The 230,686-nt window shown below is 64.5% G+C and carries 200 protein-coding genes, 12 tRNA genes and 1 pseudogene (1 of these 213 cut by a window edge); 73 read left to right on the forward strand and 140 right to left on the reverse strand.

What is annotated here, in order from left to right:
- The 14 genes from carB to smpB form a co-directional block, all read right to left on the reverse strand.
- Positions 1 to 536 carry the 5' portion of a carbamoyl-phosphate synthase large subunit gene (carB, locus tag GAU_RS10100; RefSeq protein ID WP_012683457.1) on the reverse strand. 2,749 nt of this gene lie to the left of the window's left edge, so 536 of the gene's 3,285 nt are visible here — the first part of the coding sequence; it begins with the start codon at positions 534 to 536; its stop codon lies off the left edge, out of view.
- A complete protein-coding gene (locus GAU_RS10105; RefSeq protein ID WP_012683458.1) occupies positions 520 to 1,515 on the reverse strand; it encodes a GDP-mannose 4,6-dehydratase in 996 nt (331 codons plus the stop codon). Before GAU_RS10105 ends, carB begins: the two co-directional genes overlap by 17 nt.
- 14 nt (positions 1,516 to 1,529) lie before the next feature.
- Entirely contained in the window at positions 1,530 to 2,495 is a 966-nt protein-coding gene (gmd, locus tag GAU_RS10110) for a GDP-mannose 4,6-dehydratase (protein ID WP_012683459.1), read from the reverse strand.
- A 96-nt stretch (positions 2,496 to 2,591) separates the two neighbouring features.
- On the reverse strand, positions 2,592 to 2,813 hold the full coding sequence (gene rpmB / locus GAU_RS10115; RefSeq protein WP_012683460.1) for a 50S ribosomal protein L28: 222 nt from the start codon (positions 2,811 to 2,813) through the stop codon (positions 2,592 to 2,594).
- Positions 2,814 to 2,824: 11 nt separating this feature from the next.
- Positions 2,825 to 3,181: a 50S ribosomal protein L17 gene (gene rplQ, locus GAU_RS10120; RefSeq protein ID WP_012683461.1), complete on the reverse strand. Its 357-nt coding sequence runs from the start codon at positions 3,179 to 3,181 to the stop codon at positions 2,825 to 2,827.
- Positions 3,182 to 3,187: 6 nt separating this feature from the next.
- Entirely contained in the window at positions 3,188 to 4,261 is a 1,074-nt protein-coding gene (locus GAU_RS10125; protein ID WP_012683462.1) for a DNA-directed RNA polymerase subunit alpha, read from the reverse strand.
- A 111-nt stretch (positions 4,262 to 4,372) separates the two neighbouring features.
- Positions 4,373 to 5,008: a 30S ribosomal protein S4 gene (rpsD, locus tag GAU_RS10130; protein ID WP_012683463.1), complete on the reverse strand. Its 636-nt coding sequence runs from the start codon at positions 5,006 to 5,008 to the stop codon at positions 4,373 to 4,375.
- Between the two features lie 2 nt (positions 5,009 to 5,010).
- The gene (gene rpsK / locus GAU_RS10135) at positions 5,011 to 5,388 is read right to left on the reverse strand and encodes a 30S ribosomal protein S11 (protein ID WP_012683464.1); all 378 of its coding nucleotides are present in this window, start codon (positions 5,386 to 5,388) and stop codon (positions 5,011 to 5,013) included.
- Between the two features lie 3 nt (positions 5,389 to 5,391).
- Positions 5,392 to 5,769, reverse strand: coding sequence for a 30S ribosomal protein S13 (gene rpsM / locus GAU_RS10140; RefSeq protein ID WP_012683465.1), 378 nt, complete (start codon positions 5,767 to 5,769; stop codon positions 5,392 to 5,394).
- A gap of 14 nt (positions 5,770 to 5,783) precedes the next feature.
- Positions 5,784 to 5,900 (reverse strand): 50S ribosomal protein L36, encoded by a 117-nt coding sequence (gene rpmJ / locus GAU_RS21850; protein WP_012683466.1) that lies wholly within the window; start codon positions 5,898 to 5,900, stop codon positions 5,784 to 5,786.
- A gap of 271 nt (positions 5,901 to 6,171) precedes the next feature.
- The gene (pyrF, locus tag GAU_RS10145; RefSeq protein ID WP_012683467.1) at positions 6,172 to 6,915 is read right to left on the reverse strand and encodes an orotidine-5'-phosphate decarboxylase; all 744 of its coding nucleotides are present in this window, start codon (positions 6,913 to 6,915) and stop codon (positions 6,172 to 6,174) included.
- The gene (locus GAU_RS10150; protein ID WP_052574363.1) at positions 6,912 to 7,922 is read right to left on the reverse strand and encodes a dihydroorotate dehydrogenase; all 1,011 of its coding nucleotides are present in this window, start codon (positions 7,920 to 7,922) and stop codon (positions 6,912 to 6,914) included. Before GAU_RS10150 ends, pyrF begins: the two co-directional genes overlap by 4 nt.
- Positions 7,919 to 9,238: an N-acetylmuramoyl-L-alanine amidase family protein gene (locus GAU_RS20785; protein ID WP_012683469.1), complete on the reverse strand. Its 1,320-nt coding sequence runs from the start codon at positions 9,236 to 9,238 to the stop codon at positions 7,919 to 7,921. Before GAU_RS20785 ends, GAU_RS10150 begins: the two co-directional genes overlap by 4 nt.
- 2 nt (positions 9,239 to 9,240) lie before the next feature.
- Positions 9,241 to 9,711, reverse strand: a complete 471-nt coding sequence (smpB, locus tag GAU_RS10160) for an SsrA-binding protein SmpB (protein ID WP_012683470.1) — start codon at positions 9,709 to 9,711, stop codon at positions 9,241 to 9,243.
- Positions 9,712 to 9,848: 137 nt separating this feature from the next.
- Here smpB and GAU_RS10165 point away from each other — a divergent pair.
- A tRNA-Leu gene (locus GAU_RS10165) sits at positions 9,849 to 9,932 on the forward strand.
- 128 nt (positions 9,933 to 10,060) lie between these two features.
- Here GAU_RS10165 and GAU_RS10170 read toward each other — a convergent pair.
- The 18 genes from GAU_RS10170 to GAU_RS10255 all read right to left on the reverse strand — a co-directional run bounded on the left by GAU_RS10170 (position 10,061) and on the right by GAU_RS10255 (position 24,146).
- Positions 10,061 to 10,594 (reverse strand): hypothetical protein, encoded by a 534-nt coding sequence (locus tag GAU_RS10170; RefSeq protein WP_012683471.1) that lies wholly within the window; start codon positions 10,592 to 10,594, stop codon positions 10,061 to 10,063.
- Positions 10,595 to 10,602: 8 nt separating this feature from the next.
- Complete coding sequence (locus GAU_RS10175; RefSeq protein WP_012683472.1) at positions 10,603 to 11,094, reverse strand: RrF2 family transcriptional regulator; 492 nt, start codon at positions 11,092 to 11,094, stop codon at positions 10,603 to 10,605.
- A 58-nt stretch (positions 11,095 to 11,152) separates the two neighbouring features.
- Complete coding sequence (locus GAU_RS10180; protein ID WP_012683473.1) at positions 11,153 to 12,577, reverse strand: aspartate ammonia-lyase; 1,425 nt, start codon at positions 12,575 to 12,577, stop codon at positions 11,153 to 11,155.
- Positions 12,578 to 12,613: 36 nt separating this feature from the next.
- Positions 12,614 to 13,423, reverse strand: a complete 810-nt coding sequence (locus GAU_RS10185) for a hypothetical protein (protein WP_156798981.1) — start codon at positions 13,421 to 13,423, stop codon at positions 12,614 to 12,616.
- A gap of 43 nt (positions 13,424 to 13,466) precedes the next feature.
- Positions 13,467 to 14,129, reverse strand: a complete 663-nt coding sequence (locus GAU_RS10190) for an MBL fold metallo-hydrolase (protein WP_012683475.1) — start codon at positions 14,127 to 14,129, stop codon at positions 13,467 to 13,469.
- A 5-nt stretch (positions 14,130 to 14,134) separates the two neighbouring features.
- Positions 14,135 to 15,166, reverse strand: a complete 1,032-nt coding sequence (trxB, locus tag GAU_RS10195) for a thioredoxin-disulfide reductase (protein ID WP_012683476.1) — start codon at positions 15,164 to 15,166, stop codon at positions 14,135 to 14,137.
- A gap of 26 nt (positions 15,167 to 15,192) precedes the next feature.
- Positions 15,193 to 15,963 carry a hypothetical protein gene (locus GAU_RS10200; protein WP_012683477.1) on the reverse strand — a complete coding sequence of 257 codons (771 nt, stop codon included), beginning with the start codon at positions 15,961 to 15,963 and terminating at the stop codon, positions 15,193 to 15,195.
- 17 nt (positions 15,964 to 15,980) lie between these two features.
- On the reverse strand, positions 15,981 to 16,715 hold the full coding sequence (locus GAU_RS10205; RefSeq protein WP_012683478.1) for an SDR family oxidoreductase: 735 nt from the start codon (positions 16,713 to 16,715) through the stop codon (positions 15,981 to 15,983).
- A 3-nt stretch (positions 16,716 to 16,718) separates the two neighbouring features.
- Positions 16,719 to 17,606 (reverse strand): PHP domain-containing protein, encoded by an 888-nt coding sequence (locus GAU_RS10210; protein WP_052574364.1) that lies wholly within the window; start codon positions 17,604 to 17,606, stop codon positions 16,719 to 16,721.
- Positions 17,607 to 17,614: 8 nt separating this feature from the next.
- Positions 17,615 to 17,881 carry a hypothetical protein gene (locus GAU_RS10215; protein WP_012683480.1) on the reverse strand — a complete coding sequence of 89 codons (267 nt, stop codon included), beginning with the start codon at positions 17,879 to 17,881 and terminating at the stop codon, positions 17,615 to 17,617.
- 2 nt (positions 17,882 to 17,883) lie between these two features.
- A complete protein-coding gene (locus GAU_RS10220; protein WP_012683481.1) occupies positions 17,884 to 18,129 on the reverse strand; it encodes a hypothetical protein in 246 nt (81 codons plus the stop codon).
- 56 nt (positions 18,130 to 18,185) lie between these two features.
- Positions 18,186 to 19,487 (reverse strand): dihydrolipoamide acetyltransferase family protein, encoded by a 1,302-nt coding sequence (locus GAU_RS10225; protein WP_041265439.1) that lies wholly within the window; start codon positions 19,485 to 19,487, stop codon positions 18,186 to 18,188.
- Between the two features lie 25 nt (positions 19,488 to 19,512).
- Positions 19,513 to 19,827 (reverse strand): hypothetical protein, encoded by a 315-nt coding sequence (locus GAU_RS10230; RefSeq protein WP_012683483.1) that lies wholly within the window; start codon positions 19,825 to 19,827, stop codon positions 19,513 to 19,515.
- Between the two features lie 70 nt (positions 19,828 to 19,897).
- The gene (locus tag GAU_RS10235) at positions 19,898 to 20,191 is read right to left on the reverse strand and encodes a hypothetical protein (RefSeq protein ID WP_012683484.1); all 294 of its coding nucleotides are present in this window, start codon (positions 20,189 to 20,191) and stop codon (positions 19,898 to 19,900) included.
- Between the two features lie 10 nt (positions 20,192 to 20,201).
- Positions 20,202 to 20,738: a hypothetical protein gene (locus tag GAU_RS10240; RefSeq protein ID WP_012683485.1), complete on the reverse strand. Its 537-nt coding sequence runs from the start codon at positions 20,736 to 20,738 to the stop codon at positions 20,202 to 20,204.
- The gene (locus tag GAU_RS10245) at positions 20,735 to 22,066 is read right to left on the reverse strand and encodes an inositol-3-phosphate synthase (RefSeq protein ID WP_012683486.1); all 1,332 of its coding nucleotides are present in this window, start codon (positions 22,064 to 22,066) and stop codon (positions 20,735 to 20,737) included. The genes GAU_RS10240 and GAU_RS10245 overlap by 4 nt, the downstream gene beginning before the upstream one ends.
- Before the next feature lie 5 nt (positions 22,067 to 22,071).
- Positions 22,072 to 22,713 (reverse strand): CDP-alcohol phosphatidyltransferase family protein, encoded by a 642-nt coding sequence (locus GAU_RS10250; RefSeq protein WP_012683487.1) that lies wholly within the window; start codon positions 22,711 to 22,713, stop codon positions 22,072 to 22,074.
- Between the two features lie 83 nt (positions 22,714 to 22,796).
- Positions 22,797 to 24,146, reverse strand: coding sequence for an exo-beta-N-acetylmuramidase NamZ family protein (locus GAU_RS10255; protein WP_169307652.1), 1,350 nt, complete (start codon positions 24,144 to 24,146; stop codon positions 22,797 to 22,799).
- 60 nt (positions 24,147 to 24,206) lie between these two features.
- Between GAU_RS10255 and GAU_RS10260 the strand changes: the two genes are divergently transcribed.
- The 5 genes from GAU_RS10260 (at position 24,207) to GAU_RS10280 (ending at position 30,604) form a co-directional block, all read left to right on the forward strand.
- Positions 24,207 to 25,523, forward strand: coding sequence for a serine hydrolase domain-containing protein (locus tag GAU_RS10260; RefSeq protein WP_052574366.1), 1,317 nt, complete (start codon positions 24,207 to 24,209; stop codon positions 25,521 to 25,523).
- 178 nt (positions 25,524 to 25,701) lie between these two features.
- Positions 25,702 to 26,058 (forward strand): HesB/IscA family protein, encoded by a 357-nt coding sequence (locus GAU_RS10265; RefSeq protein ID WP_156798982.1) that lies wholly within the window; start codon positions 25,702 to 25,704, stop codon positions 26,056 to 26,058.
- Positions 26,059 to 26,123: 65 nt separating this feature from the next.
- A complete protein-coding gene (gene nagB, locus GAU_RS10270) occupies positions 26,124 to 28,085 on the forward strand; it encodes a glucosamine-6-phosphate deaminase (RefSeq protein ID WP_012683491.1) in 1,962 nt (653 codons plus the stop codon).
- 36 nt (positions 28,086 to 28,121) lie between these two features.
- Positions 28,122 to 29,657, forward strand: coding sequence for a sodium:solute symporter (locus GAU_RS10275; RefSeq protein ID WP_012683492.1), 1,536 nt, complete (start codon positions 28,122 to 28,124; stop codon positions 29,655 to 29,657).
- Entirely contained in the window at positions 29,654 to 30,604 is a 951-nt protein-coding gene (locus GAU_RS10280; protein ID WP_012683493.1) for an N-acetylglucosamine kinase, read from the forward strand. The genes GAU_RS10275 and GAU_RS10280 overlap by 4 nt, the downstream gene beginning before the upstream one ends.
- Positions 30,605 to 30,930: 326 nt before the next feature.
- Here GAU_RS10280 and GAU_RS10285 read toward each other — a convergent pair whose 3' ends face one another.
- The 11 genes from GAU_RS10285 to GAU_RS20800 all read right to left on the reverse strand — a co-directional run bounded on the left by GAU_RS10285 (position 30,931) and on the right by GAU_RS20800 (position 42,548).
- A complete protein-coding gene (locus GAU_RS10285) occupies positions 30,931 to 32,220 on the reverse strand; it encodes a dicarboxylate/amino acid:cation symporter (RefSeq protein ID WP_012683494.1) in 1,290 nt (429 codons plus the stop codon).
- A gap of 11 nt (positions 32,221 to 32,231) precedes the next feature.
- On the reverse strand, positions 32,232 to 33,716 hold the full coding sequence (locus tag GAU_RS10290; protein WP_012683495.1) for an amino acid permease: 1,485 nt from the start codon (positions 33,714 to 33,716) through the stop codon (positions 32,232 to 32,234).
- A 93-nt stretch (positions 33,717 to 33,809) separates the two neighbouring features.
- A complete protein-coding gene (locus GAU_RS10295; RefSeq protein ID WP_012683496.1) occupies positions 33,810 to 34,655 on the reverse strand; it encodes a hypothetical protein in 846 nt (281 codons plus the stop codon).
- Positions 34,656 to 34,762: 107 nt separating this feature from the next.
- Positions 34,763 to 35,170 carry an ExbD/TolR family protein gene (locus tag GAU_RS10300; RefSeq protein WP_012683497.1) on the reverse strand — a complete coding sequence of 136 codons (408 nt, stop codon included), beginning with the start codon at positions 35,168 to 35,170 and terminating at the stop codon, positions 34,763 to 34,765.
- A 2-nt stretch (positions 35,171 to 35,172) separates the two neighbouring features.
- Complete coding sequence (locus tag GAU_RS20790) at positions 35,173 to 35,634, reverse strand: ExbD/TolR family protein (protein ID WP_012683498.1); 462 nt, start codon at positions 35,632 to 35,634, stop codon at positions 35,173 to 35,175.
- 72 nt (positions 35,635 to 35,706) lie between these two features.
- Entirely contained in the window at positions 35,707 to 36,438 is a 732-nt protein-coding gene (locus GAU_RS10310) for a MotA/TolQ/ExbB proton channel family protein (RefSeq protein ID WP_083765578.1), read from the reverse strand.
- Positions 36,439 to 36,476: 38 nt separating this feature from the next.
- Complete coding sequence (locus GAU_RS10315; protein ID WP_012683500.1) at positions 36,477 to 37,199, reverse strand: energy transducer TonB; 723 nt, start codon at positions 37,197 to 37,199, stop codon at positions 36,477 to 36,479.
- A 242-nt stretch (positions 37,200 to 37,441) separates the two neighbouring features.
- On the reverse strand, positions 37,442 to 38,956 hold the full coding sequence (locus tag GAU_RS20795; protein WP_012683501.1) for a sensor histidine kinase: 1,515 nt from the start codon (positions 38,954 to 38,956) through the stop codon (positions 37,442 to 37,444).
- A 10-nt stretch (positions 38,957 to 38,966) separates the two neighbouring features.
- The gene (locus GAU_RS10325) at positions 38,967 to 39,635 is read right to left on the reverse strand and encodes a winged helix-turn-helix domain-containing protein (protein WP_012683502.1); all 669 of its coding nucleotides are present in this window, start codon (positions 39,633 to 39,635) and stop codon (positions 38,967 to 38,969) included.
- Positions 39,632 to 41,035: a sigma-54-dependent transcriptional regulator gene (locus tag GAU_RS10330; protein WP_052574369.1), complete on the reverse strand. Its 1,404-nt coding sequence runs from the start codon at positions 41,033 to 41,035 to the stop codon at positions 39,632 to 39,634. Before GAU_RS10330 ends, GAU_RS10325 begins: the two co-directional genes overlap by 4 nt.
- A gap of 10 nt (positions 41,036 to 41,045) precedes the next feature.
- Positions 41,046 to 42,548, reverse strand: coding sequence for a sensor histidine kinase (locus tag GAU_RS20800; protein ID WP_012683504.1), 1,503 nt, complete (start codon positions 42,546 to 42,548; stop codon positions 41,046 to 41,048).
- Between the two features lie 207 nt (positions 42,549 to 42,755).
- Between GAU_RS20800 and GAU_RS10340 the strand changes: the two genes are divergently transcribed.
- Positions 42,756 to 43,226 carry an Hsp20/alpha crystallin family protein gene (locus tag GAU_RS10340; RefSeq protein WP_012683505.1) on the forward strand — a complete coding sequence of 157 codons (471 nt, stop codon included), beginning with the start codon at positions 42,756 to 42,758 and terminating at the stop codon, positions 43,224 to 43,226.
- A 112-nt stretch (positions 43,227 to 43,338) separates the two neighbouring features.
- On the opposite strand, the gene GAU_RS10345 is transcribed toward GAU_RS10340, so the two are convergent.
- A complete protein-coding gene (locus GAU_RS10345; protein ID WP_012683506.1) occupies positions 43,339 to 43,818 on the reverse strand; it encodes a redoxin domain-containing protein in 480 nt (159 codons plus the stop codon).
- A gap of 138 nt (positions 43,819 to 43,956) precedes the next feature.
- Here GAU_RS10345 and GAU_RS10350 point away from each other — a divergent pair, with 138 nt between their 5' ends.
- Positions 43,957 to 45,804, forward strand: coding sequence for a putative bifunctional diguanylate cyclase/phosphodiesterase (locus tag GAU_RS10350; RefSeq protein ID WP_012683507.1), 1,848 nt, complete (start codon positions 43,957 to 43,959; stop codon positions 45,802 to 45,804).
- Here the strand turns inward: GAU_RS10350 and GAU_RS10355 are convergent.
- Both GAU_RS10355 and GAU_RS10360 read right to left on the reverse strand, forming a co-directional pair.
- Positions 45,761 to 47,077 carry a flotillin family protein gene (locus tag GAU_RS10355; RefSeq protein WP_052574371.1) on the reverse strand — a complete coding sequence of 439 codons (1,317 nt, stop codon included), beginning with the start codon at positions 47,075 to 47,077 and terminating at the stop codon, positions 45,761 to 45,763. The two genes, GAU_RS10350 and GAU_RS10355, sit on opposite strands and share 44 nt — an antisense overlap.
- Before the next feature lie 42 nt (positions 47,078 to 47,119).
- Positions 47,120 to 47,659, reverse strand: a complete 540-nt coding sequence (locus tag GAU_RS10360) for a hypothetical protein (protein WP_012683509.1) — start codon at positions 47,657 to 47,659, stop codon at positions 47,120 to 47,122.
- A gap of 195 nt (positions 47,660 to 47,854) precedes the next feature.
- On the opposite strand from GAU_RS10360, the gene GAU_RS10365 reads away from it, so the two are divergent.
- The gene (locus tag GAU_RS10365) at positions 47,855 to 48,808 is read left to right on the forward strand and encodes a DUF4394 domain-containing protein (protein WP_012683510.1); all 954 of its coding nucleotides are present in this window, start codon (positions 47,855 to 47,857) and stop codon (positions 48,806 to 48,808) included.
- 84 nt (positions 48,809 to 48,892) lie between these two features.
- Here the strand turns inward: GAU_RS10365 and GAU_RS10370 are convergent.
- Positions 48,893 to 48,965, reverse strand: a tRNA-Ala gene (locus GAU_RS10370).
- A 197-nt stretch (positions 48,966 to 49,162) separates the two neighbouring features.
- On the opposite strand from GAU_RS10370, the gene GAU_RS10375 reads away from it, so the two are divergent.
- Positions 49,163 to 51,040: a sodium:solute symporter family protein gene (locus tag GAU_RS10375; RefSeq protein WP_012683511.1), complete on the forward strand. Its 1,878-nt coding sequence runs from the start codon at positions 49,163 to 49,165 to the stop codon at positions 51,038 to 51,040.
- Positions 51,041 to 51,281: 241 nt separating this feature from the next.
- Here GAU_RS10375 and GAU_RS10380 read toward each other — a convergent pair whose 3' ends face one another.
- The 6 genes from GAU_RS10380 to GAU_RS10405 form a co-directional block, all read right to left on the reverse strand.
- Complete coding sequence (locus GAU_RS10380; protein ID WP_052574372.1) at positions 51,282 to 52,526, reverse strand: M20 metallopeptidase family protein; 1,245 nt, start codon at positions 52,524 to 52,526, stop codon at positions 51,282 to 51,284.
- A 14-nt stretch (positions 52,527 to 52,540) separates the two neighbouring features.
- Positions 52,541 to 54,196, reverse strand: coding sequence for an N-acyl-D-amino-acid deacylase family protein (locus GAU_RS10385; RefSeq protein ID WP_197525968.1), 1,656 nt, complete (start codon positions 54,194 to 54,196; stop codon positions 52,541 to 52,543).
- A complete protein-coding gene (locus GAU_RS10390; RefSeq protein ID WP_052574373.1) occupies positions 54,193 to 55,359 on the reverse strand; it encodes a dipeptidase in 1,167 nt (388 codons plus the stop codon). Before GAU_RS10390 ends, GAU_RS10385 begins: the two co-directional genes overlap by 4 nt.
- Before the next feature lie 8 nt (positions 55,360 to 55,367).
- Positions 55,368 to 56,885 carry a serine hydrolase gene (locus GAU_RS10395; RefSeq protein ID WP_012683515.1) on the reverse strand — a complete coding sequence of 506 codons (1,518 nt, stop codon included), beginning with the start codon at positions 56,883 to 56,885 and terminating at the stop codon, positions 55,368 to 55,370.
- 110 nt (positions 56,886 to 56,995) lie between these two features.
- On the reverse strand, positions 56,996 to 57,766 hold the full coding sequence (locus GAU_RS10400) for a GntR family transcriptional regulator (protein WP_012683516.1): 771 nt from the start codon (positions 57,764 to 57,766) through the stop codon (positions 56,996 to 56,998).
- 218 nt (positions 57,767 to 57,984) lie between these two features.
- Positions 57,985 to 59,847: a CocE/NonD family hydrolase gene (locus GAU_RS10405; RefSeq protein WP_012683517.1), complete on the reverse strand. Its 1,863-nt coding sequence runs from the start codon at positions 59,845 to 59,847 to the stop codon at positions 57,985 to 57,987.
- A gap of 343 nt (positions 59,848 to 60,190) precedes the next feature.
- On the opposite strand from GAU_RS10405, the gene GAU_RS20805 reads away from it, so the two are divergent.
- Together GAU_RS20805 and menC are read left to right on the forward strand one after the other, a co-directional pair.
- Complete coding sequence (locus tag GAU_RS20805) at positions 60,191 to 61,003, forward strand: hypothetical protein (RefSeq protein WP_012683518.1); 813 nt, start codon at positions 60,191 to 60,193, stop codon at positions 61,001 to 61,003.
- A complete protein-coding gene (gene menC / locus GAU_RS10415) occupies positions 61,000 to 62,118 on the forward strand; it encodes an o-succinylbenzoate synthase (RefSeq protein WP_012683519.1) in 1,119 nt (372 codons plus the stop codon). Before GAU_RS20805 ends, menC begins: the two co-directional genes overlap by 4 nt.
- A gap of 84 nt (positions 62,119 to 62,202) precedes the next feature.
- Here menC and GAU_RS10420 read toward each other — a convergent pair whose 3' ends face one another.
- The 13 genes from GAU_RS10420 to GAU_RS10480 form a co-directional block, all read right to left on the reverse strand.
- Positions 62,203 to 63,522: an APC family permease gene (locus GAU_RS10420; protein ID WP_012683520.1), complete on the reverse strand. Its 1,320-nt coding sequence runs from the start codon at positions 63,520 to 63,522 to the stop codon at positions 62,203 to 62,205.
- A gap of 360 nt (positions 63,523 to 63,882) precedes the next feature.
- Complete coding sequence (locus tag GAU_RS10425) at positions 63,883 to 65,214, reverse strand: hypothetical protein (protein ID WP_012683521.1); 1,332 nt, start codon at positions 65,212 to 65,214, stop codon at positions 63,883 to 63,885.
- Positions 65,211 to 66,011 (reverse strand): c-type cytochrome, encoded by an 801-nt coding sequence (locus GAU_RS20810; protein ID WP_012683522.1) that lies wholly within the window; start codon positions 66,009 to 66,011, stop codon positions 65,211 to 65,213. Before GAU_RS20810 ends, GAU_RS10425 begins: the two co-directional genes overlap by 4 nt.
- Before the next feature lie 10 nt (positions 66,012 to 66,021).
- On the reverse strand, positions 66,022 to 66,522 hold the full coding sequence (locus tag GAU_RS20815; RefSeq protein ID WP_012683523.1) for a DUF3341 domain-containing protein: 501 nt from the start codon (positions 66,520 to 66,522) through the stop codon (positions 66,022 to 66,024).
- Positions 66,522 to 67,949, reverse strand: a complete 1,428-nt coding sequence (nrfD, locus tag GAU_RS10440) for an NrfD/PsrC family molybdoenzyme membrane anchor subunit (RefSeq protein WP_012683524.1) — start codon at positions 67,947 to 67,949, stop codon at positions 66,522 to 66,524. Before nrfD ends, GAU_RS20815 begins: the two co-directional genes overlap by 1 nt.
- A gap of 11 nt (positions 67,950 to 67,960) precedes the next feature.
- Complete coding sequence (locus tag GAU_RS10445; RefSeq protein WP_041265444.1) at positions 67,961 to 71,002, reverse strand: molybdopterin-dependent oxidoreductase; 3,042 nt, start codon at positions 71,000 to 71,002, stop codon at positions 67,961 to 67,963.
- Between the two features lie 19 nt (positions 71,003 to 71,021).
- Positions 71,022 to 71,639: a cytochrome c3 family protein gene (locus GAU_RS10450; protein ID WP_012683526.1), complete on the reverse strand. Its 618-nt coding sequence runs from the start codon at positions 71,637 to 71,639 to the stop codon at positions 71,022 to 71,024.
- Between the two features lie 305 nt (positions 71,640 to 71,944).
- A complete protein-coding gene (locus tag GAU_RS10455; RefSeq protein WP_012683527.1) occupies positions 71,945 to 72,745 on the reverse strand; it encodes a hypothetical protein in 801 nt (266 codons plus the stop codon).
- Positions 72,742 to 73,647 carry an amidohydrolase family protein gene (locus tag GAU_RS10460; RefSeq protein WP_012683528.1) on the reverse strand — a complete coding sequence of 302 codons (906 nt, stop codon included), beginning with the start codon at positions 73,645 to 73,647 and terminating at the stop codon, positions 72,742 to 72,744. The genes GAU_RS10455 and GAU_RS10460 overlap by 4 nt, the downstream gene beginning before the upstream one ends.
- A 59-nt stretch (positions 73,648 to 73,706) precedes the next feature.
- Positions 73,707 to 74,942: an aminotransferase class III-fold pyridoxal phosphate-dependent enzyme gene (locus tag GAU_RS10465; RefSeq protein ID WP_012683529.1), complete on the reverse strand. Its 1,236-nt coding sequence runs from the start codon at positions 74,940 to 74,942 to the stop codon at positions 73,707 to 73,709.
- Positions 74,939 to 75,790 carry an RNA methyltransferase gene (locus GAU_RS10470; protein WP_012683530.1) on the reverse strand — a complete coding sequence of 284 codons (852 nt, stop codon included), beginning with the start codon at positions 75,788 to 75,790 and terminating at the stop codon, positions 74,939 to 74,941. The genes GAU_RS10465 and GAU_RS10470 overlap by 4 nt, the downstream gene beginning before the upstream one ends.
- Before the next feature lie 22 nt (positions 75,791 to 75,812).
- Positions 75,813 to 78,827: a heparinase II/III domain-containing protein gene (locus GAU_RS10475; protein WP_169307654.1), complete on the reverse strand. Its 3,015-nt coding sequence runs from the start codon at positions 78,825 to 78,827 to the stop codon at positions 75,813 to 75,815.
- On the reverse strand, positions 78,824 to 80,473 hold the full coding sequence (locus tag GAU_RS10480; protein WP_041265446.1) for a peptide ABC transporter substrate-binding protein: 1,650 nt from the start codon (positions 80,471 to 80,473) through the stop codon (positions 78,824 to 78,826). The genes GAU_RS10475 and GAU_RS10480 overlap by 4 nt, the downstream gene beginning before the upstream one ends.
- Positions 80,474 to 80,479: 6 nt before the next feature.
- On the opposite strand from GAU_RS10480, the gene GAU_RS10485 reads away from it, so the two are divergent.
- Both GAU_RS10485 and GAU_RS10490 read left to right on the forward strand, forming a co-directional pair.
- Positions 80,480 to 81,460, forward strand: a complete 981-nt coding sequence (locus GAU_RS10485) for an ABC transporter permease (RefSeq protein WP_012683533.1) — start codon at positions 80,480 to 80,482, stop codon at positions 81,458 to 81,460.
- Positions 81,457 to 82,386 carry an ABC transporter permease gene (locus tag GAU_RS10490; RefSeq protein ID WP_012683534.1) on the forward strand — a complete coding sequence of 310 codons (930 nt, stop codon included), beginning with the start codon at positions 81,457 to 81,459 and terminating at the stop codon, positions 82,384 to 82,386. The genes GAU_RS10485 and GAU_RS10490 overlap by 4 nt, the downstream gene beginning before the upstream one ends.
- On the opposite strand, the gene GAU_RS10495 is transcribed toward GAU_RS10490, so the two are convergent.
- Positions 82,352 to 85,204 carry a hypothetical protein gene (locus GAU_RS10495; RefSeq protein ID WP_012683535.1) on the reverse strand — a complete coding sequence of 951 codons (2,853 nt, stop codon included), beginning with the start codon at positions 85,202 to 85,204 and terminating at the stop codon, positions 82,352 to 82,354. The two genes, GAU_RS10490 and GAU_RS10495, sit on opposite strands and share 35 nt — an antisense overlap.
- Positions 85,205 to 85,276: 72 nt before the next feature.
- Here GAU_RS10495 and GAU_RS10500 point away from each other — a divergent pair, with 72 nt between their 5' ends.
- The gene (locus tag GAU_RS10500) at positions 85,277 to 85,990 is read left to right on the forward strand and encodes a VTT domain-containing protein (RefSeq protein ID WP_012683536.1); all 714 of its coding nucleotides are present in this window, start codon (positions 85,277 to 85,279) and stop codon (positions 85,988 to 85,990) included.
- 57 nt (positions 85,991 to 86,047) lie between these two features.
- Complete coding sequence (locus tag GAU_RS10505) at positions 86,048 to 86,653, forward strand: superoxide dismutase (RefSeq protein WP_012683537.1); 606 nt, start codon at positions 86,048 to 86,050, stop codon at positions 86,651 to 86,653.
- 78 nt (positions 86,654 to 86,731) lie between these two features.
- Here the strand turns inward: GAU_RS10505 and GAU_RS10510 are convergent, their stop codons facing one another.
- From GAU_RS10510 to GAU_RS10530, 5 genes are all read right to left on the reverse strand, one after another.
- Positions 86,732 to 87,613, reverse strand: a complete 882-nt coding sequence (locus GAU_RS10510) for a sulfite exporter TauE/SafE family protein (RefSeq protein ID WP_012683538.1) — start codon at positions 87,611 to 87,613, stop codon at positions 86,732 to 86,734.
- 78 nt (positions 87,614 to 87,691) lie between these two features.
- Positions 87,692 to 88,417, reverse strand: a complete 726-nt coding sequence (locus tag GAU_RS10515) for a YIP1 family protein (protein WP_012683539.1) — start codon at positions 88,415 to 88,417, stop codon at positions 87,692 to 87,694.
- A complete protein-coding gene (gene speA / locus GAU_RS10520; RefSeq protein ID WP_012683540.1) occupies positions 88,414 to 90,372 on the reverse strand; it encodes a biosynthetic arginine decarboxylase in 1,959 nt (652 codons plus the stop codon). The genes GAU_RS10515 and speA overlap by 4 nt, the downstream gene beginning before the upstream one ends.
- 125 nt (positions 90,373 to 90,497) lie before the next feature.
- Entirely contained in the window at positions 90,498 to 91,289 is a 792-nt protein-coding gene (locus tag GAU_RS10525) for a TIGR00266 family protein (RefSeq protein ID WP_012683541.1), read from the reverse strand.
- Positions 91,289 to 94,315: an alpha/beta hydrolase family protein gene (locus GAU_RS10530; protein WP_083765582.1), complete on the reverse strand. Its 3,027-nt coding sequence runs from the start codon at positions 94,313 to 94,315 to the stop codon at positions 91,289 to 91,291. Before GAU_RS10530 ends, GAU_RS10525 begins: the two co-directional genes overlap by 1 nt.
- A 119-nt stretch (positions 94,316 to 94,434) precedes the next feature.
- Between GAU_RS10530 and GAU_RS10535 the strand changes: the two genes are divergently transcribed.
- Positions 94,435 to 95,049: a DUF502 domain-containing protein gene (locus GAU_RS10535; RefSeq protein WP_156798984.1), complete on the forward strand. Its 615-nt coding sequence runs from the start codon at positions 94,435 to 94,437 to the stop codon at positions 95,047 to 95,049.
- 6 nt (positions 95,050 to 95,055) lie between these two features.
- Here GAU_RS10535 and GAU_RS10540 read toward each other — a convergent pair whose 3' ends face one another.
- Positions 95,056 to 96,546, reverse strand: coding sequence for a hypothetical protein (locus GAU_RS10540; RefSeq protein WP_012683544.1), 1,491 nt, complete (start codon positions 96,544 to 96,546; stop codon positions 95,056 to 95,058).
- A gap of 53 nt (positions 96,547 to 96,599) precedes the next feature.
- Complete coding sequence (locus GAU_RS10545) at positions 96,600 to 97,568, reverse strand: hypothetical protein (protein WP_012683545.1); 969 nt, start codon at positions 97,566 to 97,568, stop codon at positions 96,600 to 96,602.
- A gap of 222 nt (positions 97,569 to 97,790) precedes the next feature.
- On the opposite strand from GAU_RS10545, the gene GAU_RS10550 reads away from it, so the two are divergent.
- Both GAU_RS10550 and GAU_RS10555 read left to right on the forward strand, forming a co-directional pair.
- Complete coding sequence (locus tag GAU_RS10550) at positions 97,791 to 99,050, forward strand: amidohydrolase family protein (protein WP_156799200.1); 1,260 nt, start codon at positions 97,791 to 97,793, stop codon at positions 99,048 to 99,050.
- A gap of 24 nt (positions 99,051 to 99,074) precedes the next feature.
- Positions 99,075 to 99,974 carry a c-type cytochrome gene (locus tag GAU_RS10555; RefSeq protein WP_012683547.1) on the forward strand — a complete coding sequence of 300 codons (900 nt, stop codon included), beginning with the start codon at positions 99,075 to 99,077 and terminating at the stop codon, positions 99,972 to 99,974.
- Between the two features lie 45 nt (positions 99,975 to 100,019).
- On the opposite strand, the gene GAU_RS10560 is transcribed toward GAU_RS10555, so the two are convergent.
- From GAU_RS10560 to deoC, 4 genes are all read right to left on the reverse strand, one after another.
- Positions 100,020 to 100,745, reverse strand: coding sequence for a hypothetical protein (locus GAU_RS10560; protein WP_041265448.1), 726 nt, complete (start codon positions 100,743 to 100,745; stop codon positions 100,020 to 100,022).
- A gap of 123 nt (positions 100,746 to 100,868) precedes the next feature.
- On the reverse strand, positions 100,869 to 102,602 hold the full coding sequence (locus GAU_RS10565; RefSeq protein ID WP_012683549.1) for a M3 family oligoendopeptidase: 1,734 nt from the start codon (positions 102,600 to 102,602) through the stop codon (positions 100,869 to 100,871).
- A 77-nt stretch (positions 102,603 to 102,679) separates the two neighbouring features.
- Complete coding sequence (locus GAU_RS10570) at positions 102,680 to 105,109, reverse strand: aldehyde dehydrogenase family protein (RefSeq protein ID WP_012683550.1); 2,430 nt, start codon at positions 105,107 to 105,109, stop codon at positions 102,680 to 102,682.
- A gap of 11 nt (positions 105,110 to 105,120) precedes the next feature.
- A complete protein-coding gene (gene deoC, locus GAU_RS10575) occupies positions 105,121 to 106,038 on the reverse strand; it encodes a deoxyribose-phosphate aldolase (protein ID WP_156799201.1) in 918 nt (305 codons plus the stop codon).
- Between the two features lie 231 nt (positions 106,039 to 106,269).
- On the opposite strand from deoC, the gene GAU_RS10580 reads away from it, so the two are divergent.
- The 4 genes from GAU_RS10580 to GAU_RS10595 all read left to right on the forward strand — a co-directional run bounded on the left by GAU_RS10580 (position 106,270) and on the right by GAU_RS10595 (position 110,403).
- Positions 106,270 to 106,959, forward strand: coding sequence for an Ig-like domain-containing protein (locus tag GAU_RS10580; protein ID WP_012683552.1), 690 nt, complete (start codon positions 106,270 to 106,272; stop codon positions 106,957 to 106,959).
- 204 nt (positions 106,960 to 107,163) lie between these two features.
- Positions 107,164 to 108,117: an SDR family NAD(P)-dependent oxidoreductase gene (locus GAU_RS10585; protein ID WP_041266417.1), complete on the forward strand. Its 954-nt coding sequence runs from the start codon at positions 107,164 to 107,166 to the stop codon at positions 108,115 to 108,117.
- Entirely contained in the window at positions 108,114 to 109,577 is a 1,464-nt protein-coding gene (locus GAU_RS10590; RefSeq protein WP_156798985.1) for an ABC1 kinase family protein, read from the forward strand. Before GAU_RS10585 ends, GAU_RS10590 begins: the two co-directional genes overlap by 4 nt.
- A 127-nt stretch (positions 109,578 to 109,704) precedes the next feature.
- A complete protein-coding gene (locus GAU_RS10595; RefSeq protein WP_041265449.1) occupies positions 109,705 to 110,403 on the forward strand; it encodes a PEP-CTERM sorting domain-containing protein in 699 nt (232 codons plus the stop codon).
- A 24-nt stretch (positions 110,404 to 110,427) separates the two neighbouring features.
- Here the strand turns inward: GAU_RS10595 and GAU_RS10600 are convergent, their stop codons facing one another.
- Positions 110,428 to 115,152, reverse strand: coding sequence for a translocation/assembly module TamB domain-containing protein (locus GAU_RS10600; protein ID WP_012683556.1), 4,725 nt, complete (start codon positions 115,150 to 115,152; stop codon positions 110,428 to 110,430).
- A complete protein-coding gene (locus GAU_RS10605) occupies positions 115,152 to 117,401 on the reverse strand; it encodes a BamA/OMP85 family outer membrane protein (RefSeq protein WP_041265450.1) in 2,250 nt (749 codons plus the stop codon). The genes GAU_RS10600 and GAU_RS10605 overlap by 1 nt, the downstream gene beginning before the upstream one ends.
- A 104-nt stretch (positions 117,402 to 117,505) precedes the next feature.
- Between GAU_RS10605 and GAU_RS10610 the strand changes: the two genes are divergently transcribed.
- The 4 genes from GAU_RS10610 to GAU_RS10625 all read left to right on the forward strand — a co-directional run bounded on the left by GAU_RS10610 (position 117,506) and on the right by GAU_RS10625 (position 120,812).
- On the forward strand, positions 117,506 to 118,225 hold the full coding sequence (locus tag GAU_RS10610) for a hypothetical protein (RefSeq protein ID WP_012683558.1): 720 nt from the start codon (positions 117,506 to 117,508) through the stop codon (positions 118,223 to 118,225).
- Between the two features lie 16 nt (positions 118,226 to 118,241).
- On the forward strand, positions 118,242 to 118,763 hold the full coding sequence (locus tag GAU_RS10615) for a hypothetical protein (RefSeq protein ID WP_012683559.1): 522 nt from the start codon (positions 118,242 to 118,244) through the stop codon (positions 118,761 to 118,763).
- A gap of 65 nt (positions 118,764 to 118,828) precedes the next feature.
- Positions 118,829 to 119,338, forward strand: a complete 510-nt coding sequence (locus GAU_RS10620; protein ID WP_012683560.1) for a ubiquinol-cytochrome c reductase iron-sulfur subunit — start codon at positions 118,829 to 118,831, stop codon at positions 119,336 to 119,338.
- A 133-nt stretch (positions 119,339 to 119,471) separates the two neighbouring features.
- Positions 119,472 to 120,812, forward strand: a complete 1,341-nt coding sequence (locus GAU_RS10625) for a M20/M25/M40 family metallo-hydrolase (protein WP_012683561.1) — start codon at positions 119,472 to 119,474, stop codon at positions 120,810 to 120,812.
- A 135-nt stretch (positions 120,813 to 120,947) separates the two neighbouring features.
- Here the strand turns inward: GAU_RS10625 and GAU_RS10630 are convergent, their stop codons facing one another.
- From GAU_RS10630 to GAU_RS10645, 4 genes are all read right to left on the reverse strand, one after another.
- On the reverse strand, positions 120,948 to 121,907 hold the full coding sequence (locus tag GAU_RS10630) for a glutamate--tRNA ligase family protein (RefSeq protein ID WP_083765587.1): 960 nt from the start codon (positions 121,905 to 121,907) through the stop codon (positions 120,948 to 120,950).
- 64 nt (positions 121,908 to 121,971) lie between these two features.
- Complete coding sequence (locus GAU_RS20820) at positions 121,972 to 122,412, reverse strand: RrF2 family transcriptional regulator (protein ID WP_012683563.1); 441 nt, start codon at positions 122,410 to 122,412, stop codon at positions 121,972 to 121,974.
- Positions 122,413 to 122,593: 181 nt separating this feature from the next.
- The gene (gene gspG, locus GAU_RS10640) at positions 122,594 to 123,055 is read right to left on the reverse strand and encodes a type II secretion system major pseudopilin GspG (RefSeq protein WP_012683564.1); all 462 of its coding nucleotides are present in this window, start codon (positions 123,053 to 123,055) and stop codon (positions 122,594 to 122,596) included.
- Between the two features lie 7 nt (positions 123,056 to 123,062).
- Positions 123,063 to 123,776 (reverse strand): SH3 domain-containing protein, encoded by a 714-nt coding sequence (locus GAU_RS10645; RefSeq protein WP_012683565.1) that lies wholly within the window; start codon positions 123,774 to 123,776, stop codon positions 123,063 to 123,065.
- A gap of 274 nt (positions 123,777 to 124,050) precedes the next feature.
- Here GAU_RS10645 and GAU_RS10650 point away from each other — a divergent pair, with 274 nt between their 5' ends.
- The gene (locus GAU_RS10650; RefSeq protein WP_012683566.1) at positions 124,051 to 126,474 is read left to right on the forward strand and encodes a carbohydrate binding family 9 domain-containing protein; all 2,424 of its coding nucleotides are present in this window, start codon (positions 124,051 to 124,053) and stop codon (positions 126,472 to 126,474) included.
- Positions 126,475 to 126,564: 90 nt separating this feature from the next.
- Here the strand turns inward: GAU_RS10650 and GAU_RS10655 are convergent, their stop codons facing one another.
- Both GAU_RS10655 and GAU_RS10660 read right to left on the reverse strand, forming a co-directional pair.
- The gene (locus GAU_RS10655; RefSeq protein WP_012683567.1) at positions 126,565 to 127,953 is read right to left on the reverse strand and encodes a hypothetical protein; all 1,389 of its coding nucleotides are present in this window, start codon (positions 127,951 to 127,953) and stop codon (positions 126,565 to 126,567) included.
- A gap of 14 nt (positions 127,954 to 127,967) precedes the next feature.
- Entirely contained in the window at positions 127,968 to 131,090 is a 3,123-nt protein-coding gene (locus GAU_RS10660; RefSeq protein ID WP_012683568.1) for a SusC/RagA family TonB-linked outer membrane protein, read from the reverse strand.
- Between the two features lie 294 nt (positions 131,091 to 131,384).
- On the opposite strand from GAU_RS10660, the gene GAU_RS20825 reads away from it, so the two are divergent.
- From GAU_RS20825 to GAU_RS10690, 6 genes are read left to right on the forward strand one after another with little or no spacing between them, the layout of a single operon-like run.
- The gene (locus GAU_RS20825; RefSeq protein WP_012683569.1) at positions 131,385 to 132,341 is read left to right on the forward strand and encodes an FMN-binding protein; all 957 of its coding nucleotides are present in this window, start codon (positions 131,385 to 131,387) and stop codon (positions 132,339 to 132,341) included.
- 7 nt (positions 132,342 to 132,348) lie between these two features.
- The gene (locus GAU_RS10670) at positions 132,349 to 133,215 is read left to right on the forward strand and encodes an FAD:protein FMN transferase (protein ID WP_012683570.1); all 867 of its coding nucleotides are present in this window, start codon (positions 132,349 to 132,351) and stop codon (positions 133,213 to 133,215) included.
- Between the two features lie 58 nt (positions 133,216 to 133,273).
- Entirely contained in the window at positions 133,274 to 134,080 is an 807-nt protein-coding gene (locus GAU_RS10675) for an RnfABCDGE type electron transport complex subunit D (protein ID WP_169307656.1), read from the forward strand.
- Between the two features lie 2 nt (positions 134,081 to 134,082).
- Positions 134,083 to 134,517 carry an acyl-CoA thioesterase gene (locus GAU_RS10680; RefSeq protein WP_012683572.1) on the forward strand — a complete coding sequence of 145 codons (435 nt, stop codon included), beginning with the start codon at positions 134,083 to 134,085 and terminating at the stop codon, positions 134,515 to 134,517.
- Positions 134,514 to 135,254, forward strand: a complete 741-nt coding sequence (locus GAU_RS10685) for a DUF4159 domain-containing protein (protein ID WP_041265453.1) — start codon at positions 134,514 to 134,516, stop codon at positions 135,252 to 135,254. Before GAU_RS10680 ends, GAU_RS10685 begins: the two co-directional genes overlap by 4 nt.
- Positions 135,255 to 135,256: 2 nt before the next feature.
- Positions 135,257 to 136,927, forward strand: coding sequence for an FAD-binding dehydrogenase (locus GAU_RS10690; RefSeq protein WP_012683574.1), 1,671 nt, complete (start codon positions 135,257 to 135,259; stop codon positions 136,925 to 136,927).
- Between the two features lie 25 nt (positions 136,928 to 136,952).
- Here the strand turns inward: GAU_RS10690 and GAU_RS10695 are convergent, their stop codons facing one another.
- The gene (locus GAU_RS10695) at positions 136,953 to 137,387 is read right to left on the reverse strand and encodes a hypothetical protein (protein WP_012683575.1); all 435 of its coding nucleotides are present in this window, start codon (positions 137,385 to 137,387) and stop codon (positions 136,953 to 136,955) included.
- A 234-nt stretch (positions 137,388 to 137,621) separates the two neighbouring features.
- On the opposite strand from GAU_RS10695, the gene GAU_RS10700 reads away from it, so the two are divergent.
- The 5 genes and pseudogenes from GAU_RS10700 (at position 137,622) to GAU_RS22730 (ending at position 142,604) form a co-directional block, all read left to right on the forward strand.
- Complete coding sequence (locus GAU_RS10700; protein WP_169307658.1) at positions 137,622 to 139,262, forward strand: Ig-like domain-containing protein; 1,641 nt, start codon at positions 137,622 to 137,624, stop codon at positions 139,260 to 139,262.
- A gap of 330 nt (positions 139,263 to 139,592) precedes the next feature.
- Positions 139,593 to 139,850 (forward strand): hypothetical protein, encoded by a 258-nt coding sequence (locus GAU_RS22230; protein WP_156798987.1) that lies wholly within the window; start codon positions 139,593 to 139,595, stop codon positions 139,848 to 139,850.
- A gap of 157 nt (positions 139,851 to 140,007) precedes the next feature.
- Positions 140,008 to 141,327: a hemolysin family protein gene (locus tag GAU_RS10710; protein WP_012683578.1), complete on the forward strand. Its 1,320-nt coding sequence runs from the start codon at positions 140,008 to 140,010 to the stop codon at positions 141,325 to 141,327.
- Positions 141,328 to 141,416: 89 nt separating this feature from the next.
- A pseudogene (locus GAU_RS22975) lies at positions 141,417 to 141,809 on the forward strand (hypothetical protein); the annotation flags it as partial.
- 522 nt (positions 141,810 to 142,331) lie between these two features.
- Positions 142,332 to 142,604 (forward strand): hypothetical protein, encoded by a 273-nt coding sequence (locus tag GAU_RS22730; RefSeq protein ID WP_231847917.1) that lies wholly within the window; start codon positions 142,332 to 142,334, stop codon positions 142,602 to 142,604.
- A gap of 75 nt (positions 142,605 to 142,679) precedes the next feature.
- Here GAU_RS22730 and GAU_RS10720 read toward each other — a convergent pair.
- A tRNA-Pro gene (locus tag GAU_RS10720) sits at positions 142,680 to 142,753 on the reverse strand.
- A gap of 215 nt (positions 142,754 to 142,968) precedes the next feature.
- Here GAU_RS10720 and GAU_RS10725 point away from each other — a divergent pair.
- Complete coding sequence (locus tag GAU_RS10725) at positions 142,969 to 143,751, forward strand: CsgG/HfaB family protein (protein ID WP_012683580.1); 783 nt, start codon at positions 142,969 to 142,971, stop codon at positions 143,749 to 143,751.
- Positions 143,752 to 143,773: 22 nt separating this feature from the next.
- On the opposite strand, the gene GAU_RS10730 is transcribed toward GAU_RS10725, so the two are convergent.
- From GAU_RS10730 to GAU_RS10740, 3 genes are read right to left on the reverse strand one after another with little or no spacing between them, the layout of a single operon-like run.
- The gene (locus tag GAU_RS10730; protein WP_197525970.1) at positions 143,774 to 144,619 is read right to left on the reverse strand and encodes a PPK2 family polyphosphate kinase; all 846 of its coding nucleotides are present in this window, start codon (positions 144,617 to 144,619) and stop codon (positions 143,774 to 143,776) included.
- A gap of 4 nt (positions 144,620 to 144,623) precedes the next feature.
- Positions 144,624 to 145,112, reverse strand: a complete 489-nt coding sequence (locus GAU_RS20830; RefSeq protein WP_012683582.1) for a pyridoxamine 5'-phosphate oxidase family protein — start codon at positions 145,110 to 145,112, stop codon at positions 144,624 to 144,626.
- Positions 145,109 to 146,083, reverse strand: coding sequence for a cation diffusion facilitator family transporter (locus GAU_RS10740; protein ID WP_012683583.1), 975 nt, complete (start codon positions 146,081 to 146,083; stop codon positions 145,109 to 145,111). The genes GAU_RS20830 and GAU_RS10740 overlap by 4 nt, the downstream gene beginning before the upstream one ends.
- A gap of 75 nt (positions 146,084 to 146,158) precedes the next feature.
- Between GAU_RS10740 and GAU_RS10745 the strand changes: the two genes are divergently transcribed.
- Entirely contained in the window at positions 146,159 to 147,097 is a 939-nt protein-coding gene (locus GAU_RS10745) for a lysophospholipid acyltransferase family protein (RefSeq protein ID WP_012683584.1), read from the forward strand.
- The gene (mtgA, locus tag GAU_RS10750; RefSeq protein ID WP_012683585.1) at positions 147,097 to 147,852 is read left to right on the forward strand and encodes a monofunctional biosynthetic peptidoglycan transglycosylase; all 756 of its coding nucleotides are present in this window, start codon (positions 147,097 to 147,099) and stop codon (positions 147,850 to 147,852) included. The genes GAU_RS10745 and mtgA overlap by 1 nt, the downstream gene beginning before the upstream one ends.
- On the opposite strand, the gene fabG is transcribed toward mtgA, so the two are convergent.
- Positions 147,803 to 148,582 (reverse strand): 3-oxoacyl-ACP reductase FabG, encoded by a 780-nt coding sequence (fabG, locus tag GAU_RS10755; RefSeq protein ID WP_012683586.1) that lies wholly within the window; start codon positions 148,580 to 148,582, stop codon positions 147,803 to 147,805. The two genes, mtgA and fabG, sit on opposite strands and share 50 nt — an antisense overlap.
- 28 nt (positions 148,583 to 148,610) lie before the next feature.
- Between fabG and GAU_RS10760 the strand changes: the two genes are divergently transcribed.
- The 5 genes from GAU_RS10760 to GAU_RS20835 all read left to right on the forward strand — a co-directional run bounded on the left by GAU_RS10760 (position 148,611) and on the right by GAU_RS20835 (position 154,186).
- Complete coding sequence (locus GAU_RS10760) at positions 148,611 to 150,116, forward strand: DUF4403 family protein (RefSeq protein WP_169307662.1); 1,506 nt, start codon at positions 148,611 to 148,613, stop codon at positions 150,114 to 150,116.
- A gap of 30 nt (positions 150,117 to 150,146) precedes the next feature.
- The gene (locus GAU_RS10765; RefSeq protein ID WP_156798989.1) at positions 150,147 to 151,223 is read left to right on the forward strand and encodes a hypothetical protein; all 1,077 of its coding nucleotides are present in this window, start codon (positions 150,147 to 150,149) and stop codon (positions 151,221 to 151,223) included.
- 44 nt (positions 151,224 to 151,267) lie between these two features.
- The gene (locus GAU_RS10770) at positions 151,268 to 152,170 is read left to right on the forward strand and encodes a hydroxypyruvate isomerase family protein (protein WP_012683589.1); all 903 of its coding nucleotides are present in this window, start codon (positions 151,268 to 151,270) and stop codon (positions 152,168 to 152,170) included.
- 115 nt (positions 152,171 to 152,285) lie between these two features.
- On the forward strand, positions 152,286 to 152,660 hold the full coding sequence (locus tag GAU_RS10775) for a BlaI/MecI/CopY family transcriptional regulator (protein ID WP_012683590.1): 375 nt from the start codon (positions 152,286 to 152,288) through the stop codon (positions 152,658 to 152,660).
- Positions 152,657 to 154,186, forward strand: coding sequence for a M56 family metallopeptidase (locus GAU_RS20835; RefSeq protein WP_012683591.1), 1,530 nt, complete (start codon positions 152,657 to 152,659; stop codon positions 154,184 to 154,186). The genes GAU_RS10775 and GAU_RS20835 overlap by 4 nt, the downstream gene beginning before the upstream one ends.
- Positions 154,187 to 154,220: 34 nt before the next feature.
- Here the strand turns inward: GAU_RS20835 and GAU_RS10795 are convergent, their stop codons facing one another.
- Both GAU_RS10795 and GAU_RS10800 read right to left on the reverse strand, forming a co-directional pair.
- On the reverse strand, positions 154,221 to 154,613 hold the full coding sequence (locus GAU_RS10795) for a type II toxin-antitoxin system VapC family toxin (RefSeq protein WP_012683592.1): 393 nt from the start codon (positions 154,611 to 154,613) through the stop codon (positions 154,221 to 154,223).
- The gene (locus GAU_RS10800) at positions 154,610 to 154,870 is read right to left on the reverse strand and encodes a type II toxin-antitoxin system VapB family antitoxin (RefSeq protein ID WP_012683593.1); all 261 of its coding nucleotides are present in this window, start codon (positions 154,868 to 154,870) and stop codon (positions 154,610 to 154,612) included. The genes GAU_RS10795 and GAU_RS10800 overlap by 4 nt, the downstream gene beginning before the upstream one ends.
- Positions 154,871 to 155,210: 340 nt before the next feature.
- On the opposite strand from GAU_RS10800, the gene GAU_RS22235 reads away from it, so the two are divergent.
- Positions 155,211 to 155,372: a hypothetical protein gene (locus tag GAU_RS22235; protein ID WP_012683594.1), complete on the forward strand. Its 162-nt coding sequence runs from the start codon at positions 155,211 to 155,213 to the stop codon at positions 155,370 to 155,372.
- Between the two features lie 94 nt (positions 155,373 to 155,466).
- On the opposite strand, the gene GAU_RS10805 is transcribed toward GAU_RS22235, so the two are convergent.
- The gene (locus GAU_RS10805; RefSeq protein WP_041265458.1) at positions 155,467 to 156,393 is read right to left on the reverse strand and encodes a sialidase family protein; all 927 of its coding nucleotides are present in this window, start codon (positions 156,391 to 156,393) and stop codon (positions 155,467 to 155,469) included.
- A 336-nt stretch (positions 156,394 to 156,729) separates the two neighbouring features.
- Between GAU_RS10805 and GAU_RS20840 the strand changes: the two genes are divergently transcribed.
- Positions 156,730 to 157,608, forward strand: coding sequence for a LytR/AlgR family response regulator transcription factor (locus tag GAU_RS20840; RefSeq protein WP_012683596.1), 879 nt, complete (start codon positions 156,730 to 156,732; stop codon positions 157,606 to 157,608).
- 90 nt (positions 157,609 to 157,698) lie between these two features.
- On the opposite strand, the gene GAU_RS10815 is transcribed toward GAU_RS20840, so the two are convergent.
- The 14 genes from GAU_RS10815 to GAU_RS10880 form a co-directional block, all read right to left on the reverse strand.
- Positions 157,699 to 161,097, reverse strand: a complete 3,399-nt coding sequence (locus GAU_RS10815) for a methylmalonyl-CoA mutase family protein (protein WP_012683597.1) — start codon at positions 161,095 to 161,097, stop codon at positions 157,699 to 157,701.
- Between the two features lie 17 nt (positions 161,098 to 161,114).
- Entirely contained in the window at positions 161,115 to 161,483 is a 369-nt protein-coding gene (locus GAU_RS22980; RefSeq protein WP_083765591.1) for a cysteine-rich CWC family protein, read from the reverse strand.
- Entirely contained in the window at positions 161,410 to 163,020 is a 1,611-nt protein-coding gene (locus GAU_RS10820; protein ID WP_012683598.1) for a PAS domain-containing protein, read from the reverse strand. Before GAU_RS10820 ends, GAU_RS22980 begins: the two co-directional genes overlap by 74 nt.
- A 362-nt stretch (positions 163,021 to 163,382) precedes the next feature.
- A tRNA-Gly gene (locus GAU_RS10830) sits at positions 163,383 to 163,455 on the reverse strand.
- Between the two features lie 89 nt (positions 163,456 to 163,544).
- Positions 163,545 to 164,369: an Ig-like domain-containing protein gene (locus GAU_RS10835; RefSeq protein ID WP_231847918.1), complete on the reverse strand. Its 825-nt coding sequence runs from the start codon at positions 164,367 to 164,369 to the stop codon at positions 163,545 to 163,547.
- 218 nt (positions 164,370 to 164,587) lie between these two features.
- Positions 164,588 to 164,659, reverse strand: a tRNA-Thr gene (locus GAU_RS10840).
- A gap of 37 nt (positions 164,660 to 164,696) precedes the next feature.
- Positions 164,697 to 164,778 (reverse strand) — tRNA-Leu (locus GAU_RS10845).
- A gap of 60 nt (positions 164,779 to 164,838) precedes the next feature.
- A tRNA-Asp gene (locus GAU_RS10850) sits at positions 164,839 to 164,913 on the reverse strand.
- A gap of 52 nt (positions 164,914 to 164,965) precedes the next feature.
- A tRNA-Glu gene (locus GAU_RS10855) sits at positions 164,966 to 165,037 on the reverse strand.
- 32 nt (positions 165,038 to 165,069) lie between these two features.
- Positions 165,070 to 165,142 (reverse strand) — tRNA-Glu (locus GAU_RS10860).
- Positions 165,143 to 165,163: 21 nt separating this feature from the next.
- Positions 165,164 to 165,236: transfer RNA gene (locus tag GAU_RS10865), tRNA-Trp, on the reverse strand.
- 49 nt (positions 165,237 to 165,285) lie between these two features.
- Positions 165,286 to 165,359: transfer RNA gene (locus GAU_RS10870), tRNA-His, on the reverse strand.
- Between the two features lie 206 nt (positions 165,360 to 165,565).
- Positions 165,566 to 166,132: an elongation factor P gene (gene efp, locus GAU_RS10875; protein ID WP_012683600.1), complete on the reverse strand. Its 567-nt coding sequence runs from the start codon at positions 166,130 to 166,132 to the stop codon at positions 165,566 to 165,568.
- A 151-nt stretch (positions 166,133 to 166,283) separates the two neighbouring features.
- A complete protein-coding gene (locus tag GAU_RS10880) occupies positions 166,284 to 167,096 on the reverse strand; it encodes an arylesterase (protein WP_169307664.1) in 813 nt (270 codons plus the stop codon).
- Between GAU_RS10880 and GAU_RS10885 the strand changes: the two genes are divergently transcribed.
- On the forward strand, positions 167,095 to 167,790 hold the full coding sequence (locus GAU_RS10885) for an ABC transporter ATP-binding protein (RefSeq protein WP_041265460.1): 696 nt from the start codon (positions 167,095 to 167,097) through the stop codon (positions 167,788 to 167,790). The genes GAU_RS10880 and GAU_RS10885 overlap by 2 nt on opposite strands.
- Positions 167,787 to 170,582 (forward strand): ABC transporter permease, encoded by a 2,796-nt coding sequence (locus GAU_RS20845; protein WP_012683603.1) that lies wholly within the window; start codon positions 167,787 to 167,789, stop codon positions 170,580 to 170,582. The genes GAU_RS10885 and GAU_RS20845 overlap by 4 nt, the downstream gene beginning before the upstream one ends.
- A 77-nt stretch (positions 170,583 to 170,659) precedes the next feature.
- Here the strand turns inward: GAU_RS20845 and GAU_RS10895 are convergent, their stop codons facing one another.
- Positions 170,660 to 171,505, reverse strand: coding sequence for a hypothetical protein (locus tag GAU_RS10895; RefSeq protein WP_156798992.1), 846 nt, complete (start codon positions 171,503 to 171,505; stop codon positions 170,660 to 170,662).
- A gap of 258 nt (positions 171,506 to 171,763) precedes the next feature.
- Between GAU_RS10895 and GAU_RS10900 the strand changes: the two genes are divergently transcribed.
- Genes GAU_RS10900 through GAU_RS10910 form a run of 3 tightly spaced genes read left to right on the forward strand, consistent with a single transcriptional unit; the run spans position 171,764 to position 174,521 of the window.
- Positions 171,764 to 173,149, forward strand: a complete 1,386-nt coding sequence (locus GAU_RS10900) for a tetratricopeptide repeat protein (protein WP_041265461.1) — start codon at positions 171,764 to 171,766, stop codon at positions 173,147 to 173,149.
- Positions 173,149 to 174,093, forward strand: coding sequence for an NAD-dependent epimerase/dehydratase family protein (locus tag GAU_RS10905; RefSeq protein WP_012683606.1), 945 nt, complete (start codon positions 173,149 to 173,151; stop codon positions 174,091 to 174,093). The genes GAU_RS10900 and GAU_RS10905 overlap by 1 nt, the downstream gene beginning before the upstream one ends.
- A complete protein-coding gene (locus GAU_RS10910) occupies positions 174,090 to 174,521 on the forward strand; it encodes a hypothetical protein (RefSeq protein WP_012683607.1) in 432 nt (143 codons plus the stop codon). Before GAU_RS10905 ends, GAU_RS10910 begins: the two co-directional genes overlap by 4 nt.
- Positions 174,522 to 174,542: 21 nt before the next feature.
- Here the strand turns inward: GAU_RS10910 and apaG are convergent, their stop codons facing one another.
- From apaG to GAU_RS10940, 6 genes are all read right to left on the reverse strand, one after another.
- Positions 174,543 to 174,956 (reverse strand): Co2+/Mg2+ efflux protein ApaG, encoded by a 414-nt coding sequence (gene apaG / locus GAU_RS10915; RefSeq protein WP_012683608.1) that lies wholly within the window; start codon positions 174,954 to 174,956, stop codon positions 174,543 to 174,545.
- Entirely contained in the window at positions 174,946 to 176,643 is a 1,698-nt protein-coding gene (locus tag GAU_RS10920; protein WP_156798993.1) for a glycoside hydrolase family 10 protein, read from the reverse strand. The genes apaG and GAU_RS10920 overlap by 11 nt, the downstream gene beginning before the upstream one ends.
- A gap of 5 nt (positions 176,644 to 176,648) precedes the next feature.
- Entirely contained in the window at positions 176,649 to 177,851 is a 1,203-nt protein-coding gene (locus tag GAU_RS10925) for an aminotransferase class I/II-fold pyridoxal phosphate-dependent enzyme (RefSeq protein WP_012683610.1), read from the reverse strand.
- Between the two features lie 28 nt (positions 177,852 to 177,879).
- On the reverse strand, positions 177,880 to 179,073 hold the full coding sequence (locus tag GAU_RS10930) for a homogentisate 1,2-dioxygenase (protein WP_012683611.1): 1,194 nt from the start codon (positions 179,071 to 179,073) through the stop codon (positions 177,880 to 177,882).
- Between the two features lie 7 nt (positions 179,074 to 179,080).
- The gene (hppD, locus tag GAU_RS10935) at positions 179,081 to 180,205 is read right to left on the reverse strand and encodes a 4-hydroxyphenylpyruvate dioxygenase (protein ID WP_012683612.1); all 1,125 of its coding nucleotides are present in this window, start codon (positions 180,203 to 180,205) and stop codon (positions 179,081 to 179,083) included.
- 256 nt (positions 180,206 to 180,461) lie between these two features.
- Positions 180,462 to 180,842, reverse strand: coding sequence for a ComEA family DNA-binding protein (locus GAU_RS10940; RefSeq protein WP_012683613.1), 381 nt, complete (start codon positions 180,840 to 180,842; stop codon positions 180,462 to 180,464).
- 273 nt (positions 180,843 to 181,115) lie between these two features.
- Between GAU_RS10940 and GAU_RS10950 the strand changes: the two genes are divergently transcribed.
- Positions 181,116 to 182,174, forward strand: a complete 1,059-nt coding sequence (locus GAU_RS10950; protein ID WP_052574381.1) for a YncE family protein — start codon at positions 181,116 to 181,118, stop codon at positions 182,172 to 182,174.
- A gap of 82 nt (positions 182,175 to 182,256) precedes the next feature.
- On the opposite strand, the gene GAU_RS10955 is transcribed toward GAU_RS10950, so the two are convergent.
- From GAU_RS10955 to GAU_RS10970, 4 genes are all read right to left on the reverse strand, one after another.
- Positions 182,257 to 184,275, reverse strand: a complete 2,019-nt coding sequence (locus tag GAU_RS10955) for an acetoacetate--CoA ligase (RefSeq protein WP_012683615.1) — start codon at positions 184,273 to 184,275, stop codon at positions 182,257 to 182,259.
- 24 nt (positions 184,276 to 184,299) lie between these two features.
- Positions 184,300 to 184,578 carry a hypothetical protein gene (locus tag GAU_RS10960; RefSeq protein ID WP_012683616.1) on the reverse strand — a complete coding sequence of 93 codons (279 nt, stop codon included), beginning with the start codon at positions 184,576 to 184,578 and terminating at the stop codon, positions 184,300 to 184,302.
- A gap of 100 nt (positions 184,579 to 184,678) precedes the next feature.
- On the reverse strand, positions 184,679 to 186,211 hold the full coding sequence (locus GAU_RS10965) for a sodium:solute symporter family transporter (protein ID WP_012683617.1): 1,533 nt from the start codon (positions 186,209 to 186,211) through the stop codon (positions 184,679 to 184,681).
- On the reverse strand, positions 186,208 to 186,738 hold the full coding sequence (locus GAU_RS10970) for a hypothetical protein (protein ID WP_169307541.1): 531 nt from the start codon (positions 186,736 to 186,738) through the stop codon (positions 186,208 to 186,210). The genes GAU_RS10965 and GAU_RS10970 overlap by 4 nt, the downstream gene beginning before the upstream one ends.
- Before the next feature lie 48 nt (positions 186,739 to 186,786).
- Here GAU_RS10970 and GAU_RS10975 point away from each other — a divergent pair, with 48 nt between their 5' ends.
- Positions 186,787 to 187,605: a LysM peptidoglycan-binding domain-containing protein gene (locus GAU_RS10975; protein WP_012683619.1), complete on the forward strand. Its 819-nt coding sequence runs from the start codon at positions 186,787 to 186,789 to the stop codon at positions 187,603 to 187,605.
- A gap of 104 nt (positions 187,606 to 187,709) precedes the next feature.
- Here the strand turns inward: GAU_RS10975 and GAU_RS10980 are convergent, their stop codons facing one another.
- The 5 genes from GAU_RS10980 to GAU_RS11000 all read right to left on the reverse strand — a co-directional run bounded on the left by GAU_RS10980 (position 187,710) and on the right by GAU_RS11000 (position 192,998).
- Positions 187,710 to 188,696: a deoxyhypusine synthase family protein gene (locus GAU_RS10980; RefSeq protein WP_012683620.1), complete on the reverse strand. Its 987-nt coding sequence runs from the start codon at positions 188,694 to 188,696 to the stop codon at positions 187,710 to 187,712.
- Between the two features lie 75 nt (positions 188,697 to 188,771).
- On the reverse strand, positions 188,772 to 190,586 hold the full coding sequence (locus GAU_RS10985) for a tetratricopeptide repeat protein (RefSeq protein WP_012683621.1): 1,815 nt from the start codon (positions 190,584 to 190,586) through the stop codon (positions 188,772 to 188,774).
- Between the two features lie 62 nt (positions 190,587 to 190,648).
- A complete protein-coding gene (locus tag GAU_RS10990) occupies positions 190,649 to 190,939 on the reverse strand; it encodes a hypothetical protein (protein ID WP_156798995.1) in 291 nt (96 codons plus the stop codon).
- A 167-nt stretch (positions 190,940 to 191,106) separates the two neighbouring features.
- Positions 191,107 to 192,045 (reverse strand): alpha/beta hydrolase, encoded by a 939-nt coding sequence (locus GAU_RS10995; RefSeq protein ID WP_012683623.1) that lies wholly within the window; start codon positions 192,043 to 192,045, stop codon positions 191,107 to 191,109.
- A gap of 56 nt (positions 192,046 to 192,101) precedes the next feature.
- Positions 192,102 to 192,998 (reverse strand): LytR/AlgR family response regulator transcription factor, encoded by an 897-nt coding sequence (locus GAU_RS11000; protein ID WP_012683624.1) that lies wholly within the window; start codon positions 192,996 to 192,998, stop codon positions 192,102 to 192,104.
- Positions 192,999 to 193,279: 281 nt separating this feature from the next.
- Here GAU_RS11000 and GAU_RS11005 point away from each other — a divergent pair, with 281 nt between their 5' ends.
- Positions 193,280 to 194,428 (forward strand): sensor histidine kinase, encoded by a 1,149-nt coding sequence (locus GAU_RS11005; protein WP_041265464.1) that lies wholly within the window; start codon positions 193,280 to 193,282, stop codon positions 194,426 to 194,428.
- On the opposite strand, the gene GAU_RS11010 is transcribed toward GAU_RS11005, so the two are convergent.
- Entirely contained in the window at positions 194,425 to 195,393 is a 969-nt protein-coding gene (locus tag GAU_RS11010) for a hypothetical protein (RefSeq protein WP_012683626.1), read from the reverse strand. The genes GAU_RS11005 and GAU_RS11010 overlap by 4 nt on opposite strands.
- A 79-nt stretch (positions 195,394 to 195,472) precedes the next feature.
- On the opposite strand from GAU_RS11010, the gene GAU_RS11015 reads away from it, so the two are divergent.
- Positions 195,473 to 196,219 (forward strand): SIMPL domain-containing protein, encoded by a 747-nt coding sequence (locus GAU_RS11015; RefSeq protein WP_012683627.1) that lies wholly within the window; start codon positions 195,473 to 195,475, stop codon positions 196,217 to 196,219.
- Here the strand turns inward: GAU_RS11015 and GAU_RS20850 are convergent.
- The gene (locus GAU_RS20850; protein ID WP_012683628.1) at positions 196,170 to 198,269 is read right to left on the reverse strand and encodes a response regulator; all 2,100 of its coding nucleotides are present in this window, start codon (positions 198,267 to 198,269) and stop codon (positions 196,170 to 196,172) included. The genes GAU_RS11015 and GAU_RS20850 overlap by 50 nt on opposite strands.
- A 105-nt stretch (positions 198,270 to 198,374) precedes the next feature.
- Between GAU_RS20850 and GAU_RS11025 the strand changes: the two genes are divergently transcribed.
- On the forward strand, positions 198,375 to 199,112 hold the full coding sequence (locus tag GAU_RS11025) for a pseudouridine synthase (protein WP_012683629.1): 738 nt from the start codon (positions 198,375 to 198,377) through the stop codon (positions 199,110 to 199,112).
- On the opposite strand, the gene GAU_RS20855 is transcribed toward GAU_RS11025, so the two are convergent.
- The 5 genes from GAU_RS20855 to typA all read right to left on the reverse strand — a co-directional run bounded on the left by GAU_RS20855 (position 199,039) and on the right by typA (position 203,708).
- Positions 199,039 to 199,680 carry a TlpA family protein disulfide reductase gene (locus GAU_RS20855; RefSeq protein WP_052574383.1) on the reverse strand — a complete coding sequence of 214 codons (642 nt, stop codon included), beginning with the start codon at positions 199,678 to 199,680 and terminating at the stop codon, positions 199,039 to 199,041. The two genes, GAU_RS11025 and GAU_RS20855, sit on opposite strands and share 74 nt — an antisense overlap.
- Positions 199,677 to 201,020 (reverse strand): methyltransferase, encoded by a 1,344-nt coding sequence (locus tag GAU_RS20860; RefSeq protein WP_012683631.1) that lies wholly within the window; start codon positions 201,018 to 201,020, stop codon positions 199,677 to 199,679. Before GAU_RS20860 ends, GAU_RS20855 begins: the two co-directional genes overlap by 4 nt.
- Positions 201,021 to 201,122: 102 nt before the next feature.
- Positions 201,123 to 201,196 (reverse strand) — tRNA-Ile (locus GAU_RS11040).
- A gap of 121 nt (positions 201,197 to 201,317) precedes the next feature.
- Positions 201,318 to 201,623, reverse strand: coding sequence for a hypothetical protein (locus tag GAU_RS22615; RefSeq protein WP_012683632.1), 306 nt, complete (start codon positions 201,621 to 201,623; stop codon positions 201,318 to 201,320).
- Between the two features lie 249 nt (positions 201,624 to 201,872).
- Positions 201,873 to 203,708 carry a translational GTPase TypA gene (typA, locus tag GAU_RS11050; RefSeq protein WP_012683633.1) on the reverse strand — a complete coding sequence of 612 codons (1,836 nt, stop codon included), beginning with the start codon at positions 203,706 to 203,708 and terminating at the stop codon, positions 201,873 to 201,875.
- A gap of 198 nt (positions 203,709 to 203,906) precedes the next feature.
- Here typA and GAU_RS11055 point away from each other — a divergent pair, with 198 nt between their 5' ends.
- Positions 203,907 to 204,122 carry a hypothetical protein gene (locus GAU_RS11055; protein ID WP_156798996.1) on the forward strand — a complete coding sequence of 72 codons (216 nt, stop codon included), beginning with the start codon at positions 203,907 to 203,909 and terminating at the stop codon, positions 204,120 to 204,122.
- An 82-nt stretch (positions 204,123 to 204,204) separates the two neighbouring features.
- Here the strand turns inward: GAU_RS11055 and GAU_RS11060 are convergent, their stop codons facing one another.
- The 6 genes from GAU_RS11060 to GAU_RS11085 form a co-directional block, all read right to left on the reverse strand.
- Positions 204,205 to 205,134, reverse strand: a complete 930-nt coding sequence (locus tag GAU_RS11060; protein WP_012683634.1) for a PdxA family dehydrogenase — start codon at positions 205,132 to 205,134, stop codon at positions 204,205 to 204,207.
- A 12-nt stretch (positions 205,135 to 205,146) separates the two neighbouring features.
- Positions 205,147 to 206,538, reverse strand: coding sequence for a peptidylprolyl isomerase (locus tag GAU_RS11065; RefSeq protein ID WP_012683635.1), 1,392 nt, complete (start codon positions 206,536 to 206,538; stop codon positions 205,147 to 205,149).
- 38 nt (positions 206,539 to 206,576) lie between these two features.
- Positions 206,577 to 207,986 (reverse strand): foldase protein PrsA, encoded by a 1,410-nt coding sequence (locus tag GAU_RS20865; protein ID WP_012683636.1) that lies wholly within the window; start codon positions 207,984 to 207,986, stop codon positions 206,577 to 206,579.
- 67 nt (positions 207,987 to 208,053) lie between these two features.
- Entirely contained in the window at positions 208,054 to 211,365 is a 3,312-nt protein-coding gene (gene mfd, locus GAU_RS11075; protein WP_052574384.1) for a transcription-repair coupling factor, read from the reverse strand.
- A gap of 70 nt (positions 211,366 to 211,435) precedes the next feature.
- Positions 211,436 to 213,376, reverse strand: coding sequence for a BatA domain-containing protein (locus GAU_RS11080; protein ID WP_012683638.1), 1,941 nt, complete (start codon positions 213,374 to 213,376; stop codon positions 211,436 to 211,438).
- 28 nt (positions 213,377 to 213,404) lie between these two features.
- Positions 213,405 to 214,313 (reverse strand): DUF58 domain-containing protein, encoded by a 909-nt coding sequence (locus GAU_RS11085; RefSeq protein WP_012683639.1) that lies wholly within the window; start codon positions 214,311 to 214,313, stop codon positions 213,405 to 213,407.
- Positions 214,314 to 214,486: 173 nt separating this feature from the next.
- Here GAU_RS11085 and GAU_RS11090 point away from each other — a divergent pair, with 173 nt between their 5' ends.
- The 13 genes from GAU_RS11090 (at position 214,487) to GAU_RS11150 (ending at position 227,622) form a co-directional block, all read left to right on the forward strand.
- Positions 214,487 to 215,968, forward strand: a complete 1,482-nt coding sequence (locus tag GAU_RS11090) for a hypothetical protein (RefSeq protein WP_012683640.1) — start codon at positions 214,487 to 214,489, stop codon at positions 215,966 to 215,968.
- A gap of 144 nt (positions 215,969 to 216,112) precedes the next feature.
- On the forward strand, positions 216,113 to 217,909 hold the full coding sequence (lepA, locus tag GAU_RS11095; protein WP_012683641.1) for a translation elongation factor 4: 1,797 nt from the start codon (positions 216,113 to 216,115) through the stop codon (positions 217,907 to 217,909).
- A 20-nt stretch (positions 217,910 to 217,929) separates the two neighbouring features.
- Positions 217,930 to 218,985 carry a lipopolysaccharide heptosyltransferase II gene (gene waaF, locus GAU_RS11100; RefSeq protein WP_012683642.1) on the forward strand — a complete coding sequence of 352 codons (1,056 nt, stop codon included), beginning with the start codon at positions 217,930 to 217,932 and terminating at the stop codon, positions 218,983 to 218,985.
- Between the two features lie 30 nt (positions 218,986 to 219,015).
- Positions 219,016 to 220,032, forward strand: a complete 1,017-nt coding sequence (locus GAU_RS11105; protein ID WP_083765595.1) for an ROK family protein — start codon at positions 219,016 to 219,018, stop codon at positions 220,030 to 220,032.
- Between the two features lie 60 nt (positions 220,033 to 220,092).
- Complete coding sequence (locus tag GAU_RS11110) at positions 220,093 to 221,115, forward strand: hypothetical protein (RefSeq protein ID WP_012683644.1); 1,023 nt, start codon at positions 220,093 to 220,095, stop codon at positions 221,113 to 221,115.
- Positions 221,112 to 222,074, forward strand: a complete 963-nt coding sequence (locus GAU_RS11115; protein ID WP_012683645.1) for an ATP-binding protein — start codon at positions 221,112 to 221,114, stop codon at positions 222,072 to 222,074. The genes GAU_RS11110 and GAU_RS11115 overlap by 4 nt, the downstream gene beginning before the upstream one ends.
- Positions 222,071 to 222,631 (forward strand): hypothetical protein, encoded by a 561-nt coding sequence (locus GAU_RS11120; RefSeq protein WP_012683646.1) that lies wholly within the window; start codon positions 222,071 to 222,073, stop codon positions 222,629 to 222,631. Before GAU_RS11115 ends, GAU_RS11120 begins: the two co-directional genes overlap by 4 nt.
- Positions 222,628 to 222,972: a hypothetical protein gene (locus GAU_RS11125; RefSeq protein ID WP_012683647.1), complete on the forward strand. Its 345-nt coding sequence runs from the start codon at positions 222,628 to 222,630 to the stop codon at positions 222,970 to 222,972. The genes GAU_RS11120 and GAU_RS11125 overlap by 4 nt, the downstream gene beginning before the upstream one ends.
- Entirely contained in the window at positions 222,965 to 223,885 is a 921-nt protein-coding gene (locus GAU_RS11130) for a PLP-dependent transferase (RefSeq protein WP_012683648.1), read from the forward strand. Before GAU_RS11125 ends, GAU_RS11130 begins: the two co-directional genes overlap by 8 nt.
- A complete protein-coding gene (ftsE, locus tag GAU_RS11135) occupies positions 223,885 to 224,610 on the forward strand; it encodes a cell division ATP-binding protein FtsE (RefSeq protein ID WP_231847919.1) in 726 nt (241 codons plus the stop codon). Before GAU_RS11130 ends, ftsE begins: the two co-directional genes overlap by 1 nt.
- The gene (locus GAU_RS11140) at positions 224,607 to 225,467 is read left to right on the forward strand and encodes a cell division protein FtsX (RefSeq protein ID WP_012683650.1); all 861 of its coding nucleotides are present in this window, start codon (positions 224,607 to 224,609) and stop codon (positions 225,465 to 225,467) included. Before ftsE ends, GAU_RS11140 begins: the two co-directional genes overlap by 4 nt.
- Positions 225,467 to 226,684 carry a murein hydrolase activator EnvC family protein gene (locus tag GAU_RS20870; protein ID WP_012683651.1) on the forward strand — a complete coding sequence of 406 codons (1,218 nt, stop codon included), beginning with the start codon at positions 225,467 to 225,469 and terminating at the stop codon, positions 226,682 to 226,684. The genes GAU_RS11140 and GAU_RS20870 overlap by 1 nt, the downstream gene beginning before the upstream one ends.
- Positions 226,681 to 227,622 (forward strand): deoxyribonuclease IV, encoded by a 942-nt coding sequence (locus GAU_RS11150; protein WP_231847920.1) that lies wholly within the window; start codon positions 226,681 to 226,683, stop codon positions 227,620 to 227,622. The genes GAU_RS20870 and GAU_RS11150 overlap by 4 nt, the downstream gene beginning before the upstream one ends.
- A 215-nt stretch (positions 227,623 to 227,837) precedes the next feature.
- On the opposite strand, the gene GAU_RS11155 is transcribed toward GAU_RS11150, so the two are convergent.
- Together GAU_RS11155 and GAU_RS11160 are read right to left on the reverse strand one after the other, a co-directional pair.
- Positions 227,838 to 230,183, reverse strand: a complete 2,346-nt coding sequence (locus tag GAU_RS11155) for a TonB-dependent receptor (protein ID WP_156798997.1) — start codon at positions 230,181 to 230,183, stop codon at positions 227,838 to 227,840.
- A gap of 90 nt (positions 230,184 to 230,273) precedes the next feature.
- The gene (locus tag GAU_RS11160) at positions 230,274 to 230,636 is read right to left on the reverse strand and encodes a hypothetical protein (protein WP_012683654.1); all 363 of its coding nucleotides are present in this window, start codon (positions 230,634 to 230,636) and stop codon (positions 230,274 to 230,276) included.
- Between the last annotated feature and the right edge of the window lie 50 nt (positions 230,637 to 230,686).

The following is a 230,686-nucleotide window of genomic DNA, read 5'->3' on the forward strand; positions in this document are numbered from 1 at the left end:
CCGCCCGTGCCGCCCAGCGTGAACGACGGGCGGATGATGGCGGGGAACCCGGTCTCTTCCACGGCCGACAATGCTTCTTCGAGTGAGGTGACCGTGCGCCCCGTTGGGCAGCGCAGACCGATCTTCTCCATGGCCTCACCGAACAGCTTGCGATCTTCCGCCACACGAATGGCGCGCGCGTTGGCGCCGATCAATTCGCAGCCGTACTTCGCCAGTACACCGCTGTCGTGCAATGCGAGCGCCACGTTCAGCGCGGTCTGTCCACCCATCGTGGGCAGCACCGCATCCGGACGCTCCTTGGCGATCACCTTCTCGACGAATTCCGGCGTCACCGGTTCCACGTACGTGCGATCCGCAAACTCCGGATCGGTCATGATCGTGGCCGGATTGGAGTTCACGAGAATGACTTCGTAACCCTCCTCACGAAGGGCCTTGATGGCCTGTGTTCCGGAATAATCGAACTCAGCAGCCTGACCGATCACGATCGGCCCAGAGCCAATCACGAGAATCCGGTGCAGGTCAGAACGTCTCGGCATGGAACAGATCGTCGATGATGTCGTCGAGAGAACGCGTGGCGCGCCAACCCGTGGCGCGCTGCAGCTTCCGCGGATCCCCGATCAAAGCGGGGACATCAACAGGTCGCACCAGTGAAGGATCCTCGGTGGGTACGGCGCGGATCCCTGCTCGCGCCACTACCCGATCGAGAACTTCACGCACCGACCATCCGGTGCCGCTGGCCACGTTGTACGCCTCACCCGGCGTACCCTGTCGACAGAGGGAAATATACGCAGCCACCACGTCACAAACATGGAGGAAGTCGCGTATCGGCGAGAGGTTGCCCACCGGCATTGGCGTACCGGGTGCGGCGTCGGTCAGTCCCCGAGCACGCGCGACAAGTGCCGGCAGCAAAAATCGCGGCGGCTGCCCCGGTCCACTGTGGTTGAAGCTGCGTGCGACCATCGTGCGCAGCCCTGTGGCGCGCCAGCACTGGAAGGCCAGCACCTCCTGCGCCGCCTTGGTGGCCGCGTACACCGTGCGTGGTGCCTGTCGGGCGTCCTCACTGAGCAACGCGCCGTGGCTTGCATCACGTCCGTACTGCTCGGCACTTCCGGCGAGCAGAATCACCGGGTCGGCCCGGCCTTCCTGACGGATGCGGTCGAGGTGATGCAGGAGGCGCGCCGTGGCGGTGACGTTGATATCCCACGCCGCCGCCGGATCGGCCGCCGCCGTGGGCAGGTGCGAGATGGCGGCCAGGTGGATCACCACGTCCGGCGCGGCTTCGTCCACGACGCGCTGCACGAACCGGTCATCGCGCAGATCGCCAGATCGCCACTGAATACTCGTCGGCATGACCGGCACACCGCGACCGGCCGGCACGTCAGCGTCAGGGGTCATCGTCAGCCCAAAGACATCCGCCCCCTCAGCGGACAGGGCTGGCAACAGCCAACTGCCAACGAACCCCGACGCCCCGGTCACAAGGACACGGCGAAGCGGTCGGGGTTCGATAGGCGACATGAGTGCGTCGGGGGTCACCGCGCCGAGGCGTACCGCGCCAGATCCGCCTCCACCATCATGCGCACCAGCTCTGGAAATGCGACCTGCGGTGTCCAGCCCAACTGTTCACGGGCCTTGGTGGGATCGGCGACGAGCAGGTCCACTTCCGCAGGACGGAAGAAGCGCTCGTCCTGCACCACGAACTCACGATAGTCGAGCCCGACGGCGCCGAAGGCCGCATCGCAGAAGTCGCGCACGGAGTAGGTCTCTCCGGTGCCGATGACAAAATCATCGGGCGCATCCTGCTGCAGCATGCGCCACATCGCGTCGACATAGTCGCCGGCAAAGCCCCAATCACGACGGGCGTCGAGATTACCAAGACGCAGTTCGCGCTGCAGACCGAGCTTGATGCGCGCCACCCCGTCGGAGATTTTGCGCGTGACAAACTCGAGGCCACGTCGCGGCGACTCGTGATTGAACAGGATGCCGGACACCGCGAAGAGGTTGAAGCTCTCGCGATAGTTCACCGTGATCCAGTGTGCGTACACCTTGGCCACGCCATACGGCGAACGGGGATAAAACGGCGTGCTCTCGCGCTGCGGTGTTTCCACCACCTTGCCAAACTGCTCGCTCGAACTGGCCTGGTAGAAGCGCGCTTCCGGCGCCGCCTTGCGCAGCGCTTCCAGCATGCGGGTCACGCCCAGCGCGGTGAACTCGCCGGTCAGCACGGGCTGATTCCACGAGGTCTGCACAAAACTCTGGGCCGCGAGATTGTAGATCTCGTCGGGGCGGGTGGCCTGCACGACGTCGGTCAGCGACGTCTGGTCGAGCAGGTCGGCAGACGCGAGTTCGATACGATCGACGAGGTGCGCGATGCGTTCGTACGGGGTGGTCGACGAGCGACGTACCACGCCAACGACACGATATCCCTTCGCGAGCAACAGCTCAGCGAGGTAGGAGCCATCCTGTCCGGTGATACCGGTAATGAGCGCAGTCTTCACGCGGTGAGAGCGGTGTGGGTCAGGAAAGGGGCAGATAGGCAAAACGGGGAGCATCGCAACGCGCGAGCTCCCCGCTTGTACACCGGACCACAAGAATCAGGCGACGGCGACCTGGCCGCGCGGCGCGCGCTGCACCTTGCCTGCCGCGAGGCAGCGGGTGCACACCTTGACCTTGATGATCTTGCCCGCTTCGAGCGTACGCACGACCTGGAGGTTCGGCTTCCAGGTGCGGCGGGTCTTGTTGTTCGCGTGCGAGACGTTGTTGCCGAACGCAACACCCTTGTCGCAGTGGTAGCAGCGATTGCGATTGATAGCCATGGGTGTCGTTCTCAGCTGAGGATCAGTTCGATCCGCGCCATCTCTGCACCGTCACCCTTGCGGTGGCCGGTCTTGAGAATGCGCGTGTAGCCGCCCGGGCGTGTTGCGAACGCAGGGCCAAGCTCCTGAAAGAGCTTGTCTGCTGCTTCACGCTTGTGGACATGCTTGCCAGCGAGCCGACGCGCATGGAGCGTGCCGGTGCGGGCCTTGGTGATAAGCTTCTCGACGAACGGGCGGAGCTCCTTGGCCTTGGCCTCGGTCGTCTCGATCGCTCCCTGCTCGATGAGCGAGGTCGCGAGATTGCGGAGCAGCGCGAGGCGCTGCTCACTGGTCCGCCGGAGCTGGCGGTTGGCCTTACGATGGCGCATGGGAGATCAATCCTCGTCGTCGTCTTCGTCGGGCGCATTTTCGGCAGCGCGGCTGGGCGGGGTGCCCATGTCGAGGATGCGGACACCATCCGCACTCTCTTCGTAGCGCATACCAAAATTGAGCCCTTCCTTCTCGAGCAGCGCGGCGATTTCCTGCAAGGACTTCTTACCGAAGTTCTTGACCTGAAGGATTTGCGCCTCGGTCTGGCGAACCAGATCGCCGAGCGAGCGGATGTTGGAGTTTTTCAGGGAGTTGACCGAACGAACCGAGAGTTCGAGATCGTCGATCGGGGTACGGAACAACTCGGCGAGACGGATGGCGTCGCTGTTGGCGCCGTCACCGGCCGTACCGGGCTGCGCGGACGCGGAGGAACCAAAGCCCACGAAGTACTGGAAGTGGGTCTGGGCCAGCGCGGCGGCGTAGCTCACCGCTTCCTCGGGCGACATCGTGCCGTTGGTTTCGACGGTAAGCGTCAGGCGGTCGTAGTCGGTCCGCTGTCCGACGCGAGTTTCCGCGACGGTGAAGTTGACACGACGGACCGGGCTGTAGATGGCATCGATACGGACCACGTCGACCGAAAGGTTCTTGTCGGCGGGGTGCTGGTCGCTCTCGATGTATCCACGACCCTTGTTCACGTAGAGCTCGATGTTGAAATCGCGCTCGCCGGTGATCGTGAAGATGTGATGTGACGGATCGATGATCCGCACACCGCCCGTCGCGATGATGTCTGCGGCGGTGACGGTACCCGGGCCGGACTTGCTGATGCGGAGCACGGTCTGCTCCACTTCATCGGGCAGCGCGAGCGTCAGCGTCTTCAGGTTGCCGATGATCTGGTGCACGTCTTCCACGACGCCGCCGATGGTCTGGTGCTCATGCACCACGCCATCGATACGGAACGCCCACACGGCGGAGCCACGCAGCGACGACAGGAGCAGTCGGCGCATCGCGTTGCCCAGCGTGTGTCCGAAGCCGCGTTCGAGCGGCTGCAGACGGAATTCGGCCAGATTGGGACTGTCCTCGCGCTTGGTCGCTTCGACAAGCTGCGGGCGGACAAGCCCTGAAAGATCGATCGTTGCCATGATATCGTGAGATTGAGGTCACGCTGGTGCACAGCATCAGTGCACCAGCGACGCGCTGCCCCGCCCCGAACGCGCGGCAGCCCCGTAGAGGGGTTCGGGCCCCGACCCTGCTTACTTCGAGTACAGTTCGACGACGAGCTGTTCCTGCGCGGCGAGCGGTACCGCCTGACGCTGCGGCTTCTCGAGCACGCGACCGGAGAACGACTCCTTGTCGACCGCGATCCACGAGAGCGACGCACCACGCGACGCCTGCTCCATCGCACCCTGCACGAGCACGAGCTCACGCGAGGACTGCTTGACGCGCACTTCTTCGCCCGGGCGCACCGCGTACGACGGGATGTCGAGCTGGCGACCCTTCACTTCGATGTGGCGGTGGCGGATGAGCTGACGCGCGGCCTTGCGGCTCGGCGCGAAACCCATGCGGAACACCACGTTATCGAGGCGCGTTTCGAGCGCGGCCACCAGGTTGTGACCGGTGATACCGGCCTGCGTGGCGACCTTGTCGAACGTGTTGCGGAACTGCTTCTCGGACACGCCATAGATGCGCTTGATCTTCTGCTTCTCGCGCAACTGCTTGGCGTATTCCGACATCTTCTTGCGGCGGGCCGTGGCCTGGCCATGCTGGCCGGGCGCATACGGGCGACGATCGATGGCGCACTTTTCCGTGAAGCACTTGGTGCCCTTGAGGAAAAGCTTGGCGCCTTCGCGGCGACACTGACGGCAGCTGGGTCCGGTATAGCGTGCCATGGTCAGACCCTCCGACGCTTGGGGGGACGGCAGCCGTTGTGCGGGATCGGCGTGACGTCACGGATGGACTTCACGGTGAGCCCTGCGGCGGCGAGCGCCTGGATGGCCGATTCACGACCGGAGCCCGGTCCCTGCACGCGCACATGCACGCGGCGCACGCCGAGCGTGAGCGCTTCGCGCGCGCACTGCTCGGACGCCACCGTGGCGGCGAACGGCGTGGACTTCTTGGACCCCTTGAAACCGGCCTTGCCGGCCGATCCCCACGACACCGCGTTGCCATGCATGTCGGTGATCGTGATGGTCGTGTTGTTGAACGTGGCGCTGACGTGGGCGATGCCTTCCGCCTCGACGACGCGCTTGGTCTTCTTCGCGGTAGCCATGGCTTACTTGGTCACCTTCTTCTTGCCCGCGATAGCGCGGCGCGGCCCCTTCTTGGTGCGCGCGTTGGTGTGCGTGCGCTGCCCGCGCACGGGGAGGCCGCGGCGATGACGCGTCCCACGATACGAACCGATGTCCATCAGGCGCTTGATGTTCATCGCAACTTCGGTGCGCAGGGCACCCTCGACGCGATGATTGCGCTCAATTTCCTGACGGAGCTTGTTCAGGTCGTTGTCGTTCAGGTCGCGAACGCGCTGCGCGCTCGACACACCGGAGGCTTCGAGGATCTTCTGGGCCGTCTTGCGGCCGATCCCGAAGATATAAGTCAGGCCGATCTCCACCTTCTTCTCACGCGGGAGATCAACACCAGCGATACGTGCCATATGTGCGCTTCCCCTCAGCCCTGACGCTGCTTGTGCTTCGGGTTGCGCTTGCAGATGATGCGAGTCACGCCCTGTCGCTTCACGACCTTGCAGTGCTCACAGATCGGCTTCACGCTGCTGCGAACTTTCACGGGTCACCTCGGCGCTCATGCGCCGATGGAAGTCTCCCGCACCACCGAATCGGCGGCCGGCCGGACTCCCCATGCTTGTTCATCGCCCCTGAAGCATCGTTTCTCACGGAGCGACAAACGCTCCTTACGAAACCGATTCCGCGCACAGGCGAAGCAAAAGTGGCCAGCGGATTGGCCGAGGAAATCTCACCTTGGTATGGACGCAAAAAGCCCAAAACGAGGCAAGACCCGCAGCTTAGCGGAGTTAACCCCGCCTCGCAAGGGTGCCGGACTACCGTAAACTGGCGTGGACCTGACCCATCGCCGACACCGGATCCGCCGCCCCGGTCACCGCCCGACCCAGGATGAGCCAGCGCGCACCGGCCTCCGCCGCTGCCGCGGGTGTCATCACGCGGCGCTGATCGTGGGCGTCGCCGCCTGGGAGCCGAATGCCGGGGATGAGCAGCCCCAGCCGGTCACCATGGGCGCTCCGGACCGCCGCAGCCTCGTGACCCGAGCACACGATGCCAGCCCCGCCCTGCTCGGCCACCGTGCCCGCCAGTCGCAGTACTTCCTCCTGCACATCCACCGGGGCCGTCCGGCCCCAGGCCGCAGCGAGACCGTGGCTGTCGGTGCTGGTCAGCACCGTCACGCCCAGAATACCGCACCGGCCGTCCGGCGCACCCTCCTGCGCCCCCGCGACCGCCGCCGCGATCATCTCCGCGCCACCACTGGCGTGAATCGTGAGCAAGGACGCGCCATGGCGGGCCACACTTCGCGCTGCCCCCCGGACCGTATTGGGAATGTCGTGCAGCTTGAGATCGACGAAGACCTCCTTGCCCTGTGCGCGGAGCCAGGCCACGATCGCCGGCCCCTCGGCGGCGAACAGCTCGAGTCCCACCTTGTAGAAGCCGCACGCGTCTCCCAACTGGTGCACCACGGCTTCGGCGCCCATCCGATCCGGCACATCCAGCGCCACGATCGGAATGACCGTCTGAGATCGCGCGGAGGTCGAAGAAGAGCTTTCGGCTGTCACGAGGGCCACTGCAGAGTTCCGATCAAGGTCGTGATGTCGCGTACCCCTTCGCGGTCGCACCACCGCTGGAGCTGTCGCACAATGCGTTCTGGTGCGCGCGGATCGCGCAACGCGGCCGTCCCGACGCCCACCAGCGACGCACCGGCCATCAGGTATTGCAGCGCGTCGTCGCCGGTACTGATCCCACCGAGCCCGATCAACGGCACCGTCGGCAGTGCGCGACTGACCCGCCAGGTGGCCAGCAATCCCACCGGCAGCAAGGCCGGACCACTGACCCCACCACTGCCAAAGCTCAGCTTGGGGCGGCGGCGGTCGGTGTCGATGACGGTGCCCGGCATGGTATTCACGAGCGTCAGCCCGGTCGCGCCAGCGTCCACCGCCACCCGGGCGGTGTCGGCGATGGCCGCGCCCAGCGTGGGCGAAAGCTTCACAAAAATCGGCCGCTTGGTGGCGCCGCGGGCCGCGGACACCAACGCATGCAGCGCCTGTGGATCCGCACCAAACTCCAGCCCCCCTGCCTTCACATTCGGGCAGCTCACGTTCAGCTCAAACGCATCCACGCCCGGCACGTCATCGAGGCCACGCACCACGGTGGCAAAATCCTCGATGCTGTTGCCCACGACGTTCACGAACACCCGGGTGCCCGGATGATGAGCGGGGAGCCACGGCAAATAGTCGCGACGCACGGACTCGAGTCCGGGGTTGGCCAACCCGATCGCGTTCATCATGCCGCCCGCAAACTCGCTCACCCGCAGCGCCGGATTGCCGGGCCTCGGGGCCACGCTCACCGCCTTGGTGGAAATACCACCCACCGCCGACAGATCGAGCACATCCTCGAGCTCCTGCCCAAATCCGGCCGTTCCCGACGCCAGCACCACGGGGTTCCGGAACGCCAGGCCGGCCACGGAGACGCTGCCGGGCTTGGGGCCACCGCTGGTCAGGGGCGCCGCAGATCGGGCATCCGGTGGCGTGGCACTCACCACACTGGCTTGCAGGGTGCTCGTCACGGGGTGCTCACTTTGCGTTCGTATTCAGCCAGGTAGCGCACGATCGCGTCGGCCAGTGAGGCCGCCATCTCGGCCTGCTTTTCGGGACTGGTCATGTAGGCCGAGTCGTTGGGATTACTGCCAAAGCCAATCTCGACCAGGACCGCCGGCATGAAGGCGGTGACGAGCACGACGAACCCCGCCTGCTTCACTCCGCGGTTGACGCCCGGATGCACCGCCTTGAGGCCGCCCTGCACCAACTGCGCGAGGCGACCCGATTCCCGGAGGTGTTCGTTCTGGGCCATGTCCCGGATGATGAATCCCAGTGGATCATCCCGGCTCGCATCGGCCGTGGTCTCGAATCGGATGGATTCGTTTTCCATGGCGGCCACGCGGCGCTCGTCCTCCGTCTTGGCCTCGGCGAGAAAGTACGTCTCGTATCCGCGGGCCCCGCCGGGATTCTTCCAGCGGGGATTGGCGGCATTGACGTGAATGGACGCGAACACATCACCCTTCGCCTGATTCGCGATGCGCCCACGATCGCCGAGGGAGATGAGCGTGTCCGTGGTGCGTGTCATGACCACTTTGACATTCCGCTGCTCGAGCGCCTTGGCGAGCTGCTTGGACACGGCCAGCGTGATGTTCTTCTCGTAGATCTTGCGCGGCGCACCGATAGGGCCGGACATGCCATTGTCGGGTCCACCGTGTCCGGCGTCGACCACGACGACGTGCTGCCGCGCGCCACCACCGGGCGAGGTGGTGGTCACCCGCGGCGAGGGCGGCGCATTCGGTGCTGGTGCGCTGCCGGCGGTACTGGCCGCCGTACTGGCCGCCGTACTGGCGGGAGGTTGCTGCCGAGTGGGCGTCGCACGGGCTGGTGCGGGTTCGGTGCGCGCTCGTGCCGCGACCACCGCAGCAAACCGCCGCAACTCCCCCTTGTCGGCATCGAACATCACCCCCGCGCCGATGCGCGGCAGCACGTCCACGGCCAAGGTCAGGGGCACATACAACGCCGTTCCCAGACGATACACCCGTCCGGTCAGCGGCAGCGTGTCCCCCGCGACGATGGCCAACGTGCTACCCGCTTCCAGATCGAGTCCGGTCGTGCCCACTTCGAAGCGATAGCGTGCCGACGCGCGTTGGCTCACCACCTGACCACCAAGGGCCTCGGCCAGAGCGTCCGCTCGGACGGCGATACCTCCCTCCGGGTGCCGGACGGTGCTCACCGTACGCACCCGATCCCCCACGCGTACCGTGAGGGCCTGCGCAGGGGTCGCTGGGGCCGACGGGCCGGCGACCTGCAGGAGCAGCGCGAGGGAGGTCAGCGATACCAGCATCGTCAGCGGTGCCGCAGGGCGCGGGCGATCTCACGATCGGCGTCGCGGCGCTTGATGTCCTCGCGCCGATCATGCAATTGCTTGCCACGCGCGAGGGCGATGCGAGTCTTCACGCGACCGTCCTTGAAGTACAGGTCCAGTGGCACGAGGGTGAGCCCCTGTCGCTCGACCGCGCCAATGAGTCGACGAATTTCGCGCCGATGCAGCAACAGCTTCCGCGTGCGGGTGGGCTCATGGTTGAACATGTTGCCCTGGCCATAGGCACCGATATGCAGGTTCAGCAGAAAAACCTCGCTGTCCTTCACGATCCCGAAGGCATCGGTCAGGTTCGCGCGTCCATCACGCAGGGCCTTCACTTCGGTGCCGGTCAGCACGATGCCCGCTTCCCACGTCTCGAGAATCTCGTAGTCGTGTCGCGCACGCTTGTTCCGCGCAATCAGCTCGTTCTGTTCGTCGGTGTCCTTGGTTGCCATACGCGTGGTAACGTAATCGCTGGAGCGCTGTGAAGGCGGTCAAGGTGTGAGGATCACGATTTACGGCGTTGACTTCCGCGCCGCGGCTGGCCATTCTTCTCGCCCTGCCGCTCCCTAGCCACATCGGGTGCGGATCTGCCGGAGTGGTGGAATTGGTAGACGCGCTGCGTTCAGGGCGCAGTGTCCGCAAGGACGTGCCGGTTCGAGTCCGGCCTTCGGCACCTCGCGTCTCCTGCTCGTGCTGAGCGAGTATGGAGTTCGGTAGTTGAGATTCGACAAACGGGCCATGGTGCTAACGCATCCATGGCCCGTTTGTCGTTTACCCCGTTCGCCGTCTGCCGGTCCGCGCCTAGTGCCTCAGCGCCGAGGGCCGGACATCCTCCGGAAGCGCGGCGTCGCCAAAGGCGGCCCGGAGTGCCTCATTGAGGCCACCGCGATGTTGATGCACCACCTCGGTCGCGCGCTGCAGGTCGTCAAACGACGGGTTGGATGCTCCTGCCCCCTCGAGCAACACCCGCGCCAGCCGGGCTGCCGGCACGTCGGTGCTGCCGCGCACGGCCAGAGCGGCGGTATAGGCGCGCCACCGGGCATTCCACTCCCGGCCGGCCTCCGCGTTCTGCCGGGCTTCACTGGCGATCATCGGCGCAAGCTGGTGCGCCACATCGGCCGCCGTGCGGTCATCGAGTGCGTCCCGATCGGCGACAATCAGTCCCACCGCTCGACGCACAAAGGCCAGCTCCCGCCCCGCGCGGGAGGCCTCACCGGTCAACTCACTCAGCCAGCGCAGGTGCGCCGGATCCGGGTCACGGAGGACGTGGCTCAGGTAAATCGCCACACGACGGCGGCGGTCACGGGCCGCCTGCCAATCACTCCAGAACCCCATCGCGCGTGTCAGGGCTGCAGGATGGGCAATCCACCGGGGATCGACGGGGCCACGTAATGCGGCACCCCGACACGATCCCGCACCACGGACTCGTCGGCGAGCAGATCACTCAGCTTCACGCCTTCCAGCACTTCGTCGATCCGCTGTTGCAACAGCATCCAGACTGGACGGATGCTGCAGTTCTCCGACTCCGAGCACCGACCGGCGTCCACGGGATGGCTCACACAGTGGAGGTCGAACGTCGTGAGTTCGGATGCCTGAATGACATCACGCACCGAGATCTCGCTGGGCTTGCGAGCCAGCATATAGCCGCCTCGCGCACCACGCGTGCTGTTCACGATCCCTGCGCGACGCATCCGGAGCAGGATCTGCTCGACGTAATCGCCCGGCAGTCGCTCGCGAGTGGCCACATCGCGTCCAGTGACTGGTCCCGTCTCTCCACGGCGCGCCAGATGCAAGGCGCAGATCAGCCCATACTCGGCCCACGTTGTAATCCGCATATGTCGAGTCTAGGCCTCGGGGGCCCTTGAAACAAGGCATCGCCGGGGTTCCGCGCCCTCAGCCTGCCGCCACCGATCCGTGTTTTCCACTCGGCACGCCGATCTCGGTCATGCGGCGCAGGTTCAGGACTTCGTCCACTTGATCGGCCGGCAAGACCCCTTCCCGCCGCACCAGATCGCGGATCAACACCCCTTCTTTCACCGAGCGCTTGGCGAGCTCGGCCGCAGCAGCATACCCGATTTGCGGCATGAGGGCGGTGGCCAGCGCCGCGGAACGCTCCACCCAGTATTGACACATCGCTTCATGCGCCTCGATGCCCCGCACACAGCGCTCGGTGAGCGTGTTCATGGCATTGGTGAGGATCTGCATGGACAGCAGCACGTTGTGCGCAATCACCGGCATCATGACGTTCAATTCGAGCTGTCCATGTTCCGCAGCCATGGTGACGGTGGTGTCGCACCCGATCACCTGGAAACACACCTGGTTCACCATCTCCGGGATGGAGGGATTGATCTTCCCGGGCATGATGCTCGAACCTGGCTGCACTGCCGGCAAGACGATCTCGTCGAGCCCTGTGCGCGGTCCGGAGACCATCAGCCGCAAGTCACTGACGATCTTGGACAGCTCGATGGCGAGCCCGCGCAGTGCGCCACTGAACGCCGCGGCGTCTCCCATGCTTTGCATGAGCTGGATGCGATCCTGCCCCTCCCGCAGTGAGGCAATGCCACTGATGCCCCGTAGGTGCTGCACCATGAGAGCAGGATAGGCCGGCTCCACCGTGACGCCCGTGCCGACGGCCGACCCACCGATGCCGAGATCGTTGAGATAGTCCGCGGCCTCGTGAAGACGCCTGCGACACCGTGCCAGCGATCCGGCGTACGCGGCAAATTCCTGCCCCAGCCGAATCGGCATCGCGTCCTGCAGGTGGGTGCGTCCGGCCTTCACGATGTGATCGAACACCGACGCCCGTTCGCTGAGGGCTTCTTCAAGCCCCTGCACCGCGTCCGACAGTCCCGGAAGCTGGCGCAGGATGGCCAGCCGGATATTGGTGGGAATCGTGTCGTTGGTGCTCTGCGCCATGTTCACATGGTCATTCGGATGCACCGGCGCATACCGTCCACGCGCACTGCCAAGCAGTTCATTCGCGCGATTGGCCAGTACTTCGTTGACGTTCATGTTGTGCGACGTGCCGGCGCCCGCCTGATACGGATCGACCACAAATTGCTCGCGATGCTGGCCGGCCAGCACTTCGTCGGCCGCCGCCACGATGGCGTTCGCGCGCTCGGCATCGAGCCGTCCGGTTTCCCGGTGCGTCAGCGCGGCGGCCTTCTTGATCCACACCTGCGCGACAACGAAAGGCTCGAGCGGCCGCAGTCCGCTGATGGCGAAGTTCTGTACCGCACGCAGCGTCTGCACGCCGTACAGCGCATCGGACGGTACGGCGAGCTCGCCGAGTGGGTCCTTCTCGATTCTCGTGGTCATGTCGGCCTCCCGAGCACCGCGCACGTGGCGCAGCGCTCAGGGAATGGAGAGCGTGGTGTCGATCGTGGAAACGATGTGCAGCAGGGTGGTGTTGTTGAGCACCTTCTCGTTCGTGCGCCACCGCGTCAGCACCATCGACCGACGACTGGCCGGGCTGGCCATCAACACCGCGACACCATTGGCAGGAATGTCGACCGTGCCATCGTCGCGCAGCGCGCAGTAGATCTGCTCGGTCACCGACGTGTTGGCATTGGCATACCGCAGCGAAAGAATGATGGCGGACGTGGAGTCGCTCGTGCCATTCCAGCGAATCGGCAGCACCTGTCCCGCCACCAGCGCCGGCACCGGCTCGGGGATGATGGGCTCCGCCAGCTTGACGCTGATGGTGGAGGCCGGGAACGAGCTGCCCTCTCCCGGAATGGTGATCAGTGCTTCTTCACCGCGCGTATACGTGAACGGCGTGGCCTCGGGCGTGGCATATCGCTGCAAGGTGGTGTTGAAAGGCAGCGAGAGGCTCTGCGTCCCCACGGCCAGGGCCACCGACTCCCCGGCGCGGAATTGTCCGCGGACCGTCGTCGTGGTGGTATCCACACTCGCGTACACACACTGATCCGACTGCTGCAGCAGACTGTTGGGAATCGACACCGACGACGCATCGAACACGACCATCGTCGCCGAAGCTCTTCCCTGCGTGGCGCTCAGATTGCGGGCCGAGATACTGATGGCGCCGAACCGGTCGTTGCCCACGGAACTGTCGGTGAGCGAATTGCAGCCGCTCACAGACGCCACTGCGCCAAGGAGCGCAGCCGTCAGAGCCGAGGGAAATCGTATGATCGAGGGGCGCATGACAAATCCGAGAAAAGAGCGCGGAACCCTGATGCGACCGCAGTCAGGCCCCGATGGGCCTGGCGGCCCCGCGCAGGAAGGGATTGGACAGACGTTCCTGCCCGATCGTGGTAGTAACACCATGACCCGGCAATACCCGAGTTCCGTCATCGAGCGTGGTGATGCGCATCAGTGACGCCTGCATCGCCCGGGGATCACACAACGGCAGATCCGTGCGCCCGATAGACCCGGCAAAGACCAGATCGCCGGAGATACACAGCCCATGTCCCAGGAATGCCACATGTCCCGGCGCATGCCCAGGCACATGCCACACCTCGAACTGGAACCGCCCCAGCGAAACAACCGAACCTTCGGCCAGCGGTTCGGTGGCTCCCGTGGGCGTCTCGATGCTGATACCCCAGCGAGCCGCACTGGTCGCAGCATTCCCGTAGAGCGGCAGGTCCAGCGGGTGCAGCCACACCGGCACGGGGCGCTCCCGCAGCAGCGGCGCCACCGCGCCGACGTGATCGAAGTGGGCGTGCGTAAGCCAGATCGCCTCCAGCGTACAACCCGTCGCATCCACGGCGGCAAGCAATCGCTCGACCTCGTCGCCTGGATCGACCAGCACGGCCTTGCCACTCGCGGGATCCGCCAACAACCAGCAGTTCTCCTCCAGTGGCCCCACCGTGAGCTGCTGCACCTTCAACGTGTCAGAGCCTGACGGCACCGCACTCATGCCGAGTGCCCACCAGGTGCGGTGCTGATCGTCGACTCGCCCGTTTCCAATACCGGCGACTCACCGATTCCGTGATGCGCCAACCAGCGCTCCGCCTCCAATGCTGCCATGCATCCGGTACCGGCCGACGTGATCGCCTGGCGGTAGTAGTCATCGATCACGTCACCGGCGGCAAACACCCCATCCACGGTCGTCGCGGTGCGCCACGGCGCCACCTTGATGTACCCGTGCTCGGTGGTCTCCAACTGACCGTTCAGGAAACGGGTGTTGGGTGTGTGCCCGATGGCCACGAACAGACCACCCGCTTCGAGTTCACTGGTCGCGCCGGTGCTGACGTCTTCGAGACGCACACCGGTGATGAAATCGCTGCCCACCACCTCGGTGACACGGCTGTTCCAGATCACACGCACCTTGGGATGCGTGAGCACCCGATTCGCCATGACCTTGGACGCACGGAAGCTGTCGCGGCGATGCACGATCACCACTTCACTCGCGAACTTGGTGAGATACATGGCCTCTTCCATAGCGGTATCTCCACCTCCCACCACGATCAGTCGCTTCTGCCGATAGAACGGCATGGCACCATCACATACCGCACACGCCGACACACCGCCGCCGGACTGCGCGAGACGCATTTCGCTCTCCAGTCCGATCCACTTGGCAGCGGCGCCCGTGGCCACGATCACGGTGTGTGCCGTAAGCGGCTCGGCATAGTTCGGCGTGATGCGGAACGGGCGCTGCGAGAAGTCGACCGACTTGACCAGCTCGGAAACGACGCGCGCTCCATGGTGCACCGCCTGCGCCTTGATGCGATCCATCAGCTCCGGACCGCTCACGGCTTCGGGAAATCCCGGAAAGTTTTCGATGTCGGTGGTGAGCATGAGCTGTCCACCTGGCAGCTCAGTACCGACCGGTTCCCCTTCGAACACCAGCGGATTGAGATTGGCGCGGGCAGCGTAGATGGCGGCCGTCCAGGCGGCCGGGCCGCTGCCGATGATGACGAGATTTTCGGTGCGCGTATCGGTCATGGCTGCAAAAAGAAGGAATCGCGCGTTCAGTCGAGGGCCAGTACGCCGAGCGCGCCGTGACAATGGGACATGGTGCCGACGAGTACGCGGCACGGGCCTTCCCCGCCCCACGCACTCACACGCACATCGGCCTCGGCGATCGCGGCGGCATCGATCATCCCGACGCCGTACGTGCGATGTACGCAGTGAAAACTAACTGCTCCGCGAAGCGTCGGCCGGCGCGGTTCGCCCGGAACAGCGCTAGCCACGGTGGGGATCCGACCGATGGCCACGGGCATGCTCCAGTCGCGGGGTGCCTTGATCGCCGGACAACTGGCCGGTTCGATGCAATTGACCGGACACATCCAGGTGGCAAAGGACACGTAGTGCCGCCCATCCGGCGCTGCCCGCTGCCATGGTGTTTCGGGATCCACATCGAGCGGATCAACGCGCATGCCGCGTCCTGGCCAGCGGGCAGCCGCGCGCCGCATGAGCCAGTCGAGGCACACGTGTGGCATGAGCGGTGACGGGACCATGGCATCCTGACGAAGCGCTGTTGGTCCTTCGTCGAGCCATTCGTCGAGGAAGTCGTCCCATGCGGCCACCCGCAGTCGCACGGGGAGCTCGCCGTAAGCGCCTTCGTGCATGCGCGTCGCTACGGTGCAATCCGCATTCCGATCCACCACCACCACCTCGTGCACCTGCAGCGCACCACGCGCGTGCGCGCGGCCGATCTGCTGCGTGTACCAGCTACCGTAACAGCCACCACCGATCACGATGATGCGGCCGAAGACGAGCGGTGAATCCCCACGCGGCATCGTCGCGCTCGTCCGGCTCAGCGCCGCAGGTGGCGTCCGCCGTCGACACGCAGCACTTCGCCCGTGACGTAGGTGGCGTCCACCAGATAGTGAATGGCGTGCACCACATCATCGGGTGTGCCACTGCGGGCCAACGGTACATCGGCGAGAAAGCGCTGCAAGGCCGCGTCGCTCATGTGATCGGGTGCGAGTACCAGTCCTGGTGCGACGGCATTCACGCGAATGCGCGGGGCAAGCGCGGCGGCCATCGTGCTGACCAGTGTAGTCACCGCGGCCTTGGTGACCTGATGCGGAATGAGGTCGGGGTACAGCGTTTCGAACGCGAGATGATCCGACATCTGCACGATCACACCGCCATCACGCAGCAGCGGCGCCGCGGCCTGCATGAGAAAAAACGGGGCGCGCAGGTTCACCGCTTCGGTATGCGCCCATTGTGCTGGCGTCACCGCATCGAATGCGACGAACTCCATCACCGACGCCGAACTCACGACGACATCGAGCGCACCAAAATGCCCCCGCGCCGCTTCCACGATGCGCGCCGGTGCGTCGGGCTCGCGCAAATCCCCCTGCACGATCTCGACCCGCACGCCGTACTCCTGCATGAGCTGCGCGGCCAGGCTCGCCGCGGCTTCCGGCGATTGCCCATGATGCACCAACACATCGTAGCCGCGCGATGCCATGCCGCGCACAATGGCCGCTCCCACACGTCGTGCGCCGCCAGTCACCAATGCCGTGCGACGCGCGACGTTCATGGGTCAGACCGCCGTGAGTCTGGACGCAATGCGGGCTTCCTGCATGCTGAGCCACGCCTTGGGCACCAGTTGCCCGCCCAGCTTGCGAGGGCCGTCGGTGGTGCCATGCCAATCCGATCCACCACTGGGCAACACACCCAACTGCGACACATGATCGAAGAGCCGCTGCACCAGGTACGGTGGATGACTGGGGTGCAACACCTCCACCCCGTCGAGTCCAACGTCCATCAGCTTGCGGATGCGGGGCTGCGTGGCCTGTTCACCGGGGTGCGCCCATACGGCGATGCCGCCGGCCCGATGCACCAGCGCGATGGCATCCGCCACATCGAAACGATCCTTCGCCATGTACGCCGGCCGGCCAAAGCCGATCCACTTGTCGAAGGCCTCGCGGAACTCGCGCACCCAACCACCGGCCAGCATGGCGCGGGCGACATGCGGACGCCCCACCGCACCGTCTCCCGCTTCGCGCAGGACGGCGTCCATCGTGATCGGCATGCCGTGGGCGTTGAGCACCGCCACAATGCGTTCCGCGCGCACGACGCGCTGCGCCTGCAACTCCCGGAGCGCACTGCGAATGGCATCGCGGTTGGCGATGTGCAGCCCCAGCAGATGTAGCTCTTCGTTTTCGAAGTGGGTGCTCAGTTCGACACCGGGCACGATGCGCACGCCGAGTGCTTCGCCGGCGGCGGTGGCTTCATCGAGACCATCGACGGTGTCGTGATCCGTGATGGCAATGGCCGCCAGTTGCGCATCATGCGCGGCCTGCACCACCACGGCCGGTGCCAGCGCCCCATCAGACGCCGTGGTGTGCACCTGCAGATCGACAAACGCTGGCGTCGACGCCGTGTGTCCTGCCTGATGTTCCTGTTGCTGGGCTACGACCGATATCACGACTGGGGTCACGGACGATAGCCAGCTTCGGGCGCGCGGGCGCTCGACTGCGACTGGCGAAACAGCGCCTTGAGCTGCGCTTCGCCGAGCTCCGCCAGCGACTGTTCGCGGGCGCGGGTGCGTTCCGGCGTGTAGCGCGTGACACGCACCTCGCGATCGTTCCCCTTGCCGGTCACGAAGATGAGTCCGAACTCATCACCGACAGACTGCGTGAGAAACCCCGATGGATAGACGTGCCAATCACGGCTGTCGATCCGGATCTGACGCGTGGGCATCTTCAACCTCCTCGTACTTCGCGCCAGTGGTCGGGCACATTCCCGGTACCGAGTAGCTGGGCCAGTGTGGCGGCGTCAGCGGCTTCGGTGAATTCGAGAAAGCGACCGGCTTCCATGGCGTGTTCAAAGACCCAAAAATGCGCCTGCGCTGCCGACGCGCTCTCAGAGCGCGCCGACAGCGCGGCGAGGTAGTCCGCACGCTCCGCATCCGAGACGCGGCGTTCCTGCATCGACAGCGTGCGTGGCATGTTGTGTTCAGCTCCGTTGGGGACCCGGATTCATACCCGGGGGAGCTGCCCCCGGTTCAGACGACCGCTTCGGTGACCGATTCGAGGGCCTTCTTGATATCGCCCATGAAACGATCCGCATCCGCGCCGTCGATGACCTTGTGATCGAAGGATAGCGAGAAATAGGCGCAGGTGCGGATGGCAATCGTGTCTTCGCCGTCCGCGCCCGTGATGACCTTGGGGCGCTTCTCGATGGCACCGAGGCAGAGGATCGCCGTGGTACCAACCGGAATGATCGGCGTGCCCGTCAGCGAGCCGAACGTGCCGGGGTTGCTGATGGTGAACGTGGCGTCCTGCACGTCGGTCGGGCTCAGCTTCTTGCTGCGCGCACGGCCGGCGAGATCGTTCACACCACGCGTGAGGCCGGTCAGCGAGAGTTCATCGGCGTGCTTGAGCACTGGCACGATGAGGCCCGTGGGCTCGAGTGCAACGGCGATGCCAAGGTTGATCTGCTTGCGGTAGATCAGGTTTTCGCCCGACACCGCGGTGTTGATCATCGGGTGGCGCTTGAGCTGCTGACAGACCGCCTGCAGGATGAACGGCAGGTAGGTGAGCTTCTGGCCAGACTGGGCTTCGAAGTCCTTGCGCACCGCAGCACGCACCCGCGCCACACGCGTCAGATCCACTTCCCACAGCGTGGTCACGTGCGCCGCCACCCGACGGGCCAGCGACATGTGCTCCGAGGTGAGCTTGCGGATCTTGGACATCGGTTCGACGATGTCACCGGCCCACGGCGTGGCCGCAGGGCCATGCGAGTCGGACGGCGCATGCGACACCGATACCGGCGCCGCGGCGGGAGCCGCACTACCAGCCGGACGCGACGTGAGATAGGCGTCGAGATCCTTGCGGGTGACCCGGCCGGCGATACCACTGCCGGTCAAGGCGCCGATCTCCACGCCCTGTTCGGCAGCGATTTTCCGCACGAGCGGCGACGACTTGGTGCGCACGCGTTCTTCGAACGACCCGGACGGCGCGGCCGGCGCCTTCGGGGCCGCCGGCGCGGGCGCGCTGGTGGCGGCGACAGGCGCCGCAGCCGGTGCGGCCACAACCGCCGCCGGAGCTGGGGCACTGGGAGCAGGCGCCGCCGCCGCAGCGGCCGCATCGGTCTCCAAGCGGGCCACGACCGTGTTCACGGCCACGGTGAGCCCGTCACCAACCAAGATCTCCATCAGCACACCAGCCGACGGAGACGGAATCTCCGCGTCGACCTTGTCGGTGGAGATTTCGAAGATCGGTTCATCACGCTTCACGCTGTCGCCCACCTTCTTGAGCCAGCGTGATACGGTGCCCTCCGCGATGGACTCGCCCATCTGCGGCATGATTACGTCTACACGAGCCACTCGTTCATCCTCGATCTGTAGTAGCCGCGTCGGCGGCGCGATCTGCGCGCCGCAAACGCCACAAGGCGAGGACCGGCAATGTCACCGCGCCGATCACCGCACCATAGCCCGCGAACACCCACCACTCACACGCCGGCAGCCCTGCCGACGGTGTGCAGCGATTGAAAAACCCGATGAGCTTGCCGACGCCCACTGCGGACATCGCGCCGCTCACCCCGCCGATGAAGAACGTAAAACACCCCACACCGATGTTGCGCCCCACCCGGTCTTCGGGCAGCGGCGTCGCCGGCGCAGGGGATGACGACGGTTTGGAACTCATCGGCAATACGCGGAAGGGGCGCTCAGCGCTCGACCGCCGGCCAGCCGCTCAGCGGAAATGCCGCGCGCGCTCAATAGCCGGCCTCGATGAGATGCCGCGGATCCGCCGTGCGGTGCAACACGTTGAAAAACTTCTTCACATTCTTGTCGATCCGGCTCTCACCGACCTGGTCGGTGTGCACCTCGACGAACGTGTAGTGCCCGCCTTCCATCTTCACCGACAACGCCATGGTGCCAAGCGTGCCAGAGAAGGTGCGAGTCCGCGCATCGGCGGTGCCGCGCGCCAGACCGAGCGTTCCGAAGTAACGGTCAGCCAACTCCAGGACCACGTCCGGTGTCAGCGAGGTCCGATGAAAGTGCCGCATACGGCGTCCTCTAGGGTTGCGGCCGCTTGGCCGTGCCGGTCGCCGAATCAACCGGCGCGGCGGGGGAAGGCGTAGGCACCCGAACCGACGTGGGCGTCGTGAAGTCGCCCGGCTCGTCGGCCGTGAGGATGTCCTGTGTCCAGTCCACGGTTTTCTGCAGTACTTGCGTCGAATCCCGTCGGAACTGCACGGCCATCGCCCACAGCCCGGCCGTCACATACATGAGGTGACTGCGATAAGTGCCCAGTTCCTCCGTCTCCTCGAGACCATTGGAGACGGTCTTGCGGTCCTGGTTGGTCGCAAAGATGCGCCCCTGCCCGCCCTGAATCGGCAGGCCGGTCTTCACATCATGCACCACCACCCGCCAATAGATCGGTTCCAGCGCACGCGTCGGTCGGCTCTCCGGAGAGACCCGCAACACAAAATCCTCCGTCACCAGACGGAGTTCGTTGCGACGCGGCTCTGCCGGTCCGCAACCGGCCAACAGGAGGCCGGCGGCGGTGGCGAAGGCCGCGCGACGAAGACGACGCGCGCGCAGGGAGATCATTGGTAGTATTCCAGCCCGAGGTGGGTGATCTGCTCCTCACCCATGAGGTGACGGAGCGTGTTCTTCAACTTCGTCTGCTGGATGAAAAGATCATGCTCGGGCTGCAGTCCCGGAGCGACCTGCGGCGACTTGTAATAGAAGCTTAACCATTCCTGAATGCCCTTCATGCCGGCACGCTGCGCGAAGTCCGAGAACAGCGCGAGGTCGAGCACGAGCGGAGCCGCCAGAATGGAGTCGCGGCACAGGAAGTTGACCTTGATCTGCATCGGGTAGCCGAGCCACCCCTTGATGTCGATGTTGTCCCAGCCTTCCTTGTTGTCGCCGCGCGGCGGGTAGTAGTTGATGCGCACGACGTGCGAGAAATCCTTGTACAGCTCGGGATACTTCTCCGGCTGCAGGATCGTGTGCAGCACCGACAACTTCGACTCTTCCTTCGTCTTGAACGACGCGGGATCGTCGAGCACTTCACCGTCGCGGTTGCCAAGAATGTTCGTGGAGTACCAGCCTTCGAGACCCAGCATGCGCGCCTTCATGCCCGGCGCGATGACGGTCTTCATCCACGTCTGGCCCGTCTTGAAGTCCTTACCGGACACCACGACGCCCTTCTGGTTGGCGAGCTCCACGAGTGCCGGGAAATCGGCCGAGAGATTGGGCGCGCCGTTGCAGTACGCAATGCCTTCCATGATGGCGGCGTAGGCGTAGAGCATCGACGGCGCGATCGCTTCGTCGTTCTCATCCATCGCCTTCTCGAACGCTTCGATCGTCTGGTGCTGCGGGCCGGCCTTGATGAAGATCTCGGTCGAGCCCGTCCAGACCATCGCGCCACGCTCGGCGCCATTCGCCTTCATGAAGTTGCGGATATCGGCCCGCAACTGTTCGGCGAGTTCGCGCTTCGTCTTGGCAGACTTCACGTTGGTCGCGCCCGTGATCCGCGTGACGTACTTGTTTTCGAACACGGCCGGCATCGGCTTGATGCCCTTCAGGAAATCGGCCACCGGCTCGAGGTCTTCCTTCGTCAGCACACCGGCCTTCACGGCGGCGGTGTAGGCGTCATCCGGAATGGGATCCCACGCCGCAAAGACGATGTCGTTGAGCGTCGCGAGCGGTACGAAGTCCTTGATCAGCGGGCTGCGATTGTCCGTGCGCTTCCCGAGGCGGACCGTCGCCATCTGCGTCAGCGACCCGATAGGGGCCGAGAGGCCGCGGCGCACGCGCTCGACGCCGGCAATGAACGTCGTCGCCACGGCGCCGAGGCCCGGCGTGAAGATGGCGAGCTTCCCCGTCGCCGGGGCGATGGTCGCGGGATTGCCGCGGGTCGTATCGGACACTGCGTTTATTCTCCGGGAGAAGTAGGAGCCGGCATCGTGCTGGCAATGCGATGGACGTAGGCCATGCGCTGGAAGAAGGTGATCCATGCGGTCACCGCCAACAGCGACACGATACCGGCAAGGACCCAGCCGTGGAACGCCAGACCAAAAAAGGCCTGGGGCGCCGCCAGCAGGGTGATGCGCTCAGGACGCTGCAAAACGCCCACGCGCGCGGTGAACCCGAGCCCTTCGGCTCGAGCATTGGTGTAGGACGTGAGGAACGTGGCGATGAGCGCCAACACCGCGACGATCACCATGCCCTGATTGTGGTGCACGGGGTGCGTCGCGTAAAACACGACCAGACCGCCCAGCAAAAAGCCATCGGCGACCCGGTCGAGCGTCGAATCATAAAAGGCCCCGAAGACGGAGCTCGTTCCTGTCCGCCGGGCCACGGTGCCATCGAGCACATCGAACAGGGCCGTCAGCCCGAGAAACCAACCCCCGATGCTGATATGTCCCTTGGCAAAGATCGCCCCTGCGACGCAGGTGCAGATCGTGCCGATGGTCGTAATGGTGTTCGGGCGCACACGTTTGGCTACCAACCAGTCCGCCACGGGGGCGATAACGGCGAGGTAGCCACGAACGATGGCGCTCCAGAGTGCTTGCATCAGGCAGACGTTGACGGGGCGGTCCCGGGGACGAACGGGATCGGTCTTATATCTAGCCGTGGAAAGCTAGAGGCCCCTTGGGGTCAACGGTAGAGATGGAAACGCCTGGCGTCCTTCTCGAAGGCAATGACGGCGGGCAGGACACGATCGAGGACCGCATCGGGATCCGCGCCGCCGAGCAGGGCTTCTCGAACGCGGGCAGAGCCCAGACGCTCGTCAAAAGCGGCGGGCCGCAACTGCAGCGAGTCGTGATGCACCCGAGCCAACGCCCACAAGATCGCCGCTCCGACCCGGGACGGCTGAATGCGCTCCCGATCGGTCACCTCGATGCGAATGCCGGGAATGGCCCGGCCATCGTACTTGCCATCGCCCGGCTTGGACGGCGTGAACCGCTCCGCCCGAAAGCGCACCCCGGTCAGGGAGAGATCCTCGAGCAAGCGGGCCACCGAATCCGCGCGCAGCCAAGGGGCGCCAAAGCGCTGAAAGGCCTCATTGGTGCCCCGACCCACCGAGACGTTGCTGGACTCGAACGGGACGAGGGCGGGATAAATGAGCGCCGACGTGAGGTTCGGGATATTGGGTGAGGGCCGGACCCAGGGAAGCTTGGTGTCATCGAACCACATGGTCCGGCGCAGATTGCGCACCGGCACCACACTCAACCGGGTGCCCATCTTGAATTGGGCCTGAAACAGCCGCGCCATCTCGCCCATGGTGAGCCCGTGCCGCAATGGCATCGGATACAGCGCAAAGCCGTTGGTCTTGCCACCAGGTGTTGGCGGAGACGGATCGGCGATCGTGGAGTCGAGCAACGCGCCTTCGGCGACCGCTCCCGAGAGGGGATTGGGGCGATCGAGCACCACCACCGGGATGCCGCGCCGCGCGCCGGCCTGCATCGTGTAGAGCATCACACCGACGTACGTCCACGTGCGGGTGCCAATGTCCTGCAGGTCGACGATCAACAGGTCGACATCCTGCAGCAGACTGTCCGGCGGACCGACGGTGGTCTCCTTGTAGAGGGAGTACACAGGCAACCCGGTGCGTTCATCCCGGTCGTCCGCCAGGTGTTCCCGCTCTTCGGTGCCCCGTGCGCCATGTTCCGGCGCAAAGAGCTTCACCAGCTTGATTCCGGCACGCTGGGCCCGGGAATCACTGAACAGCAGATCGATGCTGCGACGCCCCTGCTCGTCCACGCCGGTCTGATTGGTGACCAGCGCGACGCGCTTGCCGGCCACCAGCTTGATGCTATCGTCCAGCAGCACGGTAATGCCGGGTCGGACGCGACGATCCATGATCCGGCCGCGCATCGCCTCCGGAGAATTCACGTCATCGCCGGGATACGGTCCATCATTCTGCGGACCGCGACCGGCACAGCCATTCAACGTCATGCCGGTCAGTACTGCCGACAGCACGAGCAGCGTCTTGATCGCCTTCACGCGCATCCTCTCCGAAGGTCCGTGGCGCGCCCGTCGCGCCTTCCCCACCCTGGCCAACACATGAACCGACTGCGCCCCCATACCCGCAACAGTCCACGAGTGGTCACGCTGGTCGCTTCCCTGACGAACGCATGCAAACCCGGCTTTCTCAAGCAGCCGACGGCACTTCGTGACGCCCATCGCCGCTCGCGCCTGCTGCTGGCCCCGGTGGTCATCGGTCCGGCGCTGGCGATCGGCTGCGCCAGTGGCGGCATGTCCGGTGGTACGTCCAGCGCCGCGGCCGCACCCCTGGCGCCTCCGGCTGCGGTCGCCGCTCCCGTCGCCCGGGCGGTGGCCGACAGCGTGCGCGCCGTGCTCGATCGCGCCATCGCCGACAGCGCTTTCCCGGGTGCCTACGCGGTGGTTGGGACACGCGAGGGGATCATCGCGGAATATGGGGCCGGTCGCCTGGATGTGCTCGACAACACCCGTCCCAGCAATACCACCGTGTGGGATCTGGCGTCGCTCACCAAGGTGATTGGCACCACCAGCGCCATGCTGCAGCTCGTGGGATCCGGCCGGGTGGCGCTGGATAGTCCCGTGGTGCGGTACCTGCCGGAATGGACGGCCCGCGGAGCCAATCGGGTCACGGTGCGCAACCTGCTTTCGCACAACAGCGGTCTGCAGGCCGGTCGACTGTTCTACAAAGAGGCGACCACGGCCGACGAAGCCTTCCAGCAACTGTTCGCGACGGCGCCCGACACCGCACCGGGTGTGCGGTACACCTACTCGGACATCGGCTTTCTGCTACTCGGCCGACTCGTTGCCCGTGTGAGTGGTGAATCGCTCGACGCATACGACGCGGCGCACATTTTCGGGCCCCTGGGGATGCAGGACACGCGATACCTGCCGCCAACGTCCTGGCTGTCCCGTATCGCCCCCACTGAGCAAGACCCCTGGCGTGGCCGCAAGGTGCGTGGGGAGGTGCACGATGAAAATGCGCATCGGATGGGTGGTGTCGTCGGACACGCGGGACTCTTTTCGTCGGCCCGCGATCTGAGTCGCTTTGCGCGCATGTATCTCAACTACGGTCAGCTCGACGGCCAACGCATCTTCGACTCGGCCACGGTGGTAGCCTTTACGCGCGTGCAGAACCCGGCCCTGTCGCATCGCGCGCTCGGGTGGGAGACCGCCAACGGCACCAACTCCGCCGGCAAGCGGATGTCCACATCAGCATTTGGACACACCGGCTTCACGGGCACCTCCATCTGGATGGACCCGGGTCAGAACCTGTTCGTGCTGCTGCTGACCAACCGGGTCAATCCGACCCGGGAGAACCGGAAGATCGGCGCGGTCCGGACGGGGCTCGCCGATGCCGTGGTGGGTGCCCTCCGCTGACGGATCTCGAGAGCGGATCTCCGGGCCCGTTGCAGGGTTTCTTGCAAGGGGAGCACTACACTCGTTATTTTCTCAGTAGCAAGACATGACATGGAGAAGGCACCGTCCGCGGATGCGACGGTGGCTCACCATGCGGTCCATCTGGCCGGGTGTGCGCCGGCCGTATTCGGAGGACACGATGAGCACGATGCAACAGCCGGACGTCATGGTGGTGCTCACCCCAGTCGCTGCGGGTGAAGTGGTGAAGTTCATGGAAGCCGAGGGCGTGACCGCCGAGAAGGGTGGACTCCGGGTTTCCGTGATGCCCGGCGGATGCAGCGGCTTCAAGTACGGTCTCGTGATCGAAGATGCGCAGGCGGAAGATGACATCACCGTCGATGTGGGCGGGATCAAGATTTTTGTTGATCCGTTCTCCGCGCAGTACCTCAGTGGTACGACGATCGATTACGTCTCGTCCATGCAGGGTTCAGGATTTACTTTCAAGAATCCCAACAGCACCGGCGGCTGCGGTTGCGGCAGCTCGTTCTCGGCGTGATTCTCTGAGGGTCCCGGCTGGTGCACCAGTCGGTGCGCCCGCTCGCCCTTTTACCTCTCTGCACTATGTCTCTGGCTTCCGGCACACCGGCGGCCTCTGACGGTTCCCAGGCCCGCACACTCCAGGCGAGTGGCGGGCCTGCGCGCGTCAGTGGCTCTCCCTTTCTTCACGCCGGGGTCACCGGCACCACACGCGAGCGCATTCCGACGATCATCGTCGAAGCGCACGATGAGCTGGCCCGTCTGGTGGCCGGACGTATCGCCACGCTGATGCGTGAGCGCGAGGCCGCCGGCCGGCAGGTGGTCCTCGGGCTCGCGACCGGCTCGACGCCCATCGGTGTGTATCGCGAGTTGATCCGCATGCACCGCGAAGAAGGGTTGAGCTTCGCGCACGTGATCTCGTTCAATCTGGACGAGTACTATCCGATGCGCGTCGAGAGCATCCACTCGTACCGGCGCTTCATGTGGGAGAATCTGTTCTCGCACGTGAATATCGATGCCGCCAACGTGCACATCCCCGACGGCGCTCTGGCCCGTGCTGAGGTGGATGCGGCCTGCGCCGCCTATGAAGACGCGATCACGGCGGCCGGCGGCATCGACTTCCAGTTGCTCGGGATCGGCAAGACCGGCCATATCGGGTTCAACGAGCCCGGTTCCGGTGAATCGAGCCGCACGCGCATGGTGCACCTCGATTCCATCACGCGTCGTGATGCCGCGGCCGATTTCTTCGGTGAAGAGAATGTGCCGCGCGAAGCGATCACGATGGGCATCGCGACCATCCTGGGCGCGCGTGAGATCGCCATTCTCGCCACCGGTGAACACAAAGCCGGCGTCGTGCGACGTGCGGTGGAAGGTGAGATCGATCGCGCGGTGGCCGCGACGTTCCTGCAGCGTCACGCGAACACGACGTTCTATGTGGACGATGCGGCAGCGGCCGACCTGACCCGTGTGGCCACCCCGTGGTTGGTCGACGAAGTGGTGTGGGGTGAGCCGCTGACCGTGCGCGCCGTGACCTGGCTTGCCGCGCGCTGCAAGAAGGCCATCCTCAAGCTCACGCAGCACGACTACGCAGAAAACGGTTTGACGTCGCTGGTGGCGCAGCATGGTTCACCGGGCGCCGTGAATGGTCTGGTGTTCAACATTCTGGGCGCCAAGATCCGTGGCAAGAGCAAGTTGCCGCGCTCACTCAAGACGATCTGTTTCTCGCCGCACCCCGATGATGATGTCATCTCCATGGGCGGCATCCTGCGCAAATTCGTGGAGAACGGCAACGACATGACGGTGGCCTACATGACGAGCGGCAACATTGCCGTGTTCGATCATGATGTGCGCCGCTACATGGATTTCCTCGAACGCAGCGCCGCCGAAGCGTTGCATGCCTCCGGCGACGGGGTACGTGCCCTGACGGAAACCGTGCATGCCTTCCTGAGCCGCAAGCAGGCCGGCGAAGTGGACATCCGCGAAGTGCAGGACATCAAGCGCATCATCCGCGAAGCCGAAGCGGTGAGTGGCATCGAAGTCATGGGGCTCAGCAAGGCCAACGCCCGCTTCCTGAACCTGCCCTTCTATCAGACGGGCAAGGTGCGCAAGGATCCGATCGGTCCGGCCGATGTCGCCATCGTGGCCGATCTGCTGCGTGAACTCCAGCCCGAGCTGATCTTCGTGGCCGGTGACTTGTCGGATCCGCACGGCACGCACCGCATGTGCAAGGAAGCGATCGATCTGGCGCTCGAAGAAGTGTATCCCGGCACCACCAAGCGCCCGGAAGTGTGGCTGTATCGTGGCGCGTGGCAGGAGTGGCCCATTACGGAAGCCACGGTGCTGGTGCCGCTGTCCCAGGAAGAACTCACGATCAAGATCCAGGCGATCTTCAAGCACCAGTCGCAGAAAGATTCTGCCCCCTTCCCTGGTCAGGACGAACGCGAGTTCTGGCAGCGCGTGGAACAACGCAACAAGTCGACGGCCACCATTCTCGATGAACTCGGCCTCGCGGAGTATTTCGCGATGGAGGCGTATGTCATCGTCTGACCTGATCACGCCGGGCTGCCGGCCGGAGTGCTCCGCATGACGGGACGATTCGATCTCCTCGACCTGTTCGTATTGCTGCTGTATCTCGGCGGTACCACGGCCCTCGGCCTCTGGATCGGTCGCGAACAGCGTTCCGCCACCGACTACTTCGTGGCCGAACGCGCGATCCCGTGGTGGGCCGTGATGTTCTCGATCGTGGCGAGTGAGACCTCGGCACTGACGTTCATCAGCATTCCCGGGTTGGCCTATATCGGCAATCTCGGATTTCTCGAAGTCGTGGCCGGCTACATTCTCGGCCGCATTGTGGTGGCCCGTACGTTGTTGCCACGCTACTTCGAGGGCAATCTCGTCACGGCCTACGCGCTGCTCGAGACGCGCTTCGGTCTCGGGGCCCGGCGTTTCACCAGCGTCGTGTTCATGATCACGCGGGCGATGGCGGACGCGGTGCGCGTATTCGCCACAGCCATTCCCGTGGCATTGATCATCGGGCCGGCACTGCCCAAAGAGTACGCCATGCCAACCGCCATTCTGGTGCTCGGTCTGCTCACGGTGATCTACACCTATCGCGGCGGCATGAAGGCGGTGGTGTGGACCGAACTGTTGCAGGCGAGCATCTATCTGCTTGGTGGCATTTCGGCGATTGTGCTGATCGGCAAGGCTGTCGACGGTGGCTGGGGTCAGATCATCGCCCAGGCGGGTTCGGCCGGCAAACTGCAGGTGATCGATTGGTATACTGGCTTCGATCGTCCGCACACGATGTTTGCAGGGCTCATCGGTGGTGGCTTCCTGGCGATGGCCTCCCATGGCGCCGACCAGTTGATCGTGCAGCGTCTGTTGTCGAGCCGCTCGCTGCGCGACGCGCAGGTGGCCATCATCGGCAGCGGCTTTGCCGTATTCGCCCAGATGACGCTGTTCCTGTTCGTTGGCTTGGGCCTCTGGGTGCTCTATGATGGCCAAGCCTTCGCGACGGCCGATTCGATCTTCCCGACGTTCATCATCGAGCGCATGCCCCATGGCTTGATTGGCCTGATCGTGGCGGCCATTGTGGCGGCCACGATGAGCACACATTCGGGAGCGATCAATGCATTGGCCGCTTCGTCGACGCACGACATCTACCTGCCGCTGACGGGCCGCGCTCCGGACGATCCGCGCACGCTCAAGGTGGGCAAGATGTTCGCGTTGGGGTGGGGCCTGGTACTCACCTTTGGCGCGCTGTTCTTCAAGGAGCAGGGCACGCCAGTGGTGGTGATCGCCCTGTCCATCGCCTCGTTCACGCAGGGTGGTCTGTTGGGTGGCTTTTTCCTGGGGCTGTTCTGGGATCGTGCCAACCAGCGTGATGCCATTCTCGGCATGAGTGTGGGCATTTTTGCGATGGCGTTCATCGTGTTCGCCAAACAACTCATCGCGGCGTTTCCAACGCTCGAACCCACGCTGGGTGGCGTGGCCTCGATCGCGTGGCCGTGGTACGTGCTGATCGGTACGACGCTGACGTTTGCCACCGGCGTGTTGTCTTCCTTCACCCACGCTGCGCCGACTGGCGGCAGCGGTTCCACGGCGGGGATTCGTTCATGAGTGCTGGTCCACTGGACCCGACACCACTGGTCGTCGGTGTCGATGGCGGTGGCACCCGGACGCGCGTGTTGTTGTGCGATGCGACGGGCGCTGTCCTGGCCCGTGTGGAGGGCGCCGCCAGCGCCCTGCAGACGGTTCAGGAGTCGGTGGCCGCCGACATCATCAAATCGCTGATCGCCGAAGCCCTGGCGGCGGCTGATCGACCGGATACCCGTCCCGCGGTGTGTGTGGTGGGCGTGGCGGGTGCTGGTCAGGAACGGGCGGCCCAGGCGCTCTGGGCGGCCTTGGCGCAGCGTCGGGTGGCGGACGATGTGTCGGTGCAGGCCGACGCGACCATCGCGATGGATGATGCGTTCGGCGATTCGGCAGGTGTGCTACTGGTCGCCGGAACGGGTTCGGTGGCGTTCTCGCGCGCCCCGGATGGTCGTATCGAGCGCTGTGGTGGCTGGGGCCCGTATGTGGGCGACGAAGGCAGCGCGGCGTGGCTTGGCAAGCGCGCGCTGGGTGTGGTGTCGGCGTCGCAGGATGGTCGTGAGCCGGAGACCGCCCTCACCGGCGCGGTGCTGACGGCGCTCGAACTCGAATCGCTCGAGGACGTGATCCCGTGGGCCGCCAAGGCCACGCCGGGCACGTTTGCGCAGCTCGCGCCGGTGGTCGCACAGGTGGCCGCAACGGGTGACCTGCGAGCCAATGCGCTGATCAGCTTCTGCGTGGAAGAGCTGGCGCTCCACGTGCGCACATTGGCACGTCGGTGCTTTCAGGACGAACGCGCGGCGATCCCGGTGGCCTTCAATGGCGGCCTGTTGTCGCGCGGTTCACTGGTGCGCAAACGCCTCGAGCAGCGGCTCAAGAGCGCCGTGCCGGGAGCGATGATCCGGGCCGAAGAAGTGGACGCGGCGCGGGGAGCGATCAGACGGGCGAGGAGACTGCTCGGCGTGGAAGTCTAGAGAACGGACCTACGGGAGCTGTAGGGACGGAAGCTGGACCTACGGAAGCTGGACCTACGGAAGCTGGACCTACGGAAGCTGGTGACACGGGAGCTGTAGGGACGGGAGCTGGACCTACGGGGCAAAACGGGAGCTGGAGAAACGCAGAGGACACCTCGTGTCCCCATCGTTTTCCCAGCTCCCGTTGTTTGTCGTAGGTCCAGCTCCCGTAGGTCCAGCTCCCGTCCCTACAGCTCCCGTAGTCCCAGCTTCCGTTTCACCAGCCCCCGCCGTTCACGCCGTTCACGCCGTTCACGCCGTTCACGCCGTTCACGCCGTTCACGCCGTTACGCCTGCGCCGCCGCCTCCGGCTCCCCTTCTCCCAGCACGCCTTCCCATCGTGCCATGACAGCGGTGGCGAGGCAGTTGCCGAGCAGGTTCACCGATGTGCGGGCCATGTCCATGATGGCGTCCACACCGAGAATGACCGCGATGCCTTCGAGTGGCAGGCCAAACTGCGCCAACGCGCCGGAGAGAATCACCAGCGACGCGCGCGGCACTGCCGCCACGCCCTTCGACGTGAGCATGAGCGTGAGCATCATCAGCAACTGCTGGCCGATCGGCATGTCGATGCCAGCGGCCTGCGCCACGAACACGGAGGCGATGGCGAGATAGAGCGTGCTGCCATCGAGGTTGAACGAATAGCCCGTGGGCAATACGAAGGACACGATACGACGCGGGACGCCGAACTTCTCCATGGCCTGCATGGCCTGCGGGAACGCCGCTTCACTGGACGCCGTGGAGAAGGCGATCAACCAGGGTTCCTTCACCAGCGACCAGAAGCGCTTGATGTTGATGCGCGCGATGAGCGCGACCGGCAACAGCACCACGAGAATGAACACCACCAGCGACACATAGAGCGTGCCGACGAGCTTGGCGAGGTTGAGCATCACCTCGAGACCGCTCTTGCCCACGGTCACACCGATCGCGGCGCCGATTCCGATGGGCGCGTATGCCATCACGATGCCCACGAACTTGAACATGATGTCGCTCAACGACTGCAGCCAATTGAGCATCACCGTCTTGGAATCACCTTCCACGCGCGCCAGTGCCACGGCGAACAGAATCGCGAAAAACACGATCTGCAGCACTTCGTTCTGCGCCGCCGCTTCGAAGAAGCTCTGCGGGACCGTGTGCTCGAGCACCGAGGCAAACGTGGGGGTCTTTGAGGCCAGCGCCTGGAACTCTTCACCAGCGCCCACGTCCGGCGCGATCTGCAGCCCCACGCCAGGCTTCACGAGATTCACGGCCACCAGGCCGATCGCCAACGCCAGCGTGGTCACGATCTCGAAGTAGATGATCGAACGCAGCGCGAGCTTGCCCACCTTCTTCATGTCGTCGCCGTGTCCGGCGATGCCCACCACCAGGGTGCTGAACAGCAGCGGCACGATCAACGACTTGATCATGCGCAGGAAGATGTTCGCGAACGGCTTGAGGTTCGGCGCAAAATCGGGGGCCAGCCACCCGATCAGAATGCCGACCACCATCGAGATCAGGATCCACTGCGAGAAACCGATGCCGAGGAAGCCTTTTTTGCCCGGCGGCGCCGGTGCGGTGGAGACGGAGAGATGAGCCATGAAATCAGGTATCAGCGGTTGTCAGTGGGATTGCGCAGCACCGAGTGCCGGAAGCCGTACGAGAAATAGATCACGAGGCCAATAGCCATCCAGACCCCGAACGCCTTCCAGGCACTGCTCGGAAGTCCCTTCATCACGAACACGCAGGCCCCTGCCCCGAGCAAGGTCACGCCCCACACAAACGGGACGCGGAAGGGGCGATGACGGTCCGGTTCGCGAACACGCAGCACCAACACGCCGATGCAGACCACCGCGAACGCGGCCAGCGTACCGATGTTCGTGAGGTCGTAGGTGGCCGCATCATCAGCCACGAGTGAACCCAGTGCCACCGCCACGCCCGTGATCAGCGTCGTGATGTGCGGGGTCCGCGTCTTCGGATGCAGCTTGGCAGCGAACTTGGGCAGCAGGCCGACACGCGCCATGGAGTAGAAGATGCGCGGCTGACCGTATTGGAACACGAGCAGCACGGCCGCCATCGACACCGTGGCGCCAGCAGCCACGATCCAGCTCGCCGTGGACAGTCCCGCCAGCGACAAGGCCTTGGCGAGCGGGTCGGAGCTGCGCAGTTGATCGTAGGGCACCAGGCCGGTGGCCACACCACCGACAATCACGTAGATGACGGTACACACCGCCAAGCCACCCAGAATACCAATGGGCAAATTGCGCTGCGGGTTCTTCGTCTCCTCGGCGGCCGTGGAAATGGCGTCGAACCCGATGTACGCGAAGAACACGATGGCAGCACCCTGATGGATGCCGCGGAATCCGTTGGGGGCGAACGGCTTGTAGTTCGCCGGATCGATGTGCATCGCGCCCACAATCACGAAGAGCGCGAGCACGAGCAACTTCACGACCACCATGATGTTGTTCGCCCGCGTGCTCTCTTTCACGCCCTGCATCAGCAGCACCGTGATGGCTGCGACAATACCAAAGGCCGGCAGGTTCACGAGGATGGGGATCCCGCCAATGCGGGGTGCCGTCTCGAGCAATCCGTGAATGGCGGGATCACTGCTGGCTTTCACATTCCAGTAGCCATGCGTGAGCCAAGGGGGCAGATCGATCCCGAAGCCCGAAAGCAACGATGTGAAGTATCCACTCCACCCGATGGCCACGGCCACGTTGCCGACCGCATACTCGAGAATGAGCGCCCACCCCACGACCCAGGCGACGATCTCGCCCAATGTGGCATAGGAGTACGCGTACGCACTGCCGGCTTGCGGAATCATCGACGCGAGTTCGGCATAACACAGGGCTGCGAGCCCGCAGACCGCGCCGAGCAGGATGAACGACAGGACGAGGGCGGGACCGGCTCCGTAGCGCACCACCGTACCATCGGCGAGTGTCTCGCCGGCCGCTGCCGTTCCGAGCGAGGAGAAGATGCCGGCACCGATGACGGCGCCAATCGCCAACATGACAAGATCGCCAGCACCCAATGTGCGGCGCATACCATGCTCGCCATTGTCTGCGGCGGCGATCGGTTTCCGATCGAACAGACTCATGACGTCTGTTTGGCTGTGAGGAGGGGAACGACCCGGGTGATCCCGGTATGGTCGCAGGAGGTAAACGCCCTGCAACCTATCGCCACGCACCGGTCACAGCGAGTAGGTAATCTCGGTCCTGGCCCGAATGGGGACACCTTGTGCGCTCACCGCAGGACGGAAGCGAATTGCAGACAATGCTTCACGCAATTTTTTGTTGTAATTGCCATCCTTCGTGGGCTCGAAATGCAAATCGAGCACCTTGCCGGTGGAATCGACATCGAAGGTCACCACAATCGTGCCACGTGCCTTGCTGGGTACCGGGAGTGGTGGCAGGAACAGCTCCGTTGGAGCAGGCGGGTAGGCTGTCCCATTCCCGCCTCCAGTGCCCGGCCCAACGCTGCTTCCCCGTCCCGTACCCACACCGGCGCCGACCCCACCGCCACTGCCAGGTCCGCTGCCGGCACTGCCATCGCCGCCTGATCCACCACCAGACCCCGGTGTGACCGACGACGCGGTGCTGCTGGTGGCCGCCGGTGTGGTCGCCGGGGTTGGTGTTGGCGGTGTGGGTTGTGGGGGTGTGGGCTGTGGGGGTGGCACCACCGGCGGCTTGAGTACGGGTGGCTTGACCACCGGCGGTGTCAGCGTGGGCGCCGGCTTTGGTGGAGGCGTATGCACGAACTGGATGCGTTCCTGCTTGACCTGACCACCAGTCCCCTTGTTGCCACCTCCGCCACCGCCAGCCGGTCCGAGTCCGCCCGCGCCGAGCGCTGCCCGAAACGCCTCCGGGGCCGCAAAGGGGATGATCAACAAGGCGATGATGAGCGCATGCACCAACACCGCGATGACCAAGCTTCGCGTGCGCCGCTGATTGTCGACCGGAATACCGATCGGCGGTCGATATCGAGGGCGTTCGGACTGAGGCTCCCCGGCGCCGGGGATTGGAGACTGAGCGTCCATGTGGGAGAGGTGAGCGGTACAACAAAATACGGCGGGCGAGCCCAATGGGTTCACCCGCCGTATGAAACACCACGTCGGACTGTGTGTGCCCGAACGCGAGGCTCCGGTTACTTCGGTGCGATACCGATAACCTTGACGCCGGCACCGCGCGCCTGGTCCATCGCAAAGATCACGTTCGAATAGCTCACCGTCGTATCACCCTTCACGAAGATGATCTTCTCCGGACGGGGATCGTACAGTCCCTTGAGACGAGTGAAGAGCTGATCCTTCGGCACGTCTTCTTTGTTGATCGCATACTTGTCGTCCGGGAGGATCTCCAGAACGATCTGATCCGGGTTCACATTCGGCTGAGCCGGCTGCGGATTCGGATCAGGCAACTGCGTATCGATCGCCTTGCGGCTCATCGGCACGATGATCATGAAGATCACCAGGAGCACGAGGAGCACGTCGATCATGGGCGTGACGTTGATGTCGTTCGTCAAACCGCCGCTGCCACCACCTGTGGACATACCCATGGTCAGTTCCCTCCCGGGCGCAGGCGATCGCTTTCCACCAGCGATTCCGTACCCGACTGCTGCTCGGTGATGAGTGCGGCCACGCGCACGCCACCACGGGACAGCACATCGATCGCGTCGATGACCTTCAGGTACTGGAGGTCCTTATGGGCCTTCACGTACATGATGTAGTCATCACGTTCCTTGCCGTAGATCTCACGCACGAGGGTTTCGAGGTCCTCATTGCGCACCGGCTGCTTGTTCAGGTAATACCGACCCTGATCGTCGATGCCGAGCACCTGATCACCATCTTCTTCCGGATGCGGCTTGAGATTCTGCCCTTCGGGCGGAACCGCCGTGAAGCCCGCGTTGATCTGCGGGATCGTGATCATGAAGATGATGAGGAGCACCAGCATCACGTCGATCATGGGCGTGACGTTGGGATCGGCTTTTACCCCGGCCCCGCCGCCTGCGCTCATACCCATGGCGTGACTCCTTGCATATCGCCCGGCCGCTGCACTCCCGGACGTGGGAGCGCAGCACCGGACCGACGGTGATTACTTCGAGATCGGGGACTGGCCAGCGGTGTTGAACTCACGCGTGAAGCGCGAGCGGCCGAACTCACCCGAAACGCCCTTGATGAGGTAGTCGATCATTTCCTTCGACGTGTACGTCATCTCGGCCGTCAGGTTGTCAATCTTCGTCTGGAAGTAGTTGAAACCCCACACCGCCGGAATGGCGACGCCGATACCGATAGCCGTCGTGATGAGGGCTTCGGCGATACCGGCCGCCATCGAGGAGATACCACCTGCGCCGGACGTCGACATGGCCGTGAAGGAATTCACGATACCCATCGTCGTGCCGACCAGACCAACGAACGGCGCCGTCGCACCAACCGTCGCGAGCACGCCCAGACCACGCTTCAGGTCCACCACCGTCATCAGCATTTCGCGCTCAACCGCACGCTCGGCCGAGTTGATGTCGGCAACCGTCACCGAGCCATCCTGGATGAGCGGGCGGATTTCGCCCAGCGCGCCGCCAAGTACACGCGCCACATGCGACTTCTTGTAGCCTTCCGCGAGGTTGATGGCCTCAGTGAGGTTGTCTTCTTCGAGGAACTGCGAGAACTCCGGAGCAAACTTCCGCGTCTCGCCCTGCGCGCGACGCATCTGCCACCACTTCTGAATCATGATGCCCGTGGAATAGGCCGACATGATCAACAGCGTCCAGACGATACCTTTGGCAAACCAACCCATCTCGTGCCAAAGGTCCATAATGTCCATACCCATCTTACTATCTCCTGGAGGTGCGTTGGTGACGGAATCGCTTAGCGATTGAGCGAGAACTGGAACGGCTGCTGCACGAGCTGCTTCACCTTGCGGCCACCGACTTCGGCCGGGAGGAAGCGCATACGCTGCAGCGCATTCTTCACGGAAGTCGTGAACAGATCGTTGTCGGACTTGAGTGCCTTGAACGTCGCCATCTCGGCACGACCCGTCGTGTCAACCACGAACTGGGCAAGCACGGTCCCTTCGATGCCCGCCGAGCGGAGCATGTCGGGGTAGGACGGTCCCTGGGCACCCGGCGCCATGACGACGGGCTTTTCCACCTGGAAATCGAAATACGGCTGGTCGCCCTGCTGCGGGATCGGACCCTTGCCACCTTCGACACCCTTCGCGATACCACCGGCCACACCCTTACCCGAGAAGTCGGCCTCGTCCGTCACCTTCTTGGACAGATCGATTTCCGGGATGATGTTCGGGATTTCGACAGGCGCGGAAAGCACCTGGAAGCCCTTGGGTGGTGGCGGGGCAGCAACTGCGTCAGGCGGTGGTGGGGGCGGCTTTTCCGGCTCGGGTGGCTTGGGTTCGTCTTTCTTCACCTCGACGAAATCAAGCTTCTCGACCTTCTCCTCCTCGATCGCCGCTCCCGCGCCCTTTGTCACCACGATGAGCGCGGCAACAACGGCGGTGTGAACGACCAGGGACATGAAGGACCCACCGGCGCGCTTCTGCTTCTTGGCCTGAGACTCAATCAGGTTGTTGAACATCTCGCTGGTCCGGGGTAGGGCTACAGTCGCAGGTCCCGATCAGAGTGACCGAAGACCGACTTGGCGATTCTACGCTGCAGAAATGATGAGGCAATGGAAGAAACATTAGGATCGGATTAACCCGACGTTAGCATTCCCATGATCACGGAATTGCTCTCACGCCATTGACAACGGTCGACAATTTGCAGGGTCGAAACCCCACCGTGACATGCCACACGATCCTCCGCACACAAACGTGGCGGTCACGTCGCGTCTTCGGCCACCAGCGACTCGATGTTCACGATCGACTGGAACTCGCCCGTCATGCCGGATCCCGGAGAACCCGCCAGTGGCAGGGTCACCGTGAAGGTGCTGCCACGGGTCAGACGCGACTGCACCTCCAGTGTGCCCCCGTGAGCCTGTGCAATCCACTGGGAGATCGCCAACCCCAACCCCCACCCACCACGCTCCGAGGCGCGCGAACGCGCCAGGTCCGCGCGCCAGAAGCGCTCGAAGACATGCGGCAGATCCGCCGCCGCGATGCCGATCCCGGAGTCCTTCACGATGAAGCGCACCACATCTTCTTCGCGGGCCAACGAGATTTCCACTCGACCACCGCGCGGTGTGTACTTGATGGCGTTGGTGACCAGGTTGAGGAACAACTGCCGCAGCCGCGTCAGATCGCCAAGCACTTCAGCGTTCTCGAGAACCGGCGCCTCGATCTCGAGATCCTGGTCCTCGCCGAGGAGACGCGCAGTCTCCAGGACCTCCCGTGCGACCGGCATCAACTCCACCGGCTCGCGGAACAGGTCGAATCGTCCTTCGTCGGCACGCGCGAGGGTGAGCAGCGAATCCACCAGATCAGCCATGCGCGTCACCTGCTGGAGCGCTTCTTCCAGCGCGATGGCCTGTTCCGTTTCGTTGGTCGTGGGTGAGATGGCTCGCTCGACATCTGCCCGAATGACCGCCAACGGCGTCTTCAACTCGTGGCTCGCATCCGCCGTGAATCGGCGCAAGGCACCAAAAGACTTCTCGAGACGTCCAATGAATGCGTTCAGTGTCTCGGAAAGGCGCGTCAGTTCATCGCCGGCCGCCGTGACCCCCAGCCGCGAGTGCAACGATCGACCATCGGTGATCGCTTCCACCTGGTCGATGAGTTCATCGATCGGGCGGAAGGCACGCCCCGCGATGAGATAGGCAAAGGTCACCGACAACACGAGCAGCAACGGCGTGATCACGAACATCGGCCCCATCAACTCGGCCGGCGTGAAACTGATGTTCGCGGTGGACAGCCCCGCATAGACGCGATAGCGCGCATTGTCGCTCAACGGCACCACGCGCGTCGCCAACAGCAACTGATCGTTGTAGAGCTTCACTTCACGCAGCTTGCGATCCGGTTCCGACTTGCGCGCCGCAGTACTGAAGTAGTCGCGATCGGCCGCCGACAGGGCTTGCACCGCCGGCGAGGCGTAGATGTCATACCCGGTACTGTCCTGGACCAGGACATACCCTTCCAGCAACGACAGGAACGCGCTCATGCGCATGCCGATGGACGGACCTTCGAGGCGGTTCTTCTGCGCCATCACGGGCTCGGTCCCGGTATTGCGGGCCACATTGATCGCGCGCACGGCCTGATCGGCTTCCAACTGCACGCGCGCTTCGAGCTCGCGGTACAGCGTCTCGCGCCGCACCGCCAACAGCGTGAGCGAAAACAGGAACAGCGTCAGCAGGAACGCTCCCGTCCACGCTCGCGTCAGCCGGGCACGAATGGAACTCACGATCCCGCCCTCAGCTCCGGATCATGTAACCGACGCCACGCACCGTCGTGATGAGCTTCTTGTCGAAACGCGCATCGATCTTCTTGCGCAAGTGATTGATCACCACGTCCACGATGTTGGTGCCCGGATCGAAGTGGTACCCCCAGGCGTACTCGGTGATCAGCGTACGGCTCATGACGCGGCCCGCATGGCGCATGAGGTACTCGAGCACCGCAAACTCCTTCGGCGTCAGCTCGATGAGTTCGCCCGCGCGAAGCACCTCGCGTGTGCCCTGATCGAGTTCGAGATCACCCACCCGCAGTTGCGGTGAGGCCAGCGCGCGCGGCCGGCGCAGCAACGCCTCGGCGCGGGCGAGCAACTCCTCGAAAGCAAACGGCTTGGTCACATAGTCGTCAGCCCCGGCGCGCAGCGTCTCGACCTTGGCATCCACCGCGTCCTGCGCGGTCAGCACCAGCACGGGCCGCTCGAAGCCACTCGACCGCAGCGTGCGCAGGACGTCGAGCCCGTTGCGTCCGGGCAGGCGCATATCGAGGATGACCAGATCATACGGCTGTGACAGCGCCATGCGCTCGCCTTCGAGCCCATTGTTGCACAGGTCAGTCTGCCAGCGCTGCTCCTCGAGACCACGTCGTACGAACTCCCCTACCGTGGGATCGTCTTCGATCACCAGGATCTTCATGCCTTGTCTCCGCGCCCGGCAGGACGCTTGAAGCCGTACTCGCGGATCTTGCGATACAGCGTCTTCGGTGAGATACCAAGCAACTCTGCCGCCTGACCCTGGTGCCATTGGCACCGGTCGAGGATTTCGGCAATGTGTCGACGTTCGAGTTCGGCGAGCGACAGCGTCATCACCGGCGTGGGACGAGCCCCTGCCCCCACATCGGCTCCCAGCGGCAGGTCTGCGGCCGACACCGTGCCGTCCGCCGCCAAGAGCGACGCCCGCTCCATCACGTTGCGCAATTCCCGCGCGTTGCCCGGCCAGCGGTAGCGTTCCAGCACGGTCACCGCATCATCACTGAGCCGCGGTACCGGCGACCCGAACTGCTCGAGGAAGTGCTGCGCCAGCAAGGGCACGTCCACCACACGATCCCGCAGCGGTGGCAGCGCAATGCGAATGGTGTTGATGCGATGCAGCAGATCATCGCGGAACGCCTCGGCCTGCACCATACGGGACAGGTCCAGCGTGGACGACGCGATCACCCGCACATTCACTTCGACCTTCTGCGTGCCACCGACCCGGAAGAAGCTCCCGGTCTCGAGCGCCCGCAGCAGCTTGGCCTGCAACCGCAGGTCCAGCTCACCGATGTTGTCGAGATACAGCGTGCCTCCGGCTGCCAGTTCGAACAGCCCAAGCTTGCGCTGATCAGCGCCGGGAAACGCGCCCTTCTCCACCCCGAACAGCTCCGTCTCCAGCAGGGCTTCGGCGAGCGCCGCACAATTGAGGTCGACAAACGGGCCGTCGGGATTGCTGCCGTGGGCGTGCAACAAGCGCGCAATCAGGTCCTTGCCCGTGCCGGATTCGCCGGTGACCAACACCGGTGACGTGCTGGGAGCCACCTTCTCCACCATCGCCAGGACCGCGCGCAGCGGCGCGTACTGCGTCACGAAGGTGAGTGCCGGCGCCGCACGCCGCAGCCGCGACTGCATGTGATGATTGTCGCGCGCGAGCATGCGCTTCTCCCACGCGCGGCGCACCAGCACTTCGATCTCCGCCATGCGATACGGCTTGGACAGGAAATCGTAGGCACCGAGTTTGAGGGCGGCGATGGCCGTTTCAATGGTGCCGTTGCCGGTGATGACAATGATCTCCGGCGGCAAGGGCTCCTCGCGCACGAGGCGCAGCACCTCCAGACCATCGAGTTCCGGCATCACCACATCGAGCAGCGCCACATCGAACGCCTCGCTCCGCAGCAGCTCGAGCGCGGACTTGCCGTCCCGCACGATGCGCACCTGGAACCCACGAGCCGTCATGAACTGCTCGAGGATGGCCCCCAGGTGTGCCTCGTCTTCGGCGATGAGTACCCGAATGGGCGAGAGGGCATCCGCGCCACGCATGGGCGTGGGGATCGGCTGGCTCATGAAATCACCATCAGGATGTCACCATCAGAGTCACCGGCAGAGCGACACGAAAGGTCGCGCCGACCCCTTCGGAAGAGACGAGGTCGAGCGCCCCCCCGTGGTCCCGCACGATACCGTAGCAGATCGCGAGCCCGAGCCCGGTCCCTTGCCCCGGGGGCTTGGTCGTGAAGAAGGGCTCGAACACCTTGGCGTGCAGAGCGCGGGGAATGCCGGGCCCTTCATCGGCCACTTCGAACGCCGCGCATGGCCCGGGGTGGGTGTCCGTGCCTTCGGCCAGCATGTGTGTGCGAATGGTCACCCGCCCGCCCTCCGGCGTGGCATCGAGCGCATTCATCGCCAGCGCGATCAGCACCTGCACCAGTTGATCGGCATCCGCATCGACGATCATCGGCGTGCGCTCTTCGAGCTCGGTGACCAACTTGACACGCTTGAACCGGGGATGGTGCTGCAACAGGAACAGTCCCTGCTGCACCACGGCATTGAGATCCACCCGCTCCTTGCCGGCCGTCTTGGGTCGGGAAAAATCGAGCAGTCCGTTCACGATCTTCTTGCAACGCTGGACTTCGAGATCGATGATGCGCAGCAGTTCGGTCGGCGGCGCAGCCCCCGGCCCGAGCTCCTGCTGCAGCGACATCGACTCGGCGCAGGCGGCAATGGTGGCCAGCGGGTTGTTGATTTCGTGCATCACGCCCGCCGCGAGCTGCCCCAGCGCGGCCAGCTTCTCGGCCTGCGCCGTGCGATCGATGGCCGCTTTCCAGTCGGTGATGTCCTCACCAATCGTGATGACGTGTGTCACCGGACGGTCTGCCCCGCCCATGCGCATCGGAATCTTGGAGATCCGAAACGTGCGCGTGTCTCCGTACGCGTTGCTCTCCATCTGGAACTGCTGCAAACGGCCGGAGGAGAACACCTCGTCGAACTCGCGCTTGAGCATCGCGGCCGGCTGCCTGTGCAGCACGTCGAAAATCGAACGCCCGACGGCATCGGTCCGCGACACCCCCTGCAGACCGGTCTCCCGCTTGTGGTTCCAGGCGTGGATGCGATACGCGCGATCCACCACATAGAGGCCGTTGGGAAGGGAGTCGACGATGCATTCAATGAAGGCGCGCTGGTCGGCGAGCTCCCGGATACGCTCCGAGATCTGCCGCTCCAGCTCCTGCTGATGCACATCCCGCGACACGGCAACCGCCAGCAGATCGCAGACACCTTCGAGTAAGGTCTGCTCCTCGCCGGTGAGCGGTCGTTCGGCATGGACCACCACCGTGCCCAACATCCCGTCGCCCGTCTCGACCGGACATTGCCGCGCCGTATACGGAACCTCGGTGACACCCGAGGCCCACCACACCACCGGCGACGCCCCCGATGCCAGGGGCTCGAACGACACCCGATCCGCAGCGAGTGCCTCTCCGGTTCCCGCCAGAATCGCCCGGATGCCATCGGTGCCCGAGGCGGCCCGCGCCAATCGCCGGATGAGCGCCACCAGGGTGGGCGACGAGAGCGCGTTCGTGGTCATTCGTGAAGGTATGGCTGGCGTATGGATCGGACAAGCTGACCGAACGCATTCCCCATCGCCGATAGGTCACTTCGACAGGTCGCGCGCCGAAATGACATCCGGATCTGGGCAATTCCGGTCCAGGTGGCGGGATCGGAGCGGTACGCCTGATGCACCACCGGATGTCTTGCCGCAAGGCGTTCCCCAACTGCCCCAACTGGAGATCCCATGACCTATTTCGGATATACCTCATCCTCGCCGTTTACCCGTCATGCTGTCCGCCGCGACCTGCACCGGTTTTTCGATCAGGCCTTTCAGACGCCAACACCTGGCGCTGCGACGGAAGAGCCGGTGGCCTGGCAGCCCGCAGTGGAAGCGCGCGAATCGGTCGAACACTTCACGTTCGAACTGGACCTGCCCGGCGTGAACCCGGACACGGTGGAAGTGCTGGCCGCCGAGGGCACCCTCACGGTTCGTGGCACGCGGCCGGCTCGTGACACGGTGGACGGCGAACGGACCATCATTCGCGAGCGCAGTGCTGGCCGGTTTGCCCGGACATTCCGCCTGCCCAAGTCGGCGGATCTTCAGCAGGTGAGCGCCACATCGGCGTTGGGCGTGCTGACCATTCAGGTGAAAAAGGCCGAGCCGGTTCGGCCGGTGCGGGTGCCGGTGAACGTGGCCTCGACCGCCAACGGATAAACAAACGCAGCGCCACACACGACGCGCGGCAAAAAAAAGACGGAGACCCTCTGGTGGGTCTCCGTCTTTTTGCACATCACACAACAGACAGCACAGAAATTGCCAACACCGATCAGACAATCACGTTCTTGATCGCCTCGAGAATTTCCGCATTCTCGCGCTTCTGCCCCGGCGTCTCTTCTACGTGTGCCCAACGGATCACCCCTTCCTTGTCGATCAGGAAGTAGGCCCGGTTTGAAAACCCGGTGTCTTCGCGCAACACGCCGTACGCGGCGGAGACCTCGCGCTTGAAGTCCGAGAGCAGCTCGACCTTCATCGCATACTTGCTGCGAAACTCCTTGAGTGAAGGCACGGCATCCACCGACATGGGAAGCACTTCCACGTTTCCCTGCGTGAACGCATCGAAGTCGTCACTGAAGCCGCACAACTCACTGGTGCACACGCTGGTGAAGGCCAACGGGAAGAACGCGAGCAGCACGTTCTTCTGCCCGCGGTAGCCCGAGAGCACGACGTTCTGCCCTGAAGTGGAGGCGACCGTGAAGTCCGGTGCGACCGTGCCCGCCGTAAGCGGAGCCGTGGTATTCGCTGTCATGGAGATCGTTTGGGAAAAGAGTGTCACGTGCCACACCACCAGGGGCGTCACATTCCGAATCAGCACTGGCGGCTGTGGAAATCAAAGGTAACGTAGTGCCATGCCCTCGATCCACGCCCACATTATCACGATCCTGTAGTGTCCACAGAGCCCGGCGCGCCCTCGTTGAAGCAGCTTCGTATTCTCATTGCCGACCACGATCCGGTCTCGGCAACGCAGACGGAAGCCGCGCTGCGTCGCCGCCTGGGTACCGGCGCCCAGTTCACACGCAGCGCGACACTGGCCCAGACGATACGGGCCATGCTGGACACCCCACAGGACGCGGTGCTGTTGGAGCTCGGTCTTCCCGACGCGGGCGGGATCGCGTCGGTGGTCGGCGTGCGCAGTGCCGCCCCGCTCGTTCCGATCGTGGTGCACACCGCCGTCCTTGACGACATGCTCGCGTTGCGTGCCCTGCGTGCCGGTGCTCAGGAGTGCACGGAAAAGGGCATGGCTCCGGAATCTCTGGTGCGCATGCTGGGGTTTGCGATCGAGCGTCAGCGGCGGCTGGCCATGCTCGAAGCGGCGCGGGTGGAGGCCGCTCATCGCGCCACCCACGATCCGCTCACCGGTCTGGCAAACCGGGAGCTCTTTCAGGACCAGCTCGAACGGGCGCTCGCCTTCGGCAGTCGATACAATCGGAAGACCGGCCTGATCTTCGTCGATCTGGATGGCTTCAAGGCCATCAACGACACGCGGGGGCATGCCCTTGGTGACCTGCTGCTCAAGGTGGTCGCGGGCCGGCTGCTCGAATGTGTGCGTCGCTCCGACGCGGTGGCCCGTCTGGGCGGTGACGAGTTCGTCGTTCTGTTGCCCGACGTGACCAGCCGTCGTGACGTGGCGTTCGTGAAGGACTGCATCATCGACGCCTTCCGCACCCCGATTCAGGTTTCGGACAGCGAATTCCTCACGGTCGAAGCCAGCATTGGCGGGGCCATGTCCCCACTCGATGGTGCGGTCGCACAGGATCTGCTGGATGCCGCCGACGCGGACATGTACCGCGAGAAGTACCAGCGCCGGCGGGGCCGCGCTCACACCCCGACCTTGGGGGTGTTGGCCATGAACGCCGAGCTGGAGCCGCTGCCGTCAGCGGCGGAAACGGTATCGCGGCGGCGTGAAGCGCGGCTCCGGGCCGCGATGGGCCGAGGCGAGTTCGAGGTCCACTTTCAGCCGGTGCTCGATGTCATCGGTGATCGCGTCATCGCCGCCGAAGCGCTGCTTCGCTGGCGGGATCCCGATCGCGGCTTGATCTCTCCAACGGCGTTTCTTTCGTTGGCCGAAGACACCGGGCTTATCGTGCCGATCGGTGAACAGGTGCTGGAGCAGGCCTGCCGAGCGATTGTACAGTGGCGTCTTGCCAACGCGGCGCTGGGATCACTGCGTGTGGCCGTGAACCTGTCGGCGGTGCAACTGCGCGAACACGGTTTCGAACGTCGCGTGGCGCAAGTCCTTGCTACAACAGGATGTCCGCCCGATGCCCTCACGTTGGAACTCACCGAGAGCAGCACCATGGTGGACGGCGAAACCGCCATGGAAACGCTACGTGCCTTGAAGGGACTAGGGCTGCGTTTGGTGGTCGACGACTTCGGCGTGGGTCACGCGTCGTTGACCTTTCTGCGTGAAGCGCCCGTGGATGGTATCAAAATCGATCGGCGTTTTGTCAGCCAACTGATGGTCGATCCACGGGATATGGCGATCGTCTCGGGCATGGTGCGCTTGGCCCGCGGCCTTGGCCTGGAAGTCACGGCAGAGGGCGTGGAGACGGCCGAACAGTCGCAGCGGCTTGCCCGCCTGCAGTGTTTTGCCCAGCAGGGGCGCCACTTCAGCGACGCCCTGCCCCTCGAACAAATGACCGGGCTGCTGCACAGTCGCATCGGCAGCAGTCCCCGGTCCCATCTCAGTATCAGTCGTTCTTCGACGGCGTTCCCCCGCCCAGCCGCTGGCTGAGCCCCTGAATCAGATCGTCCGGATTCACGCCGTACTGTGCGCTGGCGGCTTCGAGCAGCTTCATCATCACACCAAGCTTCTGCTGCGTGGCGTTGGCCGCGCCCTTTCCATCGCCCCCATCGAGCACCACCAGACGATCGATCTTCACATCGCTGGCCGCCTCGGCCAGCCGGTCGATCATGTCCGGAAGCTGCTGCAGATACAGCAGTGAAAGGCCACGGTCACCGGCGGCGAGCAACTGCTGCTGGATGGCCTGCAGGGCCTTTGCCTGCGCTTCACCCTGGGCGATGACCGGTGCAGCGGCCGCTTCGGCATCGGCCCGTGCGGCTTCGGCGCGGGCGCGGGCCGGTTCCACCTGCTCCACCTGCAACCGCACCCGCGTCACTTCAACACGGGCTTCTTCCACCGCCTTTTCCGCGCGGGCCTGGGCTTCATCCGCCGCCGCACGGGCGGTGCGCTCCGCGATCTGCGCCTGACGGTCGAGCTCTGCCTGCTTCACCCGGAGGTCGTTCTGGGCGGCGGCGATGATCACCTGCGACTGCGCGCGGGCCACGTCGGCTTCCTGTGAGGCCCTGGCCTGTTCACGCTCGGTTTCCGCCTTGGTGCGGGCCTCGGCGATCTGGGCGTCGCGTAACACTTCCGCCGTCCGGATACGGCCATAGGCGCGCAGATAGCCGGCATCGTCGCTGATGTTCTGGATCTTCAGCATGTCCAACTGCAATCCGAGCTTCTGCAGGTCACGCGTGACCTCCTTCATCAGCTCGGTTTCGAATTTCACACGATCTTCGTTGGCTTCTTCCGGCGTCAGCGTGGAGAGCACCCCACGCAGATTGGCGGCGAGTGTTTCCTGGGCCAGGTCCGCCACCTGCCGTTCACTGCCCAGAATGCGCTCGACGGCGTTGTTGAAAACCTCTTCCGGCATGGAGGCGATCTTCACATTGGCCACGGCCTGCACGTCGATCGGGATACCGCCTCGGGCGATCGCATTGCGCACGCTGATGGTCAGCGGGATGGTGTTGAGGGTCATCCACTGCGCCTGCTCGAGAATCGGGATGCGGAAGGTCCGGCCGCCCCGCACGACCCGGTAGCCCACGGCCGTGCCATCACTGAGGGCGCGTTTCCGACCGGTGATGACGGCCACCATGTTCGGCGGCACGATGAGCAGGAGCTGCTTCAGCGAGGCGATGAGCAGCATGATCATCACGATCACGAACACCACGCCGCCCAGCGAGAAGAGAGCGGTTCCGCCGATTCCGTCGAGCACCTGATTCATCGCATCACTCCGTTGATGTGAACTTGACCTGCAGCCGACGATTCAGTTGGCCGTGGGTTGCACGACCGCTACGCCGTTTTCGATCCAGCCGATGCGGCATTCCGCGAAGTACTCGCTGGGCATATCCGCCACCTCGTCGGCGCGGCGTGCCGGCATCTCATGCAGTTGCCCGTTGGCGCGGAAGCTGATCAACCCAAATCCGTCATCGTTGAACGGCAACACCAGCGCCGCGGTGGTACCGACGGCGAGCGCATCGAGCGGCGCAGACGACGCTTCGCTGGTCTGCAGGGCACGAAAGAGCATGTGCACACCCACCAGCGTGCCCACGCCGGCCAGCGACGCGGTGATCCAGGTGGTGGCAGGGCTCCGATGCGTGAGCACCGCCAGCAGGCCGATACCACCAAAGGCAAACGACGCCCAGGTGAGGTTGCGGAGAGAAAACACCGCAAAGAGGCCCGCGTCACCGACATCGTGGTGGGCATTTGCATCGTGCCCACCCAGCCCATCGCCATCGCTGCCGAACAAACTCATCGCGATCAACGCACCGCCAAACAGCAGCGCAGCCACAAACACCCACCACATAGGCAGTCGCTCCCCGTTCCGTGGGAATCATCACACACGGGTAATAAGTCCCCCTGCACCACGACATGCCAGACACGACCGGCATTCCTCGTCACGAAACACCGCCTCGATCCAATCCAGTCGCGCGCCGCCGGCGTAGCCGGTGAGGACGTTTTGTGAACTGCGACCAGAGGCTGTGAAGCCGGGAGTGCGAAGATGCCAAGCAGAACGTGGATGGGACGCGGATGGAGTGCGCTGGCGTTGACCATGGTCATGGCGTGTCAGGGCGACGCCGGCCCAACAGGGCCACAGGGCGCCAGTGGTCCACAGGGGCCTGCCGGACCAGCAGGCCCAACGGGACCGACGGGACCGACGGGTCCTGCAGGTCCGCAGGGCCCTTCGGGCGCAGCCAATGGCCGCAGTATCTACGGTGTTGATGGCACCAACACCCTGTTGATGTTCGGGGCCGTTCGTCCGGATCTGATCCTGCGCCGCGTGACCATCGCGGGGCTGCAGACGGGAGAGTCGGTGATGGGCATCGACTTCGGCCCGGTCGATGGTCGGCTCTATGCGCTCGGCTCCACCAGTCGGATCTACACGTTGGATACGTTGACCGGCGCCGCCACGGCCGTCAGCCCCACCGCCTTCACGCCAGCACTGACCGGCACCACCTTCGGATTCGATTTCAATCCGGTGCCGAATCGCATCCGTGTGCACAGCAGCGCTGCGCAGAACCTGCGGTTGATACCGCGTTTGGGAGGTGCCACCGATGGCAGCGTCGCGGCCACGGATGGCATGTTGGCCTATGCGCCGGGTGATGCCGGTGCGTCCATGACGCCCCTCATTGGAGGCACGGCGTATACGAACAGCGTGACCGGTGCGACCACCACCACCATCTATGCCATCGACTATGGCCGCGATGTGCTGGTGACAATGGCGGATCCCAACAGCGGGGTCATGACGACCGTGGGTGCCCTCGGCGTGAACACGACAGGCGATGTGGGATTCGACATCGCCGGGAACAACGGATCAGCCTACGTGACCCTGACCGTCGGCGGCGGATTCACCGGCTCGACACTGTATCAGATGAACCTCGTGTCCGGCGCCCTGTTCCCGGTGGGCGGCGTCGCCAACAGCGCGCCGCTGCGGGGTATTGCGATCGCGCCCTGACCGTTCTTTTGTCGGTCATGAAAGCACACGAGGGCGAAGATATGATCATCTTCGCCCTCGTGGCTTTCTCATGCATCTATTGAATGGAGCGTATCGGGATCGAACCGATGACCTCACGCTTGCAAAGCGCGCGCTCTCCCAGCTGAGCTAACGCCCCTACTCCAGCAAGGTAGCACCGCCACGGGCCGCAGAAAAGCGGGGGACCGGGTCGACTTGGCCAATGTGGCGGACGCCCGGCCATCGCCGGAGGAATACCACGGCGTATCGCGTTGCCGTGCGGGTCGCCGGCCCACACATTCTCGCGATCGGTTATTGCCATCGGGACCTTCGACTCCCCACCTCCCTTCTCCCTGCATGAACGTCTCCTGGATTGACTGGGTCATTGTGGCGGTCACCATTCTGGTGTGCTTCGTCCCGGCCCTGTTCCTGGCTAAACGCTCGGCGTCGAGCACGACGGAGTTCTTTGCCTCCGGCCGCTCGGTGCCCTGGTGGCTGGCGGGGCTTTCGATGGTGGCCACCACGTTTTCTTCGGACACGCCCAACTGGGTGACGGAGCAGGTCCGACGCTATGGCGTCGCGGGCAACTGGCAGTGGTGGGCGTTTGTGCTCACGGGTATCGCCACCGTGTTTTTCTTCGCACGCCTGTGGCGCCGCTCCGGGGTGCTCACCGATCTGGAGTTCTACGAGCTGCGGTACTCGGGGAAGGAGGCCTCGTGGGTGCGTGGCTTTCGCGCGGTGTACCTCGGCCTCTTCTTCAATTGTTTCATCATGGGGATGGTGACGTTGGCGGCCTGCAAGATCGCCAACATCCTCTTCGGCCTCGCGCCCTGGCAGACCATCCTGCTGACCGGCGTCCTGAATGTCGTGTTCGCGGCGCACTCGGGACTGTGGGGGGTGCTGGTCATCGACATGATCCAGTTTTTCATCAAGATGACCGCGGTGTTTGCCGCAGCGTGGTTTTCTCTGGTGGAAGTCGGCCGACGCCTGGCCGGCACCCCAGACGGTTGGCTCGGTCTCAAGGCGCTGGTCGGGACACTGGCCACCCAGCAAGTGGTGCAAGGCGCGGGCGATGCACAGCCTGTGATGTCCATGAAGGATGGATCGGGGCAGCCGATTCTCGACATGATGCCGAACTTCGCCATGTCCGATCTGGTGCTGATGATCTTCCTGATGCCCATCGCCATCAGTTGGTGGGCCAACTGGTACCCGGGCGCAGAACCGGGCGGCGGCTCCTACATCGCGCAGCGCATGCTGGCGTCCAAATCCGAAAAGGATTCTCTCGGCGGCACCCTGTTCTTCAATCTGGCGCACTACGTCCTGCGCCCGTGGCCGTGGATCATCACGGCGTTGTGCTCGATCATCGTGTATCCCGACCTGGCCAGCATCAAGGCAGCATTCCCAACCGCTGATGCGTCGCTGATCGGACACGACTCCGCGTTTCCGGCGATGCTCAAGTTTTTGCCGGTCGGGTTCGTGGGACTGATGATCGGTGGCCTCATTGCCGCCAATTCATCGACCATCCTCACGCACCTCAACTGGGGATCGTCGTATCTGGTACATGACTTCTATCGGCGCTTCATTCGCCGAGACGCAACAGAAGCGCACTATGTGGCCGCGGGACGTCTGACCACGGTGTTTCTGTTCGCCTTCTCTGCCCTGCTCAGTCTGGGCATGAGTTCGGCGCAACAGGCGTTTCAGGTACTGCTGTCCATCGGCGCGGGGACGGGGCTTTTGTACATCGCCCGATGGTTCTGGTGGCGTGTGTCGGCATGGTGTGAAATCGTCGCCATGGCGGTCTCGCTGATCACGTCGCTGGCCGTACCGCGTCTCATGCCTGAAGCGGGGTTTGCGGTGACGACCATCGTGCAGGTTGGGCTGACGACGATCGCGTGGTTGATCACCGCCTTCGTGGGACCGGCGACCGACCGCGCGACGCTGGTGGCTTTTGTGCAAAAGGTGAAGCCATCTGGTCCCGGCTGGACGGCACAGCGGGCCGCGGCCGGTCTCTCGGACGCCGAAGTGGCGCGGGAGAATCAGATCGGGACGTCACTGCTCGGTTGGGTGGCCGGCTGCGTGGTGATCTGGTCGTCGCTGTTCGCGATCGGAAACTTCCTGTACCTGTCGGGTGACCCGAGCCGGACGACGAATGCGTGGATCCTGGCCGGGGTGTTCACCGTAAGCGGCGTGGTGTTGCTGCAGGTCACGCGGAAGTTGTGGAGTACCGCGAAGTAGGCAGCAGGAGGCAGCAGTGAGCGTGTGTTGATCGTTGGGCTATAGAACTGCGTCCTCTCCATCTGCTCCCTCTTGATATCGTGACGCGGTGGCGGCGAGGACGTCCGCGAGTGGCACGTTGCGCTTTCGGACGGCGTTGGCTTTACGGCGTCACGATATCAAGAGGAGTCAGGGGGAAAGTTGGAGAGGTGGCAGTAGGCAGGACACACGAAACGGCTGGTTTGCCCCGGGTACCCACTGGCTACCTGGTGGCCAGCGCGGCGGACGCGCGGCGAGCGGTTTCGGCGAGGACGGCGGCTCCGATGAACAGGGCGCCATCGTCGGCGAAAAACTTCGGTGAGTGGGCTGGTGTGGGTTCACCACCGGCTTCGCGTGCACCGATGCGCAGAAAGGCGCCCGGTATTCGCTCCATGTAGTACGCGAAGTCTTCGCCGCCCATGTTGGTGATGCCGAGCGGCACGACGTTGTTGCTCCCCACCAGCGACACGGCAGCGGCGTGTGCCCACATGGCTTCCCGCTCGGGATTCACAATGGGCGGCGGGCCCAACTCGATACGGACGTCGGCTTCGAGTCCATGCGTTGCGGCGATGCCGTGCGCTATGCGCCGTACTTCCTCGGCCACCAGCGTACGTGTTTGCGGGTCGATTGTACGTAGTGTGCCCCCAATCGTCGCATGATCGGGGATGATGTTTGACGCCGTACCGGCCTGCAGGGTGGCCACGGTGAGCACGGCTGGCACCGAAGGATTTACCCGCCGAGACACCACACTTTGCAGTGCGACGACCAGCATCCCTGCGCCCAGGATCGGGTCCGCCGATTCATGTGGTCGTGCGCCATGCGCGCCGCGACCGCGCAACGTGATCGAAAACGTATCGGCTGCTGCAGCCAGTGAGCCGGCCTGAGCGACGACCTGCCCAACGGGGAAACGTCGATCGACATGCGCGCCAAAAATGGCCGACACGCCATCGAGTGCATCAGACGCGAGTATGGCTGACGCACCTTCTCCTATCTCCTCGGCGGGCTGCAACACAATCAACACATCACCGTGAGCTGGGCGGCGAGCCAACAAACTGGCGGCCCCGATGGCCCACGTGGCGTGCACGTCGTGCCCGCACGCGTGCATCACGCCCGCATTCACAGAGGCATACGGCAACCCGGTGTCTTCCTGAATGGGTAGCGCATCGATGTCGCCACGAATCGCGACCACCGGTGCGCTGCGAGAGAGACCGGGAATGCGGGCCACCAGTCCGGTGCCAGCGACCTGTTGCACCGAAACGGTGTCGCCGGCAGGTGTCGCGAACTGACGGATGGCCGCCTCGAGTTGCGCCGCCGTGCGCGCTTCGGCGAACGAGAGTTCGGGGTGTTGATGCAAATCGCGACGGAGCGCGAGCAGACCGTTGCGGAGGCCCGCATCGAACTGCCCCCCGACGGCGGTCGGCACGCCGCTCATCGCACCATCAACCACATCGCCCTGCCCAGCGCTCACGGACGCGCCCCGGGTCAACGCAGCACCTTGCCGGGCCGCGCACCAGTGTGACGTCCGGCGTCGATGACCAGGACGCCGTTCACGAGCACATACTCGACGCCCTTGGGCAGCGCTGTGGGTTGGTCGTAGGTAGCAGCATCGGTGAGCGTCTCATAGTCGAAGATGGTGACATCGGCCCAGGCCCCCTCGCGTATGACGCCACGGTCAGCCAGTCGCATCCGTGTGGCCGGCCATGAGGTCATCTTGCGCACCGCCTCTTCGAGCGACAACACCTTTCGCTCACGAACGTAACGTGCGATGACCCGGGGCGCATTGCCAAAGCCGCGCGGATGCGGGAACTGTCCGGCGTCCGCCACACCAATCTGTGCCACCGCACCAGCGTCACTGCCAATACTGGTCCAGGGGAAACGCAACGCGGTTTCGATGTCTTGCTCGGACATCATGTGATACACCGCCATCACCCGACCATTGCCCTGCGCCACCAGATCGAACGCCACATCGGCCGGTTCGCGTCCCTGCTCTTCGGCGATGCGCGCGATGGACTTGTTCTCCCACTTGGCGTTGGCGGGATTCTGCGCCCCTACCAGTACGACGCCGTTCCATCCGCCGGCCGCTTCGATGATGTTCCACCACCCTGGGGATCCGGTGCGCATCTCCCCCTTGAGCCGAGTCCGCACCACCGGATCGGCAAGACGCTGCCGCAACGAATCCCGGCCTCCCTCGTGAGCCCAGGTGGGTATAGTGGCTTCGAGTCCCGTGCCGCCCGCGGTGTACACATACAGATCGGCGGCCACATCCACATTGCGACTGCGCGCCGCATCGACGACCTGCCGGACGGAATCCATCAGGATTCCCCACCCTGGCTGGTGCGCGACTTTGAGGTGAAACACTTCCACTGGCAACCCGGCGCGTTCACCGATCTCGATGGCTTCCCGCACCGACTGCACCACTTCGGCCCCTTCACCACGAATGTGACTGGCGTACACACCACCGTAACGTGCGGCGACCCGTGCCACCTCGATCAGTTCGGATGTCGTGGCACAACTCGATGGCGCGTAGATGAGTGCCGACGTCATGCCCATCGCACCGGCACGCATCGCCGTGTCCATGCTGGCCTTCATGCGATCGAGTTCGGTGGCACTCGGTGCGCGCGGTGACGGGCCGAGCACGGCGACCCGTGTCTGGGCCTGACTGTAGTACGTGCCGAAGTTGATGCTGATGCCCTGTTGCTCGAGCGCCGTGAAGTACTCGACAATGCCCGACGCGGGAACCGGTGTGCCTCCTTCGCCGCCGATGGCCGTGGTCACACCCTGCAACAATTTGTTTTCGGCCAGTCCGCTGCGCCGCAGTACACTCCCCGACTGATCCATCATGTCGATCCAGCCAGGCGAGACATACCTGCCGCGAGCGTCGATCTCACGAGCACCGCGGCCCGTGACCCGGCCTATGCGTACGAATCGTCCCTGATGAATCGCCACATCAGCGAGAATCCAGGGATTGCCGGCTCCATCAAGTACGCGACCATTGCGGATCACCACATCGTACTCGGCGGCGTTCTGTGCCTGCAGCGGATTCGCAGCGATCGTGACGAAAGTCATGACCGCCACCACCAGGATGTTGTGTGCGGTTCTCATCTTCTTCGTGATGGTCTTCTGCATCAGTGATCTCACGTCGTCCAGATCTCCGACAGCACACGCCGGAAGTTCCCGCCGAGAATGCCCTCGATATTGGCATCGCTGTACTTGCGACGAATGAGTCCTTCCGTGAGATCGAACATGCGCCGTGGATGGTCAAGTCCCTCGATATCGATCCGCTCGCGAAAGCCGTAGCTGCCCTTGTAGCTGTTCCGCAACTGCTTGTTCAGTTCGGGCGGCATGGAATCGTACCCATGCAAGTCGATATCGCTGCCGACACCAAGATGCTCTGGGCCAATCAGCTTCGCGACATGATCGAAGTGATCGAGGGCGTGTTCGATGGTGGTGGGTTCGCGGTCACGCACGAACATGCGCACGCCGGTGATGCCCATGACTCCACCATTCTTCTTCACCGCCAGAATGGCTTCATCGGCCTTGTCGCGCGGGTGGCCATTGGCAAGCACACGGGCGTTGGAGTGCGTGATGAGTACCGGCTTCTTGGACAACTCAAAGGCATCCAGCGTGGTCCGATCGCCGCAGTGCGACACATCGATGGCCATGCCCACTTGGTTCATGCGTTCGATGATGGACACACCGAAGTCGCTGATCCCTTCATCGCGGCGCTCCGTGGATCCGTTCCCGATGAGATTGCGGCTGTTGTAGGTGAGTTGCGAGACGCGCTGTCCAAGATTGAAGAAGAAATCCACATCGGCTGGCCGGCGGAAATGCTCGGAGTTCTGCAGACCGAGGATCACCGCGATCTTCTTGGCGGCCTTCACCCGCCCGAAGTCCCCCACCGAATCGATGCGCATCAGACGGGTATCGCTGCCAGCGATGAACGCGTTCCATCCACCGAAGAATCGAATGGCCGAGTCGTAGGCATTCGGACCGCCCTGACCGACCGCCGGATGAAACACGTTGATTCCCGAGTCGAGGAACGTCTGGAACTCCGCTTCGGTGAACGACTCCGGATCGCGCTCCCACTTGTCTTGATCAGGAAAGTTGAGCGTGAAGACGCTCAACATGTCGATCACCAGCGAGCGCTGCACGATGTCGACGGCCCGCTTGGAGTATTGTGGCGTCCCCTGCCCGAACAATTGGTAGCGCCCGAGATTGATCATCGGCGCCGCGATGGTGGCGAGGCCGGCCACGGCTGTCTGCATGAGCAGCGAGCGGCGGGTCACGGAATGGTCTGCCATGGCGTGTCTCAACGCGCGGGTGCGATTCGAGTGAAGGTGTTGCCGAGGAGCTGCAATCCGATGATGCGCCCCGTCCCGTCGGGGCGGAACGTGAGGTTGCCTTCGCCACGCCCCGTCCATCGGGCGCGGAACGTTTCGTATTGCCAGTGCGACAGATCGCCGTCGTACAGGTTGCCAAAACGGGCATGCAGTGTTTGATCGGCCAGCGTGATCACCACATCGCCATAGGTGGGATTGCGGTATGTGGCCACATAGGACGCCAGCGGCAGTGAGGGTTTGGTGTCGATAGCGCGCTGTGGTTGCGAAGCGCGTTGACTTTCGCTGGAGAGCAGCGTGAGCAGATCGGCGCTCCAATCACGCTTCTTCGCACCGGCCGCGCCACCCAGTCGATCGAACACTTCGTACATGATGGCGTGTCGCAGTTCGACATGATCGGTATTCGCGAGCACATACACGCCAAGGCGCTTGTCGGGAATGAGACCGATGATGGCACTCATGCCATCGATGCTGCCGGTGTGCATCGCTACGGCCTGTCCGTTGTAGTCCTGCAGGAACCAGCCCAGTCCGTAGAGAAAGAAGTGCGGACGCGAGAGCGCGAGCGCCGGATAGGTCGCGGGATCGGCGACGACCTGCGGTGAAAGCCAGGTGCGAAAGGTCGTCTCGCTCACCAACCGCTTGCCGTTCACACGCCCCGAGTCGAGCACAAAGCGCATCCACTTCGCCATGTCGTTCACCGACGACCATACCGAGCCCGCTGCGGCCACAGGATCAACGGCACGATTCTCAATCAGACGAATGGAATCGTTCACCAAGCCATGTGGACTCGCGACATTGGGCTTGCCTTCGATCTTGGAAAGCCGCGTGATCGTGCTGTTCATACCGAGCGGCGCGAAGAGGCGCTGCTCGAGGAACGCATCCCACGTCTGACCCGATGCCGCCTCCACCACCGCACCCGCCACCGCGTACATGATGTTCTGGTAAATCCAACCGGAGCGGAACGAGTAGGCGGGTTGCACGGTGCCGATGCGACGCAGGATCTCCTCCGTAGAGAAGTCTGTACCCGTCCACAGTAGGTCGGCGTTGCCCAGTCCGGCGCGATGCGTGAGGATGTCGCGAATGGTGAGTTCGCGCGTCACCCACGGATCGGACAGCTTGAAGGCCGGCAGATATTCGATGACCGGGGCATCCCACCGCACCTTGCCTTCATCGACGAGCATGCCGAGCGCCAATGAGGTCATCGCCTTGGTGGTGGATCCAATGGCGAAGCGTGTGTCGGCATCGACCGCGGTGGGTTTGCCGATTTCGCCCAAGCCATATCCCTTGGCCAGCAGGACGCTGTCATTCCGCACGATGGAGACGGCCAAGCCCGCCGTCTTCCAAGCTTTGACCGCGGTGGCGATATCGGTGTCGAGGCGAGTGATGACATCACGCTGAGCGGCGGCGGGAGCCATCGGGAGGGCAAGGGCCGCCAAGAGGGCCAGAAGGCGCACGGTGGAGGCGAAGGATCGCAGGCGGGTGGAGTTCATCGCGACCTGTGTATACAGTTTTGAGAACAATATTCGCCAAACTACCACCACATGGTGGTCGTGGCAAGAAAAACATCAGCACCCCAAAGCCGCCTTGGGTGCCGGAACCACTACCAGCTCCCGCGTTCCCCTTGGCTGTCGATCACCCGCGCCAAGCGGACAGCGGCGTTCCGCCAATTGTTCTCCACGGCGGACTGGGCCCCTGCGGCATCTCCCATTTCAATCGCTCGATTGATGAGCTCGTGCTCCTCAACCGATTTGCCGATTTCGTCGACCAGGGAATTCACGTACAGCCGCGCATACCGCTCGGCTTGCGGCTTGATCGCATCGTGCAGTGCCTGCAGTCGCGGGCCGGCACCGGCCTCCACGTAGGCACGGTGGAAGGCGGTATCGTGATCGAACAGACGGCGCGGGTCCGACGGTACGGCCAACCCCGCCGTCGCCAGGTGTCCGTTGAGCATGCGCAGCCGGGTGACGATCTCAGTCCGCTCTTCCTGCGGACGTTCTGCGGCCGTACGGGCGGCCAGCCCCTCGAGATGCCCAACCATCTGAAACAGCTCGAGCGCATCGGCCTGCGTGAGAGGGGCCACGATGAGCCGGGTCTCCTTCATCCGATCGATCATCGCGACGTACCCTTCCTGCTGCAGCCGGTGGAGCGCACTCCGTACCGGGGTGCGGCTCAATCCGAGACGCTCGGCGATGTCGCTCTCGATGATCCGACTACCGGGCGCCAGTCGACCGTGCACGATGAGCTCCCGGATCTCATCGTAGGCACGGCCCACGCTCGCCCCACGTCCGCCACCTTCATTGGCTGACACGGTGGTCGGCGGCTGATTGATCGCACCGGCCGTAGCGCGACGAGAGGTTCTTGCAGAGGACACAAGCGGAGGGTGGGAGGCTGCGTGCGAACGACCGATGATGACCGGAAGCGTGCCCAGGTGCCCGCACCGTTGTCAGCACGGCACCATACACGCCCCTCGCAAGTTAATCGCGAAGTCTTTGCAGCCGCTGCACCAGCCGTCCGGCATGCTCGATAGAGAGCCCCGTTGGAGCAACGACGAAGATCGAGGCACCTGGTGGATGAATCGGGAAGGCGTGATCACGGTACGATCGGGTTGGGGGTCACGATCGACAGTTGCAGATACGACGACAGCGTCGGCGAGCGATAGATGCGCTGGGTGGCGGCCCGATAGTCGGATGCACTCGCCTTGAAGATGTTGGGCACGAACGTCTGCGGGTTCCGATCAATCAACGGAAACCAGCTACTCTGGATCTGCACGCGGATCTTGTGCCCCTTCTGGAAGCGATAGTTCTGCGTGTGCAGCCCGACTTTGAACTCGGTGACCTTTCCCGGCGCGATGGCCTTCGGATGTTCGTAGCTGTCGCGGAAGCGCCCACGCAGCACCTCGTTGGCCACCATGAACTGATAACCACCGAGCTTGGGGTGATCTTCCGGATACACATCGATGAGTTTGACAACCCAGTCGGCATCGGTGCCCGTGGTGGCCGCCATCAGACGCGCAACAATATCGCCGGCAATCGTGACATCGTGGTCGAGTGCAGGCGTTTCCCACGCCACCACATCGGGGCGATCCTGCACGAAGCGCTGATCATCGGCGAGCCACTGCGACCATGTCGATCCCGGGCCGAACGTCGCCAGGATAGGACGTGCCCGATACGGCACTGGTTTGGCCGGATCGGAAACGTACGAATCGTACGGCTTTGGATCACGGGCCGGTGGCGGTTCGAAGGCCAGCTTCCCTTCGGCATGGAAATAGAGGCGACGCGCTCCAACGTTCTGCTTGGGGGGCCAGGCTTCGTGCCGGCGCCATTCGTTGGTCCCCGACTCGAACGTGGTGGCTTCAGCCAGCGACAACGAGCCTTTGTCTTTCAGCCAGTACGCGAACCATGGCGCCTCGATCGTGCGCCGGAAGTACGGCGCCGTCTCGCTGCCAAAATCGATATTGCCCAACGTCTGCCCTGAACGCCCACGCCATCCGCCGTGATTCCATGGGCCCACGACGAGATAGTTGATGCCCTTGGTGTCGTGTTTCTCGAGTTCCTGGTAGATGGTGAGTGGTCCGTAAAAATCTTCCTGGTCCCACCAGCCACCGACGTTGAGGGTGGGCACATTGACCCGATCGAGATACTGCGCCAACGCCTCCCGCTTCCAGAAGGCATCAAAGTTTGGATGCGCCACAAAATCATTCCACGTGGGACGTTCACCCTTGAAGTACTTCCGGTCGATGTTCGACAGTGGACCATTCTCGAGGTGCCACGAATAGTTGTCCACCTTGTCGAACGCAAATCGGTTCATGCCCTTGCCGCTCTCCATCATGGCGACGTATTCGAAGCCATAGGCCAGCCGAAACGCGCCGTTGTGATGGAAGTCGTCACCGATGAACATCGAGGCGGGTGATGCCTGCGGCGATACCGCCTTGAGTGCCGGGTGTGGATCGAGCATCGACATCACGGTGAGCCAACCGGGGTAAGACACTCCCAGTTGTCCCACACGCCCGTTGTTGCGCGGCACATTGGCCAGCAGCCAGTCGATCGTATCCCAGGTATCGGTACTCTCGTCGATGGCCTTGCTGTCCTTTCTGTCGCGCGGTGAGCGCAACATCACGAACTGTCCTTCGGAATCGAATCGTCCGCGGATGTCCTGAAAGACGAAGATGTAGCGTTCGTCGGCCATCTCCGCGTACGAGGTGATGAAGTTGCCAGCCGCCCCGCCGATACCGTACGGTGTGCGCGTCAGGATGAATGGCAATGCCCCCTGCTGATCCTTTGGCGTGAAAACGAACGTGTGCAGCTTCACGCCGTCCCGCATGGGGATCATGACTTCCCGACGCTCGTACGTTGCCAGGCGAGCACTGTCGGCGGGCGTCGGGGCCTGTGCACCGACAGCCGGAGCGGTCACCAAGGTCGTCAATCCGCAGAGCAGTAGCGCCAAACGTCTCATGACCGATTCACTCGATGATGTTGGGGGTGTTCACACGCTCGCACATCGGGGAGCGGGAAGCAGCTCTGTGTGCCGTGGAGGCCGTGGCGTAGACGAGGAGGGAGACGTGTCGGCCGGTCAACGGCGGAAGTTACGCACGCTGTTTTGTACACCTAATTGTATACAAGCTCACGAGAAGGTATGTTGCCCAAACTCGTTCGGCAAGAGTCTTTCGGCCCTCGTTCTTCGCTGCCTCGAGGTCCGCATTGCCGACGCCCGCTTCCCGTCTCTGCGTATGCGGCCTACCAACTGGCTACCGACGGCGTCTCAAACGCCTCTCCCTCCTCTCGTCGGCACTGACGGCGTGATCATTCGCCGAGTGGTATCGCTCGAGGAATACCAGGAATGTGTGCAGGTCCAGGAAGAGATCTGGGGCCCCGGTTTCCGCGAGCTCGTCCCTGTCGCCATCCTGCTCGTCGCACAGAAACTCGGCGGCATCTGCGCGGCCGCCTTTGCCCCCGACGGACGCATGTTGGGGTTTGTCTTCGGCCTGACCGGCATCAAGGACGGCGAGCTTGCGCATTGGTCAGACCTCCTCGCGGTACGCTCCGATGCGCGTGGGGCACACATCGGAGAGCGGCTCAAGCACTATCAACGTGCGCTGTGCATCGCCTCTGGTCTGCCCACGATGTATTGGACATTCGATCCTCTCGTCGCCCGCAACGCCCATCTCAATCTGATGCGACTCGGAGCCACCGCCTCCGAGTATGTCGTCAACATGTATGGCAACAATACCGGAAGCCCGCTGCATGGAGCGGTCGACACCGATCGCTGGGTCGCGCGATGGGAGCTGGCGGCAACCACCACACCGCCGTCTCCCGCCGCTCCACATCGTGACGGCGTGTACGTCGTTCGTCCTTCTCCGACGGATGGCACGCCGATCGAGGAAGCACACCCGAACGCCACGGTGGTGCGAGTCGCCGTACCAGTGGATCTCGAATCACTGGGGGTGCTGCAACGCACTGCCTGGCGGAACGCCACCCGCCGGGCGTTCATGGACCATCTTGGCGCCGGTTTCGACGTGATTGGTTTTCATCGTGCGCACGAGGGCGAGCCGCCGTTCTATGAACTCATCGCTCCCGCAGGCTTTTCCCATTCCTCTTCCACATCGTCATGATCCGACTCGAACAGATCACGCTTCGTGAAATTCGGCTGCCGCTGCGAGAACCGTTTCGCATCTCCTCCGGTGAAGTCACCGAACGGCGCATCACGTTGCTCGAATTGCGTGATGTGGATGGGGTGACGGTGTGGAGCGAAGGGGTGGCTGGTGAACTCCCCAATTACAGCCCTGAGGCCATCGACACGGCATGGATCGCGATCACCAACTGGGTGGCGCCGCGGGTATTGGGGCGCGAGTTCGCACATCCGCGTGACGTCTTCCCCGCCCTTGAAGCCGACTTCCGCGGCAACATGATGGCCAAGGCCGCCGTGGAGATGGGATTGTGGGTACTCGAAGCGCAGCGGCGCGGTGTGCCGCTGGCCTCGCTACTCGGCGGCACACGCGATGCCATTGCCACCGGCATTTCTCTTGGTATTCAATCGTCGCCGGAGCGACTCGTCGCCAAGGCACAGGCAGCCATCGCCGAAGGCTATCGCAAGGTGAAGATCAAGATCGCCCCCGGTCAGGACATCGCCTATGTCCGCGCGGCACGGGAAGCCTTGCCGGATGCGCCGCTCATGGCTGATGCCAACAATGCCTACACGCTCGACGATCTCGATCTGCTCGCGGAACTCGATGCCTTCGATCTGATGATGATCGAACAGCCATTGGCCTGGGACGATCTCGTACAACACGCCACACTGCAGCAGCGTCTTCGCACGCCGGTGTGCCTGGATGAATCCATCACGTCTCTCGATCGTGCACGGGACATGGTCACGTTGGGCGCCGGCCGCATTGTGAACATCAAACCCGGACGTGTTGGTGGGTTTGCGAGCTCCTTGGCCATTCATGACTACTGCTTCGCGCAGGGCATTCCGGTATGGTGTGGTGGCATGCTCGAAAGTGGCGTCGGCCGCGCCTGCAACGTGGCCCTGGCTTCGCTACCCGGCTTCACCAAACCAGGTGATCTCTCACCGAGTGCGCGCTATTGGTCACAGGATGTCGTCACACCGGAATGGACCATGACCAATGATGGCATGGTGCCTGTTCCTCTCCATGCACCAGGACTCGGTGTGTCCGTGGACGTCGATCGTATCGACAATCTGACGGTTCGGCGCGTGGTGCTGCACTGACGAAATACAGAGCGGCGGACGGAACGTGGTCTATGTGTCGTCCCCGCTCTGCTTTCCTTGCATCGGTCCAGAGCCCCAGGCGAATCAACTGTATCCTGAACGCCTACGCCACAGGTAGTACACTGGCGCGCCAAGCAGTACGGCGCCGAGACCAACCGCCGCGCGCGACGGCTGCGTGATCATGGTGTTCAGTACGAGTGCCACTGCTGCGAGCACAAAGAGAATCGGCGTAACCGGATATCCTGGCACACGAAATGGGCGCGGCATATTCGGGGCGCGGCGGCGCAAGGCGAACACCGCCACGCCGCCGAGTGCATAGAACCCCCAGCCCGTGAACACCACGTAGGTGAGCAATTGTTGGAACGTGCCGGTGAGGGCCAGCACGATCGACCATACGGCGATCGCACCGATGGCGAATGCGGGAGTTTCGAATCGCGGATGCACATCCGCCAGGCGGCGAAAGAACACGCCGTCACGCGCCATCGCAAAGAACATGCGCGGTGTCGTGAGAAAGAGCCCGTTCGCGGCACTGAGAATGGAAATCAGAATCAATGCGCCAACGGCATTGCCGGCTGCCGTGCCGAGTACCCAGGCCACGGACTGCGCTGCCACGCGTTCACTGCCTGCCACGCCTTCCGGCCCAAGCGCCGCCACATACCCGATATTGGCGACGAGATAGATCGCGACCAACGCCGCCGTCGCCATGCTGATGGCGCGCGGAAACTCCCGTTGCGGATCGCGCGCTTCACCGGCTGAGAAGGTGACATACTGCCACCCTTCATATGCCCACAGCACGGCGATCATCGCTCCACCGATGCCGGTCATCGTGAGCTCAGGGGATGCGATGTCTATCCGCTCTGTACTCGACGCTTTCCCCAAGGTGATCAGCACGCCGGCGAGTGCCAGCAGTCCGACGACCTTCGCCACCGTCGTGAAATTCTGCAGATTGGCACTGTTTCGTGTGCCACGCACATTGATGGCGGCCAACAGGAGAATGAGCACCACCGACGTGACGCGAGCGCCGAGTGGCGACAAGGTCACCAACTGGCCGAGATAGCTGGAGAACGCCACGGCGAGTGTGGCGATGGATCCCGAGGCGATGATGAAGAACATGGTCCAGCCATACAGGAACGCGGGCAGCGGACCGAAGGCGTCGCGCAGGTAGCTGTACAGTCCTCCGGCGTCCGGCTTGGCGGCGCCGAGCTCCGCGTACGTCAGCGCGCCGAGCAACGAGAGCACACCACCGACAGTCCATACGGCCAGCGCAACTCCTGGCCGCATGCCGGTTTCTCGCAATACGACACTCGGCACGAGATAGATACCGGACCCGATGACCGTACCGATACCGAGCAGCAGAAGGTCGGTGAATCCCAGCGTACGTCGGAGACTGCGGGGCTCATTCATACACTGGCGTCCTGGTCGGGGGAACGCGCGGGAGCAGTAGTGGGATGCGAAAATAGCTCGACGATGTTAGGACGTCACGGGATCCTAGGGAAACACGGTACTACGGATCCAAACGCGCGTAGGCTATAGAACTGCGTCCTCTCCATCTGCTGCCTGCTTCCTCTTGATATCGTGACGCGGTGGCGGCGATGGTGTCCGCGAGCCGCACCATTCCGCTTACGGAGAGTGCGGGTTCCACGGCGTCACGATATCAAGATGAATCAGGGGGAGGGTTGGAAAGGCCGGAGTGAGCAGGACAAAAAAACGCGGGGCGAACGATTGCTCGTTCGCCCCGCGCCTTCCTTCCTTTCCTACCCGAGCTTATTCGTGCGCGGGGAGGGGTTCCATCGTGCGCGGATCAACCGGCACCTGCACTTCATCCTTGAACGGCGTGGTCATCATGAACACGCGCATCACGGGGAAGGCATCCATGAACGTGAAGTAGCTGAACGCCCACAGGCCGATGAAGCCGATCGTCGTGCCGATTTCCTGCAGGCCAAACGGAAGGCTCGTCGCTTCGCCGTAGATGCTCGGATAGATCTCGATGTAGCGATGGAGATACACACCGATCAGGCTGCACACCGCAAACAGCACGAACGTGGGCAGGTACATCTTGGCGGCCTTGGAGATCAGACCGAAGAACGGCAGCACAAACCCGAAGATCGGGATGAGCGTGGTCATCGTCTTCCACACACCCGACAGACGCAGGCGGTAGAAGTGCGTTTCTTCCGGCAAGTTGCCGTACCAGATCACCAGGTACTGGCTGAAGCTGATGTAGCCGATGAACGCCGTGAACGCGAAGCCGAGCTTGCCGAGATCCCAAAGCTGGTCCATGGTGACCACGTCCGGGGCGTTCAGATGCTTGCGCCACCACATGGTCAACAGCGAGGTGAGCATGATCATGTTCACCCAGCCGCTCATGAACACGATCCACGCGTACATCGTCTGCTGGAAGTGCAGCGAGATGGTCATGGAGTAATCCCATGCCATGAAGCACCAGCCGATCGGGAACGCGATGCAGACCGCGACCGCGAGCTTGCCCTGCAGCGAATGCTGCGTGTGCAGTTCGCGACGCTCGTCACCCGACCATGCCGCGCGCATCTTCGCGCGGAGGCCCGCCGCCCACTTGGCGCCGTACTCGGGCAGCACCGCGACGTCCATCTTCACCGAATGCCAGACGAACAGCAACTGGAGGACGGTGATGAGGCCGAAGAAGAAGATGCCACGGAGCAGGAAGAACGTCGGATCGAGGTAGGTCGCCTTCTCGATCGTCGGCACCGCTTCGCGGCCGGCCCACGTGAAGATGTGGTCACCGCTGAAGAACAGGATGCCAAGCAGGATGATGAACGCCACCGGCACGAAGGCGACGAAGCCTTCGGTGAAGCGGATGATCGGACGCGACCAACGCGCCGTCACGATACGCTGCACTGCCGCGAACGTCGTACCGGCGGTGGAGATCACCGCGAAGTACATCCAGTTGAAGTGCAACGCCTGCCACGCCCGATCGGGGTTGGTGAACAGACCGAAGGCAAACACCGCCACGCCCACCAGTGCCGCGATAAGACTGAAGGTCTTCAGGCTCGCCGGCACCGGCTTGGCGGCCAGGCGCTTCGCAAACTCCTGGCGTGCCGGATAGTGATAGTGCTGGCTCACTCGTGCTTCTCCTTGGGCGTGCCATGCTCAGCCGGCGGACCGACGTGCAGCTTGCGCATGGTGTCGAACTCATTGTTGCCCTTGAAGGTGGCCGAATTGATGTTCGGCGACCCAGGGGTGGGGGTCTGCGTCGGGCGAACGAACGGCGACGGCCGCGTGGGCGCCGTAGCCGAGGCCCGCGGCACCGTGGTGCCGTTCTGGCCCGGATAGCCGATCAGAGTGGTATCCGCCTTGATGGCGCCCTGACCCTGCAGTGCACGGAGGTAGTTCACCACGTCCCAGCGGTCCTGATCTTCGATGCGGTTGTAGCTCGGCATCAAACCACGACCGTTCCGGATCATGCCGTACAGGTATCCGTCGGTGCGACCCAGTGCCTGCGGCGTGAGCAGGCTCGGGCTGAAGCCGTATGCCGCGTTGACCTTCTTGAGGCCACCGTTGCCATCGCCCGCCATGCCGTGGCAGACCGCGCAGTTGATCTGGTAATGCTTCCGACCGTTTTCGATCGACGCTTCGGTCACCAGATGCGGATTCGGCACGACCGAGAACGAGTCGACCGCCTGCATGGTGGGGGCGTAGCTGATCTGGAAGGCGGCGACCGTCATGCCCTGCACCGGCACCGAGCCCACCGGCTGACCGCGCGGCGGGGTGGTGGTGTCGGACTCGAGCTGCGAGACCGGCTCCCACGGCTTGATGCTGGGCTGAGTCTTGAAATCCGTGAACCAGTTGCAGGCGCCAAAGGCCACCGGCAGCATCACCACGGACGACAGACGCAGCACGCGTGTGACGGCAGAAGTCATGGAGAGGGAATCAGGCTTCACGCCGCACCTCCGCTGCACCGTGTTCACGCAGCAGGGCTTCTGCCTGGTCGGCCTTGGCAGCGTCGCAAGCGATGAAGATGCCGAAGTAACCACCCGAGAAGCGGGCGTCATATCCGGTGGTGGTGGTGAGGCGCGGAATACGCGAGTTGATGAACATACCGGCCACCGTGGACAGTGCACCGACCAGCACCATCACTTCGAAGCCGATGATCGTGTAGGGGATCCACGAGGCGAACGCCTTGCCGCCCACAACGAGCGGCCAGTAGTTCGACGACCAGATCGCGATCCAGTAGCCGAAGCTCACCCCGAGCAGGCCGCCGACCAGCGTGAAACGCCGGACGACGGAGACGGGGGCGTCGATCGCATGATCGAGCTCATGCCGAATGGTCGGCGAATACACCGTGACATCACCGAGGCGCTTCTTCTTCAGATCCTCGATGGCCGCCACCGTGGTGTCGAGCTCATGAAACGCGCCAGTTACGCCGCGCATTACTCGTGCCCCCCAGCATGATGATGGTCATGACCATGTCCGTGGGCGTGCTTGACGCGCGGGGCCACGATTTCCTTGAGCTCCGCGATGGCCATCACGGGCAACTGCTTCACGAACAGCAGGAACCACATGAAGAACCAACCGAACGAGCCGACGAGGAACGACATGTCGACCCAGCTCACCGTGTAGTGACCCCACTGCCACGGCTCGAACTCGTGGGAGAGCGACGGCACCACGATGACGAAGCGCTCGAACCACATGCCGAGGTTGATGAACAGCGACAGGATGAACAGCCAGGTCGGGTTGCGGCGGAGCTTCTGCGACCAGAGCGACATGGGCATCGCCATGTTGCACAGGAGCAGCGTCCAGGCCGCCCACCACCACTGACCGAACACGCGGTTCCAGAAGAACTCCTGCTCCGCCCGCACGCTGCTGTACCAGGCGATGAAGAACTCGATCATGTACGCCGAGCCCACCACGAGCGACGTGAACAGCACGACCTTGGCCGTGGCGTCGAGGTGGTTGAGCGTGATGTAGTGCTCGAGCTTGAACCACTTCCGCATCGGGATGGCAATCGTCCACACCATCGCGAAGCCGGAGAAGATGGCACCGGCGACGAAGTACGGCGGGAAGATCGAGGCGTGCCAGCCCGGCGTCAGCGCCATGGCGAAGTCGAAGGAAACGACCGAGTGCACCGAGAGTACCAGCGGCGTCGAGAAGGCGGCGAGGAACAGGTACGCCTTCGCAAAGTGACGCCACTCGCGGTCGCTGTTACGCCAGCCGAGCGAGAGGATGCTGAGGATCCGCTTCCGCATCGGGTTGGTTTCCTTGTCGCGGAGCACCGCGATGTCGGGAATCAAGCCGATGAAGAGGAACGTGGTCGAGATGGTGAGATACGTCGAAATGGCGAAGACGTCCCACACCAGCGGCGACTTGAAGTTCGGCCACAACAGGCGCCAGTTCGGATACGGAATCAGCCAGAAGAACTTCCACGGACGCCCGATGTGAATGATCGGGAAGAGACCTGCCGTCATGACGGCGAACACCGTCATGGCTTCAGCGGCTCGATAAATCGAGGTCCGGAAGCCGGCGCGGAAGAGATACAGAATGGCGGAGATCAGTGTACCGGCGTGACCGATACCGACCCAGAAAACGAACGTGATGATGTAGTTGCCCCACATCACCGGCGGTTCGTAACCCGCCTGCCCCAGTCCCCAGTAGATCTGGTAGATCCAGGATGATGCGCCAATGAGCATGGCGAGCACGGCAATCGACAGCCCCAGGAACCACTTCTTGGTGAATCCCAGGGTGGCGATGATATCGCGATCGACCTGCTCGTAATCACGGACCGCGGGGAGCTGCACGTCGGCCGACGCGATGTTCGGCCCACGGATGCCCTCACGCACCGGATGTGCGACGGATGCCATGCGTGCGCTCCTCAGGCCGTCGCCGGTGCAGCCGGCGCCGGATAGTTGACCTTCTTGAGATAGACGATCGCCGTGTACGTGTTCAGTTCTTCGAACACGTGGTAGGCGCGCCGATCATAGGCGAGCTTCGAAACCGTCCAGTTCTCATCCGCAGCATCGCCGAAGATGATGGCCCGCGAGGCGCAGGCCTGCGCGCACGCGACCGTGAACTCGTCGGGGTTGAGATCGCGATCCTCGGACCGTGCCCGGTGTTCCGCTTCGCGGATACGCTGCACGCAGAAGGAGCACTTCTCCATGACGCCCTTGCCGCGCACGGTGACATCGGGGTTGAGACCCCAGTGCATCGGCTCCGGCCAGGCATACTGACGACGATCCGGTTCGCCGTAGCCGAACCAGTTGAAGTAGCGGACCTTGTACGGGCAGTTGTTGCTGCAGTAACGCGTACCGACGCAACGATTGTAGACCTGCACGTTCAGGCCGTCCGGCGAGTGGTACGTCGCGTACACCGGGCAGACCGGTTCACACGGCGCGTTGCCACACTGCTGGCACATCATCATGACGAAACGCGTCTCGAAGTCGGGCGAGAACTCGTTTTCCGTGTTCTCGTTGCCTTCGTAGTAGCGTTCGACACGCAACCAGGCCATTTCGCGGCCCTTGATGATGTTCGCACCCGGACGTTCATCCCACGTGATCGGGCTGAGGGCACGACCCTGGTAGGGCGCACCCACCGTCGGGATGTTGTTTTCGCTGTAGCAGGCGGTGACGCACGCCGAGCAGCCGGTGCAACGCGCGAGATCGATGGTCATCGCCCAACGGCGGCTCTCCATCTTGCTCGAGTGTCCGGCGTCGTACATCCCCTTGTCCTTGGACAGGGGATTGGCGTACTCACCCTGCGCATCCGCCGCGACCGGAGCCTTGAGGCCGGTCCGGAAATCCTGCGACGGCAGGCCGGGAATGTTGTGGTGTCCGTGTTCGTCCTCGGCTTCCTGTCCAAGCAGCGCGGCCAGCGTCATCGCCTGCGCGATGCCACGACCATGCTGACGGGCGGAGCCTTCGGTGGTGACCAGCGGTGAGCTGTCCGCCGACACGGTGACCTTGCCCTTCACCGAACCGATTGCCAGACTACCGGCGCTGTCCCAGCCGTGCGACACGAGGTCGTAGGCGTTCACACCGATGTTCTGCGCAAACCGACCGTACGCCGTGTGGCCCTGACCCAGGGCGATGGCGACGGTGTCGGTGCGCACGCCCATGTAGATGTAGGCGGGCGCGGTGACCTTACCGGCGGCCGTTTCGATCGTGAGGTGCGAGCCTTCCTTGATGCCAAGCTTCTTGGCCGTGGACGGGTGCACTTCGATCCACGACTGCCAGGCGATCTTGGTGACGGGATCCGGGAGTTCCTGGAGCCACGGCTTGTTCGCACCGGCACCGTCGCCCAGCGTGGACGAGGGGTAGACCTGCACGAAGAATTCGCCCGCGCCTTCCGCGACCGGCAAGGCCGTGGTGGCCAGTGTGCGAGTGGACGTCGCCACCAGCGGTGCACCGGACACACTGGCCTTCGTCAGCGCTGTGGCAAACGCCGATGCGCCGCCCGGGAACTGGCTGATGTACCAGCTACGGAAGTTCGCGACGTTGTAGCGGGCCGCGAGCGTCTGATCCTTCTTGGCCAGGTCGATGAGCACATCGGCCGTGGCGCGCGTGTCGAACACCGGATCGAGCGTCGGCTGCTGCAGGCTGATCTGCCCGTTCTCACCGACGGCATCACCCCAGCTTTCGAGCCAGTGATTGTCGGGGAGCACCAGATCGGCCAACTGCGCCGTTTCGTCAGGCATCGACGAGAACGACACCTTGAACGCGACCTTGGCGAAGGCTGCCGCAAACCCGGCCGACTTCGGCATGGTGTGCGCCGGGTTCGCGCCACGCACAAAGGCGAGCGGCACGGTGCCGGCGTCCATGTTCTTCACGGCGGCGGCGAGATCCGCGTACGACGCGAGTCCCGTGTAGGAACCGTGCGCCTTGGCCGTGTTGATCGTGGTGCCCACGGCACCACCCTTCTTGTTGATCTCGGCCACCATCACGCCGCATTCCACCGCGTCGTTCCCGGTGACACCGCAGAGCGCCATGATACCGTTGCCGGCATCGGCGACCGCCTTGACGAGCGCTTCGATGGTCGCGACCGGCACGTTCGCGGCTTCAGCAGCCGCGGCCGCCGAACCCGTACCCGTGAGCGCGGCGCAGATGGCCATCTCACTGCCCGCCTTCGCGGCGATCCACTGATCGGCATTGAGACCGGTCAGCGAACGGCGCGCGCCGATATACACGAGGCGCGGCGCGACATCGAGCTTCGAGCGCGCATCCGCCCAGTCGAGCTGCTGCGGAACGCTGTGGCCCCAGCCATCGAGGAAGTCGGCGCCAAAGCTGATGACCAGCTTCGCGGCGCTGAAGTTGAGCGCGGGCCATGCGGCACCGTACGCCTTCTGATTGGCGGCGATCGTCGCAATGGGCGCCGTGCTGTCGACGCTCAGGTGCGCCGGCATGCCCTGCGCCGACAGCCACTGATCGAGGAAACCCGGGAACGTGCCCGTCTCGTGCTGATTGACGAACACCACGTTGCCAGCCTGCCCCTTCGACTTGACTTCACCGAGCTTCTGCGCGAGCAGCTCGTAGGCCTTGTCCCAGGTGGTGGGCTTGAGGGCGTTGCCTTCACGCACCATTGGCGAACGGTACCGATCCGGATTGTACACACCCTGAATGCCCGCCAGACCGGTCGCGCAGATGGCGCCTCGGTTGAGCGGGTGCTCGGGATTGCCTTCCAGCTTGATCGGACGGCCATCGCGCACTTCAGCCAGCACACCGCACGCGGCTGCACACTCGCGGCAGCTCGTGGCGTAGTACTGCGATACGCCAGGCACGGTGTTGTCAGGCGACGTCACGTACGGGATCAGCTTGCCCACCTTTTCGGAGGAGCAGCCAACCACGGCCGTCGTGGCGCCAGTGGCGCCGAGGATCTTGAGGAACTCGCGGCGCTTGACGCCGGTCCCCGCTTCTGTGGTCATCGTTGTGGAGGGTCGATGATCAGTAGTGGCAGACGGCGCAATCATACCGCGCCTTCTTCGGGGGCATCGCTTCCAGCTCGGGCGTCACCTTTTCACCAGCCAGGCGCGCACCCTCAGCAGGCTTGTAGCCCTGCACGTGGCAGTTGATGCACCAGCCCATGTTGAGCGAGTTCACCTGCTGCACAGCCACATAATTGGTATCCGGTCCCTGCGCGCCCTGGTTCTGAATCTGACCATGGCACGATTGGCAGGTGACGCCGGCGTTTACGTGGCGCATGTGCGGAAACTGCACATAGTCCGGCACCTTGTGCACGCGGTTCCAGGGAATCGGCTGATTCTTCTGCGCGTACGCGGCGACTTTCTTGATTTCCGCGGACTGCGCCTTCACGAGCGTGTGACAGCCCATGCAGGTCGCAACCGAGGCGTTACCCGGATCGGGTGACTTGTTGGCGGCGCTATGACAATACAGGCAGTTCATGCCTGCCTTCTGCACATGCGGCGCGTGGACGAACTTGACCGGTTGCTCGACGCGAAGCCCCTGCGACGACGATGCGCCGCTGTAGGCCGAGAGCAGCGTGGCTGCTGCAGCCAGCGCGAGGAACCCGGGAATCACCGTCCACTTCTTCTTGACCGTCATCGACTTTGGGCCGGGAAGGCGTAGGTGGCGGAAGACGCACGACATGCACGACAACGAACGTCCCTCTGCCGCGGTGCAAAGGCGATGTCCGTGTCATGCGTTGTGGCCACGGCCTAAGCCGTGTAAGTCGCTGTCAACTCGTTTCTTGCAAGCGCGAAGTATTACCGGCCCCGTATTTGTACGCAAGTGTAAAGCGTACAACAACGTGGGTAGATACCCGAGTGAAAAATACGGGTTTGCGCAGGCGTTGCCTTGCTTGCTCACGCGATTCGCCGCGCAATCGCATGATGTAGCCAGACGATTGCTCAGCCGCGAGCATCTTCGGCAATCGAGCGACCATCGGCGAAGTACGGCTCGCACTGCGAGAGGTCGGCTGGCAACAGGTCGACCAGGGCCCTGGCCTGCTGCGTGAGGCGCAACGGCCACCAACTGCTCCAGGTCAGCCGCTCTGGTCCAAGGGTCCGCACCAGGTGCGCAAAATGATCTTCCGGCGGCCCCCAGATCCAATGCCAGTCATACCAAACCCGGCGTTGTTCGGTGGGTGTGAGCCCCCAATGCACCTCTTCGACGAGCTCTCGGCTCCCACCAGCCACCACCATGCGGCATCTGGACTCCGGCAACCGCGCGAGCGCCCGCACCGAAGCGGCCGATAGATCGCCGGCCGTGTCGAGGTGGTGACGCTGCCGCAGATCTTCGAAGCGTACCGTCAGATGCAGCGCGAGACCCGCTTCTCCACAGGCATAAGCAAGCTCCGCCATGGCGGGATGTCCGGCGCCCAATCCCCATTGCGGTGGGCACGCCCGCACGGCCGGAGCCCCTTCGTCGCGCGCGTGCCGGAGCGCCTCTTCCCAGCGAGGCCAGTCGGGACGAATGAGGGGTACGGGCAACAGGTGCTCGCGGTGAGGCGCCAGCGTCGCATAGAGCGTGCGATTGCCGGGTTCCGGGTCCCGAAAGAACGTGCTGGGTAGATGTCCCACCCACGCCCCGGAAAACCCCTCGCGCTCCAACACCCGCACGAGGATCTGTGGCTCTGGATGCGGGATATCACGAAACGGGTACCCGCCAATCCAGGCACTCACATCGATAGGCAATGCGGTCGTGCTCATAGGCAGGCACCGGCCGAAGGCGCGCCCGGCGCGACGGCGCGGTCGAACGCGCCCGGTGGAAAGATCCGCACCGCATTGCGCCAACGCATGTCGGCGATCTCGTCGGGTGAAGCGCCGGTGTACGACAGGGCACGCAGTTTGGTGAGGCCGGTGCACAGCGTGAGATCGGCCGCCCACAACAGGCGCTTGGCCCCCACCCACTGCAGCGCCTGATCGATCATCCCTCGATCGATGCCACTGCCAGAGAGATCCATCACGACATTCGGCACGTCACGTACGGCTGGTGGTGTATGCGCCCAGTCGCCACCACCGCCGATGTGTGCGAGCAGAAAGGTCACCGTGGGATGTCGCTGCGCGAGGCGTGCGAGTTCGATCCCATCGGACGCATCCTGATTGGGCCAGTCACGACGGCGGTGCTGCCACACATGATGCAACACAGGCACACGCGCGGCGGCCGCGGCCTGCGCGATATCGTCGAGCAAGACATCATCGGCGCGACGGCCGGCGGCGAGCTTGATACCGATCGCGCCACGCTGCAATCCGCGCGTGATTTCGCCGAGTGCGTGTTGGGTGAAGTTCGGGTTCACGGCCACGTAGGCTTTCACGCGCGCGCCCTGCGCATCGGCGAAGTCGAACATCCAATCGTTCGCTTGCGTCTGATCGTCCGGCGAGGCGAAGTAGGTGGGTGAGGTGTGGCCCCACGACCCCAGCACCGAGGCGACGTGACACCGCACGCCGATACGATGTCCTGCCTCGAGTCGCGATTGATTGTACCGTTGCCAATCACCGCGGTTGGTGTGCGGTGTGTGAAAGTGCGCATGCGGATCGATGAGCGGATCCGATCCGCCGAGCGGCACCGCGGCGGGATGGTGGGATGCGATCGCGTGCGTGGTCGCGGTCATGGCGTTCAACGAGGGTTCTGTTCGTGCAACGTTGTTCGGGTGTCGATTTCGCGCGTCACTCAGGTGGCCATGCGCGGACCGGGAACGAGGCTCTGCATCACCTCGGGCAGTACACGAGCGACTTCGTCACAGGCTGCATCATCATGGGCCAAGGCACCAAACTGATAGGCGCCGCGCTTGAGCAGCACGCCACTGCGCGCGGCTGCGGCCACCAACGCATCGAGCTGCTCGGCCACATCGGCCACGAGGCGCCACATCACCGGCGGCCCAGCCACCTGCACACCAACCCATGGCGCTTCCGCGAGCGCCGTGCCCAGAATCTGCTGCAACTGCCCACCCGCGGAGGCCATGCGGTCACACACGTCGAGACGATCATGCCATTCGAGCACCGCACGTGCCGCCGCGAGTCCTGTCCCCTCTGACGCGGCAGTGGAGGAAATCCACGTGCGTCGCGCCGCATCCATCACATCGGCGCGTCCCACCACGGCGGCCAAGGGATAACCATTGGCCATCGCCTTGCCGAGTGTGGTGAGATCGGGCGTGACGTCACGCAGAGCCTGCACCCCACCGGTGCGCACACGAAAGGCGGTCTTCACCTCGTCGAAGATCAACACCGCCCCCACCCGTGTGGCTTCGTCGCGGGCCACCTGCAGCCACTCCAACGAGGCGATGTCATGCACCAGCGGCTCGATGATGATGGCCGCCGGTGCCGGCCCCAATGCGACGGCAGAACGCAACGCGAGCACGTCGTCGAACGGCACCCAGGTGACCGCATCCCGCACGTCCTGTGGCACACCGGCCGCATCGCTGCACCAGTCGAGCCAGCCGAAGTATCCGCAGGCAATGATGCGATCCCGATCGGTGGCGGTGCGGGCCAGACGCACGGCCGCTGCGGTGGCCTCGGCGCCGGTGCGCAGAAAGCGCACCTGCTCCGCGCACGGAATCACTTCGATGAGCCGTTCGGCCACCTCCACTTCCAATCGATGCGGCAGAATGGAGACGTTGCCCTGCAGCACGGTCTCGTGCACCGCCTGCGTGACAGACGGATCCGCGTATCCGATGCCCACCGCTCCCAGGGCCATGCCAAGATCGATGAAACGACGCCCATCGGTACTCCAGAGTGCGCACCCCTGGGCCCGTTCGAAATGCGTGGGCATGGCCGCATCGAACGCCCGCGTGCCATAGAGTGCCTCTGGGCGCTTGCTTCCTGTAGACGACCCGCCCGGGATGACATCGGCCGCACGAGCGCGCCACCCGTCATCGGGCAGTCCACCGAAAGCAATGCTGCGTGTCATGCGGCCGGTCCGTCGTCGGCCTGGCTGACCGTGACAGGATCAGCATCGATGTCCACGGCCGTGGTATCACCGTGCCCCACGGCTGCCAGTGCGCGTTGCACCGCCTGGCGTGTTTCCCGTTCGATGGTGCGCAACACTTCGATGCTGGCCGTGCGAATGAGCAGCAATTCCCGCTGATCGGGATTGGCACGGAAGACCAGCGACCGGAAGGTGCGCATCATCAGTTCTTCGTTGCGTGTCCCGAAGTACCGAATAGCGGTCAGCGCGTTGCGCATATCCGCAAAGGTGCGCTCGACATCGTCCTTGCTGGGCGAGCCGGCGGCGTGACGCGGCGGTGGCAGACGCTTGGTGGCATCGCCGGCCAGCATGTGGAGTTCGTACAGCGCCAGCAAGCAGGCCTGCGCGACGTTCAGCGAGAAGTGCTCGGTGGTCGGGATGGTGCAGATGGCGTTGGACCGATCGAGCGCCTCGTTGGGCAAGCCATGATCTTCGCGGCCGAACATGATGGCAACGCGACCCTGCTGGGCAAACTCGAGCAGGTCGACGGCCGCCGTGCGCGGCGTATGACGCTGCCACCGCGCCGCCTGGCGACGGCCGGAGAAGCCCACCACGTACACACAATCGGCGAGGGCTTCGTCGATGGTTTCGAAGTGCTGAATGCGCTCGACGATGTCCCGCGTGTCATGCGCAACCTGCTCGACGCGGTTGGGATCGTAGGGACAGGGGCGAATCAGGCGCAGATCGCGGACGCCCATGTTTTTCATGGCCCGCACCACACCGCCGATATTGATCGAATCCTGGGATTCGTACAGCACGACGGTGACGGCATTGAGGATCGAGTCGGTCATCTGCCCAAGATAGCACGTCCCGTCATCCGGGCGTCGTCCGTTCGGGCCCAGCCGACATTTCAAGGGCCGACTCGAACCGCAGTGTCACGGTGTCGCCGACCTGTTCCCGGTCTCCCCGCAGGTAGGCAAATCCACCGCCACCGGCCAGCGCGAGCTGACCGAGTCGGCGGGTGCGTCCAACGGCGGCCTCGTTGATGACCACCTGAAAACCGACTTCCGCGAGCGCATGCGACTCGGCCTGAAAGACGCGGGGCAATTCCCAGGCGATCTGCAACTGCCAGCCCTGCTCCAGACGACACCAACTGGTGGTGGGCGACGCACCCAACACCCCGGCGCGGCTGGCGGGGACCAGCGGCGTCACCCGGCAACGTCCGTCGGGGGTGGACAATGGCACCACCAGGCCCGCGTCCTGCCAGGTCCCGCCATCCGCGGTGACGTACCACTGCACACCGCTGACATTCACATCGGCGCGTTCGTTGTCGAGCGGATTGTCGGGTATCTCATCTTCCGCACCCGTGCCAAACAGCGCCGCTGTGTCACCCATGTGCATGCGCACTCGCACCACAAAGTGCGTCTGCGTGGTGGCCAGCAGGATCTGCGCGCGTGGCGCATGCGCATCGTGCCAGGGCTGCTCCGTCTGCCGATAGGCCGATTCACCCAACTCCAGCAGCCGTGCACCAAGCATCGGATCGGTAAGCCGCGGTATGCCCACCGTGGGTGAAGAGACCCGCGGCACGGCGAGCGCACCACGTGCCGCGATCGCGCCCGGCGTGAGGGCAGATCCGAAGCCCTCCTCGAGATCCGGCCCCTGGCCCGCCCTTCCCTGAGCGGGAGGCAATACATCGAGATCGATGCTGCTTCGGGCATGGCGAGCGGTCAGTCCGATCTGCCAACCGGTGTCGGTGGCGCGGTGCGCACTGATGGTGCCATCGGCCGTATGCACGTGCGCAACATCAGCACGATCCGGACCGATATGGGCGGGGTCGAAGCGAGGAAAACGCACGGCCGTCACGTGGGCCGGAGAGGCCGCCACAGGCCCATCAGCGGCCCAGGCCCAGACACCGACAATACAGCCCCGCGCGGCTTCAACCTCGAGCCAGTGGCGGGCCAGCGCCCGTGGCGTATCGGCGGGCTGCTCGGGCGAACGGTGCGAGGGCGCCAGCGGTGGAGCGGGTGCTTCCGCCCGCAGCACGCGCGCCGGCACGCTGGTGGCATACCAGGCTCGCGCGGCGGCCGTTGAGAGTGCGAACGGTGTGCCATCCCGACGCCAGGCATCGCCGTCCACATCACCGGCCTTGGACACCTGTTCGAGAAAATCGAATCCGTCTTCGAGTCCTCCGGCGCCGGCACGATCCACGGGTCGCCACGTGTGGACATCATGCACCTGTGCCTGCGCGGCAATGGGCAGCGAAAGGGTCACCACCCGATCGGCGTCCCATTCCAGCACATCCACCAGGTGACCATCACACACCACCACGGTGCGCGTAGCGGTTACGCCCGGAGCGAGTCCGTCGACGGTCTTGCGTATCCAACCTGCGCCACCACGATCTTCGAACGCCAGCAACGTGGCGGGTTGGCGTTGTTGTGATTGACCGTCGATCAGCGGTGCGTGATGGGCCAGCGTGCTGCGATACCAATGCAACCGGCGCTCCACATAGCTCCCGGTGCCGGGATCGTCCAGCAACCGATGCCCACCCGACTGCAACGTGAGCGCCAGCCGATCGGGATGCCCGTGGCCACCACCGGTTGCGCCGCCTTCGAGTGCGACGTACACACGCCCCGCGTCGCGCCGGATCACCGCGAGCCCCTGTGATGGCAGACACGCGCTGGTAGGCGGCATCGCGCCCGCAGCCACCTCCGTGTTGCTGGCCATGAGCAATGCGCGCCAGGAGAGGTCGGCGCGTGACAGGGAACCCGGCGGATCATGCCGTTCCGCATCAGCGGTGGAAAGCCGGCGCCCCGCTCGTGGCACGTCGTGCCCACCAAGCATCGGCGCGTAGAGGCGCGCGAGCCAGGCCGACAGTTCGCGCTGTGGGCGATGGGCCAGGCCGAGTTCGAGATACTCGGCCACCCGCCACTGCCTGATCGAGACCGCGTACTGCGAGTCCCGACGAGCCGGCAACGTTTCGTCGGGCAATACGCCCACGAAGGGCGCAGCAAACCCTCGATGAAAACGCGCGTCGAGATCGGCATGCAGGTCACGGCCCGTCGCCCGCATCCACTGCACACCGTACCAGAGACCCCGATGCGCAAACAGATGGTAGTTCTCGCCTTCGTACCAGCTTCCGTCGTCGAGCAGGCCGTGTTCGAGCAGCCATGGCAACGAACCGGACTTGTTCAGACGCGACGCGATATCGGATTCTCGGCCAAGCAGCGTCCAGGCACTCAGGATCGCGATCTCGTTCCACACCTGACGGTTGGAGCGGCCTTCGAAAAATCCCGCAATGAGTGCACTCGACGGATCGAGCAACCGGTCGCGTACCGTTCCGCCGATGTGCGTGCGTCCCGACGCCTCGAGCAAAGCCAGCGCATGCGCCACATTCAGCAACCAGATGGACTCGAGATAGGTGCTGAAAAACGGGCGCGAAGGGCCCAACACGTTGTCGCGATTCGGCCAACTGGTGTACTGCTCGGCCAACCGGCAAAGAATGGACTCCGCCAGATGGGCATGTGACGGTGCGCCGCGCAGCAGATGCAGCGCCGCGGCATGTACGGCCCGCTCCACCGTCCACAACTGCGCGTTCATGGCCCACCAGTCGTCATGCTCCTGCCCGACATAGGCCTGCCCACATCGGGAGCAGTGATGGTGATGCGGTTGCCACGGATCGAAGTCGAGCAGCACGCCATGCACCGGACACCGGCCACCACGGCGTGTGAGGCGCGCCTTCTGTGCGGGCACAGGCAGTTGCTCCCGCGCCAGCGCCTGTTCGAGCGGCTGCAACTCCGCAGCCAAACCATCGGCCAGAGCGGCCAGCGACTGTCCTGGGGTGACGGCGGCCCGTCGTTCATGCACGTCGAGCGGGAGCAATACACTCACTCGCGTGTCCACCGCGTCACCGACGTGAGCTCGCCGCGCAAATCCATCACCACGTGGTGCAGACGCCGCGAGCGCCCCTGAACGCCCCGGGCGTGATACAGCCACGCCACCGGCATGGAGGCTTGCAACGTGGAATCCACGACGCGCCATGCCACAGCAGCATCGACGGCTGAGGCGGTGCGCGCAGATGCCAGCGCCCGATCGAGCCCATCGTCGTGAAAGCCGGTGTAGTCGAGCGCACCGCCGCGCTGTGCCGAGGCAAACATCGCAGAAAGATGTCCGAGTGCGATATCTCCGGGAACGCCGGTCACGGCCATGTCGTAGGCCGCCTGCCCGGCCTTGTCCGCGGCACGGACCGTGGCAAGAAACGTGGCGAGTTCCATGACACGGATGTTCACGGTGATGCCCCGCTCGGCCAGATCCGCTTGCACTAGTTGCTCGACGGCCATGTCCCCGCTGCCAACGGTCAGCAACGTGATGGTGAATGGTGATCCCTGGCGTTGTCGCGTGCCGCCGGTACCGACGCGACGCCACCCGCTGGCGTCGAGCAGCGCGTCGGCACGTGTGAGCTGCTGCCGACGCGCGGCGGTGTCGGTGGCCGCGGCGGCGTTGCTCGAGAACGGCAAACCGGGAGGAATAGCGCCCGCTGCCGGAACTCCGTATCCGGCGACCGCTGCTTGCACCAGGCGCACACGATCGATGGACAGCGAAAGGGCCTCACGCACGCGCGCATCGTCGAACGGCGCGCGCGTGGTGTTGAACGCTAGCACTTGTGAGAACAACACCGGCGGTGTCATCAGGGTGAGCAAGGAGTCGCGCGCAACCAGATGCGCCATGGCCGGTGACACGCCCGCCAGATCGATTTCACCGCTCACGAGCCCCGCAAATTTGGTGGCTGCTTCGTCGACCACGGCCACGACCAGTCGCTGCAATTGTGGCGGCCCGCCCAGTGCGGTGGGGAATTCCGTGTTGCGCGCAAACTCCCACCGACGTCCCGGAGTGCGACTCACAAAACGGAACGGGCCGTTCCCCACCGGCGCCGTGGCAAAGGCATGCCCACGCCATCGCGCCCGGGGCACGGAATCGAGCAGATGCCGGGGAACAAGAGGCAGTTCGGCGAAGACCACCGGCAACACCGACTGCGGTGCGGTGAACTCCACGCGCACGGTCAGGCTGTCCAGCACGGCCACATGACGCACGATGCCGACATCGCCACGGCGCGGTGAGCCCAGCGCCGAATCCGCAGCGGCGTCCAAGGTGAAGGCCACATCCGCCGCTGTGGTGGGCACGCCATCGTGCCAGCGCAGTCCGGGCGCCAGCGAAAACTCCACGGCCTGCTGATCCGTATCCCAGCGCCAACGCTGGGCAGCGTACGGCACGGGTTGCAACGCACTGTCCAGACGCACCAGCGTGACAAACAGCGCGTGGCGCTGCAGTTGCCTGGACAACGGATGGATGGTGACCAGCGGATTGCCCGACTCGAGATCACTGCCCGATGCCATCACCACCGTGCCCGGAGCGCGTGTCGGGGCACCGCAGGCCGCAAGTAGACACACGACCAGCGTCAGGGCATACCGGCCTGCCCGCATGCCATGGCCGAACAATCCCGCCCCACGGGTTGACGTACCGGTGCCCGGTGCGATCATCCTGCCGTGCGCCGATTCTCGCTGCGCGTCTTCGATGCGCTCGTGCTGCTCTGGCTCGTCATCACGTTCACCTTCGCGCTGATCCACCTCGCGCCGGGTGATCCGGCGACGTTGCTTGTGGCGCCCACAGCATCGGCCGAAGAAACGGCGCGATTGCGAGCACAGTTCGGGCTGGATGCCCCGCTGCCGATCCAATATGCGCGCTGGGTGGGCGGTGTGCTGACCGGTGACCTTGGCGAGAGTCTCACGCGCGCGATCCCGGTCACCACCGTCATCGCCGAAGCGCTGCCGGTGTCATTGTTTCTGGGCGGCGTTTCTGTGCTGCTCACGTTCCTCGTAGGCACGATGTTTGGGGTCTGGCAGGCCCTGCGTGCTCGTGCGCTCGCCGATCGGCTGCTTTCCGTGGTGGGGACGGTGCTGTATTCCGCGCCGAGTTTCTGGCTGGCGCTGGCGCTGGTCACCCTGTTCACGTCGGGGGCCGTATGGCTGGAAGCCCCGGCCTGGCTCCGTTTGCCGGCGTTTGGCATGCAGGACCCGGGAGCGGTGGAATCGACCTGGTCCGATCGATGGCGCCACGCGGTGTTGCCGCTGATCGTGCTCAGCGTTCCCGGCATTGCGGGTGTGACCCGATATGCCAGGCAGAGCTTTCGCGACGCCGCACTCGCTCCTCATGTGACAAGTGCCGTGGCGCGCGGTCTGTCCGCGCCGCGCGTGGAGTGGCACCACATCGTGCGCAATGCGCTCACACCGCTGGTGGTGCTGTTCGGGCTCACCTTGCCGGGCGTGATCGCCGGTTCGGTTTTTGTGGAGCAGGTCTTTGCGTGGCCCGGTCTCGGGCGCACGATGCTCACCGCCATCGCGGGTCGCGACTACCCGGTCGTTCTGGGCCTCACAGTGGTGTATGCGGCGGCAGTGATTCTTTCGAATCTGCTCGCCGACACGCTGCTGTGGTGGCTGGATCCGCGGCAGCGGGAGTCGGCCCGATGACGAGATCGCGCAACGCCAGACACATGCTCGCGGCCCTGCGCACTGCGGATCGCCGCGTATTGTTTGGCGGCATCACGCTGACCGCGATGGTCGTGTTGGCCATCATCGTGCCGTTGTTTGCCCCGGCATCGACCGGCAGCATCGGTGATGTCATTGCCACACGACTGGTGCCACCACTCGGCCGTGATGCCTTGGGGCACTGGCATCTGTTGGGCACCGATGCCTTCGGTCGTGATCTGTTCGTGCGCCTGTGGGTGGGCGCACGCATCTCGCTCGCGGTCGCGGTGGCGGGATCGGCGCTGTCCGGTGTCATCGGCATCGCCCTCGGCGCAGTGGCCGGTTGGCGTGCGGGCTGGTTCGATCGCGTGATCTCGGCGGCGGGCGATGCACTGCTGGCCATCCCGCGTCTCGTGTTGCTGCTGGTGATCGCCGCGCTGTGGGGCCCTGGCCTCTGGGTGGTGATCGTGGTGCTGGGGCTCACCGGATGGATGGCGGTGATGCGCCTGGGCCGTGCCGAGGTGCAGCAGGTCCGTCAACAATCGTACGTGGAAGGTGCCGACGCGCTGGGGGTGCCGTCGTGGCGGGTACTCGCCCGGCATGTGTTGCCCAATGCCGTGGGGAGCGCCACGGTGGCGATCACGCTGGGTGTGGGCAATGCCATCGTGCTCGAGAGTGGTCTGTCGTTCCTCGGTCTGGGTGTGCAGCCACCCACAGCCAGTTGGGGCAACATGATCGCCGGCGGCCGGGAATGGCTGCTGACGGCACCATGGATTGCATTGACACCGGGCCTGCTGCTCATCGCCACAGTGGTGGCTTGCACGATGCTTGGCGAAGGGCTCAGCGAGTCACGCACCACGAGTGTGCGTGACGATGACACCCGCACCATCAATCTCAGTGATCGAGGTCGTCTGCGCGCCGCACCCTGAGCGTCATCACGTCACGGGGCGCCACCTGCAATGCGATGTGTCGGCTGACCAGCATGCCCTCGGTGGCACTGCCACGCACGGCATCTTCGGGCCCCAAAAGCGATTCGTCGAGACGGCAGCGCGACACCTGCCATGGTCCGGAGTCGGGCAGTTCCCATGCCCCCTCCGCGTGGTGGTCCGACAGATTCACCACGCGCAACACGATGGCCTGTTCGTCGACCGACGAGACGGTGACGGCCGACGCTTCGAGCGATGCACCGTGCAACCGAGGACCGGCCTGACAGACCGTGCCAGCATCCGACTCGTAGTCGGGCCACGACTCGCCGGTGAGCGGCAGCAACACATCGTCGGCGGCATCACGAATGCCGGCAATGGTATGCTCATCCCACCCGCCAGACAGGAGCAGCGCGACTTGTGCCCGAAAGGCTCCCGCGGCCTGTGCTGCCGGAACAGGAGCCGGCCACCCCGCATGACCGGGCCGCTCCGGCAAGTCGGCGCGCGACAATGCGCCCACCGCGCGCAGCAGTGTCAGGGCCATGCGCGAAGCCCCGACCTCATACTCGGCCAGGCCATCGGCAATCATCACCGCACTGGCCGCAGGCGCAACATGCGCCACCCAGCGATGCATCGGTTCACCAGCGGGTACGGTCTCCACCAATGTGTCCGTGCGTGATTCGGCGGGCGGTGGTGTTTGGGTCGGCACACGAGGCGCCATCCCTCGATGAACCGGCCCGAAGGCGGCGTCGGCCATCACGGCACCCGACGCGATGTCGGTATGCCACACGAATTGCAGACGGTGATCACGGCGCGTATTGCGGCCGCGCACCTGACAGCGCAGCAATGCCTCACCGGCCTGCAATGACACCGTGGTATCGGCGCGGATATCACCAGCGGCCGATCGCCATGCGATGCGCACACTCCCACGCAGTGGACCCTCTTCGACGAGGTCACAGCGCGTGGGAATCAGGACCTCTGTCACGCCGCGGAGTGCGGGGGTGTAGCTGTCGCCAACATCCTGACGCGATTCGAGTGTGAGTAGCTGTTCGAGGTGCCGTGCACCGTGACGCAACGACAACCGCAGTCGGGAGCCGCGCAGCCCCCTCTGGTCCGCATCATCGAACACGGCCTGCAGCGAGACGATGGAATTGTCGATCAGGATGGTGGTCGTTGCGCCATCCGTGTGTGACCGAGTGTGTACCAGGGATGGCATCGAGGTGTGCTCGTTGCCATTGGGCGGTGCCGACAGATCCTGCAGCGCCACCCCCCATGCGGGCATCGGTGGCACCCACACCAACGTGCGCTGGCGCCGTACGAGGTCGTTGTCCGGATAGTGCTGGGGTGACTCCCGTCGACGGTACTCGGCAGCCACCGACACGGGCTGCATCAGCCAGCCTGCCGCGGTGAGTGCCGGCGTCCCCGGGAGCACCACAGGCATGGAGGCATTTCCACTGCCCGGCCCTACGGGTACGTCACCCACGACCTCGATGAGATCGACCACCGCCACACCACCACGCGGGCGGGCGCTTCGATTGCGCAATACCAGCCGCCGCCAGTCGAATGTGGCCACGCGACGTCGCGCACTCACGGCATCGTGTCCCATCACCAGATGCAACGCGGCCTCACGCAGACCGCGACCGGCGCTCGCCACCTGCTCCTGCCGATGGTCCATCGCACGGGCCACTTCATCGATCGAACACCCGCACAATGTGTCGTGCGGATGGGTCTCCAACAACGTTTCCCATGCGTGGTGCAGCAGGTCGGGAAGCTGCACCATGGTGATACGTCCATCGGACGCCGCCGTCGACCGGTCGGGCCGTTCGTGCGCCTGAAGCCGAGCCAGCGCCAACCACGGTTCCACATCGCGCAACAGTCCACGCTCGAGACGTGCGTTCTGTCGTTTCTGATGCGCACGCGTTGCCAACGTGCCGCCCAAGGTCCACGTGTAGCCGTACGAGTCGCGCAGCTCTCCCTGCGCCGTGGGGATCGGCTCTCTCCGCGCGGCGACGGCGTCGCGGAAATGCGCTGCCCACGACGACAACGAGACCGCGTCCACATGAACGCCAGAACCGGCAGCCTCCTGCAAGACTGCAAGTGCCTGGTCCAGATCGGGCTGTCGAGCGTGATGGTCCGCGCCATTGAGCAGCAGCGTCACCCCGATACGATTCCGCACGGCATACAGTGATGCCAATCGCGCCCATCGGGCCCGCGCCGCCTCGGCATCGACCGGGAGCGCACTGCCGTATTCGTAGCCGTCGGGCGGGAGATGGCAGGTGGCAACATGGTCTCCATTGGGAGCCGCCCACGAGAAGGCGTCTTCCTGCGGCCCATCTTTGCTACCGGCTCCGCGCCACACGACGGCGACCGACAACCCGAAACCGCGGGCAATGAGTGGCATCGCGGCCGGGTGGCCAAAGGTGTCCGGGCAATAGGCCACGGCCGGCGCCGACGTCCCCAGCGCCGTCAGCACCCGCCGCCCGGCTTCCAGGTTGCGAACGATGGCCTCTCCCGAGGGGATGAGGTTGTCCCCCAACACAAACCAGGGGCCGGCCTCGATGCGCCCCGCGCTGAGGGCCTGCCGCAGCGCCTCTCGTTGACCCGTCCGCCGAACGAGATAGTCACGCAGGGTGATGGCCTGCCCATCGAGCAGGAACGGTGCTCGGTCGACCGTCGTAGCGGGCGGCAGGAGCAAGGCGTCGATCAACGCGGTCAGCCGCTGAGCAAACCGGTCGACGCCATGATACCACTCACGATCCCAGTGTGTGTGGGACACCACACACACCCGCAGGACGCAGCCCGGAGAGTCGGCAGCAACAGTCACCCGGGCAAGCTACCTTGACGCGTCGCCCATGGGCCAGCCGTCTCCTGCCCCCAAGGTGTTCGGGCCCCGGCCATGGTTGACCACGACATGGCGTCCGTCGAGCTTTCACCCGGCAACGATCATTTCCCGCCCCACACGGATCCGCGATTGGAATTTCTCACCGACTTCTATCATCGACTGCGTGACCTGCCTGCCCTGGTGCAATGGGCGGGCTATGTCGGTCTCACACTGATCATCTTCGCCGAAACGGGGCTGCTGATCGGCTTTTTCCTGCCCGGTGATTCCCTGTTGGTGACCGCAGGATTGCTGGCGGCTGACCCCGCTTTTGGACTCAATGTCTGGCTGCTGGGCGCCATCCTCACCGTGGCCGCCATCGTGGGCGACACTGTGGGGTACAACGTCGGCAAGACAGCGGGTCCCCACATCTTCAATCGCGAGAACTCGCTGTTTTTTCACAAGGACCACCTGCTGCGCGCGCAGGCGTTCTACGAGAAACATGGCGGGAAGACCATCATCATCGCGCGCTTCATGCCCATCGTGCGCACCTTTGCGCCGGTGGTCGCGGGCGTTGGTCGCATGGAGTATCGTGCATTTCTGATCTACAACATCGTCGGTGGCGTGCTCTGGATCTGGAGCATGCTGCTGACGGGATGGATCCTGGCTCGCACTGTGCCCGCCGTGGCGCAGCATGTCGAGAAGGTGATTCTGGTCGTGGTGTTTCTTTCCATCCTGCCGGGCATCATTGCCTGGATGCGGGAACGTGCCAAGTCCAAGGCGGCGGCCTGAGGTCGTCGTTGCGTCGTCGCAGTCCAACTTCGTTTATACCACTCTGGAGATTCTGAGATGGCTCATACCCTGCCCGCGTTGCCGTACGCGCCCGAAGCGCTCGAGCCGCACATCGACGCGCAGACGATGAACATTCATCATGGCAAGCACCATCAGGCGTACGTCACCAACCTGAATGCCGCCATCGAAAAGGCACCGGAGCTTGCCTCCTGGTCGTTGGATGACCTCTGCCGTCGCATCAACGAAGTGCCGGAAGCGGTGCGCACCGCCGTGCGCAACAATGGCGGCGGACACTGGAATCACTCGCTCTTCTGGGAACTCATGGCGCCGAAGGCCGGCGGTGAGCCGACGGGTGAGCTGGGCGCCGCCATCACCAAGGCGTTCGGTTCGTTCTCCGCATTCAAGGAGCAGTTCCAGGCGGCTGGCATGGGCCGCTTCGGCTCCGGCTGGGCGTGGCTGGTCTCCACCGATGGCGCGCTGTCCATCGTGAGCACGCCGAACCAGGACAACCCACTCATGGAAGGCAAGCACGCCCTGCTCGGCGTGGACGTGTGGGAACACGCCTACTACCTCCACTACCAGAACCGTCGCGCGGACTACCTCGGCGCCTGGTGGAACGTGGTGAACTGGAGCGCGGTCGCGAAGCGCTACGCCGCCAAGTAAGGCACTCACGTCGTTGCGAAGGCCCCCGTCTCCTGTGCGAGACGGGGGCCTTCGTTTTGTACTCGTGTCAGGTGGTGCTCAGGCCGCGGCGGGCGTGTCCTCGGCCGGACGACGGGAACTCTGCAACAGCGTGAAGGCGGTGTACGCCACGACAATCACCACCAGCCACCGCAGCGCCGTGAGCGGCAGTGATTTCACAATGAACGCGGCCACCAGCACGGCGGGCACACCACCGATGATGATGCTGACCACGGCGCGCAGATCCACCTTGCCGAGGCGCAGGAAACGCGCCGATGCCATGGGCATGAGGAAAGCGCAGGATCCCATCATGACCGGGAACGCCGCCGCGGGATTCATGCCGAGCAGGGAGACGAGCATCATGCACGGCCCATAGAGGCCGATGCCGATGGTCATCAAGGCGCCGAGCAGGAAGTTGCCGACCAGCGCGATCGCGAGCTTGCCACCACTCACGCCGATGGCGGTGCCGCCACCGGGCAACACATCCAGCGCCTGTGCCGCGGTGAGGGCCGCCGCGGCGGCCAGGCACAGTCCCATCCCGAACTGAATGCGGCGGGTGGGCCACCGCGCCACGATCCCGGCGCCCAACCATGCCCCGGCCACCGCGGCCACGATCATGGCGATCAGCGTGACGGGCTCCACTTCCACCAACTGCGTGTAGATGAACGCCTGCGCCAGGGTGGGCAGCGTGTGTGCCGCGTTGAGCGTGCCGGGAATGAGCGCGTCCTTCACCGTCTTCGTCGCCCGGAACAGCGCCGTTGTGGTCGCGAACGACCCGATGCCCAGTGTGTCAAAAAAAGCCGTCACCACCCCGATGCCGATGCCGACTGGCGTGGGCCGCACCGTCGGCGCCGGCTTCATGGCCCGTACCAGCGTGACGATGTGATACAGTGCGGCGATAGCGAGGCCGGCGAGCAGGAGGCGCGTGGCGTCGAGCGGCATGCGGTGGGAGGGGTGAGGGAAATACGAAGGCGACCGCAGATGCCTCCGCGGTCGCCTCCAACAATCGCGCAGAAACGCTCAGGACGCCAGCAGTCCGGGGATCAACGTCAGCGCCGCACCCAACGCCCAGGCAATGAGCGCCACAAGCGCGCCGGTCGTGCGTTCCACCCGTGCCACGACGCTCACCGCGATCGCGATCAGCACACACTGCCACACGCTGAACACATCGATCGTCATGAGGAAGGTGTGGAGCACGGTGGACGCCGCGTAGGGATCGACAAAACGCGCCGGTCCGAGTGACGCATCGGCCAACGAACGCACATTTGTCGTATCCAGCACAGCGCCCTGTACCGCCGTGGTCAGATAGCCAAACAAACGGGGCGACGAAGAAACCGCCGCGATCGTGAGCGCCTGACCGTACCGCAATGGGGCAGACATGGTCTTGCCGCCCCACTTGATGAACAGGGCGGAAAGCAGAGCCCCGATGGGGATGAACAGCAACGGCGACGCATAGTATGCATACGTCGAGATGTTGCGCGTCATGTTCGCCGCGCCTTCGGGGATGGGCCTGCCCGACTTCGCGGCCAGGGCCATCTGCAGGTCGGCGCCCGCGTCGATGTACGGCTGCACCAGACTGCCGGTTGCCACCACGATCACCAGGCCAACAATCGCCAGCACGAGCAGGTACATGCCGGCCTTACGATCGCGCGTACGGTCGAACACGGCCGCCGGCGACCACAGGACTTCCAGCAGATCCTCGATCACACCGGACTGTTTTGGGGCTGTCGTGGTGAATTCACTCATCGAGCCGCTTCTCCCTCGAGATAGGTGTATCCCTCAAGCCCCGCCACGTAGTCGGCAATGAAGGCGTTGGCCTCATCCCGCGTGAGCAGTGAGGAGCCATTCACCTTGCGACGGAACGTGGCGAGGAGCTGCGATGCGCCGAACTGCACGTAGTTGAGCACCTCGGTCACCGTGTCCCCCTCTACGAGATCGGTGATCTCGTAGTTTCCCTGATCGTTCAGTCGCACATGTACGGCATTTGTATCCCCGAACAGATTGTGCAGATCGCCGAGGATTTCCTGGTACGCGCCAGTCAGGAAGATGCCGAGGATGTAGTCCTCTCCGTCGCGGAACTCATGCAGTTCGAGACTGGACCGGCCGTTCTTCCCCCCCACGAACCGATCGATCTTGCCATCGGAGTCGCAGGTGACGTCCTGCAGGGTACCGCGACGCGCCGGCTCTTCGAGCAGGCGGTGGATGGGCATGATGGGAAAGAGCTGATCGATGGCCCAGCTATCCGGCAGTGACTGGAAGAGCGAGAAATTGCAGAAGTACCGGTCCACCAACGCCGACTCGAGTTCGGGCAGAATATCCTGATAGGTATCAGGATCGGCCTTGGCGATACGATAGGTCGCGTTCATCGTGGCCAGCCACAGCACCTCGGCCTTGGCCAGCCCGCGCAGGTTCAACACACCCGAGTTGAAGTACTGGCGCGCACGATCCTTGTCGAACGATGCGTCGTGGAACACTTCGAGCACCTTGCGCGGACGCGCCGCACGTTCGGTCAGCGTACGCCAGTCCTCGTACATCTCGTGCAGCAACGAATGGTCGTCGTCGTCGAGCGCCGGAATCGGCTGCTCGGCCTGCGACTCCACATCGATCACCTTGATCAGCAGCAGGGCGTGGTGCGCCGTCAGCGCACGCCCCGACTCACTGATGATGTGTGGCATCGACAGCTCGGCTTCACGGCACGCTTCGGCGATGGTGTACACGACGTCGTTGGCGTACTCCTGCAACGTGTAGTTCACGCTGGCGTTGTTCGTGGAGTTGGTGCCGTCGTAGTCGATGCCCAGTCCACCACCCACGTCCACGTGCGTGATATCCACACCCACGGCGCGCAGCTCGAGATAGAACCGCGCCACTTCCTGCAGCCCCGACTTGATGAAGCGGATATCGGTGATCTGGCTGCCCAAGTGGAAGTGAATGAGCTTGAGAATGTCGAGCCGATTGGCTGCCTGCAGCTTGTCGATGAGCTTGATGAGCTCCGCCGAGCTGAGACCGAACTTGCTCTTCTCACCACCACTCTGCGCCCAACGTCCGGCGCCTTCACTGGCCAGCTTGATACGCACGCCACAGGTGGGCGTCACGCCCAGCTCATCGGCCACTTCGAGCAGCACATCGAGTTCACTCACCTGCTCGAGCACGATGAACACCGTGTGCCCGAGCTTCTGCCCCATGAGGGCCAGACGCATGAACTCGTGGTCCTTGTAGCCGTTGCAGACGATGAGATGCTCGGTGCTGTGTGACAGCCCCAGCACGGCCTGCAACTCCGGCTTGGAACCACACTCGAGTCCCACGCCGTGTGTCTTGCCGAAGCGCACGATCTCTTCGACCACATGACGTTGCTGATTCACCTTGATCGGATACACCGTGGTATACCCACCGGTGTATTCGAATTCCCGGATCGCCGCCCCGAATCGTTCACTCAGCGTTTCGATGCGCGAGCGCAGAATGTCGGAGAAGCGCAGCAGGATGGGCAACTGCACGCCCTGCCCTTCCAGGTCGGCCGCGAGATCGCGCAGATCCAGCGTGCGATTGGGGTGCCCCGGATCGGGGCGCACGATCACATGACCGCGATCGTTGACGTCGAAATAACCGGCGCCCCACCCTTCCACGTTGTAGAGGGTGCGCGCGGATTCAAGCGACCACGGCTTCGGTGGCGCGGGTTCGACGATGGGCTGAGTGCGAGTTGCCATAGGGGCGGAAAGCTAGACGGTTCGCATCGGCGGGGGGAGCCGCCGGGGCGAACCGTCAGAGAGACCGTCAGAATTGTGACACCGCGAGCAGCGGTGTCAGAGGCCGACTGCGCCTCCGCTGCGCCTCAGTTGTCACCATCCAGCAACCGGCCAAGCCCGCCGAGCGCCGAGCCTTCTTCCCGCCCGCGCCCGCCGGCCCGCGGTGACGCCGCGATGATGCGATCGGCCAGCCGTGAGAACGGCAACGTCTGCAGGATCACACGCCCCGGTCCGGTCAGGCTGACGAAGAACAATCCTTCGCCACCGAACAATGCCGTCTTGATGCCTGGCACACGCTGGATGTCGTAGTTCACCGTCGGCTGGAAGGCCACCAGGCAACCCGTGTCCACGCGCAGTTGCTCGCCCGGCGCCAGATCGATGGCGTGCAGTGTGCCAGAGGCGTGCAGGAAGGCGAGCCCATCGCCCTGCAGCTTCTGCAGGATGAAGCCTTCCCCACCGAAGAAGCCCGCGCCAATGCGCCGCGTGAACGCCACCGAGATGTCGATCCCACGTGCCGCACAGAGGAACGAGTCTTTCTGCGCCAGCACCGTGCCGCCCCAATCGCGAAGATTGAGCGGCACGATCTTGCCCGGGTACGGCGCCGCGAAGGCCACGTCGGATCGACGGGCCCCCGCATTGCCAAACAGCGTGACAAAAAACGAGTCGCCGGCCAGCACCCGTTTTCCGGCGCCCACGAGTTTGTCGAACAACGAACCACTGCGCGCATTGGGATCGAGGGTCGTGGCCATCGTGATCCCTTCGCGCATGAACATCATCGCACCGGCCTCCGCGAACACCGACTCACCCGGATCCAGCGTGACGATGACTGCCTGCAAGTCATCGCCGATGATCTGGTAGTCGATCTCGTCTGCCGCCATTACCTGCCTCCGTTGCTCCCGTTGGGTTCCCCGGTGGGCGTAATCGTCCGCACCGGCTGTGGCGCCATCTTCACCTGATCGCGGCCTTTCTCCAGATAGGGAATGCCACGCACCATCCATGACGGGGCATCGGCCCCCTGAAGTTTCACCGCGAAGAAATCCTGCATCTTCTGGTCGATGTCCTTCTGGTTGGCGCGCTTGGTCGGATTGTGCTCATCGCCGTTGTACACGAGCATGTACGCTTCCTTCTGCAGGCGGCGCATGGCCACATAGAACTCGATGCCCTGGTACCAGGGTACGGCGCCGTCGTTGTCGTTGGCCATGAACAGCACCGGCGTGGTCACCCGATCGAGGCGGAACAGCGGTGAGTTCTCGATGAACCGCTCGGGGTACTGCCAGAGCGACCCGCCGATGCGGCTCTGCGTGTGCTCGTACTGGAACGCGCGCGCGAGCCCCGACGCCCAGCGGATGCCACCGTACGCGCTGGTCATGTTCACCACGGTGGCGTTGGGCACCGCGGCGGCGAACATGTTGGTCACCGTGACCAGATACGCCGACTGGTAGCCACCCCACGACTGACCGGTGATGCCGATACGCTTGGGATCGACAAACCCCTTCTGGATCAGCGACTGCACACCGGGGATGATCGACTTGGCCGCGCTCGGCCCGGGCTGACCATCCGTGTACACGATGTCCGGCATGAACACCACATACCCCAGCGAGTTGTACACCAGCGGATTCACCGTATTGCGGCCACTCGGCGCCTGATACCCGTGCAGCCCGTCGGTGAGTTTCTCGTAGTAGTACACCACCATCGGGTATTGCTTCGACGCGTCGAAGTTCTCCGGCTTGTACAGCAGACCGCGCAACGGGATACCGTCACCATTGAACCACGACACCAATTCCACCGTACCACGCGGATACTGGCTGTCCTGTGGATTGGCGTTGGAGATCTTGGTGGTCTGCGCGATATCCGAACCGGTCCACAGATCGGGGAACTCACGATACGTGCTCTGCGTGAGCAGATACTGCTCGGCATCGCGGGCCTTCTGCAGGCCGGCATAGTTGCGATCGCCCATCACGATGCGCTCGGGGCGGCTGTCCACGCCGAGCTTCTCGCGCCAGAAGCCGCTGGCCTTGGTGAGCGAATCCACCGCACGCAGCAGGAGCGGCGTGTTCACGTCGATGAAGGGATCGTCACGATCGAGGTTGACCACGCGGAACGTCATGCCCCCACGACGCCCTTCGCCTTCAGTCAGGTTGCGCGGCGCGGCCACACCACTCGGATCGACTTCCCAGATGTCGAAGCGATCGTAGATGAGGACGCGCTTGTCGCCCGTGGTCCAGCCGCCGATGCCGTACGGAGGCGGCACATCGGGCGAATCGAACTCCTCATCCTGGAACTTGACCGGCAGCTTGTCCGTGAGGTTCACCCGCTTGCCCGTGGCCGTGGCGTACGCCTGCCACTGCCCGTTTTCGAACCAGATCGCATAACCGGCGCCCGGTGAGAGCTGCACGTTGCCATCGAGCTTGCGGCCGATGAGCGTGCGAGCACCGGTGGTCGGGTCGATCATGTACGCATCGCTGGCGCCTTCACCCCAGAACTGGGGGATGGCGTATTCGAGCGCATTGATGCCGAGGACCCGCTTGCCGTCGTTGCTCACCGTGACGCGGATGCTGTCGTTGGCGAGCTGCGCCCACTTGTTGGTGGCCAACGTGTAGAGCGCCGTGAACGTGCGGTTCCGGTCGCGGGTCGCGTTGAGCTTCTGCTGCGGCTGCGTCTGTGCGTCCTGCCAGTGCCACAGATCGTAGACGGCCTTTTCGGCGAGGGAATCGGCCGGAATGGAGTCGAACGGCACGACGCCGATGGAGAACGTCAGTGCACTGCCATCGCGCGTGAACTCCACCGGACCACGGTCCGCGATCAGCAGCCCGGCCTGCACATCGGCCGACGTGACCAGCTTGCGCGTGGCAATCGTCTTGCCCTTGGCCGGTGCCAACGACGCGTGGTACAGCGCGAAGCGCGGCTGCGCGGTGCTGTCACCAAGATCGGAAACGAGCGCGAGCTGCGTGCCGGCGCGATCGAAGGCGAGGCTGCGGTAGGTGGCCGCACCGGTGAGCAGCGAGGTGACAGCGCCCGTCGGCAGCGCGCGCACAAACGCGCCGTTGTTGGCGCCATCGCGCGTGGTGACGGAATAGGCCAGCCACTTCTCCCCTTCATCGAACGTGAAGTTCGTCACGCCTTCAATGCGGGTGTCGGTGCCGTTGGACAGATCGCGCAACACCAGCGTCGTACCGTACTCACGCCGCGGACGGCCAGTCGAGTCGGTGCGGGCCGCACCGCCGGCATTGGCCCCCGCGCCCGCACCCGCGGCCCCACCACGCGCGGCGGTGGTGTCTTCGAGCAGGTAAGCGAGAAAGCGACCGCCCCGTCGTGCGAGTTGGAAGGAGCGCACGTTGCTCACCCGGGTCACGGCCCCATCGGCCGTGTTCAGGATGCCGAGCGCCGTGCGTGGTGGCGTGCTACCACGACGACGGCGCGCGCCATCCACGTCGGCACGGGTCGGATAAATGAGGAACGCCACCACACGGGAATCGGCGCTCACCTGCGCTGCCTGCGCCGTGAAGTTGGCCGGACCGGAGGCACCCGCCTGCAACTGCGGACGTCCGGTGAAGCCTCGTGGCGCGCGATACTCGGTGGTGCCACTCGTGGCCCGCACCACCAGCTCGCCTTCACCCACCACGGGGCTCAGGGTGTACACGGCCCACTTGCCGTCGTTGGACAGCGTGGACCCACCGATGGTGCGCCACTCGTCGTAGGTGTCCTGCGTGATTGGCTTCTTGCCAGCCGGCAAGGGTGGCGGCGTCCATCGGCTCACCGCCGTGTATGGATTGGCCGGCTGGGCGGCCAGCGCGAGCGGTGAGGCCACCAGCGACAGCGTGCTGCCGATGGTGAGCGCGGCAAACGCGGAACGGACACGCGTGCCTGCAGGAGAGGTCGAGGGGTGCATCGCTGTCGATCGCATCGGAGCGGGTGCAGACGTGAGAGGGGCGGACTGGTCGCGCGCGGGCCCGGTGCCCAACTTGGAACCGGAACATCTACAACTCTCTAGACTAACGGCGCGGCCCCCGCCGCGTGAGGAGCATGATGCGGCGGTTGCTTGGCTATTTCGTGCGTGGACTGGTGTTGCTGACCCCCCTGGCCGTCACGATCTGGGTGTGCTGGATCGTGTTCACCAGAGTGGATGGCTGGCTGGGTCTGCCCGTCCAGGGCGCTGGCTTCGTGGCCACGATCGTACTGATCACCGCCGTCGGTTTCCTGGGTTCGAACCTGCTCACCCGCACCCTCGTCTCGGGGTTGGAGAGCATCATGACGCGGCTCCCCTTCGTGCGGCTGCTGTACGGGTCGACGAAGGATCTGCTCAATGCGTTCGTGGGCGAGAAGCGGCGCTTCGACAAGCCAGTCATCGTGAGCATCACCCCGGATGACCGGGTGCACCTCATGGGATTCGTGACCCAGGAATCGCTGGCTCACCTCGACCTCGAGGACCAGGTGGCGGTCTACTGCCCGCACTCGTACAACTTCTCGGGCCAACTGTATGTGGTGCATGCCAGCAAGATCCGACCGCTGGATGTCGCCAGTGCCGATGCGATGGCCTTCGTGGTGTCCGGCGGCGTATCGGGGCTGGTGACAGGTGGTGCGGTGCCGGCAGCACCGGCGGAATCGCGGCGCGTGGGAGCTGGACCACACGAGGCCTGAACCGCTTCAGGTGAACCAATGCGCCAGTGCTGGACGGGCCGCCTTGGCCTGGAGGGTCCAACTATGCGCACGCCGGGCATCGCCAATCCGTCCAAATAGCTGGACCAGCCTCACGATCGGAGGGGCGAATCGTTCCTCCACGGTTGGCGCCTCCGAAGACCGCACCCGTTGTTCGATTCTGTCGATTTCCTCAGCGAGCAGCGCCCGGACCAGTGCGCGGTACGACGCGTCCCCCTCGCTGAGGGCCGCGCGAAAGCGTTCCGCGTTGGGTAGGTCGGGCGCCTGTTCCCGAACGCCGACCGCGTCGGCGAGACGGCCCTCATCCTCGAGCAGGTGCACGAGCCGTTCCCGCGCCGCCCGGTGCCGGGGTTCGAGCAGCAAGGTGCGACGCAACGCGTCCTCCGCGCCTCGACTGTCACCGGCCGCCAGCCGCGCCGCGCCGAGTGAGCTCAGGAACAGGGCAATGTCCGGCTCCAACGCCACGGCGCGCTCCATCGCTTCAACGGCTTGCCCCCGACGACCGGCCATGCCGAGCCAGATACCGTGGAACCGATGTCCCTCCGCATACGACGGGTCGTTGCGGACGGCTCTCGCAAATTCATGACCGGCACGGGTAAAGTCGTCGTCCAGGTAGAGAGCCTGCACCCCGAAGTGCACATGTGGTACGGCCAGTGTCGGGTCGAGCGCCAACGCTTCATGACTCAACGTGATCGCCCGTCCGAACTGTTCGTCGAATGGCGTCAGCAGACCACGCCGCGCGGCGACCGCATGAAAATTGGCCAGACCGGCGACCGCCGGAGCAAAGGTCGGATCGAGTGCACGGGCTTGTTCGAAATACTCTCGACATTGCAACAGATCCTGCGCGGTACCACCATGCGCGGCGCGAAGAAACAGGTAGTGGACTCGTGCTTGCAGACTCCAGGTATCGGGAGCGTAGGGGCGGCTCACGTGAGCCACCCGCTCTATCGCCCGTACGGCGCCGCGCGTGTTGGCCTCACGTTGATCCGTCGCCGCCTGTTGCCATAGGGCGCGAAGGCGAGCACGCTCATTGGCCAACCATCGGTCGAACGCCGCCGCGCCGCGCACATGCAGGCCATGGAGCGGCTGCACGCTCTCCCCCGACAAGGGGCCGTTGTCGAGACCCAGCAGTCCATCGCGCTCGAGATCGTGGACGTCGCAACTGAGCAACGCCGGATTCACGCCGATCAACTGATCGCCGACCGAGAGGATGGCCGCTTCCCCGAGGCGCGAGCGCACGCCGTGCAGCGCGTTGCGCAAGCCGCGGCGCGCAGTGGCCGCGTCCACGTTGGGCCAGAGCAAGGCCATGAGGACCTCACGCGCCTGTAGCCCACGTGGGCGGGCCAGCGTCAGATAGCAGACCAGCGCGAGCTGCCGTGGCTGCGTGACGAGTGACGACCACACCGTCTCACCGTGTGCCCGAACGGCGACCGTGCCAAGTGCGGCGAGACGAAATGGAGGAGCCGGGATCGCGGACACCGTCTGATCGTGCGGGCAACCCGACTAGTCGTCAAGCCACCGCTGGACGCGCGTCAGAGCCCTGACAGGTGACGGACACAGGACCACCACTGTCCCGGCTGCGTCAGAGGAGGCAACTCGGGTTGTGCCGGTAGGTACTCGATGGTGGTGGTGGTATCGATCAATCCCAAGGCTCCGGCGGAATCCCGGACGAGCACCCGAAGCCGTGCGAGGCCCGCGGGTACCTGCACGCCGTCCACCTTCACCAGCAAAAACTCGTTGGCCCATGGATACGGATCGAATCCGTTGACACGCTCCGTCATGCCCGGTCGGAAGCGCATGTTGCCACTGCACCAGCCAGTGCTCAGCGTTGGAATCGAAAACTCCATGGCCTCGACCATACCGCCGCTGCCTCCGACGGGTGAGCGCAGATGCACCAACGGGGCATACGCCAGATAGGGGCAGGCCCATGCACATCGCACCGGGTAGCCAAACACCTGCAAACGCTCCACGGCCAACACCGCATGGCGGTTCGGCACTGGCAAAACCTGCAAGTCGATATAGGCCGACGCGCCTGCGGTCCGCAGTGCGATCTGCGCGGAACCCGGCGCCCGGTCCTGCAGCGACAACTGAAGACCGCGCCACCGGCGACCGATTCCATCTCGCAGCGAAACGGTATCACGTGAAAGCACCGAGACGATGGAGGCATCGGATGTCGTCACCACCACACCATCGGCATCCATCGGTACGCCGTCGCTGGCGTAGGCCTGCACCAGGATCGCCCGCACCTGGCCCACCACGCCCTCGCCCGTGTTCCCGGTGAACTGCAACCGCGCTGGCGCGAAGGGCGGGATCGGTGTGGGGATGCTGGTCGGCGGGGTGTGCGTGTCCGGCGTTGTTGCCTGGCGTTCGCCGCAGGACACCAGGATCAGCGGCGAGACCAGGACCGACAGGAGGGCACCACACCACATGGGTGCACGCTGCGCGCGGAGGCGCTGCACGTCCACACCGGCTTCACGACTGCAGTGACAGATCGTCGACATGATGGCCTCGGAGGGAGATTCGCCTCCAATGTGGAAATGGGTGTCTACGAATTGTCTGCTCGAGCCGCTGGTTGCGGGCCACGCTGCTGCGGAACCAACATTGGCTTCCTGTCGGCGCCTGTCCGATCCCTCATCAATCGTTCGATGCCTCCTATGCCCAATCGCCGCCTGTCCGCGCTCGGGTTCGCCGCCGTGTCCGTCGTGTGTGTCTCCGCGACCGTGATGCCGTCGCCGCTCATGGCGCAGACCGCGCCGGCCGCAGCAGCCGCTTCCGCCCCCTCGCTGCTCCTGGTGCCGGACGGTGTCTTCGACGGCACCTCCGATCAGGTGCACCGCGGGTGGGCCGTGCTGGTACAGGGCCAGCGTATTGCGGCGGCAGGTCCGCTGAGCGCCCTCAGCGTCCCGCGGGGCACCCAACGCATGGACCTGCCGGGCACCACGTTGCTGCCGGGCCTCAGCGACCTGCACAGCCATGTGCTGCTGCACCCCTACGACGAAACACCGTGGAACGATCAGGTGCTTCGTGAGTCGCTGGCCCTGCGCACCGCGCGGGCCGTGAATCACCTCAAGTCCACGCTCGATGCCGGGTTCACGGTGCTGCGCGATTTGGGCACCGAGGGGGCGGACTATGCCGACGTGGGCCTCAAGGAGGCGGTGGACCAGGGCATCATCCCGGGCCCGCGGCTCTTTGTGACCACCAAGGCGATCGTGGCCACAGGTTCGTATGGCCCCAAGGGTTTTGGCACCGAGATCGGCGTGCCGCAGGGCGCCGAGGAGGCCGACGGCGTGCAGGGGCTGACGAAGGTGGTGCGCGACCAGATCGGGCATGGTGCCGACTGGATCAAGATCTACGCCGACTATCGCTGGGGACCACGCGGTGAAGCGCGTCCCACCTTCGACCAGGCCGAATGGAACACGATCGTGTCGGTGGCCGGCTCGAGTGGCCGGTCGGTGGTGGCACACGCCAGCACCGCCGAAGGCATGCGCCGCGCCATCATGGCCGGCGTGGAAACCATCGAACACGGCGATGCGGCCACGGCCGAAGTCTTCGACCTCATGAAGCAGCGTGGTACGGCGTTCTGCCCGACGCTGTCGGCCACCGAAAGCACGACGCGCTATCGCGGCTGGAAGAAGGGGGTCGATCCGGACCCGGCCAACATCACGCAGAAGAAGGCGATGTTCAAACTGGCGTTGGCGTCAGGCGTGACGATCTGCAACGGCAGTGACGTGGGCGTGTTCTCGCATGGTAGCAATGCACTGGAGCTCGAATTGATGGTCGAGTACGGCATGACGCCGCTCGCAGCCCTCAAGGCGGCCACGAGTGTGAATGCGCGGATCATGCACCGGGAAGGCGAGTTCGGCCGTATCGCGTCAGGCCTGCTGGCCGACCTGGTGGCGGTGCAAGGCGATCCGACGCAAAACATTTCCGCATTGCGCTCCGTACGACTCGTGGTCAAAGGAGGAACCGTCGTCCGGCGGTAAACCGGGCATTACCATGGAGAACCAATGAAACGCGTCATGCGTTGGATCGCATATGCTGCAGGAATCTTGGTCGTACTACTCGGCGGCGTCGCCGGGTACGTGTATGCCGCAAGCAACAGCAAAAGCAATCAGCAGTACGATGTCCCATTGCAACATGTCACTATCACGAGCGACTCCATCACGCTCGCTCGTGGCCGGCATCTGACCACGGCGATCGGCAAGTGCGTGGACTGCCACAGCGATGACCTGGGGGGCCAGATCATGATCGATGACCCCGCGCTGGGTGTGGCCATCGGTCCGAACATCACCAGCGGTGGTAAACTGGCCACGTATTCCGACGAGGAGCTGGTGCGCGTGATCCGTCACGGCGTGAAGCGCGATGGACGTGGTGCGTTCGTCATGCCGTCCGACGACTATCAGCATTTCTCGGATGCGGATGTGGGCGCGATCGTGGCGTACCTGCGCTCGGTGCCATCGGTGGATCGTGACCTGGGCACGTCGATGCTGCGCCCGGTTGGACGCGCGCTGGTGGCCACGAATCAGTTACCGGCCTACCCTGCCGCGCGCATCGACCACTCGCGCACACCGCCCGCCAGCATGCAGGAAGACAGCACGCTGGCCTACGGCGAATACCTCGCCAACGTGGGTGGATGCACCGGGTGCCATGGCGCCGGGCTCAGTGGCGGTCCCATTCCCGGTATGCCGCCACAAGCACCACCCGCAGCCAACATCACGCCAACGGGTATCGGGCAGTTCTCCGATGCCCAGGTGGAGGCGATGCTGCGTACCGGCAAACGCCCGGACGGCTCGGCGATCAAACAGACAATGCCGTGGCGCTACACGGCGATGATGACGCCGGTGGAGATGCGGGCGACGATCATGTATCTGCGTTCGGTGCCGGGCAAGGCATTCGGCAATCGGTGAGTTGTGGCGTAGCGAGGGCACAGCCCCTCGCTACGCGCCGTCGCCTTACTTGAGATCCACCGGTGCCCTGAAGACCGCCGCATCCGGCGCACCGAATGTCACCGAGGCGATGTTGATGATCACATCACCCTGTGCTGTGTTCTGCACCACCTTGGTGGACAGCTTCTTGCCTTCGAAGTCCTTGTAGTCGCGATAGGTCACGCGCTGCGGACCGGCAGGCGTCGTGGCGACGGTCCCGATACGAAGACCCGTGGCGACATCGAAGAACTCGACCTGTTCGATGCCCCCTTTGGTGGTGATGGCCACCTTGTAGGCTTCCACCCCATCGAAGGTTTCTTTGCCCTGCACTTCGGCCTTGCTGAATCGGCTCGGGTCGAGAAACGCCGATCCCGTCTGCATGTTGTCGGCCATGCTCTTTTCCTGATCGGCGGGCATGCGCTGCGCCCCCTGCCCCTGCTGCGCCCAACCCTTCTCACCGTCATACCCCTGATCGATCTGGACCACGCCCAGGTCGATCGTCATGCGCATGCGATTCGGGGCGCCGATGTACCGCAGATAGCTGCCCGACAAGCCGGCAAAGGTGATATCCGCGGTGCCCTTCTCGGTGCGACCGGCAACCTTGGCCCAGGCATCCCGTCCGCCGACCGCGGTGGCGTACTTGTCATAGATCTGCTGCACCGTCGGCAACTGCGCTTCGGCCCGGGTCGCACTACCGACCATGGCACTTCCCAGCATCGCGGCGGCCATGGCCACCTGCACCACGCGTTGCATCACAACTCCTGAATGAGGGAGACCTGTTGGACCTGCACACTACCATACGACACGAGGCGGCGTCGCGTTTCTGACACCGCCCCGCGTGAGATGTTCAATCACCGCTCGATGACGGGGCCGCCCTCAGGCGGGCACGACGCCCTGAAAAGGCGCATCGGCACCGGCCCGCAGCGCCTCGATGCGCTCTTCCGTGAACTCCACCAGCTCAGCCATCGTGGCCGCGTCGAACACCAGCTTCACGCCGGCCGCACGGTACAGTTCGGGAAGCGAGCGGGTGCCGCCGAGTGCGAGGAATCGCTTGTAGGACGCCACGGCGTCACTGGCGTTGTGGACCGCATTGCGGAACACCTGCAACGCGCCCAACTGCGCCAATCCGTATTCGATGTAGTAGAACGGCAACTCGAAGATGTGCAACTGCCGATACCAGCGCGCAATGCGCAGAGACTCGAGGCCGGACCAATCGACCCCGCGTTCAAACTGCGCACGGATGTCGAGCCACCGGCGATCGCGAGCGTCACGATCGGCACCGGCGGGGTCGGTATAGATCCAAGCCTGGAAGGCATCGACGCTGGCAATGTGAATGAGCGCACTCAGCACTTCTTCGAGATGTTCGAGCCAGGCCACACGTGCTTCTTCCGGCGAGTAATAGCCGTCAGGCTTCACGAGATACGGCATGGCCAGCAACTCCATGCTCATGGATGCCAACTCGGCGGCTTCGTGCCCCGTACGCCGCTGCCAGGTGAATGGCAGACCGTGCGTGGCAAAATCATGGAAGCAGTGACCGGCTTCGTGCACCAGCGTGTTCACATCATCCGGCACGCCCACGGCGTTCATGAAAATGAACGGACGTCCGCGGAAGGACAGGTCGGTGCAGTAGCCACCCGGCGCCTTGCCTGGACGGCTTTCAAGATCGAGCAACTGCTCATCGGCCATCAGTCGGAACTGCGCACCCAGTTCCGGATCGACCCGCTGAAAGATGCGCGAGGCCTGCGAGACAAACGTGCCGATGTCATCGAACGGCTTGAGCGGCACCTTGGCATCGAGATCGACCCCAACATCCCATGGGCGCAGCACATCCACCCCGAGCTTGGCCTTGCGATGCTTCATCAGACGCTCGACCGCCGGCGCGACGGTTTGCTGCACGGCGTCGTGGAAACGCACCGTGTCGCTGGGCGTGTAGTCGAAGCGGTGCTTGGCGGTGAAGCAGAACTGCTGGAAGTCGGCGAAACCGGCCTCCTTGGCCACCGCCACGCGCAGCCCATACATACGATCGAACAGGTCGGCAAACTCTTCACGCCGATCGAGGTACGCCGTGGCCCCCAGACGGAACGCGCGCTCACGCACGTCCCGATCCCGTGATTTCAGCAACGGCTGCAACTGGGGAATCGTTTTGGCTTCACCATCCCAATCGACACTGAGTCCGCCGGTCAGCTTCTGATAGCCAGCCGACAATTCCTCTATCTGCGCAAAGCGCTCCACATTGGCTTCACGAAAGATCTCGATATCACTGCGAAACCGATTGAGCGTGATTTCGAGATCCGGGCGACTCCAGCCCATGTCGAGCAGTCGGCGCGCTAGACGCACCTGCTGTTCTTCGAGACGCGGGAAAATCTCCATGGAGAACCGCAGATACGCCTGCTCCGCTGCGGTATCAGCCGTATTGGCTGTATACGCGATCATGGACAACGTGCCCGCTTCACCCACCAACGTGTCGAGCCGCGACCACGTGGCCAGCCACGGCTCGATAGACGCTGCCGTGGCCTCGAGAGGCACGTCAGCCAATGCATCATAGTACGACACCACATTGTCCCATGCGGCATCGCGAAACGCCTCCGGAGAGGCAGGAAGCTTGATCATCGAAGAGTCGGAAGCTGAGAGAGCGACAATCTGGTGCAAAGGCGTCGCCGAAGCGTCATTCGTTTCGTCACCAACGGTTATTCACCGTACGGAATCCAGATATTCTTCACCTGCACGGCGCGACGCAGGAACTCCCGTCCCTCGCCTGAACGGGGATCGAGCCACTCGCGGCCTGTCCACTCGGTCCAGGTGCGCTTGAGATTGGCCGCCGACGCGCGCTCGATGTCCGCGGCGCCCGCGTGTGCGCCGAAATACCACAGCGCCCCCACATCATCATGATCGGCCAGGGTGCGTGCCAACGCATCCCGCTCGCCGGTGACCAGATTCACCACGCCGCCCGGTACATCAGAGGTTTCCAGTACACTGTAGAAATCCGTGGCCGCCAGCGGGAAACGGACCGATGGAATGGCCACCACTCGATTGCCAGTGGCCATGAGTGGCGCGATCAACGAGACGAGACCGAGCAACGGGTACGGGTCGGGACACGCTACGCCCACCACACCGATCGGTTCATGCATCGCGAGGGCGACGCCACGCAGCGGCACATCGTGCACCGCCCCGTCGTGTTTGTCGGCCCAGGCCGCATACGTGAACAATCGCGAAATGGATGCCGCCACTTCGGCATCACCGGCCGCGCGATCATCGCCCGTCATCGCCGTGATGCGTGTGGCAAATTCGTCAGCGCGTGCCGAAAGATTTTCGGCGATGTAGTACAGAATCTGCGCGCGCTGATGTCCCGTGAGCTTCGCCCAGCCTGACGCCGCGTGCGCGGCTTCCACGGCATTGCGAATGTCCTTGCGATTGCCCTCACCGACTTCACCAACGGCCCGTCCATCGAGCGCTCGTACGGTACGGGTGTAGCCCGAATCGGGACGCGCCTGCTTGCCGCCAATGAACAACTTCGGCGTGCGATCGATACCGGGAAGTCCGGTGGACGAAGCCGGCGCGCTGTCGTCGTGTTGTTCCGGAATGACGACATCGATGACCGGTACGGGAGCACCGTGATGTGCGCGCTCGGGCTTGAGATACTCCCACATGCCCTCCCGTCCACCTTCCCGTCCAAAGCCCGACTCGCGATAACCGCCGAAGCCGGCCGCCGCATCGAACAGATTGGTGCTGTTGATCCACACCACGCCGGCCTTGATCTTGGGCGCGATGTCGAGCGCGAGGTTGATGTTCTCGCTCCACACGCTCGCGGCCAACCCAAACGGGGTGTTGTTGGCCAGCGCCACCGCTTCTTCAGGGGTGCGGAACGTCATGCTCACCAGCACCGGCCCAAAGATCTCCACCTGCGCGATCGTCGCCGAGGGGGAGACGTTGGTGAACAGCGTAGGCGGATGGAACGTGCCCTCCGCCGGTACGCCCCACGATGGCTGCCAGCAGGTCGCGCCTTCTTCCACACCCTGTGCGCACAGACTGCGGATGCGGTCGAGCTGCACCGGCGCGACGATCGCCCCCATGTCGATCGACTTGTCGAGTGGGGACCCGACCCGCAGCCGCTCCATACGGTCGCGCAGCTTGCCATACAATCGGTCAGCCACACCTTCCTGCACGAGCAATCGTGATCCCGCGCAGCACACCTGCCCCTGATTGAACCAGATCGCGTCGACAACGCCTTCCACCACGCTATCGAGATCGGCGTCTTCGAAGACAATGAACGGGCTCTTGCCGCCCAGTTCGAGCGACAGCCCCTTGCCACTACCGGCTGTGGCTTTGCGAATGGCGCGCCCGACATCGGTGCTGCCGGTGAACGCGATCTTGTCCACGTCCGGATGGTCGACCAGCGCCGCACCGGTGCGCCCATCACCGGTAACCAGATTGAACACGCCCGGCGGCAGCCCGATCTCGTGCATCAGCTCCGCAAACCGCAGTGCGGTGAGCGGCGTGAACTCCGCCGGCTTGAGCACCACCGTATTTCCAGCCGCCAGTGCCGGAGCCACCTTCCACGCCAGCATCAGCAGTGGGAAGTTCCACGGAATCACCTGGCCGACCACACCATAGGCGTGTGTGCCGGGAAACTCACTGGCCAGTAGTTGCGCCCAGCCGGCGTGATGATAGAAGTGCCGCGCGACCAGCGGGATATCGATATCGCGAGTTTCACGAATCGGCTTGCCGTTGTCGAGCGACTCGAGCACCGCAAAGTGGCGCGCATGTTTCTGGATACCACGCGCGATAGCGTACAACCACCGCGCCCGGGCATGATCATCGAGCGCCTGCCACGCCGGCAACGCGGCGCGCGCGGCTGCCACCGCCGCGTTCACGTCATCACCGCTGCCCTGCGCGACCTGCGCCAACGGCTTGCCGGTGGCCGGCTCCTGTACCTCGAACTGCTCGGTGGCCTTCACCCACCGCCCGCCGATGTAGTGGCCAAATGCGCCATCGGTGGCGGCGGTGCGGATCCACTCCCGCACGGAACCATCGGCCTCGGGCGCGGGACCATAGCTCATGCTGTCGTACAGGGCGCGGACGGAACGCGCATCCACAGTGGTACCGGTCGGAGTTGTCATGAGGGCACGTCTCAGACCATGGGTTGGCGATAGGCCGCAGCGTAGCGACCTGTCACGTAGTGCTCGAGCTGACGCTCCACATCGGTGAGCAGACCGCTCGCACCAAAGCGGAACAGGTGCGGACGCAGCCAACGATCACCGAGCTCTTCCTTCATGAGAATGAGCCAATCGAGCGCCTGTTTGGCCGTGCGAATGCCACCGGCCGGCTTGAAGCCCACCTCGTGGCCTGTGCGTGCGCCGTATTCACGGATCATGCGCGTCATGACCAATCCCACCGGCAGCGTCGCATTCGACGATTCTTTGCCGGTGCTCGTCTTGATGAAATCCGATCCGGCCATCATCGCCACGAGGCTTGCCCGCGCGATGTTGGTCAGGGTCGCCAGTTCACCCACGCCGAGAATGGTCTTGAGGTGCGCGTCGCCGCAGGCTTCGCGGAAGGCCCGCACTTCGTCGTACAACGCCTGCCAGTTGCCGGTCAGCACATGGCCGCGCGTGATGACGATATCGATCTCGGCGGCGCCGGCTGCCACACTGGCACGCACTTCCGCCAGCCGCTGCTCGAACGGCGACAGGCCGGCGGGAAATCCCGTGCTCACGGCCGCGACCGGAATGCCGGTGCCACGCAGCGCGTCGACCGCAGTCGCGACGTACTGGTGATAGACGCAGACGGCGCCCGTTGTGAGACGCAGATCACCAATTCCGAGTGCGTCGACAATGTCCTGCCGCAGTGGACGATGTGCTTTAGCGCACAAACGCAGGACATTGCCGGCCGTGTCGTCGCCCGACAGTGTGGTGAGATCCATGCAAGCGATCGCACGCAACAGCCACGCCGCCTGCCACTCCTTCTTGACGGTGCGACGAGCAGGCAATGATGCGACGCGACGTTCCACTGCGCTGCGATTGACGCGCGTATGGCGGACCAACGCCATATCCAGCGCACCGATCGGCACGCGGACAGGGGGCACATCCGGTTCGAGCCCCGATGGCCAACGTGGGGCCGCCGATTCCGCCGGGTCGTTTGGACGGCCGGGCCGGGGAGCGTGGAGGGGGGTGACAGTCATGGCCCCGAAATCTATGGGACAGCTCACCGGGACGCTCAACTCCTGCCAGGAGCGACCGATACTGGTCAGATGGAGAGGAGTACCCTGACTGATCGACCCATGCGTTCCGCACGACCCACAACTCTGCTTGCCGTCCTGCTCACCACGATCCCGGTGCTGCTGGCGTTCCCCGGTTGCACCAAGACGACCGAGGCGCCGACCGCCGTGCGGTTGAGTGTTGTCCAGGGCTCTACCCAGACCGCGGCGGCTGGGACCATCCTGCCGACCCCCCTCGTGCTCCGTGTCATGGGCAGCGACGGGAACCCGATGGCCAAGGTGCCGATCAGCTTCAACATCCTGGCGGGTGGTGGTGCGGTCGACCCGGCCACGGCCATCAGCGATGCCAATGGGGAAGTGAAGGCCCGGTGGACCTTGGGCCCCGGCTCCCAGGTGCAGACCCTGGTGGGCAGCGCCCCAGGCGTTGATCCGGTCACCCTGACGGCGTTTGGTGTCCTGCCCAGTGACATCATCATCGCCCAGGGCAATGGCCAGTCGGCCAAGGCCAGCACGGCGCTTCCCGTGCAGTTGGTGCTGCGTGTGGTCGGTGCCAACAATGTGCCGATTCCCGGCCAGACCGTGGCCCTGGCCATCTCCGCCGGGGGTGGCAGCCTCTCGCCGCAATCGGCCGTGACCAACGCCGTCGGTGAAGTCACCATCCGCTGGACGCTCGGCCCGCAGGCAGGCCTGCAGATGGCCACCGCAACGTCCGGTGCCGTGGGACCGATCACGATTTCTGCTGTGGCCAACTGAGGAGGAGGCCGCTGCGCTGATCCGGCGCCTTGGTCCAGTGTCCGCACTGGATCTCGTTGACTGGGATCGGCGTATGGGGAGATGGCTGGCGAACGCGACGGGTCTCCCGCGCGTCCGCGAGTCATCTCCCCTTCTCCGTTACGCCCCACGCGGCTAGTTGTCATTCATGGTTTCTTCCGCCCCTGCCCCTGGCCCCATATGCCGATGATCGACCGGACCGGGCACGCGCCGGTGATCGTGGTGACCGGCGGGAGTGACGGCATCGGGCGCGCGGCTGTGCGGGCCTTTGCGCAGCAGGGGGCCACCGTGGTCATGGTCGGCCGCAATGAAGCCAAGACGGCGGCCGCGGCGCGCAGCATCATGACGGAGACCGGCAGTCGCACGGTCAGTTGGCGCATTGCCGATCTCTCCACGCGTACCGGCGTGCAGGAACTGGCCAGCGCCCTGCGCGCGACCTATCCGCGCATCGATGTGCTGTGCAACAACGCGGGGGCGATGTTTCTCGAGCGACAGCTCACGGTGGACGGCATCGAGCGCACCTTTGCGCTCAACCATCTGGCGTACTTCGCATTGACGCTGGAGCTGCTCCCCTCCCTGCAGGCGGCGGCGCAATCTCCCACACAGCCCGGCATACCGGCGCGCATCATCAATGTGGCCAGCCGGGCGCACAAAAACGCCCGCGTCGATCTGGCCGACCTGGCACGCGCCACCGACTTTGGTGGCTGGCGCGCCTACTGCAACTCGAAGCTGTGCAACATCTGGTTCACGCGCTCGTTGGCCCGCCGACTGCCTCATGACGCCGTGGTGGTGCATACGATGCATCCCGGTGTGGTCAGCACACGCTTTGCGACGAACAACGGATCGATGGGGCGATTCCTGCGTCGGGTCATGGATTTGCGCTCGGTCACGCCTGAGCAGGGTGCCGATACGATGGTATGGCTCGCCACGACCCTGGACGAATCGGTGCTTCGTGCGTCGGGCGGCTACTGGTACAAACGTCGTCCGGGTTCGCTGTCGCGCGCGGCCAGCGATGACGGACGCGCCGAGCAGTTGTGGGCCATGAGTGCCTCGCTGACGGAACTGGATGCCGATCGATTGGTGGCCGACAGCGCCTTGTCGGCGAGTGCCACGCGGTCGTCTGCCGGTGAGAGCTCTTGAGCACCGAACGTCCCAGGACACCACTGCAATGGCGTGACGTCCCGCGTCTCTTCGTCATCGTCTGGCGCATAGCCCCGATTGTGTGTTCGTTCCTGCGCGACCGCCGACGCTGGATCCGGTGGGGCGATCCGGTCCCCCGTTCGGCCGCGTTCCATGAGCGTCGTGCGCGGGCGATGGTGCATCATCTCGCCGCACTCGGGCCGGCCTTCGTCAAACTGGCGCAGGTCTTTTCGGCACGCACCGACCTGGTGCCCGAACCGTATCTCACGCAGCTCGCCCGTCTCACCGATCAGGTGCCGCCGGTTCCCTGGCCAATCCTCCGCGCCGCGCTCGAGCGGTCGTGGGGGGCGGCGCCCGAGTCCATCGTGGATGCCCTCGATCCGGTACCGCTGGCGGCAGGATCCATCGGCCAGGTGCACCGCGCGCGATACCAGGGGCGCGATGTGGTGGTGAAAGTGCTGCGCCCGGGCGTGGACGTGATCGTGTTGCGGGACGCCCGATTGGCCCGGGCCATTGTGGCGTGGCTGTACCGACAGTGGCCGCACCACCACGTGCGCGGCTTCGCCATCGTGCTGGAAGAATTCGACCGGCACATTCCGGAAGAGATGGACTTCGTGCGCGAGGGCATGCAGTGCATGCGCATGCGGGAACGGTTTGCCAACGAGCCGCGACTGCGCATCCCGGCGGTGGAGGCGGCGCTCACCCGCCCCGACGTCATCGTCATGGAGTTTCTTGAAGGCACGCGCATCGATCGGCTCGATGCCGAAATTGCGGCCGGTCGGGTGTCGGCGCGCATGCTCACCGAAACGCTGATCGAGACGTATGCCCGGATGATGCTGCGCGACGGGGTCTTTCACGCGGACCCTCACCCCGGCAACCTGCTGGTGGACCGCCAGAATCGCCTCGTGTTGCTCGACTTTGGCATGGTTATCGATGTCTCGGTCACGACCCGCAAGGCGCTGTTCGATACCATTCTGGCAGCGATCAATCGGGATCCCGATGCCACGGCCGCCGGGTTCTACGCGCTGGGTATGATCGCTACCGATTCCACGCCACCGGAGGCGATGCGGGATCTGGTGGCCACATTGCTCGATATCGCCTACCGCGACACCTCCATGGCCGATCGGGCCAAGGTGCTCGCCGAACGGGTGATGCGGGAGCTGCTCAACTGGCCCATCGTGCTGCCGGGAGAACTGGTGTATTTCGCCCGCACCGCCGCGCTGATCGAAGGCGTGGGCGTGCGGTACGACAGTCACTTCAACAGCCTGCGCGTGGCATCACCGGTGGTGCTTCGACTGCGTGGCGAGTTGCTCTCGGCGCTCCTTGGCGATGATGGGCATCGGGAGCCGATTGTAACATTTGCCGCGACACTTGGAGCACTGGCCGGCACGGCGATGAGTTGGGTCACCGGATGGAGCAAGCGTCTGCAGTCGGCGTCAGGGGAACGACACATTTCGTGACTTGTCGTTACTCGCAACGTTGCGCCACATCACAGCGTGCGTTGCCGCACACTGCTGGATGTCCGGATGCAGACGGTCGCGATACCGTGGGGAGGTAGCACCTCATTCACTTCTCTCCCCCAAAACAATGATCCGGCTCCGAACACTCGCAGCAGCGTTGACACTCGTGGCGTCCAGCGCCTCGGCACAGGCACCGGTGGTGGGCAATGTCACCTACAAGGGTGATCAGGCCGCCAACGGGGTGCTCTCCGGCCATCTGGCCGGCCCGTATCTCGCTGACCTTGAAGGGTTCAACCTGCAATTCGGTCTCACGGGCACGTCCGTCCTCACGAACAGCATCGTGTGGTGCATCGATCTGCCCAATCCTGCCAACCCCAGCCTGGACAGCTACTACTCCACGGCGTTTGTCTCGAACCCCACCGGTATCGCCGGCGACGGTGACTTCAGCAAGACGCGCACGAACGACCCGGGTCTGTACCGTCAGGCCGCATGGCTCATCGAGCAGTACGATCCCTCGCTGGATGGTGTGGGCGGCGCCGTCTTCAATGCCGTGAACATCCAGGGCACACTGTGGAACATGTTCGGTGCCAGCGTCACCGGTTTCTCGTCACTCGCCGGATTCCTGCCGGCGGCGGACGCCGTAACGCTCACGAACAACTGGTACGTGCTCAGTGATGACAACGTCCAGGGCGAAGTGTCGAGCCAGGAGTATCTCACGAGTGTGCCCAGCAGCTCTGTTCCGGAGCCTTCCACCTGGGCCCTCTTGGGCAGTGGCTTGGTGCTCATCGGCGTTGCGCGTCGTCGGCGCCGTGTGATCGGCGCCTGAGTCGATGTTCGATCTGTTCCGCGACTAAAAAACCCAGTTGCGGAACAGGTCGAAGCCGAGCTGCATTTGCGGCCTGTCTGCGATATTGAACTGGGTGCAGGGAGCCGAACCGGGATCCACACCCACCTGCGCCAACCAGCCGCGTGCAATGCGGTATTCGGCGGCAATGCCGGCCCAGAATTGTGAGGCGCGCGCGGCATTCTGCGCCGATCCCCGACACACACCGGTATTCAATCGCAGATAGGTGCGATCACCAAGTTGCTTACCGGCCGAAATGCTCAGGTTGAGATTGAGCAAGGTCTGAGCACTGAGCAGATCCTTCGTATCGGTCTCACCACTGCCCGAAGTACTGACTTGCACCGTGTTGAAGTTTCCGGGCAAGATGCGTTGCAACTGGCCTTCAAAGGCCCCACCCACCGATTGCAGCAATACGTCCGTGACGACCTTCTGGCTCTGCCCATCGAGTGCAAAGGTGGGCGCACCAAAAATCAGCAGCGAAATGATCTCCGACTCCGGCGCTGAGGAGTACAGCGGATCGCTACTGGAAAGGGTCAGCACAGGTTGGTCGTAGCCACCGCTGATGCGCAGATGAATCGGGACTTCCTCTCCTCCTGTCACGCGCAACGTGTTGGAGGCATTGATATTCAGCGTGGGCGCCAGTTCCGCATTCGGATAGAACCGAACGCTTCCCGAGTCGATGGAGAAGCCGCGCACCACCGGGCCAACCTTGAGACGGTACTGCCCGCGATTGGCAGTGATCTCGCCATCGAGCACGAGTCGGTCATCGCTCATGGCCACCGTCAGATTGCCGCCCAGTTTCACGCGGGCTTCGGGTGTCTGCACCCACACTTCCTGGCCCAGTTCCACGCGCGCGTTTTCCACGGCAATGAGAGTGCCCAACGCCGACAGTGATTGCGCGGCCGACTCCGCCACCGGCACCTCGTCGACACCGAGCAACTCACGTGCCGCCTGCGACGAGAGATCGAGTGCCACGCGCTCGCCCAGGGGATCCACGACAATATTGGCCCGAGGTACCGCCAGGCTGCCGCTCACGGTGGGCCGCTTGAGCGCACCATTGATGCGCACATTGCCGCTGACATCGAGATCGGTGCCGTCGCGCTGACGGGACGCTTCGAAGTTGTTCGCGGTCAGGCGCACATCCACCTGCATCGGATCGTTGGCCGGCATGAGCAACACGCCCCGCGCGGCGAGAGTATCGGCCGCCGAACGCCCGCTACGCAGGCGCAGCGACTCCAGTACCACGGAATCGGCATTGGCGCGCACGACGATGCGCCCTTCTGAAGGGGCGATACCCAGATCATCGAGGCTCGCGCCGGCGCCGTCGAGGATCATCGTGCCGGTGGCGCTGGGCCGTTCGAACGTGCCGCCGAGTGAAAGCCGACCCGAGAGCACACCACGTTGATTGCTCACCCCATCGATGCGTACCGGCAGAGCCTGAATACGCAACGAATCGGCAATGAGGGCCCCTTCCACCGCATCACTGAGCAGACGCTTCTCCACCGACGCAATACGCAAGTCGATCGGAATGCGCCCCGTCACGCGCAACGCACCGCCCAGCGAATCGGCCAATGACGCTTCGGCGACCAGGCGCTGCTCGGCATAACTGCCCTTCGAATTCACCGCGGGAAGCTGGTAGCCGTTCACGCCGAGTGAGTCGCCGGTCAACTGCCAGGAGATCAGCGGTGCCTGGCGATTGCCACGCAACTCCGCCGTACCCGTGAGCGTGCCATTGAACGGCTGCACACCGGCCAACAAGGTGGCCACCTCACCCACTGGGAATCGCTCGAGACGCAGGTTCCCGCGCACGTCACCGGTGGAAGGCACATCGGCATCCACCGCCAGCACACCACCAACCGTGGAGCGCAGTTCCGCAGCCTGCAAACGCAGGCCCGCAGAATCCGAAGCCACCACGATCGGCTGCTGCGAACGCCAGGTGATGTCGTCGTAGGACAACCGCAGCGTATCCAACGTGATGGTGCTGGTGCCCGCCTTGATGGCATAGGCTCCATGCGCCACCAACTGCGCATCGGTTTCCGTACCCACATCGAACACGAGCTGACCGCTGTCCGGACTCGCTTCCGTCACACGCGCCGTGGCACTCTGAATGCGCACGGCACCAATGCCCGTGACTTCATCGAATGTGGCCGTGCCTTCGAAGGTGGGTCGGCGGAAAACATCTTCGGCGTGCAACGATCCAAAGATGCGCCCCACCTTGATGGCACCCACCTGCAACGCACGCCCACCGAGTGCCACGTTGGCATCGGCGGCCGTGAAGCTGCCCACGACGTAGCCGGACAACGACAGATCGCCCTGCAGCGTGTCCGCGGCGATATCGCGCAACGTGACGGCCGAAGCGGAATCGAGCGGCATCATCATGCCTGCTAGTCGTGTCAGTTCGGGGCGCGCCGAATCGAGCGAATCGCTGCGCGCCGATACCTGGAGCGTGTCCGACTGCAGGGAATCACGCGAGAGTCCGCCGCGCGCTTCGAACGTGACACCACCCAAGTGCGCCAGCGCGGAATCCACCACCAGGCGCCGCGGATCCAGGAGCGCACTGGCCACGAGATCGAACGAGGGTTGACCATCACTCTGCGTCTGCTGCAACTGCACCACGGCCCGTCCGGTGAGCACACGCACATCGCCGGAATCCGCCGCCGCCGGCGCAGCCAGGGTATCGAGCGGACCCTGTCCCGCCACGTGCAGCTCCCCGCGCAGTGACGTGGACGGAATATCCGTCCGTCCGAACCACTGACGCGCATCCACCCCATGCAGCGATCCATCCGCCGTGGCGCGCCAGGTGCGCTGGCCAATCGAAGCCGTGCCGGACAGGGCCACGGTGCGTGCCCAGGCCGCAGCCGTGTCGCGGGGACTGACGTCCGCCACGGTGTTGGCGATGGCCTTGGTCGAATCCGCCGGAGACGGCGCAACGGGCGCCGCGGTCGCGAATTCACTCACCGTCGGCACGGCCTGCTCTTCGCCCAACGCCGCCAGCTCGGCGCGCCATGTCAGCGCGGACAGCGTGCCTTCCACCGCCACGCGCCCGGCCAGTCGCGACTGCAACGGGATCGTGGTGTCGATCCGGGCAATCGCACGCATCGACAGCGGCTCAAACGCGAGATTCGTGTTCACCTCGATATCATCGCGATCATATCGCGCGGTGAGCCGTCCTCGCACCGACGACACATTGCTGGCCGCGTCGGTCCACACCAACGCGAGCTGCGGCACGTCGGCCCGTGCCAGATCGGCCGACCGTAACTGCAAGGCACCCGTGAGTACGCCGTCCAATGCCAGCGTATCGGGAAGGAACGGCTTGATCGACCGCAGATCCACCCGCAGACTGCTCACGTTCATGTCACGCGCACTGGGCTCGGCGCCAATGCCTACGGTGCCTCGCAGCGTCACGCTGGACACCGCGGTACCCTGCGTGCCGGCCACCACGGCTTCATCGGTGAAGCGCGCATCGAGCAGATCGATCTTGAGCGCCGAAAGCGGCCCGCCTTCGGCTGCCACAAAACGGCCAGTGAGGCTGCCCTTCACACTCTCCGGCACAGCATCGTAGCTGATACGCCGCAACAGGTCGGCGCGCAGCGGCGCAAAGGCCAGATCCACCCGATGCAGCAGCAGGTCGGCCGGCCGCACGGTGATCGCAATGCCACCACGCACGCGAGACCCACCCGTCTCGACATCGAGATTGCTGAGTGCGTACTCCGCGTCGTCCGGATTTTCGAGCGTGCGCATGCGAACCGTGGCCTGCCCACGACCCTCGGTGGGCAACACATCCCACACCCAGGTCAAATCGGACAACCCCGCGTCGGCCTTCACCAGCACGTCGTAGCGCACGGCCCCCGGCTGATTCCAGGCCACGGTACCTACCGCACTGCCCACCGATGCGGGCAGCTCCACACGCGGCAAGTCGAGCATCAGCGAATCCGACGTCCAGGTCACACGTCCCGCTGCCTGCTTGATCGACACCGGCGGCGCGGAGATCGCCCCACTCAGCGAATCGATCTCCAGCGACGATGGCCGCTTGAGCAGATCGACGACCACGATGTCATGCGCCTTCACCCGGTTGAGCGCAATCGTGCGCCGCTCGAACCAGCGCCCACCACTGGCCGCCGTGAGGTCGGACGTGCTGTCGCGGAGCGCGATGATGCTGTCTCGCGCCGCGCCCGTGAAGATCGGGTGGGGTTCCCATGGCGCAAAGGTGGTGATGTGCGCCCCCGTGATCGCCACCGAGGAAATGCGTACGTCGTCACCGAATCCGGGCGTGATCGACGGGACTTTTGTGGTGGTGTCGCCGGCAATGATATGCGCGATGTTCCACGGGGTGCCGGGCGCATCCTGCCGCAGATCCATGACCAGACTGTCCACCACGACGTCGTTCACGCGGATGGCTTTCCGCAGCAAGGCGCTCCACGAGATCGAAGCCTGCACCCGCTCGGCCGTGACCACCGGTACGCCCGCCGTATCGACCAATGCCACCTGTTCGGCTACGATGCGCCCGCGGCTCACTTCACGCAGTGCACCGATGCGTAGCGCGCCACGTCCGTCGAAGGTGCCATTGGCGCTTTCGATCACCTTGGCCAGCAGCCACGACCGACCGCCTTCGGTGCCGGTGAGCCACCAATAGGTGGTGACCACCCCCGCTCCCAGTGACAGCAACAAGGCCGCCGCCCACCAGAAGCGACGCTGTTTTGCGGAGCTGAACTTCGATCGCAGGGACGTCATCAGAAGGCGTGCCCGAGGCCGAAGTGAAAGACCAGCTTGGACAGGAAACCGCGACCGCTGGGCGGACGGAATGTTGCCGGACAGGAGAGCACATCACTGTAGTCGGCGTCCGGGTCCGTACGGGGACTCGCGCAATAAAACATGTCCCCCTCCGTGGTACTGGGATTGATGTACAGCGCGCGTCCTGCGGTCGCGGAATACGGTCGATACCCCACGTCCATGCGGAAGGGGCCAAGTGGGGTGACGACGCGTATCCCCACCCCAGGGGTGTAGCGCACATCCTTCCAACTGAAGCGATGTGAACTCGTTTCCCACAGCGAGCCACCATCGACAAACGTCACCAGTTGCAACTCTTCGGCGAGAAAACGAAAGCCTCGGCGATACTCGATGTTGCCAACGACCATGGCGGTACCACCGCGTGGCACCGCACGGTCGGCCACCGCGCCAGCTTTCGCCTCCACACCAAAGTCGCCGTTGGGCAGCGGCATGGTGTCCACGTTCTGTACTACGTACACCACCGGTCCGAGCAGATTCTGCTGGAAGCCACGCACCGAGTTCTGACCGCCCGCGAACAATCGCTCCTGCTGCGGCAGCAGCGGCGTACCATCCACCAGATCTGCCCCCGGCGCAAACACACCCGACGCCTGGACCCGGAGGGCCAGTACCCCCTTGAAGGCGCGCAGGAACGTGGCGCCTTCGATGGTGCTGCGGTAGAAGCGCAGGGTGGACACCAGCTCCGAGTAGGTGATACCCGCTCGCTGCTCACCCCGCACGCGCCAGCCCCTCGCGGGATTCAGTACATCGTTGGTGCGGTCGTACGACACCGACGTGCTGGCAATGCCGATACCACGCCCGAAAGCCGAGAGAATGATCTCCTCCGGCTGACACTGTCCAAAGCGTGTGCAGGATGTGATGGGGTCGGTAGTGGTCTTGCCATTCTCGTACTGCACACCGGCCGAACCAACCAGACGCGGCGAGAACTGGCGGCTCACTTCCGTCATGGCGCCGATCGTGGTTTCCCGCAGGTAGGCAAAGGGCTCGCTGCGCCGCTCGCTGTACACCGATGCCGTTGGCGCAACGGGCAATCCGAACAGTCGCGAGTTGGAGATGCTGGTCCCGAGGTAGTAGTTCAGCTTTTCACTGAACGGGTCCTTTCGGGTGGCCGGCGCACACAGCGACGGCGCAAATCCCGCCGGATCACCGACGCCGATCTTCGACGCCCGCGCCGTCAATTCCACACGGCGTCCCACGCCGAGGAAACCACGGTCCACCAGACGGCCCTGTACGCGCATGCAATCGAGTGTGGCCCAACCCACGCCTGCACGCGCACTCCGTGTCTGGGCTTCGGCGACCGACACCTTGAGTCCGATCAGCGTATCGGCGCCCGGCCCCTGCATCGGCAAGGTGTCCAGCAGCACCAGACGAAACGCTTCTGAGCGATAGAGCGCCCGCTGGGCATCCACGATTTCCGACGTGCTGTACCGATCACCCGGATCGATGGCGACCAGGCGCGCCACCTCGCTCGAATCGATGCGCTGCCGGTCGCCTTCCTTGCGTGGCTGCACATTGACCTTCACTTCACCGATGCGCAGCCGTGATCCCGTTTCGAAGACGAACCCGAGCGAGACCTTGGCCGTCGCGGAATCGATCGTGACTTTCGTCACTGGCGTTTGGGCCCGCGCAAACCCAACCTCGCGCAGTCGACCGAGCACCGCGATCACGGTGGCATCCACCGCGGTCCGGTCGAACCGATTTCCCTGCAACGCGAGCAAAGATTGCCCATATGGCCGACGACCCGGAGGCGCTTCCGGCAGCCCTGACACATCCACCGTATCGATCTTCGCTTCCGGGCCAGGTATCACGATGAAGCGCACCCGCACGCCGTCCTTGCGCTGCTGCAGATCGGGCGTGACGGACGCACGAAACCACCCCGCCTGGCGATGCAGCACCGCAATACGCAGCGCATCGCGGCGCATTTCCAGCGAATCCAGACAGGGCGCGGTTCCGATACCGAGCAAGCGCTTGAGGATGCCCGGTTCGTGCGTCAGGATGCTGGCGGCCAGCGTCATGTCGTCGAACGCCGGGCTGCCACTGAACGAGACCGCCCGCACCCGTTCATCGTCGTCGCAACGGGTCGTGCCCTGTGCCATCGCGACACCCGGCAACACCGACAGTAGCAGCAGCAGTGGCAGCGCCACCGGTACCCAGGCCCGCAGAAAGTCACGCAGGTGCGTCCGAAACCGCATCATCAAGTCGAAGGGGCGTGGCGGAGTGTCATGTGGTCACGAATCTAAGTGCCGGGGCCGCGAGACGGCGTAGATTGCAGAGTCACCTCAACGTTCAGGAGCCCTACATGTATTTGCGACTCCGCCTGCTCATCCTGGTGCTTGGGGTGATCACCACACCCACGGTGATGGCGGCGCAGGACCGAGATACCCTCAGGGCCCCCGTCGGGGATCCCTCGATGGTCCGGGATTCGGCGCTGGTCGTGGATGCTGGCGTGACGGTGGACACAATCGTTGGGCTCGCCGACCCGCACCCCACCCCGTCGTCCGGAGTGGTCCTGAGTCCCGTGGCGTTGCGCCGGTCCTTCGCACGGTTGGACACCACGCCCCAGGATACGGTGCGCCGCCGCCCGCGCGCCGTGCAGTACTCCGACGGTTATGGCACCCGCCTGATGATTCACCGCACGCTGAGCTGGGCCATGTTGCCGCTCTTCGCGGCGTCGTATTTCTCCGGCGACCAGATCCTCAAGGACGGCAGTGATGCGCCGTCGTGGGCTCGCAATGTGCACCCTGCTGCGGCGACGTCCACGGCGGTCCTGTTCGGCGCCAACACCGTGACCGGTGTCTGGAATCTGTGGGAAGGCCGTCACGACCCCATCCGGCGCAAGCGGCGATTCCTGCATGCGGCGCTGTTCATGGCGGCCAGTGGCGGGTTCACGTATGCCGGTACGAAGCTGGCCGATGACGCGGAGCAGTCTGATACCAAACGTCGACAGCACCGCAACGTGAACCTGGCCTCGATGGGTGTCTCTACGGCGAGTTGGCTGATCATGCTGGTAGGCAACTGACCGTCAGACCCCCACGATGCTCGATGCACTCATCACGCTCACCCAACCGTGGGCGGACCTCTACATCTCCAGCACCCCACTTTCCACGTCGGTGTTGGTGATGCACATCCTCAGCCTGTTTGTGGGGGGCGGCATTGCGCTGGGCACCGATCGGCGCGTGCTGCGTGCGCAGCCCGGCACCGGCGAGGCCTATCTGGCGGCCGGCGAGGATCTCAAGGCCACCCATGGGGTCGTACTGATCGCCCTCTGCCTGACCGTGGTGAGTGGCCTCGCACTGGCGACCGCGGATCTCGGTACGTTCGCGATTTCACCCCTGTTCTGGTCCAAGATGGCACTCTTTGCCATGCTGCTGATCAACGGGGCATTGATGCGACGCACCGAAACACAGGTCATCACCGCGGCGCGTTCCACCATGGAGCGGGCCATCGACGGCTCCGATCCGGCCCTGCCGTGGGGCGCGTTGCGTCGGTTCGCCTGGATCAGTCTCGGATGCTGGATGGGTCTCGTCGTGTTGGGTGTGATTCTCGGGAACACCTGATCGACAGGTTGAGGCATCGTCCGTCGACATTCTCGTTTCCGCCTTTTTGCACGCCGACACCACACATGTCCACGCCATCTCCTGATGCGTCGCACGACGCCTGCGTGAGTTGCACCACGCGGCGTGATTTCCTCCGCGCGGGCGCTGGCTCACTGGCCTTGGGCGCGCTGGGGAGCACACTGCTTGCCGGCCCGTGGCGCACCCTCGACGCACTCGAGCCGCGTGTCGTGGGCGGTGCGGTGCGCTACCCCATTCCCGCGGCCGATGGGGTGTCCATCGACAAAAAGAACGAGATCATCCTGTGCCGAGTGGGCGTGGAGGTGTATGCCTTCGCGCTGTCGTGTCCGCACGAGAACACCGCGCTGCGCACGCTGCCCAGGAATGGCGGCTTTCAGTGCCCCAAGCACAAGTCCAAGTACCAGCCCAACGGCACCTTCATCAGCGGCCGCGCCACGCGCAACATGGACCGCCTGCCGATCACCCGTGAGGGAGACGCGCTCGTGGTCGATCCCGACCGCTATTTCGAAAGCGACAAGGATCCCGCCCGCTGGGCTGCTGCCCTCGTGAAGCTCTAGGCTTTCGAAGACAGCACGATCGGCCACGGATCGCCCGGCCGGGCTTCCGTTGACCGTCACCACGCGCGACGTTCCCTGTCGAGTGGCGCTCCGCCTGACGGACGCCTGCACCATCCGACCTCGTTCCGACGTCATGCGATCCTTCCGACTCGCCACCCGCGCCGGGAGCCTGCTTCCGGCGCTTCGTGCCTCTGCACTGTTGCTGGGGCTCCCCGCCGCAGCCGTGGCGCAGAACAGCGCCCAGCCGGCCCAGGCCAAGAAGACCACGGCCACGCCGCTCGAAGCCTCCATCGACAAACTGGCCACGCATCCCACCGTGGTCGCGGCGCTGGGCAAGATCCAGTCGGACAATGCCTGGACGCTCGAGCAGCAGGTGTCGCTGTGCCAGATCCCTGCGCCGCCGTTCAAGGAAGCTGCCCGCGCGGCGGCCTATCGGGATCGCATGAAAGCGCTGGGTATCCAGAACGTGCGTCTCGACAGCGAAGGCAACGTGATCGGTGAGATCAAGGGCACACGCCCGGGCCCGACCCTGTTGCTGGCCGGACACCTCGATACGGTGTTCCCCGAAGGCACGGACGTGACGGTGAAGCGCGAGGGCACCAAGTTCACCGGCCCCGGAATCGGCGATGATTGCCGCGGTCTGGCAGTGGTGCTTTCGGTCGCCCGTCAGATCATCACGCAGAAGGTGCCGTTTGGTGGCCGCCTGCTGGTGGTGGGCAACGTGGGTGAAGAAGGTCCGGGCAATCTGCGTGGCACGCGGGCGCTGTTCAGCGGTCCGCTCAAGGACTCCATCGATCTCTTCATTTCGGTGGACGGCACCGGCTTTGGTATCACCAACGGTGGCGTCGGCAGCAACCGCTATCGTGTGCACTACAAGGGCCCGGGCGGTCACAGCTACGGCGCCTTCGGCATGCCCAACCCGATTCATGCCATGGGTCGTGCCATCGCCAAGATCGCCGACCTGGAAGCGACCACGAAGCCCAAGGTCACGTTCAACGTCGGCATCATTTCCGGTGGCACGTCGGTGAACTCCATTCCCTTCGAAGGGATCATGGAAATCGATCTGCGCAGCGAATCAGCCACGGCACTGGCCGAGATCGACGCCCGCTTGCAGAAGGCGCTGCGTCAGGCGATCACCGAAGAGAAGGCACGCTGGCCGCAGAGCAAGGCGGCGCTCGATCTGGTGATCGACACCATCGGCATCCGGCCAGCCGGCTCCACGCCGGACACATCGCTGATCGTGCGCACCTCACTCGCCGCAGCGCGTACGATGAACGTGTACACGCCGCTCACCACGTCCAGCACCGACGCCAACGTGCCGATGAATCTTGGCCGACCGGCAGTCACGCTCGATGGGGGTGGCGTGGGTCGTGGTGCACACTCGCTTGATGAGAGCTACGACGACCGCACCGATGGTTACAAGGGTCCGCAGTGGGTCATGCTGGTCGTGCTCGGCCTGCTGGGTGTGAAGTAACAGCATTTTTTGCCGCGGATAACACGGAAACGCGCGGAAACAACACGGATCAAAATACTTGTTGGCATCCGTGTCGTTTCCGCGCGTTTCCGTGTCATCCGCGGCAAAGCCGTTCAGTGATCCGCTCAGTCAGGCCTAGACGAACAAAGCTGGCACATCGAGCGCCGTCAGGGATCGGTGCGCCGACAGGAGTCCGGCACGCACGGCCGCTTCACCAAGGAGTGCGGCAGCCGTAGCACCATCGGCCCGCAAATCACGCAGCGCCGTGTCACGATTGGCCTTGCTCAATTTGCTGCCATCGGCGTGCACGAGCAGCGTGTGATGCAGGAAGAGTGGCGCGGTCTCTCTGCCCAGCAGCGACGCCAGTTGCAACTGACGCCCCGTGCTGGTGAGCAGATCCTCACCGCGGATGATCACATCCACATCATGTATCAGGTCGTCGACGACCACGGCAAACTGATACGTCCATTGACCGTGCCGATCGCGGACCAGCACATCGCCGCACTGCCGCCAAGGTGACTGGCTCTGTGGTCCCAATCGCAGGTCATCAAAGCTGAATGTGGCGGGATCGAGCCGCACACGCCGCGCCCAACTCTCCGCGTCCGCCACACGGAGATCGCGGCAGATGCCCGGATAGCGCGGTTCTTCGCCGGGGGCGTGTGGCACCAATTGCGCGATGTCGCGCCTCGTGCAACGGCATGCGTACACACATCCGTCAGCGTCCAATCGGTGCAATGCGGATGCATAGCGGCCCCCTTGCTGCGATTGTCGCGCTGGGTGACTCAGCCCCTGCGGTGCGCCACGAAACGACGACACCGGATGGATGTCCGCCTCGAAGCCCAGCCACTCGAGATCCTCCAGCAGGGCCGCCTCGTACTCCGGACGGCAGCGGGTACGGTCATGGTCTTCCACGCGCAACAACACTTCGCCACCGTGCGCGCGCGCAATGCCCCACACGTGCATCGCGTTGACCAGATGTCCGAGATGCATGTAGCCCGTGGGGGCCGGCGCGAACCGGGTACGCCATGGACGCCCACCCTCGGCCTGGCCAAGACGAGCCGCCAACGATTCACACCAGACAGGTCGCAGGGACATCCCCCACGCTACGCGCAGGGGGCTTCAACTTCAACGCATGTCGGCGGACGGCTCGCAGCGGGCGTTAGAGCGTTCCCGCCAACTCCGGCTGCCCCGCACGTGCCGGGATATCGGACAGCAGATCTGCCACCGTGGTCACGGCGAACTGCCGCCCGGCGTAACCCACGATGGCGTTCCAACGATCATGCAGCGCGCATGGATTGAGCGAATCACAGGCGTGATTGCGCAGCAGGCACGCAGGAACCCGGGAGTGATCATCAAACGGCGCGATGATCCGCTGTACCGTGAGCACATCGGGAGGCACGGCCAGTGTAAAACCACCCGCCGCTCCGCGTGCGCTGTGCACCACACCGGCCTTGGCCAGCGCGTTCAGCGTCTTCGCGAGATAGTTGCGGGGGGCGCCGAGCTGGTCGGCCATGGCATCGGCCGAGAGCGCCGTGGCGTTGCCGTGACGCGCGAGCAGCAACACGGCGCGCATGGCATGTTCAGCAGTCGCCGAAAGCATGGAGTTGATCGGGTGAAGGTCGACAAACGCGTTGAATCCGCATGGTGCACTGAGATTCGTCGATTCCTTCGCTCGGCAAAGTCGGGGAACGGTGCGGATTTACGTCGGCAAACCCGACACACATGTCAGGTATTTCCCCACACCTCAACCGTGTCCGCTACGGCCCCGCCGCTGTTTCCCGCTACTTCCAGCTCATCACGTCGGCGTTTTCCCCTTCGCCACCCGGGGTGCCATCGGCACCATACGACAGCAGATCGTAGGTGGACGGATTCACCAGCCCCGGCGCGAGATACACGTATGGTCGCCCCCAGGGATCATTGGGTGCCGCTTTGCGCAGGTACGGCGCCGTCCAGTTCATGGGCGGTTCGATCGTCGGCTTTTGCCACAACGCACCAAGTCCCTGTGCGGTCGTGGGGTATCGCCCATTGTCGAGGCGATAGGCATCGAGCGCCGTCACCAGGCTTTCGATCTGTGCGCGAGCGGTGGTCACGCGCGCATCGTCTACATGACGGAAGAGATTGGGGGCCACCAGAGTGGCGAGGATGGCAATGACGACGATGACCACCAGGACTTCGATCAGCGTCAATCCACGTGGCGATCGGACCTGCGATATGCGAACCGGCGGTATGCGGAACAGCCGCATACGGCGCTTACTCACCACGCGTGCGCAGGCTGTCCGGTTCGAACAGGCGCGGATCCACCCAACCGGTGACGTCGCTCAGGCGCACCTGACGCCAGCCCGCGCGATCAGTGCCGAGCATGGCCCGTGACGCCGGCTTGATGACGCCGACCACTTCACCGCCTCGGCTCGCATCACTGCGCACGTTCACCCAGGTGCGCGCCACCGCGGGTGTCCACTGAATCGAATCAGCGGTGGTGAGCCCGTTGGCCACCATCGAGCTGTCTCCCATGTCGAGCACACCGGCCGAAGCATCCAATGCGGCCTCCAACGCGGCATCAGCAGCGATCGACTGACCAACGGCAACCGATGCCGCGTTCGTCGGGCCAGCGGCCACCGTGCGAACGCGATCAGGCGCATGATCGATGGCGGTGGCCGCCAGGGCGGACGTGACATCACGCAAGGCCGGCCCGTAGCGCCACACACCGCCTGCAGCGGTCACAGTCAGGGCAATGGCCGCCGCACTGCGCAGCGCCGGTCCACTCAGGCGCCACGTCGACTTCACTTCGCCGCACCAATGACAGACCGCGTCGGGCCGATGCAGAATTCCACATCCACGGCACGCCTTCAGCTTCACGCGTTCGCCACGCGCGTCATGGAGGTTGAACGGATGGGCGCATCGCGGGCACTGTGATGCCGCGCGCAACGCTTTCGATCCGCACTCGGTGCAACGGAGATATGCCATGGACCCTGAAGCCGTGACGACGCCGGACTGCGCCACCCGTGATGAGACGGTTTTCACACCGTGCCGTAACTATTGATCAGTGGCTCACTTGGCGCTACGTGTCAGCGAGCAAGCCTCCACAGCGGTCTCGTCACACGGCGAAGGGCTTCGTCCCCGGATAGCAGCGTGAAAGACCGGTTGTACGTATCGTTCCCGAGTTATTTGCCACGCGCGCCCGTGCCACCCCTCCCCGCCGGCCTCCACCCGGTCGTTCGCTCTCCACCACCCCTCCCACGTGGTCACCTCTCTGTTCCTGCTGGCATTGGCCAAGGCGGCGCCATTGGCCGTTCCCGGTGTGCCCGTCCCCCCGGTAGCCGTTGCCGCACCCGCCACCCCTGAACCTGGCCCGATTTACGATGGACGCCGCGGGGCCGTGGCCGTCGCCATCCCGCGTCTCGAAGGCACCAACACGGTAGACGGCGTCCTGAACGAACCGGTCTGGCAGCAGGCCGCGACGCTCACCGGCTTCTCGCAGTTCTTCCCGAACGATGGCATCGCTGCGCAGGACAGCACCGAGGTACTGGTGTGGTACACCGGCACCGCCTTGCACGTCGGCGTACGGGCGTATGCCCCCAAGGGCACCGTGCGCGCCACTCTGGCCGATCGCGACAAGATCACCCAGGACGACAACATTCAGCTCTTCCTGGGCACCTACAACGACAGCCGGCAAGCCATGGTGTTTGCCGTGAACCCGTTTGGCATCCAGAGCGATGGCGTGCTGACCGAAACGGGCGCCTCGTCGGGCGGTGGCTTCCTCAGCAGTGCGTCTCGTGGCCGCGAATCCAATGATCTCGCGCCCGACTACGTGTGGCGCTCCAAGGGACAGCTCACCGACTTCGGTTTCGAAGTGGAAATCACCATCCCGTTCAAGAGCCTCCGGTACCGGGCTGGTGATCAGCAGACCTGGCAGCTCAACGTGGTGCGCACGGTACAGGCCACAGGGCATGAGCAGACCTGGACGGCCACACGTCGATCCAATGCCAGCTTCCTCGCGCAGTCCGGCACCCTCACGGGCCTCAAGAACCTGCAGCGTGGCCTGACGGTCGACCTGATCCCCACCATCACGTCGAGTGCCACCGGCGCCCCAAACCCCGCTGGGCCAGGTAACGGTGCCACCTGGAAGTACAGCGCGGAGAACCCGGAGATCGGCGGCAGTGCCCGCTGGGGCATCACCAGCAACCTGACGCTGTCCGGCACCGCCAACCCCGATTTCTCACAAGTCGAAGCCGACGCCACGCAGTACTCGCTCGATCCGCGTGCAGCGGTGTACTTCGCGGAACGTCGACCGTTCTTTCTGGAGTCGCAGGAGCAGTTTCAGACGCCCAATCGGCTGATCTACACGCGCCGTATCGCGCAGCCCGTGTTTGCCACGAAACTCACGGGCAAACATCAGGGCTTCGATATCGGCGTGCTCTCGGCCGTGGACAGCCGCGACGTCTCCGCCACGGGGGACCATTCGCCCATGTACAACATCGTGCGTCTGCAGCGCGACATGGGCAAGCAGAGCCGCCTCGGCATGGTCTACACCGACAAGGCCGACGGCAAGGCGTGGAACCGGGTACTGGGCGTGGACGGTCGCCTCGTGCGTGGCGTGTACAGCCTGCAGGGGCAGCTCGCGTCGAGCTTCACGGGCGGCAACACGGAAAGCACGAATGCCCCGCTGTGGGACGTGTCCCTGCTCCGCAACGGACGTGAGTTTTATGCACGCTACGGATTCAGCGCGATCTCCGACGGCTTCGATGCACAAAGCGGGTTCATTGCCCGCACGGGCGTGTCGCTGATCAACGCCACCCATCGGGTGAACATCTTCCCCAAGCGTGGTGGGCTGATCGAAGTGTTCAGCCCCGAAATTTACATGCTCGGCCGCTACCGCTATGCCGATCTCGTCACCCGCCGGCCCGCGCAGGACGTGCAACTGCATTTGCGCACCAACACACGCTTCAAGGGCGGCTGGCAGGTAGGCGCGCAGTTCCTGCGTGAGGAGTTCGGTTACGACAAGGCGCTGTACAGCAACTACTACCTGTTCCGTCCGCGCACGGGCGGTGGTGTGGATACGGTGGCCTACACCGGCACGCCCTATCTGCCCAACTACGACGGGGTGATCTCGGTGGGCACGCCGGAGTTCCGGCGCTTCAGCTTCAGCAGCGTGGCCGTGTTCGGACAGGACGAGAATTTTCAGGAGTGGAGTTCGGCCAACATCCTGAATCTCAATCAGACGCTCACCCTGCGTCCCACCGAACAGATCCGCATTGCCGGTACGTGGGTCTATGAGGAATTCAACCGCAAGACCGATGGCTCGAGCGTGCTGCGTCGCAGCACCCCACGCCTGCGCCTCGAGTATCAGCTCACGCGTCAGTTCTTCATTCGGACCATTGGCGAATACGCCAAGGTGAAGCAGGACAGTCTGCGTGACGATTCGCGTACCGAGCTGCCCATCTACCTGCGCGCCGCCAACGGCACCTTCTCGCGGGCGGCCGGCTTCGAGCGCACGCGGGCCCGTATCGACGTGTTGTTCTCGTACCTGCCGAATCCGGGCACCGTGTTCTATGTGGGTTACGGCGATGCGCTGGCGGCCAACAGCCCGCAGGGGCCCGAGTCACTGCGTCGTACGTCGGATGTGTTCTTCGCGAAGCTGAGTTATCTGTTCCGATTGCAATAACGTCTCCACGCTTCATCGCGAACCACAAACACAACGCCCCCCGATCCAGTGGATCGGGGGGCGTTGTGTTTTCCACGGTCCTTCAGGAGATCACGGCGCGCGATCCGTGCAGCCCTTGAAGTTGGTGTTGTTCTGCTCGGCCTGCGTGATCGGGAGATTCACGTCAACGCCGTAGTTGCCGCCCTTGTAGTGCACACCCTGCGGGAACACCTGCTGCTGGGTGCGGCCATACTGCTTGATCAGGCGGCGCATGTCGCCCAGGCGCTGGCCGCGGCTGAACGTCCAGAACGCCTTCTCGCGGAAGTGCAGCGAGACGCGGCCGGCTTCCGTGCCCGGATCGACCAGCGCCGGCATCGCGGCGGGCTGGATTTCATGGAGCTTGGGCGGCGCGGCGCGCAGCGCGTTGTGAATCGCCAGCCACTGCGTGACGTTGCCGGCACGCAGCGCCACTTCTGCTTCGATCATGCGGGCATCAACGCCCATGGCCACGTCGACCGTGGTGAACTGCCCCCACATCGCCGTGGTACGGGTGTACGTCTGACCGTCCTGACCGTTGATCGCACCCGAAGTCGGGATCGTGACCGGCAAGCGCGGATCGCGGGCCGACGCAAACGGAAGCGCGTTGGTCACCAGGATGTCGCGCGAATTGCCTTCCACGCTGTCACCAACGCTGTAGCGACGCTGGCTGAGCGGCTGTGACCACAGAATGTTGGCGCCCGCCACCGACGAGAACGAGTGCCGGTAAGCAAACGTGCTCGGGATACCGGCCACAAACGGCGCCGCTTCGGTGAATGCCCCCAGTGCCAGCGCCGTGCGGGCACGCGCAATGCGAGCCGCCCGGTTCACCGCAACGCTCGTTGCGTCGGTGCCATTCGCCATGGCAATCGCGCTATCGAGCGAGGCCGCAGCATACTGGAACACCTGCTGGGTGGTCTTCGGTGTTTCATCCACCGGATCCGACAAGCCCGAGTTGCTCATCGGGATGCCGTTGCAGAAGTCCGACGCCACCTGCAGCTCGGCATAGCCCCGGGCGAGATACAGCTCGCCCATGAGGGTACGCGAGTCCGGGCTGAGTTGCCGGAGCGAGGTCAACGCTTCGTTGGCACGCGTGCGGGTGCGGTAGATCGTGCGAAGCATGCCCGTCACCGAGGAGTTGTTCTCGGCGATACGACGCTGATCGGTCTCGTCGTTCTGGATGAACGTGGAGCTGGTCGACCATTCGTCGGCCAACAGACCACCGAACAACCATGTGCTTTCATTCCCGCCCGTGATGCGACGGAACTGGTCCAGCGCGCCGTTGCCGAGGGCAATCGCGCTGGCGGCGTTGGTGATGTCGGCCGGATTGATGATATCGGGGTCCACTACACCGAGCAGCCGCTCGTTGGCAGACGAGCACGCACTCAGCGTGAGCGCAAGCGTCGCTCCAGCACCAACCACACGGCGGAACGGGCGCCGGCCCGAAAGTCGAAATGATGTCATGGGTCGGGGTGTCCTCAGTATCCGATGTTGACGCGCATGATGAAGAAGCTCGGCGGAGCGATCGTCTGGAACTCGCTCGGCGCGTCCGACGCGTTGTTCGTCGCCGTCGTGTTGAAGCCCGATTCCGGATCGCTACCGCGATACTTCGTCCACAACGCCAGGTTACGCGCGGTCAGGATGAGCGACAGCGAGCGGCCACGAATGAGCTTGCGCGTCACTTCCGGCGAGAAGGTGTACTGGGCTGACGCTTCACGCAGACGGACAAACGAACCTGGCTGGAAGAAGCCATCGAGCGTGCGCTGCGAATGTTCGTTGGCCGCGATGTTCATGGCCTGCTCTTCGAACGATGCACCCGTGTTCAGACGGCCGTTGCAGTTCGGGCGCGTGCAGCGAATGCGCTCCGTGTTGTTGTACCAGCGGCTGCCGCTGCGCCAGTCGAGCATGGTCTGCAGGCGGAGCTTGCGGTTGAACAGGTCGATGCCGTTCGTGAGCGTGGTGTTGTAGCGCGGCGTGGCATAACCACGGAAGATCGTGTCGTTGGCCACGAACACTTCGTTGCGCGCTGCGTCCGCGTAATACGTGAGCAGTCCGTCGCCGTTCTTGTCTTCCCAGCCGGTGATCGGCGCAGCCCAGAGGCCCTGCACCGGGTAACCCGCCACCGTGCGCGAGCTCGTGCCGATCTGCGGCGGCGTGTTGCCGAGCGACACAACCTTGTTGTCGTTACCCGCCACAGCAAGGTTGATGTCCCAGCCCAACGCATTCTTCTGCACGAGCTGCGCCGTGATGCCGAGTTCCATACCGGCATTCTTCACGGAGCCCAGGTTGCGATACTGGTTCGCCACCGTGCCGTAGGACGGCGGCAGCACGGCCTGGATGAGCGCGTCGGTCGTGATCTTGCTGTAGTACGTGTAGTCGAAGGTCACACGCGACCCGAAGAGCTGGGCTTCGAAGCCCATTTCGTGTTCCGCCGACCGTTCCGGCTTGAGGTCCGGGTTGCCCAGCGCCGCCTGTTCGATGATCGGCTCGTCCACGCCATTGAGGTTCGTGGTACCTGCCGAGTAGTATCGCGGGGCATCATTCGGGCCTGGCTGCACGCCCGACTGACCGTACGCGTACCGGAGACGCATGGAGTTCACAAACGACGGTGCCTTCCACCAGTCCTCTTCCGAAACCAGGTAGGACATGGAGGCCTTCGGATACAGAATGCTCTGGAAGTTCGTGCCAAACGCCGAGTTCTGGTCGGAGCGCACCGCGGCCGTCAGGAACAGGCGATCCTGCCACGCCAGCGACTGTTCGATGAAAGCACCGAATGTGCGCTGATCGGTGGTCGCTTCGCTCACCGTGAGGATCTTGCCGGCGTCCACCGTGATGCCACCAGGGGCAAGCTGCTGGGAACCGGTGTTGGCACGCGTGTTCTTGTAGCCGATGTACTGCGCGCCAACCGTGGTCTTCTGCTGGAAGCCCAGGAAGCCATACTGCGCGGTGGCGCCCACGTCAGCCGACAGCGTGTTGATCTGCCGACGGACAAGACCACGGGCACCCAACCGGGTGGTCGCCGAGAGCGGCGGACCTTCACCACGACGCAGCAGGTTTTCGTTGTTCTCGCCACTCCAGTCGTTACCGATCGTAGCGCGGGTCGACAGCCAGCTCGTCGGGCGGTAGTTGGCCTGGCTCGACCAGATAAAGCGATTCACTTCCTGGGCCGTGAGCTCCTGCCACATCAAACCCGGCGTCCAGCCGCGATAGCCGTTGAGCGGCACACCGGGCAGGCCGGACACCGTACCGTTGTTGCGCGTACCCGGACCACCAAACACGTGGGAGCCCAAGCCGGCCGTGGCGTTCGATTCCAGCGAATAGCGCTGATTGATGTTCATGAAGCTGCCCGTCATACCGATATCGAGCTTCGGCGAGAACGTGGCATTCACATTCGACCGCAGGGACCGCTTCCCCAACTGATTGGGACGATCCGTCCAGCGATAGATCTTCGAACCTTCCGCGTTCATGCGGTTGCGTTCGAACTCCGGCAGTTCGAGCACGCCGACTTCGAGTTCATCCTCGCCAGACATGAAATAGCGCACCGACTCCGAGCCGCCGGCCACCTGCAGGCCGATCTGGCGGCGGTTGCCAGTGCCTACGGGGGTCAGGTCCTTTTCGTCGAAGATGTTCAGCGTGCTGACCGAGTCCACGGAGCACTGGCCCAGGCCCACGCGCTGCAGATTGCAGAAGTCGCGCGCCGACACCGTCTGGCCGGTACGCTTGCCCCACAGGGAGTAGGCGGTCGGGTACCAGTTCTTGTCGAACACCGTGCCGTTTTCGCCGTAGATCGTCCACCGGGGCGCACCCGCACGTCCCTTCTTGGTGGTCACCAGGATCACGCCGTTGGCGGCGTCGGTGCCGTACAGCGTGGCCGCCGACGGGCCCTTCACGATCTCGATGCTTTCGATTTCTTCCGGGTTGAGGTCACCCGTGCGGCTCGGATTGTTGCCGCCTGTGGTGGTGCCCGAACCAGTCGCCGTGGTGAAGCTGCCACGATCGCTGGTCATGCGAACACCATCGATGATCCAGATCGGCTCGTTGGACAAGCTCACCGAGTTGGTGCCACGCACACGGATGCGCGCGCCGGTACCGGTCTGTGAACCGCTGGTCACCTGTACGCCAGGCGCGCGGGAGTTGAGCAGATCGCTCACGTTGCTGACCGCGGCCGCTTCCGTGACCTTCGATGCGTCGATGTTCGCTGTGGCATTGCCGATTTCCACGCGACGCTGTTCACCTGTGGCCGTCGTCACGACGGCCGCGAGGTTCACGGCAGCCGTCGCGAGGGCGACGTCCACCGTCGCGACCTGTCCAGCCGCGATCGTGACGCGACGCGACAGTTCCGTATACCCCACGCGCAGGACACGAATGGTGTGCTCACCAGCCGGCAGATTCCGCAAGGCCAGTTTGCCTTCCGTCGACGTCTGACCACCGAACGAGGTTCCGACCACGAACACTCGTGCAGCTTCGACCGGCCGCTGATTGGCCGCATCGGTCACCGTGACGGACAGAGAACCGACCGACGACTGTTGGGCCTGTGCCGGCGCACCGGCCAAAGCCAACAGTCCCGCGAGCGCCAACACTGGGCGCCAGGAGTGGAGCATAGAGCGTATCTCCTCAGGATGAAAAGAGGTGCGCTGAGGCCCCGACACCACGCCCGGGTCTCACCGTCACCATGCAGCGACGAGCATTGACCAGCGCGACATTAGCCCTGCAGTACGACAACCACCATCACCAACCGATCGTCCCGCGACCGTCCATATCGAATCCGTACAGTTCGTCGGACTCTCCCCGTCCGTTCGGGGTACTGGCACACCGGATACGCGCTGGACACGAACACCGGGCGCGGCTCGCACGTAGAGCGAAGAGAGAACGACCTGCCCCCTTTCCATCCCGCCGTGTCCCACGCTGACCGTCCACCTGCGCGACACACCAACAACAGGCCATCCCCGCGGGCCGTCACTGGTCCAACACCACGCCTCCTGGCGCTGGGATCAGCCGCCGTGCTTTCCGTCTATGCCGCCGGGTTCAACCGGACCCGCGCCATCGCCGAATCGCTCGACGCACAGGACACGGCGCGCCGCCGACCAATTGCCAGTGCACCGCTGCAACACGGCGACGCCGGCACGGTCGTCCCAGCAGCAGCGAATACGGCGCCACGACCGGACAGCCCCCAGTCCATCGGTCCCGAAGACATCACGGGACAGCCCCAGGCCACGCGACAGACCGCTTCCGGCACATCCAACAGTCCACGTGCCGACTCCGTCGCCGGCAAGAAACAGCTCGATGAAACGCTCAGCCGTGAGGTACCAGCCGAACGTACGGATATGGTAACACAAACGTTCGGTGCTGAGACATCCCTGCAGAAAGCGCCAACGGTAGTGGCCGGGACCAGCGTCCGACAGGAGTCATCCCTGGGACAAGCCGCACTCACCGCGCCCACCAGAATCGTCGCGGTCAATCCCTCCATCATTGCCGCGCCCAGCGCGCCGGCCCCGGTGCCGGCGCCCCCGGCAGCCAAGCCGGTCGCCACCGCGGCCCCCAAGGCCGCAGCGCCAGCCGCCAAAGCGGCCGATTCCGTACCGGCGCCGGCCGGCTGGCAGGACGGGACTTATATCGGCTACGGGGCTTCGCGGCACGGCGATGTGGAGTCCACCGTGATGGTCGAAAAAGGCAAGATCGTCGCCGCGGCCATCAGCCGGTGCCTCACGCAATACTCCTGCTCGTGGATTGCCCACCTGCAACAGCAGGTCGTGACGCGCCAGAGCCCCGACGTGGACAATGTCTCCGGGGCCACCCACAGTGCCAACGCGTTCTACTATTCCGTGATCGACGCGCTCAACAAGGCCAAGTGAAGCGCGCGTGACGGAGCTCGTCGAACATGCGGTATCGGCCATGGGCACGGTGGTGTCCATTCAGTTGGTCGGTGATGACGGCCCCACGCTGCTCGAACGCGCCAAAGAGGCCATGCTGTGGGTGGGTGAAGTCGAACGCACCTGCTCACGCTTCGACGCCACCAGCGAACTCTCCCGGCTCACCACACAACACGGGCAGGCCGTTCCGGTGAGCGCGATGCTCGGCCAGCTTCTGGCGCTGGCCTGCGCCACGGCGGCCGCATCCGACGGGGCGTTCGATCCGACCGTGGGCAGTGTTCCCGCCGCCCGATGGCAGGATATCGCCATCGATGATGTGCGCGGCACCGTCACACTCCATCGGCCGATGCGGCTCGATCTGGGCGCGATCGCCAAAGGGTTTGCCGTGGACCTGCTCGCCCGCGCGCTCGCCGATCTGCCCCACGTGGCCATCAATGCCGGAGGAGACCTCTATTGCCGTGGCCACAATCTGCGCGGTGAACCGTGGTCGGTTGGCATTCGCGACCCGTTCTCAGACGGGGGCCTGTTGTTGCAACTCGCCGTAGACGGACTGTCCGTGTGCACCAGCGGGTCATATGAACGCCGGCTGCCCGATGGTGGCCACCATCTGATCGATCCCGCCCTCGGCAAGTCATCGCGTGGCCTCGTGAGTTGCACGGTGGTGTGCGAAGGCACCGCCGTCGCCGACGGTCTGGCGACCGCGGCGTTCATCATGGGCGCAGAACGGGGCACATCGTTTCTGGCCGATCAGCAAGTCGACGCGCTGCTCGTAGATGAAGGGGGCCGTTGGCACACCGTGCATGCTGGTGCCCGCGTCCGCTTTCCCGATCAGGGCCCCGCCCTGCCCTCCGCATGACTTTCCCCACCCCGTGACGAGCCACCTGCGCGCCGATTGGCCTCATCTTTTTCGCTGGTTGCGATCGCCCAAAGGGCTGTTCACCGGTGTGCTGTTGGTCCTGAGTGTGCCAGCCGTGTTGCATGCAGGCTGGGCATTGGTCTGGCCCTCCTTGCTCGCCGCCATCGTGACCGCAGCGTTATGCGATCTGCCGCTGCTGCGATGGCGCGACGACTCGTGGAGTGTTCCCGATGGTGCCATGCTCACCGGATGGCTGGTGGCGCTGGTCTTGAGCCCACACCAACCGTGGTATGTGGCTGCCGCCGCGTCGGCCATCGGCATCGGTGCCAAACACGCCCTACGTGTCAAACGGGCCAATGTGCTGAATCCGGCCGCCGCCGGCGTGGTCGCCACCTACTTCCTGTTCGGCTCCGGCCAGAGCTGGTGGGGCGCACTGCCGGAAATGCCCACACCGTGGATCGCGCTCCTGCTGATCACCGGCGTCTTCATGACCTGGCGTCTGCACAAGGCACCGCTCGCACTCAGCTTTCTCGGAGTGTACTACCTGATTGCGACCGGGCTCGCCTTCGTGGGCGAACCGGCACGTGTGGTCGCGCTCTACCGGGCTCCCGACGTCCACATGGCACTGTTCTTCGCGGGGTTCATGGCCACCGATCCGCCAACCTCTCCGCCACGCTATGGTGACCAATTGAAGTACGGCGCCATCGCCGCCGTGGTCAGCATGGTGCTCTACATGACCGTGGGTGCGGTGTATTTCCTGTTGGGCGGCCTGCTGGCGGCCAATCTTTGGGAAGGCTGGCGCAAGTGGCAGCAGGCACGCCAACATCGACGAGCCACTCCGACAACCTCGGCCATCACGACCTGAGCATGGACCAGCCATTGGCGCGCACGGCGTTTGTCCATCACACCACCATCGACACCCGATGGATGGACAACGATGCGTATGGTCATGTGAACAATGTCGTCTACTACAGTTTCTTCGACACCGCCGTCAATCGCTGGCTGATCGAACGTGGTCTGTTGGATGTGGAGCACAGTCCGGTGATTGGCCTGGTGGTGGAAACCGGATGCCGCTACTTCGCACCGCTCGCATTTCCCGACCGCATCACGGCGGGGCTGCGTGTCAGTCGTATTGGCACCTCCAGCGTGCGCTACGAAATCGCGCTCTTTCGCAACGACGACGAAACAGCTTCCGCCGCCGGCCACTTCACGCATGTGTACGTCGACCGCGCCACCCGTCGCCCCGCGCCCATTCCAGCGGCCACGCGCGACGCGCTCGCCACCTTGCTGGTCGAGTCATGATGCACCGCCGCCCGCTGCGCGCCTGGTTGTGCGGACTGCTGCTGCTCATCGGCAGCGCCGCCGTCGTGCAATCGCAGCGGTGGGTACGTGTGGAACCCAATGTGCCGTACGACGGGCGTTTCGCGTTTGTCCGCCTCCGGTACATCGAATACGGACCACCAGGGTGGTCGTACGACTATCCGGCGATGGAACGCAACTTCATGACCATCGTGCAGGACCTCACCACAATGCGAGTCCATGCCCGTGGCAGCAATGTGCACGACATGGACGACCCACAATTGTCGCGCTATCCCATCGCCTATCTCTCCGAACCCGGGTACTGGCGCCCCACCGACAAAGAAGCGGCGGGGCTGCGCACCTGGTTGCAGAAAGGCGGCTTTCTCATCGTCGATGACTTTTACTTCCGGCAATGGGAGAACTTCGTGTTCTCCATGCGCCAGGTGCTGCCCGATGCGCAGTTCATCCGCCTCGAGGCATCGCATCCGATTTTCGACGCGTTCTTTCGCATCCCCTCGCTGGACGGCATGACGCACCCGGACAATCGGTCGGCGCGGGCCGAGTACTACGGCATCTTCGAAGACAATGATCCGGCCAAGCGCATGCTGGCGATCGTGAACTACAACAACGACATTGGCGACTACATGGAGTGGTCCGGACAGGGGTGGTACGCGGTGAATCTCACCAACGACGCCTACAAGTTCGCCACCAACTATCTCGTCTACGCCCTGACACACTGAGCATGCCTGCCCCCGTCGCCGAATCCGCAGCCGATATCATCGTCGCCGGTGCGGGTCTGGCCGGACTGGTGGCCGCCGCGGAAGCCGCTGACGCGGGTCGCCGGGTGCTGTTGCTCGATCAGGAAGCCGAACAGAATCTGGGCGGCCAGGCATTCTGGTCGCTGGGTGGGCTGTTGTTCGTGAATTCGCCCGAGCAGCGCCGACTGGGCATCCGCGACTCCCACGAGCTCGCACTGCGTGACTGGATGACCACCGCCGGATTTGATCGTGATGAAGACGCCTGGCCCAGGCGCTGGGCGGAAGCCTATGTGGACTTCGCGGCGGGCGAGAAGCGAGCATGGTTGCATGCGCAGGGCATGCGCTGGTTTCCGATTGTGGGGTGGGCGGAACGGGGTGGCGCCGGCGCCGCGGCATCGGGCAATAGCGTCCCGCGCTTTCATCTCACATGGGGCACCGGTCCGGGCGTGTTGGAGCCGTTTCTTCGGCGGGTGCAGGCGCACGTGAACAGTGGACGTATTGCGCTGCGGTTTCGTCATCGCATACGCGGGCTGCACTTCACCGACGGTCGCGTCAGCGGTGTGCATGGCGACGTACTGGAGTCCACCACCGTCGCGCGCGGAGAGAGCAGTTCCCGCGTGGTGGTTGCTGACTTCACGCTCAACGCATCGGCGGTGATCATCACCTCCGGCGGCATCGGCGGCAATCACGATCTGGTGCGTCGTTACTGGCCCACCGATCGACTTGGCGCGGCGCCGAAGCACATGATCACCGGCGTCCCGGCGCACGTGGATGGTTTGCTGCAACAGGAAGTGGCGCACGCGGGGGCACAGTTGATCAATCCGGATCGCATGTGGCACTACACCGAAGGCATCCACAACTGGGCGCCGATCTGGCCACAGCACGCCATCCGCATTCTCCCCGGCCCGAGCAGTCTCTGGCTCGATCCCACCGGCGCACGGCTGCCCTTCCCCAACGTGCCGGGCTCGGACAGCCTTGGCACCCTGCAGTACATCACCACCAACGGATTTACACACACCTGGTTTCTGCTCAACCGCGCCATCATCAAGCGTGAATTTGCCCTCTCGGGTAGTGAGCAGAATCCGGACCTCACAGGGCGCAACATCCCACTCGTGCTCAAGCGCCTCGGCAAGTCCCCACCAGGACCTGTGCAGGCGTTCATGGACAAGGGCGCGGATTTCGTGGTGCGTGATTCGTTGCGTGCTTTGGTGGACGGTATGAATGCGCTCACGGAGCAGCCGCAGGTGCGCTTCGAGACCGTCGAACGGGTCGTGCGCGACCGCGATCTGCAGCTCACGCAGGGCGGTGGCAAAGATCCTCAACTCGCCATCATTCACAGTGCTCGTCGGTATTTCAGCGAACGGGTGATGCGTATTGCCACGCCTGCCCCGCTGCTCGATCCCGCCAATGGTCCACTCGTCGCCGTGAAGCTGAACATTCTCACGCGCAAATCACTCGGGGGGCTCGCCACCGATCTCGATGCGCGTGTGCTCAATCAGGACGGCGCGCCCATCCCGGGCCTCTATGCCGCCGGTGAGGTGGCGGGCTTTGGTGGCGGCGGCATGCACGGCTATCGCGCGCTCGAAGGCACCTTCTTGGGGGGATGCCTCTTCAGCGGGAGAACCGCCGGCCGGGCGGCCAGCAAGGCGGTCTGATCAGGCGCCGACGGCTGCACATCGCTCAAGGTCGCGCATTGCAGTGGGTCCAGGCCTGCTGATAGCGCTCCCGCGCACTGTCCGGGAGTGCCGCCTCCACCAGTATGTCACTCAACGTACCGGCATATCCGGCGCGCGGTCCGGCCGTGTCGCCATCGGCACGCAGATAGTACTCCCCGCACACATACACGACACCACCGACCTCGCGGCGCTTGTTTGACCGATAGATGAGCGGCCGGCCGTTGTTCACCTGGGATTCCACGACGCCGCGCACCACATCTTGCTCCACGCGCTCTGCCCAGTGTTCGTCGTGAGGCCATCCGGGAGCACCGAGGTACCACCATGCAGCTCCCGCAAGAATCAGCAGGGCACCCAGGGCCTTGATCGCGATACCCAGTCGAGAGCGAACGGGAGAGGTCATGATGACAGTGTTGGTGGTGGTCAGCGCGATGGTGGTCATCAGGACACGCGCAACACGCCCACTTTCCCCCTCATGCACACACCGTGACACCCTTGTCCCGGCCTGTGTTGGTCCTGTGTCGACCAACCACTGCAGAAGCACAGCATGCTGGCCCGATACTTGGTACCGGATGATGTGGCGCCCCGTGCGCGACCGGCATGAATGGTGACTGTCTTCGGAGATCGGATGCGAAGGGCTCGGATGTATGGGCGGTACCTCGCCGGCTGCCTGGCGATGACAATGATGGCGGCATGTGCCGCAGAACATCCGTCCACCGTTGAACCGGACTTGCCGGTCACACCTGCAGCATCCGTAGCGAGCGCGCTGCCCACCTCCGGCAGCGTCGCGTCGGCGTTCGGCTCGGTGGGTATCCTGCGCCTCGAAGCGAGCACCGATACCCTCATTGACGGGGTCCTCGGCGGTCAGGCGGCCATCAAGGTCGTCGTATCGGATACGGCCGGACGGCTGATCCACAATGCCGTCGTGAGCTTTCAGCCTGCGGCGGGGCACGGCGCCATGACACGCGCCACGGTGAACTCCACGCTGCGCGGCGAAGCAGCGAACATCTGGCGCTTCGGTCCGTCGGTGGGTGAACAGATCCTGCGTGTGTGGGTGCAGGGCGCTCCGGATACGCTCATTTTTACGGCCACACTCCCCGGTCCCCACGATGTGAGCGCCGTGAGCGCCACCACGTTGAACGGCGCGTATGCCGGCAATGCCCTCGTGACCGTGCTCGTGACCGATTCGTCGGGCAGTCCGTTCCAGTCAGCCAGTGTGACCTTTGCCCCCGATTCCGACGCCGGCACGGTGAGCTATCCCGTGGTGCGCACGAACAACCGCGGCGAAGCCAAAGTGACGTGGAGCTTCGGTACGGCCAGCGCCGGCACGCAACGCCTGCGGGTGCGTGTGGACGGGCTCACCGACACCCTCGTATTCACGGCCACCGTGGACGGTCCTCCAGTGGCCGTGGCATTGCAGACGGTCACCGACAGTTCACTCACCGGCATCACCGGCAGCAGTCGTACGCTGAGTGTGTTGGTGCGCGATCAGCGTGGACAGCCCATGCCTCGCGCCGCGGTGACATTCCGCGCGCTCGACAACAGTGGCAGTGTGTTGCCCTCGCCCGCGGTATCAGGCAAGACAGGTGTTGCCAATGCCACGTGGACCTTTGGACGTCAGGCCGGCACGCAGACCGTGCTCGTGACGGCGCAGGGAGTCGACGACACACTGCGTTTCGTGGCCACGGTGAAGGCACCGCCGACCGCCACAGAGATCGTGGCGGTCAGCGACACCGTGATATCCGGGCGCAGCGGGGAAAGCGCCGTGCTGCAGGTCCGGGTGCTCGACGCCGATGGTGATCCATTTCCCAACGCGGCGGTGAAGTTCAAAGCCATCACAGGTCGCGGCAGCATGCAGATCAGTGTGGTCAAGTCGGGCCGAGATGGTATCGCTCGAGGTACCTGGGCGTATGGTGGTGTGCTTGGCGAGCAGGAAGCCACCGCAGAACTCGTGGGAGTTGCCGGCACCACACAGACGTTCGTGAGCACCGTGACCGTTGGCGCGCCCAAGGTCGTGGTGGCGGCCAGCGCCACCACAGGCCGAGCCGATGTTGGTGATACGCTCAGCACGGAACCCGCCGTGAAGGTCACCGACAACTACGGCAATCCGGTGGAAGGGGTGACCGTGATCTTTCGGGTGACCGCCGGTGGCGGCGCCATCGAATCCACCAGCGTGCTCACCGACGAAAACGGGATCGCATCGGGTGGTGCATGGGTGATGGGTCAGACGCCCGGTATCAATCGCCTCACGGCCACGGTGCAAGCACCGATCGCGCGTGGCAATCCGGTGCAGTTTTCCGCCAACGGGATGCCGTGATCACGGCAGTGACCGCCACGGTGACCTGATCGCGCGACCAGAGGTTGTTACAGGACGATCATGTGATGTCCTGACGATTCTCTGAACAGTGGAGCATTCATGCGCAGCGCTTCCCACGCAATCATTGCTCTGACTGGTATGTTGGTGGCCTGCGGGGATGGGGGAACGGCACCAGAGGTTTCCTCTCCGCTTGCGCTGTCGATTGTCACCGCGACGCGCATCTCCATCAGCGACTCGGCGGTCCTGACCATGTCGTTGAAGAACAGTTCGGCATCGGCATACGCTGCGCGAATCCCGGGTAGTCTGGAATGGCCGCATTTCAGAGTATTGGTGCGCAATGAAACGGGCGACACGCTCTGGTTTCATCCCGGCGGTGTGCTGCCACTGCTCTCCGACAAGACATTTGCGCCGCAGGAGAGCGTGCAAATGACCTTGGTGTGGCCGCTGAAGAATCGGACTGGCGCTCCGGTGGATGCGGGCACGTATCGTGTGAGCGCGACGATCGAGACATTCGAATCCGACCTCGAACGACCGGTGGTGGTTCGCTCCGACGAAATCCGGATCGTGGTGGCGAACAACCTCCGATAGCACGCCCGCCCGTCCCGACCGAGCGAACAACGCGAAAGGCGACAGAGGAACGAAGTCACAGAGAGCATTCCACTACATTGCTCTGATCGGTCCGATACACGGTGACCGAGACGACAGGGTAAGTGGCATCTCCAAACTCCGTATCCGAGGCCGTCCGATGGGCGCGATTGTGAACGAGGTCATTGTCATCCTGATTCTGCTGGTCCTGAATGGAGTGTTCTCCATGTCGGAGCTGGCGATCATGACCGCCAAGCGTTCACGACTGGAGTACCGGGCGGAAGAAGATGGTGACGATGGTGCGCGGGCCGCGCTGGAGCTCGCCGCACAACCCACCGCGTTTTTGTCCACCGTGCAGGTGGGCATCACGCTGGTGGGTGTACTGGCCGGCGCCTTCGGTGGTGCGGGGATTTCCGCCGTATTGGCGGCGCAGCTCGCGACCATCGGATGGATGGCGCCCTATGCATCGACCCTGTCCTTCGCACTCGTCGTTGCGGCTATCACGTATCTCTCGCTGATCTTTGGCGAGTTGGTACCGAAGAACATCGCGCTGAGCAATCCGGAGCGCGTCGCATCTCTGGTCGCACGTCCGATGCGGGTGATCGCACGTGTGGGCGGACCCGTGGTCCGGTTTCTCACCAACTCCACGAATCTCATTCTGCGCATGTTGGGGTTGGGCACCGTCTCGGAGCCTGGTGTGACCGAGCAGGACATTCGCGCGCTGGTGGAACAGGGCGCCGAAACCGGCGTGGTGCAGTCGGCGGAACAGGAGATCGTCGAAAACACCTTCCGACTCGGCGATCGCACGGTCGAGTCGATCATGACACCGCGCCCCGATGTGCTCTGGGTGGATCTCGCCGATTCAGCAGACGCCGTGCGGGATCAGATTGCCGACGCGGCGCGTGAACGATTCCTGGTCTGCAATGGCGAAATCGACAATGTGATCGGTGTGGTCTTCGCCGAGGATCTGGTGCTCGAGGCGGTGAAGGGTGTCAGGATCGACGACGCCGATGCGATGCGGCGCCTTGCCCGGACGCCCATCTACGTGCCCACGATGATGCCTGTCTACGAGCTCCTGGCCACGTTCCGTTCCGCGCGCCTGCATTCTGCGGTGGTGCTCGACGAGTATGGTGGTGTGGCGGGCTTGGTGGCGCTCGATGACTTGTTGTCGGCGTTGGTGGGTGATGTGCCCAGTGCACCGGGCGACATCGCGCCGTTCGTGAAGCGACCCGATGCCTCGTGGGATATCGACGGAACCACGCCGCTCGATGAGATCGAAGCGCGACTCGATCTCGAAGTGCCAGAACGGGAGCGCGCGGAGATTCTCACGCTTGGAGGTTGGGTGATGAACCGTCTCGGACGTCTACCGCGTGAAGGCGATGAGTTCCAGTGGGATGGGCGCCGTGTCAGCGTGCTGCGGATGAAGGGGCGGCGCGTAGACCGGGTGCTCATTGGGCCGTTGCCGAAGGTCAACCAATGAAAGCGGACGCATGGCGGCCCGACACCGGAAAGCCGTGCGCCACAACGGGTGCTGGCGTGGTCAACACCTCGATGCGGTTGAGCATTGTGATGGTGCTGGCGTTTTTGGTACTCGCCTGTGGTGATGCGACCACTGAACCCCCACGTTCGGACGCGCCCCCGAAGAACAGCCTGGCTGCAACCGCAACGCAAACGTGCCTGATCGAGCTGGGCGGTGGAATCGTCTGCTGGGGTTGGGTGGGTAGTACGAGCGGGTCAGGCCTCGAAGAAACCCCGCCTCGTCGATTGATCTTCCCGGACGCGAATCTCCGGTTCTCCGATATCAGTGCTGGCGCCAGCAGCATGTGCGCGATTGCTGGCAGCCAAAAACTGTATTGCTGGGGATCGAACATTTACGGCGAACTGGGTGATGGCACACGGACCCCACGATCAACGCCTGTGGCAGTGGCGTCCGAGGCACGGTTCACAGAGGTCGGCGTAGGCGTCTACAGTGTGTGTGGTCGCACCGTGGCCAACGAGCTGCATTGTTGGGGACGGAATGATCATGGACACATCGCGTCAGGTTCGGCACGGGAAGGCGAAGTGCAGTTGCTTCCTGCCAGGGTGAATACGTCCTTGCAGTTCAGCGAGCTGTCGCCGGGTTGGATGTTCTGCGGGCTGGTGAACAATGGCGCCGTCTATTGCTGGGGTGCGATTTCGGGGTCATTCGATCCGCTGGCGCATGTGGAGCCCGGCAGTTGTGCGGACTACTACGTCATGCGGTTTGTCGACGCGCCGTGTTCGACGCCTACACGAGTCAGAACCAACATGACCTTCGCTTCACTTGGTCGTACCGTAGGTCCGACCAAGTGTGCTTTGGATCGAGAAGGTGCTGCCTATTGCTGGGGAGAAGGACGACTTGGGACGCTGGGAAATGGAACGGCCGGCGACGGCGTGCACGCCATAGACCCGGTGCCAGTGAGCGGGGGGCTCCGGTTTCGCCAAGTCCATTCGGGAGGAGCTCTCGTGTGCGGGCTTACCGAAGGCGGAGCGGCCTATTGCTGGGGCAACAACTACCGCGGACAACTTGGAAGCGGTCGCACCGATATCGCACTGAGCACGCTTCCCATTGCGGTGGCGGGCGGTCATCGGTTCGTGGAGATCACCGTAGGCAACGCCCATGGCTGTGGGCTCACCGAGGACCGCACGGTGTGGTGTTGGGGAGTTGGCACCGAAGGCCAGTTGGGGCGCGCCGGCGCAGAGGGCGACGCGGCAACACCCGTACGAGTCGCCCGCTGAGACTCCACCACATCAGGTTCCGAAACGACAAAAGCCAGCCAACGATAACTCGTTGACTGGCTTTCGTTTATACAGTCGGGACGGCGGGATTCGAACCCGCGACCCCCTGAACCCCATTCAGGTGCGCTACCGGGCTGCGCTACGTCCCGTCAACTGCCCTGCCCGCTCCGTCTCCAGCCCGGCGCGAACAGACTGAAGAACGTAACCCGCTCCACACCCGCGGACCAGTCCCCAGGCCCATCCACACGCCGTCGCACGTCCCGAACACATCCCAACCGCATCCCAAGCACATCCCCAGCCCACCCCATCACACTTTCCCCACATTTCGTTTGACTTCTACGGCCGGTCCCGCAGGTTTCATCTCATGCCTACCCTGCTCGCACTGGCCCTGCTGGCTCTCGGGCTCCTCCCCGCTCCGACCGGTCCCTCCGCTGCCCCCGCTCGCAAGACGGTGGCCGTCCTCGCCTTCGACAACAACACGGGCAAGACGGACTACGACCATCTCGGGCAAGGCATGGCCGCCATGATGACCACCGATCTGGCGGCCGTCGACGAGATCCAGCTACTCGAGCGGCAACGTCTCGCCGACGTGACCAAAGAAATCGACAACCAGCGCTCGCAGTACTTCGACTCCACCACCGCGGTGAAGGTCGGACGATTGGCCGGCGCGCAGTACATCATCGTCGGTTCACTCGCCGCGGTCGAACCGCAAGTGCGCATCGACACTCGCATCGTGCGCGTGGAAACCGGCGCGATTGTGAAAACCGCCAAGGTGTCGGGCAAGCAGGAAGAATTTTTCGACCTGCAGAAGCGGCTCACCAAGCAGCTCGTGAAGGACCTCGACATCGCGCTCAGCCCCGAAGGCGAAGCCAAGCTGGATGCACGTCAGCAGGCCAATCGGGTGGACGACATGGACGCCATGGTGAAAGTGTCCAACGCCATGAGCATGGCCGATGCCGGCGACTACGGTGGCGCCACCTTCAAGATCGCCCCGGTAGTGGCCAAATATCCGAACAGCGCCTTCGTGAAAATGACGTCCGACGAAATCAAGCAGCGGGCGTCGAAGAAGACCGAGCAGAAGGCCAAGGATGGGATCAACAAGGGCATCAACAAGTTGATCAAAAAGAAGTGGCCGGGCGGCAACTGACCGGCCACGTCGTCACACGTGTTTACTTGAAGTCCCTGGCCGCCTCACGCACCTCGTCGTCGATGCGCGGATACTCGAGCGGCAGCGATTCCAGCGTCTCCACCAGCATGCGCGCCACGAGGTAGTTCCGCACCGACTTCCGATCGGATGGCACCACATACCACGGCGCCACATCGGATGTGCAGCGCGTCAATGCATCGCGGTACGCTTCCGTGTAGGCATCCCAACGCGCCCGGTCTTCGAGATCGTCCAGTCGGAACTTCCAGTTCTTCGTCGGATCGTCGAGCCGCTCCTGCAACTGCGCGCGCTGTTCATCGCGTGACACATGCAGGAAACACTTCCGGATGATCACCCGATTCTGTGCCAGCATCTGCTCGAACGCATTGATCTGATCGTATCGCGCCCGCCACACATCCTCCGGCGCCAGTCCTCGCACCCGCACGGCCAACACATCCTCGTAGTGCGACCGGTTGAACACCCCGATCACGCCACGTGGTGGCACGACCTGATGCACCCGCCACAGGAAGTCGTGCCGTAGTTCGAGCGCCGTGGGCGGCCCGAATGCCGACACCTGCACGCCGGTGGGATTGAAGGCACCACACACCGTGCGGATCACGCCGTCCTTGCCTGACGCATCGCGCCCCTGAAACACGACCAGCAGCGCATAGCGCCCATCAGCATGGAAGAGGTCCTGCAACTCGTGCAGCCGTTCGAGCAGTTGTGCCGTCGCCGCTTCGAGCACCGCCTTGGCTGGCGCGTCCTTCACCTCCGCCGCCTTGCTCCCTAGCGACAATCGTGCGTCCGGGTCCACCGGTTCGAGACGCAATCCATCGAGCAACATCGCGGCACGACCTTCCTTGCGGCTCACGCGTTCATACTCCGGATGCAGGGTCGGAAACAGGCACGGTATCGGCGCCATCATCGGTAGCGGCACGTCCCGTCATCTCGTGCGTAGGCAACCGAAAGAGAATGTCGCGAAGTGGGCTCGGGTCGTCGAGCGTCAACGCGGCGGGGGACAACGAACGCACGGCAGCGAGCCCGATCTCGTATCGCTCGCGATCCGGCGGTGTGCCATCCGGATCGAGCATCTCGATGCGGCCATGCACCACCACACTGCGCCAGCGGTACAACGCATCCACTTCGTCGACCTCGAACGCGACCCAGGGATGATGCGCCAGCACGTCCACCTTGGCGCCCGAACCGGTACGTCCGTAGATCCACCCTTCGCGATAGACGTAGTGCACCGGCGCGATATCCACCCGATCACGGAACGTGTACGCCAATCGTCCGACATGATGAGCCGCGAGCAATGCCTCACACTCGGCCACGTTGAGGATATGAAACTGCGGATTGATGCTCATGTGCCCTCCCTCGGAGCGGGTCGTGTGCCAAGCTCTCTGGTACCCGCCGGAGCGTGCACAGGTTCGTAGGGCTCCATATGAATCAGCACACCGGCCGCCGAGGGAATGCGCGCGCGGATGGCGGTCTTCACGCACCCGGACAGGATATGCGCGTCGTGCAGCGACATCGTCGGGTCGGCCTGTACGTGAATGTCCACATAGTAGGCCATACCGGATTTCCGGATCTTGAGTTTTTCGATGGCCAGCACACCGTCCGTGGACAGTGCTGCCTGCGCCACGTCTTCCTGCACCGTACGCGCGGGCGCACCATCCATCAGGTCATGGGCGGCGGTGCGAAACAGCAGGAGAGCGTTCACGGTGATCACCCCGGCCGCCACCAGCGCGGCCCAATCGTCGGCGGGCTCCCACCCCGGTCCACCGATCAAGGCCACGGAGATGCCGATGAAGGCGGCCGCCGACGTGATCGCATCCGCCCGGTGATGCCAGGCATCCGCGGCCACGGCCACACTGCCCGTGGCTTCACTCGCCTTCAAGACGCGCTTGGCGAGCAGTTCCTTGATCACGATCACCAGCACCAGCACGCCTAGCGTCCACGGCGCGGGTGCGTCATGTGGCGTGCGAATCTCGGCGATGGCTTCGATGGAGATGCCGGCCGCCGCCCCCAGCATCAATGCGCCCACCACCGCGCCCGCAATGGCCTCGGCGCGGCCATAACCAAACGGGTAGCGCTCGTCGGGATCACGACTCGCGATCCGCAGACCACCCCACACGACCAGCGACCCCACCATATCGATCGAACTTTCGATCGCGTCCGCCACCAGCGCGTAGGCATTGCCCAGCAATCCGGCCACCAGCTTCACCACGGCCAGCAGGGCATTCACCACCAGCCCGAGTTGCGCCAGCCGTTGGACGGATGCGTGGCCGCGTCCCGGTGCTCCCGGAACGCCATGGGCGGGCGTAGGCGTGCTCATGACCGAAATATGATACGGGTATCGACGTGAGGGACTACAGGGCACACCGGCGATGTCACGTTACATTCCCCGTCGATGACTGAGTCCACTGCCCCGCGTGTCCCGACACTCTCCCACCGCCTCGAATACGCCCTCACACGTCTCGTCGTGGGCGCGCTTCGTTTGCTGCCCTGGCGCGCCGCGAGCTGGATCGGCGGACAGATCGCCCGCCTCGCCTATTGGCCACTGGGTATTCGGCGTGGCGTGACCACGAGACAAATTGCGGCGGCGTTCCCGGACCGGTCGCCCGCCGAGGTGGCGGATTTGGCCGTGCGCTCGTTCGACAGTCTTGGACGCACGTCGATCGAGACGGCGGTGCTGCCCGGCACCAGTCGTGAAGAGATCCTCGCGCGGTACGAGCGTGTGGAAGGGTGGGAATACGTCGAGCAGGCCGTCGCCGGTGGCAAGGGTCTCGTGATCACCACCGGTCACATCGGCAATTGGGAGCTCGGCGGCGCCTATGTCGGAGCCCGTGGACTGGCCTTCGATGCGGTCGTGCGTGGCATGGGCAATCCGCTCTTCGAAGCGTATGTGAATCGCACCCGCCGGGAGATCGGCATGGAGGTGATTCACGATCGTGATGCCGTACGACGCACGCCGCGGTCGTTGAAGGAGAATCGCGCGGTGGTGTTCGTGGCCGATCATGATGCGCTGGGTCTGGCCAGTACCTTTGTGCCGTTCTTCGGGCGCCCCGCCAAAACCCCACGCGGGCCGGCGGTGTTTGCCCTGCGCTTCGACGCGCCGGTGGTATTCATCGCGTCGGTGCGCCAACCAAGCGGACGCTACGCGCTACTGATCGAACCGGTGGAAGTCACACGCACCGGAGACCGCGAGGCCGATGTCGACGCCATCGTGCTGCGGTTCACGCAGATGCTCGAGGCGCGGGTGCGTGAGTACCCGGACCAGTATTTCTGGCAGCACCGGCGTTGGCGCCGACAGCCGCCCGATACACCGGCCCACTTGCGCGAACCCTGATGGGCCGCGCGAAAGGGTGGTTCCGCGCCCGCCGCTGGTGGCAGCAGATCGCACTGGTGATGCTTTGCATCGTCCTTGCACCAATCCCCTGCATCCTGCTGCTGGGTGTGGTCAACCCGCCCATCACCATGGTGATGCTGGGACGCGTGACCGATCGATTGCTGAGCGGTGAACGCCCCGTGTGGCCGGCCCACGATCCGGTCTCGCGCGCGGAATTCTCGCCCTATCTGCGCCGCGCCGTGCTGGCGTCGGAAGACGATCGGTTCTATCTGCATCGCGGCATCGACTTCGTGGAGCTCGAGAAGGCGCTCGAACGCCGCCGTCAGGGAGGTCGCCTGCGTGGGGCGTCGACACTCACGCAGCAAGTGGTGAAGAACGTGTTCCTCTGGAACGGACGGTCATTCATCCGCAAAGGCTTCGAAGCCTATCTTGCGCTGTGCATGGATTTCCTGCTCAGCAAAGAACGCATTCTCGATCTCTATCTCAACCTGGCCGAGTGGGGCCCGAACGCGTTTGGCGCCGAAGCGGGTGCGCGCTATCAGTTCGGCAAGAGCGCGCGCAATCTGACGCGTGAAGAGGCGGCGCGTATGGCCGCCATCCTGCCGGCACCACGTCGTTGGCCAGCCAAGGGGCGTGTCGCCAGCCAGCGTGTCGGCACCATTCTCGCCCGCATGCAGTACCCGGCACCCAAGGTGGCCCCGGAGGTTACGTCCCGATCACCAGCCCCCCGTCGACGCCCAGCACCGCCCCGTTGATGAAGCCGGCCTGCTCGGAGACGAGAAAGCAGTAGGCATTGGCCACATCGTCCGGAGTGCCCAGGCGCGAGAGCGGCGTGGCGTCTTTCATGGTCTGCAGCACAGTGGGAGGGATGGCCTCGGTCATGGCCGTAGCGATGAACCCCGGTGCAATGGCGTTCACGGTGATACCGCGTCGCCCCAGTTCCCGGGCCCAGACCTTGGTCATGCCGATGACACCGGCCTTCGCCGCCACATAGTTGGTCTGCCCGAAGTTCCCGTTGGCCGCCACGACCGACGTGGCATTCACGATGCGCCCCCAGCGCCGGGTCAGCATGTGGGGCACCACCGCCTGGGTGCACGTGTACACTCCCTTCAGGTTCACGGACATCACGGCGTCGAAATCGGCCTCGCTCATGCCTCCCGTGACCACGCCGTCGCGTACTTTCACTAGCTGCGCATCGCGGACAATTCCTGCATTGTTGATGAGGATATCCAGCCGACCGAATCGGGTCATTGTCTCGGCCACGGCGTGTTGTACACCGGCAGTGTCAGTGACGTCCACTTCGACGAAGATCACGTCCAGCCCCGCGTCCACGAGCGACTGTACGGCTGCTGTCCCCACTGCGGCGACGCGATCCCAGATCGCCACCCGTGCTCCACTGGTTGCCAAACGACGGGCCGTCGCCAGGCCGATCCCATTTGCGCCGCCGGTCACGACGGCGCTTCGCTGAGTCAGGTCGATTTGCATGAGCCGTCAACCTACGGTAGTCCCCGCAGTGAGCAAGCGCACTGCGCGAATGCTGGGCATGACGTTGTGGCTCCTCGCACTCCCGGCGCTCTACGGCTGCGGGTCGGACGCGCTCACCCCTGACCAGCCCAAGTCCCGCCCAGGCACCCGCATCATTCCCACGCTGCCCACGCTCGATGCTTCGGTCGTGGACGCGCCAGTACGCTACGCGCTCGAGCCATTGATCACCGAACTGGAAAAGGCGGTACCGCGCACCTTTGGTGATCGTGACAAGCGCATTCCGGCCGGCAGTGATCGCAAGCTGATCGCCTTCGAAGCCACGCGTACCCCGTTCACGGTGGGGGTGGAGAATGGCAAGGTGGTACTCGAGGCGGTCGTGTCGTATCAGGCCCGTGCCTGGTACCGCCCCTTCATCGGGCCCACCCTGAGCGCGGGGTGTGGAGAGCCCAAAGACACCAACAAGGACGGAAAGGCCGGCACCAATGAAGGGCGCCCGCGGGTGAAGGTGGTGCTGCACAGCGACGTGTCGCTCACACCGGAATGGAAGCTGGCCGCGCGCACACGGGTGGTGTCCGTCAAACCGCTCACCACGACCGAACGGGACATCTGCCGCGTGACCTTTGCAGGCATCGATGTCACCGATCACGTGGTCAAGGCGGTGATGCCGCAAATCAATTCGCGCATGCCGCGTGTCGACCGCAAAATGGCCACCATCGATGTGCGCACCCGGGTGACCAAGTGGTTCACCGCCATGCAGCGCAACATTCGGGTTACCGATAGCCTGTGGCTGCAACTCAAGCCGGAACTGATTCGCTTGGGCAAGCTCTCCATCGAGGACAGCATGCTCGTGGCCGATGTGCGTCTGTGGGCACACCCTCGCATGATCACTGGCCCGGAACCGCAGCAGATGATCGTGCCACTGCCGCGGCTCACACCGGCCCTCAGTCAGATCGGGGACAGTGCCCGCCTCTTTATCGAGGGGTTGCTCGACTACGCAGACGCCTCGGCCCTGATGCAGAAGCAGCTTGGCTCCAAGCGTTTCTATCGTTTCGGTCGTGTGGTGGCGATCGATTCCGTGCGCCTGTATCCGCTCGACGATGGACGGGTGGTGCTGGCCGTCCAGGTGGGCGGCGGCGTACGGGGCACGGCCTACCTCGTGGGCACTCCGACCATCGATCACACCCGTCGCGCGCTCGTGGTGGCCGATCTCGATTTCGACGTGGCCACGAGTGATGCCCTGGTGGCCGGCCTGGCCTGGCTCAAGAAGGGTGATCTGCTGGAACGCCTGCGCGCGAGCGCCGAGTTCCCGCTCGACGATGCGCTGGAGCTCACACGGAACCGAGTGGAAGGCGCATTGAACCGTGACCTCACTGAAGGGGTACGTCTATCGGGCACGGTAACCACGGGTCGTCTCATCGATGTGCTCGTGCATCCGCGATGGCTGGTCATCCGTGCTGAAGCGGCTGGAAAACTCGCGCTCGACATCGACCGCCCGATCCGTCGCGGGGTTGGTGCTGGGCCGTCACGACGCTAGTCTGTAGCGTTCTTCCTTCAGCATATCCCGATGCACGATATTACTCAGGCCGCGCGCCGCGTACTCACGACGGCGCTCGGCATGACGCTCGGCGCGACCCTGTTGGCGCCCAATACGTCCGCCGCACAGAGCGCTCCGCCCACGCCCCCGAAACCGGCGTCCGCCAAACCCGCTGCCCCGAAGCCCGCGACGGCCAGTCAGGACACGACCAAACGTCGTCCGTCCGGTGCCCTCGGATCACAGGCCGGCGATCGACATCTCGCATTCCGTGGCACCGGTAGCGATCTGGATTCGCTCTGGCCGCCGAAGATGCCCACGTATGCGGCCAACGCGCTGCTGCCCAACAAGCGCATCATTGCCTTCTACGGCAATCCGCTCAGCACCCGCATGGGTATCCTCGGCGAGTTCGAACCGCAGGAGATGCTGCGCAAGCTCGACGAAGAAGTGGCCGAGTGGAACAAGCTCGATCCCAAAACGCCGGTGCAGCCGGCATTGCATCTCATCGCTGAAGTCGCCAACCCACATCCCGGTCCCAGCGGCAAGTATCGCACGCGCATGGACAGCGCGATGATCGAGAAGGTGTACGGCTGGGCGAAGAGCCGGAATGCCGTGCTGTTTCTCGATATCCAAATCGGCACCAGCACCCTGCAGGAAGAGCTGCCGTGGATCGAGAAGTTCCTGATGCGTCCTGATGTGCACCTCGGCATCGATCCCGAATTTGCCATGAAGCGCACCGGTGGCATTCCCGGCAAGCGCGTGGGGAGCTACGACGCGGAGGACATCAACGTGGCCATCCGCTTCCTCGGCAACCTCGTGGAGAAACACAACCTGCCGCCCAAGGTGCTTGTGGTACATCGCTTTACACAGCGTGGCCTCACAAACTACAAGAACATCAAACTCGATCCGCGCGTGCAGGTGGTCATCCAGATGGATGGCTTCGGAGCTCCGTGGCTCAAGCGCGATTCGTACTACTCCTACGTGAAGAAGGAGCCCGTGCAGTTCGCCGGCTGGAAGCAGTTCACCAAGCCCAAGAACGACAATCCGCGTACGTCGCGTGAAGCGATCTTGCGGTTGTGGCCGGTGCCGCTGTACATCCAGCTTCAGTAGTCACCCACCCTGCCCCGCGCCGTTTCCCCACCGAGGCCCGTGCGATGGAACAGTCTCCTCCGGCATCCCGCTCGCGTCGCGATGCGCTCTCCGCACTGGGCCTTTCGGCAGTGGCCACCGCCATCGGCACGACACCGCTATCGGCCGCCGGCATCGCAGCAGGCACCAACCATTCCGCGCCATCACTCCCCGCCGGGCGACTGCATCAATCAGTCGCCCGGTGGTGTTTCTCCAAGACCCCCATCGCGGAATTGTGCGGGACCGCGAAGTCGCTCGGGTTGGTCGGTGTGGACTTGCTTGGGCCGGACGAATGGAGCGTGCCTGCGCAGCACGGCCTCCTCTGCACCATGGGCAACAGCTTCGGCGCCATCCCCGTGGGGTTCAATCGCGTCGACCACCACGACAAGCTGGTGGCCGATGGCGAGAACTACATCCCACGCGCCGCAGCAGCCGGTGTGAAGAAGATCGTGGTATTCAGTGGCAATCGCGCCGGGCTGAGCGACGCGGAGGGTATTGCCAACTGTATCACCGGATTGCGCCGCCTCATGCCCACTGCGGAACGCCATGGCGTGGTGCTGTGCATGGAAATGCTCAACAGCAAAGTGGATCACAAGGACTATCACGCGGACCACACGGCATGGGCCGTGGAGGTCGCCAAGGGCCTGAACAGTCCATCGTTCCGGTTGTTGTATGACATCTACCACATGCAGGTGATGGAGGGCGACGTGATGGCCACCATCAAGGCCAACCTGCCGTGGATCGCCCACTTTCACACCGCCGGCGTGCCCGGGCGCAACGAGATCGACAACGCCCAGGAGCTCAACTATCGCGGCATCGCCAGCTACATCGCCGGCAGTGGCTATCAAGGCGTGTTCGCCCACGAGTTCATCCCGCGCCGCGACGGCATGACGTCCCTGCGCGAAGCTGTCGAGCTCTGCACCGTCTGACCAGCCGCCCCGATCGTGCCTTCGCATATCGCCAACTACTGAAAAAGCCGTTGACAAACGGAAGCTGCGGCCAGATACTACGGACAATTCAGTACATGACGCTTTCTCCCCGCCGATGACTGACTACCACTTCCCCCCCAGAGAGCTCGCCGTCATGGCCGTGCTGTGGCGACTCGGTTCCGCCACGGTCGCCGATGTACGCTCCGGCCTCGACGAAGACCTGGCCTACACCTCGGTGCTCTCGGCCCTGCAGACGCTCGAGGACAAGGGCTACGTACGCCACGAACCTGAAGGGCGCGCCTATCGCTACTTCCCCACCGTCGCCGCCGAACGTGCCGGTGACAGCGCCATCAGCCGCATTCGCGACGCCATCTTTCAGGGGTCGTCCGAGCGGATGTTTGCGCAACTGGTCAGCGACCGCAAACTGAGTCGCGCGGAACTCGAGCGCATGCACGCGATGCTCGCCGAACGGCTGGGAGACGAATCATGATGACGCTCTCACAGACCGCCGGACTCGTGGCAGCATGGGCTGGCACCAGCGCGATCGTGGGCGCGGTGTTGTTGCTGCTCGCACTCGCGGCGCAACCACTGGCCCGCAAGGCACTGCCCTCGCGACTGGTGTGGGCCACCAGCCTGGCCCTGACGCTGCTGGTGACGATCGGACTGCCGCTGCGGCAAGCAGACAATGCACCGGCATCCGGATCAACGACGAACCTGTCGTTGGTTGAACGTCCGGACGAGGCCACCGCATCGCTCACTTGGAGCGAGCGGGCCATGCGCGCGACACAATCGGCCGCGCGTTCCGCCGAAACCACCTTGCAAACGGCCGCCACGTGGAGCGCCGGGCGCGCATCACGTGCGCCGATCGCTGTACAGTGGGCGCTGGTGTTGGCCTGGCCCGTCGCCTCGCTCACCCTGCTCGTGGTCTTCGGATTCAGCTATCGGCGTCAATCACGCGTGCTCCGTGACGCAACCCGCGTGAGCCTGCACGGTGTGCCGGTACATGTCTGTGCAGTCAGTGGCCCGGTGGTCTTTGGTGTGATGGCCCCACGCATCGCCGTGCCCGAGTGGTTGCTCTCCCGCGAGCGCGAAGAACAGGCGTTGGTCGTGCGGCACGAACAGTCGCACATCGAAGCCCGCGACCCGCTCCTGTTGCTGGCGGCATGTGGCACCGCGATCCTGCTGCCCTGGAATCTCGCGGTGTGGTACATGCTGTCCCGCTTGCGCCTCGCCATCGAGCTCGATTGTGACGCCCGCGTGCTGGCACACGGAGTGTCCGCGCGCAGCTACGGCAAACTGCTCATTGATCTCTCCGCCGAGCCTTCGATGCTCGGCAACCCGGCCGCGATGCCGATGTCGGCAACGGCTTTCTCGTATCGCGCTTCCCACCTCGAACGGAGACTCCGTACCATGACCGCACGCACGACCAGGTTCCTCGTCCTCCGCCGCCTGTCCGTTGTGGGACTCGGGGCCGTGGGCGCGCTCGCCGCCTGTGGCACCGAACTGCCAACCGCGGCGGAGTTGCAAGCCATGGATGTCGCGAAAGCCGAGCAGCAGATCGGTCGCGTCGTGACGCTCGATGAAGCCTCCGCCGAGTATTACATCGATGGCAAGCGTGTCGACCGGGATGAAGCCACGGGGCTCAGCGCCGACCGCATCGCCACCATCGATGTGCGCAAGCAGGACGGCAAGCAGCAGATTTTCGTGGTCCGTTCAGATTCTGCGGCCCGGGCTTCCGGTCAGACGTCCCAGATCCGCCTTCGTCGTCCAGACTCATTGGGCCTGATCGTCGCCGACCGTCCCACCGCCGCGCCTGGGAACGGTTTTGCGACGGGGAACCGGAAGCCGTTCGACGGCATCGTCATCCTGAACGGTAAGCGCAGCACCGAAACCGCCCTCAGCAAGCTCGATCCCAGCACCATCGAAAGCGTGGAGATCGTGAAGGGTCAGGCCGCGATCGCACAGTACGGTGCCGATGGCGCCAACGGCGTGATTCGCGTGCTCACGAAGAAGTAGACAGGGCGCCGGCCGGCTCGCCAATGCGAGCCGGTCAGATCGCGACGCGTTCGATATCGGTGCGTGTGAACTGATCGCCCGCACCGAGCACGGGCTCTCCCGTCGCTCCCGCCAGCGCGTAGGCAATGCAATCGCCAAATGTGAGACCAGCCGCATGGCGTCCTCGGCCATAGGTGCGGGCAGCTTCTCTCGCCCGGTGCGCATGGTCTTCCGTGAACGGCACCACCGTGACCTCGAGCTCCCGCAGCAACGCATCGAGCTCCAGATCACTGCCACCGCGCCGCTCCCCCATGAGCACCATGGCCGCTTCGACCACCGTCGCCGCAGAAATGAGCCGCATGGGTGACCGCATGATCGCCGTGTGCAATGCGGACGCCTCGGCCGTATTCCGCCAGAGTGCGACCAACGAAGACGTGGTCAGGATCATCGGGCCACCCCCTGATCGTCGTATCCGATCACGGATTCGGTGGTGACGTCGCTGGCGGCCGCGCCTCCCGCGATGCGCTCCTGAATGCGTTGCACCCGAGACCAGGACCGCTCGACGGCTCCAAGCTTTCTCAGACGTTCACGCGTAAGTCTTTCACGGACAGCGTGTTGTATCGCGTCAGTGATGCTCTCTCCCGTCAGCTCGGCGAGTTCGCGCACAAGCTTTTCCGCTTCCGGACTCTTGATATTGATGGCCATTGAAGAAGTGTTCAACCATATCTTCCATTACACAAGAGCCGGATTCTTCTGTTTCATGATTTTCAGGAAACCGTATTGACAACGGCGACCTTCGTGCCGAGACTAGAAAAAGATGAACGCGCCCACCATGTCCCCGACGCGACTTAGCCGGCCCCTTGCGGTCGTCGTAGCCATTCTGGTTACGACGATTCTTGTCGTACGCACCCCGGGAGAGCTGAGCCGCATCGTCGCCATGTGACGCCATCGCCGCCTCTCCCGATCACGTTCGGGAGGGGCGACCTGGTCGGAGTTTCCGGCAGGCCCCTCCCAGGAGGGGCCTTCTTCATATCCGGAGGTTCCGATGTTCATGCCATTCGATCGCACCAAACAGCCGACCACCCGCAGTCACCAGCACGCCGAGTACCAGAAATCGCCGTTCGTGGAACGGGCACCACATGCCGCGGCACCGGCGGCCATGCGGGATCATCCGGACTTTCGTGAACAGGCGGACGGTGCGCCGTGAACGGAGACCGTGTGTTTCTCCGACCGAGCTCGCAGCGTGGGGGGCGCCATGCCGGCGTCCCCCAACCACCCGTCGACCATCCCGATCGACACGGTCAGTCGCAATGCGCCGGGCTGCGCGAAGGGAGCGGGATGTCCGGTGGGAGCGCATCACGGAGGCGGATCGCATACACGTTTTCCGCCACAATGGGCGGTCCACCGGCGGCTCCCCGCTGCATGCGCGCAAAGAAAAGCCATTCGCCGTCCGGCGAAAATGCGGGCGCGAACTCTGCGGCCGCCGTGTTCACCGCTCGCAATGGCATCGGTTCCGTCCACGACTCCCCTGCCCGGCGGCTCACGTACAGGTCGGAATCACCCAAGCCGTCGGAGCGCTGGTCCACGAGAATGATCAGCGATTCGTCCGCCGCGATAGCCGCATTGCTCGCCCGACCTGTGGTGTTGACCACTGACAGCGTTTCCGGCGCTGCGTAGCCTCCGGCATCGAGCGAACGGGCGCGCATGATGACCGATTTGCGCGGCGGCCCGGCAGCCGCACGCGCAAAGTAGAGCGTGCCGCGGCAGCTCACGGTGGCGAAGTAGTCGTCGTCCGGACCGTTGATCGGTGCCTCCAGCCGATGTGGCGCACCCCAGCCGCCCACCGTACGCGGGGCGAGCCAGATGTCAAAATCAGACCGGTTGGCCGCCCGACCGACGGCCGCGCGCGTGGAGTTGAACAACAGGTCCCCGGTACGGGGCACCACCACCGGATCGATCTCGAGTGCAGACGTGTCTGCCCAGGTGAACGGTTTGGGGATCTCCCAAGTCCTACCGGTGCGTGACGCATGGACGAGCTGGATGTGGCGCTCGAATTGAGGGCCGGAAAATGTGCGGCGCGACAGCACCGCTTCGCGGCCGTCCAGTGAGAGGGCCACGATGAACTCACGATCCCGCGAAAGAATGCCCGGGGCGACCAGCCGCTCGATCGTACCCGATGCCGGAGTGGCCAGCGTGACATCCGGCCAGGCGGCGCGGTGGCAGGCCATGAGCCCGACCGCCAACGCCGGGAGTATCGATCGCCGCCATGCGTGCCCCGCACGTGCAACCCGTGCGCGGTCAGCGGAGTAGAGTTGGATCACGAGCCGATGGTTGGAGGTGAAGAGTCGCATCCATTCCCCTGACCATCGACGTACCGTGTCCGCGTACCCTGTCCGCGTACCGTGGCCGACGCCCAGGAGTGGAGCGCATCATTCCGACCTCACAGATTCTCGACAACCGCACGGTGACGAATCCGCTGTTTTATGGGGCGGGTGTCCCCATGTTGCCATTGGTCATGGGACCGCCGCCCACATGAGCACCGAACCACACCTGAGCGAATCCCCATGCGTGCCCTGACCGCCATCGCGCGATGGCCGCACCTCATGCAACTGGGGGTGCTGGCCATCGTGCTGATCACGACCCAGACGCTGATCCTGCACGGCGCCACGGGGAGGCACACCCCAACGCCCATGGCCTTCGCGTGGTCGTTGGCCACCGTCGCCGCGTGGGGCCTCGCGCTGATGCCGGCCCTCTTCGCCTTGCGTCGCTGGTCTGACCGTGTTCGCCATCGACGCATCATGGGTGCGTTGATCGCAGTCGTCGGCACGATGCTCGTCATCGCTGTGGCTGGCGCACTACGCGCCGCGATCGATCCTTGGATCCCGACCCTCGCGCCGCCGGAATGGATCGCCGAGCGGTCTTTCATGGTGCGGGCCCGCGACTATTGGTTGCGCTGGCTGGGTCCGGGGACGCTCTTCTGCATGCTGCTCCTGGTGCTGCGCCTGCGCGCCGAGGCGGCCCCGCAGGCGCACACCGCCTCGTCACCATCCGACGCTCGCCCAGCCGACACTTCTGCCGACACCTCTGCCACGTTCCCTTCGCACATCACTGTCCGGGTGGGGGAGAGTCAGCTGGTGGTGCCAACAGCCTCCATCGCGTGGTGTGAAGCCGATGGGAATTACGTGCGATTGCATCTGATGGACCAGCCAGCCGATCAGCGGCCGATCATCGCACGCATTCCGTTGGGTCAATTGGCCGCCATGCTCGATCCGCATCGGTTTGTGCGTGTGCACCGATCCATCGTGGTTGCGGTCGATCAGGTCGTGGAGCTGCGATCGCCACGAGATCGCGGGGCCACCGTCGTACTGCGCTCGGGCGCCATCGCGCCGGTCAGTCGTGATGGCCGTCGCCTGTTGCGCCTGAACCTCGGCCCCTCCAACTGACGGCGCGCAGGGGCGCTTCGACAAAACGGCGGGCCACTCCAGAGAGTGCCCGCCGTTTGTGTCATGGCCGCCGGTTGGCGTCAATGGCTGTTACATGTTGCGACGATACTGGCCACCCACGGTGAACAACGCCTGACTGATCTGTCCCAGCGTGCACACCTTGGTCGTTTCCATGAGTTCCTCGAACAGATTGCCATTGCGCAGTGCCGCCTTGCGCAGGCGTTCGAGTGCCGCCTTGCCCTTTTCCGCATTGCGCGCCTGCACCGCCTGCGCCGTGCCGATCTGCTGTTCCTTCTCCTCGGTCGTGGAGCGGATCACTTCCTTCGGCAACATCGTGGGTGAGCCGTCGGCCGACAGGAAGGTGTTCACGCCGATCACCGGCAACTCACCGGTGTGCTTCAGCGTCTCGTAGTACAGCGATTCTTCCTGGATCTTGCCGCGCTGGTACATGGTCTCCATGGCACCCAGCACGCCACCACGCTCGCTGATCCGATCGAATTCCTGCAGCACGGCCTCTTCCACCAGGTCGGTCAGCTTCTCGATGATGAACGATCCCTGGATGGGATTCTGGTTCTTCGCGAGCCCGAACTCGTGATTGATGATCAACTGAATGGCCATCGCACGACGCACACTCTCTTCGGTGGGCGTGGTGATGGCTTCGTCGTAGGCGTTCGTGTGCAGCGAATTGCAATTGTCGAAGATGGCGTACAGCGCCTGCAGCGTGGTGCGAATGTCGTTGAACGAAATTTCCTGCGCGTGCAACGACCGTCCGCTGGTCTGCACGTGGTACTTGAGCATCTGCGACCGTGGCGCACCCTCGTAGCGCAGCTTGAGCGCCTTGGCCCAGATACGCCGCGCCACACGACCGATCACGGCGTACTCGGGGTCGGTACCATTCGAGAAGAAGAACGACAGGTTCGGCGCAAAGCTGTCGATGGGCAGGCCTCGCGCGAGGTAGTACTCCACGTATGTGAAGCCGTTGGCCAGCGTGAACGCCAACTGCGACACCGGAGTAGCTCCGGCCTCGGCGATGTGATAGCCCGAGATCGACACGGAATAGAAATTCCGCACGTCGTTCTTCGTGAAGTACTCCTGCACATCGCCCATCAGCTTGAGCGAAAACTCGGTGGAGAAGATGCAGGTGTTCTGCGCCTGATCTTCCTTCAGGATGTCGGCCTGCACCGTACCACGCACCTTCGTGATCGTTTCCCGCTTGATGCGATCATACACCTCGGCCGGCAGTACCATGTCGCCCGTCACGCCCAGCAACATGAGGCCCAGGCCATCGTTGCCGGCCGGCAGCGGTCCCGCGTAGGTCGGGCGCGCCTGTCCCACCGACGCGAAGTGCGCCTCGATCTTCGCGTTCACCTCCGCTTCGAGTCCTTCGGCCCGGATGTACTTCTCGCACTGCTGATCGATGGCCGCGTTCATGAAGAAGCCGGTGAGCATCGGCGCCGGGCCGTTGATCGTCATCGACACCGACGTCTTCGCATCCGCGAGATCGAAGCCGGAGTACAGCTTCTTGGCGTCGTCGAGGCAGCAGATGGACACACCGGAGTTGCCGATCTTGCCGTAGATGTCGGGCCGTGTGGCCGGATCGTTGCCGTACAGCGTCACCGAGTCGAAGGCGGTGGACAGGCGATGCGCCGGCTGCCCCTGCGACACGTAGTGGAAACGACGGTTCGTACGCTCCGGTCCCCCTTCACCGGCAAACATGCGCGTGGGGTCTTCACCTTCGCGCTTGAACGGGAACACACCCGCGGTGAACGGGAACTCACCCGGCACATTCTCCTGCAGCACCCAGCGCAGCACATCGCCCCACCCCTGGTACGATGGCAACGCCACCTTGGGCACCTGCTGGTGCGACAACGATTCCGTGGTGAGCGGCACCGTGATGTCCTTGCCGCGCACCTGGTACGTGAACGTGTTGCCGTCGTACCGCTGATGCTGCGTGGGCCACTGCTCGAGGATGCGACGATTCTCGCCATCGAGCTTGAGACCGATCTTGTCCTTGGCGTCGGCGATGGCCGCATTGTCTTCGACCAACCGCTCGGCTTCGGTAAGCGCCTGCAGCTTGTTGGCCACGTCCGACTGCGTGCCCACCCAGGCATTGTAGCGACGCACCGACTCGCTGATCTCAGCGAGATAGCGCACGCGCTCGGGCGGGATGATGTTGATCTTCTCCGACTCGTCGTCACCGGCATCGAGCTGTGACCGCAACGGCGCCTGGCACTTCTCCGCGATGCGATCCATCAACGTGCGATAGAGACGCGTGGTGCCCGGATCGTTGAACTGCGACGCGATCGTGCCCACCACGGGCATCTGATCCACGGCGCGATCGAACTGCCGATGATTGCGCTGATACTGCTTGCGCACATCACGCAGTGCATCCAGTGCGCCACGCTTGTCGAACTTGTTCAGCGCGACCACATCGGCGAAGTCGAGCATGTCGATCTTTTCGAGCTGCGTGGCCGCACCATACTCGGGCGTCATCACGTACAGCGCAACATCGGAGTGGTTCGTGATGGCCGTGTCCGACTGACCGATACCCGCCGTTTCCAGGATGATCAGGTCGAAGCCTGCCATCTTGAGGACCGCTACGGCGTCCTGCACATACGACGACAACGCGAGGTTGGCCTGACGTGTGGCCAGCGAGCGCATGTAGACACGTGGATTGTTGATCGCGTTCATGCGGATGCGATCACCGAGCAACGCACCACCCGTCTTGCGCTTGGACGGATCCACCGAGATGATGCCGATGGTCTTGTCGCTGAAATCCAGCAGGTAGCGACGCACCAGTTCATCCACCAACGACGACTTGCCCGCACCACCGGTGCCCGTGATGCCCAACACCGGTGTACGACGCGTGGCCGCATCGGCGCGGATCTGGTCGAACAATCCCAGATGTTCGTCGCGGAAGTTTTCGGCGGCGGAAATGAGGCGTCCGATGGAACGGGCATCACGCCCGGCGGCCTTCTCCACATCGTCCTGCGTGACATCGCGGCCCGTCGGGAAATCGCAGCGACGCAGGAGGTCATTGATCATGCCCTGCAGCCCCATCGCACGCCCATCGTCCGGCGAGTACACGTGTTCGATGCCGTACGCATGCAACTCGGCGATCTCGTCGGGCAGAATCACCCCACCACCGCCCGCGAAGATGCGGATGTGCCCGCAACCCGCCTCCTGCAGCCGGTCGTGCATGTACTTGAGGTACTCGACATGCCCACCCTGGTACGACGTCATCGCAATCGCGTTGACGTCTTCCTGGATCGCACAGTTCACGACCTCGTCCACCGAGCGATCATGTCCGAGGTGAATGACCTCGGCGCCGCTCGCCTGGATGATGCGTCGCATCACATTGATCGCGGCATCGTGGCCGTCGAACAGGGACGCGGCCGTCACGATCCGGATCTTGTGCTGGGCCGAATAGATGCCCGAATCCGTCGGCGCGGGCCGGGACTGGGGAGCAGGAGAGATCGTTGTCGCCATGAGGATTGGACCTGATATCAGGAGAGCCGGGTCGCCCCGCGTGCGCGAATGGCCGACAGGCACGGTTCGCAGTAGCAGGACATCGGTTCTGGCGCGGCAGAAGGGGCTGGACGTTCGGTTGTCAGCAACCCCGGAAGATAAGCCACTGCCCGGCTGCACCAGCAGGCCGACGCATCACACGCGCCGGCCGCCATGGTGCACCCGTTCTCCACGCCGCAGGAGGGGCAGCGGCGTGGATCCGTGGACAGGGCGGGAGGAAAGGACACACTCCCTTTACGTTGTCGGCCCCGGGATGCTGAAGAGGTCGCGGCGTCAGCCAGAGGTGGGGAGATACATCCGGAAAACACTCCCCTGCCCCGGTACGCTCTCCACATGGATCGCCGCATCGTGGGTCCGGGCGATCCCCAGCGTCATCGGGAGCCCCAGCCCCCGGCCCACAAACTTGGTGGTGTAAAACGGATCAAAAATCCGATCGATGTCCGGCGCTTCGATGCCAACCCCCCGATCGGTGACCCGCACGCAGACGTACCGACCGGACTGCGGCACAAAATCGCGGGGGAAGATGTGTGTGTTCGGCACCTCGCGGCCGTCCACCATTTCCACGGCGATTTCGATCTCGTGCGGCGTGACACGCGCCGATTCCCAGGCATTCGACAGCAAGGCGAGCAGGGCTTGCTGCAACTGGGCTTCGCTGGCGGTGACTTTCGGTACCGAGGTGGGCAAGGAGGTGGTGAGCCGGACACCGGCCGGCGCGGAAGCCTGCAGAATGGGCACCATGCGTCGACAGATATCCGCCATGTCGAGCGACTTCATGGTGGCATGCGACAGTCCCAGGTAAGTGAGCAACTTGGTGCTCACTTCCGCGGCATTGGCGGCGGCCTGACGCGCCGAATCGATCAGTCGGGTGACTTCGGTCAGCCGCGGGAGTTCATCCGCCGCGATGTGCAGCGACAGCATGACCACATGGAGCTGGTTGTTGAAGTGGTGGGCAATAGCCCCCGCCATGCGATCGAGGCTTTGCGAGCGTTCGAGATGGTGGGTGAGGGTCTCGAGACGAGCCCGTTCCCGCTCGGCATCGCGGCGCGGCGTGCGATCGACTCCGTACACCACGTTCCGCTTTCCCACCGAGAGAAAGCCCCACTCGATGTCCCTCACCGACCCATCGGCACACGTCACCCGCGTTTCCATGGGCTCGATACGTCCCTGCGTGCGTATGGCCGCATTCACACGCGCCGTCCAATCGTTTGCCACCTTGGCGCGATACACCGGGTCCGGATAAGCCAGCGGCCACCAGGAGGCTGCGTCGGAGAAATCGGCCGCCGTGTATCCGAGAATCTCGGTGAGGTGGCTGTTGACGGTGACCGTGGTCTGCTCTTCCCCTTCGGAGAGCAGCACAATCATGGGCGTGCCTTCCACCATCACCCGGAAGTCGACCTCCCGCTCCCGCAGCATCGATTCGAGATGCTTGCGTTCGGTGACGTCGTAGTTGTGCCACACCCGGCAGTTGATGCGACCATCCACCTGCAGGGGCGTCCAGTCCATCGCGATGACACGCCCGTCGGTGAGCACCACCTCCATGCTGCGTCGCGCCCGGCTACGGGCCTGCCAGTCACGCACGCGCTGCTGCTCGTAGAGCGGATCGAACCAGCGCGAGCGGATCATCTGCAGGATGTCCGATGCGGAGTGCCCCAAGAGGGCGGCGGGGGGAATCATGAGGCCGTACAGATCGCAAAACGCCTGATTGGCGAACTCGACACCGTGACTGTCACTCACCACCAGAATGCCATGCGGCAGCATCCGCACCATCTGCTCGAGGACCGCAAACGACTGGAAATCTCTGGCGTGTTGCAGAGGCGGTCGATCGCGCGCGGCCATCTCGAGCGCCTCTTCCAGCTCCATGTTGCGATCGCTGCCTATGGTCACTCAACCTCCCATCACCGAGGGGATTGTGCGCAGCCGGCAGCCGATGAATCGGCGGACGTCGACGATTGGCCCTAACCACAGACTGACAGCGCGCCGTGCAGTGATTGCTGCGCGGTGCTGGACACGGTCACGTCGACGGCAAGACCCGCTGGACACTCGACTTCCGCGAGGAGGCGAGTCGCCACATGGGCGCACATGTTCTCTGGTACATGTATTGCGTATGCGACAAAACCCGTCAAGCACCCCTTAGGGGCCATATTCTCCACGAAGGGCAGCAATAAAAAAAAAACGGTGTCGGCCCCGAGGGCACCGACACCGTTCAGCACGACACACGCAAACACTGGTGATACGGAAAGACACAGAGCGGGCGACCGGACTCGAACCGGCGACGTCCAGCTTGGGAAGCTGGCATTCTACCAACTGAATTACACCCGCAAACAACACGGCAGCCCTGCGGCCGTCACGTCAACGCAACTTAGTGGTCGCGTGAGACCGAAGTAAGGGGATGCCGTGTGCGACGACGACTACTGACCGCGCACGTTGAACGTCAGCGACGCACCGGTGGCCAGACGCGCGGTCACGACCTGCGCACCCATCGCCGGCTGCAGCGTGACCGAGGCCACGCCATTGGTTCCGGTGGTGTTCTGCAGGGCGCTCAGTGTCCCCGCCGTGGTGCTCCAGGTGACGGCCAGCGACGGCACCACATTGCCGTACTGATCGAGCGCCCGCACCTGCAGCGGCGCACTGGTCTGCCCGACCGTCACCGTTTGGTTGTCGCCATCGACCAGTGCAAACACCGCCGCGGCGCCGGCCGTGCCGATGGCAATGATGGTGTCGGACACGCCACTCACCAGCGTCGCGGTCACCCGCTGCACACCGGCCGTGCGGCCGAGGGTCCACACGGTCGCAGCTTCCCCGTTGGCCGCCGAGGCAGAGATTCCGAGGCTGACGGACCCACCACCGGACAACACGGCCCACGCGACCGGAGCGCCTTCGAGCAAGGCACCGTTCTGGTCACGCACCAGAGCACCGATCGGACTCGCCAAGGTGGTGGTCACGCCGGCGCGCTGGCTGTCCGTGGCTGGTGTGGCCACGATCGTCGTGGCCACGGGGCCATTGCTGGCCACCGACTCGCTGCTCCCACAGGCACTGACACCGACCATGCCGGCAATGCCAAGAGCGCAGAGGACCGCGAGCCGTGTAGCGGCCCGACGAGGCGACCCCGATGGCGACCCCGATGGCGACCCAGATGGCGACCCAGATGGCGACGACGTGGCGGCCAGTGGCTTGAACGACTGCGGTTTGCACGACAACGACATCAGCGTCTCCGAACTAGAGGCACGGGGCATTCGATCATCAGCAGGGGCCTGCACGCGGAACACGTACCCCAGAATACCCGGGCGGATGCAACGGGGTCACTGCGCTGACACACGCGGGCGCGTCTCCCCTACGCCCAACAGACACAGATCGACCACCCCTGCGTCGCGACCGCAGATCCCACAAAAACGAAAAGGCGCCGTTGGGCGCCTTTTCGGAATCGCGAGGTACTTGATGCAACCTCGATAAGAGCCACAGATCGGGATTGAACCGATGACCGCCCGATTACGAATCGGGTGCTCTACCACTGAGCTACTGTGGCATACGGTGAAACCCAACTCACCGCGTACAACGGACCATGCCCTGGCGCGGACTCGAACCGCGAAGCCTTTCGGCACCACCCCCTCAAGATGGCGTGTCTACCAATTTCACCACCAGGGCGAGGGGCTCGGCCGAACAGACCGAGAACCTACGACTACACGTACTGAGCCCATACAACTACGGGAGCGACGGGGCTCGAACCCGCGACCTCTCGAGTGACAGTCGAGTGCTCTAACCAAACTGAGCTACGCCCCCAACACCGATACACCACCTGCACCTGCGTCCTACACGACTCATACTGAGCCGATAGCTCCAACGGGAGTCGAACCCGTCTCTCGACCTTGAAAGGGTCGCGTCCTAACCGATAGACGATGGAGCCGTTGGAACTCCGACCGTACCCAGCACCTTCAGTAGCGGTAACGGGATTCGAACCCGTGTTCCAGCCTTGAGAGGGCCGTGTCCTAGTCCCCTAGACGATACCGCCAAACGCCCAACACATCCTAGACAGGCCCGGAGGGAATCGAACCCCCAACCGCCGGTTTTGGAGACCGGTGCTCTACCAATTGAGCTACGGACCTCCGGTGGGCGGCAGTGCTTCGCGCCCCCCAGTGATACTGTGTGACTCAGGGTGACCGACGGGAATCGAACCCGCAACCCCCGGAACCACAATCCGGTGCTCTAACCGATTGAGCTACGGCCACCATGGACGATCGAGCAGCGGCACCGGGAACGAGATCCCAGTCGTTTCAGCACAATCGGCACTCCCGTTGGTCCACACCGTCGAGCGGCGCATTCCCCGGGAGACGCAAACGGTAACCGGTCGAACGATCGATTTCAAGCGGTGGTGCGAAGGAAATTGCGCAAAACGTTCACGAAATATCCACGCACCACGAGATCACCGATGTGATCAGTCCTTCGCGCGATCGAGATACTCACCGGTGCTCGGATTCACGCGCACACGGGTCCCCTGCTCCACGAATTCCGGCACGTTCACCGTCACGCCGTTTTCGAGCTTCGCCGGCTTCGAAGACGCCGTCTTCGTGGCACCACGCACCACCGGCGCCGTCTCGACAATCTCGAACACCAACGAGTTCGGCAACTGAATGCCGATCGGACGCCCGTTGTAGTACTCGGCCAGAATCTTGAGGCCGGGCTGCATCCACGGTGCCGAGTCGCCAAGCGCTTCGTCGTCGAGCTCGAGCTGGTCGTAGTTCTCGCTGTTCATGAAGTGGTACGTATCACCACCCTGATACATGAACTCCAGCTCGTGCGTTTCCATGTCCGCCTTCACGATCGTATCCGCGGCACGGAAACGATGTTCGAAGTTGGAGCCGGTGCGGAGATTCTTCAGCTTCGCCTGCACCATCGCGCGCAGATTGCCCGGCGTATGGTGACGGAACTCGATGACGCGGCACGGATCTCCCTCGAAAACGAGGACCATGCCACGACGGATCTGGGTTGCGGAAAAAGCCATATCGATCGACCTGCGAACAGGTTATGCCACGTGAAAATGCCTGACGGAACACCAGTCTCAGCCAGAGCCCGGATAGTCAAGCCTTGATACATAGCGCGTCCTACCGCGCTCCGGAAGTGACAGCCCCACCGGCGCGCCGAAGGACCACGCCTCAGGGTGTCGCGGGCGGCGTACCAGACGGCATACCAGACGGCGCGGCCTGGAGTGCCGCCAAGGCCGGTCCCAGTGACCGCCACACGGTCTCGGCCACACGCTGGGAGCCCACCACGTTGGGGTGAATGCCATCAGCCTGATTCAACGTCGCGTCACCCGCCACCCCGTCCAGCAGGAAGGGCCAGAGCGGGATGCCCGTCTCACGGGCCGCTCTTTCGTAGGCGGTATGAAAGCGCGTCGTGTAGCTCCGTCCGAGATTCGTGGGAGCCTCCATCTGGACCAAAGCCAGCGACACACCCGGCTGACCGGCCCGCACGGCCGCCACCAGCTTCACCAGATTGGCATAGGTGGAATCGGGATCCACGCCGCGCAGCCCGTCATTGGCCCCCACTTCCAGGACCACCATGGCGGCGGGTTGGTCCAACACCCACCCCGCCCGACGCAGCGCCCCGGCCGAGGTCTCACCGCTCAAGCCGGCGTTCACGATCCGCACCGCATACCCGGCCGAATCGGCCTTGGCCTGCAGCAGTGCGGGATACGCCTTTTCGGGATCGAGTCCCAGACCGGCCGTGAGGCTGGTGCCCAGGAAAACCACCCGCTGCACACGCCGCGCACCGCCCGCCGAAGACGAAGCGGCGCCATCTGTGCCCTCGGGTGTATTCTCCGCCACGGACGCCGGAGCCGCCGCTGAATCCGCCGCCCCCGTACTGCCGTTGGTGGATGCACGATCCGCGCTGCAGGCCGCGACCAGCACCACAGCCGCGCCCCACAGTCCCTGTCCGATCCGTCGAACCTCTGATTGCCAACGCATGCTTGTTGCCCGTGGCCTTACCAAGGAGTACCTGAGCGGTTCGCAGCCCCTGACGGTGCTGCGCGATGTGACCTTCGATGTGCCGGCCGGCGCGTTCGTGTCCATCGTCGGCCCCTCCGGCAGCGGCAAGACTACCCTACTCGGTCTGCTCGCCGGACTCGATACCCCGTCACGGGGAACAGTGTCCCTCGACGGCGTCGATTTTGGTGTGCTCGATGAAGACCGGCGCGCCAAACTGCGCGGAGAGAAAGTTGGGTTCGTGTTCCAGAGCTTTCAATTGATCCCGACGCTGACCGCCCTCGAAAATGTGCAGGTGCCACTGGAACTGGCCGGCCGCGTGAACGTGCGCGAAGCGGCATCACGGGCCCGTGACCTGCTGGGACGTGTGGGACTCGGTGATCGGGTGCATCACTTCCCACAGCAGCTCTCGGGCGGCGAACAACAGCGCGTGGCACTGGCACGGGCCTTCGTGAATGACCCGCGCATCCTGTTTGCCGATGAACCCACCGGCAATCTGGATGGCGCCACGGGTGAACGCATCGTCGAGCTGCTGCAGGAGCTCAATCGCGAGCGCGGCTGCACCATCGTGCTCGTCACGCACGACGCCTCCCTGGCGGCCCGTACACAGCGTACGATCCGTTTGCGCGACGGTGTCATCGTCGAAGACATCCGTCACGACCAGAGCCCGGCATGAGCACTCCGGGCATGTCCGCGGGCGCCATGCTGCGACTGGCCTGGCGGGAGAGCCGTTCCGCCAGGCGTCGTCTGGCCTTGTACATGTCGTCGATCGCGTTCGGCGTCGCGGCCCTCGTGGCCATCGATTCGTTTGCCAGCAACGTCACCCGCTCCGTACGCGAGCAATCGCGCACGTTGTTGGGCGGAGACATGGCGCTGCAGGCACGCGCGGCCTTCCCTGCCGTGGTCGACACACTGGTCGATTCATTGGCCACGGTTGGCGTGCAACACGCCCGGGTGGCCAACTTCACCTCCATGGCTCTCATGGAGTCCACAGGCAACACGCGATTGGTGCAGGTGCGCGCGGTGTCGGTGGGCTATCCGTTCTACGGCGAGATCGAGACCGTCCCCGCCGAGGCGTGGCGACGGGTGCACGAAGACACCGTGGTGTTTGTCGATCCGTCGTTGTTGGTGTCGCTCGAAGCCAAGGTGGGCGATCAGCTACGTCTGGGCCAACAGGTCTTCACGATCGGCGGCACGCTGGGCAATGTGCCCGGTGACGCTGGCATCACGGCGGTGATCGGCCCGCGGATCTACGTGTCCGATCGATGGCTCGAGCGCACCCGTCTGCTCTCCTTCGGCAGCCGGGTGGAGCACGACCTCATCCTGCGCTTGCCGGCACAACTGGCATCGACAGAAGGCGCGGAAACGCTCAAGCGGGATCTGCGTCGGCGCATCGACCCTCGTCAGGCAGCGCTCGACGAAGCCCGTGAAGCGCGTGGTGAAGAAGAGCGCCAGGGGGGCGACGACGAGGCCAGCGACAGCACCGGTGGCGCCACGCAGGCCGCGCCGAGTCGCGACATGCCCGTCACACTGTCGGCGACCGATACGTTGGCCGACAGCGCGTCGGCGGCCGCCGGACTCACCAGCTCCGCGCCGCGCACCCGCGTGCGAATCCGCACTGTCGCCGACACCGAAGAGGATTTCACGGAAGCCGTGTCGCGCTTGGCAGACTTCCTCTCGGTCATCGGCCTGATCGCGCTATTGCTGGGTGGCATCGGTGTGGCCAGCGGCGTGAACGCCTTTGTGTCGTCGAAGATCGACACGGTCGCTGTGCTGCGCTGTCTTGGGGCGACCAGCCGGCAAGTGCTCACGCTCTACGTGGTGCAGGCTGGCGCGATGGGATTTGTGGGCGCCACCGCAGGCGCTCTGCTTGGCGTGGCGGTGCAGTTTCTGCTGCCGGGCATCGTGTCGGACTTCCTGCCACTCGATGTGAATGTGGCGCTCGAGCCATGGCCGTTACTCCTTGGCCTCGCCACCGGTGTGTGGGTATCGCTCGTCTTTGCCTTGCGCCCGCTGCTCGCCCTGCGACGTGTGTCTCCACTGCAGGCCATCCGTCGCAATGCCGATCCGTCGGCCCTGCCGAAGGAGTGGAAGGACATGGCGCGGCTGATCGTGGACGCGCTGCTCGTGGGCAGCATCGTCGCCATCGTCATCACACGCATCGGCAATGTGCGCGAAGGACTTGGCATCACCGCCGGCATCATCGGGGTGGTCGCCGTGTTGTGGGTGGCAGCGACGCTGCTCATTGCCGCCGCGCGGCGCAGCTCGCGCCCCTCGTGGCCGTTCGAATTGCGACAGGGTGTCGCCAATCTGCACCGCCCGGCCAATCAGACCCGTGCCGTCACGTTGGCCCTGGGCTTTGGCGCATTTCTGCTCAGCACCGTGTACCTCGTGCAGGCCAACCTGCTGAGTCGGGTGCAGGCGTCGGCCGAGGGCGCAGCGGGTAATCTGCTGTTCTTCGACGTGCAGGACGATCAGGCGGCGCCCATCGATTCCCTGCTCCGGGCCCGTGGCCATCCGGTGGCGCAGCAGACCGCCATCATCACGATGCGTCTCGATGCCATCAACGGTCGCAGCGTGAGTGCGCTGCTCGCCGACACGACGGTGCGTCGCGCGGGCTGGACGCTGCGTCGTGAATTCCGCTCCACCTATCGCGACACACTGGTCTCGTCGGAGAAATTGGTGGGCGGTGCCTGGTTTGCCCCGGCGGCCGAGCGCGCGGCAGCGCGTGAAGCCAACCCCGATCTGCCGTTTGCCGTGTCACTCGAGCAAGAGCTCGCGCGCGACATGGCGGTGAACGTCGGTGACACGCTCACCTGGAATGTGCAGGGCGTGCCGGTGCGTACCGTGATCGCCAATGTGCGCACGGTGAACTGGGCACGGTTCGAAGCCAACTTCTTTGCCGTCTTCGAATCGGCCGCCCTGCGTCGGGCCCCACAGCAGTTCGTGATCATGGCCAATGTGCCTGCGGGCGACGCCGTGGCCGCGATGCAACGCGATGTGGTGCGACGTTTCCCGAACGTATCGAGCGTCGACCTGTCGCTCGTGCGTCAGACGATCAATTCCATCGTCAACCGCGTCACACTGGCCATTCGATTCCTCGGGTTGTTCTCGCTGGCGATGGGCATCCCGGTGCTCTTCAGCGCCGTTGCAGCCACACGGCGCGCGCGCCTGCGCGAAGGGGTGTTGCTGCGCACGCTGGGCGCCTCACAGGCGCAGGTGGCACGTGTCCTGTTGGCCGAGTACGGTGCGCTGGGTGCGTTGGGCGCACTCACGGGCATGCTGCTCTCGTTCGCGGGGGCCTGGGCACTCACCCACTTTGTTTTCGAGGAGACTTTCAACCCGGCCGTCGGTCCCACGTTCATCATCGCGGCAGGAATGCTGTTGCTGACCATGGCGATCGGCTTGCTCACCAGTCGCGATGTCTATCGCGAGACGCCGATGATCGCGATCCGCGAATCGGCGTGAGCAACACATCGTGACCAAAAGACAACGGGCGCCCTGCACTGGGGCGCCCGTTGTCTTTTGGCTCAGATGTTGTTCGGTCAGCGCGATCCGATGACGCCGTAGTTCACCGCGACGCCGTCCCGCAACGCGATCCAGACACGCGCGCCCACATACGGGCGCAAGGTCGAAGGAACCGACACCCGGCGTGTGCCACTGCCGTCGGTCATTCTGAGCCCGCCCTCGGCGTCCAGCACACCATCGATGGCCGGCACGCCGTCGGCAGCTCGGACCACGTAGTTGGCCACGACGATATCGCGGGGCGTGACCTTCACCCCATGCACCACGACCTCCTTACCCACGAGCCGCGACATGCCGTTGGTGGCCATCCCACTCAACGCCACCGTTGCCTCGGCGGTTTTCAGGACGACCTGGCGGGCCGGCTCGTTGCCCTGAAAAGCCAACACACCGCGCAGCGAATCACTGCGACTGCGACTGGCTCCGGTGCCACCCACCAGGCGAGCGGCTGCGGCCCGCGCCATAGAGTCTCCCAGAGCCTGTGCCCGACGCGACATTTCCGCGCCCAGGCTGGAGGTTCGTGGCATCTCACGCGGCGCCGCTGCTGGCGTGGTGACCAACACCCCATCGCCAGCTCCCGTGGTCAACCCGCCCACGGCACCTCCCGGCGTAACACCTGACGCCCCGCTGGCGAGCTGCGCTTCCACGGCGGCGCGCACGGAGTCGAGTGAGGTCGGTGCGCTGCGGCCCGCGCGGGCAATCAACGAATCCCCTCGGAGCGCCAGCGAATCGAGACCGGCGACATCCCCCTTCACACTCACCGAGCCGTTGTCTCCCAGGCATCCCGCGAGCAGAGCGCTGGCCAACAGCACGGGGATCGTACCGGGTCGGACACTCGAATGACGGTGGGTAGGCATGCGATCGCGCATACTGAGAACCTATGGGTTCTCAGGGCGCCGTCAACGTTACGATGCCGGTGTTGACCGAAGTGTGATCCGGAATGCGTCGATCCGTGTACTGGCGACCCCAACTGCACATTCTCCGCTGCCGCCATCGAGAGCGAAGCCGCATATTGCCGGGAAGGACAAGACACCCGGCTAGCCTGACAGGGGCGAAAGCGCTGTCACGTCCCCGGCCCACCTGCGCAGATCGTGGTGACATTGTCCCGAATTGTGCGTCAACCTTGGATGGCAGACCCGCTCATGGATGTTGGCGACGTGCGTCGGTCGCACGAACGATGGCAAGATCACAATCGGCGCGGGCTGGCGTTCGCCGCGGCTGCCGATTGGGTGGAAGCCTCCGACGCCTTTGCTGCCGCAGCGGCGGCACTCGCCGACGATCCGACAGAGCCGACCCCGCATGAACCGCTGGCGCTGGTACTTGGCAACCTCGCCCAGGCCTGCTTTCGGTCAGGTCGCGCCGAGGAAGCCCTGAGCCATGCGCAGCGTGCGTGCGCGTTGCGGGTGGCGCTGACAGGCGAAGACAGCATGTCCGCCGCACGTGCGCGCATGGACTTCGCCGTGATGCTGGCCACGGCCGGTCGCCGCGACGAAGCCATGCAGTTGGTGCAGCGTGCCATCGCTGCCGTGGAGAATCACGTGGGCGAGGAAGATCCGCGTCTCACAGTGGTGCTGGAGAATGCTGCTCGCATCGCGCTGTCTGCCGGTGCCGCAGGCAGCGCGGAGCCCTTCCTGCTGCGCTTGCACGCTCTGCTGTCGTTGCACGAGGAATCCACACAATCCGCCGATCACTTGCTGGCCCGCATTGCAGAGGTGCGCGCGATGCAGGCCGCGCCACCGCGGCTGCCTGACGACACAATCGGGTTGCCCGAGGTACCGGAAGAAGCCCCTGCGAGCGCTCCGGACATGCCCGACATGCCGGAGGTCGAGGCCAGCTTCGACACGACCGGCGAATGGGACGACCAACCGCTGCGGGATGCTGTGGCGTTGACTGATGTGCTGCTGCGGACCACACCATCCGGCGTGCCGGCGATCCCGGACCGCGCGCAGGTCGATACCGCAGACCTCACGCCGCTCTCATACTCCCTGTCCGAGCCGGCACCTGCTGACGAGGAACCAGCGGCGCCGCTGGTCCTCGAGTTTTCCGTGCAGCACGGTCTGATCGACGACGAGTACCTCTCGAATTCGTCTGCGACCCCAACGTTGGACCTGGTCGATCCGCCAACCGCGGAGCCACCAGCCGATGAGGCGGTGGTGGATATCGTACACCCTGTCGTGGTCGCGATGGAGGTGGACACGACGATAGGAGCCCCCTCGACCGAGGAGGTGCCCATCGCCGAGATGCCGGTCCTGCAGGCGCCGATCACCACAGCGCCGAGTGCATCGCTCGCGGCCGCCACGCCGTCACGTGGTATGGCGGTGGTGCTTCCCACGCCCAATTCAGGTTCACGCGCGTTCGACAGCTCCGAACTGCCCGATCACGCGTCTCCGCCCTCGTCGCCCTTCGGAGATACGCGTGAAAAACCTGCGTCGTCGGGGCTGCCGTGGTTGCCGTTGGGTGGTGGAGTCGCCGCAGTCGCTGCCGCGGCAGCGTGGTGGTTTTTCCTGCGCTGATGCGTGCCAGGATCGTGCTGCTCGGCCCCGGCTGGCTTGGGGCCGCCACAGCCAGGCATTTGTCCGCACGGGGCCATCAGGTGTGGACGATTTCCCGGCGGGGATCCACCACGCCGACGACACCAACAACGTCACCGGCGGCCGACAGTGCGCGATCAGAGCCTGACGTGTCACCACTGGCACCCATTGCCATTGCGGCCGACCTGCTCGCACCCACGGCGATGGAAATGCTCCACCACCTACTGCCCGAGACAGCGGATCATCTGGTGGTCTGTGTGGCACCGGCGTTCGCACGTGGCGAAGACGCGGCGGTGTATCCGCAGTTGGCGGCCAGCGCAGCGTTGCTGGCCACGCATCTGCGGGTACGGTCTGTTGTGTACGTTTCGAGCACCGGGATCTACGACCGGACCGACGGCAGCGACGTTGATGAATCGTCGACCATCACACCGGACTCTCCCCGAGTGCGTGCCTTGCACGACGCCGAGTTGGCCATACGACAGGCGAGTGGTCCGCACTGCGCCGTACAGATTCTGCGCGCCACGGGGCTCTATGGCCCGGGCCGCGATCCGGCCTCACGCTTCACGGCCATGGCATCCCACATCGACGCCGCCGCAGACGGCGCGTGGTGCAACTTTGTCTGGCGCGATGACGTGGTCTCGGCCATCACCCACCTTATCAGCCGTCAAACGCCCACGTTATTCGAGATCTTCAATTGCGCGGACGGTCACCCCGTGCGGGCGGGCGCAATCACCGCGGCACTGACTTCCGCCGTTCCTGTCATCGGCATCTCTGCAACACCACGCCGAACGCGCAGCAACCAGCGTGTGCGCATCGACAGATTACAGGCGACCGGGTGGACACCGTCCGTGTCGAGCATCTTTCACGGACTCGCACTGCTCGGTCATCATGTACAGCCATCTGCAGCACAGGAACCCACCACGTGAGCCAGACCACGCCTTCGTCGCTGCCCTATGGCCCTGCCACTCCGGCGATCCGTCGTTTTCTGGTACGGCTGGCAGCCTTGGGCGCGTCGGAACGGCAATCGGCCATCGCCAGCTACGGCACCGCTCGTGACACACGGGCCTGGCACATTGCCGAAACCGCGCTGGGCGAAGTGATCGATCGCAGTGGACGCAGTGGTGCGCAGGAAGCGCTGGCCGGTCCGCTCCTGCAACTCGTCCGACGTCCGCAGGCGCCGGCACAGGTACCCGAATCGGCCGAAGCGGCACTCGACACACTCGAACCAATGGCCGAACCGGCACTTGCCGCATTGTTGGCACTGGTGGTGCGCGATCTGCTCGAACCACGCGACTTTGCCACGCTGTACGAGCCGCTGGCTCACGTCATTCCACTCGATGCGCTCACGCCGTGAGCCGCGTGAGCGTAACGAAGCTCAGGACACGGTGTCGGCGCGTGGTTCGGCCGCCAGCATGAAGCGCGGAATCACCGCGAGGAACGAGCTGCCGTCGTCACGCACAAAACGGTAGCTGCCTTCCATCCATCCGTTCGGCGCCTTGAGCACACAGAACGAACGGTATTCATGCACTTGCCCCGGCACGAGATGGGGCTGCTCGCCCACCACACCTTCACCTTCCACCACCGAATCACCCACCGATTCGTCGTGGATCAGCCAACGTCGCGTGCGGAGTTGGGCCGCCTGCTCTCCCACATTTTCGATGCGAATGTGATAGGCAAACACGAACTGCCCGAGCAGCGGATTGGAGCGCTCGCGCAAGTACGACGGGCGCACGGTGATGCGGATACCCGACGTGATGCGGTAGTAGAACGGCAATTGATCAGCGGCCATCGCGACGTCCCGACCTTGTAGGCGAAGAAGCAGGAGAAGTGGCGGGCGAAGTGCCTGATGGTAACACGAGCGGTATTGTAACGGTGGAGCCTTCGGTACCAACACGATTGAGTGACGTCACCGCAATGGTGTTGGCACCAAGTGCGGGTGGCACCGTCCACTGGGTGGTGGTGCCCGGCAGAATCATGGTAACCCACGCCGAGTCCGTCCGCAGCCGGATCATCCACTGCCACGGTGTCGTGCGTCCCTCAGGGGCCAGCACCACGCGCCAGAGTCCGCCGTTCTGCGTGAGCCGCACGGAGGGCGCCGATGGGGGCGCGGCCGTCAGCCATGGCGAGGCCGGCGGAATGGCCAGCGCGGTGTAGGCATCGGCACGCAAGGTGTCGTTCATGCCCGCCTGATTGATCAGAAACGACTTCATGCTGAAGTGGACGTTCCCTGAGGCGGCCGCATTGAGGCGTGTCACCCGGATCTGCTCCATCAGTTCTGCCACCGAAAACGCCCCCGACCCGCGGCCACCAGCACGGGACGTGAAATTGCCGGGCCAGAGATGGCGCGCGCGCTTGTTTTCGGTGGCCCACCAGTCGAGCAGCACCGGGTATGCCTGTTCACGCTTGGTGGTAGGCCAGTACAACTGCGGCGTGAAGTAGTCGAGCCAACCTTCATGCAGCCACTTCCGCGCATCGGCGTACAGTTTTTCGTACGCATCGAGCCCCCGAATCTGCTCGGGGAACCCCGGACGCCAGATACCAAACGGGCTGATGCCAAAGCGCACCCACGGTTTGGTCTTGTGAATGCCGTCGTACAACTCTTCGACGAGCTTGTTCACATTGTCTCGCCGCCAGTCGCTGCGTGTCAGCTTGCCGCCGCTCTTCTGATAGCGGGTCCAACTACGCGTGTCCGGGAAGGCGATGGCCCGCCCGCGCCGATCGTTCTCCGGGTACGGATAGAAGTAGTCATCGATGTGCACACCATCGATGTCGTAGCGTTTCACCACATCGAGCACGACCCGCAGGGTGCGTGCGCGCACCGCCGGCTCGCCCGGATCCATCCACAGGTACCCCGCATAGGGCTTCACCAGCGCGGGGTTGGTGCGGGCGATATGCGAACGCGCCAACGGCGAGCGCGCATCCGTGTGGCGGGCCCGATAGGGGTTGAACCAGGCGTGCAGCTCCATGCCACGCGCGTGGGCTTCCCGTATCACAAAGGCGAGCGGGTCCCAGAACGGTTCCGGACGACGTCCCTGCGCACCCGTGAGATACTCAGACCAGGGCTCGATGCTCGATTCGTACAAGGCATCCGCAGCCGGACGCACCTGGAAGATCACGGCATTGAGCTTGAGCTCTGCGGCCCGATCGAGCAGTGCGAGCAGTTCGGCCTGTTGCTCCGCCGTGCTCAGCGTGCGCTTGCTCGGCCAGTCGATGTTGGCCACGCTGGCCACCCAGACACCACGAAACTCGCGCAGCACCGGAGGCGGTTCTGCACTCACCACCTGCGGAGCGGGCTTGGCGGGGGTGCGTGGAGCCGGTGCGGCCGGTTTGGGCGCGGATGGTGTGGGCGTTGGCGACACCGTTGGAGCCGGCGCGGCCGCCACCGGTGGTGTGACCGGTGCCGGCGTTTCCGGCTTGGGGGAACGCCGTTGACAAGAGATCAGGACGGCGCCGATCGCGATCAGCGCAAAGCGCATCCCCTTCACTTCGCCACAGCCTCCACGCCTTCTCCAGCCACCATGGAGCGCAGTACGCGGCCGGCTCGCGCCGCCGCTTCGGCGATGCGCGCCGGCGACTGGATGAACGACACACGGAAGAACCCTTCGCCACCGGCGCCGAAGCCAGATCCCGGCATGACGATCACCCCTTCTTCTTCACGCAAGCGGTCGGCAAACGCCGCACTGGCGATCCCCCCCGGCAGCGGGATCCAGAGATACATGGTGGCCTTCGGCACATCACAGGCAAAACCGTTGGCGCGAAACGCCGCCACCGACGCGTCACGACGCTCGGCAAAAATCGCCAGGTTCTGCGGCACAAATTCAGCCCAGCTTTCGATGGCGGCCACGCCAGCGGCCTGAATACCCATGTACTGGCCAGTGTCGGTGAACGACTTCACCTTCGTCAGGGCCGACGCGATAGGCGGCGCGGCCACCGCCCATCCGCAGCGCCAGCCGGTCATGTTGTACGTCTTGGACAACGAATGGAACTCGATGGCCACATCGCGCGCGCCATCGATTTCGAAGATGCTCGGCGGCACATACCCGTCGAACCCCATCTCCGAATAGGCATTGTCGTACACCAGCAGAATGTCGCGTTCACGGCAGGTCCGCACCACGCGCTCGAGGTAGTCGCGCGGAGCAATCGCTGCCGTGGGATTGTTCGGATAGTTCAGGTACAACACCCGCGTGCGCGCCATGATGTCGGCCGGAATCTCGTCGAGATCGATGAGAAATTCCGTGCGCGGGCGCAGCGGGTATACATACGGCGTGGCGTCGCTCATGAGCGTGCCACCGATGTACGCCTGATAGGCCGGATCGGGGATGATGGCCACGTCACCAGGCCCCAGAAATGCAAACGCGATGTGCGCGAGCCCTTCCTTGCTGCCAAGCAACGGCACCACTTCACTGATCGGATCGACCGCCTGTGAGAAGCGGGTCTGCATCCACGCGGCAATGGCTTCGCGGTATGGCACGTGGCCAAGCCCGAAGCCATACCGCTGCAGCGCCGGAACCTCGGCCGCTGCCTGGAGTGCCGCCACCGCCTTCGGTGGTGGCGGCACATCCGCATCGCCGGCCCCGAGATCGATCACATCCACACCGGCCACCAGCAGTGCCTTCTTGCGGGCCGGAATGTGTGCCAGTGGATAGATCGGGAACTCGTTGAATCGCTGGGAAAGTCGGGGCATCGACGACGGAAGTGAAGGAGCGGATGAATCAGGACGTCGGCGGATTGAACTGCGCGTGCTGCGCGTCGATCCAGCTCTGGTGATAGGCCTCGTCTTCGATGGGCATGGCCTGCTTCGCGACCTGGAGCGGACGGAAGCTGTCCATCATCACGGCGAGTTCGTTGGTGTGCGTGGCCCCGATACTGGCCTCTGCGCGACCCGGATGCGGCCCGTGTGGCAACCCATCCGGATGGTGCGTGATGGAGCCGTATTCGATGCCCTTGCGGCTCATGAACTCGCTCGAGGCATAGAACAGCACCTCATCGGAATCCACGTTGCTGTGGTTGTACGGCGCCGGGATCGCATTCGGATCGAAGTCGTACGGACGCGGGCAGAACGAGCAGATCACGAAGCCATCACCTTGGAACGTCTGGTGCACTGGCGGCGGCTGGTGAATGCGTCCGACGATCGGCTCAAAATCGTGGATGCTGAAGATCCACGGATAGAAGTAGCCATCCCATCCCACCACATCGAGCGGGTGGTGATCAAGCACGAGTTCATTGATCTGGTCATACTGCTTGACCAGGATCGGGAAGTCGCCCTTCTCGTCGTGTGGGGCGAGTTGTTCCGGCCGGCGAATGTCCCGTTCGCAGTACGGCGCGCCTTCCAGCAACTGACCGAACTCGTTGCGATAGCGCTTGGGGAATCGCACATGGCCGCGGCTTTCCATCACGAGCAGCTTGGTGGGCCCCTGCGACGGATCGAGACGCCAGCGGTGCGTGATGTTGCGGTGAATGACCACATAGTCACCAGCACGATACGCCTGTTCGCCGAACACCGATTCGAGCACCCCACTGCCTTCGGCCACATACACCACCTCATCCGCCTGTGAATTGCGGTAGAAGTGTGTGTCGGTGACGCTGGGCTCCACGTACAACATGCCGATATCGCTGTTGAACAACAGCGGAATACGATCGAGTGTGGCCGAACCGCCCTTCGCGGCACGTGCCGTGCGGAAGTGACGATGCCGTAGCGACGTTTCGGTGTCCGCTTCCCAGATCACATCGCGCACCTTGCGGGCCGACTTGACCGTAGTGGGCGGATGGATGTGATAGAGCAATGACGACGTCCCCACGAAGCCTTCATGGCCCATGAGCTCTTCCGCGTACAGGCCGCCATCAGGGCGGCGGAAGACCGTGTGCCGCTTACGCGGCACCGTCCCCAACTGATGATAGATGGGCATCGTCGGCTCAGAGGTTGCCGCGGAGTTCTTGCTCGCGCTCGATGGCCTCGAACAGGGCGCGGAAATTGCCCTTGCCAAAACTCGTGGCGCCCTTGCGCTGGATGATCTCGAAGAAGAGCGTCGGGCGATCTTCCACCGGCTTCGTGAAGATCTGCAGCAGGTAGCCGTCGGGATCGCGGTCCACGAGGATGCCCAGTGCGGCCAGTTCTTCGAGCTTCTCGTCGATCTTACCCACGCGCTCCTGCAGGTCCTCGTAGTACGAGGTTGGCACGGAGAGGAACTCCACGCCGCGATCACGCAGGGCCGTCACGGTCGCCAGGATGTCGTCGGTGGCCAGCGCGAGGTGTTGCGCGCCGGGGCCGCCGTAGAAATCGAGGTACTCCTCGATCTGCGACTTCTTCTTGCCCGATGCCGGCTCGTTGATCGGGAACTTGATGCGATCGTTGCCATTGGCCATCACCTTGGACATCAGCGACGAATACTCGGTGTTGATATCGGTATCGTCGAAGGTGATGAGATTGCGGAAGCCCAGCACGTCGGCGTAGTAGCCGACCCACTGATTCATCTTGCCGAGTTCCACATTGCCGACGCAGTGGTCGATGTACTTGAGACCCACGTCGGACGGCTGATAGTGCGGCGTCACGGCCTTGAAGCCCGGCAGAAACACGCCGTTGTAGTTTCGACGCTCGACCAGCGAGTGAATCGTGTCGCCATACGTGCCGATGGCGGCAATCACCACTTCGCCGTGTTCGTCGGAGTAGACCTGCGGCTCCTGAATGGGAATGGCGCCACGGGCAATCGCCGTCTCGTAGGCAAGGCGGGCATCGTCCACCCAGAGTGCGTAGTCACGCACACCGTCGCCATGACGGTGCACGTGTTCGGCGATGGGGGTGTCCGCCGTGATCGACGTGGTGAGCACCAGTCGGATCTTGCCCTGCTGCATCAGGTAGCTGGCGCGATCACGCACACCCGTTTCCGGGCCGCGATACGCAACCAGTGAATAGCCAAAAGCGGCGCGGTAATAGTGACTCGCTTGCTTGGCATTGCCGACATAAAACTCGACGTAGTCGGTGCCATTGATCGGAAAGGCATCCTGCTCGGTGCCGATCTCGGGGGTGGTCAACGTGGCCATGGGCGCACCTCAAGTGATGGAAGTGATCGACGGCGCGCGCAGCCTGGGAAGGAAGTGGCTGGGCGCGACACACAACGCGATGCCGAACGCGGCACCGGGCGGGCGATCCTTCCGATCAGATGTGAGACCGCGGCAGCGCGGCGATCCAGGCGCGCTGCCGCTGATCCTCCGAGAGAGGCGAGAACAACATGAGAGGAAAGTTAGTGCAGGTGCAGGACGAGAGTCAGCGCGCGACGACCGAGTGTTTCCGGCGCGCCTACTGCTTCGCGATCAGACGGTCCTTGATCTTGTCGTACAGCCCCTGCGTCAGGATGCCCTTCTGGACGAGCTGTGCCTTGTTGGCGTACGGCCGCGCGGCGATGATGCGCGCCGCATAGGCCTTGCCGATCCCCGGCACGGTCTCGAGTTCGGCCGCCGAAGCGCGATTGATATCGATCGGCACGGTCGCCTTGGGCGCGATCGCGGCGCTCGCGCCAGCCGCGGACGCCGCCGCAGCGGCCTTGCCGCCTGGTGTCGGAGACGCAGCCTTCGCGGCCGCCTGCGCGTCGGCCGACGGCAAGGAGACAAACACCGTGGCCACGGCCGCAGCGGTCACCGCCAACAGGCGCAGCATGGCACGAGGGGAAAACCGAAACATGGATTCCTCCTGGGAGAGCGGGCGGGATCACGCAGCGGACTACCTAACTTCTCGCGCCTCCCTGAGAGGCGCCAGCAGTCCCCTGGTCCTATCCGTCAGCGGCGCAATTGTTTCCCGACCCGGCCTGCCCCTTCCCAGACGCCCCTCCCCTCCGTATCAATTGGGAGTTGAACAGTCGGGATGCAGGGTAGAACTTGTTCACGCACCAACTTCAGCTCCGCGGCATCCCGCTGCGGCGTCTCAGAAACTGTCCCCATCTGGATCTTTCGGAGCATGTCTGTGATTCCCGCATTCAGGATCAGCGCCGGCGCCATCGCCAGCGCTCTGACCATCGGCGCGATCGCGCTTCCCGCCCAGCAGGCGGCCCATGCCGGCCATGGCGCAGCAAGCGTGGCCGCCCAGGCGCCTGCCGGCCCCGGAGTCTATGAACTGGCATCCGACGGCAAGGGTTCGCTGTTCGTGGCCTTTGCGGGCTCGCGCGACAAGCCCGGCGGCGGCCTGATCACCTATGACGCCGCCACGCTCAAGGAAAAGAAGCGTGTCGAACTCGGCAGCTCGGCGCCGTACGGCATGGGCATCAATTCCAAGACGGGCATCCTCTACACCACGAACACGCGCGCCGGCAACATCACCGCCATCGAAGCGGCGTCGGGCAAGATCGTGGCGACCATCACCGATCCGACGGAAGCCAACGCGCACCTCTTCCGCGTGCTCGTGGACGAAGCGTCGAACACGGTCTACGCCTCGGTGACCGGCGGTCGGATCTGGGTGATCGACGGCAAGACCAACACGCTCACCCGTGTGCTCGAGAACATCGGCGCGACCACGATCGGTCTGGCGCTCGATCCGGCCAGCAACCAGTTGTACGCGGCCAACATGGGCCACAACCAGGTGGCGGTGATCGACCTCAAGTCGGGCCGTGTCACGCGTCGCATCAGCACCGATGGCAAGCGCTCCAGCATGCTGGCCCTCGATGCCGCCACGTCGCGCCTGTTCGTGTCCAACCAGGAGTCGGGCGACGTGTCCGTGATCGACCTGAAGGAGAACAAGGTCATCAAGACCATCCCGACCGGCGGTGGTGCGCTGGGCATGTCGTATGTGCCGCAGCACGGCCGCGTGTACGTGGCCAACCGTCAGGCGGGCACGGTGTCGATCATCGACGCGAAGACGCTCGACAAGGTTGCCGATGTGCCGGTGGCCGGCTATCCGAACACCGTGTTCGTGGACGCGAAGGGCGATGTGTTCGTGACCTCCAAGCTCAAGACGGCCAAGGATGCGCAGCCGGCTGGTGATCTGGTGGTTCGTATGAGCGCCCCGACGCTGGTTCCGTAATACGGCATCATTTTCGGCACAGAGCCCCCGGAATCTTCTTGATTCCGGGGGCTCTGTCTTTGTCACCACTCCACCACGGCTCTCACGACACGGCCAGTTCCGGTCGATCGCGGAAGTAGGCCAGTGATTCCGGATTGGCCAGCGCATCCTGATTCTTCACGGGCCGCCCATGGATGGTCTCACGCACGGCCAGCTCCGTGATCTTGCCACTGATGGTGCGCGGGATATCGGGCACCGACACGATCACCCGGGGCACATGATGAGGACTGGTGTGTTCCCGAATGCGCCGGCCAATGGCCTGCTGCAGGGACGCATCCAGAACCTGCCCTTCGCGCAGCCGTACAAACAACACCACGCGCGAGTCCGGTCCGTCGGCGCTTTGGTAGCGCTGTTCCACCACGAGCGACTCGAGAACCTCGGGGATCTGTTCGACCTGACGGTAGATCTCCGCTGTGCCGATGCGCACCCCGCCAGGATTGAGCGTCGCGTCGCTGCGCCCATGAATGATGAGCCCATCATGAGCCGTGAGTTCCACCCAATCGCCGTGTCGCCACACACCGGGGAAATGCTCGAAGTAGGCAGCCCGATACACGGCGCCATCGGGATCATTCCAGAACGCCACCGGCATGCTCGGAAACGGTTTGGTGCACACCAACTCACCAGGTTCCTGCGTCACCGGCTGCCCCTCGTCGTTCCACACATCGACAGACATACCCAGCCCGCGCATCTGCAACTCGCCGCGATACACGGCCCCCGTGGGGTCACCCAGCGCGAAACAGCTCACGATGTCCGTGCCGCCACTGATGCTGCAGAGCCGAATCGACGGAGAAATATCCCGGTACACGAAGTCGTAGCTGTGTTCTGCCAACGGGCTGCCGGTGGAGAGGATGCTGCGCAACGCGCCGAGCTTCACACTCGTGCGCGGAGTCACGCCTTCCTTCTCCAACACCGCGAGATACTTGGCGCTGGTACCAAACACCGACACCCGCTCGGCCTCGGCCATCCGCCACAGAATGGCCGGATCGGGGGCCAGCGGCGCACCGTCGTACAGCACCACGGTCGCGCCGAGTGCGAGCCCGGAGACGAGCCAGTTCCACATCATCCACCCGCAGGTGGTGAAGTAGAACAACACGTCGTCGGCATGCAGGTCCGTGTGCAGCGCCAGTTCCTTCCAATGCTGCAACAGCGTGCCGCCGGCGCCGTGCACCATGCACTTGGGCAATCCGGTGGTGCCCGATGAATACATGACGTACAACGGATGATCGAACGGCAGGCGCACGAACGACGGCTCCTGCGCGGCAGCATGGGCCGCCAGCACCTGATCGAACGTTTGTGCACCGGCAACACCACTGACATCGGGCGTCGTCTCGAGATACGGCACCACCCACACCGCCCGCAGCGATGGAATGGCCGCTGCGATCTCGGCGAGACGGGGCAGACAATCGATACGCTTGCCCGCGTAGCGATAGCCATCCGCTGCGATGAGCACGGTGGGGGTGATCTGTCCAAACCGATCGAGCACCCCCTTGGTGCCAAAATCGGGAGAGCAGCTCGACCACACGGCCCCCAATGATGCCGTGGCCAGCATGGCGATCACGGTCTCCGGGAGATTGGGCATCCAGCCGGCCACACGATCCCCGACGCCGACTCCCTGCGCGGCCAGGGCTGCCGCACACTGCGCCACGCGCGTCGCCAGTTCGGCAAACGTCAATCGTTGCTGTGCCCCCTGCTCGTTCCACGCGACAATGGCCAGCCCATCGTCCCGTCGGCGCAGAAGATGTTCGGCAAAGTTGAGTCGTGCCTCGGTGAACCAGCGCGGACCAAGCACCGGATCCGGCGGTGCCATGCGGTCCCCACCCACCAGGACCTCACGCCACGGCGCATCGGCAGGTCCGGGACCATCGGCCATGATATCGGCCGCACGCCACACTTCCTGCCAGAAACGTTCGGGATGTTCCACCGACCATCGCTGCAACGCGTGCGCGTCACGTACGGCGGCAGGCACCACCTCGCGTTGCGTCAGATCCTGCAGAAACTGCTGCAAGCGTGTCGCGGCGACCGCGTCCGCGCTCGGCGTCCAGAGTGGCAAAGAATCAGTCACACCACAAAAGGCAGGGGGAAACGATCAGCGCACTTCGTGCTGGGCGAGCATCACGGCACGGCATCCTGGGCCGTGCGCTTCGCAGTACCAGCCGTGGCGATCGTGAAAAACCAGGTGGGGGGCGTCATTCGGCCGCAGTCGCACCCGCACAAGATGCTCCACCCCGGTACGCGGCCCCACGATGGATCGCGCATCGAGCACGTCCACCACGGGCGTCACCGGAAAGAGATCGAGTTGGGTGGGAGCGAACACCTGAGCGTCGTCGTCCGCACGGCGGTTCGACGATCGACGAGGCGGGCTCATCGCGGGCCCTGACGAGTCATGCTCCAATCCTCGCTACGGTACGTCTCCTGCGCCAGCGGGGTGCCCCCGTGGCCCCCCTCATCGGGGCATGCGGGTCATGTCAGGCATCCATCACGGCCTGTACATCGAGCGGAATGCCGCCATCGGCCGGTCCGCGCGAAGCCCAGGACACGGCGAAGAACACCAGCAGCGACGCCACCAGTGCGATCGCGGTGGCCGTCACACCGGCGGGGAATGTGAACGTCTTGAAGTAGGCCAGCGTCTCGAGTCCGAGCGTGACCACCATGCCCGTGGCGATGGACCAGAGCGCGCCGGCCCGCGTGGCCCCCTTCCAATTGAGACCGATGGCCAGCGCCGGCACGAGCGTGGAGGCAAAGAGTCCCCATCCAAAAATGCCGAGAAAGGCCACCACCGCGCCGGACCATTGTGCCACCGCCGCGGATACGAGCGTGATCACCACGGTCCAGATGCGGCCCCATCGCAGTTCGTCGCGCACGCGCCACCCGAAGGCCACCGGCAAGTCATGGGTGAATGCCGCGGCTCCGATGCTCATGAAAGAGTTCACCGTGCTCATGATGGCGGCGGCCACCGCTGCGAACACCAGCGCCGCCAACGGCACGGGCGTGAACTGCAGCAGAAACGCCGGCGTGGCATCGTCCGCACGCAGCAACGGTGCCGCCCGGCCCTGCAGTACCAACGCTTTCATCGCCAACCCGACACCCACGAACAGCAACAGCGTGAGGGTGAGGGCGATGGTCATCATCGTGGGATACCACTTGAGCTTCCGCGCATCCCGCAGCATGAAGTACTTGTGCGCAACATGTGGTTGGCCAATGGCTCCCAAGCCAAACACAAAGAAGAACGACAGCGCCGCCAGCGGCGACAGCTTGCCCCATGGGGAAAGCAGCACCGGATCGTGGGCCAGCAACGTGCGCGAGATCTGTGACAGTCCGCCCGCGCTATCGAGCGCCAGCCAGAAGACCAGTGTCGAGGCACCCGCCATGAGAGCGCCCTGAAACACATCGTTGTAGATGCCCGCCAGAATGCCGCCAGATACCGAGTACGCCAGGACCACGAGCGTGCCGATCCAGATGGCCGTGCCCAGCCCCACATGAAACGTCGCGTCCACCACGAGACCGAGGGCCAGCAGATTGGTGGCCATGTAACTCACCACCGCCAGAATGATCGCGACCGCAGAAAGCCCCTGCGCAGCGGGTGAGGAATATCGTGCGCCGATGGCGTCAGGGATGGTGATCATCTCCCGGACTTCCGCCAGCAGACGCAGACGCTTGGCCAGCATCCACGCGCCCATGGTGTTGGTGAGTGACGCCGGCAGGATGATGAACACCGCCCCCAGTCCCAGTGTGTACACCAGGCCAGGACCACCGATGAATGCAAAACCGGAGAGCGTGGCCGCCATGGCCGAAATGGCCAACGTGAACATGCCGATGCCCTGACCGGCCACAAAAAAGTCGGATGCCGATCGGGTACGGCGGGTGGCCCAGATGCCGATGATCGCCACGACAACGAAGTAGGCGATACCGACACCGGCGATGACGGGGCGCGCGTCGTCGGGAATACTCGACGCTTGCTGCAACGCCAGGAACGTCGCGACCGGTGCAAACGCGGTCACGATACGCGTCCGTCGCCAGGCGATGCCACGTCCTTCGCCTGCACGGCGTGGCGTGCTGCCTGCCGCGCCGCGCGAACCCTGGCGATATCCTCGTCGGACAGCGTCAGCGCATCGAACGTGAAGGCGTACGCCACCGGCAACACGAACAGCGGCAGCAGGCCCACACCGTACAGCACCACGGCAGCGCGTGGCGGAAGTCCCAGCCACAGCGTGCTGGTCACGGTATCGGAGGGCAAGGTCAGCGCGAGCAGGAAACCACCGGCCACCAGCACGAACACCAGTGCCATCGGCCACACCAGACGCCCGAGTGGCTTCCCGTCGCGGGCGGCGCCCAGCACCATCGTGGCCATCATGCAAAACGGCAGGGCCACCGCCATGAGGTACGGCCCCCAAACCGACACCGACGGGGGCAGGAACGCGGAGGCGTAGGCGAGCGCAATGCCCACCGTGCCAAGGACCGTGGCACGCAGCGCCATGCGATGCACGGGCGCGTTCGGGGTATGGGCATCGGTGACAGTCATGACCATGATCAATATCACGGTGACCGGCGGAAGCGCAGCTATCTTTCGGAGACCATGAACGCCTCCCCCACCCTCACTCCCCCTACACGCAACTGGTTGCGTGCTGGTGCCTCGGCGCCGGCCCCCCGCCGTCAGCGCAGTGTCTGGGTACGTGTGCTGGTGGCCCTGACCAGTACCACGGCGGTGTTTGCGACAGCCGGTGTAGTGGCCGCGGCGGCCGTGATTCCTCCCGTTGGCGCACGTCGTACGGCCCGCGACGCCGCGCTACGGGAGATCGGCGCCCAAGTGGGGACCGGCGAGCAGATTGTCGCACAGGCGTTTGCCTCACAACGCCGCTGGACGGACATGTGGCGCGAATCGTTCGGGGTGGTGGTGGCCACCGATCGCCGGCTGCTGTACGTGGGGGCTCCTCCCACCCCGCTGCTCAAGCCCCGGGATGACGGCCCCCTCGAACTGCTCGTGGAGAGTTATCCCTACGACGCGGCGTTCACTCTCGAGCCCCGCACGATCTGGCGTGGTCGGGGACGGGGTCTCGTGTTGCGCACACCGGCCGCGCAAGTCGACTTCATTGTCGACGACCGCAGTTGGGTCAGCGCCCAGCGTGTCGCGGTGGCCAGCGCCAAGGCCCGCGGGGTGGTATCGCGTGAGATCGAACAACTCGATGCGACCTTGCGCGCGCCGGCGCCAGTCGCAGCGGAGTACGTCTTCCACGTCGTGCGGCGTGGGGAAACGCTGACCGGACTGGCCAGGCGTTTTGGCACATCACCGGATGTCCTGCGCCAACTCAATCAACTCTCGCAGGACGGCATTCGGGTCGGGCAGCGACTGCGGGTGCCCAAGGTCGACGTGGAAGATTCCACGGCAACGCCGTAACACGAGCGTCGCAGCAGAACGCGAAGGGGGAACGGCCCGGTGTGGAGTCTCGAAACTCGCGACTCACCACCAGCCGTTCCCCGGTATTCGCGATCAGCAGATCGTTACCAGCCGAGCACCAATGCAAACACCAGCGGCGCGACAATACTCGCATCGCTCTCGATGATGTACTTCGGCGTTTCGATGCCGAGTTTGCCCCACGTGATCTTTTCGTTCGGCACCGCGCCGGAATACGAACCATACGACGTGGTCGAATCGCTGATCTGGCAGAAGTAGCCCCACAGCGGCACTTCCGTGCGCTGCAGATCCTGATGCAGCATCGGCACCACGCAGATCGGGAAGTCGCCCGCGATGCCGCCGCCGATCTGGAAGAAGCCCAGCGACGCCGTCTTCGTGACTTCGGTGTAGTGCTCCGCGAGATACATCATGTACTCGATGCCACTGCGCACCGTGTGCACGTTCTTGATGTTGCCATCGATCACGTGCGACGCGAAGATGTTGCCCGTGGTCGAGTCTTCCCAGCCCGGCACGATGATGGGCAGGTTCTTCTGCGCCGCGGCCAGCATCCACGAGTTCTTCGGATCGATCTGGTAATACTGCTCGAGCTTCCCGCTCAGCAGGATGCGATACATGAACTCGTGCGGGAAATACCGCTCCCCCTTCTGGTCGGCCGCCGTCCATTCATCGAGGATGGCCTTCTCGATGCGCCGGATCGCTTCCGCTTCGGGAATGCAGGTGTCCGTCACACGATTGAAGTGACGCTCGAGCAGTCCCTGCTCCTGTTCCGGCGTCAGGTCGCGGTAGTTGGGAACCCGCTCGTAGTGATCGTGTGCGACGAGGTTGTAGATGTCCTCCTCGAGATTCGCACCGGTACAGGTGATGGCGTGCACCTTGTCCTGGCGGATCATCTCCGCGAGGGACAGGCCAAGCTCCGCCGTGCTCATCGCACCGGCGAGCGTCACCATCATCTTGCCACCCTGGTCGAGGTGGCGGACATATGCATCACTGGCATCGATCAATGCCGCGGCATTGAAGTGCCGGTAGTGATGACGGAGAAACGCCGAAACCGGCGCAGCAGAAGACTGGGTCATGATGGGATTCGGTATCAGGATCGGGCGTCTTGTGCCCCCAATCTAATCGTGCGGCCCATCGCCGCCGACGCACGGTCAGCGGCGATCGTTCGCTCGAAAACTGCCCGCTGTACTGCGCCGCATACCCAGCCACGCCGCCCCCACCGCCAACGCGATGGCCACGGCGTTGAATCCGACCACACTCGCGCCCACCGCCAGCACCACGCAGAGCACCGCCGCGATGCGGGCGCCGGCCGCCTCGGTTTCCCGTTGCTGAGGCCCCTGCAGCAGATCGGCCGCCCGTGCCCCACCCCACCCGAGGCCGGTGGCTTCACCCTGCACCACCAAGTCGCTGGCGACGCCCATACCGGGCGTACGGGGAGTGAACGCCCGCCCGTCCCGGATGCCTTCGAATCCGGCGCCGGGTGTGTACATCACGCTGTTGGCCGCCGCGCTGGGGGCACCGGCCAGGTCCGCCGCATCGGAACGCACTTCGGGAGCGTCCGTCAGGAGAGACAACCCGAACCGGACCGGCAGCAGGGCCGCTCCATCCCGCTCGTTCCGCACAATGCCGGCGGAAGACATCGTCCAGTCCACCCCGGTGTCCGTGCGTCCGCGCTGTGGCGAGGACTCGGCTGCCTGATCCGGGCCGCCGCGCGCGCCATCCAGCAACGCCTGCACCAGACGACGTGCCCCTGGCGCCACGGCAATGCTCGACCGCTGCCAGAGACGCAGGGCCTCGGCCGGATCATGGCGACGGAGGGCGGCCAGCAGGGCGGCCAGTCCCACCGAGGGCGTTGGCCGCATCACCGTACTGGCCTCCAGGTGCCGGGTGGCATCGAGCAATTGACCGATCAGGGTACGCGCCGCGTGCGCCTGCTCCGGTGTGCAACTGCCCATCAGTGTGCCGCCCGCCGAAAGCGCGCGCATGAGTACCCGCATATCGGCGGTGGGAAGCCCCTCGGGACGCCGCACCAGGCGCGCCCCCAATGACGCGAAGGCATGCTCCACCAGGTCGCCACCGTCGGTGGGTGACCAGCGCACGGATTCATCCACTGCGGCGGCATCGATCTCGTCGTCCAGACCCGGCCCAGCCGCGCGGGTCGTGTCGCGGGGCGTGGTACGGCTGATCGGTTCGTCGTCGGCGGGCAGGTCGATGAACGACACCACCGACGCAAACCCCTCATCGTCGGCGGAGATCGTTTCGCGGGACTCGCGGCGTGCGCGATCGGTGGCCACGGTGCGCAGCACCGCCCGCGCCCATCCGACGGCCGGGTGATCGACAAATTGCTGCTGAACCGCCGCAACGATCTCGCTGGCGTCACTGAGATGCCCCTGGCGGGCCAGCACCACCGCCTGCTGCAAACGCAGCACCGGGTCCTCAGGCGCCGCGTCGAGGGCGTTGGTGAGGGCGGCCCGCGCACCGGACCAGTCTCCCGTCATGGCGCGGGTGACCGATTGCAGATAGCGCAGCGCGAGCGAGGTGGGTCGCAGGTCCAACCCTTCGCTGGCCACCCGTTCGCCTTCGCCAGGCAACCCCAGCACGGTCAGGGCTCCGGCGCGGAGGTACCACCCCTCCTCACTGCGCTGAGCGCCGCTCCAAACATCGTCGAGCGCCGCCAGCGCGTCCCCCGGGAGTTGACGCAGCAAGGCGGTCCGTGCCTGCGCGAGCCCCATCGCGGTGGCCCCACGCGGAAGGGGTTCGCGCGTCTCGAGCAGATCCGCCGTCTCGAACAGCGCATCCAGCGGAAGCCCACTGCGCGACAGCGGTCCGTCTGTCCCGATCCGTTCGGTCGATACCGTCGGGGTAACCCGAACAACCGCGCGTGCGCCTCCGACCGGCCGCGTAGACGTGGCCGGTGTAATCGGTGTGCCCCGAAGGCCGGGGACGCCGTTCACGTTGGAGGACATGCAGAGGAGTATCGGCGGATGGGGCCCGTTCCTGCACCCCCGCCGACGGTTTGGAGCGGGGTCTAGAGCAGCGCTTCGATCAGCGCCGACTCCTCATCGACCCGGACATACCCCCCGACTTCGTTCAGCCAGCGGTAGGCGCTCCCGTCGCGATCCAGGGCCAACTGGCGGCGGGTCACGCTGTGCTCGTACACCCGGAGCTCCCCCACATCCACCGGCCCTTCCACGAACCCCACGAACCAAAACGCCGCTGCCGCTTCAGACGCGGCCGTGCCGAACACAGCGGCCAAGGCCTTCTGCAGAGGCGACCAGTCGGGTGGCTGGTACTGGGGGAAGATGTCGGAATCATTCATGATCTGTCCGCAGGACGCCCCGAAAAATCGGGCGTCACGGATCGTCACAGGGAAGGCCGCCCGCGTTCACAAGTGGCAGTGACGCGCATCGCAAATGGCGCGGGCGCACCGATCTTCGTGTATAGCCAGGCGCCGCCGCCGATGCGACGACCGCAGAGCGACAACGACTATGGCTGACGCGAACGGAGGTGATTCCGCACAAACCGTTGCGTGTCGGCCAGCGATTCCCGCGCCTCGGGCAGCACTCCGGAAAAGAACTGCCACACATGCGGCACGCGGGGCCAGAGCCGGAGCTCCACGTCGACGCCAACGGCACGCGCGTATTCGGTCAGACGCACGGAATCATCGCGCAATACTTCGTCGGTGCTGGCATGCACCAGCATGGGCGGAAAGCCGGAGAAGTCTCCGTACAACGGCGACACATAGGGAGACCGTGGGTCCGCCTCGCCGAGATAGAACGCCGCCGCTCGTCGGATGGTGACGGCCGCGAACATCGCACAGCGATCACTGTTCTCTTCGAGCGACGCGCCGGTGGCTGCCAGATCCGTCCACGGCGAGTAAGTCACGATCGCCGCCGGCAACGGCCAGCCGCGATCCCGCGCGGCCAGCAGCATCGCCAACGCCAGCCCTCCCCCTGCGGAATCTCCGGCCACGATCAATCGGGACGGGTCGACCTGCCGCTGTTCGAGGAGATAGCGGTACGCCCCCAAGGCATCGTCGAGCGCATACGGATATTGGTGCTCAGGTGCCAGTCGGTACGCCGGCACAAAGACCTGCGCCTCCAACCGCTGCGCCAACGCGCCGGCGAGCGAACGATGCGTCTCCGGCGAGCAACCAATGAAGCCTCCCCCATGCAGATACAGCACGGTCGGCCCTTGCGCCTGGGCATAGGTGGCGCCTTCGAGGCGTTCACCGCCAACCCACGTGTGCTGGGGTGGCAGGTGCGCATACCGGGCACCGGTGGCGCGCGCCATCAGGCGCCGCGCCACGCGTGGGCGGCCCATGTTGGTGCGCACCCACTGCGGATCAATCGGACGCAGCGCGTGCGGGCGCATGCGCACCCGCACGAGACGTTCAACCCAGAAAGACTGCCAACTCGCCGCCATGATCAATCATACCCACATGGCCGCAGAGGTTCACGAAACACTCCCGCAGACGTGCCTCAGACGCCGACCTGCTTCTCCACGCGATCCCGATAGTGGCGGCTCAGACGCAGGCGGGTGCCGTCTTCGAGAATCACCACATAGTCACCGGAGAACCACTGCTGCATCTCGCGCACCCGATTGAGGTTCACGATCGTGGAGCGGTGAATGCGCGCAAACACACGCGGATCGAGCGTCTCTTCGAGATGACTGATCCGCTCGCGGATCGTGTGCGCCTGCTTGCCCACGTGCAACCGCACGTAGTTCCGGTCCGCTTCGATCCAGTCGATTTCGGTGGTCTTCACGAAGAACATCCGGCCATCCTGTTTCACCAGGATGCGGCTGGCATACCGTCCGGCTCCGCCGCCCTGCGTGCTCGTAGCACCGGCCGTCGGCGCCGGCGCGAGCGCCGTGCCGCCACTGCCGGCTCCGCCCAGACCCAGCGCACCACCGAGGGTGCTGCCCAGCAACGACGTCGCGTTGTCGCTGTTGCCATCGGCCAGACGACGCACCGTTTCCAGCAACTCACCCAGCCGTTCGGCAGCGACGGCGTGCGCACGCTGGCGACGCGCCTTGTCGAACGCCGAACGGAAACGATCCGCGTCCACCGGCTTGAGCACGTAGTCCACGGCGTGGACGTCGAAGGCCCGCTGCGCATGTTCATCGTAGGCGGTGATGAACAGGACCATCGGCACATGGCCGCCCTCGAGTTCGCGCAACACGCCAAACCCGTCCAGGCCAGGCATCTGCACATCGAGGCAGACCAGATCCGGCTGCAACTCGCGAATCAGCCCGACGGCCTCGTGGCCACTCTCTGCCTCGCCCACCACTTCCACATCCGCCTCGTTCTGCAGCAGGCGCCGCACACGCTGACGGGCCAATGCCTCGTCATCGACGATCAGGACTCGAACGCTCACCTTCTTCCCTCCGGTTGACTGGTCGGCATCACCACGAAAATGCGCTGAGAGGTCCGATGGGCCGGTGATGCCTGACCGGGCCGCCGCGCAGAATTGCACCTGATTCGGGGGAATGACCTCCTCGATCGGGCACACGCGGGACTCGCGCTCGGCGGACCCCTCCGTGTCGTACTACGTTGCCCGATCGGCGCGGGTTCCAGCTCCGCTGGTATTCTCACCGTCCGCCCCGGCCGGCATCGACCCCGCTTGCCAGACCGTACACGACGTCGCTGCTTCCCTATATGGCTTCTCCCACTCAGCCGTTGACGATTGCCGACGAAGGCCTGCGCCTCCGTCGGGTGACTCGCATTCTGTTTGCCGCCGTCTGGATCATCCCGGCGGTGCTCGCGTCCCTGCAGATGACGCTGGTGGGCGATGCCTCGGGTGCCCACTACGGCATCGGCACCGCCCTGATCTGGCAAGGCTCCACCTGGCTGCTGTGGAGCCTGTGGTCGCAACTGATCCTGACGCTCGTCGACCGGGTGAAGCTCGACACCGCTCGCCTGCTGCCGTGGCTGACCGTGCACATCGTCGCCAGCGCGCTGGTGTGCATCATCGACGTGTTTGTCATCGCCTGGCTCGACCACGTCTTTGGCGCGGTGGGTCAGGTGACCAGCTACGCCTTCACGCTGCGGGTCGTGCTGGTCAACCACCTCGACTTCCAGGTGGTGCTGTACTGGGCCGTATTGGGCGCCGCCTACATGGTGGAGTTCGTGCGCCGCTACCGTGAGCGCGATCGCGCCGCCACCGAACTCGAACAGAAGCTCGCGCGGACCCAACTCGAAGCCCTGCGCATGCAGCTCAATCCGCACTTCCTGTTCAACGCCCTCAACTCGGTGGCCGAGCTGATGGAGATGGACGTGCGGGAAGCCCAGCGCACGCTCACCCGCGTCAGCGATCTGCTGCGCCTGTCGTTGCGTTCGGCCGGCCAGCCGATGATTCCCGTCTGGCAGGAGATCGAGCTCGTGGAGCTCTATCTGCAGATCGCGCGCGTGCGGTACGGCGCCGGCCTCGAAGCCGACATCACGGTCGACCCGTCCATTGTCGACGACATGGTGCCCAGCTTCCTGATGCAGCCGCTGGTGGAAAACGCCCTCAAGCACGGATTGGCACCGGGTCATCGGGATCAATGCATTGAGGTCAGGGTGGGACGGCAGGGGAGCACGATCGAGATCGTAGTGCAAGACAACGGCAAGGGTCTGGATGGTTTACTGACCACGAGCGGCAGATTTCTTGCCGCGGTCCCTTCGGTGGACGGGCTCGGGATCGGTCTCACGAATACCCGATCCCGCCTCACCATGCTCTATGGCGACCGGTATGCGTTTCGTATGAGCAACCTGCCCACCGGCGGATGTCGCGTGGAAATCCGGTTGCCGATGGAGCCGCGCTAGCGGAGTTCGAGACTCCGGAGCAGCGACGCCAGCCCGGCCTGCCACACCAGCGGTTGCCCGGGCAGATCGTTGCGCGGAGTCCGGAGCAGCGTACGAATATCGTCGTCGCGCAGGAGCGCCTGTGCATCGATCGCGCTGAGCAACAAGGGCGTGCGCTTCACCCACAGCCCTTCGGCGGCAATGCGCACCGCCTTGCCCTGCCCGTCCACCACGGCCCCGGTCAACTGAATCACGCTCACCGGGGTTTCCAGGGACGTCAGCCACGGCAACGACGCTTCATGGGCGGCGCCCAATGTGACGTACTTGCTGCCAGTGATCCCCCGCTGGCGCGGCAGATACTGGCCAATCTCCAGGGTGATGACCACGGCATGGGTGGCCTGCGCACTGTCGAGACGCTGCCGCAGCGCGGCCTTCCATGCTGGCGACGGATTGGCGACCGCCAACCGATGGAAGGTGCCCTGCCGGCCGAGCGTTTCGCCGGGATCGAGGACGTCGCACTCCTGCTGGTTCAGCGACGGGCACCCGAACTGCACATCGGGCGGCGTCAGCCCGTCGCCTCGGAGCGGCGCGACCACCGCGCCAGCAGCGAGCGAATCGAGATGCTGCTGCATCGCGGTCAACAACTGCTGCAGCGGCGCATCGCTGGCCGCCGCCCCAGGTTCCATGAACGCGGGCTGTGTGGCGCCGGCCTGCCAGGCGAGGGGCAACACCACCACCGCCCCCCGGTGCGCGGGAAGCGACTTGCCGGCCACCCATGGCGCTCCGCGCAGCATCTTGTCGCCCACACCGCTGCCCACGGTGGCACCGGTGGATCCTGCACCACTCGCACACGCCATGACCCCCAACGGGGCCGCCATGCGCAATAATGTCTTCAAGGGACGTGACAACATGACCACCTCGGGGTAATTCGTATCGGTCATCGCGCCATCGAGCAGGTCGACGTCAGCGATCAGGTGTCGTGCCATACCCGTGCAGCAGCAGTGCGGTCACGCGAGTCCGACTTTCCGGCAGTCCGTCGTCATCCGACCTTTCGCCACATTCCCAATGACATCCGACGCATCCTCCCGTAGTGCCACGCCGATCGCCGCCGCCATCCTCGCCCTGGGCGTGCTGGCGGGAGGATTTCTGATCGGCAATGGGTTCGCCCGCATGCGCACCGCCGACCGTACGGTGTCCGTGAAAGGCGTGTCGGAACGGGAAGCGCAGGCCGATCTGGCCATCTGGCCGTTGCGCCTCGTCGCCACCGACGACGACCTGGCGCGTGCCAATGCGTCGCTCGAGCGCAACGTCGAACAGGTGCGTGCTTTCTTGAAGCAACACGGGCTCGATTCGGCCGGCACGGAAATCACGATGCAGGAGTTCTCCGTGCAGGACGGTCGCACCATGGGCGGTTACGGCAACAGCGCGCGCTATGTCATCCGGCAAACCCTCGTCGTGCGTTCCACGCGCGTGGACGTGGTGCAGGCCGCGAGTCAGCGCGTACCGGAGCTGGTGCGCAACGGCGTGGTCCTGTCGTCGGGTCAGGAATACGGCGGTGGCGGACCGACGTTTGTCTTCACCAAGCTCAACGACCTCAAGCCGGCCATGATCGCCGAAGCCACGGCCCGGGCCCGCGAAGGGGCCGAGCAGTTCGCCAAGGATTCCAAGAGCTCACTCAGCGGCATTCGCACAGCGAGTCAGGGCGTCTTCGAGATTCTCCCCCGCGACCAGGCCATGGGTATCAGCGAGGAAAGTCAGGTGGTCAAGCGCGTACGGGTGGTGACGACCGTGGTGTACGGTCTCGATCGTTGAGTGCACGACGCACCGCTTCCCTGAGGGTGCTGGCATTGAACGGCTTGCTGATCAGCGCGGTGCCCCGCTCCAGTTCATCCTGCACCGCCTGCACGTCGCCATAGCCGGACATGAGCAGGACCGGGATGCCGGGGGCGCGTCGACGGACCGCCCCCGCGAGTTCCACGCCGCTCGTCCTCGGCATCACCACGTCGCTGAGGATGAGATCGAAGGCGCCATTGTGCGCCTCGAACAGCTCCAGCGCTTCCCCGCCGTCACGCGCCACGTGCAGTTCGTAGCCATCACTGGCGAGCACCCGCTCCACCACCGCGCGGACCGCCTGTTCATCGTCCACCACGAGGACACGCTCGACGGTCTTGGTGACAGGCAGGGCGATGTCGGATGGTTCTTCTCCATTCTCCGACAATGCCGCCGGCAGGTAGATCCGGAACTCCGTTCCCTTCCCGAGCTGCGTCTCCACGGCGATGTGACCGTGCGCTTCCTGCACGATGCCAAACGCCGAGGACAATCCAAGGCCGGTGCCTTTGCCCACCGGCTTGGTGGTGAAAAACGGCTCGAAGATGCGTGACAGCACGTCTTCAGCAATGCCCATTCCCTGATCCCGCACTGCCAGCACCACCCACCGCCCCGGGGCGATATCGACCCCCTGATCCCGGTGCATGGATGCCAGGTTCACAAAGCCCGTACGCACCGTGATGCTGCCGCCATCCGGCATGGCATCACGCGCATTGGTGGTCAGGTTGAGCAGCACCTGCTCCAACTGCCCAGGGTCGATCACCACCGCCGGAAGGTCCGGCATACAGCGGGTGGTCAGGGTGACGGTCTGGGGCAGCAGACGGGTGAGCATCGATGCCATCGAGCCAATCAAGGCGCCGGCATCCACCACGCGGGGTTGCATGACCTGCTTGCGGCCAAACGCGAGCAACTGTGCGGTGAGTTCCGCGGCCCGCGTGGTGGCCATGTGCATTTCGGTCAGCAAAGGCTCGGAGGCACTGACCGTACCCGGACGTTGCATCAGCATTTCGCAGTTGGCACGGATGACCGTGAGCAAATTGTTGAAATCGTGTGCGATGCCACCAGCCAACACGCCGACGGCTTCCATCTTCTGTGCCTGGTGCAACTGGGTCTCGCGCACCGCGAGCGCTTCGAGTGCGCGGCGACGCTCGGTGATGTCCGCGAAGTACACCGCGAGCCCGTGTCGCGCCGGAACCACGCGCATCATGAACCAACGTTGTGCTTCGGGTACCATCGCTTCGATCTCGAGCGACTGGTGCGTCACCGCCGCCTGACGCAACGCGGACTCGAATGGCGTATGCACCATGCGCGGCAGCACGCTCCACAGGTCCTGACCGATGACCTGGTCCCGGTCGATACAGAGCGCTGCCGCGCCCGCTTCGTTCATGAAGCTCACGCGCCATTCCCGGTCGATCGCTGCCGCCCCTTCCAGCATGTGGTCGAGAATGTCGGCGGTACGTTCCGGCAATCCTTCCGCCTGCGCGCACCCTTCGGACGACCGTCCGCGGCGTTCCTGGTAGCCGAGTTCCGCCCGCAGTTCGATTTCGCACACGGCGACGCGCGCCAGATCCGCCAGGATCGCTTCCTCGAACGATGTCCATTCACGCGGCGTGTGCGTGATGGCACACAGAGCGCCCAGGGTGTGACCGTCCGACGTCGTCAGCGGAATTCCCAGATAGCCCACGACGCCCGTCTCGTCGATGGACGGGTTGGTGCACACCAGCGGATGCACGCGGGCGTCCGGAATGCGCAACACCGACTGCGAGGCCACGACATGCTTGCAGAACGAATGCGACAGCGGCGATGTCATGCACAACGTCAGGTCACCGAGTGGTCCGCCGACCCCACGCGCCAATTGTTCACGGTCACCCACCAGCGACACCAGCACCATGGGCACGTCGATCGCGCGGGCGGCGGCGCGCGTCAGGTGCTCATAGGGTTCTGAAGGATAGGTGCGAGGCACGATCGCATCCTGCATCCATTGCAGTCGGGCGCGATTGGTCAGTGCAGCGGTCAGGCAGGAATTCATGGTCATGCGGGAAAGGACATCGTGCCTTCCAATCCTGCATCGGCGGCGCGCCACGACATCATGGACAAGACGACAGGCGCCGGGAAAGGTTGCACCCGATACCTTTGCAGCATGTTGCTTTCCCGCTATCTCGCTCGACTGGGCTACGGCTCGCGCAAGCAGGTGGACATCCTCATTCGGCAGCACCGTGTCACGACCCGCGACGGGGTCGCTCTTCGTGACGGTGAATGCCCCCCGCATGACACGCTCGCGGTGGACGGGGAACCCCTCGACCCACCGGAAGGCGCCGTCGTGCTGTTGCACAAGCCGCTGGGCTATGTGTGCTCCACCAATGATCGGCCGCCGATCGTGTATGAGTTGCTGCCGTCGCGGTTCCTGTCGCGATCACCCGTCATGGCCACGGTCGGACGGCTGGACGCCGACACCAGTGGGCTACTGCTGCTGACCGATGATGGCGCGCTCAATCATCGCATCACGTCACCACGCACCCACGTGCCGAAGACGTACCGGGTCACACTCGCCGAGTCGTTGCACGGCGATGAAGCCGCCCAGTTTGCGAGCGGCACGCTGATGCTCAAGGGCGAAGACGCACCCCTGCGCCCGGCCACGCTCTTTGTACACGACGCAAGGACCGTCGACCTGTCACTCGTGGAGGGACGGTACCATCAGGTCCGGCGCATGTTCGCCGCCACCGGCAATCATGTCGTGACACTGCAGCGCATCGCGCTCGGATCACTCACCCTCGAAGGGCTCGCCGAGGGGGAGTGGCGCGTACTCAGTGCCGCGGAGGTGGAGACGCTGCGTCTCGCGGCTCGGCGATCAGGCGGCGAAGCGCCGGACGCAGGGTGACCGGCCCCACCGGACCCATCACCGTATGGCGCACCACGCCCTGCTTGTCGAGCAGCAAACTGGTGGGATAGCCCCGCACGCCACCGAAGGCCCGTACCACCTCGTCGGACACGATCGCCACCGGATAGGTGATGCCACGCTCGGCGAGGAACGCGTCCACGGTGCGCGCCGGCCCACGATCCACCGACAACCCCAGCACCACCACACTGTCGGACGCGTAGGCCTCAGCGAGCTGTTGCAGCAACGGCATCTCGGCCCGACATGGTGGGCACCAGGTGGCCCAGATGTTCACCAGGACCACGCGCCCGCGCAGACTGTCCGGTGTAAGCAGGCCCCCAGCGCGCGTCGTGATCGCATACGAGGGCTGGCGACGCTCTTTGGCGCGGGCCCCCACCAACGCCTCCACGTGCGGCCAGCACCGGGGCGCTGCCCAGAGCAGTACTGCGGCAAACACCAGATTCGACCACGACGCCCATGCTGGCCAACGGCGGCGGACAGATGGGTCGGTCGCGGCCTTGTCAGAGGGTGGCCCGCCGGAGGCGGCAAGGCGCTCCGGATCATCGGTCATGAACGAACCGCGCCCAACACCTTGAAGCGCCGTCCATCGTGGGCCGTCCGCACTTCTCCGAAGCGCGCATCGATCAGGCGCTCATACGGCAACGTGCGATTGGCCACGATGTACAGGCGTCCGCCCGGTGCGAGGGTCCGCCAGGCGTCGTCGATGAATGCCCGCGGCACGGTCAGATCGATGGACTTGCCGACATGGAACGGGGGGTTCGACACCACCACATCGAAAGCCTGATCTTCCACCGCAGACGCCACGTCGCTGGCCAGAACGCGCACGTCCGGTACACCGGCCTCCCGTGCCGTGCGCTGCGCACCACGCACCGCATCCGCGTCGGCGTCGGCCAACACGGCCGGCACTCCCGAGCGTATCGACGCGACCACCCCCAGTGCGCCGGCCCCGCAGCCCAGGTCCAGCACCCGGTCTCCACGACGGATGTTCATCACGTCAGCCAGCAGCACCGTGGCTTCGTCGAGATGCTCCCACGAAAACACGCCCGGCCGGGTGAACTGGCGGAAGGCCAATGCCGGGTTGCCATTCCCGGCGAACTGCACCGGCACGGCGTGAAAGTGTCCGAGGTCGAGCCAGGGGAGCGCGAAGATGGCGTGGTCGCCCGCCCGGTCATGGCGCTTCACCGCTCGCACCATGCGATGCCCGCTGTGTTGGGCCTCCACGGTGGCTTCACCGAATACGGCCTGCAACAATTTGGCAGCCGATTTGGCGCCTTCGTCGTTGGCCCCCGCGAGCAGACAGACACCACCCACCGCCAGCATCCGAAATGCCTCCGCCACGGCGAGCTGCACGCCGATTCGGTCGGTGGGGATACGAATGGTGACCAGGGCGACACTGCCGTCGGCCACGCCATCGACGGCCGCGTTGACTGTGGCGTTGACTGTGGCGTTGACTGTGACGTTGCCGATGACCTGGTCCGCGCCGCTGGTGGTGCTGGTGCTGGTGCTGGTGCTGATCGCCGGCCGCGCGGGTTGAGATCCCGGAATGGCGGCATGGCGCACGATCACGGCGGGGTCGTCGATACCCGAGAGGGCCAGCGTGCGGGCCGTAGCAGCCACGTGGAGGGCGTAACGGTCGCAAGCCAAGACCTGATAGCCCTGCCGGGCTGCCAAGGCCGCAGAGAGCCCCAGGCCAGCGTGCAGGTGTACCGACCGGGGCGCGCCGTTCAGGGATGGCACCGACACGGGCTCGTGAACGGCCACCCAGTGGGCGAGCATGGCGGCCGCTGGGTCGTAGGCGCCGTGGGCCTGTGCGCCGGCTTTGGTGGCCACGGTGATATCGATGTCACCGATTCGGACCGGTGCCGACAGCCACTGATGGTAGGTGCTCATAAAGGGATTCCTGGCGTCACACCGACCGAAACGCGAAACGGCACCACCGAAGTGATGCCGTCGCAAACCTGCGTACTGCGTATGACCAAAAACTTGCAACAGTGGGCCTGGGAGGAGTTGAACCTCCGACCTCACGCTTATCAGGCGTGCGCTCTAACCACCTGAGCTACAGGCCCGGGGAACGCAACGGCTCGCGAACGAGATCGTTACGTCGATCCACCAGAGCCGCATAATGTAGCTTCGGCTCATCCATCAGACAAGGGCGTTGGGGAACGGATTCCCCGTTACTGCACCAGCTCAGGCGTCGGGATCATCCTCGTCGCCGTATCCGCCATCGTAGTCATCGAGGTCCTCGTCGTCGTCGTCATCCTCGTCCTCATCGTCATCGAGGTCTTCGTCGTCGTCGAGGTCATCAAGGTCATCGTCGTCGAGGTCGTCGTCATCGTCGTCGAAATCGACGTCGTCATCCTCGTCGGTTTCATCTTCGTCCAAACCTTCGTCATCGAAATCCTCGTCGTCGTCATCCGCCGCAAGCGCGAACAGGGATGACGGCACCTTCTCTTCGAGCGCGTCCAGCGACGACGACCCGAACAACTCCAACATGGGACGATTCTCCTGCGAGTGTGAAGAAAGAATTGGGGGACCCGACCGGGAGTATCAGCAAGAGAACTCCGGTCCGCAACCCGAAACAACGCACGAGTCATCTGAACGACGCCCGTGATGCCTGTGATACGGATGTGTGCGGGAAATGTTCAGACCGTGCGACAATTCCCGCCATGGCACCCGGACGGCGCACCGTCCGGGCATTCTCAGCCGTGTCTGATCAGTGCCGCCGTGCGGCTGACACGATCCTTACGCGCGTTCCCGCTCGCGCTTCACTTCACGGGTCACGCGCTTCCGATCGCTCGCCGCAAGCATCCGCTTGCGCAGGCGAATGCTCTGCGGCGTGACTTCGATCAGTTCATCGTCTTCGATGTATTCGAGCGCACTCTCGAGCGTGAGCTGACGGGGCGGCTCCAGCACGATCGCTTCGTCGGCACCCTTCGAGCGCATGTTCGAGAGCTTCTTTTCCTTCGTGGGATTCACGTCCATGTCACCAGGACGGGAATTTTCTCCCACCAGCATGCCCTCGTACACGGCATCACCGGGGGTCACGAAGAGCGTCGAACGATCCTGCAGATTGAAGAGGGCAAACGCGATGATGGTACCCGCTTCCATCGACACCAGCACACCGCGCGAACGGCCCGCCAGGGCACCCGCCCACGCCCCGTATTCGAGGAAACGGTGGTGCATGATACCGGTGCCGCGCGTGTCGGTGAGGAACTCGCTGCGGAACCCGAACAATCCACGGGCTGGAATGCGATACAGCAATCGCACGAGCCCCTGTCCCGGGTTCTTCATCTCGATCATTTCCGCTTTGCGCGGACCGAGCTTTTCGATCACCACGCCCATGTAGTCTTCGGGCACGTCGATGGACAGTTCTTCGAACGGCTCGAGCTTCTGTCCCTGCTCATTCACACGCGTGATCACACGCGGGCGCGAGACCTGGAACTCGAACCCTTCGCGGCGCATGGTCTCCATGAGAATGGAGAGGTGCAGTTCACCGCGACCGGACACACTCCACGCATCCGTGGTGTCGCTGTCTTCGACCTTGAGCGCCACATTCCGCTCCAGCTCCTTGTAGAGCCGTTCACGGATCTGACGCGACGTCACGAACTTCCCTTCGCGACCGGCGAACGGGGAATTGTTCACGACGAAGTCCACGCTGATCGTCGGCTCTTCCACGCTGATCCCTTCCAGCGCTTCGGGGGTCGCCGGGTCGGTCAAGGTGTTGCCGATGTCGACATCTTCGAAGCCGGCCAACTGCACGATCTCACCGGCCGAGGCCGACGGGATCTCCACGCGATCCAGGCCTTCATAGCCATACAGCTTGGTCACGCGGCCACGGATCGGCGCCTGAGAGGGATCGGTGGTCACCAGGGAGATCGCATCCCCCATGTTCACCGTGCCCCGCTCCACGCGACCGATCGCGATGCGGCCCAGGTAGGCCGAATAGTCGATCGTCGACACGAGCATCTGGAACGGCCCTTCCGCATCACTGGGCGGCGGCGGCACCGTCTTCACGATGGTCTCGTACAGCGGCACGAAGTCCACGGCTTCCACGTCCATGTCGAGCGTGGAGATACCCTGCTTGGCGCTGCAATACACCACCGGCGACTCGAGCTGCGCTTCGGTGGCTTCGAGTTCGATGAACAGCGACAACACTTCATCATGCACGCGCAGCGGATCTGCGCCGGGACGATCGATCTTGTTGATCACGATGATGGGCGTGCGGCCCAGCTCGAGCGCTTTGCGCAGCACGAAGCGGGTCTGCGGCATCGGACCGTCGAAGGCATCGACGACGAGCAACACACCGTCCACCATGCGCAGAATACGCTCCACTTCCCCACCGAAATCGGCGTGCCCCGGGGTATCCACGATGTTGATCTTCGTGTCGTTCCACCGGATGGAGGTGTTCTTGGCGAGAATCGTGATCCCCCGCTCTTTTTCGAGCGGATTCGAATCCATCACGCGCTCTTCGACGACCTGGTTTTCCCGGAAGGCACCAGCCTGACGGAGCATCTTGTCGACGAGGGTCGTCTTCCCGTGGTCGACGTGCGCGATGATGGCGACGTTACGAATTTCCATAGCCTTACAAGCTAGCTAGCCCCTGGATTGGGATTCAACGGGGGAAACGTGATCCGGACGGTTCTGTCACCAATTCCCTGCCGCACCGTGACCTTCGGAACACTCCATCGTCCCAGCGCCACGCCAATGACCGCGGCTCAGCTTGCCCTCCCCCCGAACCGGGCGTACCCTCTAAGGACACCCTTGCTGGAGGGACCGATGCACGAGGAGCAACAGAGCATCTCCGCCGACGGGAAGAGGAAGACGCCGGGCAGCCAGACGACCGCACCCGGCACCCCATCCTCGAATTATCCGCTCGGCCGAGGCTACGGCCACGACTACATGCGTGGCGGTGAAGTGTTCGGAGGCTACGGCTACAGCGCTCGTCCGGAATACGAGCAAACCCGTGGCGAACGTTCGAAAGACAGTTCCTGAGGGCAACGCCCCCACGGTCTTTCGCACACCCCAGTGACATATCCCGATTCGGGATGCGGCGGGCTGGCACAGCAGGACAGTGTCAGCCCGCCGTTGTATGCCGGCGGCGGACAAGCCCCACGGCCGTCGTCATGGCCTGAATCAGACTCTCGGCGCTGGCCACGCCCTGCCCCGCAATGTCGATCGCGGTGCCATGATCTGGCGAGGTCCGTACAAAAGGCAGCCCGAGGGTGATGTTCACCGCGCTGCCAAAACTGGCCACCTTGATGGCCGTCATGCCCACGTCGTGGTACGGGGCGATGACCGCATCGAACTCGCCCCGCAGGGCGCGCACAAAGACCGTGTCGGCGGGCAAAGGGCCATGCAGCCCGAGCTCCCGGGCCAGAGGCGCAAGCAGCGTGTCATCTTCGTCGCCAAACCGCCCGTGGTCCCCGGCGTGGGGGTTGAGGGCACACAGGACAATTCGGGGCACGGGAATGCCCAGATCGGCCCGCAGCCCGGCTTCCGTGGCCTGCGCGGCCTGACGAATGGCCGCGGCGGTCAGGGATACCGGTACATCACGTAGCGCGATGTGCGTCGTGGCGAGCACCACCCGCAGCCGATCGGACGCCAGCATCATCGTGGTGGGCACTCCGGTGAGAGCCGCCAGCATCTCGGTGTGCCCCGGATAGTCGTAACCACCGGCCTTGAGTGCCGCCTTGTCGAGCGGCGCGGTGACCATGCCGTCAATCGTGCCGCGCTGCGCCATGGCAGTGGCGCGCTCCACGGCCAGGCCGGCCAGACGACCACCCGTTGCCAGATCCGCCTGCGCATCCCCTGAAGGTTGCCAGGGCCCCAGATCCACATCCACCGGCACGCCCGTTCCCGACGGACCGATCACCTGCCAGAAGGCGCCCAGTGCCTCCACACGGGAGTCACGGAGCGCCTTGCCCACAATTTCGGGACCGATGCCACGCGGGTCCCCCAGCGTGATGCCGAGGGTGACGCCGCGAGGGTCGCCTGCGGTACTCACGAAATACTCACCTCAGGGCTCGCCCTGCCGGTCAGGCGCATACCGCACCGACACGTACGTCTGCTGCTTCAGGGAGTCGATCAGACGGCGCATCTTCTTCTCGCCGGCCAGGTGCTCCCGGATGCGCGTCCGTGCTTCGGTCACCGTCATCTCACCGCCTTCGTCGAGCAACGTCACCTGGGCGATGATGAACTTGTTCGCACCCGCCGCCGGATCCGGAATGGCAAACGGTCCGATGATGTCGTTCAGCTTCGCGCCCTCCAGGGCATTGCGATACGCCTCGGGCAGCTCGCTGCGCGGATACTCGGGAATGGTCTTTTCTTCACCACCCGATTCGTCATGGAACTTCACGCTGAGTGAGTCGTAGCTGCCGCCCTTGCGCCAGGCGCCAGCCACGGAATCCGCCAGCAGCTTCGTACGCCCCTCATCCACCGAATCCACCGTCGGACGGATGAGGATGTGACGCGCTTTCACTTCGGCCGGCTGTACGCGGTCAACCCGAATGATGTGATAGCCGAAGCCCGTTTCCAGCACGGGACTGATCACGCCCGGGTTGAGCGCGAACATCATGCGATCGAACTCCGGGACCATGCGACCACGGCGGTTCCACCCCAGATCGCCACCGAGTTCACGGGTGCCATCCATCGACTCACGCTTGGCGATGTTCTCGAAGTCCTCGGGGTGTTTGTCGAGCTGCGCGCGCAAGGAATCGATTTTCACGCGCGCCTTCTTCTTCGCGTCCTCGGACGGCTTGGTGGCCACGACGATCTGCCGCATGCCCACGCGCGCTTCCTTGCGGGGTAGCTGCGTCTTGGCCTCTTCGTACGCTTCGTCGATCTCGGCGTTGGTGACGTTCACCGCCGTCACCTTGCCGTCACGCTGCAACTTCTGCATGACCTCCTGCTGCAGCTTACTCCGGCGTGCGGCGTCGAGCTGCATCTTGCGCCACTCCTCCACCGTGCCGAAGCCATTCTCCTTCAGCGCCTGACGGAATTCCGCGTCCGTGGAGAAGTTGCCGCGGGCCTGTTTCTCACGGCTGTCGACGCCCGACTGCAGTTCGACATCGTTGACCTCGATCTTCTCGAGCTTGGCCTTCTGGACCAGCAGTTCCGCTTCGATGAGCTGTTGGAGCGCGTCCTGCTCCAGCTTGGAAAGATCCTTCGCGCTCTCGATCTTGGCCCCCTGCGCGCGGGCCGAGTTGACCGAGGACATCACTTCCGACACCAGGATCACCTGATCGCCCACGATGGCTGCTATGCCGTCCACCGGGATCGTCTTCGACGAATCCGGTACGACAGCCTTGGCGGCCTTCGCGGCAGTGGTGTCCTGCGCGTGGGAATGCGATACCGGCGCCGCGAGGATCGCGACGCCGGTGAGCATGGAGAACAACAGAGGACGATTCATGCCAGTTGGTACCCGACCAGAGGATCGGGGTTCAGGGCTTACTTCTGGGTGGTGTCGGGCGGCGTGGCCGGCGCGGTGCCGGTCGGTGCCGTCTGCGCCTTGCTGGAATCCGACGACGCCCGCAGGGTCTTCGCCTTCTCGATCACCTTGTCGAGCCCCGTCTCATTGATCGAGAACGGGTACTTGCTCTGCAGGGCATGGGCGAGCGGGTACGACACCTCGACAAACGGCACTTCGTTCTTCACCAGACGGTTGTAGAAGGAGTCGACGCGGGCGGCGGCCACCTTCGGCTTGCTGGTGTTGGCGCTGTCCGTGAGCTTGGTCGGGTCGATACCCAGACCGCCCCACACCCGCGGCACGTCCGACTTGAAGTTCATGAACAGCACCTGCAGTTCGCTCGTATCGGCCTGCGACTTGGCGCTGTCCGCCTGCTTGAGCACCAGTTCGTTGCGCACGATCTGCTTGACGAACTTCTCGACCAGCGTGTCCGGCGCCGCCACCAACTGCGGACGGATCTGCGCCTGCGGTGGGTACGCCATGACCCACTGCGCGAAGCGTGAGGCACTGAGCGAGCCACCCTTGTAGCTGGCGAGCGCGGCGTTGTCCTTCACGTAGCCGAGCGGGTTCTTGGCGATGGCCTTGGCCTTCACCGGCGCGCTGCTTTCGATCTTGACGCCATGCGACGTCTCGAGCTTCGCCAGGTAGGTGCTCTCAGCAATGGCCACGTTCCGCTGCTTGGCCACCGGCGCAAACTTCTCCGCCACATCGGCGAACGGCGAACGGTAGATGATATGGAAACCGAAGGACGTCTGACAGACTTCCTTCGAGATCTCACCCGGCTTGAGCACGAGCAGGCACTTCTCGAACTCCGGCACCATCATGCCACGCTGGAACAGACCCAGATCACCACCACGTTCCTTGGCGCCCGGCTCATCGCTCTTGGCGGCGAGTACCGCAAAGTTGGCCGTGGTGGCCTCGGCCAGGATGCCATCCGCCTTCTTCTTGGCGACGCCGATCTGCTCGGGCGTGGCGTTCGGCTCGGTCTTCACAAGGATGTGGCGCGCCGCCAGGGCTTCGCCGCTCATGTACCGCGATTCATCCGTGCCCGGCGAGAGCGAATCCCAGCCCTTGGACACATTGTCGTAGAACTTCTTGACGCGGATGTTGTCGATCTGCGACCAGAGGGCTTCCTGCATCACCTTGGCGTCGCTCAGCGAGTCGTTGTTCGCCGCAGCGAGACCGACGAGCTGATAGTTGACCCAGAGTTCTGCGATGTTCCGCGCCACGTCCTTCTCGAGCGGCGCCTGCGACTGCGCGAGGACCTCCGCGAGTCGGGCCGACGAGAGCTCAGTGTCGCCGGCCTTGGCTGCCACGTCGGGATTGGACGCCGCGCCACAGGCGACGGCAAACGCAACGAGCGCAAGAACGGACAAACGGGACGATTTCATCAGGCGAACTCCGGCAACGGAGAGATATGGGAGAAGTGAGACCCGAACGAACGACAATTGGTTGCCGTCAGGGGACCAAGGCACGCAGAGCACGATTCAGCCCTTCGAGCATTTCGGCACCCCCGAGTCGAGTCAGCTTCAGCGCAAGTGGCTGGGTGCGACGGACATCCACCTGGAACTGGACCTCGTGGAAAGCCGCCGACAGCCCCTTGAGCCGCGGAACTGCGTCAGCCCTGAAAGTAATACGCGCCTCGGATGCCCGCACAAGCACCCCGTCCACGGACAGCATGGCGCCGAGCACACGGAGCACGGCACTGCCAAAGAGGGCGTCGGCAGCGGGGGGCAATGCCCCGAACCGGTCCCGCACCTCCCGCTTGAGGGCCTCGATGGCCGCCACGTCCCGCATCGCGGTCAGGCGGCGGTACACGTCCAGCTTGGCCTCCTGCGAGATGATGTACTCGTCGGGCAGATAGGCCGGGAAATCGAGATTGACGTCGGCCGGAATCCAGGGCTTCTGACCACCGCCGTCGGCCAGCAGACGGACCGTCTCATCGAGCAGCCGCAGGTACAGGTCGAAGCCCACCGCGTGCACAAATCCGGACTGCTCCGGCCCCAGCAGATTGCCGGCACCACGCAACTCGAGATCCTTGAGCGCCACCCGATACCCGGCGCCAAGCTCCGTGTGGTGCTCCAGTACCGCCAGGCGACGCTCGGCGTCTTCGTCCACCCGATCAGGGACCAGCAGGAAACAGTAGGCCCGGCGATGGGAACGCCCCACGCGGCCGCGCAACTGGTAGAGCTGCGCGAGCCCGAGATGGTCGGCCCGGTTCACGAACATCGTGTTGGCGTTGGGTACGTCGAGCCCACTCTCCACGATGAGGGTGGACACCAGGATGTCCACCTCACCCTCCACGAACTGGCGCATGACCTTTTCCAGTTCGCGTTCCTTCATCTGCCCATGGCCCACCGCCACACGGGCGCGCGGCACGATCCGACGCAGGTGATCGGCAATGGCTTCGATGGTCTCGATGCGATTGTGCACGAAGAACACCTGCCCGCCCCGATCGAGCTCGCGCGAGATGGCTTCTTCGATGAGCGCATCATCGAACGGCTCGACGAAGGTGAGCACCGGCGAACGATCGCGCGGTGCCGTCTGCATCAGCGTCAGGTCACGCAGGCCAGCCAGCGACTGATGCAGCGTGCGCGGAATGGGCGTGGCGGTGAGCGTGAGCACGTCGGTGCTCAGTTTGAGCTGCTTGAGTCGTTCCTTGTGCTTCACCCCGAAACGGTGTTCCTCGTCGACGATGATCAGTCCGAGATCCCCAAACGCCACGTCGGGACTCAGCAGACGGTGCGTGCCGATGACGATGTCCACCTGCTTCTTCTTGAGCTTCTCCACCACCACGGCCTGTTGGCTGGCCGTCTGGAACCGGCTCATGACTTCCACGGTGACGGGGAAGTCGGCCAACCGATCGCCGAAGCTGCGGGCGTGCTGTTCTGCGAGAATGGTGGTGGGCACGAGCACCGCCACCTGCCGTCCTCCCTGCACCGCCTTGAAAGCGGCACGGATGGCGATTTCCGTCTTGCCGTAGCCCACATCACCCACGAGCAGGCGATCCATCGGTCGCTCACCCTCGAGGTCACGCTTCACATCCTCGGTGGCCTTGCGCTGATCGGGTGTGTCTTCGAACAGGAACGAACTTTCCAACTGACGCTGCCAGGCACCATCCGCACCATGCGGCGGCCGTGTGGTGACCTTGCGACGCGCATAGAGCTCCAGCAGCTCCTGCGTCATCTCCAGGATGGCCATGCGCGTCTTCTCGCGCTGGGCCTTCCATTTGTTGCCACCCAGTTTGTGCAGACGTGGCGCGGGCGCATCGTCGCTCACATCGTGCGCACTGCGATAGCGCTCGATCTGATCGATGCGGTACAGTGGCACATTCAACCGATCGCCACCTTCGTACTCGATGACCGCGCTCTCGATGGTGCTCTCGCGCACGAAGATCTTTTCGATGCCGCGATAGATGCCGATGCCGTGCTCGAGGTGCACGACGTAGTCACCGGGCTTGAGTGCACCGAGTGTGTCGAGCGACGCGCCCGTGCTGTAGCGGCGCGTGCGGCGCAAACGCCGCTCACGACGGAAGATCTCGTGGTCGGTGAGCACGCGCACCACGTGCGGCACCACAAACCCGCCGCCCAACACGCCGATGGCCAACGCAGCCGCCACCGGTCCGTCTTCTCCCAGCAGTTCGTCGAGCCGCTCGGCCTGCCCGGCGTTGTCACACAGGATGACCGTGTGCAACCCGTCGCGCTGCAGGCGGCGCAGCACCCGCAGATCGCGCGAAATGGTTTCCGGGTGGCGCACCGGGAACATGACGTCCGGCTCCGGCCCCACCGGCTGCAGATCCTTGCTGTTCGCACTCGTCGCCTTCTGGGGCGGCGGATTGATGCGCACCGTGCCGAACCGCGCCAGGGTGCTGGCCATCTCCGGCGGTGGCACAAACAAGAGATCGCGGTGCGTGTAGTCTTCGCCACGTCGCAGGGCGAGCTCGATATGGTGCGCGGCCTCATCCCAGGTCCGCACCAGCTCGGGCAAGACACTGCTGCCTGCAGGCATCACGACAATCGAATCGGACGGCCAGAGCGCCGGCAGCGCCACGCGTTCATCGGTTTCTTCGGCCATCTGCACCCGCCCATCCACCGGCAGGATGAGCGCCAGCTCGGCATCTCGCGTGCTGCGCTGCGTGTTCAGATCGAAGTGCCGCAGCTCGATGATGTCATCGCCCCAGAACTCGAGGCGCACCGGTTCGGCCATGCCGAACGAGTAGATGTCGAAGATGCCACCACGCACGGAGAACTGGGCCACGTCCTCCACCATGGGCACCCGCTCGAAACCGATGGACTCGAGATGGGTGACCAGATCCGACAGGCGGCGCTGGTCACCTTTGCGCAACTCGAGACGGGCGCCGCTCAATGCACGTGGCAGCGCCGTGCGTTCGAGCACCGCGCGCGAAGTCGTCAGCAGAATGCGCACCGCGCTGCGCCCGAGCTTCTCGAGCGTTTCCACCCGTTCGCCGGCCACTTCGGCGTGAGGCTCCACTTCCCCGAAGCCTTCGCGCGGCGGGTAAAGCGCCACTGGCACATCGTCGAGCAGTGCCTGCAGGTCCGCGAGCCAACGCTCGGCGTCTCCCAACTGATCGGCGATCACCACCACCAGGCGCTGCGGCAACGCTCTCGCCAGACCGGCCACCAACACGGCATCGGACGAACCGGCCAATCCGCCGACCCGCAACGACGCCCCCGCTCCCGGCAGCGCCTTGAGCATCCGATCGAACGCCGGCAGCCCGGCGATCGCATCTATCAACCGCGGTAGTCCCATCACCCACTCATCGAGAAGTCCGAAGCGGCGTCCGGCCTGCCTGTCGGCCCACGCCAGCTAGCGCACAAAGCTAGCGACCGCTGATCCACGCCTCGGCAATCAATGCGAGCAATGCCAGCGCCACCAGCGGCAGCAACAACGCCTGGCCTTCGGCGAGCGCAAAGACGGTGCGCTGCCACGACGCGCTGGTGGCTTCCGCCCGCACGTCGGCCCCCTTCACGAGCGAGGCGATGAGCGTGTTGCCATCGGCACTGGACGTGCCGGTGCCCGCGAGTTCCGACTCCGCCGGTTCGGCATTCACCACCAGGGCGCCGACGCGCGCCGCTTGGCGGCGCAGAAAGTAGACGCCGGCCTGTGACGGGACGGTGACCCGGTCGCCCGAGGTGGGCAGCAGCGTGCCGTCAGGACGCTCGAGGGCCGTCACATCACGCAAGCCCGTCACCACCGCGCCCGGGACCGCCGTGATCAACCGGCCATCATCACCCAGGCGACGCGCTAGGGCCTCCAAGACCCAGGGCACAAACGCGGCCTTGAGCGGCAAATCGGTGGCATCCGCATCGAGCGGGGAACCAAGAAGCACGTATCCATCGCCGGCCACCACCCACGGTGCGCCGCCGGCCGTGGCGATGGTATCGAGCGCTGTCGACGCCGTGTTTGGCGCGGCCGCTCCCGCTGAGGCACCGGCAGTCTCGCTCGATGCGCCCGGCGAATAGACCAGCGGGAATCGCCACCGTACCGTCGTGCCTTCAAAGGCCAGCGCCGTGGGGCTGGTCGAATCGGCCACACCACCACGGGACGGTACCCGCGCCACAACCACACCACGCGCGATCGCCCCAAAACGCCACGGGATGCCGAGCCGCGTGAGCTGCCGATTGGCACTGCCAACCTGCAGCGGATCGGCGGGGGCCGTCAGCAACACCGGCTTGCGCGTGCCGTCGGCTTCGGCGCTCGACACGGTCACGACTCGTGGATCGCTCTCGCTGCCGCGGGTCAATCGGCCTTCGTCGACCAGCGTGCCAAGGGCTGCCGACAGAAAAGGACCGCCCTGCGTGCGAATCGCCACCGTCGGCGGCGGAGCGACACGTACGGCAAACCACCGGGTGTCGTCGGCGCGCAATGCGTCGGCATCGAGTTCCACGCTGCCGCGGATCCAGCCATTGCTGCTGCTGGCCAGCCGCTGCGTGATGCGCGATGGAGCCTGTGCGGTGGCCGCCGGTACGACACCGCGGGCCACCGTGCGCCCATCCAGCGCGAGACGCCAGGCCGCAGAATCGGGTGATACCACGGCAAGCGAGACATCACCGCCCGGTGTCCACCGTACCGGCGAAGGTTCGGCCATCACGATGGCTCGATTGCGCACATCGCTCGCCCCATGCTGCAGCAACACCACCGGCACATCGCCCGCATCCACGAGACTGTCGGTACGAAATGCCGATCGCTGACCATCGCTGACCATCGCCACCACTGGCGTGCGTGGAGCCCCGCTGCGCGCCAGACCGACGGCCCGCTGGGTCGCGACCGCGAGATCCCCGCGCCCGCCGAGCGGCGTGATGGCCGCGAGCGACTGCTCCAGCGTGGTGGCGGTGCCACCGATCACCCGTCCGTCTGCGGTGACAATCCAGGCGCGATCTTCGCCGCTCAGTTGAGCGAGCAGGCCACGCACATCACCGCGCAGCGAATCGAACAACACCCGACCATCGCGGGCGACGCCCGTGCTCATGGAGTTGTCGAGCACCACGGCCAGCGCGATCGGGGCGTGCCCGACGCCGAACAATCGTGCAATGGGACGCGCTGCCGCGAGCGCCAGCGCGATCACGGCCAGGATGCGCAGCAACAGCAGCATGCGATTGCGCAGCTTCAGTTCGCGGCTGTGCTCCTGTTCCATGCGCGCCAAATAGCGCACAGCGGGAAAGTCGACCGTGCGGCCGATCTTTCGGCGCAACAGATGGACAAGCAACGGCACACCCGCCAGAACGGCGAGTGCGAGAAAGGCGGGGGCGAGAAACGCCATGTCGTAAACAGTTCAGATGCCGAGTCGATCAAACCATCGCGCCGCGTCCATTCACTCCGACGAGATGCCGCAGCGCGCGACCAAAGGGCTCGTCCGTATAGGCCAATGCATACCGCGCTCCGGCGCGCCCGAGCGCCTGGCGCCACTCGGCCAGGGCCTCCTGCACCGTCGTCTGATAGGTATGCCGCACATCACCGGGCGACGCCGGCACCTCGGCGCGTGACTCAGGATCCCGGTAGCGCGCTTCGCCCGAGTCGGGGAAGTCGCGCTCGGCCGGATCCATCACATGCAGCACCAGCACTTCGTGCCCACGGGCCCGCAGGGTGCGCGCGGCATCCGCCACCGGTTCGGAATCGGTGAGTAAGTCCGACAGCAGCACCACAAATCCCGGACGGCGGACCAGCTTGCCCGCCTGCAGCAGCGCGGGGGCAACCTGTGACTCCGCCCCCCCACCCGGCTCGCTGAACGCGGCCATCAAGCGGCGCCACTGGGTGCGGTGGGAACGCGGCGGAACCACGTCCCGCAGGCCGGCGTCGAAGCGGACCAGTCCAACGGCGTCCCGCTGCCGGAGCAACAGCAGCGCCATCGCCGAGGCCAGCCGTTCGGCGTAGGCCAGCTTGGTCAGTCGCGAAGGGTCGCCAGTCCATTGCATGGAGGCCGAAACGTCGAGCACGAGCATGGCCCGGGCATTGGTCTCTTCCTCGAACTGTTTGATGACCCAGCGATCGGCGCGCCCTGCGATGCGCCAATCGAGATAACGCAGGTCATCACCCGGCATGTAGGGGCGATGCTCCGCGAACTCAACCGAAAACCCCTTTCGGGGCGACCGATGGAGACCGGTAATGAAGCCGTCCACCACCCAACGGGACACCAGTTCCAGATGGCCCAGCGCCGCCAGGACGGCAGGGTCGAGTTGGTCGGCACGGGGTTGGCTCATGACTCAAGGATACGCGCAGGTCACCGATTTTGCGGCAGTCTTGTGACCAAGTGTTCAAGATTTTGGTCCCATTGACAGTTCTACCGGTGAACGTAGGTTGGCGAGCAGGTGTAACAGTGTGCCAACTGAGGACGCGTTTTGTAGCACTCCCCGCCCGTCTGCGGAGGTTCCCAATGGTCCAGTTCAGTATTCCCTCCCCCCGAAGCGCCGGCCTCCGGGCCGCCAGCCTCTCCCTCGCGATAGCCGTTGCGGCCAGTCCGCTGACAGCGCAGGTGTCGGTCACGCCCGTTTCCAATAACGAACGTGCCGTCCCGCAATTGCGAATCTTCGGTGTGAACAACGTGATGTCGCTGGCGCAGTGGCCCGGCGTTTCCATGAAGGTGGACGAAGAGTCGCACGTGGTCATGTTCGCGGTCACCCGTGGACGAGCCGACATTCCCATTCAGGTCCTGTCTCCGCGCCGCCCCGGACTCGAAACACGCATTCGAGGCGGTCGCACCATTCAGGCCCGTGCCCTCGACCGAAGAGAGCTGCTCCACCTCGTGAACTACGGGGAGGCCCCACTGGTCGTGGCCTTTGCCTCCCGGTCCAAGCCCGACCTCGAGCAGTTCCGCTTTGGTCCGGAGTGGGCGGACGACATGTTGCTCGACACTCTGGTCACGAGCCAGGAGGAGATGCTGCAGGTCTTGGGCAAGACGGTGTTCGGACAGGAAGCGGAGTTTTCTGTCGCCGTCGCCACCGCCCCGAATCCCACGCCGCTCAGCCGATTTGCCGAGTCCTGGTACTTCGACAACGGCTGCACCGGACAATCCAGCTACTACTGGCGCCGCTCGGCACTCGGCTGGTTTGGCGGCAGCATGTTCGACGACATCAACCCCTCGGTCCGCAACGCATTCGGCCTTTCGTTGTATGGCCGGTCGCCGTTCGCCTTTGGTATGGCGTTTGGCATGGGCTTCGGCGTGGGCATGCCGGCCATGTTCTATGGCTCCATGGTGTCCCTGGTCGCCCCGATCACCCTCGGTGGGCAATTCTGCACCGGATATCGTGTCGCCTGGTGGCCCAGTGTCCTGCCGCCGATCAACCGCCCGGTCCCTGTAGATACCACAGGCCTTCCGACGGATTCCTCGCGCACAGGGATTCCGGCCGTGCCGGCCTCACGTGCCGCCGACGAAGAACTGATCGCCCGGGGCCCGGCCATCCCGGTACCGTCGCCAGCGTTTGAACCGTCGGCATGGCGGCGTGGCGAGACCGGAAGCGAACGCCGCTTCCCAGCCGTGGTGGCGGAAGAGCGGCCCTGGAACACCACCCGAGCGCTGCCGAGCAGAGCGACAGGCTCGGAGTACGTGGGTGATGCCGGCAATCTCGAGGCTCGCCAGCGTGCCGGAGAGCGGCGGTACCAGCAGACGGAATGGAACCGGAACCGGGGGGTGTCAAACAGTGGCGGTGCCCAGGCGAGCGGGAACGCCTCGAACGGCAACGCGGCATCCCGTGCCCCGTCCCCTACGCGTGGCCGGGAGTTCCCCACGAGCGGCTCCGGTACCCCCGCTTCGGCGGGCGGCGCCCAAACGGAGGCACCGCGCCCGGCGCCGGCCCCCAGAAGTGACGGTGCGATCATTCCGCCAACGCCCGCCGGTCAGCCCGGTGGCACGCCCTGAGGGCTTTGCCGAAACCTGAGATTGGCCCACCGCCCCATCAGAGACCGATGGGGCGGTTTGCTTTTGGGAGGGAATTCCCAATCGGCGGACCGGCTCGATTAGCTTTCAGGGCTGTTCTTCCGTTCCCTATAAGCCGGACCTCCGTTGCATCTCAGTCACATCCGCAACTTCTGCATCGTCGCCCATATCGATCACGGCAAGTCCACGTTGGCGGACCGGCTGATCGAGAAGACGGGCACGCTGCAAAAGCGTGAAATGAAGTCGCAGGTGCTCGACACGCTCGACCTCGAGCGTGAGCGCGGCATCACGATCAAGCTGAACGCCGTGCGCATGAGCTATGCCGCCGGCGACGGGCAGTCGTACGAGCTGAATCTCATCGACACGCCGGGACACGTGGACTTCACGTACGAAGTCTCGCGCTCACTGGCTGCCTGCGAAGGCGCCATCCTGGTGGTCGATGCGTCGCAGGGCATTCAGGCACAGACGCTCTCCAATCTGTTCCTCGCCATGGACGCCGGGCTCGAGATCATCCCGGTACTCAACAAGATCGATCTGCCAGGTGCCGAGCCGGAACGCCGGCGCCAGGAAGTGGTCGACCTGATCGGCTGCATGCCGGAAGACGTGCTGTGTGTGAGCGGCAAGGAAGGCACGGGTGTGCCGGAACTGCTCGAGGAGATCGTGAAGCGTGTGCCGCCGCCGCGGGGCAACCCGGACGGTCCGACCCGCGCGCTGATTTTCGACTCGTACTACGACAAGTATCGCGGCGCCATTCCGAGTGTTCGTGTGGTCGACGGTGAGCTCCGCAAGGGCATGAAGATCACCTTCGGTGCGTCGGACAACGTGTACGAAATCGCCGAGGTGGGATACCTGCAGTTGCGGCAGGTGCCAGCCGAAGCGTTGCGCGCCGGTGAAGTGGGTTATGTGCTGGCCGCGGTGCGCTCGGTGCGTGAAACGCGTGCCGGCGACACCATTTTTGACCAGGACAATCGCGCCACCGAAGCGCTGCCCGGCTACCAGGAAGTGCGCTCGTTCGTGTTTGCCGGTATCTACCCGACCGACACCACGCAGTATGAAACGCTGCGTGATGCGCTCGAGAAGATGAAGCTCAACGACGCGTCCCTGCAGTACGAGCCGGAAACGTCCACCGCGCTGGGTTTCGGTTTCCGTTGCGGCTTCCTCGGCCTGCTGCACATGGAAATCGTGCAGGAGCGCCTCGAGCGTGAGTACGATCTCGATCTCGTCACCACGGTGCCGAGCGTGGAGTACCACGTGCACAAGACCGACGGCACCACGATGTTGGTGGAGAACCCGGCCCTCATGCCGGCCGCCGTGGTGATCGATTCGGTGGAAGAGCCGTACGTGAAGGCCCGCATCATGTGCCCCACGGAGTACATCGGACCCATCATGACCCTGGGCACCGAGCGCCGTGGCCTCTACAAGAACATGCGCTATCTCGATACGGCGCGTGTGGAGTTCGACTGGGAGTTTCCGCTCGGCGAGATCATCCTCGACTTCTTCGACAAGATGAAGACGGTGAGCCGCGGCTATGCCTCCCTCGACTACGAGATGCTCGAGTATCGCGAGAGCGACCTCGTGCGCCTCGACATGCTGATCAACGGCGACGCCATCGACGCGTTCTCCGTGATCGTGCACAAGGACAAGGCATACGAATGGGGCCGCAAGGTGGCGGAAAAGCTCAAGGAGCTCATCCCGCGGCAACTGTTCGAAGTGGCCATTCAGGCCACCATCGGCCAGAAGGTCATCGCGCGTGAGACGGTGAAGCCCCTGCGAAAGGACGTGCTCGCGAAGTGTTATGGCGGTGACATCTCCCGTAAGCGCAAGCTCCTCGAGAAGCAGAAGGAGGGCAAGAAGCGCATGAAGCAGGTGGGCAGCGTCGAAATCCCGCAGGAGGCCTTCTTGGCCGTGCTGCAGGTCGACTAGTCGCGCACGTGGTCACCTGAGTGGTCACCGAAGTGGTCAGCGCCGTCCTGCAGACCAGTTTTCTGGGGGACATGGTCCTCACGACGCCATTGCTGGAACGACTGGCGCGTGAGGGCCCGGTGCATGTGGTGGCCACGCCGGCCAATGCCGGCGTCTTGGCCAATCATCCGGCGGTGGCCAGTGTCATTGTGTTCGACAAACGCCGCAGCGACGCCGGCTGGCGCGGGTTCGCCCGGGTAGCCGCGCGGCTGCGGGCCGTGGGCGCCAGCCGCGCCTTCCTCGCGCAGGGGTCGCTGCGCACGGCGGCCCTGGCGCTGATGGCCCGCATACCGGTGCGCATCGGATTTGATCGCTCGGCCGGTCGTCTGCTGTACACGCGTCGTGTGCACTACCGTGCCGAATGGCATCATGCTGCGCGGCTGTGGTCACTGGCCACAGCGGCGGACGCTCCTCACAGCGAGTCGGCGCCTGCATTACGTCCGTCCCTGTATCCAGGAGCGACCGAAGACGCGCAGGTCGATGGCCTTCTGCAGCAGGCGGGGTTGGACATCGACACGCCGTTGATTGCGCTCGCACCAGGCAGCGTGTGGGCAACCAAACGTTGGCCCCACTATCCCGATCTGGCAGCCGCGCTGCTGCAGCAACTGCCCTCGGCGGCGGCGGGTGCTCGGCTCGTCGTGATTGGCGCAGCCAGCGATGCACCACTGGCAGCGGCCATCGCCGAGCGCGCCCACGCCACACAGGGGCCGCCGGTGATCGATGCCACCGGAGCGCTGTCATTGTTGGGATCCGCAGCACTGCTGGCACGGTGTCGTGTCCTGGTGACCAATGATTCGGCTCCCCTGCATCTCGCGTCGGCCATGAACACACCCACTGTGGCGCTGTTCGGGCCCACGGTGCCCTCGCTCGGATTCGGGCCATTGGCCGAACGGCAGGCCGTGCTGGGTGTGCACCTCCCCTGCCGCCCTTGTCATGCGCATGGTCCGCAGCAATGCCCACTGGGGCATTGGGATTGCATGCGCACCATGGCGCCGGACACCGTGCTGCGCAGCGTGCACACGCTGACCCAGCGCTGACCAGGCCGATGCCGACTATCTTTCCCGCTCATGCCTGAATCCCTTCCTGCAATGGTCACCCAGTACGCCGTCGGCGTAGATCTCGGCGGCACCAACATCGTCGTCGCGGCCATGACGCTCGACGGCTCGAAGCTGTTCGGACTGCAATCGGCGCCGACACTCGCGGCCGAAGGTGCGGACGCGGTCATTGCACGACTCGCCCGCATGGTGAACGAAACGATCGACGCCACCATGCAGGAAACCGGTGCATCGCGTGATGCGTTCATCGGCGTGGGAGTGGGTGCACCAGGCACAGTGGATCGCGCCACCGGGCGTGTCCTCAAGGCGCCCAATCTCGACTGGCACAATCGCGAACTGGCGCACCCCATGTCGCAGCTCACGGGCCTGCCCGTGCAGATCGACAACGATGCCAACTGTGCCACCTATGGCGAGTGGTGGCTGGGCGCCGCCCGTGGTGGCGTGAACGTCATCGGCGTGACGATCGGCACGGGGGTGGGCGGTGGCATCATTGTCGACCGCAAGGTCTATCATGGATCGAGCGACGCCGCCGGCGAGATCGGACACACGACCATCGACCTGAACGGCCGGCGTTGCGGCTGCGGCAACTATGGCTGCCTCGAGGCGTACGCGTCGGGCAGCGCCATTGCCGGACGCGCGCGCGAAGCCCTCACGAACGACGAGTCGTCGATGCTCCGCACGATGGTGGATGGGGATCTCACGCGCATTACGGCGGCGGTGGTGTACGAAGCCGCTGGCCAGGGCGATGCCGTGGCGTTGGAGATCGTGCGGGATACTGCACGGGTGCTGGGCGCCGGCCTGGCCAATCTGCTCAACATCTTCAACCCCGATGTGGTGGTCATCGCCGGCGGTGTTACCCAGGCGGGCGATGCCCTATTCGAGCCGCTGCGCAAGGAAGTGCGTCGACGGGCGTTCAAGAGTGTGTCCGAGCGATGCCACATCGTCCCGGGCACGCTGCCTGGCACGGCCGGCGTCGTGGGTGCCGTTGCGGCATTCATCGCCCAATCCACGGGCCATCCGCCGGCCTGACCGGCGACGCCTGATCAGCGGCCGCTGCGCCCCGCGCATCGTGGCACAACCGGGATTTCCATGAGTGGTCGCAAGCAGCGCCTCGGCGTGATCGGCTCGTTCGTGTGGGACGTGCTCCACGGCCGCGATGGCCGCAGTGTGCCGATCGAAGAATGGGGTGGCATCACCTATTCCCTTTCCGCGCTCGATGCCGCGCTCCCGGAGGACTGGGAGATCGTGCCCATCGCAAAGGTCGGCAATGATCTCGTCGATCGCGCCCGTGTGTTCTGTCGTTCGCTCCGCCGCATGGCTCCCGACATCGAGCTGATCGGCGTGCCGTATGCCAACAATCGCGTGGAGTTGCGGTATCTCGACGATGAACGCCGCAGTGAACACCTCACGGGCGGTGTGCCGGGATGGAACTGGCTCGGGCTCAAGCCCGTGCTGGAGAGTGCGCAGGTGGACGCGTTGTACATCAATCTGCTGAGTGGCTGGGAACTCGATCTCGAGACCATGCAGCTCATTCGCGCGCACTTTCGCGGCCCGATCTACTGTGACCTGCACATGCTGGTGATGGCCGTGCAGGCCGATGGGCTTCGGGTGCCGCGTCCGCTGCCCAATGTGGCTGGCTGGTGTGCCTGTTTCGATGTGCTGCAGGTCAACGAAGATGAGATGGCGCTGATGGCGCCCGACTCGATGGCATTGGCCGCGACCGCACTGGCGGCCGGGGTGTCACTGCTGTGCGTGACACTGGGCAAACGGGGGGCCGCGTATTTTGTGGCGCCGGGATTTGAACGTCTGCCCGACCTCCCCACTCGCAGAGGTCACAACGTTGCGCTCTCCACATCACCACGGGGCGGCGCGGGCGCCTTTGGTGCGGTGCGCACCGCGCTGGTTCCAGCGGAAATCGCCCGCGTGGACGGACCGGGCGATCCGACCGGGTGTGGTGATGTCTGGGGCGCAACCCATTTCTCACGGCTGCTTGCCGGTGATATGTTCACTGAGGCGATGGCTGCCGCCCATCGAGCGGCGGCGCGCAACGTCGAACATCGCGGAGCCTCGGGGCTCGCGAATCATCTTCGCGGAGAACTCAGCACCACGTGACCACCGTCATCAGTGTGCCGCATTCACTCGACGAACAGAGTTTCGAGCAGGTCGTCGAACAGCTGGCGCCAGTGCCTGAGGGTGAGAAGATCCTGGTGGACGCGCGTCATGCGCGTTGGGCATCTCCGTATGGCCTGACGGCGCTGCTCTGTGTTGCCCAGTCACGCGGAGAGCGCATGAGCTTCGCCGTGCCGGAAGCCGCCGACACGCTGTCGTACTGGTCACGCACCGGATTTTTCCGCTATGCGGCCGAGTTGTACGATCTGCATGGTGCGGTGCCGCGCGAGCGCGAAGCCCATGAGAGTGATGTGTTGCTCGAGATCACGCCGATCACACAAACGGAAGATGTGCACGGTGTGGTGGGACGCATTCATCAGAAGGCGGCGGACATCCTGCACGGCCAGCTCAATCTCGAGACTGCGGCAACGGGCGCATTTGGCCTCACGCTGAGCGAGGCCTGCCAGAATATCGTGGAGCACGCCGAGTTGGGTGGATGGGTCGCGGTGCAGACCTACAAGTACGCCCGTCGATTGGGCCGTCGCGTGGTCGTGATCGCGGTGTGTGATGCTGGCATTGGCTTTCGCAAGTCGTTGGAAAGTTCACCGACCCATCGCCGCAGCGATCGCTGGGATGATGCAATGGCACTCGAAGATGCGGTGCTGCGTGCCGTGAGTCGGCATCGTTTCCGTGACAACGGGCGCGGACAAGGCATTGCCGGCATCCGTCGCTTCATCAGCCGGTGGAACGGCAAGCTCACCGTGCGCAGTGGTTCGGCGCGCATTGCCATCACGCCGGATTGGGACGAGGATGTGCCTCTCACCGAATCGCTGCCCTACTTCCCGGGTTCGCAGATGCAGGTGATTGTGCCGGAACGGTTGGCGGATGCCGCTGATGCTGCCCGCGGACTGGCAGGCCGGTCAACGGCAGCCCCGCGTGCCCGCGGCCGGAGCGGCCGATGAGCATGCACATCGACGTGGGCACCGTGCTGCGTGGCACCGTGTGTGACCTGTACTCGAATCTCGTCACCCGCCCTACCGGTGCCGCCGTCCGTACGGCCATCGAACAGCAGGTCAGCGAGTCGCCGCGTCCAGAAGTCACCACCATCGATTTCTCGCAGGTCAACCTGCTGGATTTTTCGTGCGCCGACGAGATTGTCGCGAAGCTGTTGCTGCGGTACACGAGCGATGATGGTCAGCCGGGCTATCTGACGTTCCGTGGCATCCATGACGGCCACATCGATCCCATCGAGACCGTGCTCGAGCGGCACGCACTGGCGTTGGTCTCGTGGCACGAAGGCGAGGCTGAACTCTTCGGGCATGTGGAAGAGGTGGAACGCGCGCACTGGGATGTGGTATGTGACCATGGCCCGCTGACAGCCGAAGACGTCGCGCGCATGCTGCACGTGGCTGCGCCGGCGGCACGCCAGCAACTCGACTTGCTGGTCCGTCGCCGTTTGTTGATGATTCGGGAAGATGACTGCTATGCCGTGCCGGGCACGGTGCGAGGGACGCCATGACGGACCCGAAGGACGGACCGATCGGCTCCAGAAAGCTGGGGATGTTCAGCGGCTTTGCGCCGCCGCTGCAGGTGGTCGGGTATATCGCCACCAAATTGCGCGACCCGGTGCGCGGCCCGTTGGTGCGCATGCGTCCCGACGATGCGCTGGTGCGCCTGGTGAGTGAAGGAGAGCTGGTACGCGTCGTTTCAGAGCGTCGCTCCGAACTCGCGGTGCTCGAGCTCGACGAATCGCTCCCACGCGGAGGCGTCGTGCTGCGCGATGTCGCGGGCGCCGCGCTGTCGGAGATCATCAGGGTCGTGCGCATCGATACCGATTCCCGGCCCCGGTCCCGTGCCTGACACCCTGTCGCGTCGTCTCGCCGACCTCGAGGGTGCCGAAGCTGCCCTGGTTCTGGCGAGCGGCATGGCGGCGACGACCTGTTCCATCCTCGCGTTGTTGCGCCCCGGCGATCACCTGCTCGCCAGTAGCCGCATCCGACAGAGCACCCGATTGTTGCTGCAGCAGGAACTTCCTGCCCTGGGCGTGGCGCTCTCGTTCATCGACCCGCGCGACACCCGAGGGTGGCGGCGTGGACTCGAGCGCACCACACGGGTGCTCCTCATGGAGACGCCTTCCATGGAGGACGCGCAGCCGGTGGATTGCAAGCCGCCTCGCATGCTGGCGCGCGAGTTGGGCATTGCCCTGCTCGTCGACAGCACGGCGGCCTCGCCGGTGTTGTTCCGGCCCCTCGAACATGGCGCGGATGTCGTCATTCATGACGCCGCCTTTCTGCTCGATGGCGCCGGTGGCAACGCGGTGGGTGTGGTGTGCGGGTCCGAGGGGGTGATCGAAGAAGTGCGCGCGAAGATGCTGACCTGGGGCGCCGTGCCGCATCCGGCCGCGCTGGCCCAGCTCGATCGGGAACTCGACACCCTCGAAGTGCGCGTCCTTCGACAGAGCGCCACGACATCGACCGTGGCCGGCTGGGCGACAACGCAGGCTGCGGTGTCCCGTGTGGATGTACCGGCTGGTGCCGATCCCGACGGGCACCAGGCTGGCAGCACCACGATGGTGTTGACGCTCGATTCGGTCGCGCGCGCGACCCGCTGTCTGGATGTGCTGATCGGGCGTGAAGCCACCCCGACCTCCGCGTGGCGGGGTACCCATGCCACTTATGCGGTGCGAGCGGAGGAGGCTTCGGCCATCCGATTGCATATCGGACTCGAGTCGCCGGCCCTGCTTACAGAACGTCTCGCCGAGGCATTGGCCTAGTGGCTGAATCATCGACGTCGGACATCGTGCGTGTCATGAACGTGTCCAAGGACTATGCACGATCAGGCACCGCCCTGCGCGACGTATCGTTCGAGCTGCGCAAGGGCGAGTTCGTCTTTCTGGTGGGTCACAGTGGCGCCGGCAAGAGCACCCTGCTCAAGCTGCTCTCCATGGCCGAGCGGCCCTCACTGGGTGAGGTGCGGGTCTCGGGATATTCCAGCTCGTCGATCACCACACGAGAGATTCCGCATTTGCGGCGGCGGCTGGGCATCGTCTTTCAGGATTTCCGTCTGCTCCCCGATCGCACTGCCGAGCAGAATGTGGCCTTTGCGCTCGAAGTGACGGGAACACCACATGCGCAGATTGCTCCGAAGGTGGCACGCCTGCTCACGCAGGTCGGGCTGACATCGCGCGCCACGGCGTATCCGCATGAACTCTCGGGCGGTGAACAGCAGCGTGTTGCCATCGCCCGTGCGCTGGCCAACGATCCGTTCCTGCTGCTCGCGGATGAGCCCACGGGCAATCTCGACGACCGTGCCACCCATGCCATCTTCGTGCTGCTTCGGGAGATCAATGCACGCGGCACGGCGGTACTGATGGCGACCCACAATGTGGGCATGATTCAGCGTTCCAATCTGCGCTTCCTTCAACTGGATCAGGGCGAGTTGCGTTTCGATGGCACCGACACGGCTCGTTTGCTGGCGGACATGCGGGGGCGTCGATGAGGCTCGCCTTCCGGGAGGTGCTGTTGGCCCTTCGCCGCGCCCCGTTGCTGGCGATGCTCGGCGTCGTCACCATCGCGTTCTCGCTGTTTGCCTTCGGACTCTTTGGTCTGGTAGCCATCAACATCCGGTCCGCACTGCGGGGCATCGAGGATCGGGTGGAGATCCGCGCGTTTCTCGTGGAAGGCACACGCGACGCGCAGGTGGAAGAACTCATCCGCGCCGTCGTCAACTTTCCTGAAGTCGCCGACGTGGGGTACGTCTCGCCCGACTCGGCGCTGCAACGCGCCCGCGCAGAGCTCGACGAATTCCGTGACGTCATGGAGGGCACGTTCCTTCCAGGGTCCGTGGAGTTGCGCCTCAAGGATGGCTTCCGGGATCCCGATCGGGTGCAGCAGCTCGCGCACAAACTCGAGACCTATCCGGTGGTCGATGAAGTCCGGTATGGCCGGGAATGGGTGGAGAAACTCTACCGCATCCGCAATATCGCCGGACTGGCGAGCACCGTCCTCGGTGCGGTATTCGCGCTCGTCTCCGTGATCATCATCGGGTCGACCATTCGTATGGCCATCCTCGCCCGGGCTCGGGAAATCGAGATCATGCGATTGGTGGGCGCCACGAACTGGTTCGTGCGGATGCCGTATCTGCTCGATGGTGCGATCAAGGGATTGCTGGGTGGTGGCCTGGCCGTTGTGCTGGCCTGGGGCACTGCGACACTCGTGTCGCGCAACCTGATGGCAACCACCTTCTTCACCGGTGAGCAGGTGATGCTGGGCATCTTCGCCGGTGGCATGCTGGGCCTGGTGGGGAGTTGGCTTTCGGTCGGCCGACACCTGAGCCAGGTGTGGCGCGAGTCCTGATGCGATCGTTGGCGCCTGCACTCGCTGCCGGTGCCTTCGCGTTGCTCGTGCCACTCACGGCCGTCAACGCGCAGGCCGCTGGCAGCACCCAACCGCCTCAGAGCGCCGAACAACGCCTGCGTCTGCAGCAGACGGAACTGGACAAGCTGCGCCGTGAACGCGGTGACCTCGAAGCCCGCATGAACGAGCTGCAGCGTTCCGCGCGCACACTCACCGAAGAAGTGAACAACCTGGAAGCCCAGCGTCAGACCACACGTCGGCTCGTGGAGGCACTGGATCGTCAGCTCGGCACCATCAATGAGGAAGTCACGAAGGCCGGCTCCGGACTCGTGAAGGCCGAAAGAGAGCTCGGCGACAAGCGCTCGGCGCTCCAGCGTCGCATGGTGGAGATTTACAAACGCGGCAGCCTGTACGACGTGGAGGCGATGCTGTCGGCGCACTCCTTCGCGAGTCTGGTGGCGCGCTACAAGTATCTGCACGAGCTTGCCTTGCGGGACCGGAATCTCGTGCGGCGTGTGGAAGGACTGCGCGACCAGATCATCAATCAGCGCATGCTGCTGGTGCGGCTGCAGGATGATGTGGAGCGCAATCGTCAGGAGAAGACGCGGGAAGCGCGCCGTCTCTCCGACCTCGAGAATCGCCGACAGCGCAATCTGGTGGCGGTGCAGAAGTCCACCGCGCAGACCCGCGCACGTCTGCAACAACTGGCGCGCGATGAGTCGCGTATCGCCGGCGCCATCGCGGCACTCGAGACGGCGAGACGGCGCGCCGAGATGGCGCCAAACGCCCGCCCGTCGGCCCCTTCGTCCATTCGCACGTCGGATCTCGGCAAGCTGGATTGGCCGGTGGACGGGACTATCCTGTATCGATTCGGACGTGTGGTGAACGCCAACAACACCACGACGCGCTGGAATGGCATCGGTATTGGTGCCAACACGGGCTCCGCCGTGAAATCCATTTCGGCAGGCGAAGTGGTGTTGGCCGATAACGTCGGCACATACGGACCCACCGTGATCGTGCAGCACGGTGGTGGTGACTACTCCGTGTACGGCTCGCTGCAGCGCATCGATGTTCGTAAGGGACAGCAGGTCACCAAAGGTCAGGTACTCGGCACGGTTGGCGATACCGATCCGGAGCTGCCGCCCCACCTGCATTTCGAGATTCGGCCCAAGGGTCGCGCCGTCGATCCGCTCGAGTGGCTGCGCGGGCAACGGTGAGCCCGGCTGCCAAGCGGGCCCCGGCAGGCAAAGCACCGCTGTTGGATGCCCCCATCGTGCTCGACGCGGGCGATGCGAGTCAGGATCGCGGTCCACTCGGTGCGCACATGTCGGTGGCTGGTGGTTCGTGGGAAGCCGCGCCACGCGCCCGTGAAGTGAGCGCGACGGCCATGCAGATCTTCACCAAGCAGGCCAATCGCTGGGCCGAGCGTGAGGTGGACGCTGTTGAGGCGACCCGCTTCCGTGAGGCGCTCAGCGCGACCTCTGTACGATGGTGTTGCGCACACGACTCCTACCTGATCAATCTGGCCTCGCCCATGCCCGAGTTGCGCGAGCGTTCGGTGTTGAGTTTTCGGGCCGAGCTGCGCCGCTGTCATGCGCTGGGCCTCGATGCACTGGTATCGCACCCTGGCAACTTCATCGACGACCGGCCAAGCGGCATCGCCCGCAACGCCGACGGGATTATCGAAGCGCTGGAGGCGGAGCCGGGCCCGACCCGCCTGCTCATGGAGCTCACGGCTGGTCAGGGAACGGTGCTCGGCTCCACCTTCGAAGAAATGGCCGACCTGTTGTCACGGATCCCATCTGCCTTGCGGGGGCGTATGGGTGTGTGTCTCGACACCGCGCACGTATGGGCGGCGGGTTATGACCTGATCAATGCTTACGACGACATGTGGACTCGCTATGCCGACACGCTGGGCTTTGCATCGCTGGGTTGTCTTCACCTCAATGACTCCAAAGCGCGCCTGGCGTCGCACCTCGACCGACACGATCTGATCGGTGAAGGCAGCATTGGTGCGGACGTGTTCCGTCGCATCATGACCGACGAGCGCCTGACGCATGTTCCCAAAGTGCTTGAGACCCCCAAAGGCGACAGTCCTGCCGAGACGGATGCGCGCATGCTGCATCGTCTGCGCTCGTACGCGGCGGGGTTGTAGTCGGCCAGCTTTGGTGTGGGTGGAGACATTTGGGGGCGCCCCTTCGGGGCGCGGTACCTGCAGGATTGGCCAACGAATAAAGGCAGGATTGATCTCGGTAGACGGCGCATTTGCTGCGCACAACGGAGATCAATCCTGCTTCTTAAATTGTGTTCGATCCTGCAGGTATCGCCGCCGCAGGCGGCCCCTCCAGGCCACCCGCGGCTCCCCAACTATCAGTACAACACCTTGTACACCAACGCGATGTTGCGCCCCGGATTGTAGGCGAACCGCTTGATGCGGCTGGTGGCATCGCGATACTGCTCGTCGAGCGCGTTGTCCAAACGCAGCGTGACCGAGTGCACCTGCCGACCGGCCAGTGTGAACAGCCAGCTCGCGTTCAGATCGAGCAACGTGTAGGCGTCGGTGGCCACATCGAGTTCGTCACCGGTCACACGGTCCTGCGCAAACACGCGGCGCACATCGCCACCCAGCGAGACACGACCATTGTCGTAGCGCAACGAAGCACCGAGGCGGCCGGCCGGGATGTAGGGCAACACATCATCGCTGCCACGGATGGACGCCCGGGTATAGTCACCCATCAGGCCGCCCACAAAATGATGCACCAGCTTCGATTCCACCTGCCCTTCCACACCAGCCAGCACGGCATCCCGCCCCGCGAACGTCACCGACGGCACGGCCTCACCATCCACCACCACTGGCGTGGCCAAGGCAACCGGCGTGATGTAGCCATCGATGCGATTGTAGTAGCCATTGAACTGCGCGAACACACGCGACGACTGCGCACGCAGGCCTGCTTCGAGGCCAGTGCTCTGCTCCGCCTTGAGATCGGGATTGCCTACATCGTAGGTACCCACCGCAGCATGGAAACCATCGGCATAGAGCTCTTCCACCGCCGGGGCACGGAAACCACGTGACGCATTGGCCGACAGCGACACCCCCTCGGCCACAGGTACGCTCAGACCGATCGATCCGGCCATGTTGTCGAAGTTCCGTGTGCGCGGTGCACCGAACCGCTCTGCCTCGGCCCCCGGGTTGGTTTCGATGGTGAAGCGATCGTAGCGCGCACCCAACTGCAACCGCGGCGCATGATCGGCATCGGGGTTGCGGGTGATCGGAAACTCCTGGAACACGAACGCCGCGAGATTACGATTGTCCGCCGCCGGCGTGAACGCTTCTTCACCCACCGGCGCGTACTGCCGGAAGATGCCCTGCACGCCGAGGGCACCCGCCGCACGGCCGAAGCGGGTGCGCGCGGTGATGTTGGTGGTCTGCGTGCTCAGGTTGAAACGTGTGCCCACCTCACCACTCTCTTCGATTTCCGAGTGACGATAGGACTGCACGGTCTGGTCGACCTTGATCGTCGGCAGCGCCGTCACGCCGGTGTTGAGCGTCCCCTGCAGGGATCCCACGCGACGCAGGCCATCGATGCGCACCCTGCCGTGACCATGCCCCTCTTCATGGTCTTCTTCACCATCGTGATCATGGTCGTGGTCATCGCCGGCATCGTACGGCAGGCCGTACTCGAAATTCATCTGCCGATACACGCCGCCCAATGAGAGCTTCGTGCCGACATAACCACCACCCACCGTGAAGTTCTGCGTGCTGCCGCTGGTATTGAGCTGCTTGGCACCGCCGCCAACGCGGGTATCGGTGAAGTCGCGCAGTCCACCACGTGCCGTGAGCGCAAACTGCGACCCGAGGGGGAGCGTCAGCCCCACACCACCCACGCCACCGGGTGTGGCGGATTCACCCTGGCCCAGCAGGTAACCGGAGGCCTTGGTGGGGATGCTGGTCGGGATGTCATTGGAAATGACGTTCACCACTCCGCCCAGGGCGTTGTTGCCGTACAACAGGGAGGCCGGGCCGCGAATGACCTCGATGCGTTCGGCGCTACTGGGGTCGACCGCATTCATGTGATCGGCCGCGGCGGACGACAAGTCACCCGTGCGCTCGCCATCCTGCAATACGAGCACCCGTTCACCCGTGAGACCGCGAATCACGGGCGTGGACGCCATGGGACCATTGAAGCGCGCCGCCATGCCCGGCTCTTTCGACAAGGTCTGACCGATGGATGTGCTGAGGGCGCGCTGCAGTTCTTTGCCTCCCAATTGCACCGTGGCCTGGGTGACATCGAGCGGATCGCTGCCGGTGGGCGTCGCCGTCACATTGACGGAGCTGAGGCGGACCGTGGCTACGTGCATCACGATGGAAACCCGCACATCGCTGCCGCTGGACGCGACCGTGACCACTTGGTGAGCGCTGGCATAGCCGATGCGCACGAGATCGAGATGATAGGTGCCCGAGGGCAGCCCGCGCAGCGCAAACTCGCCGCGTTCGTCGGTGAGTGCCGAGCGATTGCTACCGCTCGCGACCACCTGCACGTTGGCCAGCGGGGCACCGGCAGAGTCCTTGACGACCCCCAGCACCGATGCGCTTTGCGCCGCGAGGGGAGCAGCGGCCAAAGACAGGGCACCGAGGACCAGCCCCAGCGCCAATACGGCAACACGAAGCAGCGCCACGCGGCGCGCTTCCGTGATGCGGAAGAACGAGCGAACCATGATCAATTCCACCTGAAACGTACGGAGTGAGCGACATGCGCTGTGTGCACGTCGAAGCACTGGCAGGCGGTGCGCCTGGCAGTGAAAAGCTCAGCTCTGCAGTACGGGAGGTGCGCGACTGGCGGTGGTCGCTGTGACGGACGCCGGTCGCGAGACGACCTGGGCGCACGTGGCAATGGATGCCTGCCTGGACGCTGGCACACCCACATGATGGGCAGCCGGCCGGGCCATGGGCGTGGTGGCAATGGCACACAGCACACAATCGTGGGCGTGCACCACCACGCATCCTGAACCAGTCTCCGACTCGATATGGGCGTACGCCACACGTCGATCGATGCTCCAACTGTCCGCGATGGCCGCCGTTGCCGGTGCAAGCACCTGCAGGCAGGCCAGCACGAACAGCAGTCGCCGCAATCGCGGGAAGCGTTCGAAGCCCCTGAGAGTCTGGTTCATCACGTCAAACGTTGTCGAACAGGAGTGAGCACGCAATGGGAGGTACCCGC

It is taken from the genome of Gemmatimonas aurantiaca T-27 (assembly GCF_000010305.1).
In the GTDB taxonomy this organism is placed as follows: Bacteria; Gemmatimonadota; Gemmatimonadetes; order Gemmatimonadales; family Gemmatimonadaceae; genus Gemmatimonas; species Gemmatimonas aurantiaca.

Excerpts from the sequence above, each read along its gene's own strand:
- GAU_RS10775 (WP_012683590.1), top strand. The coding sequence starts at position 152,286 with ATGACTGACTACCACTTCCCCCCCAGAGAGCTCGCCGTCATGGCCGTG.
- GAU_RS10600 (WP_012683556.1), bottom strand. The coding sequence starts at position 115,152 with ATGACGTCCCTGCGATCGAAGTTCAGCTCCGCAAAACAGCGTCGCTTC.
- GAU_RS10480 (WP_041265446.1), bottom strand. The coding sequence starts at position 80,473 with ATGATCGCACCGGGCACCGGTACGTCAACCCGTGGGGCGGGATTGTTC.
- GAU_RS11085 (WP_012683639.1), bottom strand. The coding sequence starts at position 214,313 with ATGAGCCAACCCCGTGCCGACCAACTCGACCCTGCCGTCCTGGCGGCG.
- GAU_RS20800 (WP_012683504.1), bottom strand. The coding sequence starts at position 42,548 with ATGACCACGAACGCGCTCTCGTCGCCCACCCTGGTGGCGCTCATCCGG.
- GAU_RS10280 (WP_012683493.1), top strand. The coding sequence starts at position 29,654 with ATGAGTGCTGGTCCACTGGACCCGACACCACTGGTCGTCGGTGTCGAT.
- GAU_RS22980 (WP_083765591.1), bottom strand. The coding sequence starts at position 161,483 with ATGCGGCGATCCATGTGGAGAGCGTACCGGGGCAGGGGAGTGTTTTCC.
- GAU_RS10975 (WP_012683619.1), top strand. The coding sequence starts at position 186,787 with ATGAACGCCTCCCCCACCCTCACTCCCCCTACACGCAACTGGTTGCGT.
- GAU_RS11125 (WP_012683647.1), top strand. The coding sequence starts at position 222,628 with ATGACGGACCCGAAGGACGGACCGATCGGCTCCAGAAAGCTGGGGATG.
- GAU_RS11105 (WP_083765595.1), top strand. The coding sequence starts at position 219,016 with ATGCCTGAATCCCTTCCTGCAATGGTCACCCAGTACGCCGTCGGCGTA.
- GAU_RS10545 (WP_012683545.1), bottom strand. The coding sequence starts at position 97,568 with ATGTCGACGATCTGTCACTGCAGTCGTGAAGCCGGTGTGGACGTGCAG.
- GAU_RS10920 (WP_156798993.1), bottom strand. The coding sequence starts at position 176,643 with ATGCGCTTTGCGCTGATCGCGATCGGCGCCGTCCTGATCTCTTGTCAA.
- GAU_RS10185 (WP_156798981.1), bottom strand. The coding sequence starts at position 13,423 with ATGCGCCCCTCGATCATACGATTTCCCTCGGCTCTGACGGCTGCGCTC.
- gspG (WP_012683564.1), bottom strand. The coding sequence starts at position 123,055 with ATGCGGCTGTTCCGCATACCGCCGGTTCGCATATCGCAGGTCCGATCG.
- GAU_RS10365 (WP_012683510.1), top strand. The coding sequence starts at position 47,855 with ATGCCAAGCAGAACGTGGATGGGACGCGGATGGAGTGCGCTGGCGTTG.
- GAU_RS10585 (WP_041266417.1), top strand. The coding sequence starts at position 107,164 with ATGATCGACCGGACCGGGCACGCGCCGGTGATCGTGGTGACCGGCGGG.
- GAU_RS10700 (WP_169307658.1), top strand. The coding sequence starts at position 137,622 with ATGACAATGATGGCGGCATGTGCCGCAGAACATCCGTCCACCGTTGAA.
- GAU_RS20865 (WP_012683636.1), bottom strand. The coding sequence starts at position 207,986 with ATGAAATCGTCCCGTTTGTCCGTTCTTGCGCTCGTTGCGTTTGCCGTC.
- GAU_RS10395 (WP_012683515.1), bottom strand. The coding sequence starts at position 56,885 with ATGAACTCCACCCGCCTGCGATCCTTCGCCTCCACCGTGCGCCTTCTG.
- nrfD (WP_012683524.1), bottom strand. The coding sequence starts at position 67,949 with ATGGCATCCGTCGCACATCCGGTGCGTGAGGGCATCCGTGGGCCGAAC.
- GAU_RS10220 (WP_012683481.1), bottom strand. The coding sequence starts at position 18,129 with ATGCCACGCACGCTGTCGATGCAGGAACGCCGCGTCTCGGATGCGGAG.
- GAU_RS10455 (WP_012683527.1), bottom strand. The coding sequence starts at position 72,745 with ATGAGCACGACCGCATTGCCTATCGATGTGAGTGCCTGGATTGGCGGG.
- GAU_RS10465 (WP_012683529.1), bottom strand. The coding sequence starts at position 74,942 with ATGACACGCAGCATTGCTTTCGGTGGACTGCCCGATGACGGGTGGCGC.
- GAU_RS10725 (WP_012683580.1), top strand. The coding sequence starts at position 142,969 with ATGCCTACCCTGCTCGCACTGGCCCTGCTGGCTCTCGGGCTCCTCCCC.
- GAU_RS20815 (WP_012683523.1), bottom strand. The coding sequence starts at position 66,522 with ATGCGCGGCGTAACTGGCGCGTTTCATGAGCTCGACACCACGGTGGCG.
- GAU_RS10800 (WP_012683593.1), bottom strand. The coding sequence starts at position 154,870 with ATGGCCATCAATATCAAGAGTCCGGAAGCGGAAAAGCTTGTGCGCGAA.
- rplQ (WP_012683461.1), bottom strand. The coding sequence starts at position 3,181 with ATGCGCCATCGTAAGGCCAACCGCCAGCTCCGGCGGACCAGTGAGCAG.
- GAU_RS11015 (WP_012683627.1), top strand. The coding sequence starts at position 195,473 with ATGACATCCGACGCATCCTCCCGTAGTGCCACGCCGATCGCCGCCGCC.
- GAU_RS10345 (WP_012683506.1), bottom strand. The coding sequence starts at position 43,818 with ATGACAGCGAATACCACGGCTCCGCTTACGGCGGGCACGGTCGCACCG.
- GAU_RS10550 (WP_156799200.1), top strand. The coding sequence starts at position 97,791 with ATGCCGTCGCCGCTCATGGCGCAGACCGCGCCGGCCGCAGCAGCCGCT.
- GAU_RS10235 (WP_012683484.1), bottom strand. The coding sequence starts at position 20,191 with ATGCGGCACTTTCATCGGACCTCGCTGACACCGGACGTGGTCCTGGAG.
- GAU_RS10420 (WP_012683520.1), bottom strand. The coding sequence starts at position 63,522 with ATGAATGAGCCCCGCAGTCTCCGACGTACGCTGGGATTCACCGACCTT.
- GAU_RS10795 (WP_012683592.1), bottom strand. The coding sequence starts at position 154,613 with ATGATCCTGACCACGTCTTCGTTGGTCGCACTCTGGCGGAATACGGCC.
- GAU_RS10250 (WP_012683487.1), bottom strand. The coding sequence starts at position 22,713 with ATGCAAGCACTCTGGAGCGCCATCGTTCGTGGCTACCTCGCCGTTATC.
- GAU_RS10175 (WP_012683472.1), bottom strand. The coding sequence starts at position 11,094 with ATGCGGATTACAACGTGGGCCGAGTATGGGCTGATCTGCGCCTTGCAT.
- GAU_RS10230 (WP_012683483.1), bottom strand. The coding sequence starts at position 19,827 with ATGAGTTCCAAACCGTCGTCATCCCCTGCGCCGGCGACGCCGCTGCCC.
- GAU_RS11160 (WP_012683654.1), bottom strand. The coding sequence starts at position 230,636 with ATGAACCAGACTCTCAGGGGCTTCGAACGCTTCCCGCGATTGCGGCGA.
- GAU_RS10990 (WP_156798995.1), bottom strand. The coding sequence starts at position 190,939 with ATGAATGATTCCGACATCTTCCCCCAGTACCAGCCACCCGACTGGTCG.
- GAU_RS22235 (WP_012683594.1), top strand. The coding sequence starts at position 155,211 with ATGTTCATGCCATTCGATCGCACCAAACAGCCGACCACCCGCAGTCAC.
- GAU_RS22615 (WP_012683632.1), bottom strand. The coding sequence starts at position 201,623 with ATGTTGGAGTTGTTCGGGTCGTCGTCGCTGGACGCGCTCGAAGAGAAG.
- GAU_RS20790 (WP_012683498.1), bottom strand. The coding sequence starts at position 35,634 with ATGGGTATGAGCGCAGGCGGCGGGGCCGGGGTAAAAGCCGATCCCAAC.
- GAU_RS10835 (WP_231847918.1), bottom strand. The coding sequence starts at position 164,369 with ATGCCCCGTGCCTCTAGTTCGGAGACGCTGATGTCGTTGTCGTGCAAA.
- GAU_RS10630 (WP_083765587.1), bottom strand. The coding sequence starts at position 121,907 with ATGTCCCTGCGACCTGTCTGGTGTGAATCGTTGGCGGCTCGTCTTGGC.
- GAU_RS10770 (WP_012683589.1), top strand. The coding sequence starts at position 151,268 with ATGGAACAGTCTCCTCCGGCATCCCGCTCGCGTCGCGATGCGCTCTCC.
- hppD (WP_012683612.1), bottom strand. The coding sequence starts at position 180,205 with ATGGCCACGTTGACCACCCCCGAGATCGGCACCGAGCAGGATGCCTTT.
- GAU_RS10105 (WP_012683458.1), bottom strand. The coding sequence starts at position 1,515 with ATGTCGCCTATCGAACCCCGACCGCTTCGCCGTGTCCTTGTGACCGGG.
- GAU_RS10170 (WP_012683471.1), bottom strand. The coding sequence starts at position 10,594 with ATGGGGTTCTGGAGTGATTGGCAGGCGGCCCGTGACCGCCGCCGTCGT.
- GAU_RS10645 (WP_012683565.1), bottom strand. The coding sequence starts at position 123,776 with ATGGCATATCTCCGTTGCACCGAGTGCGGATCGAAAGCGTTGCGCGCG.
- GAU_RS20850 (WP_012683628.1), bottom strand. The coding sequence starts at position 198,269 with ATGACCATGAATTCCTGCCTGACCGCTGCACTGACCAATCGCGCCCGA.
- GAU_RS10680 (WP_012683572.1), top strand. The coding sequence starts at position 134,083 with ATGGACCAGCCATTGGCGCGCACGGCGTTTGTCCATCACACCACCATC.
- GAU_RS10625 (WP_012683561.1), top strand. The coding sequence starts at position 119,472 with ATGCGATCCTTCCGACTCGCCACCCGCGCCGGGAGCCTGCTTCCGGCG.
- GAU_RS10555 (WP_012683547.1), top strand. The coding sequence starts at position 99,075 with ATGAAACGCGTCATGCGTTGGATCGCATATGCTGCAGGAATCTTGGTC.
- GAU_RS10985 (WP_012683621.1), bottom strand. The coding sequence starts at position 190,586 with ATGTCCTCCAACGTGAACGGCGTCCCCGGCCTTCGGGGCACACCGATT.
- GAU_RS10530 (WP_083765582.1), bottom strand. The coding sequence starts at position 94,315 with ATGCGATCGACAGCGATGCACCCCTCGACCTCTCCTGCAGGCACGCGT.
- GAU_RS10315 (WP_012683500.1), bottom strand. The coding sequence starts at position 37,199 with ATGTTCAACAACCTGATTGAGTCTCAGGCCAAGAAGCAGAAGCGCGCC.
- GAU_RS10690 (WP_012683574.1), top strand. The coding sequence starts at position 135,257 with ATGCCTGCCCCCGTCGCCGAATCCGCAGCCGATATCATCGTCGCCGGT.
- rpsD (WP_012683463.1), bottom strand. The coding sequence starts at position 5,008 with ATGGCACGCTATACCGGACCCAGCTGCCGTCAGTGTCGCCGCGAAGGC.
- GAU_RS10180 (WP_012683473.1), bottom strand. The coding sequence starts at position 12,577 with ATGACCACGAGAATCGAGAAGGACCCACTCGGCGAGCTCGCCGTACCG.
- GAU_RS10900 (WP_041265461.1), top strand. The coding sequence starts at position 171,764 with ATGGCAGACCCGCTCATGGATGTTGGCGACGTGCGTCGGTCGCACGAA.
- GAU_RS10660 (WP_012683568.1), bottom strand. The coding sequence starts at position 131,090 with ATGCTCCACTCCTGGCGCCCAGTGTTGGCGCTCGCGGGACTGTTGGCT.
- fabG (WP_012683586.1), bottom strand. The coding sequence starts at position 148,582 with ATGCAAATCGACCTGACTCAGCGAAGCGCCGTCGTGACCGGCGGCGCA.
- GAU_RS20835 (WP_012683591.1), top strand. The coding sequence starts at position 152,657 with ATGATGACGCTCTCACAGACCGCCGGACTCGTGGCAGCATGGGCTGGC.
- GAU_RS10970 (WP_169307541.1), bottom strand. The coding sequence starts at position 186,738 with ATGGTCATGACTGTCACCGATGCCCATACCCCGAACGCGCCCGTGCAT.
- GAU_RS11055 (WP_156798996.1), top strand. The coding sequence starts at position 203,907 with ATGCACGAGGAGCAACAGAGCATCTCCGCCGACGGGAAGAGGAAGACG.
- GAU_RS10960 (WP_012683616.1), bottom strand. The coding sequence starts at position 184,578 with ATGAGCCCGCCTCGTCGATCGTCGAACCGCCGTGCGGACGACGACGCT.
- GAU_RS10765 (WP_156798989.1), top strand. The coding sequence starts at position 150,147 with ATGCACGATATTACTCAGGCCGCGCGCCGCGTACTCACGACGGCGCTC.
- GAU_RS10535 (WP_156798984.1), top strand. The coding sequence starts at position 94,435 with ATGATGCGGCGGTTGCTTGGCTATTTCGTGCGTGGACTGGTGTTGCTG.
- GAU_RS10570 (WP_012683550.1), bottom strand. The coding sequence starts at position 105,109 with ATGACAACTCCGACCGGTACCACTGTGGATGCGCGTTCCGTCCGCGCC.
- GAU_RS10225 (WP_041265439.1), bottom strand. The coding sequence starts at position 19,487 with ATGCCGCAGATGGGCGAGTCCATCGCGGAGGGCACCGTATCACGCTGG.
- GAU_RS20830 (WP_012683582.1), bottom strand. The coding sequence starts at position 145,112 with ATGAGCATCAATCCGCAGTTTCATATCCTCAACGTGGCCGAGTGTGAG.
- GAU_RS10265 (WP_156798982.1), top strand. The coding sequence starts at position 25,702 with ATGAGCACGATGCAACAGCCGGACGTCATGGTGGTGCTCACCCCAGTC.
- GAU_RS10745 (WP_012683584.1), top strand. The coding sequence starts at position 146,159 with ATGACTGAGTCCACTGCCCCGCGTGTCCCGACACTCTCCCACCGCCTC.
- GAU_RS10205 (WP_012683478.1), bottom strand. The coding sequence starts at position 16,715 with ATGAACGTCGCGCGTCGCACGGCATTGGTGACTGGCGGCGCACGACGT.
- GAU_RS10565 (WP_012683549.1), bottom strand. The coding sequence starts at position 102,602 with ATGATCAAGCTTCCTGCCTCTCCGGAGGCGTTTCGCGATGCCGCATGG.
- GAU_RS10895 (WP_156798992.1), bottom strand. The coding sequence starts at position 171,505 with ATGCGCGATCGCATGCCTACCCACCGTCATTCGAGTGTCCGACCCGGT.
- GAU_RS11120 (WP_012683646.1), top strand. The coding sequence starts at position 222,071 with ATGAGCATGCACATCGACGTGGGCACCGTGCTGCGTGGCACCGTGTGT.
- efp (WP_012683600.1), bottom strand. The coding sequence starts at position 166,132 with ATGGCTTTTTCCGCAACCCAGATCCGTCGTGGCATGGTCCTCGTTTTC.
- GAU_RS10580 (WP_012683552.1), top strand. The coding sequence starts at position 106,270 with ATGCGTTCCGCACGACCCACAACTCTGCTTGCCGTCCTGCTCACCACG.
- GAU_RS10275 (WP_012683492.1), top strand. The coding sequence starts at position 28,122 with ATGACGGGACGATTCGATCTCCTCGACCTGTTCGTATTGCTGCTGTAT.
- GAU_RS10290 (WP_012683495.1), bottom strand. The coding sequence starts at position 33,716 with ATGAGTCTGTTCGATCGGAAACCGATCGCCGCCGCAGACAATGGCGAG.
- menC (WP_012683519.1), top strand. The coding sequence starts at position 61,000 with ATGATCCGACTCGAACAGATCACGCTTCGTGAAATTCGGCTGCCGCTG.
- GAU_RS20845 (WP_012683603.1), top strand. The coding sequence starts at position 167,787 with ATGAGCACTCCGGGCATGTCCGCGGGCGCCATGCTGCGACTGGCCTGG.
- GAU_RS10490 (WP_012683534.1), top strand. The coding sequence starts at position 81,457 with ATGACGAGATCGCGCAACGCCAGACACATGCTCGCGGCCCTGCGCACT.
- GAU_RS10375 (WP_012683511.1), top strand. The coding sequence starts at position 49,163 with ATGAACGTCTCCTGGATTGACTGGGTCATTGTGGCGGTCACCATTCTG.
- GAU_RS10925 (WP_012683610.1), bottom strand. The coding sequence starts at position 177,851 with ATGCCCCGACTTTCCCAGCGATTCAACGAGTTCCCGATCTATCCACTG.
- GAU_RS10905 (WP_012683606.1), top strand. The coding sequence starts at position 173,149 with ATGCGTGCCAGGATCGTGCTGCTCGGCCCCGGCTGGCTTGGGGCCGCC.
- GAU_RS10460 (WP_012683528.1), bottom strand. The coding sequence starts at position 73,647 with ATGACCGCGACCACGCACGCGATCGCATCCCACCATCCCGCCGCGGTG.
- GAU_RS10285 (WP_012683494.1), bottom strand. The coding sequence starts at position 32,220 with ATGGCTCATCTCTCCGTCTCCACCGCACCGGCGCCGCCGGGCAAAAAA.
- GAU_RS10355 (WP_052574371.1), bottom strand. The coding sequence starts at position 47,077 with ATGAATCAGGTGCTCGACGGAATCGGCGGAACCGCTCTCTTCTCGCTG.
- GAU_RS10330 (WP_052574369.1), bottom strand. The coding sequence starts at position 41,035 with ATGAGCCAGCCGATCCCCACGCCCATGCGTGGCGCGGATGCCCTCTCG.
- GAU_RS10300 (WP_012683497.1), bottom strand. The coding sequence starts at position 35,170 with ATGGGTATGTCCACAGGTGGTGGCAGCGGCGGTTTGACGAACGACATC.
- GAU_RS10295 (WP_012683496.1), bottom strand. The coding sequence starts at position 34,655 with ATGGACGCTCAGTCTCCAATCCCCGGCGCCGGGGAGCCTCAGTCCGAA.
- GAU_RS10885 (WP_041265460.1), top strand. The coding sequence starts at position 167,095 with ATGCTTGTTGCCCGTGGCCTTACCAAGGAGTACCTGAGCGGTTCGCAG.
- GAU_RS10510 (WP_012683538.1), bottom strand. The coding sequence starts at position 87,613 with ATGCCGCTCGACGCCACGCGCCTCCTGCTCGCCGGCCTCGCTATCGCC.
- GAU_RS11080 (WP_012683638.1), bottom strand. The coding sequence starts at position 213,376 with ATGGCGTTTCTCGCCCCCGCCTTTCTCGCACTCGCCGTTCTGGCGGGT.
- GAU_RS11140 (WP_012683650.1), top strand. The coding sequence starts at position 224,607 with ATGAGGCTCGCCTTCCGGGAGGTGCTGTTGGCCCTTCGCCGCGCCCCG.
- GAU_RS10125 (WP_012683462.1), bottom strand. The coding sequence starts at position 4,261 with ATGGCAACGATCGATCTTTCAGGGCTTGTCCGCCCGCAGCTTGTCGAA.
- GAU_RS20810 (WP_012683522.1), bottom strand. The coding sequence starts at position 66,011 with ATGACTTCTGCCGTCACACGCGTGCTGCGTCTGTCGTCCGTGGTGATG.
- GAU_RS10405 (WP_012683517.1), bottom strand. The coding sequence starts at position 59,847 with ATGAGACGTTTGGCGCTACTGCTCTGCGGATTGACGACCTTGGTGACC.
- GAU_RS10515 (WP_012683539.1), bottom strand. The coding sequence starts at position 88,417 with ATGAGTGAATTCACCACGACAGCCCCAAAACAGTCCGGTGTGATCGAG.
- GAU_RS10595 (WP_041265449.1), top strand. The coding sequence starts at position 109,705 with ATGATCCGGCTCCGAACACTCGCAGCAGCGTTGACACTCGTGGCGTCC.
- GAU_RS10445 (WP_041265444.1), bottom strand. The coding sequence starts at position 71,002 with ATGACCACAGAAGCGGGGACCGGCGTCAAGCGCCGCGAGTTCCTCAAG.
- GAU_RS11065 (WP_012683635.1), bottom strand. The coding sequence starts at position 206,538 with ATGAATCGTCCTCTGTTGTTCTCCATGCTCACCGGCGTCGCGATCCTC.
- GAU_RS11110 (WP_012683644.1), top strand. The coding sequence starts at position 220,093 with ATGAGTGGTCGCAAGCAGCGCCTCGGCGTGATCGGCTCGTTCGTGTGG.
- GAU_RS20870 (WP_012683651.1), top strand. The coding sequence starts at position 225,467 with ATGCGATCGTTGGCGCCTGCACTCGCTGCCGGTGCCTTCGCGTTGCTC.
- GAU_RS10805 (WP_041265458.1), bottom strand. The coding sequence starts at position 156,393 with ATGGCCTGCCACCGCGCCGCCTGGCCGGATGTCACGCTGGCCACTCCG.
- GAU_RS10360 (WP_012683509.1), bottom strand. The coding sequence starts at position 47,659 with ATGTGGTGGGTGTTTGTGGCTGCGCTGCTGTTTGGCGGTGCGTTGATC.
- GAU_RS10995 (WP_012683623.1), bottom strand. The coding sequence starts at position 192,045 with ATGGCGGCGAGTTGGCAGTCTTTCTGGGTTGAACGTCTCGTGCGGGTG.
- GAU_RS10260 (WP_052574366.1), top strand. The coding sequence starts at position 24,207 with ATGAACCGACTGCGCCCCCATACCCGCAACAGTCCACGAGTGGTCACG.
- apaG (WP_012683608.1), bottom strand. The coding sequence starts at position 174,956 with ATGGCCGCTGATCAATTGCCGTTCTACTACCGCATCACGTCGGGTATC.
- GAU_RS11155 (WP_156798997.1), bottom strand. The coding sequence starts at position 230,183 with ATGGTTCGCTCGTTCTTCCGCATCACGGAAGCGCGCCGCGTGGCGCTG.
- mfd (WP_052574384.1), bottom strand. The coding sequence starts at position 211,365 with ATGGGACTACCGCGGTTGATAGATGCGATCGCCGGGCTGCCGGCGTTC.
- GAU_RS10325 (WP_012683502.1), bottom strand. The coding sequence starts at position 39,635 with ATGAAGATCCTGGTGATCGAAGACGATCCCACGGTAGGGGAGTTCGTA.
- rpmB (WP_012683460.1), bottom strand. The coding sequence starts at position 2,813 with ATGGCTATCAATCGCAATCGCTGCTACCACTGCGACAAGGGTGTTGCG.
- GAU_RS10930 (WP_012683611.1), bottom strand. The coding sequence starts at position 179,073 with ATGCCCATCTATCATCAGTTGGGGACGGTGCCGCGTAAGCGGCACACG.
- GAU_RS20820 (WP_012683563.1), bottom strand. The coding sequence starts at position 122,412 with ATGCTTTCGGCGACTGCTGAACATGCCATGCGCGCCGTGTTGCTGCTC.
- rpsM (WP_012683465.1), bottom strand. The coding sequence starts at position 5,769 with ATGGCACGTATCGCTGGTGTTGATCTCCCGCGTGAGAAGAAGGTGGAG.
- GAU_RS10240 (WP_012683485.1), bottom strand. The coding sequence starts at position 20,738 with ATGATCTCCCTGCGCGCGCGTCGTCTTCGTCGCGCGGCCTTCGCCACC.
- smpB (WP_012683470.1), bottom strand. The coding sequence starts at position 9,711 with ATGGCAACCAAGGACACCGACGAACAGAACGAGCTGATTGCGCGGAAC.
- GAU_RS10980 (WP_012683620.1), bottom strand. The coding sequence starts at position 188,696 with ATGACCCAGTCTTCTGCTGCGCCGGTTTCGGCGTTTCTCCGTCATCAC.
- GAU_RS10390 (WP_052574373.1), bottom strand. The coding sequence starts at position 55,359 with ATGGCAGACCATTCCGTGACCCGCCGCTCGCTGCTCATGCAGACAGCC.
- GAU_RS10505 (WP_012683537.1), top strand. The coding sequence starts at position 86,048 with ATGGCTCATACCCTGCCCGCGTTGCCGTACGCGCCCGAAGCGCTCGAG.
- GAU_RS11025 (WP_012683629.1), top strand. The coding sequence starts at position 198,375 with ATGTTGCTTTCCCGCTATCTCGCTCGACTGGGCTACGGCTCGCGCAAG.
- GAU_RS10200 (WP_012683477.1), bottom strand. The coding sequence starts at position 15,963 with ATGCCGCGTGGGGATTCACCGCTCGTCTTCGGCCGCATCATCGTGATC.
- deoC (WP_156799201.1), bottom strand. The coding sequence starts at position 106,038 with ATGGCGTTGGTCCGCCATACGCGCGTCAATCGCAGCGCAGTGGAACGT.
- GAU_RS20785 (WP_012683469.1), bottom strand. The coding sequence starts at position 9,238 with ATGCTGGTATCGCTGACCTCCCTCGCGCTGCTCCTGCAGGTCGCCGGC.
- GAU_RS10950 (WP_052574381.1), top strand. The coding sequence starts at position 181,116 with ATGTCTGTGATTCCCGCATTCAGGATCAGCGCCGGCGCCATCGCCAGC.
- GAU_RS10470 (WP_012683530.1), bottom strand. The coding sequence starts at position 75,790 with ATGACCGACTCGATCCTCAATGCCGTCACCGTCGTGCTGTACGAATCC.
- GAU_RS10500 (WP_012683536.1), top strand. The coding sequence starts at position 85,277 with ATGGTTGACCACGACATGGCGTCCGTCGAGCTTTCACCCGGCAACGAT.
- rpsK (WP_012683464.1), bottom strand. The coding sequence starts at position 5,388 with ATGGCTACCGCGAAGAAGACCAAGCGCGTCGTCGAGGCGGAAGGCATC.
- GAU_RS20855 (WP_052574383.1), bottom strand. The coding sequence starts at position 199,680 with ATGACCGATGATCCGGAGCGCCTTGCCGCCTCCGGCGGGCCACCCTCT.
- GAU_RS10450 (WP_012683526.1), bottom strand. The coding sequence starts at position 71,639 with ATGACGGTCAAGAAGAAGTGGACGGTGATTCCCGGGTTCCTCGCGCTG.
- GAU_RS10710 (WP_012683578.1), top strand. The coding sequence starts at position 140,008 with ATGGGCGCGATTGTGAACGAGGTCATTGTCATCCTGATTCTGCTGGTC.
- trxB (WP_012683476.1), bottom strand. The coding sequence starts at position 15,166 with ATGACCGATACGCGCACCGAAAATCTCGTCATCATCGGCAGCGGCCCG.
- GAU_RS11010 (WP_012683626.1), bottom strand. The coding sequence starts at position 195,393 with ATGGCACGACACCTGATCGCTGACGTCGACCTGCTCGATGGCGCGATG.
- GAU_RS20840 (WP_012683596.1), top strand. The coding sequence starts at position 156,730 with ATGCGTGCCCTGACCGCCATCGCGCGATGGCCGCACCTCATGCAACTG.
- GAU_RS10655 (WP_012683567.1), bottom strand. The coding sequence starts at position 127,953 with ATGACATCATTTCGACTTTCGGGCCGGCGCCCGTTCCGCCGTGTGGTT.
- GAU_RS10615 (WP_012683559.1), top strand. The coding sequence starts at position 118,242 with ATGCTCGATGCACTCATCACGCTCACCCAACCGTGGGCGGACCTCTAC.
- GAU_RS10560 (WP_041265448.1), bottom strand. The coding sequence starts at position 100,745 with ATGCAACGCGTGGTGCAGGTGGCCATGGCCGCCGCGATGCTGGGAAGT.
- GAU_RS10815 (WP_012683597.1), bottom strand. The coding sequence starts at position 161,097 with ATGGCGACAACGATCTCTCCTGCTCCCCAGTCCCGGCCCGCGCCGACG.
- GAU_RS10340 (WP_012683505.1), top strand. The coding sequence starts at position 42,756 with ATGACCTATTTCGGATATACCTCATCCTCGCCGTTTACCCGTCATGCT.
- GAU_RS11090 (WP_012683640.1), top strand. The coding sequence starts at position 214,487 with ATGGTCCAGTTCAGTATTCCCTCCCCCCGAAGCGCCGGCCTCCGGGCC.
- GAU_RS10880 (WP_169307664.1), bottom strand. The coding sequence starts at position 167,096 with ATGCGTTGGCAATCAGAGGTTCGACGGATCGGACAGGGACTGTGGGGC.
- GAU_RS10605 (WP_041265450.1), bottom strand. The coding sequence starts at position 117,401 with ATGATGCGGTTTCGGACGCACCTGCGTGACTTTCTGCGGGCCTGGGTA.
- GAU_RS10610 (WP_012683558.1), top strand. The coding sequence starts at position 117,506 with ATGTATTTGCGACTCCGCCTGCTCATCCTGGTGCTTGGGGTGATCACC.
- GAU_RS10525 (WP_012683541.1), bottom strand. The coding sequence starts at position 91,289 with ATGGCGGCAGACGAGATCGACTACCAGATCATCGGCGATGACTTGCAG.
- nagB (WP_012683491.1), top strand. The coding sequence starts at position 26,124 with ATGTCTCTGGCTTCCGGCACACCGGCGGCCTCTGACGGTTCCCAGGCC.
- GAU_RS10685 (WP_041265453.1), top strand. The coding sequence starts at position 134,514 with ATGATGCACCGCCGCCCGCTGCGCGCCTGGTTGTGCGGACTGCTGCTG.
- GAU_RS10740 (WP_012683583.1), bottom strand. The coding sequence starts at position 146,083 with ATGAGCACGCCTACGCCCGCCCATGGCGTTCCGGGAGCACCGGGACGC.
- GAU_RS10620 (WP_012683560.1), top strand. The coding sequence starts at position 118,829 with ATGTCCACGCCATCTCCTGATGCGTCGCACGACGCCTGCGTGAGTTGC.
- GAU_RS20860 (WP_012683631.1), bottom strand. The coding sequence starts at position 201,020 with ATGAGCACCTACCATCAGTGGCTGTCGGCACCGGTCCGAATCGGTGAC.
- typA (WP_012683633.1), bottom strand. The coding sequence starts at position 203,708 with ATGGAAATTCGTAACGTCGCCATCATCGCGCACGTCGACCACGGGAAG.
- GAU_RS10310 (WP_083765578.1), bottom strand. The coding sequence starts at position 36,438 with ATGGGTATGGACATTATGGACCTTTGGCACGAGATGGGTTGGTTTGCC.
- GAU_RS10695 (WP_012683575.1), bottom strand. The coding sequence starts at position 137,387 with ATGACCACCATCGCGCTGACCACCACCAACACTGTCATCATGACCTCT.
- GAU_RS11005 (WP_041265464.1), top strand. The coding sequence starts at position 193,280 with ATGGCTTCTCCCACTCAGCCGTTGACGATTGCCGACGAAGGCCTGCGC.
- GAU_RS10940 (WP_012683613.1), bottom strand. The coding sequence starts at position 180,842 with ATGTTTCGGTTTTCCCCTCGTGCCATGCTGCGCCTGTTGGCGGTGACC.
- speA (WP_012683540.1), bottom strand. The coding sequence starts at position 90,372 with ATGGCAACTCGCACTCAGCCCATCGTCGAACCCGCGCCACCGAAGCCG.
- mtgA (WP_012683585.1), top strand. The coding sequence starts at position 147,097 with ATGGGCCGCGCGAAAGGGTGGTTCCGCGCCCGCCGCTGGTGGCAGCAG.
- GAU_RS10215 (WP_012683480.1), bottom strand. The coding sequence starts at position 17,881 with ATGCCCACGCGTCAGATCCGGATCGACAGCCGTGATTGGCACGTCTAT.